At 64.8% G+C, this 207526-nt stretch carries 185 protein-coding genes, 5 tRNA genes and 3 pseudogenes (1 of these 193 only partly in view); 94 read left to right on the forward strand and 99 right to left on the reverse strand.

Going from position 1 to position 207526, the window contains the following annotated elements; translation table 11 throughout:
- On the reverse strand, positions 1 to 2045 hold the 5' portion of the coding sequence (locus tag ACFZCE_RS01315) for a methyl-accepting chemotaxis protein (RefSeq protein WP_390936427.1). The gene continues 49 nt to the left of window position 1, outside the view; 2045 of the gene's 2094 nt are visible here — the first part of the coding sequence; it begins with the start codon at positions 2043 to 2045; its stop codon lies off the left edge, out of view.
- Positions 2046 to 2364: 319 nt separating this feature from the next.
- On the opposite strand from ACFZCE_RS01315, the gene ACFZCE_RS01320 reads away from it, so the two are divergent.
- The 4 genes from ACFZCE_RS01320 to ACFZCE_RS01335 all read left to right on the forward strand — a co-directional run bounded on the left by ACFZCE_RS01320 (position 2365) and on the right by ACFZCE_RS01335 (position 5091).
- A complete protein-coding gene (locus ACFZCE_RS01320) occupies positions 2365 to 3660 on the forward strand; it encodes a solute carrier family 23 protein (RefSeq protein ID WP_390935355.1) in 1296 nt (431 codons plus the stop codon).
- A gap of 85 nt (positions 3661 to 3745) precedes the next feature.
- Positions 3746 to 3822, forward strand: a tRNA-Met gene (locus ACFZCE_RS01325).
- A 172-nt stretch (positions 3823 to 3994) separates the two neighbouring features.
- On the forward strand, positions 3995 to 4687 hold the full coding sequence (locus ACFZCE_RS01330) for a DUF433 domain-containing protein (RefSeq protein ID WP_390935357.1): 693 nt from the start codon (positions 3995 to 3997) through the stop codon (positions 4685 to 4687).
- Positions 4684 to 5091, forward strand: a complete 408-nt coding sequence (locus ACFZCE_RS01335) for a hypothetical protein (protein ID WP_390935359.1) — start codon at positions 4684 to 4686, stop codon at positions 5089 to 5091. The genes ACFZCE_RS01330 and ACFZCE_RS01335 overlap by 4 nt, the downstream gene beginning before the upstream one ends.
- A 150-nt stretch (positions 5092 to 5241) precedes the next feature.
- Here ACFZCE_RS01335 and ACFZCE_RS01340 read toward each other — a convergent pair whose 3' ends face one another.
- Complete coding sequence (locus ACFZCE_RS01340) at positions 5242 to 5865, reverse strand: hypothetical protein (RefSeq protein WP_390935362.1); 624 nt, start codon at positions 5863 to 5865, stop codon at positions 5242 to 5244.
- A gap of 31 nt (positions 5866 to 5896) precedes the next feature.
- Positions 5897 to 6877, reverse strand: coding sequence for a hypothetical protein (locus ACFZCE_RS01345; protein ID WP_390935364.1), 981 nt, complete (start codon positions 6875 to 6877; stop codon positions 5897 to 5899).
- A gap of 157 nt (positions 6878 to 7034) precedes the next feature.
- Here ACFZCE_RS01345 and ACFZCE_RS01350 point away from each other — a divergent pair, with 157 nt between their 5' ends.
- The 3 genes from ACFZCE_RS01350 to acpA all read left to right on the forward strand — a co-directional run bounded on the left by ACFZCE_RS01350 (position 7035) and on the right by acpA (position 11540).
- Positions 7035 to 8213: a helix-turn-helix transcriptional regulator gene (locus ACFZCE_RS01350; protein ID WP_390935366.1), complete on the forward strand. Its 1179-nt coding sequence runs from the start codon at positions 7035 to 7037 to the stop codon at positions 8211 to 8213.
- A 113-nt stretch (positions 8214 to 8326) separates the two neighbouring features.
- On the forward strand, positions 8327 to 9775 hold the full coding sequence (gene proP / locus ACFZCE_RS01355) for a glycine betaine/L-proline transporter ProP (RefSeq protein WP_390935368.1): 1449 nt from the start codon (positions 8327 to 8329) through the stop codon (positions 9773 to 9775).
- Between the two features lie 76 nt (positions 9776 to 9851).
- The gene (gene acpA, locus ACFZCE_RS01360; RefSeq protein ID WP_390935369.1) at positions 9852 to 11540 is read left to right on the forward strand and encodes an acid phosphatase; all 1689 of its coding nucleotides are present in this window, start codon (positions 9852 to 9854) and stop codon (positions 11538 to 11540) included.
- Here acpA and ACFZCE_RS01365 read toward each other — a convergent pair.
- Complete coding sequence (locus ACFZCE_RS01365; protein WP_390935371.1) at positions 11521 to 12219, reverse strand: YjbE family putative metal transport protein; 699 nt, start codon at positions 12217 to 12219, stop codon at positions 11521 to 11523. The genes acpA and ACFZCE_RS01365 overlap by 20 nt on opposite strands.
- Positions 12220 to 12361: 142 nt before the next feature.
- Between ACFZCE_RS01365 and ACFZCE_RS01370 the strand changes: the two genes are divergently transcribed.
- Positions 12362 to 13303, forward strand: a complete 942-nt coding sequence (locus tag ACFZCE_RS01370) for an NAD(P)-dependent oxidoreductase (protein WP_390935373.1) — start codon at positions 12362 to 12364, stop codon at positions 13301 to 13303.
- Here the strand turns inward: ACFZCE_RS01370 and ACFZCE_RS01375 are convergent.
- Positions 13300 to 13896, reverse strand: coding sequence for a D-Ala-D-Ala carboxypeptidase family metallohydrolase (locus tag ACFZCE_RS01375; RefSeq protein WP_390935374.1), 597 nt, complete (start codon positions 13894 to 13896; stop codon positions 13300 to 13302). The two genes, ACFZCE_RS01370 and ACFZCE_RS01375, sit on opposite strands and share 4 nt — an antisense overlap.
- Before the next feature lie 111 nt (positions 13897 to 14007).
- Here ACFZCE_RS01375 and ACFZCE_RS01380 point away from each other — a divergent pair, with 111 nt between their 5' ends.
- The 5 genes from ACFZCE_RS01380 (at position 14008) to ACFZCE_RS01400 (ending at position 20263) form a co-directional block, all read left to right on the forward strand.
- The gene (locus ACFZCE_RS01380) at positions 14008 to 16515 is read left to right on the forward strand and encodes a TonB-dependent hemoglobin/transferrin/lactoferrin family receptor (protein WP_390935376.1); all 2508 of its coding nucleotides are present in this window, start codon (positions 14008 to 14010) and stop codon (positions 16513 to 16515) included.
- A gap of 85 nt (positions 16516 to 16600) precedes the next feature.
- Positions 16601 to 16993, forward strand: coding sequence for a DUF454 family protein (locus tag ACFZCE_RS01385; RefSeq protein ID WP_390935378.1), 393 nt, complete (start codon positions 16601 to 16603; stop codon positions 16991 to 16993).
- An 84-nt stretch (positions 16994 to 17077) separates the two neighbouring features.
- Positions 17078 to 17938 carry a phosphatidylinositol-specific phospholipase C domain-containing protein gene (locus ACFZCE_RS01390; protein ID WP_390935380.1) on the forward strand — a complete coding sequence of 287 codons (861 nt, stop codon included), beginning with the start codon at positions 17078 to 17080 and terminating at the stop codon, positions 17936 to 17938.
- A gap of 54 nt (positions 17939 to 17992) precedes the next feature.
- Positions 17993 to 18343 (forward strand): DUF5064 family protein, encoded by a 351-nt coding sequence (locus ACFZCE_RS01395; RefSeq protein ID WP_390935382.1) that lies wholly within the window; start codon positions 17993 to 17995, stop codon positions 18341 to 18343.
- 411 nt (positions 18344 to 18754) lie between these two features.
- Positions 18755 to 20263 carry a sigma 54-interacting transcriptional regulator gene (locus ACFZCE_RS01400; RefSeq protein WP_390935383.1) on the forward strand — a complete coding sequence of 503 codons (1509 nt, stop codon included), beginning with the start codon at positions 18755 to 18757 and terminating at the stop codon, positions 20261 to 20263.
- Here ACFZCE_RS01400 and ACFZCE_RS01405 read toward each other — a convergent pair.
- The gene (locus ACFZCE_RS01405) at positions 20247 to 20459 is read right to left on the reverse strand and encodes a hypothetical protein (protein WP_390935385.1); all 213 of its coding nucleotides are present in this window, start codon (positions 20457 to 20459) and stop codon (positions 20247 to 20249) included. The genes ACFZCE_RS01400 and ACFZCE_RS01405 overlap by 17 nt on opposite strands.
- 36 nt (positions 20460 to 20495) lie before the next feature.
- Here ACFZCE_RS01405 and gcvH point away from each other — a divergent pair, with 36 nt between their 5' ends.
- The 5 genes from gcvH (at position 20496) to ACFZCE_RS01430 (ending at position 26877) form a co-directional block, all read left to right on the forward strand.
- On the forward strand, positions 20496 to 20873 hold the full coding sequence (gcvH, locus tag ACFZCE_RS01410; RefSeq protein ID WP_390935386.1) for a glycine cleavage system protein GcvH: 378 nt from the start codon (positions 20496 to 20498) through the stop codon (positions 20871 to 20873).
- Positions 20874 to 20883: 10 nt separating this feature from the next.
- Positions 20884 to 23733 (forward strand): aminomethyl-transferring glycine dehydrogenase, encoded by a 2850-nt coding sequence (gene gcvP, locus ACFZCE_RS01415; RefSeq protein WP_390935388.1) that lies wholly within the window; start codon positions 20884 to 20886, stop codon positions 23731 to 23733.
- A 72-nt stretch (positions 23734 to 23805) separates the two neighbouring features.
- A complete protein-coding gene (locus tag ACFZCE_RS01420; protein ID WP_390935390.1) occupies positions 23806 to 25182 on the forward strand; it encodes an L-serine ammonia-lyase in 1377 nt (458 codons plus the stop codon).
- A 31-nt stretch (positions 25183 to 25213) separates the two neighbouring features.
- Positions 25214 to 26338 carry a glycine cleavage system aminomethyltransferase GcvT gene (gene gcvT, locus ACFZCE_RS01425; protein WP_390935392.1) on the forward strand — a complete coding sequence of 375 codons (1125 nt, stop codon included), beginning with the start codon at positions 25214 to 25216 and terminating at the stop codon, positions 26336 to 26338.
- A 326-nt stretch (positions 26339 to 26664) separates the two neighbouring features.
- Positions 26665 to 26877, forward strand: coding sequence for a cold shock domain-containing protein (locus tag ACFZCE_RS01430; RefSeq protein WP_390935394.1), 213 nt, complete (start codon positions 26665 to 26667; stop codon positions 26875 to 26877).
- 133 nt (positions 26878 to 27010) lie between these two features.
- Here ACFZCE_RS01430 and lptG read toward each other — a convergent pair whose 3' ends face one another.
- Together lptG and lptF are read right to left on the reverse strand one after the other, a co-directional pair.
- A complete protein-coding gene (gene lptG, locus ACFZCE_RS01435; protein WP_390935396.1) occupies positions 27011 to 28072 on the reverse strand; it encodes an LPS export ABC transporter permease LptG in 1062 nt (353 codons plus the stop codon).
- Positions 28069 to 29181: an LPS export ABC transporter permease LptF gene (gene lptF, locus ACFZCE_RS01440; RefSeq protein ID WP_390935398.1), complete on the reverse strand. Its 1113-nt coding sequence runs from the start codon at positions 29179 to 29181 to the stop codon at positions 28069 to 28071. Before lptF ends, lptG begins: the two co-directional genes overlap by 4 nt.
- A gap of 235 nt (positions 29182 to 29416) precedes the next feature.
- Here lptF and ACFZCE_RS01445 point away from each other — a divergent pair, with 235 nt between their 5' ends.
- The 5 genes from ACFZCE_RS01445 (at position 29417) to rlmF (ending at position 35863) form a co-directional block, all read left to right on the forward strand.
- Positions 29417 to 30904: a leucyl aminopeptidase gene (locus tag ACFZCE_RS01445; RefSeq protein WP_390935400.1), complete on the forward strand. Its 1488-nt coding sequence runs from the start codon at positions 29417 to 29419 to the stop codon at positions 30902 to 30904.
- Positions 30891 to 31367: a DNA polymerase III subunit chi gene (locus ACFZCE_RS01450; protein ID WP_390935401.1), complete on the forward strand. Its 477-nt coding sequence runs from the start codon at positions 30891 to 30893 to the stop codon at positions 31365 to 31367. The genes ACFZCE_RS01445 and ACFZCE_RS01450 overlap by 14 nt, the downstream gene beginning before the upstream one ends.
- Positions 31368 to 31378: 11 nt before the next feature.
- Entirely contained in the window at positions 31379 to 31816 is a 438-nt protein-coding gene (locus ACFZCE_RS01455; RefSeq protein ID WP_390935403.1) for a DNA polymerase III subunit chi, read from the forward strand.
- Between the two features lie 248 nt (positions 31817 to 32064).
- On the forward strand, positions 32065 to 34911 hold the full coding sequence (locus ACFZCE_RS01460) for a valine--tRNA ligase (protein ID WP_390935405.1): 2847 nt from the start codon (positions 32065 to 32067) through the stop codon (positions 34909 to 34911).
- A 46-nt stretch (positions 34912 to 34957) separates the two neighbouring features.
- Positions 34958 to 35863 (forward strand): 23S rRNA (adenine(1618)-N(6))-methyltransferase RlmF, encoded by a 906-nt coding sequence (gene rlmF / locus ACFZCE_RS01465; RefSeq protein ID WP_390935407.1) that lies wholly within the window; start codon positions 34958 to 34960, stop codon positions 35861 to 35863.
- Between the two features lie 187 nt (positions 35864 to 36050).
- Here rlmF and ACFZCE_RS01470 read toward each other — a convergent pair whose 3' ends face one another.
- Positions 36051 to 36332: an HU family DNA-binding protein gene (locus ACFZCE_RS01470; protein WP_390935409.1), complete on the reverse strand. Its 282-nt coding sequence runs from the start codon at positions 36330 to 36332 to the stop codon at positions 36051 to 36053.
- A gap of 355 nt (positions 36333 to 36687) precedes the next feature.
- On the opposite strand from ACFZCE_RS01470, the gene yejK reads away from it, so the two are divergent.
- A complete protein-coding gene (gene yejK / locus ACFZCE_RS01475; protein WP_390935411.1) occupies positions 36688 to 37695 on the forward strand; it encodes a nucleoid-associated protein YejK in 1008 nt (335 codons plus the stop codon).
- Positions 37696 to 37702: 7 nt separating this feature from the next.
- Here yejK and ACFZCE_RS01480 read toward each other — a convergent pair whose 3' ends face one another.
- From ACFZCE_RS01480 to ACFZCE_RS01515, 8 genes are all read right to left on the reverse strand, one after another.
- Positions 37703 to 38638: a glutathione S-transferase N-terminal domain-containing protein gene (locus ACFZCE_RS01480; RefSeq protein ID WP_390935413.1), complete on the reverse strand. Its 936-nt coding sequence runs from the start codon at positions 38636 to 38638 to the stop codon at positions 37703 to 37705.
- 91 nt (positions 38639 to 38729) lie between these two features.
- Positions 38730 to 39020, reverse strand: coding sequence for a GIY-YIG nuclease family protein (locus ACFZCE_RS01485; RefSeq protein WP_390935414.1), 291 nt, complete (start codon positions 39018 to 39020; stop codon positions 38730 to 38732).
- Positions 39013 to 40236 carry a CynX/NimT family MFS transporter gene (locus ACFZCE_RS01490; protein WP_390935416.1) on the reverse strand — a complete coding sequence of 408 codons (1224 nt, stop codon included), beginning with the start codon at positions 40234 to 40236 and terminating at the stop codon, positions 39013 to 39015. The genes ACFZCE_RS01485 and ACFZCE_RS01490 overlap by 8 nt, the downstream gene beginning before the upstream one ends.
- Before the next feature lie 29 nt (positions 40237 to 40265).
- Complete coding sequence (locus ACFZCE_RS01495; RefSeq protein ID WP_390935418.1) at positions 40266 to 40931, reverse strand: FCD domain-containing protein; 666 nt, start codon at positions 40929 to 40931, stop codon at positions 40266 to 40268.
- 126 nt (positions 40932 to 41057) lie between these two features.
- Positions 41058 to 41816, reverse strand: a complete 759-nt coding sequence (locus ACFZCE_RS01500; RefSeq protein WP_390935420.1) for an ATP-binding cassette domain-containing protein — start codon at positions 41814 to 41816, stop codon at positions 41058 to 41060.
- A 12-nt stretch (positions 41817 to 41828) separates the two neighbouring features.
- Positions 41829 to 42926 carry an ABC transporter permease subunit gene (locus ACFZCE_RS01505; protein WP_390935422.1) on the reverse strand — a complete coding sequence of 366 codons (1098 nt, stop codon included), beginning with the start codon at positions 42924 to 42926 and terminating at the stop codon, positions 41829 to 41831.
- Positions 42927 to 42936: 10 nt separating this feature from the next.
- Positions 42937 to 44115 (reverse strand): ABC transporter permease subunit, encoded by a 1179-nt coding sequence (locus ACFZCE_RS01510; RefSeq protein WP_390935423.1) that lies wholly within the window; start codon positions 44113 to 44115, stop codon positions 42937 to 42939.
- A 160-nt stretch (positions 44116 to 44275) separates the two neighbouring features.
- Positions 44276 to 45304, reverse strand: coding sequence for a transporter substrate-binding domain-containing protein (locus ACFZCE_RS01515; RefSeq protein WP_390935425.1), 1029 nt, complete (start codon positions 45302 to 45304; stop codon positions 44276 to 44278).
- Positions 45305 to 45768: 464 nt separating this feature from the next.
- Between ACFZCE_RS01515 and ACFZCE_RS01520 the strand changes: the two genes are divergently transcribed.
- Together ACFZCE_RS01520 and rhlB are read left to right on the forward strand one after the other, a co-directional pair.
- The gene (locus ACFZCE_RS01520; protein ID WP_390935427.1) at positions 45769 to 46425 is read left to right on the forward strand and encodes an alpha/beta fold hydrolase; all 657 of its coding nucleotides are present in this window, start codon (positions 45769 to 45771) and stop codon (positions 46423 to 46425) included.
- Positions 46426 to 46521: 96 nt separating this feature from the next.
- Positions 46522 to 47970 (forward strand): ATP-dependent RNA helicase RhlB, encoded by a 1449-nt coding sequence (rhlB, locus tag ACFZCE_RS01525; protein WP_390935428.1) that lies wholly within the window; start codon positions 46522 to 46524, stop codon positions 47968 to 47970.
- 276 nt (positions 47971 to 48246) lie between these two features.
- Here rhlB and ampE read toward each other — a convergent pair whose 3' ends face one another.
- The 3 genes from ampE to ACFZCE_RS01540 all read right to left on the reverse strand — a co-directional run bounded on the left by ampE (position 48247) and on the right by ACFZCE_RS01540 (position 51952).
- Complete coding sequence (gene ampE, locus ACFZCE_RS01530) at positions 48247 to 49083, reverse strand: regulatory signaling modulator protein AmpE (protein WP_390935430.1); 837 nt, start codon at positions 49081 to 49083, stop codon at positions 48247 to 48249.
- Complete coding sequence (gene ampD / locus ACFZCE_RS01535; RefSeq protein WP_390936429.1) at positions 49080 to 49646, reverse strand: 1,6-anhydro-N-acetylmuramyl-L-alanine amidase AmpD; 567 nt, start codon at positions 49644 to 49646, stop codon at positions 49080 to 49082. Before ampD ends, ampE begins: the two co-directional genes overlap by 4 nt.
- An 83-nt stretch (positions 49647 to 49729) precedes the next feature.
- Positions 49730 to 51952 carry a DUF1631 family protein gene (locus ACFZCE_RS01540; protein ID WP_390935432.1) on the reverse strand — a complete coding sequence of 741 codons (2223 nt, stop codon included), beginning with the start codon at positions 51950 to 51952 and terminating at the stop codon, positions 49730 to 49732.
- 356 nt (positions 51953 to 52308) lie between these two features.
- On the opposite strand from ACFZCE_RS01540, the gene nadC reads away from it, so the two are divergent.
- The 5 genes from nadC (at position 52309) to ACFZCE_RS01565 (ending at position 57017) form a co-directional block, all read left to right on the forward strand.
- Entirely contained in the window at positions 52309 to 53157 is an 849-nt protein-coding gene (gene nadC / locus ACFZCE_RS01545; RefSeq protein ID WP_390935434.1) for a carboxylating nicotinate-nucleotide diphosphorylase, read from the forward strand.
- Positions 53158 to 53193: 36 nt separating this feature from the next.
- Entirely contained in the window at positions 53194 to 53739 is a 546-nt protein-coding gene (locus ACFZCE_RS01550; protein WP_390935436.1) for a cupin domain-containing protein, read from the forward strand.
- 146 nt (positions 53740 to 53885) lie between these two features.
- Complete coding sequence (locus ACFZCE_RS01555) at positions 53886 to 55511, forward strand: methyl-accepting chemotaxis protein (RefSeq protein ID WP_390935438.1); 1626 nt, start codon at positions 53886 to 53888, stop codon at positions 55509 to 55511.
- A 56-nt stretch (positions 55512 to 55567) separates the two neighbouring features.
- Positions 55568 to 56047, forward strand: a complete 480-nt coding sequence (locus tag ACFZCE_RS01560) for a GNAT family N-acetyltransferase (protein ID WP_390935440.1) — start codon at positions 55568 to 55570, stop codon at positions 56045 to 56047.
- 499 nt (positions 56048 to 56546) lie between these two features.
- Positions 56547 to 57017, forward strand: coding sequence for a TrmH family RNA methyltransferase (locus ACFZCE_RS01565; RefSeq protein WP_390935442.1), 471 nt, complete (start codon positions 56547 to 56549; stop codon positions 57015 to 57017).
- Between the two features lie 4 nt (positions 57018 to 57021).
- On the opposite strand, the gene ACFZCE_RS01570 is transcribed toward ACFZCE_RS01565, so the two are convergent.
- Positions 57022 to 58122: a P1 family peptidase gene (locus ACFZCE_RS01570; RefSeq protein WP_390935443.1), complete on the reverse strand. Its 1101-nt coding sequence runs from the start codon at positions 58120 to 58122 to the stop codon at positions 57022 to 57024.
- Positions 58123 to 58134: 12 nt separating this feature from the next.
- Positions 58135 to 59499, reverse strand: a complete 1365-nt coding sequence (locus ACFZCE_RS01575; RefSeq protein WP_390935444.1) for an amino acid permease — start codon at positions 59497 to 59499, stop codon at positions 58135 to 58137.
- Between the two features lie 204 nt (positions 59500 to 59703).
- Between ACFZCE_RS01575 and ACFZCE_RS01580 the strand changes: the two genes are divergently transcribed.
- Positions 59704 to 60486, forward strand: coding sequence for a LuxR C-terminal-related transcriptional regulator (locus ACFZCE_RS01580; protein WP_390935446.1), 783 nt, complete (start codon positions 59704 to 59706; stop codon positions 60484 to 60486).
- A gap of 2 nt (positions 60487 to 60488) precedes the next feature.
- Here the strand turns inward: ACFZCE_RS01580 and ACFZCE_RS01585 are convergent, their stop codons facing one another.
- The 3 genes from ACFZCE_RS01585 to ACFZCE_RS01595 all read right to left on the reverse strand — a co-directional run bounded on the left by ACFZCE_RS01585 (position 60489) and on the right by ACFZCE_RS01595 (position 67301).
- Positions 60489 to 61250 carry a DUF1828 domain-containing protein gene (locus tag ACFZCE_RS01585; protein WP_390935448.1) on the reverse strand — a complete coding sequence of 254 codons (762 nt, stop codon included), beginning with the start codon at positions 61248 to 61250 and terminating at the stop codon, positions 60489 to 60491.
- Positions 61247 to 61765 (reverse strand): hypothetical protein, encoded by a 519-nt coding sequence (locus tag ACFZCE_RS01590; RefSeq protein WP_390935450.1) that lies wholly within the window; start codon positions 61763 to 61765, stop codon positions 61247 to 61249. The genes ACFZCE_RS01585 and ACFZCE_RS01590 overlap by 4 nt, the downstream gene beginning before the upstream one ends.
- A 289-nt stretch (positions 61766 to 62054) precedes the next feature.
- On the reverse strand, positions 62055 to 67301 hold the full coding sequence (locus ACFZCE_RS01595; protein ID WP_390935451.1) for a hypothetical protein: 5247 nt from the start codon (positions 67299 to 67301) through the stop codon (positions 62055 to 62057).
- Positions 67302 to 67424: 123 nt separating this feature from the next.
- Between ACFZCE_RS01595 and ACFZCE_RS01600 the strand changes: the two genes are divergently transcribed.
- Positions 67425 to 68309: a hypothetical protein gene (locus tag ACFZCE_RS01600; protein ID WP_390935453.1), complete on the forward strand. Its 885-nt coding sequence runs from the start codon at positions 67425 to 67427 to the stop codon at positions 68307 to 68309.
- Between the two features lie 114 nt (positions 68310 to 68423).
- Here ACFZCE_RS01600 and ACFZCE_RS01605 read toward each other — a convergent pair whose 3' ends face one another.
- From ACFZCE_RS01605 to ACFZCE_RS01635, 7 genes and pseudogenes are all read right to left on the reverse strand, one after another.
- Positions 68424 to 68771, reverse strand: a complete 348-nt coding sequence (locus ACFZCE_RS01605; protein WP_390935454.1) for a hypothetical protein — start codon at positions 68769 to 68771, stop codon at positions 68424 to 68426.
- On the reverse strand, positions 68753 to 69241 hold the full coding sequence (locus ACFZCE_RS01610; protein WP_390935456.1) for a hypothetical protein: 489 nt from the start codon (positions 69239 to 69241) through the stop codon (positions 68753 to 68755). Before ACFZCE_RS01610 ends, ACFZCE_RS01605 begins: the two co-directional genes overlap by 19 nt.
- Positions 69242 to 69731: 490 nt before the next feature.
- A complete protein-coding gene (locus ACFZCE_RS01615) occupies positions 69732 to 70139 on the reverse strand; it encodes a tyrosine-type recombinase/integrase (RefSeq protein ID WP_390936431.1) in 408 nt (135 codons plus the stop codon).
- Positions 70113 to 70310: pseudogene (locus tag ACFZCE_RS01620) on the reverse strand (Arm DNA-binding domain-containing protein); the annotation flags it as partial. The pseudogene ACFZCE_RS01620 and the gene ACFZCE_RS01615, both read right to left, overlap by 27 nt.
- 214 nt (positions 70311 to 70524) lie before the next feature.
- Positions 70525 to 70600: transfer RNA gene (locus tag ACFZCE_RS01625), tRNA-Thr, on the reverse strand.
- Between the two features lie 55 nt (positions 70601 to 70655).
- The gene (locus ACFZCE_RS01630; RefSeq protein WP_390935457.1) at positions 70656 to 71078 is read right to left on the reverse strand and encodes a pilin; all 423 of its coding nucleotides are present in this window, start codon (positions 71076 to 71078) and stop codon (positions 70656 to 70658) included.
- Between the two features lie 55 nt (positions 71079 to 71133).
- Positions 71134 to 71550 carry a pilin gene (locus ACFZCE_RS01635; RefSeq protein ID WP_390935459.1) on the reverse strand — a complete coding sequence of 139 codons (417 nt, stop codon included), beginning with the start codon at positions 71548 to 71550 and terminating at the stop codon, positions 71134 to 71136.
- A 223-nt stretch (positions 71551 to 71773) separates the two neighbouring features.
- Between ACFZCE_RS01635 and pilB the strand changes: the two genes are divergently transcribed.
- From pilB to ACFZCE_RS01680, 9 genes are all read left to right on the forward strand, one after another.
- The gene (gene pilB / locus ACFZCE_RS01640; protein WP_390935460.1) at positions 71774 to 73471 is read left to right on the forward strand and encodes a type IV-A pilus assembly ATPase PilB; all 1698 of its coding nucleotides are present in this window, start codon (positions 71774 to 71776) and stop codon (positions 73469 to 73471) included.
- A gap of 3 nt (positions 73472 to 73474) precedes the next feature.
- Entirely contained in the window at positions 73475 to 74692 is a 1218-nt protein-coding gene (locus ACFZCE_RS01645) for a type II secretion system F family protein (protein WP_390935462.1), read from the forward strand.
- Between the two features lie 3 nt (positions 74693 to 74695).
- Positions 74696 to 75568 carry a prepilin peptidase gene (locus tag ACFZCE_RS01650; RefSeq protein ID WP_390935463.1) on the forward strand — a complete coding sequence of 291 codons (873 nt, stop codon included), beginning with the start codon at positions 74696 to 74698 and terminating at the stop codon, positions 75566 to 75568.
- Entirely contained in the window at positions 75565 to 76188 is a 624-nt protein-coding gene (gene coaE, locus ACFZCE_RS01655; RefSeq protein WP_390935465.1) for a dephospho-CoA kinase, read from the forward strand. The genes ACFZCE_RS01650 and coaE overlap by 4 nt, the downstream gene beginning before the upstream one ends.
- Positions 76185 to 76385, forward strand: coding sequence for a DNA gyrase inhibitor YacG (gene yacG / locus ACFZCE_RS01660; protein WP_390935467.1), 201 nt, complete (start codon positions 76185 to 76187; stop codon positions 76383 to 76385). Before coaE ends, yacG begins: the two co-directional genes overlap by 4 nt.
- 68 nt (positions 76386 to 76453) lie before the next feature.
- On the forward strand, positions 76454 to 77083 hold the full coding sequence (locus ACFZCE_RS01665; protein WP_390935468.1) for a DUF1780 domain-containing protein: 630 nt from the start codon (positions 76454 to 76456) through the stop codon (positions 77081 to 77083).
- Between the two features lie 496 nt (positions 77084 to 77579).
- Positions 77580 to 78878 (forward strand): FAD-dependent oxidoreductase, encoded by a 1299-nt coding sequence (locus ACFZCE_RS01670; protein WP_390935470.1) that lies wholly within the window; start codon positions 77580 to 77582, stop codon positions 78876 to 78878.
- A 180-nt stretch (positions 78879 to 79058) separates the two neighbouring features.
- On the forward strand, positions 79059 to 80588 hold the full coding sequence (gene hutH / locus ACFZCE_RS01675; RefSeq protein ID WP_390935472.1) for a histidine ammonia-lyase: 1530 nt from the start codon (positions 79059 to 79061) through the stop codon (positions 80586 to 80588).
- 138 nt (positions 80589 to 80726) lie between these two features.
- Complete coding sequence (locus tag ACFZCE_RS01680) at positions 80727 to 81746, forward strand: branched-chain amino acid aminotransferase (protein WP_390935474.1); 1020 nt, start codon at positions 80727 to 80729, stop codon at positions 81744 to 81746.
- A gap of 67 nt (positions 81747 to 81813) precedes the next feature.
- Here ACFZCE_RS01680 and ACFZCE_RS01685 read toward each other — a convergent pair whose 3' ends face one another.
- The gene (locus ACFZCE_RS01685) at positions 81814 to 83001 is read right to left on the reverse strand and encodes an aromatic amino acid transaminase (protein WP_390935475.1); all 1188 of its coding nucleotides are present in this window, start codon (positions 82999 to 83001) and stop codon (positions 81814 to 81816) included.
- A 180-nt stretch (positions 83002 to 83181) separates the two neighbouring features.
- On the opposite strand from ACFZCE_RS01685, the gene ACFZCE_RS01690 reads away from it, so the two are divergent.
- From ACFZCE_RS01690 to ACFZCE_RS01715, 6 genes and pseudogenes are all read left to right on the forward strand, one after another.
- Complete coding sequence (locus tag ACFZCE_RS01690) at positions 83182 to 83991, forward strand: NAD-dependent epimerase/dehydratase family protein (protein ID WP_390935477.1); 810 nt, start codon at positions 83182 to 83184, stop codon at positions 83989 to 83991.
- A 153-nt stretch (positions 83992 to 84144) separates the two neighbouring features.
- Entirely contained in the window at positions 84145 to 85587 is a 1443-nt protein-coding gene (locus tag ACFZCE_RS01695) for a SulP family inorganic anion transporter (protein ID WP_390935479.1), read from the forward strand.
- Between the two features lie 102 nt (positions 85588 to 85689).
- A pseudogene (locus tag ACFZCE_RS01700) lies at positions 85690 to 86028 on the forward strand (YkgJ family cysteine cluster protein); the annotation flags it as partial.
- A 404-nt stretch (positions 86029 to 86432) separates the two neighbouring features.
- Positions 86433 to 86751: pseudogene (locus tag ACFZCE_RS01705) on the forward strand (type III effector HrpK); the annotation flags it as partial.
- Positions 86752 to 88792: 2041 nt separating this feature from the next.
- On the forward strand, positions 88793 to 89710 hold the full coding sequence (locus tag ACFZCE_RS01710) for an AEC family transporter (protein WP_390935480.1): 918 nt from the start codon (positions 88793 to 88795) through the stop codon (positions 89708 to 89710).
- 118 nt (positions 89711 to 89828) lie between these two features.
- Positions 89829 to 90764: a choline ABC transporter substrate-binding protein gene (locus ACFZCE_RS01715; protein ID WP_390935482.1), complete on the forward strand. Its 936-nt coding sequence runs from the start codon at positions 89829 to 89831 to the stop codon at positions 90762 to 90764.
- A 3-nt stretch (positions 90765 to 90767) separates the two neighbouring features.
- Here the strand turns inward: ACFZCE_RS01715 and hutG are convergent, their stop codons facing one another.
- The 9 genes from hutG to ACFZCE_RS01760 all read right to left on the reverse strand — a co-directional run bounded on the left by hutG (position 90768) and on the right by ACFZCE_RS01760 (position 100133).
- Positions 90768 to 91571 carry an N-formylglutamate deformylase gene (gene hutG / locus ACFZCE_RS01720; protein ID WP_390935484.1) on the reverse strand — a complete coding sequence of 268 codons (804 nt, stop codon included), beginning with the start codon at positions 91569 to 91571 and terminating at the stop codon, positions 90768 to 90770.
- A complete protein-coding gene (hutI, locus tag ACFZCE_RS01725) occupies positions 91572 to 92786 on the reverse strand; it encodes an imidazolonepropionase (RefSeq protein ID WP_390935486.1) in 1215 nt (404 codons plus the stop codon).
- Positions 92787 to 92795: 9 nt separating this feature from the next.
- Positions 92796 to 94319, reverse strand: a complete 1524-nt coding sequence (gene hutH, locus ACFZCE_RS01730) for a histidine ammonia-lyase (RefSeq protein WP_390935487.1) — start codon at positions 94317 to 94319, stop codon at positions 92796 to 92798.
- A 17-nt stretch (positions 94320 to 94336) separates the two neighbouring features.
- Positions 94337 to 95128 (reverse strand): ATP-binding cassette domain-containing protein, encoded by a 792-nt coding sequence (locus ACFZCE_RS01735; RefSeq protein WP_390935488.1) that lies wholly within the window; start codon positions 95126 to 95128, stop codon positions 94337 to 94339.
- Positions 95129 to 95144: 16 nt separating this feature from the next.
- Entirely contained in the window at positions 95145 to 95882 is a 738-nt protein-coding gene (locus ACFZCE_RS01740; protein ID WP_390935490.1) for an ABC transporter permease subunit, read from the reverse strand.
- 15 nt (positions 95883 to 95897) lie between these two features.
- Positions 95898 to 96620 carry an ABC transporter permease subunit gene (locus ACFZCE_RS01745; protein ID WP_390935492.1) on the reverse strand — a complete coding sequence of 241 codons (723 nt, stop codon included), beginning with the start codon at positions 96618 to 96620 and terminating at the stop codon, positions 95898 to 95900.
- 24 nt (positions 96621 to 96644) lie between these two features.
- Positions 96645 to 97499 (reverse strand): transporter substrate-binding domain-containing protein, encoded by an 855-nt coding sequence (locus ACFZCE_RS01750; protein WP_390935493.1) that lies wholly within the window; start codon positions 97497 to 97499, stop codon positions 96645 to 96647.
- A gap of 136 nt (positions 97500 to 97635) precedes the next feature.
- Entirely contained in the window at positions 97636 to 99315 is a 1680-nt protein-coding gene (gene hutU / locus ACFZCE_RS01755; RefSeq protein WP_390935494.1) for a urocanate hydratase, read from the reverse strand.
- Positions 99316 to 99557: 242 nt separating this feature from the next.
- The gene (locus ACFZCE_RS01760; protein ID WP_390935495.1) at positions 99558 to 100133 is read right to left on the reverse strand and encodes a HutD family protein; all 576 of its coding nucleotides are present in this window, start codon (positions 100131 to 100133) and stop codon (positions 99558 to 99560) included.
- 93 nt (positions 100134 to 100226) lie between these two features.
- On the opposite strand from ACFZCE_RS01760, the gene ACFZCE_RS01765 reads away from it, so the two are divergent.
- Complete coding sequence (locus ACFZCE_RS01765) at positions 100227 to 101591, forward strand: formimidoylglutamate deiminase (RefSeq protein WP_390935496.1); 1365 nt, start codon at positions 100227 to 100229, stop codon at positions 101589 to 101591.
- A 442-nt stretch (positions 101592 to 102033) separates the two neighbouring features.
- Here the strand turns inward: ACFZCE_RS01765 and ACFZCE_RS01770 are convergent, their stop codons facing one another.
- Positions 102034 to 102771 (reverse strand): aspartate/glutamate racemase family protein, encoded by a 738-nt coding sequence (locus ACFZCE_RS01770; RefSeq protein ID WP_390935497.1) that lies wholly within the window; start codon positions 102769 to 102771, stop codon positions 102034 to 102036.
- Positions 102772 to 103055: 284 nt separating this feature from the next.
- Here ACFZCE_RS01770 and ACFZCE_RS01775 point away from each other — a divergent pair, with 284 nt between their 5' ends.
- Positions 103056 to 104504, forward strand: coding sequence for a cytosine permease (locus tag ACFZCE_RS01775; RefSeq protein WP_390935499.1), 1449 nt, complete (start codon positions 103056 to 103058; stop codon positions 104502 to 104504).
- A gap of 3 nt (positions 104505 to 104507) precedes the next feature.
- On the opposite strand, the gene ACFZCE_RS01780 is transcribed toward ACFZCE_RS01775, so the two are convergent.
- From ACFZCE_RS01780 to rluD, 7 genes are all read right to left on the reverse strand, one after another.
- Positions 104508 to 105770 (reverse strand): AcvB/VirJ family lysyl-phosphatidylglycerol hydrolase, encoded by a 1263-nt coding sequence (locus ACFZCE_RS01780; protein WP_390935501.1) that lies wholly within the window; start codon positions 105768 to 105770, stop codon positions 104508 to 104510.
- Positions 105771 to 105937: 167 nt separating this feature from the next.
- Positions 105938 to 106013: transfer RNA gene (locus tag ACFZCE_RS01785), tRNA-Lys, on the reverse strand.
- A gap of 5 nt (positions 106014 to 106018) precedes the next feature.
- Positions 106019 to 106095: transfer RNA gene (locus ACFZCE_RS01790), tRNA-Pro, on the reverse strand.
- Between the two features lie 3 nt (positions 106096 to 106098).
- A tRNA-Asn gene (locus ACFZCE_RS01795) sits at positions 106099 to 106174 on the reverse strand.
- A 292-nt stretch (positions 106175 to 106466) separates the two neighbouring features.
- Positions 106467 to 109031 (reverse strand): ATP-dependent chaperone ClpB, encoded by a 2565-nt coding sequence (gene clpB, locus ACFZCE_RS01800; RefSeq protein WP_390935502.1) that lies wholly within the window; start codon positions 109029 to 109031, stop codon positions 106467 to 106469.
- A 542-nt stretch (positions 109032 to 109573) separates the two neighbouring features.
- Positions 109574 to 110314, reverse strand: a complete 741-nt coding sequence (gene pgeF, locus ACFZCE_RS01805) for a peptidoglycan editing factor PgeF (protein ID WP_390935504.1) — start codon at positions 110312 to 110314, stop codon at positions 109574 to 109576.
- A complete protein-coding gene (rluD, locus tag ACFZCE_RS01810) occupies positions 110311 to 111273 on the reverse strand; it encodes a 23S rRNA pseudouridine(1911/1915/1917) synthase RluD (protein ID WP_390935506.1) in 963 nt (320 codons plus the stop codon). The genes pgeF and rluD overlap by 4 nt, the downstream gene beginning before the upstream one ends.
- A 159-nt stretch (positions 111274 to 111432) precedes the next feature.
- Here rluD and ACFZCE_RS01815 point away from each other — a divergent pair, with 159 nt between their 5' ends.
- The 4 genes from ACFZCE_RS01815 (at position 111433) to ACFZCE_RS01830 (ending at position 115691) form a co-directional block, all read left to right on the forward strand.
- Positions 111433 to 112452, forward strand: a complete 1020-nt coding sequence (locus ACFZCE_RS01815) for an outer membrane protein assembly factor BamD (protein ID WP_390935508.1) — start codon at positions 111433 to 111435, stop codon at positions 112450 to 112452.
- An 84-nt stretch (positions 112453 to 112536) separates the two neighbouring features.
- Complete coding sequence (locus ACFZCE_RS01820) at positions 112537 to 112764, forward strand: PP0621 family protein (protein ID WP_390935510.1); 228 nt, start codon at positions 112537 to 112539, stop codon at positions 112762 to 112764.
- Positions 112765 to 112796: 32 nt separating this feature from the next.
- Positions 112797 to 114344, forward strand: a complete 1548-nt coding sequence (locus tag ACFZCE_RS01825) for an ATP-binding protein (RefSeq protein WP_390935511.1) — start codon at positions 112797 to 112799, stop codon at positions 114342 to 114344.
- A 3-nt stretch (positions 114345 to 114347) separates the two neighbouring features.
- A complete protein-coding gene (locus ACFZCE_RS01830; RefSeq protein ID WP_390935513.1) occupies positions 114348 to 115691 on the forward strand; it encodes a sigma 54-interacting transcriptional regulator in 1344 nt (447 codons plus the stop codon).
- 12 nt (positions 115692 to 115703) lie between these two features.
- Here the strand turns inward: ACFZCE_RS01830 and thiO are convergent, their stop codons facing one another.
- Genes thiO through ACFZCE_RS01865 form a run of 7 tightly spaced genes read right to left on the reverse strand, consistent with a single transcriptional unit; the run spans position 115704 to position 122526 of the window.
- Positions 115704 to 116810: a glycine oxidase ThiO gene (gene thiO / locus ACFZCE_RS01835; protein ID WP_390935515.1), complete on the reverse strand. Its 1107-nt coding sequence runs from the start codon at positions 116808 to 116810 to the stop codon at positions 115704 to 115706.
- Between the two features lie 3 nt (positions 116811 to 116813).
- Positions 116814 to 117206, reverse strand: a complete 393-nt coding sequence (locus ACFZCE_RS01840; RefSeq protein ID WP_390935517.1) for a type IV pilin protein — start codon at positions 117204 to 117206, stop codon at positions 116814 to 116816.
- A 12-nt stretch (positions 117207 to 117218) separates the two neighbouring features.
- A complete protein-coding gene (locus ACFZCE_RS01845) occupies positions 117219 to 120329 on the reverse strand; it encodes a PilC/PilY family type IV pilus protein (protein WP_390935518.1) in 3111 nt (1036 codons plus the stop codon).
- On the reverse strand, positions 120316 to 120840 hold the full coding sequence (locus ACFZCE_RS01850) for a PilX N-terminal domain-containing pilus assembly protein (protein WP_390935520.1): 525 nt from the start codon (positions 120838 to 120840) through the stop codon (positions 120316 to 120318). Before ACFZCE_RS01850 ends, ACFZCE_RS01845 begins: the two co-directional genes overlap by 14 nt.
- Positions 120841 to 120842: 2 nt before the next feature.
- Positions 120843 to 121574, reverse strand: coding sequence for a prepilin-type N-terminal cleavage/methylation domain-containing protein (locus ACFZCE_RS01855; protein WP_390935522.1), 732 nt, complete (start codon positions 121572 to 121574; stop codon positions 120843 to 120845).
- On the reverse strand, positions 121571 to 122047 hold the full coding sequence (gene pilV, locus ACFZCE_RS01860; protein ID WP_390935523.1) for a type IV pilus modification protein PilV: 477 nt from the start codon (positions 122045 to 122047) through the stop codon (positions 121571 to 121573). The genes ACFZCE_RS01855 and pilV overlap by 4 nt, the downstream gene beginning before the upstream one ends.
- Positions 122047 to 122526, reverse strand: a complete 480-nt coding sequence (locus ACFZCE_RS01865; RefSeq protein WP_390935525.1) for a GspH/FimT family pseudopilin — start codon at positions 122524 to 122526, stop codon at positions 122047 to 122049. The genes pilV and ACFZCE_RS01865 overlap by 1 nt, the downstream gene beginning before the upstream one ends.
- Before the next feature lie 133 nt (positions 122527 to 122659).
- Between ACFZCE_RS01865 and ACFZCE_RS01870 the strand changes: the two genes are divergently transcribed.
- Positions 122660 to 123205, forward strand: a complete 546-nt coding sequence (locus ACFZCE_RS01870; RefSeq protein ID WP_390935527.1) for a GspH/FimT family pseudopilin — start codon at positions 122660 to 122662, stop codon at positions 123203 to 123205.
- Here the strand turns inward: ACFZCE_RS01870 and ispH are convergent.
- From ispH to murJ, 6 genes are all read right to left on the reverse strand, one after another.
- A complete protein-coding gene (gene ispH / locus ACFZCE_RS01875; RefSeq protein WP_390935529.1) occupies positions 123189 to 124136 on the reverse strand; it encodes a 4-hydroxy-3-methylbut-2-enyl diphosphate reductase in 948 nt (315 codons plus the stop codon). The genes ACFZCE_RS01870 and ispH overlap by 17 nt on opposite strands.
- Before the next feature lie 33 nt (positions 124137 to 124169).
- Positions 124170 to 124607 carry an FKBP-type peptidyl-prolyl cis-trans isomerase gene (gene fkpB / locus ACFZCE_RS01880; protein ID WP_390935531.1) on the reverse strand — a complete coding sequence of 146 codons (438 nt, stop codon included), beginning with the start codon at positions 124605 to 124607 and terminating at the stop codon, positions 124170 to 124172.
- The gene (gene lspA, locus ACFZCE_RS01885; protein WP_390935533.1) at positions 124600 to 125115 is read right to left on the reverse strand and encodes a signal peptidase II; all 516 of its coding nucleotides are present in this window, start codon (positions 125113 to 125115) and stop codon (positions 124600 to 124602) included. The genes fkpB and lspA overlap by 8 nt, the downstream gene beginning before the upstream one ends.
- Complete coding sequence (gene ileS, locus ACFZCE_RS01890; protein WP_390935535.1) at positions 125108 to 127939, reverse strand: isoleucine--tRNA ligase; 2832 nt, start codon at positions 127937 to 127939, stop codon at positions 125108 to 125110. Before ileS ends, lspA begins: the two co-directional genes overlap by 8 nt.
- The gene (ribF, locus tag ACFZCE_RS01895; RefSeq protein ID WP_390935537.1) at positions 127936 to 128880 is read right to left on the reverse strand and encodes a bifunctional riboflavin kinase/FAD synthetase; all 945 of its coding nucleotides are present in this window, start codon (positions 128878 to 128880) and stop codon (positions 127936 to 127938) included. The genes ileS and ribF overlap by 4 nt, the downstream gene beginning before the upstream one ends.
- 109 nt (positions 128881 to 128989) lie before the next feature.
- Complete coding sequence (gene murJ / locus ACFZCE_RS01900) at positions 128990 to 130528, reverse strand: murein biosynthesis integral membrane protein MurJ (RefSeq protein WP_390935538.1); 1539 nt, start codon at positions 130526 to 130528, stop codon at positions 128990 to 128992.
- Between the two features lie 185 nt (positions 130529 to 130713).
- On the opposite strand from murJ, the gene rpsT reads away from it, so the two are divergent.
- On the forward strand, positions 130714 to 130983 hold the full coding sequence (rpsT, locus tag ACFZCE_RS01905) for a 30S ribosomal protein S20 (RefSeq protein ID WP_097087348.1): 270 nt from the start codon (positions 130714 to 130716) through the stop codon (positions 130981 to 130983).
- Positions 130984 to 131090: 107 nt separating this feature from the next.
- On the opposite strand, the gene ACFZCE_RS01910 is transcribed toward rpsT, so the two are convergent.
- From ACFZCE_RS01910 to rplU, 5 genes are all read right to left on the reverse strand, one after another.
- Positions 131091 to 131552 (reverse strand): CreA family protein, encoded by a 462-nt coding sequence (locus tag ACFZCE_RS01910; RefSeq protein WP_390935540.1) that lies wholly within the window; start codon positions 131550 to 131552, stop codon positions 131091 to 131093.
- Positions 131549 to 132667 (reverse strand): glutamate 5-kinase, encoded by a 1119-nt coding sequence (gene proB / locus ACFZCE_RS01915; protein ID WP_390935542.1) that lies wholly within the window; start codon positions 132665 to 132667, stop codon positions 131549 to 131551. Before proB ends, ACFZCE_RS01910 begins: the two co-directional genes overlap by 4 nt.
- 68 nt (positions 132668 to 132735) lie before the next feature.
- On the reverse strand, positions 132736 to 133956 hold the full coding sequence (gene cgtA / locus ACFZCE_RS01920; RefSeq protein ID WP_390935543.1) for an Obg family GTPase CgtA: 1221 nt from the start codon (positions 133954 to 133956) through the stop codon (positions 132736 to 132738).
- Positions 133957 to 134157: 201 nt separating this feature from the next.
- The gene (gene rpmA, locus ACFZCE_RS01925) at positions 134158 to 134415 is read right to left on the reverse strand and encodes a 50S ribosomal protein L27 (protein WP_390935545.1); all 258 of its coding nucleotides are present in this window, start codon (positions 134413 to 134415) and stop codon (positions 134158 to 134160) included.
- Between the two features lie 36 nt (positions 134416 to 134451).
- Positions 134452 to 134763, reverse strand: coding sequence for a 50S ribosomal protein L21 (gene rplU, locus ACFZCE_RS01930; protein ID WP_181132426.1), 312 nt, complete (start codon positions 134761 to 134763; stop codon positions 134452 to 134454).
- 277 nt (positions 134764 to 135040) lie between these two features.
- Here rplU and ACFZCE_RS01935 point away from each other — a divergent pair, with 277 nt between their 5' ends.
- The 3 genes from ACFZCE_RS01935 (at position 135041) to ACFZCE_RS01945 (ending at position 136728) form a co-directional block, all read left to right on the forward strand.
- Entirely contained in the window at positions 135041 to 136009 is a 969-nt protein-coding gene (locus tag ACFZCE_RS01935; protein WP_390935547.1) for a polyprenyl synthetase family protein, read from the forward strand.
- A 66-nt stretch (positions 136010 to 136075) separates the two neighbouring features.
- Complete coding sequence (locus ACFZCE_RS01940; protein ID WP_390935549.1) at positions 136076 to 136414, forward strand: zinc ribbon domain-containing protein YjdM; 339 nt, start codon at positions 136076 to 136078, stop codon at positions 136412 to 136414.
- Between the two features lie 68 nt (positions 136415 to 136482).
- Positions 136483 to 136728 carry a hypothetical protein gene (locus ACFZCE_RS01945; protein WP_390935551.1) on the forward strand — a complete coding sequence of 82 codons (246 nt, stop codon included), beginning with the start codon at positions 136483 to 136485 and terminating at the stop codon, positions 136726 to 136728.
- Positions 136729 to 136827: 99 nt separating this feature from the next.
- On the opposite strand, the gene ACFZCE_RS01950 is transcribed toward ACFZCE_RS01945, so the two are convergent.
- From ACFZCE_RS01950 to ACFZCE_RS01965, 4 genes are all read right to left on the reverse strand, one after another.
- Complete coding sequence (locus tag ACFZCE_RS01950; protein WP_390935553.1) at positions 136828 to 137445, reverse strand: FKBP-type peptidyl-prolyl cis-trans isomerase; 618 nt, start codon at positions 137443 to 137445, stop codon at positions 136828 to 136830.
- A 63-nt stretch (positions 137446 to 137508) separates the two neighbouring features.
- Positions 137509 to 137997 (reverse strand): TIGR00645 family protein, encoded by a 489-nt coding sequence (locus tag ACFZCE_RS01955; RefSeq protein ID WP_390935555.1) that lies wholly within the window; start codon positions 137995 to 137997, stop codon positions 137509 to 137511.
- Positions 137998 to 138071: 74 nt separating this feature from the next.
- Positions 138072 to 138413, reverse strand: a complete 342-nt coding sequence (locus tag ACFZCE_RS01960) for a hypothetical protein (RefSeq protein WP_390935557.1) — start codon at positions 138411 to 138413, stop codon at positions 138072 to 138074.
- A gap of 171 nt (positions 138414 to 138584) precedes the next feature.
- On the reverse strand, positions 138585 to 141026 hold the full coding sequence (locus tag ACFZCE_RS01965) for an AAA family ATPase (RefSeq protein ID WP_390935559.1): 2442 nt from the start codon (positions 141024 to 141026) through the stop codon (positions 138585 to 138587).
- A gap of 215 nt (positions 141027 to 141241) precedes the next feature.
- On the opposite strand from ACFZCE_RS01965, the gene ACFZCE_RS01970 reads away from it, so the two are divergent.
- From ACFZCE_RS01970 to ACFZCE_RS01985, 4 genes are all read left to right on the forward strand, one after another.
- Positions 141242 to 141730, forward strand: a complete 489-nt coding sequence (locus ACFZCE_RS01970; RefSeq protein WP_390935560.1) for a DUF3015 family protein — start codon at positions 141242 to 141244, stop codon at positions 141728 to 141730.
- Positions 141731 to 141795: 65 nt separating this feature from the next.
- A complete protein-coding gene (locus ACFZCE_RS01975) occupies positions 141796 to 143640 on the forward strand; it encodes a DUF4105 domain-containing protein (protein WP_390935562.1) in 1845 nt (614 codons plus the stop codon).
- A 109-nt stretch (positions 143641 to 143749) separates the two neighbouring features.
- Complete coding sequence (locus tag ACFZCE_RS01980) at positions 143750 to 144106, forward strand: hypothetical protein (RefSeq protein WP_390935564.1); 357 nt, start codon at positions 143750 to 143752, stop codon at positions 144104 to 144106.
- A 73-nt stretch (positions 144107 to 144179) separates the two neighbouring features.
- Positions 144180 to 144683, forward strand: coding sequence for a GreA/GreB family elongation factor (locus ACFZCE_RS01985; protein WP_390935566.1), 504 nt, complete (start codon positions 144180 to 144182; stop codon positions 144681 to 144683).
- 41 nt (positions 144684 to 144724) lie between these two features.
- Here ACFZCE_RS01985 and ettA read toward each other — a convergent pair whose 3' ends face one another.
- Complete coding sequence (gene ettA / locus ACFZCE_RS01990; RefSeq protein ID WP_390935568.1) at positions 144725 to 146389, reverse strand: energy-dependent translational throttle protein EttA; 1665 nt, start codon at positions 146387 to 146389, stop codon at positions 144725 to 144727.
- Between the two features lie 240 nt (positions 146390 to 146629).
- On the opposite strand from ettA, the gene ACFZCE_RS01995 reads away from it, so the two are divergent.
- Both ACFZCE_RS01995 and glyA read left to right on the forward strand, forming a co-directional pair.
- Positions 146630 to 150457, forward strand: coding sequence for an EAL domain-containing protein (locus ACFZCE_RS01995; protein WP_390935570.1), 3828 nt, complete (start codon positions 146630 to 146632; stop codon positions 150455 to 150457).
- A gap of 244 nt (positions 150458 to 150701) precedes the next feature.
- Positions 150702 to 151955, forward strand: a complete 1254-nt coding sequence (glyA, locus tag ACFZCE_RS02000) for a serine hydroxymethyltransferase (RefSeq protein ID WP_390935572.1) — start codon at positions 150702 to 150704, stop codon at positions 151953 to 151955.
- Positions 151956 to 152013: 58 nt separating this feature from the next.
- On the opposite strand, the gene yjiA is transcribed toward glyA, so the two are convergent.
- The 3 genes from yjiA to ACFZCE_RS02015 all read right to left on the reverse strand — a co-directional run bounded on the left by yjiA (position 152014) and on the right by ACFZCE_RS02015 (position 155329).
- The gene (gene yjiA / locus ACFZCE_RS02005; RefSeq protein ID WP_390935573.1) at positions 152014 to 152973 is read right to left on the reverse strand and encodes a GTPase; all 960 of its coding nucleotides are present in this window, start codon (positions 152971 to 152973) and stop codon (positions 152014 to 152016) included.
- A 70-nt stretch (positions 152974 to 153043) separates the two neighbouring features.
- Complete coding sequence (locus ACFZCE_RS02010; protein ID WP_390935575.1) at positions 153044 to 153244, reverse strand: CstA-like transporter-associated (seleno)protein; 201 nt, start codon at positions 153242 to 153244, stop codon at positions 153044 to 153046.
- Between the two features lie 15 nt (positions 153245 to 153259).
- Positions 153260 to 155329, reverse strand: a complete 2070-nt coding sequence (locus ACFZCE_RS02015) for a carbon starvation CstA family protein (RefSeq protein ID WP_390935577.1) — start codon at positions 155327 to 155329, stop codon at positions 153260 to 153262.
- A gap of 161 nt (positions 155330 to 155490) precedes the next feature.
- Between ACFZCE_RS02015 and ACFZCE_RS02020 the strand changes: the two genes are divergently transcribed.
- Positions 155491 to 155850, forward strand: coding sequence for a PilZ domain-containing protein (locus tag ACFZCE_RS02020; protein ID WP_390935579.1), 360 nt, complete (start codon positions 155491 to 155493; stop codon positions 155848 to 155850).
- A 15-nt stretch (positions 155851 to 155865) separates the two neighbouring features.
- On the opposite strand, the gene ACFZCE_RS02025 is transcribed toward ACFZCE_RS02020, so the two are convergent.
- Both ACFZCE_RS02025 and radA read right to left on the reverse strand, forming a co-directional pair.
- Complete coding sequence (locus tag ACFZCE_RS02025) at positions 155866 to 156543, reverse strand: HAD-IA family hydrolase (protein WP_390935580.1); 678 nt, start codon at positions 156541 to 156543, stop codon at positions 155866 to 155868.
- Between the two features lie 63 nt (positions 156544 to 156606).
- Entirely contained in the window at positions 156607 to 157974 is a 1368-nt protein-coding gene (gene radA, locus ACFZCE_RS02030) for a DNA repair protein RadA (protein ID WP_390935582.1), read from the reverse strand.
- A 178-nt stretch (positions 157975 to 158152) separates the two neighbouring features.
- Between radA and mscL the strand changes: the two genes are divergently transcribed.
- The 4 genes from mscL (at position 158153) to ACFZCE_RS02050 (ending at position 161352) form a co-directional block, all read left to right on the forward strand.
- Positions 158153 to 158593: a large-conductance mechanosensitive channel protein MscL gene (mscL, locus tag ACFZCE_RS02035; protein ID WP_390935584.1), complete on the forward strand. Its 441-nt coding sequence runs from the start codon at positions 158153 to 158155 to the stop codon at positions 158591 to 158593.
- Between the two features lie 244 nt (positions 158594 to 158837).
- Positions 158838 to 159971, forward strand: a complete 1134-nt coding sequence (locus tag ACFZCE_RS02040) for a hypothetical protein (protein ID WP_390935585.1) — start codon at positions 158838 to 158840, stop codon at positions 159969 to 159971.
- A complete protein-coding gene (locus ACFZCE_RS02045) occupies positions 159919 to 161094 on the forward strand; it encodes an S-type pyocin domain-containing protein (protein ID WP_390935587.1) in 1176 nt (391 codons plus the stop codon). The genes ACFZCE_RS02040 and ACFZCE_RS02045 overlap by 53 nt, the downstream gene beginning before the upstream one ends.
- Positions 161095 to 161097: 3 nt before the next feature.
- Positions 161098 to 161352 (forward strand): bacteriocin immunity protein, encoded by a 255-nt coding sequence (locus ACFZCE_RS02050; protein WP_390935589.1) that lies wholly within the window; start codon positions 161098 to 161100, stop codon positions 161350 to 161352.
- Between the two features lie 181 nt (positions 161353 to 161533).
- Here the strand turns inward: ACFZCE_RS02050 and ACFZCE_RS02055 are convergent, their stop codons facing one another.
- Positions 161534 to 162304, reverse strand: coding sequence for an FAD-binding oxidoreductase (locus ACFZCE_RS02055; protein ID WP_390935591.1), 771 nt, complete (start codon positions 162302 to 162304; stop codon positions 161534 to 161536).
- Positions 162305 to 162419: 115 nt separating this feature from the next.
- Here ACFZCE_RS02055 and ACFZCE_RS02060 point away from each other — a divergent pair, with 115 nt between their 5' ends.
- Complete coding sequence (locus ACFZCE_RS02060) at positions 162420 to 163547, forward strand: methyltransferase (protein WP_390935593.1); 1128 nt, start codon at positions 162420 to 162422, stop codon at positions 163545 to 163547.
- A gap of 53 nt (positions 163548 to 163600) precedes the next feature.
- On the opposite strand, the gene ACFZCE_RS02065 is transcribed toward ACFZCE_RS02060, so the two are convergent.
- From ACFZCE_RS02065 to ACFZCE_RS02085, 5 genes are all read right to left on the reverse strand, one after another.
- The gene (locus ACFZCE_RS02065; RefSeq protein WP_390935594.1) at positions 163601 to 163930 is read right to left on the reverse strand and encodes a type II toxin-antitoxin system mRNA interferase toxin, RelE/StbE family; all 330 of its coding nucleotides are present in this window, start codon (positions 163928 to 163930) and stop codon (positions 163601 to 163603) included.
- Positions 163902 to 164180: a type II toxin-antitoxin system RelB/DinJ family antitoxin gene (locus tag ACFZCE_RS02070; protein WP_390935596.1), complete on the reverse strand. Its 279-nt coding sequence runs from the start codon at positions 164178 to 164180 to the stop codon at positions 163902 to 163904. Before ACFZCE_RS02070 ends, ACFZCE_RS02065 begins: the two co-directional genes overlap by 29 nt.
- A 121-nt stretch (positions 164181 to 164301) precedes the next feature.
- The gene (locus ACFZCE_RS02075; protein ID WP_390935598.1) at positions 164302 to 164448 is read right to left on the reverse strand and encodes a DUF2474 family protein; all 147 of its coding nucleotides are present in this window, start codon (positions 164446 to 164448) and stop codon (positions 164302 to 164304) included.
- A gap of 11 nt (positions 164449 to 164459) precedes the next feature.
- Positions 164460 to 165467 carry a cytochrome d ubiquinol oxidase subunit II gene (gene cydB, locus ACFZCE_RS02080; protein WP_390935600.1) on the reverse strand — a complete coding sequence of 336 codons (1008 nt, stop codon included), beginning with the start codon at positions 165465 to 165467 and terminating at the stop codon, positions 164460 to 164462.
- A gap of 3 nt (positions 165468 to 165470) precedes the next feature.
- On the reverse strand, positions 165471 to 166880 hold the full coding sequence (locus ACFZCE_RS02085) for a cytochrome ubiquinol oxidase subunit I (RefSeq protein ID WP_390935602.1): 1410 nt from the start codon (positions 166878 to 166880) through the stop codon (positions 165471 to 165473).
- Positions 166881 to 167096: 216 nt separating this feature from the next.
- Between ACFZCE_RS02085 and ACFZCE_RS02090 the strand changes: the two genes are divergently transcribed.
- From ACFZCE_RS02090 to ACFZCE_RS02140, 11 genes are all read left to right on the forward strand, one after another.
- Complete coding sequence (locus tag ACFZCE_RS02090) at positions 167097 to 168320, forward strand: MFS transporter (protein WP_390935603.1); 1224 nt, start codon at positions 167097 to 167099, stop codon at positions 168318 to 168320.
- Between the two features lie 354 nt (positions 168321 to 168674).
- Positions 168675 to 169970: a solute carrier family 23 protein gene (locus ACFZCE_RS02095; protein ID WP_390935605.1), complete on the forward strand. Its 1296-nt coding sequence runs from the start codon at positions 168675 to 168677 to the stop codon at positions 169968 to 169970.
- Positions 169967 to 171049, forward strand: coding sequence for a tRNA (uridine(54)-C5)-methyltransferase TrmA (gene trmA / locus ACFZCE_RS02100; protein WP_390935607.1), 1083 nt, complete (start codon positions 169967 to 169969; stop codon positions 171047 to 171049). Before ACFZCE_RS02095 ends, trmA begins: the two co-directional genes overlap by 4 nt.
- Before the next feature lie 87 nt (positions 171050 to 171136).
- A complete protein-coding gene (locus ACFZCE_RS02105) occupies positions 171137 to 171832 on the forward strand; it encodes a dual specificity protein phosphatase family protein (protein ID WP_390935609.1) in 696 nt (231 codons plus the stop codon).
- A gap of 69 nt (positions 171833 to 171901) precedes the next feature.
- Positions 171902 to 172600: a response regulator gene (locus ACFZCE_RS02110; RefSeq protein ID WP_390935611.1), complete on the forward strand. Its 699-nt coding sequence runs from the start codon at positions 171902 to 171904 to the stop codon at positions 172598 to 172600.
- Positions 172597 to 173943 carry a histidine kinase sensor domain-containing protein gene (locus ACFZCE_RS02115; protein ID WP_390935613.1) on the forward strand — a complete coding sequence of 449 codons (1347 nt, stop codon included), beginning with the start codon at positions 172597 to 172599 and terminating at the stop codon, positions 173941 to 173943. The genes ACFZCE_RS02110 and ACFZCE_RS02115 overlap by 4 nt, the downstream gene beginning before the upstream one ends.
- A 126-nt stretch (positions 173944 to 174069) precedes the next feature.
- Entirely contained in the window at positions 174070 to 176328 is a 2259-nt protein-coding gene (locus tag ACFZCE_RS02120; protein ID WP_390935615.1) for a FepA family TonB-dependent siderophore receptor, read from the forward strand.
- The gene (locus tag ACFZCE_RS02125; protein WP_390935617.1) at positions 176328 to 177221 is read left to right on the forward strand and encodes an alpha/beta hydrolase-fold protein; all 894 of its coding nucleotides are present in this window, start codon (positions 176328 to 176330) and stop codon (positions 177219 to 177221) included. Before ACFZCE_RS02120 ends, ACFZCE_RS02125 begins: the two co-directional genes overlap by 1 nt.
- Positions 177222 to 177323: 102 nt before the next feature.
- Positions 177324 to 178949 carry a phosphoethanolamine--lipid A transferase gene (locus tag ACFZCE_RS02130; protein ID WP_390935619.1) on the forward strand — a complete coding sequence of 542 codons (1626 nt, stop codon included), beginning with the start codon at positions 177324 to 177326 and terminating at the stop codon, positions 178947 to 178949.
- Between the two features lie 42 nt (positions 178950 to 178991).
- Positions 178992 to 180404 carry an MFS transporter gene (locus ACFZCE_RS02135; protein ID WP_390935621.1) on the forward strand — a complete coding sequence of 471 codons (1413 nt, stop codon included), beginning with the start codon at positions 178992 to 178994 and terminating at the stop codon, positions 180402 to 180404.
- Positions 180405 to 180653: 249 nt separating this feature from the next.
- Positions 180654 to 181502, forward strand: coding sequence for a shikimate dehydrogenase (locus ACFZCE_RS02140; RefSeq protein ID WP_390935622.1), 849 nt, complete (start codon positions 180654 to 180656; stop codon positions 181500 to 181502).
- Positions 181503 to 181525: 23 nt separating this feature from the next.
- Here ACFZCE_RS02140 and ACFZCE_RS02145 read toward each other — a convergent pair whose 3' ends face one another.
- Together ACFZCE_RS02145 and quiC are read right to left on the reverse strand one after the other, a co-directional pair.
- On the reverse strand, positions 181526 to 182188 hold the full coding sequence (locus ACFZCE_RS02145; RefSeq protein ID WP_390935624.1) for a TetR family transcriptional regulator: 663 nt from the start codon (positions 182186 to 182188) through the stop codon (positions 181526 to 181528).
- 70 nt (positions 182189 to 182258) lie between these two features.
- Positions 182259 to 184169, reverse strand: coding sequence for a 3-dehydroshikimate dehydratase QuiC (gene quiC / locus ACFZCE_RS02150; RefSeq protein ID WP_390935626.1), 1911 nt, complete (start codon positions 184167 to 184169; stop codon positions 182259 to 182261).
- Between the two features lie 498 nt (positions 184170 to 184667).
- On the opposite strand from quiC, the gene ACFZCE_RS02155 reads away from it, so the two are divergent.
- The gene (locus ACFZCE_RS02155; RefSeq protein ID WP_390935628.1) at positions 184668 to 185999 is read left to right on the forward strand and encodes an MFS transporter; all 1332 of its coding nucleotides are present in this window, start codon (positions 184668 to 184670) and stop codon (positions 185997 to 185999) included.
- A gap of 246 nt (positions 186000 to 186245) precedes the next feature.
- Here ACFZCE_RS02155 and ACFZCE_RS02160 read toward each other — a convergent pair whose 3' ends face one another.
- The 3 genes from ACFZCE_RS02160 to ACFZCE_RS02170 all read right to left on the reverse strand — a co-directional run bounded on the left by ACFZCE_RS02160 (position 186246) and on the right by ACFZCE_RS02170 (position 188804).
- Entirely contained in the window at positions 186246 to 187145 is a 900-nt protein-coding gene (locus tag ACFZCE_RS02160; protein WP_390935630.1) for an EamA family transporter, read from the reverse strand.
- A 4-nt stretch (positions 187146 to 187149) separates the two neighbouring features.
- On the reverse strand, positions 187150 to 187965 hold the full coding sequence (locus ACFZCE_RS02165) for a TIM barrel protein (protein ID WP_390935632.1): 816 nt from the start codon (positions 187963 to 187965) through the stop codon (positions 187150 to 187152).
- A 62-nt stretch (positions 187966 to 188027) separates the two neighbouring features.
- Entirely contained in the window at positions 188028 to 188804 is a 777-nt protein-coding gene (locus tag ACFZCE_RS02170) for a helix-turn-helix domain-containing protein (protein WP_390935634.1), read from the reverse strand.
- A 131-nt stretch (positions 188805 to 188935) separates the two neighbouring features.
- Here ACFZCE_RS02170 and ACFZCE_RS02175 point away from each other — a divergent pair, with 131 nt between their 5' ends.
- The gene (locus ACFZCE_RS02175; RefSeq protein WP_390935635.1) at positions 188936 to 190654 is read left to right on the forward strand and encodes an FAD-dependent oxidoreductase; all 1719 of its coding nucleotides are present in this window, start codon (positions 188936 to 188938) and stop codon (positions 190652 to 190654) included.
- A gap of 13 nt (positions 190655 to 190667) precedes the next feature.
- A complete protein-coding gene (locus ACFZCE_RS02180) occupies positions 190668 to 191492 on the forward strand; it encodes an aldo/keto reductase (RefSeq protein ID WP_390935637.1) in 825 nt (274 codons plus the stop codon).
- A gap of 52 nt (positions 191493 to 191544) precedes the next feature.
- Here the strand turns inward: ACFZCE_RS02180 and pcaG are convergent, their stop codons facing one another.
- The 3 genes from pcaG to ACFZCE_RS02195 form a co-directional block, all read right to left on the reverse strand.
- Entirely contained in the window at positions 191545 to 192150 is a 606-nt protein-coding gene (gene pcaG / locus ACFZCE_RS02185; protein WP_390935638.1) for a protocatechuate 3,4-dioxygenase subunit alpha, read from the reverse strand.
- A 10-nt stretch (positions 192151 to 192160) separates the two neighbouring features.
- The gene (pcaH, locus tag ACFZCE_RS02190) at positions 192161 to 192880 is read right to left on the reverse strand and encodes a protocatechuate 3,4-dioxygenase subunit beta (RefSeq protein ID WP_390935640.1); all 720 of its coding nucleotides are present in this window, start codon (positions 192878 to 192880) and stop codon (positions 192161 to 192163) included.
- 125 nt (positions 192881 to 193005) lie between these two features.
- Entirely contained in the window at positions 193006 to 194247 is a 1242-nt protein-coding gene (locus ACFZCE_RS02195; protein ID WP_390935642.1) for a carbohydrate porin, read from the reverse strand.
- A 287-nt stretch (positions 194248 to 194534) separates the two neighbouring features.
- On the opposite strand from ACFZCE_RS02195, the gene ACFZCE_RS02200 reads away from it, so the two are divergent.
- Positions 194535 to 195341 (forward strand): DUF3800 domain-containing protein, encoded by an 807-nt coding sequence (locus ACFZCE_RS02200; protein ID WP_390935643.1) that lies wholly within the window; start codon positions 194535 to 194537, stop codon positions 195339 to 195341.
- Here ACFZCE_RS02200 and ACFZCE_RS02205 read toward each other — a convergent pair.
- Genes ACFZCE_RS02205 through ACFZCE_RS02215 form a run of 3 tightly spaced genes read right to left on the reverse strand, consistent with a single transcriptional unit; the run spans position 195338 to position 197390 of the window.
- On the reverse strand, positions 195338 to 195925 hold the full coding sequence (locus ACFZCE_RS02205) for an HAD-IA family hydrolase (protein ID WP_390935645.1): 588 nt from the start codon (positions 195923 to 195925) through the stop codon (positions 195338 to 195340). The two genes, ACFZCE_RS02200 and ACFZCE_RS02205, sit on opposite strands and share 4 nt — an antisense overlap.
- On the reverse strand, positions 195922 to 196791 hold the full coding sequence (locus ACFZCE_RS02210; protein ID WP_390935647.1) for an acyl-CoA thioesterase domain-containing protein: 870 nt from the start codon (positions 196789 to 196791) through the stop codon (positions 195922 to 195924). Before ACFZCE_RS02210 ends, ACFZCE_RS02205 begins: the two co-directional genes overlap by 4 nt.
- A 38-nt stretch (positions 196792 to 196829) precedes the next feature.
- A complete protein-coding gene (locus ACFZCE_RS02215; RefSeq protein WP_390935649.1) occupies positions 196830 to 197390 on the reverse strand; it encodes a GNAT family N-acetyltransferase in 561 nt (186 codons plus the stop codon).
- Between the two features lie 67 nt (positions 197391 to 197457).
- Here ACFZCE_RS02215 and ACFZCE_RS02220 point away from each other — a divergent pair, with 67 nt between their 5' ends.
- Together ACFZCE_RS02220 and ACFZCE_RS02225 are read left to right on the forward strand one after the other, a co-directional pair.
- A complete protein-coding gene (locus ACFZCE_RS02220; protein ID WP_390935651.1) occupies positions 197458 to 198369 on the forward strand; it encodes a histone deacetylase in 912 nt (303 codons plus the stop codon).
- Positions 198370 to 198528: 159 nt separating this feature from the next.
- Positions 198529 to 199755, forward strand: a complete 1227-nt coding sequence (locus tag ACFZCE_RS02225; protein ID WP_390935653.1) for a TIGR03862 family flavoprotein — start codon at positions 198529 to 198531, stop codon at positions 199753 to 199755.
- Positions 199756 to 199761: 6 nt separating this feature from the next.
- On the opposite strand, the gene ACFZCE_RS02230 is transcribed toward ACFZCE_RS02225, so the two are convergent.
- The 4 genes from ACFZCE_RS02230 to ACFZCE_RS02245 all read right to left on the reverse strand — a co-directional run bounded on the left by ACFZCE_RS02230 (position 199762) and on the right by ACFZCE_RS02245 (position 203377).
- Complete coding sequence (locus tag ACFZCE_RS02230; RefSeq protein WP_390935654.1) at positions 199762 to 201084, reverse strand: DEAD/DEAH box helicase; 1323 nt, start codon at positions 201082 to 201084, stop codon at positions 199762 to 199764.
- A gap of 56 nt (positions 201085 to 201140) precedes the next feature.
- Positions 201141 to 202019 (reverse strand): drug/metabolite exporter YedA, encoded by an 879-nt coding sequence (gene yedA, locus ACFZCE_RS02235; protein WP_390935656.1) that lies wholly within the window; start codon positions 202017 to 202019, stop codon positions 201141 to 201143.
- Positions 202020 to 202113: 94 nt separating this feature from the next.
- Complete coding sequence (locus ACFZCE_RS02240) at positions 202114 to 202593, reverse strand: NYN domain-containing protein (RefSeq protein WP_390935658.1); 480 nt, start codon at positions 202591 to 202593, stop codon at positions 202114 to 202116.
- Between the two features lie 79 nt (positions 202594 to 202672).
- Complete coding sequence (locus ACFZCE_RS02245; protein WP_390935660.1) at positions 202673 to 203377, reverse strand: DUF2076 family protein; 705 nt, start codon at positions 203375 to 203377, stop codon at positions 202673 to 202675.
- 165 nt (positions 203378 to 203542) lie between these two features.
- On the opposite strand from ACFZCE_RS02245, the gene ACFZCE_RS02250 reads away from it, so the two are divergent.
- The 6 genes from ACFZCE_RS02250 to ACFZCE_RS02275 form a co-directional block, all read left to right on the forward strand.
- Positions 203543 to 204211 (forward strand): YciC family protein, encoded by a 669-nt coding sequence (locus ACFZCE_RS02250; protein ID WP_390935662.1) that lies wholly within the window; start codon positions 203543 to 203545, stop codon positions 204209 to 204211.
- Positions 204212 to 204256: 45 nt separating this feature from the next.
- Positions 204257 to 205309 carry an endonuclease/exonuclease/phosphatase family protein gene (locus ACFZCE_RS02255; protein WP_390935663.1) on the forward strand — a complete coding sequence of 351 codons (1053 nt, stop codon included), beginning with the start codon at positions 204257 to 204259 and terminating at the stop codon, positions 205307 to 205309.
- A gap of 50 nt (positions 205310 to 205359) precedes the next feature.
- Positions 205360 to 205641 (forward strand): DUF1778 domain-containing protein, encoded by a 282-nt coding sequence (locus tag ACFZCE_RS02260; RefSeq protein ID WP_390935665.1) that lies wholly within the window; start codon positions 205360 to 205362, stop codon positions 205639 to 205641.
- On the forward strand, positions 205632 to 206120 hold the full coding sequence (locus tag ACFZCE_RS02265; RefSeq protein ID WP_390935666.1) for a GNAT family N-acetyltransferase: 489 nt from the start codon (positions 205632 to 205634) through the stop codon (positions 206118 to 206120). The genes ACFZCE_RS02260 and ACFZCE_RS02265 overlap by 10 nt, the downstream gene beginning before the upstream one ends.
- Positions 206121 to 206218: 98 nt before the next feature.
- On the forward strand, positions 206219 to 206950 hold the full coding sequence (locus tag ACFZCE_RS02270; protein WP_390935668.1) for a DUF4198 domain-containing protein: 732 nt from the start codon (positions 206219 to 206221) through the stop codon (positions 206948 to 206950).
- 360 nt (positions 206951 to 207310) lie between these two features.
- Positions 207311 to 207526: hypothetical protein (locus tag ACFZCE_RS02275; protein ID WP_390935670.1), on the forward strand; the 216-nt coding region annotated here is incomplete at its 3' end.

Here is a 207526-nt window from a genome sequence, read left to right on the forward strand (position 1 = left end):
TCGCTGAGCTTGTCGGCGGCGCCGTTGACCGCGCGCGCGCCGTCGAGCAGGCGCAGCGCGGCCTGGTCGATCTGCTGGATGTTCGCGCTCACTTCATCGGCGGTGGCCGCCTGCTGCTCCACGGCGGTGGCGATCATCGCCAGGTTGTCGGTCACATCCTGCACCGCGCCGGCGATCTGCCCGAGGCTCTCACCCAGGCCGGTCACGGCTTGGGCGTCCTGCTGGGCCTGCACGCAGGCGGCTTCCATCAGCTCCACTGCCTGCTGCACGGTGACCCGCAGGCTGTCGACCGTGCTGGCGATCTGCGCGGTGGAAGCCTGGGTACGCTGCGAGAGGCTGCGCACTTCGTCGGCGACCACGGCAAAGCCACGGCCCTGCTCGCCGGCGCGGGCGGCCTCGATGGCGGCGTTGAGCGCCAGCAGGTTGGTTTGCCCGGCGATCCCGCCGATCACATCGACCACCGATTGGATTTGCTGGCCTTGCTCGCTGACCCGGCCCAAGGCCTGGGCGGTGTCGGCCAAGCGTTGGTTGAGCTGCTGGATGCTGCTGGTGGTGCTTTGGCTGTCGCGGCTGCTGTTCATGGCGATCTGCCGGGTTTGCTGGGCACTGCCCGAGGCCAGCTCGCAGCTTTGCGCCACGCTCTGCGAGGTGGCGGCCAACTGGGTGGCGGCGGTGGCGATCTGGCTGATCTGCTGCTGTTGCAGTTCGACTTCCTGCAGGGTGTCGCTTGACTGGCTGTTGAGGGTTTGCACGGCGCTGCCGAGCTGCACGGTTTCCTGGTCTACCCCGCTGAGGCTGCCGCGCAGTTGCACCACGGCGCTGTTCAGCGCATTGCAGATGGCCGCCAGTTCGTCCCGGCCGCTCACCGGCACCTGCACGCAGAGGTTACCGTCGCGCAGCGATTCGGCCAGGGTGGTGATGCCGCTGGCGCTGCGGCGGATCGACGCCTGTAAGCACACGAACAGGTACAGCGCGGCCAGCAACAGCAAGGCGAAGGCCACCGCCACCGGCACGAACTGGGCGATCGCCTGGTTGTGGTAATAGGCCAAGCGGGCGTCCATCGACTGCAGCGATTGCCGGCGCAAGGCGGCCATGTCGGCCAGCAGGTGGTCCATGCTGGCGTCGAAGTCGGCCAGGGTCATGGTCACACTGCCGGCGAACAGGCCGTCGTCCAGGCGCTTGAGCTCGCCGTCCAGGCGCTGCAGGCTTTTATCGTACTGTTGGCTCCAGGCCTGCATGCCCTCGGGCAAGCGCGCCTTCAGCGCGTCAGCGCTTTTCACCAGTTGCTCGCGGGCATCGCCGATGCGGCTGCGTAAATCACGCATCTGCAGGCGGCTTTGCAGGCTGAACTGCCCCGCCGCCACCGACGCTTCACCCACGCTGGCCAGGCGCCCCACGCGCTCGAACACCTCAGGCACCTGTTCGGTGCTCATCTGCATCAACAGGTAGGTTTCCATCCACGGGTCGAGGATCAACCCGCTGTCCATGGCGATCTGCTCGCGCAGCAGTTGCAGCGAGGCGGTGGCCGCGGTGAATTTCTCGTAGCCGTCTGGCCACCAGCCAAGGGCGCGCATGCCGGCGAGGTCCAGCCCGTTGTTGGCCTGCTGTAGCGCTTGGTAACGCTTGAGGATGTCGGCGGTAGCAGCACTGCCCTTCAGCGTATCGCCCAATTGGCTGATTGCCTGGGCCAACGGCTGCACCCCGGCCTGCAGCGCGGCGATAGCGTCACGGGCGGCCGGGGTGGGCTCGCGGAGGATGTCCAGCGCCTTCCAGCGGGCCACGCGGTCGCGCTGGCCGGTGAGGGCATCGTCGACCGGTTCCAGCGCCAGCAACTGGCTAACGCCAGTGCGCTCAGCGGCGATCACCTGCAGGCGCTGCCAATAATCACGCCCCACCAGCACCAGGCTGGCGACCAGGGGCAGCATGAACAACAGGAACAACAACTGGAATTTGCGCGCAAAACCAAAGCGGCCAAGCAGGCGAATTCCGGGGGCTAAAAGCATGTGCATGGGCCGACTTCTCCACTGGACCTGGCCACACTCCATCAAAGCATGGCGTGGCAAATTGAAATCACTGCAAAAAGCGAACCGTGGTCCGGTGAAGGTGTATCGGCCGGCTTACACGCAGGTTGAGCGCCGCTTGGCGGCCGCGTGGCGCGCCCGGTTTCGGTGCGGCGGCGCCGTGGCGTGGCCGCCGGCGGTGCAGAAGGTTGACCAAGTAGTCAGGTGAGGCGGCATGAACCCTAGGTTTTGCGGGGTTGGCCCGGAAACTGCTTCGCCAGCGCCGGCCTAAAAGCTGACCATAAAGTTCACTTCAACCACGTTCATCTTGGCTTGCACCTTTGCCGGCCAACCGGGGACCGACATGCTCGAAACCTTGTTCAAGCTCAAGGCGCACAACACCAACGTGCGCACCGAAATCCTCGCGGGGGTGACCACCTTCCTCGCCATGGCCTACATCCTCTTCGTCAACCCGAGCATCCTCGGCGCCACCGGCATGGACAAGGGCGCGGTGTTCGTCGCCACCTGCCTGGCCGCCGCCATCGGCTCCGCAGTGATGGGCCTGATCGCCAACTACCCGATCGCCCTCGCCCCCGGCATGGGCCTCAACGCCTTCTTCACCTACACCGTGGTCCTGCACATGGGCCACAGCTGGCAAACCGCCCTGGGCGCGGTGTTCCTCTCCGCCGTGTGCTTCTTTCTATTGTCGGTGTTCAAGATCCGCGAGTGGATCGTCAACAGCATCCCGCTGCCCCTGCGCAGCGCCATCGCCGCCGGCATCGGCTTGTTCCTGGCACTGATCGCCCTGCAAAATGCCGGCATCGTGGTGGATAACCCGGCCACCCTGGTCGGCCTCGGCGACCTCAAGCAACCCGGCGCCCTTCTCGCCGTGCTCGGCTTTGTGCTGATCGTCGGCCTGGAGGCGCTGAAGGTGCGCGGCGCGGTGCTGATCGGCATCCTCGCGGTCACCGTGGTGTCGATCCTGCTCGGCGTCAGCGCCTTTGGCGGCCTGGTGTCGATGCCGCCGTCGCTGGCGCCGACCTTCCTGCAGCTGGACATCGCCGGGGCGCTGAACATCGGCCTGGTCAGCGTGATCTTCGCCTTCCTCTTCGTCGACCTGTTCGACAACTCCGGCACCCTCATCGGCGTGGCCAAGCGCGCCGGGCTGATGAGCAAAGACGGCCACATGCCGAAGATGGGCCGCGCGCTGATCGCCGACTCCACCGCCGCCATGGCCGGCTCGCTGCTCGGCACCTCGACCACCACCAGCTACATCGAATCGGCCGCCGGCGTGAGCGCCGGCGGGCGCACCGGGCTGACCGCCATCGTGGTCGCCGTGCTGTTCTTGCTGGCGCTGTTCTTCGCCCCGCTGGCCGGCAGCGTGCCCGCCTTCGCCACCGCCCCGGCGCTGCTGTTCGTGGCCGTGTTGATGACCTCGGGCCTGGCTGAAATCAACTGGGACGACATCACCGAGGCCGCACCGGTGGTGGTCACCGCCCTGGCGATGCCGTTCACCTATTCGATCGCCAACGGCATCGCCTTTGGCTTCATCGCCTGGACCGCGATGAAACTCGCCAGCGGCCGCACCCGCGACCTCAACCCGGCGCTGGTGATCCTCTCGTTGTTGTTCGTGGTCAAGCTGGGGTGGTTCAACGCCTGACGGCTAAGCCGTTGATCGCCTGAGGAAATAATTTCAACAAAGGGGTTGACGGCTTGCCTGCTTACGCGAATAATGCGCGCCACTTGGCTACATAGCTCAGTTGGTTAGAGCATAGCATTCATAATGCTGGGGTCCGGGGTTCAAGTCCCTGTGTAGCCACCATACAAGTACGAAGAAGCCCACCTCTGGTGGGCTTTTTTGTTTCTGGGTGTTTTTATCGCCACGTCTCGTTTTGAGACACATTACTGCGGCCATTCAGGCGTCGATCATTGAATCGGCGCCCGCGCAGCAGGCAAGATTGCCTCCCCAGCCAGCGGCGGACAACGGAGGCGCGATGGCACCCGCAAGCTCACCTGGCCGACTGTTTGGCGTGGGTATCTATACCCCGGCAGAGGCCGCGCTTTATACCGGCATTCCCTCACAGCATATCCGCCGCTGGGTGTTCGGTTACCGCTGCGCCGGGGTTACGCACCCTGGGTTATGGGCACCGGAGCTCTCCCTCGGGCAATCCCCGCTGCTGGGCTTTCATGACCTGCTGGAAATCCGTTTCGTCCATGCGTTTCGCAAGCACGGGGTCAGCCTGCAAGCGATCCGGGCCGCTTCGAGGCAAGCTACCGCGCTGTTCGACCAGCAATACCCCTTCACCTGCAAACGCTTCCAAACCGATGGGCGAAGCATCTTCGCCACCGTGCTGAACGAAACCGGGGACGACAGCATCCTTGATCTGGCCCGGCGGCAATATGCATTCAGGCAGGTCATCGGGCCTTCGCTGTACGAAGGCATCGACTACACCGGCGAAGGCCAGGCCGAGCGCTGGTACCCGGTTCGGCGCAGCAAGGCCATCGTGCTCGATCCTTCGCGCAATTTCGGCAAGCCAGTGCTTTCCGAGGCGGGTATCGATACCTCTGCGATCTATCAGGCGTACCTCGCCGAGGGCCAGAACGCCAGCCGGGTTGCCGCCGTGTATGAAGTAGCGCCAGCGGCCGTGGAAGCCGCCGTGAGTTACGAGCAAAGGATTGCGGCTTGAAGTTCCTGATCGATAACAACCTACCACCTGCCATTGCCAGAGCGCTGAACGAGCTATCAACCGCCGAAGGGCATCAGGTGGTGGCGCTGAAAGAACGCTTTCAAGCCAACACGGCAGACATCCACTGGATCGGGGCACTCTCCGCCGAAGGTGGCTGGGCAGTGGTGTCACAAGACAAGTTCACCAAGGGTGATGCCGAACGGCAGGCATTCAAAGACTGCCAACTGCCGGTGTTCTGCCTTGCGAGGCAGTGGGGGCAAGCGACCTATTGGGAAAAAGCCGAGAACCTGGTGCGCTGGTGGCCAGCGATCCTGCAGCAGGCTACACACATCCAAGGCGGCGCGGCTTTTCGAGTGAGCTGGCGATTCAGCGCGCCCGGCAGGTTTGAACAGATCAGAATCTAGCCCGGAGGCGACCCATACACCTCACCCACTGGCACCCCCGGCATCAGCCTGCCAGGCCTCTCCGGCTTCGAGGCCTGCCGGCAGTTGCGCAAGTTATCCGAGGTGTAGGTGCTATGAATTCAAGCTGCTGCGCTGCGAATGGGCGGATTATCAGTTGTTGATCTCAAACCGCCAAAAGTCAGCGGTACCTGAACCATGCTCATCTGAGGTACCGAACCATTCGGTTTTGTTCTCGATCTTGTTTGCCTCGAATGTCGCGTTGCAAATATTGACCTGATACTGCCGCCACGCCGGATGGGTGGATTGCTCCACCACGCAATCACAGGACCAATTCCGTGCCCCCACCACCTTGGCATCCACCCGGTCGCGCAAGTATTGGCAGTCATAGTTGCTGTCAGCCGGCAATTGCACCCAACGCGCCTTGAGCGGCTTCCACGCCGCATCGTATGCCGCCTTCGCCGCGGCCTGGGCCTGCTTGCGCTCCTCCACGCCGAACTCGACGTCGATACGCTTGGCGGTGCCGGCGGCGACCTTCACTGACTGCTCGAAGGCCTGCGATTGCTTGTTCACAGCCTTGATCTGCACCGTGCCCGGCTTGACGTCCACGTCCAGTGAACACTCGCCTTTGAAGGCACCATTGATGTAAATCTCGGCCCCCTGGTTACTGTCATCGCAACTCAGGCGAAGGGTTGCCAGGCCTTCCTTGGCGGCCAGCGCATACGGTGAGCTGAGCACGAGCGCCACAGCGCATAACGGCGAGGTGATTGTTTTCATACACGTCCATCAGGTGGGTGAGAGGTAAGGTTCACTGCACGATGCCGGACCAGAACCGGCGAATGTCGCGGTTCCAGGTGGCCTGGCCGGTGTTGCCCGGCTGCAGGCGCTTGCCACAGTCGAACAACCAGCCGCTGACCGTGCCGCGCTTGCTGACCCGCGTACTGGTCAGGCTGATCGCGCTGCTGGCGGCCAGGGTGGGGCGGGTACAACCCACCAGTTGCAGTTGCGCGGCGCGGTCTTTCTCGGCGATCGAGGTTTCGTCGGAAGGCCCATCGCAGGCCCATAAGCCCTTGGGGGTTTGCCAGCAGAAGGCCAGGGCCTGTGGCATCGGCGCGGCACTGGCGGGCGCGGTGGTGTTGGCCGCCTGCACCACCGGTGCCTGGGCCGGCGCCACGACCGGAGCGGGCGCCGGGGCCGGGCGGGCCTGCTGTTGGGCGGCGGCTTCGCGCTGCGGTTGTGCGCGCTGCGGCTGCACCTGCGCGGCACTGGGCTGGGGCGCACGGGGCTGGATCGCGATGGTGGGGTTAACCGCCGCGGCACGCTGCTTTTGCGCCAACTGCGCGGCCAGGTTCTGGTTCATCGCCGCGCCTGCCTGGGTGATGAGTTGCGCCGCGCTAGGCGTTGCGGGCGCCTCCTCGGCGTAGGCGGCAGCCTCTTGCTTGTCACGCTGAGACTGCTCGCGCCGCGCCACATCCCTGGCATGGCGCTGCTGCGCCTGCTGGCGCGCGTCATCGGCCTCGGCGCTGGCCGGGGTGCTTTGCAGTTGCTCGACCAAGGCGCGGTCGGCGCCGCTGGTGGCACGGCGCTTGGCCAGGGCCAGCGCGGTGGCCGCGCAAGGCGGGTCGTTGGCGGCCAGGCATTGCCGGGCCTTGGCGATCGCCTGGTCGAACTCGGCTTTGTCCAGGTCATCGAGGCTTGCCGCGTAGGCCTGGCAACTGCCCAGCGCCAGCGCGATCAGCAGCCCGTAATTCGCCTTCGCAGGCAGCGGAAACACGCGCGGTAGCGCCATGGCAAGGGGCATCCTTTGTCGGGGTGGGCGAACAAACGCCGTTATCGCGCAGCCGCGGCAGGCCGCGCATCCCCAAATTTGGCTAAACCGAGCTTGTGATGGCTCATCGTTGCTGAGTACAGTGGCTTCAGGAAATTTACGTTCAGGGGCGGGCTCGATGGCAGGCATAGACGCAGCGAGCCTTTCAGCGCTGATCGGCAGTATTTACGAAGCCGCCCTCGACAGCCGCCGCTGGCCGGTTTTTCTCAGCGAGTTCGCCGCGCGGATGAACTCCCATGCCGCTTTGATCTGGGCCCACGATTTCAGCTCGCGCACCTCCGAGGTCCAAGGCACCGACGGGATTATCTCTTGTACGCTGGGTTTCGACGAGGCAGCGCTGGGCACCTTTGCCCAGTACTACTCTGAGCGCAACGTCTGGACCGAAGACCCACTGCGGCACAAAACCGGCGGCATCGTCACCTCTTCAAGCCTGTATTGCGACCGCCTGCTCAAGCGCTCGGAGTACTACAACGACTGGCTGAAGCCGCAAGATTTCTTTTACTCCTCGGCAGCCATCGTCGAAAAACAAGCAGACCGCTCACTCAACGTGACGCTGATGCGGCAAGAACGCGCCGGCACTTACAACGAGCAGGAAACCCAGTTGATCGGCCTGTTGATGCCCCACCTGCAAGCGGCGTTCGCGCTGCACCGCAGGCTGTACCGCCTCGACGCCCTCGAGCAAGCGACGCTGGGCGTGCTGGAGTACAGCCCGTTCGGTATCGCGCTGCTCGATGAGCAGGCTCGGGTGATTTACAGCAACCAACTGGCGCACAGCCTGGCGCGGCAGTCTGGCCTGCTCAACTTTACCGCGGGCGGCACGCTCACAGCGCGCTACGCCGCGGACAACGCGCGGCTGTACCGGCGCCTGAAACTCGCGGTGCGCACCGGCCTGGGCGCCGCCAGCGAGGGCGGCGGCACCTTGCGCCTGCACGGGCTGGGCGGCGCCCGCCTTGACCTGGTGATAACGCCCCTGCCCAGCTGGGCTTCGCCATTTGGCGAGCGCAGCGCGGCGGCAGTGTTTTTTAGCGACCCGAACGCCACCATCGGCTCGCTGGCCGAGCGGCTGCGCGCGCTGTACGGCATGACCCGCGCCGAGGCGCAGTTGACCGAAGCCCTGGCCAACGGCCTGACCCCCAAGGAATACGCCGAGCGCCAGCAGTTGTCGGTGCATACGGTGCGCGCGCAGTTCAAGGCCGCCGCCGCCAAGGCCGGTACCCGGCGCCAGGCCGACCTGCTGCGCATCGTGCTGACCGGGCCCGCGGTGCTGCGCTTCGCTGGGCCAGTGGGCCCGGCTTGAGTTTCATCCGCGCCACTCACAGGCCCTGGCGCGGCACTTCGCCGCCCTGTTCCAGCCCTCGGGCACTTGTGCCGCCTCGTTTGGGTCCAACCCCGAAATAACGAGGAATGACCATGGCCAAGCACCCTCACGCCCACGTCGGCTGGTTCAAACGCCGCCACGAAGTCGAGCCTGATGATCTCACCATCGTCGATAAAGCCATGCTCAAGCGCGCGGTCGGGGCCGCCGCGCTGGGCAACGCCATGGAGTGGTTCGACTTCGGCGTGTATGGCTACATTGCCGTGACCCTGGGCAAGGTGTTCTTCCCCGAGGGGGACGCCGCCGCGCAGTTGATTGCCACCTTCGCCACCTTCACCGTGGCCTTCCTGGTGCGCCCGCTGGGCGGGGTGGTGTTCGGCCCACTGGGCGACAAGTTCGGCCGGCAGAAGATTCTCGCCCTGACCATGATCATGATGGCGCTGGGCACCTTCAGCATCGGGCTGATCCCCAGCTACGCCAGCATTGGCCTGTGGGCACCGGCGCTGTTATTGCTGGCGCGGCTGGTGCAGGGGTTTTCCACCGGCGGCGAATACGGCGGCGCGGCGACCTTCATCGCCGAATACGCCACCGACCGCAACCGCGGGCAGATGGGCAGTTGGCTGGAGTTCGGCACGCTGGCCGGGTACATCGCCGGCGCCGGCACGGTCACCGCGCTGACGGCGCTGCTCAGCGAAGAACAACTGCTCAGCTGGGGGTGGCGGGTGCCGTTCTTCATCGCCGGCCCGCTCGGGTTGTTTGGCCTGTACATGCGCCTGAAGCTCGAGGAAACCCCGGCCTTCCAGGCGCATACCGAGGCCAAGGCAAAACAGGGCGACAGCGCCCCGGCGCACACCCTGCGCGAGCTGTTCAGCCTGCACCGCAGTGCCCTGCTCAAATGCGTGGGGCTGGTGCTGGTGTTCAACGTGACCGACTACATGCTGCTCACCTACATGCCCAGTTACCTGTCGGTCACCCTCGGCTATGCCGAAACCAAGGGCCTGCTGCTGATCCTCATCGTGATGTTGGTGATGATGCCGCTGAACGTGCTGGGCGGGCATTTCAGCGACCGCCTGGGGCGCAAGCCGATGATCATCGGCGCCTGCGTGGCTTTGCTGGTGCTGGCCATCCCCTGCCTGAAGCTGATCGGCAGCGGCCACGACGGGTTGATCTTCCTCGGGCTGATGCTGCTGGGCTTGGCCCTGGCCTGCTTCACCAGCTCGATGCCCTCGACCCTGCCGGCGCTGTTCTACACGCCGGTGCGCTACAGCGCGTTGTCGATCGCCTTCAACGTGTCGGTGTCGTTGTTCGGCGGCACCACGCCGCTGATCAGCGCCTGGCTGGTGGAGAAAACCGGCAACCCGATGGTGCCAGCCTATTACCTGATGGGCGCGGCGCTGATCGGTATCCTGACCATGCTCACCGTACGCGAGACCGCCGGCAAACCGTTGCGCGGCTCGCCGCCCGCGGTGGGCAGTAAACAGGAAGCCAAGGCGCTGCTGGCCAGTAATGCGCCGGTGACCGTGGATAGCCAGCCGCCGGGCTGATGTCACCATTTCGTCATGCAGCCTTGCTAGCGTCGCCCGGAAATATTTAGACACAATCAGCCGGAGCCCGCAGACCATGAGCCGCACGCCAGACGACGACCAGCCCTCGACCCAACCCGCTGATACCTCGCGCCGCCGCTTCCTCGGCGGCATGGCGGTGATGGGCGCTGGCGCCACGCTGGCCGCCTGTGGCCAGGCCGACTCGCCGGCGAACAAGCCGGGCGAGCCGGCCCGCGAGCTGAGCCCCGCCGAGCTGGACAAAGCCCTGCGCGAAAACGTGAAGACCGTGGTGGTGATCTACGCCGAAAACCGCAGCTTCAACAACCTGTTCGCCAACTTCCCCGGCACTGAAAAACCGCTCTCGGCGGTCACCGAAGCCGCCTACCAGCAACGCGACCGCGACGGCAGCCTGCTGAAAAACTTGCCGCAAACCTGGGGTGGCACCGTGGGCCTGGGCCCGCAAACCGTCGAAGGCGTAACCTACCCCAGCGGCACCCAGTACCAACAGGACCTCGCCAACGCGCCGTTCCCGCTCAAGGGCCCGAGTGGTGAAGAGCTGCCCCTGGGCGTGATCACCCGCGACCTCTGGCACGTGTTCTACCAGAACCAGATGCAGATCAACGGCGGCAAGAACGACATGTTCGTGGCCTGGGCTGACTCCGGCGGCCTGCCGATGGGCTACTACAGCCAGAACCGCTATAGCCTGCAGTTGTGGAACATCGCCAAGGATTTCGTGCTGTGTGACAACTTCTTCCAGGGCGCCTTCGGTGGCTCGTTCCTCAACCACCAGTACCTGATCAGCGCCACCGCGCCGCTGTACCCCGATGCGAAGAACTCGGTGGCCAAGGAACAGATCGCCACGCTGATGAGCGATGACCCGAAAGACTCGCGCCTCAAGCCGCTGGAGAAATCCCCCGCCAGCGCCATGGACGGCCCGCCGCAGTTCGGCCCCAGCGCGCTGACCCCCGACGGCTACGCGGTGAACACCATGGCCCCGCCGTTCTGGCCGACCTGGCTGCGCGACCCGGACAACCCCGACTACTCCAAGCCGGGCCTGGCCAACGTACTGGTGCCGCAGCACCACGACCACATCGGCGACAAACTGAGCCAGAAGAACATCGACTGGGCCTGGTACGCCGGCGCCTGGCAGGCCACCATCGAGCAGTTCAAGGATTCCGGCGGCATCCCGAAGATCCCGAACTTCCAGTACCACCATCAGCCGTTCAACTACTTCGAGAAACAAGGGCCGAAAAACCCTGAAGAGCGCCAGCGCCGCCTGCGCGACGGCGGCCTGGGCGAAGACCCGAGCACCAACAAGTTCCTCGCCGACGCCGCTGCCGGCAAGCTGCCGCCGGTGACCTTCTACAAGCCCCAGGGCAACCTGAACATGCACGCCGGCTACGCCGACGTGGCCTCGGGCGACCGCCATATCGCGCGCATCCTGCGTACCCTGCAGGAAAGCCCGCAGTGGAAGAACATGGTGGTGGTGGTGACCTTCGACGAAAACGGCGGCTGGTGGGACCACGTGGCCCCGCCACAAGGTGACCGCTGGGGCCCGGGCACGCGCATCCCGGCCTTGGTGGTGTCGCCGTTCGCGCGCATGGGCACGGTGGACCACACCGTCTACGACACCGCCTCGGTGCTGCGGTTGATCACCCGGGTGTTCAACCTCGAGGTGCTCGACGGCCTCAAGGAACGCGACCAGGCCATGACCGGCCGCGGGCAAAAGCCGATGGGCGACCTGACTAACGCGCTTCGCTTCTGACCGCGCGGGCCCGGTAACGGGCCATCGCCAGGCCGACCAGCAACACCAGCGCGGCCCCCACCGCGCTGGCGGCGTAATGCTCCCAGGGCGGTGCCGGTGGCAGCCAGCGCTGCAGGGCCGGGTCGGCGATCAGCATGCCACCGGCGATCCAGCCGATCAGCGCGCCACCGAACAGCACCACCGCCGGGAAACGGTCCATCATCGCCAGCACCAGCCGGCTGCCCAGTACGATCAACGGAATGCTGATCAACACCCCCGCCGCCACCAGGTAGATATTGCCCTGCCCCGCCGCGGCCACCGCGACCACGTTGTCCAGCGACATCACCGCGTCGGCGACGATGATCGTGCGGATGGCGGTGATCAGCTTCACGCCGCCGTCGATTTCGCCTTCGTCGTCATCGTGGGCGCCGATCAGCTTGATCCCCACCCACAACAGCAACAGCCCGCCGGCCAGCTTCAGCCAGGGCAGCGCCAGCAGTTGCATGGCGAAGAACAACAGCACCACGCGCAACACAATGGCCCCGAGCATGCCGCCCCAGATCGCCTTCTGGCGTTTGTCTGCCGGCAAGCGCCGGCAGGCCATGGCGATGACCACGGCGTTGTCACCGCCCAGCAGGATGTCGATGGCGAGAATTTGCAACAGGGCGGCCCAGAGGCCCGGGTCGGTGAACCATGTCATGGAAAATCCTTGCAGAAACACACGCGGGAACCGCTTAAGACCGCGGCCCGCGCAAATGAATTCAATGGCCGGGCGCTTGCGCGGCGCCCACCGAGGGGGTATTTAAAGCTGCCACATTGTTGAATGAATCAGGAGCGGCCCCATGAGCGCAACGGTATTGGTGCTGGTGGAGACCATCGGCGATTACCTGCCCATACTCGAAAACGCTGGCTTCGACCTCATCCTGGCCACCACCCCGGCCGCCCGCGCCGAGGCCATCGCCGCCCACGGCCAGGCCATCAGCGCGGTGCTCACCCGCGGCCCGCTGGGCCTGCGCGCCGACGAAATCGACGCGCTGCCGCGGCTGGAGATCATCACGGTGATCGGCGCCGGCTACGAACACGTTGACCTGGAGGCCGCCCGCAAGCGCGGCATCATGGTCACCAACGGCGCGGGCGTCAACGCCTCCAGCGTGGCCGACCACACCCTGGCGCTGCTGCTGGCGCTGGTGCGCGACATCCCCCGCGCCGACGCCTCGGTGCGCCGCGGCGAATGGAGCAAGGTGATGCGCCCGTCCCTGGCCGGCAAGCGCCTCGGCGTGCTGGGCCTGGGCGCGGTGGGCATGGCCATCGCCAGGCGCGCCGCGCTGGGCTTCGGCATGGCAGTGAGCTACCACAACCGCCGCCCGCGCGCCGACGTCGAGTACCGTTACCACGCCACCGTGCAGGCCTTGGCGGCGGACAGCGACTACCTGATCATCGCCACCCCGGGCGGCGCCGACACCCAGTTGCTGGTCGATGCCGAGGTGCTGCAAGCCTTGGGCGAGCACGGTTTCATCGTCAACATCGCCCGCGGCAGCGTGGTCGACACGGCGGCGCTGGTCAGCGCGCTGCAGCAACGGCAGATCGCCGGCGCCGGGCTCGACGTGTTCGACGACGAGCCCAACGTACCGGAGGCGCTCAAGGCCCTCGATAACGTGGTGCTGACCCCGCACGTGGCCGGGTTGTCGCCCGACGCGGTGCAGGCCACCGTGGAGATGGTCGCGAAAAACCTGCTCGCGCACTTTTCCGGGCGGCCGGTGCTGACGCCGGTGCAAGGGTTCTAGCCTTTGCAGAACGAACTGGCTTGCCGATAGTCCTCCCCCCAGGTGCGGTAGCCGGCGGTGTCGATATGAATGCGCCCGGAGGGGTAGCGCGACAAGCCCATCCGCCAGCGCGCGCCCTCGGCCTGCCAGAACCGGCACAGCCCGGGCGCCGGTTGCGCCAGCCACAGGTCGACCGCGAACGCCCGGCTGTGGGCGCTGCGCGGCGAACCGCCAGCGCAGTGGTTCAGCGCCGGGGCGCGGTAGGCCGACACCACTTCGAACGGCCCGATCACGCCCCGCTCGCCTAGCACCTTCAGCAGCGCCAGGGTGCTCTTCACCTGCGGCCACAGCGCCTCGGGCGGCACCGCGAACGGCTCGGCGCCGCAGCGCTGCCAGTCGCTGGCGCTGCGCAGCAATTGGTAGAGCGGCGCCACGCCGGCCAGGCCTTGCTGGCGCAGGTAACGCTCGAACGGCGCGGTGGCGTGGCCGCGCTGCCACTGCTCGAATTGCGCCTGGTCGCGGCTGTCGGCCGCGCCTTGGGCCCAGGCGCTGCCGGCCAGCGCCCCTAGGGCAGAGGCCGCGGCCACACCCAGTACCCCCTGCAAAACGTTCATAACACCCCCTGTCGCGCCGCGCCCGGCGGTTATTTTTACGCGGGCGCTGAACGCCGCACGTCTATCTCCTCAACCTAATGCAAATCATTCGCATCACTGGGGAGTATTGCGATGTTCCGTACACCGTTCAACGGTAGCCTGCTGGCCGCCGCCATCGTTTGCGCGCTGCCAGCCGTGGCCCAGGCCGCCAGCTACCCGTTCGACATCGCCCGCCAGCCGTTGGTGGGCGCGCTCAATGCGTTCAGCCACACCACCGGCTGGCAAGTCGGCCTGCCCGCGCAACTGGCCGAGGGTGTCACCTCCCCTGGCGTGCGTGGCAACTTGCCGGCGGACCAGGCACTGGCCCAACTGCTCGCCGGCACCGGCCTGAGCTACCAGAAAATGACTGACACCTCGGTCACCCTCAGCCGCGCCAGCGCCGCGCTGGAGCTACCCCAAACCACCATCAGCGCCACCCGCACCGCCCAGGCGGTAGACGCGGTACCGAGCACGGTCAGCGTGCTCGGCCGCCAGGCACTGGACCGCGGCAACAGCAGCACGATCAAGGAGCTGGTGCGCTACGAGCCCGGCGTAAGCGTGGGCGGCACCGGCACCCGCGCCGGCTTGAGCGGCTACAACATCCGCGGCATCGACGGTGACCGGGTGCTCACCCAGGTCGACGGTGTGAGCATACCGGCCAGTTACTTCAACGGGCCCTACGCGCAGACCAACCGCAATTACGTCGACCCGGAAATCGTCAAACGCGTGGAAATCCTCCGCGGCCCGGCCTCGGCGCTGTATGGCAGCGACGCCATCGGCGGCGCGGTCAGCTACTACACCCTCGATGCCGACGACATCATCAAGCCCGGCAAGGATGTGGGTGCGCGGCTCAAGGCCGGCTATAGCTCTGCCGATGACAGCTGGTTGAAGTCCGGCACCGTCGCCGGGCGGGCCGGCGCCTTCGATGGCTTGCTGCACCTGTCTCAACGCAGCGGCCATGAAACCGAATCCTACGGCGAAAACAACGGCACCGGCCTGGCCCGCACCGCAGCCAACCCCGAGGATGTAGACGTCACCAGCCTGCTGGCCAAGGCGGGTTGGAACTACAGCGACGACGGCCGCCTGGCCCTGACCTACGAAAAATACAAAAGCGACATCGACACCGACCAGAAGAGTGCCGCCGGTGGCCCGTTCATCCCCGGTTTCGGTGGCATGGGCTTCTACAAATGGCGCACCGGCAACGACACCATCACCCGCGAACGCTTCGGTATCGCCCAGGACTTCGGCCTGGACTCGGCACTGGCCGACCACGCCAAGTGGAGCCTGAACTACCAGATCGCCAAGACCGACCAGACCACCGAAGAGCTCTACGCGCCGTCGCGGCAAGTGTTGCGCAACCGCGAAACCACCTATAAAGACCGCAGCTGGGTGTTCGATGGCCAGTTGGAGAAGGCCTTCAGCCTGGGTGAAACCGACCACCTGCTGACCTACGGCACCACCCTCAAGCAGCAGAAGGTCACCGGCCTTCGCACCGGTGGCGCGACCTGCGCGGCCGTGGGCGGTGGCTGCACCGTGGTGGGGGCGGCAAGCCCGGTGGCCAGCGACACCGTGACGCCCACCAGTGACTTCCCAGACCCGACCGTCAGCACCTACAGCCTGTTCGCCCAGGACCAGATCCAGTGGCACGCCTGGAGCTTCCTGCCGAGCCTTCGCTACGACTACACGCGCATGGCGCCACACCTGACCGACGCCTTCCTGGCCTCGATCAGCAGCTCCGACAACACCGAGTACAGCGACGAGACCAAAACCTGGCACCGCCTCACGCCCAAGCTCGGCGTGACCTATGCCTTCGACGACCACTACACCTGGTACGGCCAGTACGCCGAGGGCTTCCGCACACCGACGGCCAAGGCGCTGTACGGCCGCTTCGAGAACACCAGCGTGGGCTACCGGGTCGAACCCAACCCCGGCCTCAAGCCTGAGCGCAGCCGCAGCTACGAGACGGGCCTGCGCGGCAAGTTCGACGCGGGTACCTTCGCGCTGGCGGTGTTCTACAACAAGTACCGCGACTTCATCGACGAGAACTCGGTCACCCCGGGCTACAGCGAAACCACCTTCCAGAGCGTGAACATCAAGCACGCGACCATTCAGGGCGCGGAGCTCAGCGGCCGGCTCAACCTCGACCAGCTTGGCGCGCCGCACGGCTGGTACAGCCAGGCTTCGCTGGCCTATGCCCGCGGGCGCAACGATGACAGCGGCGCGCCGCTCAACAGCGTTAACCCGCTGACCGCCGTGTTCGGCCTGGGCTATGAGCAAGCCAGCTTCGGCGGGCTGCTGAACTGGACGGTGGTGCGCCGCAAGGACCGCATCGACAGCAGCACCTACCACGCCCCGGACGGCGGCAGCGTGTTCGCCACCCCAGGCTACGGCGTGCTCGACCTGGCCGGCTTCTACAAGATCACCCCCGACCTCACGCTCAACGCCGGGCTGTACAACCTCACCGATAAAAAATACTGGCAGTGGGACAGCGTGCGCGGCTACGACGGCGTTGGCGAAGCCTCCGTTACCGCCCCGGCCAACCTAGATCGGCTGACCGAGCCAGGGCGCAACTTTGCCGTCAACCTGGTCTGGGACATCTGACCGGCCAGGCCCGCGGCGCTGGATTTTTGCCCGCGAAGGGCTGAAACTCGGCGCCGCGTTCCGCTTTGTCGCGCAGGCCTGCCCCATGCCCTATGTTCCACCCGTCCGCTCCCGCCTTGCCCGGGCCCTGTACGCCATCCTGGCCTACGTCAGCCTGGGCATCGGCATCGTCGCGATCTTCATCCCCGGCTTGCCGACCACCGAGTTCGTGCTGCTGTCGTTCTGGGCCGCCAGCCGCAGCTCCCCGCGCCTGGCCAACTGGCTGGCCACGCACAAGCTGTTCGGGCCGATGATCGAGAACTGGCACAACGGCAAGCGGATTGCTCGCAAGGCGAAGATCGCCGCCACCGTGAGCATGCTGGTGTGCGCCGTGGTGATGTGGCTCACGCTGCGCCATTACTGGGCGATCTACGCCGCCATCGGCGGCATGGTGCTGGTCAACCTGTGGATCTGGTCACGCCCCGAACCCGAAGTTTGAGCGTGTTTTCCTACAGCCCGGAGGGCGCCGGCCACCGGCCTGTGATCGCAGAATCGACGCTCCCTACCCCATTGGAGCACTGGCATGGAACGCCAACTATGGATGACCGCACTTCCCGATTCAAAACACCTGGCCGAGCTGTCGATACCCGGCACCCACGACTCCGCCGCCTACCGCAATGACTTGCCCGGCCTGGGTTTCGCCCAAACCCAGCAATGGACCATCACCCAGCAACTGGATAACGGCGTGCGTTTTTTCGACCTGCGGGCGCGGGTGATCGACGATAACCTGGTGATGCACCATGGCGCGGTGTACTTGAAGATGAGCCTGAACGACGTGCTGATCGACCTCGAGCGGTTCGTCATTGCCCACCCCGGCGAGGCCTTGATCGTGCTGCTCAAGGAGGAACATGACCGGGAAAACTCCGAGATGGAGTTTCATCAGATCTTCGCCGAGAAGATCATGCCGGGGCGTGAGCAGTATTACTTTCTGGAGCCGCGGCTGCCCACCCTGGGCGAGCTGCGCGGGAAGATCTTCTTGATCCGCCGCTTCGGCCAGTACCCCCATGGGTTCCCCGCCCGCTGGCAAGACAAAGCCCATTTCAGTTTTTCCCACAACGGCGACCAGGTGCACGTGCAGGATGTATACGGCACCTACACCCCATTCGATTTCACCAGCAAGCGCGGCGAGGTCGAGCAGCACCTGAGCGCCGCCCGCGACGGCGCGCCGCACGAGCTGTACATCAATTACCTCAGCGTGTCGGGCGCGCTGACACCCTACAACGGCGCCTATGGCGATGCCTTCACCGACGGCATGACGCTCTGGTTCAACCGCCAGTACAAAGGCACCCAGGCCACACGAATGGGGGTGATCGTGGCCGACTACGTCGACCTGAACGGCGGCGAGCTGATCGACACGGTGATCTACAGCAACCTGGGCCACTGAACTGGGCTAAGGTAGAGGGGTCTACCCCACTCCCGCCCACACGGAGCCCGGCCCATGTACCAACCCGGCCATCTGCACCTCGAGCACATTGCGTCCCAGCCCCATGACGTGGCCTACCACCTGGACATCCGCTACGACGTCCAGCAGGGCAGCGGGGTGCACTTTACGGTGCAGGGCAGCATTGCCGGCAAACCGCTCGACGCCGCCTTCGACCTGCCGCGGGACCTGGCCTATAACTTCGCCAGTGAAATCGACAAAGTGGCGCGCAAGCACGGCCTGCCGAAAACCCAGGTGGTGCCGGTGAGCCTGCATAAACAGTACGACGAGATGTTCGAAGACATCCGCCACAAGCTGAACATGCAACCGGGCGAGTGCCTGAGCCCGGAGCGGCTGGACCGGATGTGATTCACGGCCCATCGCCCGGCACAGCGGTGATGCGGTTCACTTAAGCCATCTCACGGCTTCATGGAGGGGATCAATCTGTGAGCTCTGCTGGTTTTGTGCATGAGCTTAAGGGCCTATCGCCCGGCACAGCCGGCCTCCCACGGGTTTTGTATTTCCTCGTAAATCAAATACTTACACAAAATTGTGGGAGGCCGTGGTCCGGCACTCCGGCTGTGCCGGGCGATGGGCCAGTCAGGTCATGCGCTCGGTAAAACCATCGGGAGAAACCGGGGCTTTTCACCCTTAATTTGGCGCTTTGATGACTTAAGTGAACAGCATTAAGGCACAGCCAAGCGAAGGGCCCCCAAGCCCCGTTACAAACCCCCGCCCCCCCTTCATAATGCAGCCTCATTCCTCGCCTGCTGCCCTCCCATGCGTATCCACGTCAGTTTCCACGACCGCGTTGGCATCACCCAGGAAGTGCTCGCCCTGCTCGGCGCGCGCAACCTCAACCTCGACGCTGTGGAGATGGTCCCGCCGAACGTCTACATCGATGCCCCGACCCTGAGCCCCGGGGTGCTCGAAGAACTGCGCGGGGCGTTGCTGGCGATCCGCGGCGTGCAGGCGGTCACCGTGGTCGACATCCTCCCCGGGCAGCGCCGGCACCTGCAGCTCGATGCCCTGCTGGCGGCCATGGCCGACCCGGTGTTGGCCCTGGACGGCAGCGGCAAGGTGTTGCTAGCCAACCCGGCGATGGCCTCGTTGTACGGCGAGGAGCTGGCCGGGCTGTCGATCGCGCAGGTGTGCGCCGACCCGGCCCTGCTCGCGGCGCTGCATGAGCATGGCTTTCGCCTGCCGCTGCGCGAAGTCACGGTGAAGGGCGAAACCCTGTTGCTCGACGCCACACCGATTGCCCAGGCTGGCGCCTTGGTGACCCTCTACCCGCCCAACCGCATGGGCGAGCGCCTGGCCGCGCTGCACCATGACCACGCCGAAGGCTTCGACGCGCTGCTGGGCGAGTCCACCGCCATCGCCCAGCTCAAGGCCCGGGCGCAGCGGGTGGCGGTGCTCGACGCACCGTTGCTGATCCACGGCGAAACCGGCACCGGCAAGGAGCTGGTGGCGCGCGCCTGCCACGCCGCCAGCCCGCGCCATAACGCACCTTTTTTGGCGCTGAACTGCGCGGCGCTGCCAGAGAACCTCGCCGAAAGCGAGCTGTTTGGCTATGCGCCCGGGGCCTTTACCGGGGCCCAGCGCGGTGGCAAGCCCGGGCTGGTGGAAATGGCCCACCAAGGCACGGTGTTTCTCGACGAAATCGGCGAAATGTCGCCCTACCTGCAGGCCAAGCTGCTGCGTTTTCTCAGCGATGGCAGCTTCCGCCGGGTGGGTGGCGAGCGCGAGATCCGCGTGGATGTGCGCATCCTCAGCGCCACCCACCGCGACCTGGCGCGGCGGGTGGCCGAGGGCAGCTTCCGTGAAGACCTCTACTACCGCCTCAACGTGCTCAACCTCGAGGTGCCACCGCTGCGCGCCCGCGGGCAAGACATCCTGCTGCTGGCGCGCTGGTTCATGCGCCAGGCCTGCGCGCAGATCGGCCGGCCGATCTGCCGGCTGGCCCCGGCCACCTACCCGGCGCTGCTGGAGAACCGCTGGCCGGGCAATGTGCGCCAGCTGCAAAACGTGATCTTCCGCGCCGCAGCGATTTGCGACGGCAATGTGGTCGGCATCGATGACCTCGACATCGCCGGCACCGCCATCGCCCCGCAGGCCGGGCAGGACGTGACCAGCCTGGAGCAGGCCGTGGCCGATTTCGAAAAAGCCCTGCTCGAACGGCTGTACGAGCACCACCCGTCGAGCCGGCAATTGGCCCAGCGCCTGAGCACCTCGCACACGGCGATCGCCAACCGCCTGCGCAAATATGGCATCACTCAGCATCCGTAACGAAATCGAAACACCGTAAAGAATTCGTTACAAGCAGGGAAATGTCGCTGCTGGCCAAGGCTTCGTCGCTGGCGAGCCGCTTTATGCGCTCGCCGCGTAAAGAAATCGTTACAGCCTGCATGCCGCAAATACCGCGCAAAGCCCCGTAACCCGCGCCGTTGCGCAGTTGGCAGCCTACTTGCAATGCAAACGCCATGAAGCCTGCGGGCACGTGTGCGTTTTAGGAGTTGGCATGAGCGAATTGCGTTTTACCGTTGAACACGAATGGCTGCGTACTGAAGCCGACGGCAGCGTGACGGTGGGGATTACCGCGTTCGCGCAAGAAGCCCTGGGGGATGTAGTGTACGTGCAACTGCCCGAGCTGCAGGCCTACCCTGAAGGCGCCGAAGTGGCGGTGGTCGAGTCGGTCAAGGCCGCCAGCAGCATCAACATGCCGCTGCCCGGCACCATTGTGGAGGCCAACGCGGCACTGGCCGACACCCCGGAGCTGGTCAACGAAGCGCCCCTGGCCGAGGGCTGGTTTTTCCGCTTTCAACCCGCCGATAGCGACGCATTGGCCAGCCTGCTTGATCAGGCCGCCTATGATCAACTGATCGCCAACCAGGGTTGAGGAGACCACCATGCCCATTCGTACCGCCCTGACCACCGATAACGAATTCATCGCCCGCCACATCGGCCCGCGCGCCAGCGACACCCAGGCGCTGCTGGAAACCCTCGGCTTCGAAAGCCTCGATGCGCTGACCGCCGCGGTGATCCCGGCGAGCATCCAGGGCACCAGCGTGCTGGCCCTGCCGGCCGGGCAAAGCGAAGCCGACGCCCTGGCCGCGCTGAAGGCCATCGCCGGGCGCAACCAAGTGCTGAAAAGCTGGATCGGCCAGGGTTACTACAACACCCACACGCCGGCGCCGATCCTGCGCAACCTGCTGGAAAACCCGGCTTGGTACACCGCTTACACCCCTTACCAGCCAGAAATCTCCCAAGGCCGGCTGGAGGCGCTGCTGAACTTCCAAACACTGGTCAGCGACCTCACCGGCCTGCCGATCGCCAACGCCTCGCTGCTCGACGAAGCCACCGCCGCGGCCGAAGCCATGACCTTCTGCAAGCGCCTGTCGAAGAACAAGGCGGCCAACGCCTTCTTCGCCTCGGTGCATTGCCACCCGCAAACCCTCGCCGTGCTGCGCACCCGCGCCGAGCCGCTGGGCATCGAGGTGGTGGTGGGCGATGAGCGCGAGTTGGGCGACACCGCGTCGTTCTTCGGCGCCCTGCTGCAATACCCGGCCAGCCACGGTGATGTGTTCGACTACCAGGCGGTGGTCGAGCGCTTCCATGCCGGCCAGGCCCTGGTGGCAGTGGCCGCCGACCTGCTGGCGCTGACCCTGATCACCCCGCCGGGCGAATTCGGCGCCGACGTGGCCATCGGCAGCGCCCAGCGCTTCGGCGTGCCACTGGGCTACGGCGGCCCGCACGCGGCCTACTTCGCCACCCGCGACGCCTTCAAGCGAGATATGCCCGGCCGCCTGGTCGGGGTGTCGATCGACCGCCACGGCCAGCCGGCCTACCGCCTGGCCATGCAAACCCGCGAGCAACACATCCGCCGCGAGAAGGCCACCAGCAACATCTGCACCGCGCAGGTGCTGCTGGCCAACATCGCCAGCATGTTCGCCGTGTACCACGGCCCGGCCGGGCTCAAGCAGATCGCCGAGCGCACCCACGCCCTCACCGTGCTGCTGGCCGCCGGCCTTGGCGAACTGGGCGTGCAGGTTGAACAGGCGCACTTCTTCGACAGCCTGAGCCTGCGCACCGGTAGCGCCACCTCCGCCGTGCTGGCCAAGGCCCGCGCCGCCGGGATCAACCTGCGCGAAGTCGACGGCGAGCGCCTTGGCGTGGCGCTCGACGAAACCACCCGCCAGGCGGATGTCGAAGCCCTGTGGGCGCTGTTCGACGGCCCGGCGCCCAGCTTCGAGGCGCTGCTCGAGCAATGCGAAGCGCGCCTGCCCGAGGCCCTGCGCCGGCAGTCGGCGTTCCTCAGCCACCCGGTGTTCAACCGCTACCACAGCGAAACCGAGCTGATGCGCTACCTGCGCAAGCTGGCCGACAAAGACCTGGCCCTGGACCGCACCATGATCCCGCTGGGCTCGTGCACCATGAAGCTCAACGCCGCCAGTGAAATGCTGCCGATCACCTGGGCCGAATTCGGCAACCTGCACCCCTTCGTGCCGGCCGACCAGGCCCAGGGGTACGCGCAGATGATCGACGAGCTGCAAGACATGCTCTGCCAGGCCACCGGCTACGACGCCGTGTCGTTGCAGCCCAACGCCGGTTCGCAAGGTGAATACGCCGGCCTGCTGGCGATCCGCGCCTACCACCAGAGCCGTGGCGACAGCCAGCGCGATGTGTGCCTGATCCCCTCCTCGGCCCACGGCACCAACCCGGCCACCGCCCACATGGCCGGCATGCGCGTGGTGGTCACCGCCTGCGATGCCAACGGCAACGTCGACATCGCCGACCTGCGCGCCAAGGCCGAGCAGCACAGCGCGCAACTGGCCGCGCTGATGATCACCTACCCGTCGACCCACGGCGTATTCGAAGAAGGCATCGGCGAAATCTGCGCCATCGTGCATGAGCACGGCGGCCAGGTGTACATCGACGGCGCCAACATGAACGCCATGGTCGGCCTGTGCGCCCCGGGCAAGTTCGGCGGCGACGTGTCGCACCTGAACCTGCACAAAACCTTTTGCATCCCCCACGGCGGTGGCGGCCCGGGCGTCGGCCCGATCGGCGTGAAGGCGCACCTGGCGCCGTTCCTGCCTGGCCACGGCCACCTCGCCCAGCAGGCCGGGGCGGTCTCCGCCGCGCCGTTCGGCAGCGCGAGCATCCTGCCGATCACCTGGATGTACATCCGCATGATGGGCGGCGAAGGGCTCAAGCGCGCCTCGCAGATGGCCATCCTCAACGCCAACTACATCGCCCGCCGCCTCGAAGAGCACTACCCGGTGCTGTACAGCGGCAGCAACGGCCTGGTGGCCCACGAGTGCATCCTCGACCTGCGGCCGATCAAGGACAGCAGCGGCATCAGCGTCGACGACGTGGCCAAGCGCCTGATCGACTTCGGCTTCCATGCCCCGACCATGTCGTTCCCGGTGGCCGGCACGCTGATGATCGAACCGACCGAGAGCGAATCGCGCGAGGAGCTCGACCGCTTCTGCGAGGCGATGATCCGCATCCGCGAGGAAATCCGCGCGGTCGAGGCCGGTACCCTGGACAAAGACGACAACCCGCTGAAAAACGCCCCCCACACCGCCGCCGAACTGGTGCGGCACTGGGAGCACAGCTACAGCCGCGAGCAGGCCGCCTACCCGCTGCCGTCGCTGGTCGAGGCCAAGTACTGGCCGCCGGTGGGCCGGGTCGACAACGTGTACGGCGACCGCAACCTGGTCTGCGCCTGCCCGTCGATCGAGGCTTATCAGTAAGCGCAACACCCCACAAAAGCTGGCCACCTCTGGCCAGCTTCCGGGGGCTGGTTTGATTCCTGCGAGGCGCACATGTCACTGTCGGTGTTCGACCTGTTCAAGATCGGCATAGGCCCGTCCAGTTCCCATACGGTGGGGCCGATGCGCGCCGCGGCGCGCTTTGCCGAGGGCCTCAAGCGTGACGGCCTGCTGGCCTCGGTGGCGCAGGTGCGGGTCGAGCTGTACGGCTCGCTCGGCGCCACCGGCAAGGGCCATGGCAGCGATAAAGCGGTGCTGATCGGCCTGGAGGGCGAACAGCCCGACACCGTCGACACCACCACCGTCGAGCCGCGCCTGCAGGCCATTCGCGCCGCCGGCCAGCTCAACCTGCTGGGTGAGCAGCCGATCGCCTTCGTTGAAAAACAGCACCTGGCGATGATCCGCAAGCCGCTGCCCTACCACCCCAACGGCATGATTTTCCGCGCCTTCGACGGCGCCGGGGTGCAGGTGCGCAGCCGCGAGTATTACTCGGTGGGTGGCGGTTTTGTGGTCGACGAAGAAGCCGCCGGCGCCGACCGCATCGTCGCCGACCGCACGCCCTTGGCGCTGCCGTTCACCACGGCCAAGCAACTGCTGGCGCACTGCGCCGAGCAGGGCTTGTCGATGGCCGGGGTGATGCTCGCCAACGAGGCGGCCTGGCGCCCCGAGGCCGAAACCCGCCAGGGCCTGCTGCACATCTGGCAGGTGATGCAGGACTGCGTGAGTGCCGGCTGCCGCCATGAGGGCATCCTCCCCGGCGGGCTGAAGGTGCGCCGCCGCGCGGCCGCGCTGCACCGGCAACTGTGCAGCCAGCCAGAAGCCGCCCTGCGCGACAGCCTGTCAGTGCTCGACTGGGTGAACCTCTACGCCCTGGCGGTGAACGAAGAAAACGCCGCCGGCGGCCGGGTGGTCACCGCGCCCACCAACGGCGCGGCCGGCATCGTGCCGGCGGTGCTGCACTATTACTGGCGGTTCTGCCCCGGGGCCACCGAAGACGGCGTGGTGCGCTTTATGCTCACCGCCGCCGCGATCGGCATTTTGTACAAGGAGAACGCGTCGATATCCGGCGCCGAAGTGGGCTGCCAGGGCGAAGTCGGCGTGGCCTGTTCGATGGCCGCCGGCGGCCTTTGCGAAGCCCTCGGCGGCAGCCCGGCGCAGGTGGAAAACGCCGCCGAGATCGGCATGGAACACAACCTCGGGCTGACCTGCGACCCGATTGGCGGGCTGGTGCAGGTGCCGTGCATCGAGCGCAACGCGATGGGCTCGGTCAAGGCGATCAACGCCGTGCGCATGGCCCTGCGCGGCGACGGCACCCACCATGTGTCGCTCGACAAGGTGATCCGCACCATGCGCCAGACCGGCGCCGACATGAAAAGCAAATACAAAGAGACTGCCCGTGGCGGTCTGGCCGTCAACATCATCGAATGCTGACGGCGCACCCGACTGATTTTAGGAGCTGACGATGGCCGACGAAGCACTCAAACACACCCCTTTGCACGCCCTGCACCTGGAGCTAGGCGCGCGCATGGTGCCCTTTGCCGGCTACAGCATGCCGGTGCAATACCCCCTCGGGGTGATGAAGGAACACCAGCACACCCGCGCCCAGGCCGGGCTGTTCGACGTGTCGCACATGGGCCAGATTCGCCTGAGCGGCGCCGGCGCCAGTGCCGCGCTGGAGGCCCTGGTGCCGGTCGACATCCTCGACCTGCCCACGGGCCTGCAGCGCTATGCGCTGTTCACCGACGAACAGGGCGGCATCCTCGATGACCTGATGGTCGCCCGGCTGGGCGCCGACGAACTGCTGCTGGTGGTCAACGCCGCCTGCAAAGACGCCGACCTCGCCCACCTGCAAGCGCACCTGGGCGCGCAGTGCAGCCTCGAACCGCTGTTCGAAGCCCGCGCCCTGCTCGCCCTGCAAGGCCCGGCGGCGGTCACCGTGCTGGCGCGGCTGGCACCGCAGGTGGCGAGCATGACCTTCATGCAGTTTGCCGCGGTCGAGTTGCTCGGCCAGCCCTGCTACGTGAGCCGCTCGGGCTACACCGGCGAAGACGGCTATGAGATTTCTGTACCGGCCGAGGCCGCCGAGGCCCTGGCGCGGCGCCTGCTGGCCGAGCCAGAGGTGGAGATGATTGGCCTCGGCGCGCGCGACTCGCTGCGCCTGGAAGCCGGCCTGTGCCTGTACGGCCACGACATGAGCGCCACCACCACGCCGCTGGAGGCCAGCCTCGGCTGGGCGATTTCCAAGGCCCGCCGCAGCGGCGGCGCGCGCGAGGGCGGCTTCCCCGGGGCGCAGGCGATCCTCGCCCAACAGGCCAGCGGCGCGCTGGTCAAACGGGTAGGCCTGCTGCCCCAGGAGCGCACCCCGGTGCGTGAAGGCGCGGAGATCACCAACGGCGCCGGCCAGGTGGTGGGCCGGGTGTGCAGCGGCGGCTTCGGCCCCACCCTTGGCGCGCCGTTGGCGATGGGCTATGTAGATGCCAGCCTGGCTGCCGAAGGCACCGAGCTGTTCGCCACGGTCCGGGGTAAAGCAGTGCCGCTGCGGGTGGCGAAAATGCCCTTCGTCGCCCCACGCTATTACCGCGGCTGAAGCGCCGCGAACGTCATGCCGCCGTCATCTGCCGGTGGCAGGATCAAAAAGCAGCGCACCGTAGCGTAAAGGCATTGAAATGTCGCGAATGGTAGCTACAAAGGTGCTAAAACGGCCGTCGGCAGGGCTTGTTTTTGTAACTGGAGTTGGCGTAGAGTCATCCCACTGTGTTCGCATGGGTCGCTATGGTTCGTGGCCTGGGCGGTAGCTCCAAGTATTGCTACATCCCGTTCGACGTCTGTTACTTTCCTGCAACCCAGCAACAGTGATCTTTCTTAAAATTGGAAAGAAGCTGAATTCAATTGAAGCTTCAAGGAAATAAGACAATGGCAGAGCGTCAGTCCGGTACCGTCAAGTGGTTTAACGACGAAAAGGGTTTTGGTTTTATCACTCCAGAGAGCGGCCCGGATCTGTTCGTGCACTTCCGCGCCATCGAAGGCAATGGCTTCAAGAGCCTGAAGGAAGGCCAGAAGGTCACTTTCGAAGCCGTGCAAGGCCAGAAAGGCATGCAGGCAGACAAGGTACAAGTTCAGGGCTAACCTGGGCTTCACCCTTGTAAAAAACCCCCGGTGGCATCGCCCCGGGGGTTTTTTATTGGGCTCTGTTTGGCGGGGGCTGGGCTGGCCCTTCTTCCGGCACCGCCGGGCGAAGGGCCAGCCGCATGGATACGGCCTACCCTGCCCGCCGCAACATCCACCAGCCCGCCAATGCGCACACACTCGCCGGCAACACCACCGCCAACAGCGGCGGGAAGCCAAACACCTGGCTCGACGGGCCGAGCAGGTCTTGGGCGATGCGGAACACGAAGCCCACCAGCACCCCGGTGAATACCCGCTGGCCAAGGGTCACCGAACGCAGCGGGCCGAAGATGAACGACACCGCCATCAGCACCAACGCCGCGGTCACCAACGGCTGCAACACTTTGGTCCAGAACGCCAGCCAGTACTTGGCGTTGGCCAGGCCCTGGGCCGAGAGGTAATGGATGTAGCCCCACAGCCCGCTGATCGACAGCGATTCTGGCGCCAGCACCACGGTGCTGAGCAGTTGCGGGGTGAGTGCCACGTCCCAGCGCTGCTCGGCATCCTTGACCACCTGGGTACGGCCTTGCAGGAACTGGGTGGTGGTGACGTCGCTGAGCTGCCAGTGGTCCTGGTCGTACTGCGCGCGCTTGGCGAAGCTGGCGCTTTGCAGGTGGCGCTCGTGGTCGAAGCGGTAGCGGGTCACGCCGTACAGCAGGCCATTGGGCTGCACGGTGTTGATGTGGATGAACTCGTCACCCTGGCGGTGCCACAGGCCGTGCCGGCCGCTTTGCGCATCGCCGCCGCCCTGGGCCAGCGAGCGTGCCGCCTGGGCCATGTTCTCCGCCGGGGGCGCCACGTATTCGCCGATCAACAGGCCAGCGACCATGATCACCAGCATCGGCCGCATCACCGCCCAGACAATGCGCCCGATCGACACCCCGGCGGCGCGCATGATGGTCAGCTCGCTGCTGCTGGCCAGGCTGCCGAGGCCGATCAGGCAGCCAATCAACGCCGCCATCGGCAGCATGTCGTACAGCCGCCGTGGCGCGGTGAGCAGCACGTAATGGGCGGCGTCGAGCACCGAGTAGGTGGGGCTCACGTCGCTCATTTCGTCGATGAAGGCGAACAGCGACGCCAGGCCGAGGATGATCCCCAGCACCGCGAGAATGGCGATCAGCACGCTGCGACCGATGTAACCGTCGAGCATTTTCATTGGGCGGCCTCCAGGCGGTTACGGCGTTTGGCGCGCAGGTGCTTGAGCGGCTCCCAGTAGAAAATCGCCAGGCCGATGGCCAGGAACAACCCGTGCACCCACCACAGGCCCACATGCATGCGGCCTTTTTCCAGGGCGCCGCGCACGGCGATCAGCAGGGTGAGGTAGGCCATGTACAGCAGGATCGCCGGCAGCAGCTTGAGGAAGCGCCCCTGGCGTGGGTTGACCTTGGCCAGCGGCACCGCCAGCAGGGTGACCACGAACACCAGCAGCGGCAGCGACAGGCGCCATTGCAGCTCGGCGCGGTCGGCCTTGTCGTTCGAGCGCCACAGCGCGGCGGTCGGGGTGGCCTCACGGGCGGTGATGTCTTCGCTGACGTCCGGCTTGGGCAGCATCACCCCGTAGGTGTCGTATTTGATCGCGCGGTAGTTGGCCTGGCCGGGCAAGCCGTCGTAACGGTAGCCGTTGTCGAGGATCAGATAGCGGCTGCCGTCCGGGCGCATTTCCTGGCGGCCCTTTTCGGCCACCAGCAGGGAGATTTGCGGCTCCTGCTTGGCCTGGGTCGGGTCCTTGCGTTCGGAGATGAACACCCCACCCAGCCTGACCCGGTCTTCGGAGAGCTGCTCGGTGTAGGTCACCCGGGTGCCGTCGCGCAGGCTCTGGAAGCGGCCAGGCTCGAGGGTGTCGAATTCGGTGAGGGCGTCTTGCTGGTTGAGGATCTGCTGCACCCGGGTTACCCCCGCCGGCGCCAGGCTCAGGCTCAGCCAGGCCACCAGCAAGGCCACCAGCGCCGCCGGCGCCAGGGTCATCAGCAGCAAGCGGCGTGGGCTCATGCCCGTGGCCGACAGCACGGTCATCTCGCTTTCGAGGTACAGCCGGCCGTACGCCAGCAGGATGCCGAGGAACAGCCCCAGCGGGAGAATCAGCTGCAGGAACCCCGGCAGGCGGAAGCCCATGATCTGGAACAGCACGCCTGGGTCAAGCATGCCGCTGGCCGCCTGGGCCAGGTATTTGATGAAGCGCCCACTCATGATGATGACCAGCAGCACCGCGCTCACGGCGCTGAGGGTCAGCAGCACCTCACGGGACAGGTAACGGAAAACGATCAAACCAGACACTCCCGGGATGACGGCAAAAGGGCTAAGCCTATGGCAGCCCGACCGCTATGGACAACGGCGGGGCAAAATTTGCGCGCATTATCCTGTGATTGCCCTTCGCTGTCGATTAACAGCGCACACCCGGGGTTGTCAGGCTCCGCTTGTCGGGATCAAACTGCGTGCTTTGGCACTACACTGCCACGGCATTGCCAGAGCAAACCTCAGGCCGAACAGATAGGGACCCCACATGGAACTGGTCGTAAAAAGCGTTAACCCGGAAACCCTGAAAACCGCCACCCTGGTCGTGGCGGTTTTCGAGAACCGCACGCTGGGCAAGGTGGCCGGCAAGCTCGACGAACTCAGTGGCGGTGCCCTCAGCGCGGTACTCAAGCGTGGTGACCTCACCGGCAAAGCCGGGCAAAGCCTGCTGCTGCACAACATCCCCAACCTCAAGGCCGAGCGCGTGCTGCTGGTGGGCGTGGGCGCCGAGCCTCTCGGCGACCGCCCATGGCGCAAGGCGCTGGGCGCGATCATCGGCACCCTCAAGGGCCTCGGCGGCAGCGACGCGGTGGTGGCGCTCGACGAAGTCGAGGTCAAGGGCCGCGACGCCTACGGCAAGGCCCGCCTGGCCGCCGAAACCCTGCTCGAAAACGGCTACGTGTTCGACCGCTATAAAAGCAAGAAGGCCGAGCCGCGCGCGCTGAAGAAAATCACCCTGGTCGCCGCCAAGGCCAACGCCGCCGCCACCGAGCGCGCCGTGGCCCACGCCACCGCGATCAGCATGGGCACCACCCTCGCGCGGGACCTCGGCAACCTGCCGCCGAACGTCTGCACCCCGGTGTTCCTCGGCGAGCTGGCGACCAAGCTGGGCAAAGAGCACAAGGGCCTGAAGGTCGAAGTGCTCGACGAGAAAAAACTCGCCCAACTGGGCATGGGCTCGTTCCTGGCCGTGGGCCAGGGCAGCGACAACCCGCCACGGCTGATCGTCGCCCAGTACAACGGCGGCAAGAAGGGCGAGAAGCCCTACGCGCTGGTGGGCAAGGGCATCACCTTCGACACCGGCGGCATCAGCATCAAGCCGGCCGCCGGCATGGATGAAATGAAATTCGACATGTGTGGCGCGGCCAGCGTGTTCGGTACCCTGCGCGCGGTGCTCGAGCTGCAACTGCCGATCAACCTGGTGTGCCTGATGGCCTGCGCCGAGAACATGCCCAGCGGCAAGGCCACGCGCCCGGGCGACATCGTCACTACGTTGTCGGGGCAAACGGTTGAAATCCTCAACACCGACGCCGAAGGCCGCCTGGTGCTGTGCGACACCCTTACCTACGCCGAGCGCTTCAAGCCGCAGTCGGTGATCGACATCGCCACCCTGACCGGCGCCTGCATCGTCGCCCTGGGCTCGAACGTGTCGGGGCTGATGGGCAACAGCGACACCCTGGTGGAGCAGATCCTCGCCGCCGGCAAGCAGGCCGACGACCGCGCCTGGCAATTGCCGCTGTTCGATGAGTACCAGGAGCAGCTCGACAGCCCGTTCGCCGACATCGCCAACATCGGCGGGCCGAAGGCCGGCACCATCACCGCTGGCTGCTTCCTCTCGCGCTTTGCCAAAAGCTTCGACTGGGCGCACCTCGACATCGCCGGTACCGCCTGGATCAGCGGCGGCAAGGACAAAGGCGCCACCGGCCGCCCAGTCCCCCTGCTGACCCAGTACCTGCTCGACCGTGCAGGCGCCTGAACCGTTGGAGGGCGCGGCCGCGGCGGCGCCCTCCGGCCTGCAGGTCGACTTCTACGTGCTGCCCAGCAGTGACCCGCAGGCGCGGATTACCTTCGCCTGCAAGCTGGTCGACAAAGCCTGGCGGCTCGGCCATCGGATCGCCGTGCTGTGCGCCGACAGCGCCCAGCGCAGTGCCCTGGACGAACGCCTCTGGGCGTTCAAGGCCGAGGCGTTTATTGCCCACTCGCTGCTCGAAGACGACGCCCAGGCCCCCGTGGCGCTGGCGCTCAGCGTGCCCAGCGGCGGCCAGCACGACCTGCTGATCAACCTCAAGGACGCCACCCCCAGCGGCTACGAGGGCTACGCCCGGCTGGCCGAGATCGTGCTGGACGACCCCGCGCTTCGTCAGGCGGCGCGCGATCGTTTTCGTTTCTACCGCGAACGCGGCTATGCTCTGCACAACCACCGCCTGACCCGCTTCTGAGCCTTTTTTCGATGAGCAAGCCTCCTTTGCCTGAATCCAACCAACTGCTCGACGACCTGGAGTCGATCCGCGCGCTCCTGGGCGATGACACCCTCGAACCGCCCCTGCTGACCGACACCGTGCACAGCGCGCCAGAGCCGGCCCGCTACGATGAAGAGCAGATCCCGATGCTGTTCGAAGAAGTCACCCCGGCGGCGCCCGCGCGCCCCAGCGGGCTGGCCTTCGAGCCCGCCGAACCGGCAACCCCCGCGGCACCGCCGCCGCCCGCCGCGCCGGCCGCGGCCTCGCCAGAGCGCAACCGCCAGGACACCCTGCTGCACCTCGATGCCGACCTGCGCAGCGCCGCGCAGCAGATCATGCAAGACGTGATCGACGACTTCGCCCCCCACATCGAAACGGAAATCCGCCGGCGCCTCGAGGCGCGCATGGAGCGCCTGCTCAACCCCTGATTTAAGACCCCGCCCAAGTGCCGCGGGCGCAGGCCACGGTTAGGCTGGTCACCGATTTCCACACCCCACTGTGAAATCGTTTGACCTCCGGCCGCCGCTCCTCTCAGGCCCTCCCCGGCCGCTCAGGCCGGAGGTCTTTTTTCCGCGTCGTACCCCCCGTGGCCTGCCATGGCCGCCTACCCCGCCGGGTGGTTCCCCGTTATACTGTCCGGCTTTCTGAATCAATGCCGAGACAGGGCCTGCCGCGCATGGACAAGACCTACCAGCCCCACGCCATCGAAACTGCCTGGTACACCACCTGGGAGTCCGAGAACTACTTTGCGCCTCAGGGTGCTGGGCAGTCGTACACCATCATGATCCCGCCGCCGAACGTGACCGGCAGCCTGCACATGGGCCACGGGTTCAACAACGCGATCATGGACGCCCTGATCCGCTTCCGCCGCATGCAGGGGCGCAACACCCTGTGGCAGCCGGGCACCGACCACGCCGGCATCGCCACCCAGATGCTGGTCGAGCGCCAGCTCGAGGCCAAGGGCCAGAACCGCCATGACCTGGGCCGCGAACAGTTCCTCGAAAAGGTCTGGGAATGGAAAGGCCAGTCGGGCGGCAACATCAGCCGGCAGATCCGCCGCCTGGGCTCGTCGGTCGATTGGTCGCGCGAGCGCTTCACCATGGACGACGGCTTGTCCGAAGCGGTCAAGGAAGCCTTCGTGCGCCTGCACGAAGACGGCCTGATCTACCGCGGCAAGCGCCTGGTCAACTGGGACACCAAGCTGCACACGGCGATCTCCGACCTCGAAGTGGAGAGCCACGACGAAAAAGGCTTCTTGTGGAACCTGCGCTACCCACTCGCGGGCGGCGCGAAAACCGCCGAGGGCAACGACTACCTGGTCGTGGCCACCACCCGCCCGGAAACCCTGCTGGGTGACGCCGCGGTCGCGGTCAACCCCAACGACGCGCGCTACCAGGCATTGATCGGCCAGTTCGTCGAGCTGCCGCTGGTAGGCCGGCGCATCCCGATCATCGCCGACGATTACTGCGACCCTGAATTCGGCACCGGCTGCGTGAAAATCACCCCGGCGCACGACTTCAACGACTACGAAGTGGGCAAGCGCCACAACCTGCCGCTGATCAACATCTTCGACAAGAACGCCCAGGTGCTCGGCGCCGCGCAGGTGTTCAACCTCGACGGCAGCCTGAACACCACGCTGGTGACCACCCTGCCGGCCGCCTATGCCGGCCTCGACCGCTTCGAGGCGCGCAAGCAAGTGGTTGCCGCGCTCGATGCCCAGGGCCTGCTGGTGAGCATCGACGACCACGCGCTGAAGGTGCCCAAGGGCGACCGCTCCGGCACCGTGATCGAGCCGTGGCTGACCGACCAATGGTACGTGTCGACCAAACCCCTGGCAGAGCCCGCCATCGAGGCGGTAGAAGACGGCCGCATCCAGTTCGTGCCCAAGCAGTACGAGAACATGTACTTCTCCTGGATGCGCGACATCCAGGACTGGTGCATCAGCCGCCAGTTGTGGTGGGGCCACCGCATCCCGGCCTGGTACGACCAGGCCGGCAAGGTGTACGTGGGCCGCAACGAAGCCGAAGTGCGCGCCAAGCACAACCTGGGCGCCGACGTGGTGCTGGAGCAGGACAACGACGTGCTCGACACCTGGTTCAGCTCCGGGCTGTGGACCTTCTCCACCCTGGGCTGGCCGGAGCAGACCGACTTCCTGAAAACCTTCCACTCCACCGACGTGCTGGTCACCGGTTTCGACATCATCTTCTTCTGGGTCGCCCGGATGATCATGCTGACCATGCACCTGGTGAAGAACCCCGACGGCACCGCCCAGGTACCTTTCAAAACGGTCTACGTGCATGGCCTGGTCCGCGACGGCCAGGGCCAGAAGATGTCGAAGTCCAAGGGCAACGTGCTTGACCCGCTCGACATCGTTGACGGCATCACCCTCGATGCCCTGCTGGAAAAACGCACCAGCGGCCTGATGCAACCCAAGCTGGCCGACAAGATCGCCAAGCAAACCAAGGCCGAGTTCCCCGAAGGCATCGCCAGCTACGGCACCGACGCGCTGCGCTTCACCTTCTGCTCGCTGGCCTCCACCGGGCGCGACATCAAGTTCGACATGGGCCGTGTCGAGGGTTACCGCAACTTCTGCAACAAAATCTGGAACGCCGCGCGCTACGTGCTCGACAAGGGCGAAGACTGCGGCCAGAACGGCGAGGCCTACGAGCTGTCGCTGGCCGACCGCTGGATCATCTCGCAGTTGCAGCGCACCGAGGCGGAAGTCACCCGCCAGTTGGACCAATTCCGCTTCGACCTGGCCTCCCAGGCGCTGTACGAGTTCATCTGGAACCAATACTGCGACTGGTACCTGGAGCTGTCCAAGCCGGTGCTGTGGGACGAAAACGCCCCGGTCGAACGCCAGCGCGGCACCCGCCGCACCCTGGTGCGCGTGCTCGAAGTGGCCCTGCGCCTGGCCCACCCGTTCATGCCGTTCATCACCGAAGAAATCTGGCAGCGCATCGCGCCGCTGGCCGGCATCAACGGTAAAACCATCATGCTGCAGGCGTGGCCGGTGGCCAACGAGGCGCGCATCGACGCCGCCGCCGAAAGCGACATCGAGTGGGTCAAGGGCCTGATGCTGGGCGTGCGCAACATCCGCGGCGAAATGAACATCGGCCCGGGCAAGCCGCTGGCGCTGTACCTGAACAACGCCAGCGCCGACGACGTGCGCCGCCTGCGGGAAAACGAACCGCTGCTGCGCAAGCTGGCCAAGATCGAATCGTTCACCGTGCTCGCCGCCGGCGAAGAAGCACCGCTGGCCGCCACCGCCCTGGTGGGCGAGTTGGAAGTGCTGGTGCCGATGGCCGGGCTGATCGACAAAGGTGCCGAGTTGGCGCGCCTCGACAAGGAAATCCAGCGCCTGCAAGGCGAAGTACAGCGCGTGGGCGGCAAGCTGGCCAACGCGGCGTTCGTCGACAAGGCGCCACCGGCGGTGATCGAGAAGGAACGCGCCAAGCTGGCGGAGTCCGAACAGGCCCTGGCCAAGCTCGCCGAGCAACACGCGCGCATCGCCAGCCTCTGACCACCCTCCCGCCCCGCAAGGGGCGGGTTGCCTCTACGGCCCCGCCATGACCCCTGACAAACCCGGCCTGCACCCGCGTAACCGCCACCAGGGCCGTTACGACTTTCCCGCGTTGATCCGCCAGTGCCCAGCCCTGGGCGAGTTCGTGATCACCAACCCCTACGGCAAACCCAGCATCGACTTCGCCAACCCGGCGGCGGTGAAGGTGTTCAACCGCGCCCTGCTGAAAACCCTCTACGGCATCGCCTGGTGGGACATCCCGCCCGGCTACCTGTGCCCACCGGTACCCGGCCGCGCCGATTACCTGCACGGCCTGGCCGACCTGCTCGCCGGCACCGGCGCCATCCCCCGCGGCGCCCAGGTCAAGGTGCTGGACGTGGGCACCGGGGCCAACCTGATCTACCCGCTGCTCGGCCACGCCGATTACCGCTGGAAGTTCGTCGGCAGCGACATCGACCCAGTCGCCCTCGCCTCCGCCCGCACCCTGGTGCAGGCCAACGGCCTGGGCAACGTCATTGAGCTGCGCCAGCAAACCCAGCCCAAGGCGATCTTGGCCGGGGTCATCCAGCCAGGTGAGCAGTTCGCCCTGACCCTGTGCAACCCGCCCTTCCACGCCTCTGCCGGCGAGGCCACCCGCGGCAGCGAACGCAAATGGCGCAACCTGGGCAAGCTCGACCCCAAGCGCAAGCTACCGGTGCTCAACTTTGGGGGGCAGAACAACGAGCTGTGGTGCCAAGGCGGCGAAGTGGCGTTCGTCAGCCAGTTGATCGACGAAAGCGTGGCCTTTGCCGGGCAGGTGCAATGGTTTACCAGCCTGGTGTCGAAGGCCGCCAACCTGGCGCCGCTGCAGGCCCGCCTCAAGCGCGCGGGCGCGGCCCGGGTGGAAGTGGGCGAGATGGGCCAGGGGCAGAAGCGCAGCCGGTTTTTGGCGTGGCGGTTTGAGGCCGTTTAAAGCTGAGGGCCCTTCGCCCGGCACAGCCGGCCTCCCACGGGTTCTGTGTTGCCCCGTAAATCAAGTACTTACACAACCTTGTGGGAGGCCGGCTGTGCCGGGCGAAGGGCCCTGAAGCCTTGCACCGGGCACAAAAAAACCGCGCCGCCGCAATGCGGGGCGCGGTTTTTTCAAGCGAGCGTAATGCTTACTTGTTGATCGCGTCGGTCAGCACTTTGGCTGGTACGAACTTGACGACTTTCTTGGCGGCGATTTCGATCGCGGCGCCAGTCGACGGGTTGCGGCCAGTGCGAGCAGGGCGCTCGGAAACTTTCAGCTTGCCAATGCCTGGCAGGGTGATTTCAGCGCCATTTTCCAGCTGATCAGCAACGATCTGGCCCAGTTGCTCCAGCGCGCTCTTGGCGGTGGCCTTGGGAGCCGAGATGGATTCGGCGATGTCGGCGATCAGTTGGTCTTTGGTCAGTGCCATGTCGATGTTCCTTTCTGTAAAAAAACAAGTTGGGTGCAGAGCGCAACGCCAGAGCCTGAGCTACCGCCGCGATAATCGGGCATGTAGATGCGAAAAATGAAGATTGGTTCGCGCGTTTTATGCCGCTCTGCAGAGCTATGCGGCGCGGATTCCGGGGCTTGGCCGACCCGCTCCGCTAGAGCGGGCAAAACTAGCACAGCGCTTGGCAAATATCCGCTTTATTCCCATAAATATTGAATAAAAATGACCTAACGCTTAAAAAATAGGCAGAAATACCACCCCCCACGCGCGGCACTCGCGGAATGCCCCGGCAGTTGCGTTAAACTCTAGGCCTTTTGAGCCCGCCGAGACCGCCATGCCGATCCGCCACTGCATCGTCCACCTCATCGACAAGAAGCCCGACGGCAGCCCCGCCGTGCTGCACGCCCGCGACAAGGAACTGGACGAATCGCAGGCCATCGAGCACCTGCTGGCCGACCTCAACGAAAGCTACAACGCCAAGCAGGGCAAAGCCTGGGGGCTGTTTCACGGGGAGTCCGGGGCGTACCCGTTCAGCGGCTGGCTGAAGGGCTACCTGGCCGAGGAGCAAACCTTCACCGCCTTCACCCGCGAGGCGGTTGCGCACCTGCAAAAGCTGATGGAAGAGTCCAACCTCTCGGTGGGCGGCCATGTGCTGTTCGCCCACTATCACCAGGGCATGACCGATTACCTGGCCATCGCCCTGCTGCACCACAGCGAGGGCGTGGCGGTGAACGCAGAGCTGGACGTTACCCCCTCGCGCCACCTCGACCTGTCGCAGCTGCACCTGGCGGCGCGGATCAACCTGTCGGAATGGAAGAACAACGCCCAGTCCAAGCAGTACATCTCGTTCATCAAGGGTAAGAACGGCAAGAAGGTGTCGGACTACTTCCGCGACTTCATCGGCTGCCAGGAAGGCATCGACGGCCCTGGCGAAACCCGCACCCTGCTCAAGGCCTTCAGTGACTACGTCGAAAGCGAAGACCTGGCCGAAGACGCCGCCCGGGAGAAAACCAACACCCTGGTCGAGTACGCCACCACCCAAAGCAAGCTGGGCGAGCCGGTCACGCTGCAGGAGCTCTCGGAGCTGATCGACGAAGACCGCCCGCAGGCGTTCTACGACCACATCCGCAACAAGGATTACGGCCTGTCGCCGGAAATCCCCGCGGATAAACGCACGCTCAACCAGTTCCGCCGCTTCACCGGCCGCGCTGAGGGCTTGTCGATCAGCTTCGAGGCCCACTTGCTGGGCTCGAAAATCGAATACGACGAGGAGGCCGGCACGCTGACCATCAAGGGCGTGCCGACCCAACTGGCGGACCAGCTCAAGCGGCGTAAAGACTAAACCGCCCTCAGGCCGGCTGCAGCGAGAACCCCAGCCGCGGGAAGTGCACATGCACCACCCCGGCGCGCTCGTCTTCGCGCTTGAGGATGATCTGCTCAGTGCCACTGAACACCAGCTCACCCACCACCGCCTCGACGCCGTAGTCGGTGGCCGCCACTTGCACCGCATCGCCCGGCTTGAGGCCGGAGGCGTCGTCCAGCGCGTCGAGGGGCAAGGCTGCCGGGGCCGCGGCGCGGGCAATCTCGATGGCCTCGGCGCTGCTCAGCTCGCTCGGCGCGCCATGGCCGAAGCCCAGCACCCGGCCCAGCCAAGCGGAGGTGTGCGGGTAGCTGTCGACCATCGGCGCGGTCACCGGCGTGCCCTTGAGGAACCACATGCAGTGGGCCAGGGCGAAATCCGCGTAGGTGGGCGCGCCGAACAGAAAATCGCCGTCGGCATGGCTGAGCTGCCGCTCTAACCGGGCAAGCAGCGCCGGCCATTCGTGCTTCACCTGCTCGGCGTTCTGGCGTTGGGCGCTGCCGCCACTGAACAGCTTGGCGCGGTCGGCCAAAAAGGCCTGGCGCTGTTCATCGTTGAAGCGCGCGAAGCGAATGGCCGCGGATTCTGGCTGGAACACCAGCGCCACTGCCCGCGGGAAGACCACCTGGCTGGCCCAGGTGCCAAAGGCGCTGACCACCGCGTCCAGTTCGGCGGGAAACAGCGCCGGCTGGGCTTTTTCTGCCTCGAGGCGGCGGGCGATCAGCGCCGTGTCGCAGTAGATGTCTGCCCCCACCTGCAACACCGGGGTTTTCCGGTAGCCACCGGTCAACGCGGTGAGGTCGGGCTTGGGCATCATCGGCGGGATGGTCACCGAACGCCACGACAACCCTTTGAAGCCCAGCATCAGGCGGGTTTTTTCGGCATAAGGCGAGGCAGGATAGTGGTGCAGGATCAGCTCGGTCATGGGTAGGCCTTGGTTTCGGTGGGGGCGTGCGTGAAGCATCAAGCTTAGAGCACAGCGCCGCAAGCGCGGCGGCCAGCGGGCCGCAATGTTGTCAGTTTTGGCTTAGGCCGATAAAGCTCGCCACCAACGCCTCCTTCGCCCCCTTGCGCAGCCCTTTGATCAGCCGCTCATGGCGCAACGCCTCGCCCTTGCTGCCCCAGGCCTCCACATACACCAGCGCCACCGCCGGGCTGGCGGCGAAAAACCGCGCGCCGCGGCCGCTTCGATGGGCGGCGAAGCGCCGCTGCGGGTTGTCGCTGATGCCGCAGTACAGGGCGCCGTTGGCGGCCCGCACCAGGTATACGAACCACGGCCGCGGTGGGCCGAACGGGGCTTCAGCCACGCACCGCCTCCACCTGCACCAGCCGCGCCCGCCCCGCGCCCAGGCCAAAGGCGATGGCAGCCAGGGCAATACCGCCAAACAGCCAGCCCAATGCCTGCCAGCCGCCGGTCCAGTCGTGCACCAGGCCTACCGCCAGCGGGCCCAGCGCGGCGACCGTGTAGCCCACCCCCTGGACCATGCTCGACAGCGCAGCGGCCACATGGGCATCGGCGGCGCGCAGCACGATCAGGCTCAGGGCCACGGCGAACATCGCGCCCTGGCCCAGGCCCAGCACCACTGCCCAGGCCCACAGGCCGGAGAGTGGCGCGTACAGGCAGCCCAGCAGGCCGGCGAGGGTCAGGCTCATCACCACCACGATGGCCAGCCGTTGGTCCTTGCCGCGCGTGGCCAGCCACGGCGCGGCCAGCGAACTGCCGAGCTGCACGAGGATCGAGCCAGAGGTGACCAGCCCGGCCATCTCCGCGCTCAGGCCGCGGCCCATGAGGATCGACGGCAACCAGCCAAAAACGATGTAGGCCAGCGAAGACTGCAGCCCCATGTACAGCGTGACCTGCCAGGCCAGTGGGTCGCGCAGCAAGCCGCGCACCCGGTAGCGGGCGCGCTGGGCGTGGTTGCCGCCGCGCGCCTGCGGCCACCAAGCCACGGCGGCGAGCAGCGCGGGTACGATCCAGAAGCCCAGGCCGAAGCGCCAGCTCGCCGCCGAGGCGTTGGCCAGCGGCACGCTGGCGCCGGCGGCCACCGCCGCGCCCAGGCACAGGGCCATGGTGTACACGCCGGTCATGGTGCCGGCCTGTTGGGGGAAGTCGCGCTTGACGATCCCCGGCAGCAGCACACCGATGATGCCGATGCTCGCGCCGCTGAGCACGCTGCCCATGAACAGCCCAGCGATGCCGAAGGCGGTGCGCAGCAGGATGCCCGCCACCAGCGCGAACAGCACCCACAGCACCACCCGCTCCGCGCCCAGGCGCCGCGCCAACGGCGGCGCCAAGGGCGCGGCCAAGCCCAGGCAGAGCACCGGCAAGGTGGTCAGCAAACCGGCCTGGGCGGCGCTCAGGCCGAGGTCGGTAGCCACCTGCCCCAACAGCGGGGCCAGGCTCGACAGCGCCGGGCGCAGGTTCAGCGCCACCAGCACCAGGGCGCCGAGCAGCAACCACGGCCGGGCCGCCAGTGACGGTGAAGAGGCATCGGCCTCGCGGGTGCAGCTATCGGCAGGCATAGGAAGGTCTCGCATCGTCGTTATTGTGATCAATGGTCTGGGCCATTGTTGATCAGGGCCCGGCAATGCCGGGCAGCCAGGGGGCCATCGTGCTGCTCGAGAGCGTCGACGATCTGCACGTGCAGGTCGAACACCGCTTGCGGGCGTTGTTCCGGGCTGAGCACCACCCGCAGCGAGTCGGCCACCACCTGGCTGAAATAGCGGTATAGCTGGCTGAGCATGGGGTTGTGAGCGCAATCGACCAAACGCTGGTGGAACACCATATCGCAGGCGATGTAGCTCTCAAGGTTGTGGTGGTAGTGCGCACCGCTGTGCGCCAGGGCACTGCGCAGGGCGGCGAGGTCTTCGGTGCTACGGCGTTCGGCGGCCAGCATCACCGCCTCGACTTCGATGATCCGGCGGGTTTCACGGGCCTGTTCGAGGGTGCAGCCACTCATGGCCTTGAGCGCGTCGAATGGGTCTGCCCGGCCGCGCAGGTAGCTGCCGTCACCCTGGCGTACTTCCACCAAGCCAGTGAAGGCCAGCACGCGCATGGCTTCGCGCACGGTGTTGCGGCTGATGCCCAGTTCCAAGGCCAATTCAGGCTCGGTGGGCAGCCGCTCGCCCAATTGCCACTGGCCGTTGCGCACGCGCTCGCGCAGTTGCTCCAAGGCTTGGTCGACCAGCGAACGCTTGATCAGGGGTGTAACCGGCATAACGTCCAATCATCGGATGAATATGCCTGTAAGAATAAACTCGCCGGTATCGGGCCGCAACCCAGTACCGACGAGCCGACGTTGAGGGCCCTTCGCCCGGCACAGCCAGGCGGAGGGCCAAGTGCATCAGTGCAGAATCTGCCCCAGGAACAGCTTGGTGCGTTCGTTCTGCGGGCGGTCGAAGAAGTCGTCAGGCTTGGCCTGCTCGACCACTTCGCCCTTGTCCATGAAGATCACCCGGTCGGCCACGGTGCGGGCGAAGCCCATTTCGTGGGTCACGCAGAGCATGGTCATGCCGTCTTTGGCCAGGCCCACCATGGTGTCGAGCACTTCCTTGACCATTTCCGGGTCGAGCGCCGAGGTGGGCTCGTCGAACAGCATGATCTTGGGCTTCATGCACAGGGCGCGGGCGATCGCCACGCGCTGCTGCTGGCCGCCGGAAAGCTGGCCAGGGTACTTGTTGGCCTGCTCCGGAATGCGCACGCGCTGCAGGTAGTGCATGGCGATTTCCTCGGCTTCCTTCTTCGGCATCTTGCGCACCCACATCGGTGCCAGCGTGCAATTCTGCAGGATGGTCAGGTGCGGGAACAGGTTGAAGTGCTGGAACACCATGCCCACTTCGCGGCGCACGTTCTCGATCTGCTTGAGGTCGCTGGTCAGCTCGATGCCGTCGACCACGATGCTGCCCTTCTGGTGTTCTTCCAGGCGGTTGATGCAGCGGATGGTGGTCGACTTGCCCGAACCCGATGGCCCACACAGCACGATACGCTCGCCCTGCCGTACGTTCAGGTTGATGTCCTTGAGCACGTGGAACTGGCCGTACCATTTGTTCACGCCATCCATGCGGATGATGCCTTCGGCGCCAGGTTGTTTGATATCACTCATGAAAACTCACTCCTAACGCTTGTGGCCAGTGTCCAGCTTGCGCTCCAGGTACTGGGAGTAGCGGGACATACCGAAACAGAAGATCCAGAACACCAACGCCGCGAAGGCATAGCCCTCGGTGGCCATACCCAGCCAGTTGGGGTCTGAAGAGGCTTGCTTGACGCTGTTGAGCAGCTCGAACAGGCCGACGATGTAAACCAGCGAGGTGTCTTTGAACAGCGCGATGAAGGTGTTCACCAGGCCCGGGATCACCAGCTTGAGCGCCTGCGGCAGGATCACCAGGCCCATGCTGCGCCAGTAACCCAGGGCCATGGCCGAGGCGGCCTCGTATTGCCCCTTGGGGATGGCCTGCATGCCGCCGCGCACCACTTCGGCCACGTACGCGCTCTCGAACAGGATGATGCCGATCAGGGCGCGCAGCAGTTTGTCGAAGCTCATGCCCTCGGGCAGGAACAACGGCAGCATCACCGAGGCCATGAACAACACGGTGATCAACGGCACGCCGCGCCAGAACTCGATGAAGGTCACGCAGACCACCTTCACCGCCGGCATTTTCGAACGGCGGCCCAGCGCCAGCAGAATGCCCAGCGGCAGCGCGCCGGCGATGCCCACGGTGGCCAGGATCAGGTTGAGCATCAGCCCGCCCCACTGCGAGGTGGGCACGTGCTCCAGGCCCAGCAGGTCGCCAGACAACAAGCAGAACGCCAGGATCGGGTACACCACGATGAAGGCGATGCCGTACTTCACCTTCGGCGTGAAGCGCTTGAGGAACAGCGGCGCCGCGCCCACGATCACCAGCAGCACGGTGAGGTCTACGCGCCAGCGCATTTCCGCCGGGTAGTAGCCATACATGAACTGGCCAAAACGCTGCTGGATGAACAGCCAGCAGGCGCCGCTGCCGGTGCATTGCTGGCGGGTGTCGCCTACCCAGGTGGCGTCGAAGATCGCCCAGCCCAGCAGGGGTGGCACGATCAGGTAGATCAGGTAGATGGCCACCAGCGTGAGCACGGTGTTGAACGTGTTGGAGAACAGGTTCGCGCGCATCCAGGCCCAGGCACCGACGGTCGCCGTCGGTGGCGGCAGGTCAGGTTTGAATTGATGGGTCGTCATGGGTGGCTCCTCACCGCTCGATCAGCGCGATGCGCTTGTTGTACCAGTTCATCAGCAGGGAAATGCTGATGCTGATCGCCAGGTACACGGTCATGGTGATGGCCATGACCTCTGGCGCCTGGCCGGTCTGGTTGAGCACGGTACCGGAGAACAGCGAGACCATTTCCGGGTAGCCCACGGCCGCGGCCAGCGATGAGTTCTTCATCAGGTTCAGGTACTGGCTGGTCAGCGGTGGCACGATCACCCGCATCGCTTGCGGGATGATCACCTTGCGCAGGGTCGGGCCATTGCGCAGGCCCAGCGAGCTGGCCGCCTCGGTTTGCCCGTGGCTGACCGAGCGGATGCCCGAGCGCACGGTTTCACCGATGAACGCCGCGGTGTACACCGACAGCGCCAGGATCACCGCCAGCAGTTCAGGGATCAGCACCCAGCCGCCGGAGAAGTTGAAGCCCTTGAGCACCGGCACTTCCCAATGCACTGGCACGCCGAACACCAGCATCGCCAGGCCCGGGAGCACCAGCATGATGCCCAGCCCGACCCAGAACTTGTGGAACGGCTGGCCGGTTTCTTCGAAGCGCTTGGTGCCCCAGCGGGCCATCAGCACGGTGGCGACGATGGCGATGACGACCGCCACCAGGAACGGCCCGATGGCACCGGTGGGGATCGCCGCCGGCATGTTCAAGCCGCGCGAGCTGACGAAGAACAGGTCGTCGAAGCTGTGCGCCTGGCGTGGGCCGGGCAGCGACAGGAACACCGCGAAATACCAGAAGAGGATTTGCAGCAGCGGCGGGATGTTGCGGAACGTCTCGATATAGACGGTCGCCAGCTTGTTGATAAGCCAGTTCTTCGACAGCCGCGCCACGCCGAGCAAAAAGCCCATGAGGGTGGCCAGCACGATGCCGATCACGCTCACCAGCAGGGTGTTGAGAATGCCGATCGCGAGCACGCGCCAGTACGTATCGGCTTCGCTGTAGTCGATCAGGTGCTGGGCGATGCCGAAGCCGGCGGAATTGTTCAGGAACCCGAAGCCGGAGGTGATGCCCCGATGCTGCTGGTTGACCTGCATGTTGTGGAAAAGGTACCAGCCGAGGCCGATGACCAGCACCACGGTCAGAACCTGAAATACCCAGGCGCGCACGCGCGGGTCTGACAGGAAGGAGCCTTGGGGTGCGCCAGTGTGGTTTTGCATGGAGTGTCCCATTGAGAAGCCTGAGAACGTTGGGCGAACCCTAAGCAACAAGGCAGGCAAAAGCGCACCGCGAGTGGCCTCCTGCCTGCCTTGTTATCATGTTGCTATATAGAGCTGCCCTGCCCGGCGGGGCGCCCGCAGGCGGCCCGCCGAGAGGTCATCAACGCACCGGTGGAGCGTATTGCAGGCCGCCGTTCTTCCACAGGGCGTTCAGGCCACGGTCGATCTGCAGCGGGGTGGTTTTACCCAGGTTGCGCTCGAACACTTCGCCGTAGTTGCCCACTTGCTTGACGATCTGCACCATCCAGTCTTTCGGCAGTTGCAGGTCTTTGCCGAACTCGCCGTCGGCACCGAGCATGCGGCGCACGTCGGGGTTGGTGCTGCTCTTGACCATGTCTTCGACGTTCTTCGAGGTGATGCCGGCTTCTTCGGCGTCAACCAGGGCGAACAGCGACCACTTGACCACGTTCAGCCACTCGTCGTCGCCCTTGCGCACGACCGGGCCCAGCGGCTCTTTGGAGATGACTTCTTTCATCACCACGTAGTCATCCGGCTTGCTCAGCTTGGAGCGCTGTGCGTACAGCTGCGACTGGTCGGAGGTCAGCACGTCGCAACGGCCGCCTTCCAGCGACTTGGCGCTTTCGTCGGAGGTTTCGAAGGTGATGGGGGTGTACTTCAGGCCGTTGGCGCGGAAGTAGTCAGACACGTTCAGCTCGGTGGTGGTACCGGCCTGGATGCAGATGGTGGCGCCGTCCAGCTCTTTGGCACTGCTCACGCCCAGCTTCTTGTTCACCAGGAAGCCCTGGCCGTCGTAGTAGGTCACGCCGGCGAAGATCAGGCCCATGCCGGCATCACGCGAGCTGGTCCAGGTGGTGTTGCGCGACAGCACGTCGATTTCGCCGGATTGCAGCGCGGTGAAGCGCTCTTTGGCGTTGAGCTGGCTGAACTTGACCTTGGTCGCGTCGCCGAACACGGCAGCGGCAACGGCGCGGCACACGTCAGCGTCGATGCCGACGATCTTGCCGGAAGCGTCCGGTACCGAGAAGCCCGGCAGGCCGTCGCTGACGCCACACTGCACGAAACCCTTCTTCTTCACCGCGTCCAGGGTCGCCCCTGCCTGAGCGAAACCGCTGGCGCCGATGATGGCCGCGGTGGTCAGTACTGCCAGGGTGGATTTCAACATCTTCATTCAAACCTCCAATGGGGCTCTTGTTGTGTCCGAGCTAGGTTTCGCCGCACCTTTGTGAGGCACTTTCGACCCGTGCTGGCTTGTTTTTGGGTCAAGCGGCGTAACGAGCTTGAAGCGATCGAGAAGGGTGTGCGCCCTTTCAGGTTATTCAATCACAGTGCCCGTTGCGCCAGGTGGACGCCCGAAGGCACGCTGTCAGCGGTAACGCTTGTCGCTTCTTCCATAAGGCGATTCAACAGGGCCTGCCGGCGCCGCCCAGTCTCTACGCCGAGTGTTACCGGCGGTCGAGGTGGGGTTGCTCAGCTAAGCCATAGCAAAGCCCATACCACAGTGGCCTTGAAAAGCGATTCAGTGCGCGTCAAGGTCAAAAGTTGTAGCCTTGCGACATCTTGTTCAGATTTTTACGCGTAGCGCCCCGTTGCAATGCACTTTTTCGGAAACGCACGCACCTTTTTGGAGCAACCATGACCACACCTTTGATCCTTGAACCTACTCACAGCGTAGACGCCTGTGTCATCTGGTTGCATGGGCTGGGCGCCAGCCGGCACGACTTCGAACCGGTGGCCCGGCTACTGCAGCAGCGCCTGCCCAGCACCCGCTTCGTGCTACCGCAGGCCCCGACCCGCGCCGTGACCCTCAACAACGGCTACCAGATGCCGAGCTGGTACGACATCCTCGCGCTGTCGCCGGAGCGCGCCATCGACCGCCCGCAGCTGGAAGCCTCGGCCCACCACGTACTGAGCCTGCTCGACGAGCAGCAAGCCCAGGGCATCGCCCCCGAGCGCCTGGTGCTGGCGGGTTTCTCCCAGGGCGGCGCGGTGGTGCTGCACACCGCCTATCTGGAAGCCGACCGGCCACTGGGCGGGGTGATGGCCCTTTCTACCTATGCACCTACATTTGCTGACAGCGTAGCCCTGTCCGAGCAACAGCGCCGCATTCCGGCGCTGTGCATGCACGGCAGCTTCGACGCCGTGGTCGCCCAGCGCATGGGCCAGAGCGCCTGGCAGCGGCTGCACGACGCCGGGGTAGACGCCCAGTGGCGTGAATACCCGATGGACCATGAGGTGGTCATGGAGCAGATCGACGACATCGGCGCCTGGCTGGCGGCGCGCCTGGGCTGACGCCCGGGCGCAAGTGGCGCGGGTAACGCTACGCCGCGCCCGATTCTTGCATTACACTGCCCGGCGTACATTCCTTAATCAAATGACGAGAATATCGTGCTCAAGGCACTCAAAAAAATGTTCGGCAAAGACGAGGCTGAGCCGCTCGCCGCCGCACCGGCCGCCCCCGCGCGGCCTGCCGTTCCCGAAGCACCCGCGGTAGAGGCACCCAGCCCGGTAGCACCGGCCGCCATCGCCACGCCGGCGCCGCAGCCGGCGCCACAGGCCGAGCGCCCACGGCGCGAACGCAAGCCCCGCGCGCCCAAGCCCGCCCCGGCCCCATGGGACCCAGCCAGCTTCGTGGTTGAGCCCCAGGAAGGCAAAACCCGCTTCCATGATTTCCCCCTCGGCAACGAGTTGATGCAGGCGATCTTCGACCTGGGCTTTCCGTACTGCACGCCCATCCAGGCGCAGGTACTGGGCCACACCCTGCGCGGCAAGGACGCCATCGGCCGCGCCCAGACCGGCACCGGCAAAACCGCCGCGTTCTTGATTTCCACCATCAAGCAACTGCTGCAAACCCCCGCGCCGAAAGAACGCTACATGGGCGAGCCGCGGGCGCTGATCATCGCCCCCACCCGCGAGCTGGTGGTGCAGATCGCCAAAGATGCCGAAGCCCTGACCCGCCACGCCCCGCTGAACGTGATGACGTTCGTCGGCGGCATGGACTTCGACAAACAGCTCAAGGCACTGGAAAGCCGCTACTGCGACATCCTGGTGGCCACCCCCGGGCGCCTTCTGGACTTCCACCAGCGCGGCGAAGTGCACCTCGACATGGTCGAAGTGCTGGTGCTCGACGAAGCCGACCGCATGCTCGACATGGGCTTTATCCCGCAGGTACGGGCGATCATCCGGCAAACCCCACCCAAGAGTGAGCGGCAAACGCTGTTGTTCTCCGCCACCTTCACCGATGACGTGATGAACCTGGCGCGGCAATGGACCACCGACCCCGCCATCGTCGAGATCGAGCCGGAGAACGTCGCCAGCGAAACCGTGGAACAACACGTGTACGCCGTGGCCAGCGCCGACAAATACAAGCTGCTGTACAACCTGGTCAACGACAACGGTTGGGAGCGGGTGATGGTGTTCGCCAACCGCAAGGATGAAGTGCGCCGGGTGGAAGAGCGCCTGGTGCGCGATGGTGTGAATGCCGCGCAGTTGTCTGGCGATGTGCCCCAGCACAAGCGCATCAAAACCCTCGAGGGCTTCCGCGAAGGCAAGATTCGCGTGCTGGTGGCCACCGACGTGGCTGGCCGCGGCATCCACATCGACGGCATCAGCCACGTGATCAACTTCACCCTGCCCGAAGACCCGGACGACTATGTGCACCGCATCGGCCGCACCGGGCGCGCTGGCAGCAGTGGCGTATCGATCAGCTTTGCCGGTGAAGACGACGCCTACCAGTTGCCGGCGATCGAAACCCTGCTGGGCCGCAAGATCGCCTGTGAAATGCCGCCGGATGAGCTGTTGCGGGCAGTGGTGCGCAAGAAAGAAGCAACGCTGTAAGGCGGCTGGCCTCCCACCGGATTTGTGTAGGCCTTGATTTCCGGGACAATACAAATCTAGGGGGAGGCCGGCTGTGCCGTAATGCTGTTCACTTAAGCAATCAGAGCGCTGAATTGAGGACGAAAAGCCCCGGTTTCTCCCTATGGTTTTACCGAGCGCAAGACCTGACTGGCCCATCGCCCGGCACAGCCGGCCTCCCACCAGGTCTGTGTTGTCCTTGATTTCCGGCACAGCACAAAGCTGGTGGGAGGCCGGCTGTGCCGGGCGAAGGGCCCTCTAATACAGCAACGCCGCCACCGCCAACACCGCATACCACAACACCGCGGCCCGCTGCAGCAACGCCCACAGCGCATCCACCCCCGCCACCGCCTCGGCGCCGGTTTGCTCGGCCGGCAAGTCCGCAGCCAGCAACCCGGCCTGCCCCACCAACGCCCGCGCGGCGGTGGGCCAGTGCAGCAGCTCGTGCAGCAGGTAGCGCATCACCTCGATAAAGTCCCCGACCAGGGCGAAACTCGCCACCGGCAAGCGTGCCGGCAGCCAGTCCAGCGCGTGTACCAGTTGCCCAGCGCGCTCGCGCAGGCCCGGCTGGGTGGCGTGCTCGGCCACCAGTGCCAGCAACCGGTAGGCCAGCGCCGCCACCGGGCCGATCAAGCTGTACCAGAACACTACGCTGAAAAAACTCTCCAGCGCCCGCCACATCAGCCAGCCCTGCACCTCCCGGGGCAGCTCGTTGGCCTGCTGCGCCTGCACCGCCATGTCGCGCTCGGCCACGTGCAACGCGGCGGTGTCGTCGCCCCGGCGCCAGGCATCGCGCAGCGGCCCAAGGGCGGCCTTGAGGTCACCGCGGCCCAGGCTGTAGGCCAACACCAGCAAATGCACCGGCAACGCCAACAGCCCGTAGGCCACCGGCAGCAACACCCACAGCAGCAGGCCCAGCACCAATGCCGGCAGGCCCACCAGCAGCAACAGCAGCAACCACGGTTCCCGGGCCAGCCGTGGCACCGCTTGCAAGCGGCCCAGCTCGGAGAGGAACACCCCGTCGCGCTGAATGCGCTGGCGCAGCGGCGAAAACTTCTCCACCCAAACGATCACCAGCAATACCAGAAAACTCATGGCCCCTCCTTGCGTGCAGCCTCGAGCGCGCCCAGGTAACGCGCCCACTGAAAAAACGGCCCGGGGTCGGTTTTGCGCCCCGGGGCAATGTCACTGTGCCCGGTGATCCGCGCCGGGGTAATTTCAGGGTAAGCCGCCAGCAGCGCCAGGCTCAGGGCCTGCAGGCAAGCATACTGGGCCTCGGTGAACGGCTCGCTGTCGGTGCCTTCGAGCTCCACCCCGAGGGAAAAATCATTGCAGCCTTCGCGCCCCTCGAAGCTCGACACCCCGGCATGCCAGGCGCGCTCGTTGCAGCCCACGAACTGCACCAGCGCGCCGCTGCGTTCGATCAGAAAATGCGCAGACACACGCAGGTGGGCAATCCCTTCGAAATACGGGTGCTCGCCAGGGTCGAGGGTATTGAGGAACAACTGCGCCGGCTTGCCGGTGCCGAACTGCCCGGGCGGCAGGCTGATGTTGTGGATCACCAGCAGCGACACTTCGCCGGCAGGGCGCGCGTTGAAGTTCGGCGAGGGGCAGTGCTGCGCGCCAGCGCACCAGCCCGTGCGCGGGTCAAGGCCAATGGGCCGCATGGAAGGTCCTTGGGTGAACGCCAGGGCGCCCAGTATGCCGCGTTGCGCCGGCGCTGTGCAGCCCGCGCCGGCGCTCAGGCGGTTTTAAGCGAGCGCAGCTTGCCCACCACTGCGTCCAGCGCGCGGTCGAACAGCAGGTTGTCGTCAAGCAGGCGCAGGCTGCCATCTTTCAGCGCCTGGGCCAGCGCCGCGCGGGAGCGCTCGAGCACCTTCATGCCGGTGCGGTTGACGAAAATATACTTGCCGGTGCTTTCGATCACCGTGGTGAGCTTGCAGCGCAGGCGGTGCTCGGGGTCTTCCTGCAGCTCTACCCAAGTGCCCGGGCGCAGCGCGTCGACCAGCGCCAGCGCCGGGTCATCCTCGGCCAGGCCCGGGGTGGGCTCGGGGGCCGCCTGGGGCTGTTGGCCTTCGAGCACGATTTCGCTGTCGACCCGCACCAGCAGGGTGTCGTCGTCGGGCACCAGCACTGCGCCCGAGGCCTGGGCGGCGCGCTGGATCGCCTGCACATGCAAGGCCTCCAACTGGTTGAAGAACACCCCGGTGGCAAACGGGTCGAACGCCGAACTGGTGAGGCCCTCGCGCAGCGACTTCAGCAGCCCCGGCACCAACTCCAACAGGCGCACGCGGGCGTGCGGGTCGTCGTGGGGCTCCACGCTCCAGATCAAATCGTCCATGGTCGCCAGCGCCATCACCCACTCGCTGGAGGTGTCGCCGTGCTTGAGCCAGGTCAGCAGCAGCACCTTGCTCCAGGCTTCTTCCAGCAAGCTCACCACCACCTGCGGCAGGGTTTTTCCGAGCAGCCGGCGGTTGAGTTCGAATTGCACGTGCAGGCGCGCCAGCTCAGCGCGCGCGCGGCCTTCTTCGGCATCACGGGTGCGCTGTTCGAGCAGTTCGCTGCGGCGGCGTTCGTCGGCGGTGAAGGCCAGGAAGTCCACCAGCAGCTCGGAGAACAAACCCGGGTCGTCGACGAAATCATTGAGCAGGCGCTGCACGATCTGCTCGATGCGCCCATGCAGGGCGTCGCGCTGGGAATCGTCGCGGCCGCTCCAACCCATCGCCGCCTGGGCGATCTCGTTGAGCAAGCGCCGCGCCGGGTGGCTGCCGCGGCTGAAGAAGCTTTTGTCGATCACCGCCACCTTGAGCATCGGGATCTGCAAGCGGCCGATCAGCGCCTTCAGCGAATCGGGCAGGTTGCGGTCATCGAGGATGAACTCGAACAGCATCGCCACCAGGTTGATCACGTCTTCATCGACGTTCCCCACCACCCGCGCGCGGCCGCTTTTAACGCTCACACGGGTGAGCAGTTGCTCAAGCTGATGGCGCAGGTCGTAGTCTTCATGGGACAGCGGCTGCGCCGGCACGTACTGCTGCAGGTGCGAGAGCAGGCGCAGCAGGTCGTTGGTGGAAATCGGCTGGGCGTCGGCGAGGGTTTCGATGCGTGGCGCCAGGTTGCCACGCAGCACGTGGAGGAGGTCTTGCAGGGCCGAAAACACCTCGCGCACGCTTTCATCGAGCGTGGCGGCGGCCGCGCTGGAAGGCGCCGGCTGGCCCACCGGGGCGTCGGCGCCACGCTTGCGCGCCGGGCGGTCTTCGGCGCGGCGGCTGGGCGCGGCCTTGAGCTCCGGCAAGATGCCGGTGGCGATCAACAACTGGTTGGCGTCGAAATACAGGTGGTCGGTGTCGGCCAGCACATAGCGGTCGAACAGCTTGAGAATGATCAACTTGACCTTGATCTCCACGCCCAGGCTGCGCCCGGCCTGGATAAAGTAATCGCACAGCATCGCCGGGCCGAGCGGGTTGCTCTCATCGGTGAGGGTGCGCGGGATCAAGGTATTGAGGCGGGTGGTGAGCTGGGTCAGAGCGAAGCCGTCACGGGCCAGCACCTTGCCGACCATGGCGTCGAGGGCCACGGTGCGCTCGAGTTCTTCATTGGGCACCAGGGCCAGCTTGTCGTAGGTCATCGGCGCGGCCTTGGCCTGGCCAACCTCGTACTGGCCGATGCGCACGAAGGCGTCGTAGAACTTGTCGAGAAACCCGCGCTCGATGTTCTTGCGCTTCAGGCGCAGGTCGCGCATGGCCTCGAAGAAGATATTCTGGTCGTTGTTGCTCTGGGCCTTGTCGGCCATCTCGAAGAGCGTGTCGTCGGCGTTGTCGAACAGCGCCTGCAGGGCATCTTTGAGCTGCTGCGCGGCTTTGTCGCGCACTTGCAGCACCACGACCGGCAAACGGGCAAGCGGCGCACTGCTGGCCTGTTCGGCCCCCGCATTCAACGGCACCACCTTGCCATCGTTGGGCATGCTCGACTCCTCGATCGATACGTTGGGAACGTAGTAGTTAAAAGGGTTCACCCCATGCCCCGGCGCTGAGGCATCGTGGCTGGCAACATCCTTGGAACAGGAATGTGTGCTTTTGTTTCACGATGCACAAAATAAACGTCAACGGTGTGACGCCAATAATCAGTCACTATTATCTGGGATGCGCTGGCACTAAGCCAGAGGGCCGCGGATGTTCCTCTCGCGGAGCAGTGGACAAGCAAAATGACGTTTCGCTCAATTCACCCGACCAAATGCACCCCGGCGCAGAGCCGCCACGAGGGTTCGCGCGGGCGCTTCGCTGCCCTATACTTGCGCCCACTTTTCAGCTGGAGCCCGATATGCCGAACCTGCGCCTGGCCGACCTCACCGCCGAGATCGACGCAAACGTGCGCCGCGCCTTGCTCGAAGACGTGGGCAGCGGCGACATCACCGCCGAACTGATCCCCGCCGAGCGCCTGGCGCGGGCCAGCGTGATCACCCGCGAAGCCTGCGTGATCGCCGGCACGGCGTGGGTCGACGCGGTGTTCCGCAAGCTCGACCCGCGGGTGGCGGTGCACTGGCAGGTGACCGACGGCACCCGCGCCAGCGCCAACCAGCCGCTGTTCCACCTCGAAGGCCCGGCGCGCTCGCTGCTCACCGGCGAGCGCAGCGCGCTGAACTTCCTGCAGCTGCTCAGCGGCGTGGCGACCCGCGCCCAGGCCCTGGCAGACCAGGTGGCGCACACTTCGGTGCGCCTGCTCGACACCCGCAAAACCCTGCCCGGCCTGCGCCTGGCGCAAAAATACGCGGTGACCTGCGGCGGTTGCTTCAACCACCGCATCGGCCTGTTCGATGCCTTCTTGATCAAGGAAAACCACATCGCCGCCTGCGGCGGCATCGGCGCCGCGATCAGCGCCGCGCGGCGCATCGCCCCGGGCAAGCCGGTGGAGGTCGAGGTCGAAAGCCTCGCCGAGCTCGACGAAGCCTTGCATGGCGGCGCCGACATCATCATGCTCGACGAGCTGAGCCTGAACGACATGCGCGAAGCCGTACGCCGCGGCGCCGGCCGGGCCAAGCTCGAGGCCAGCGGCGGCATCAACGAAAGCACCTTGCGCGTGATCGCCGAAACCGGCGTGGACTACATCTCGATCGGCGCCATGACCAAGGACGTCAAAGCCGTCGACCTGTCGATGCGGCTGGCGCTGTAACCTGCGTTATCACCATTCAAAACCACAAGGGTGCCAATGGACATCGGGCCACGACTGAAGATGGTGCGCGAACGCCACCAGTTATCCCAGCGCGAGCTGGCCAGAAGAAGCGGCGTGACCAACGCCACCATTTCGCTGATTGAACAGAACCGCGTCAGCCCCTCGGTCAGCTCGTTGAAAAAACTCCTCGAAGGCATCCCGATGACCCTGGCGGATTTTTTCGCCAGCGACGAGGCGCCGGTAGAAAACCCCTACGTGTACCGCGCCGGCAGCCAGCCCGACCTCGGCCGCCGTGGCCTGCGCCTGCTGCTGGTGGGCGCCACCGTGAAAGACCGGCAAATGCGCATGCTGCGCGAGTTGTACGCCCCCGGCGCCGACAGCGGCGAGCCGATCGTGCACCCCGAAGGCGAAGAATGCGGGCTGGTGACCCGTGGCACCATCGAGATGACCGTCAACGGCGAGGTGAGCATCCTCCAGGCCGGCGACGGCTATTACTTCCCCACCACCCTGCCCCATGCCTTCAAGAACATCGGCCAGGACGAAGCGGAAATCATCAGCGCCAACACCCCCGCCAACTTCTAAGCTATGCGCAGGCGGCGCGCCGACCAACGGCCGCCGCCTGCCCCTCAAGCCGCCAGCGAAGCGGCCGATCAACTAGCGACAACATGGATAGGGACCATCCGAGGCAGGCGCGCGCGCCTAATTCCTTCCTTGCCTGAGTACCCTACATGTCTATTTCCCGTTCCCTCAAAGCCCGCATGCTGGCCCTGATCGGCGGCAGCCTGCTGGCCGTGTTGTTGATCGCCGCGGCGTGCTTTCAGTTTCTCGCCGGCAACGTGCGCGACTACCGCGCCCTGGTAGACGGCCCCGTGCGCACCTCGCAGTTGGTCGAGCAGGCCAACCTGCAGTTCAAGATCCAGGTGCAGGAATGGAAAAACGTGCTACTGCGCGGCAAGCAGCCGGCCGACCTGGCCAAATACTGGGGCCAGTTCGAGGCCCGCCATAACGATGTGCAAAGCCTGCTCAGCCAGTTGGCCGCGCAGCCGGGCCTGGCGCCGGCACTCAAAGGCAAGATCGAACAACTGCAAAGCGGCCACCAGGCCCTGCTGGCGCAATACAGCCGTGGCCGCGACGCCTTTGTCGCCGGCGGCGCAGACCCGATCGCCGGCGACAAAAGCGTGACCGGCATCGACCGCGCCATCAGCGACCAGATGAGCGAACTGGCCGCGCAGATCGCCGACAGCGCCAAGCAGCAGGCCCAGAGCATCAGCGCCGCCGCCGACGCCACCGTGTGGGGCGGCTTTGCCGTGCTGCTGGCCTCGGGCATCGTCATCGCCCTGCTCAGCCTGTGGCTGGTCAGCCGGCAACTGGTGCAGCCGATCACCGCGCTGATCGCCTACGTGACCGACCTCAGCAAGGGCCGCCTGGCCGAGCGCGCGCCCACCGGCCGCGAGGACGAACTCGGCCAGCTCGCCCTGGCCGCCAACACCCTGCGCGATTTTCTCGCCGAGACCTTCACCCGGCTCAAGCGCAACGCCCATGAGCTGGACGGCGCCAGCGCCGAATTGCAGCAGATCGCCCGGCAGATGGCCCAAGGCAGCGAGGAGCAATTCCAGCGCACCGACCAAGTGGCCACGGCGATGATGGAAATGTCGGCCACCGCCCAGGAAGTGGCGCGCCACGCCCAAGACGCCGCCCAGGCCGCCGACGCGGCCGACAACTCGGCCCGCGAAGGCGGCCAGGTGATGAAGGCCACCATCGGCGCGATCAACCACATGCGCGACGAGATCGAAGCCACCGCCCAGGTGATCCGCAAGCTGGAAAACGAAAGCGGCCGGGTAGGCAAGGTGCTCGAAGTGATCCGCGGCATCGCCGAGCAAACCAACCTGCTGGCGCTCAACGCCGCGATCGAGGCCGCCCGCGCCGGTGAAGCCGGGCGCGGTTTTGCCGTGGTCGCCGATGAAGTGCGCAGCCTGGCGCAGCGCACGTCGTCTTCGATCAGCGAAATCAACCAGATCATCGACGCCGTGCAGGTGGGCACCCAGGACGCCGCCAAGGCCATCGAAAGCGGCCAGGCGCGCAGCGTGCAGAGCGCCGAGCACATCCACCGCACCAGCCACATGCTGGACCAGGTAGGCGACGCCATCGAAACCATCCGCGGGATGAACCGGCAGATCGCTACCGCCGCCGAAGAGCAAACCGCGGTGGCCGAGGACATCGCGCAAAACCTTACGGAGATCACGCACATCGCCGGCGAAAACCAGCGTAACGTGCAGCGTACTGAGCATGCCAGCAGCACCCTGGGCGAGTTGTCCGGGCAGTTGGGCGCACTCACCGCCAAGCTCGGCGGCTAACCCTTCGCGGCCAGGGGCACTATGATGTTCGGCTCACTCTGCCGCCGAGCACTGCCATGCCCCTCACCATTCGCCCTGCCCAACCGCAAGACGCCGCGACCATTCACGGGTTCATCGTCGAACTGGCCATCTACGAACGTGCCGAGCACGAGGTGGTGGCCAGCATCGACGACATCCGCAACAGCCTGTTCGCCGAGGGCACGCCCACCCGCGCGCTGATCGGCGAGCTCGATGGCCAACCGATCGGCCACGCGGTGTACTTCTACAGCTACTCCACCTGGCTGGGCCGCAACGGCATTTACCTCGAAGACCTGTACATCACCCCCGAGCACCGCGGCAGCGGCGCCGGCCGCGCGCTGCTGCAACAGATCGCCCGCGAAGCCGTGGCCAACGGCTGCGGGCGCCTGGAATGGAGCGTGCTCGACTGGAACGAGCCGGCCATTGGCTTCTACCGCAAGCTCGGCGCGGTGGCCCAGGATGAGTGGGTGAAGTATCGGCTGGATGGCCAAGCCTTGCGGGATTTCGCGGCGGTGTGAGGTAGGGCCCTTCGCCCGGCACAGCCGGAGTGCCGGACCACGGCCTCCCACCAGATTTGTGTAAGTGCTTGATTTCCGAAGCAACACAGAACCCGTGGGAGGCCGGCTGTGCCGGGCGATGGGCCAGCCACCACACCATCACCCTCGCCCAGGTCATCTGAGCTTCAAGAGCAGCAGCCTTTTCCAGGCTCTGCGCCCTTGCCTCTGGGGCCATAGCGTCACGAAGCTGCTTAAAGGGTTTACTCGCCCTCGGCGTTCTCCTCGTTGTTCATGCGCAACTCGGCCAGGTGAGCGTCGTATAACTGATCCGCGGCAGGGATCCTCCCTGCGTAAACGCTCCAGGCCATCGATAAATCATTCCTTTCAGTGCATACCCACAAGGGCTGCCACTGAACCATCGAGCGCGCCACCCACCAAGCTCAAAGGTTATACAGAACGCTTCAGCGCGCGGGTGCTCAATGCCCGGTATACTCCCGCCCTTTTACGGAACCCTCAGGCCGTGGCCAACAAGCGATACAGCTGCATCGGGCTGTTCAACCCCAAATCCCCGGAAAACGTCGGCTCGGTGATGCGCGCCGCGGGCTGCTATGGGGTGAACTCGGTGTTCTACACCGGCAAGCGCTATGAGCGTTCGCGTGAATTCGTCACCGATACCAAGCGGGTGCATTACGACATCCCGCTGATCGGCGTAGACGACCTGCAAATGATCATCCCGCTGGGCTGCACGCCGGTGGCGGTGGAATTGGTAGAAGGCGCGCGGCCGTTGCCGGAATACACCCACCCGGACCGCGCCATTTACATCTTCGGGCCCGAAGACGGCACCCTCAGCGACAGCGTGCGCGGCTGGTGCGAAGAGACGATCTACATCCCCACCCACGGCTGCATGAACCTGGCGGCCACGGTCAACGTGGTGCTGTATGACCGCCTGGCCAAGGGCCTGAACACCCGCTCCGGGCCGCGCTTCAAGTAACCGCTCAGGGCGCGCGCCAGCCCACCTGCTCCAGCGCCTGGCGCAGCCGCTCGCCGCCCAGCGCCGGCACTTGGCGGCCGTCGGCGGCCTGCATCGGCACCCCGGCCAGCAAGGCGTTGATGATCGCCTCCTCGACCGCCTCGGCCGCGGCGGCGAACAACGGCGAGATATGGTCGTTGTTGAGCATCGCCACCGCGCTGCTCAGCGGCAGGCCCTTGCGGTCGTAGTTGGCGGGCGCCAAGCCGGTATTGCCGGTGGCGAAGGCCAGGAAAATGTCGCCGCTGGAATCATCGGTACCGCCGCCGGTGCGGGCGATGCCGATCGAGGCGCGCTGGGCCAGGCGTTGGCACTGGTGCGGCAACAGCGGCGCATCAGTGGCCAGCACCACCACGATCGAGCCCATGCCGGGCGTGTCGCGCTCGGCGAAGGGCGAGGCCAGCTCGCCCAGCACGCGCCCGACCGGGTAGCCATCTACCCGCAACTCACGGCGCTGGCCGTGGTTGGCCTGCACCAGCGCGCCCACGGTGTAGCCGCCCTGCTCCGCCGGCAGCCGCCGCGACGCGGTGCCGATGCCGCCCTTGAACTCGTGGCAGATCATCCCGGTACCACCGCCCACCGCGCCCTCGGCCACGGCGCCACCCTGGGCCGCGGCCAACGCCTGGCGCAGGTGCTCGGCGCCCACGTGCTGGCCCCAGATGTCGTTGAGCACACCGTCGTAGGTTTCCATCACCACCGGCATGCACCAGTAGGTCGCAGGGTCCGCCAGGCTGGCGTGCTCATGGGCGATCAAGGCATCGCGTACCACGCCGACGCTGTGGGTGTTGGTGGTGGCGATCGGCGTGGTCAACAACCCCGCCTCGCGTATCCACTCCAGCCCCGTGGCGTCGCCGTTGCCGTTGAGCACGTGGCAGCCGGCGAAGCACGGCTCGAAGCGGGCCGCGCCGGCGCGCGGTTCGATCACCGTGACCCCGGTACGCACCGGCTTGCCGCCGCGCAGGGTGTTCAGGGTGCTATGGCCAACCCGCACCCCGGCCACATCGGTGATTGCGTTGAGTGGGCCGGGGGTGCCCAGGCCGAGGGTGATCCCCCAGTGACGTGCGCGCATGCAAGGTTCCTTTCAGAGTTTCTGGAAAGCCGGGCTGAGTTTGCCGTAGGTGCCGTAGAGGGTCACCGAGACCACCAGGATGCCAGCGATGATCAGGATGTCGCGGCTCGCCGCCGCCGCCAGCAAGGTCACGAACAGATACCCTGCGCCGATCACCGCCAGCAGCGCCGGCAGCGGCCACAACGGCATGCGGTAAGGGTGCTCGCGGTCGCGCCGCAGCACGCGGCTGAACAGCGCGCACAGGCCAACGATCAAATACACGCCGAGAATCAACAACACGGTGAACGAGGTGAGCTCGCTGAGGTTCGAGCTGAAGCTCAGCGCCGCCGACGGCACCGCCAGGAACAGCGTCGCCAGCCACGGCGACTCCCATTTCGGGTGAATACGGGTAAAGGCGCGGTTCATCGATGGCGTCCACAGTTCGTCGCGGCCGCTGCTGTAGATCACCCGGCCGATCTGGATCACCAGCGCCACGATGGCGTTGAACACCGAAAGGAAGATCCCCGCGCTGACCAGCCGCGACAGCGTGGCGTTGCCATGGGCGGTGAGCAGGTAGCCGATCGGGTCGGGGCTGGCGAGCATCTGCTCGAGCGACGGTGCGCCGATCAACAGCGCCACCAGCGGCACGATCTCGATGGTCACCACCAGCACCAGCGACCACAACACCGCCTTCGGCACCCCGCGCCCGCCGCACTTCATGTCTTCGGCCAGCAGCACCGCGCCGCCGTAGCCGTTGAACGAGAACAGCGCCGTGCCCACCGCGCCGATCACCAGCGCCAGCGGCGCCGCGGCGAGCACACCGTTGTTGAGCATCTGCGGGCTGAGCAACACGCTGGCCGGCTGCTGCGCGTGGCCAAAGCCGAGCACCACAATCACCATCAACGCGGCCACCTCGAGGAACAGGCAGGCGCCCGTTACCCAGGCATTGAGCTTGATGTTCAAGATGCCCAGGCCATAACTGGCGGCCACGATCAACAGCGCCACGGTTTGCGAATCCAGTTGGGTGCCCAGCGCGGCGTTGAGGTAAGTGGCGGCGCCGGTGGCCAGCACCGGCGGGATGAACAACAGCATCGCCAGCACGGTGAGGAAGGTGGCATAACCGGCCATGCCGCCGAACACCCGCTTGGCGAACACGTACTCGCCGCCGGCGGCGCTGTGCGCCCGGCCCAGCTCGGCGTAACACAGGGCGAACATCAACGCCAACACCCCGCCCAGCACAAAGGCCCAGATCACTCCGGTACCGGCCTGGGCAATGGCAAAGGGGGCAATCACGAACACGGAACTGGCGGGGGTCACCGACGACACGGTGATCGCCACCACGTCGGGCACGCTCAGCGTGGGTTTAAGCTCAGGGGAGTGCGCAGGGCCAAGCGCCATATCGTTATCCTCACGTTTGTTGTGCAGTAGTGTGGAGGCAGAACGAAAAGTAACCACATGCCGCGCCCTCGACCGGGGCGCTGGATGGGCCGACTGTAGAAACCCCAGCGGCGCCCGGCAATTCCCCCTTGGGGGTACCCCTATTGACAGCCCGCCGGCAACGCGCGGTACTGCGCCCTCCCGCCGCCGTTGCGAGCCCCGTTTGTGAACAGCCTCTTCACCGAAGCCGCCAGCCACCTGGCCCTGGCCCGCGCCATCGAACAGGCCGGGCAACCGCGCTTCTGGCGCCAACTGGTGCTGCTGCTGCGCCACCTGGTACCGTTCGACAACGCCCTGGCCATCTACTACCCCGCCAGCGGCATGCCCACCGCCCTGGAAGAGTACGACGCAACCCCGCTGCAAGGCCCGGCCGCCAGCCTGCAGTACCTCGACGGCTTATACCTGCTCGACCCGTTCTACCAGGCCGCCCACGAAGGCCTCGCCAGCGGTTTTTATCACCTCGAAGAAGTGGCCCCGGACCACTTCCGGCAAACCGATTACTACCTCAATTACTTCCACGACCACGTGCTCGAAGACGAAGTGCAGTTCCTGCTGCAACTGCCTGGCCAAGGTACGTTGTCGCTGTCACTCGGCATGCGCGAAGCCTTCAGCGCCGACGCCCTCGGGCGCCTGGCGCTGGCCTGCGGCTGGGTGCTGGCGCTGCTCAAGCAGCACTGGGCCCAGGCCAGCCCGGCACCGGTGAGCGTGGGCGAACAGGTGGGCGACGCCATGAGCCGCTTTGGCGCCGGGGTGCTGAGCGAGCGCGAACTGGAAATCGCCCGGCTGATTTTGCGCGGTTATTCCTCCAAGGCCATGGCCGACCGCCTGGCGATTTCGCCGGAGACGGTGAAAGCGCACCGGCGGCATTTGTATGCGAAGTTGGATATTTCTTCACAGCCGGAGTTGTTTGGGTTGTTTATTCAGGGGTTGGGGTTTGGGGAGGGGTGAGATCAGGCAGCTTGCCTGAGGTCCGCCGCCAGTTGCTCAGCGGTGGAAAACACCAGTACCGAGGCGCATTCCGACAGCGCCGTAGCTGCCTTCGACACCTCTTGAGCCTCCGCAGCCTGCAACACGACGACACGGCGCGCCATCGGGATGGCGTTTTTCAGATCCAGCATTTTGCCCAGGGTGTGATACACCGACGGCCAATTAGGCTGATCGCCCTGGGCGCCAATGGCTTGGATGATCTGCGGCGCATCCGACTCCGTGTTTAACGCAAACTGAAACTTCAACTGATGGCCGCTGGCGCCCCGCACCTCGAAGTTGCGCTTCAGTTCGCCCGGAAAGGCCGCTTTCAATGCGTTGCCCACCACGCGCTCAAACTTCGACTCCACGGCGGGCTGCCATTGCTCACACGCCTGGCTCAGAAAAGCCGCCGCCTCGATGAAACGCGCGAGGTAGAAGCCCGCCTGCTCGACATCGCAGGCAGTGAATAGCTCACCCGCTTCAGACAGGCTGACCTGATACTGCTGCGCGATGGCCGCCAGGCGCTTGCCTCGTGGAAGAGACGGCACAACACCTATGGCCATGGCATTGAATAGCGTATCGGCGTTATCGCTGATACGGACCCGGCCACGGCCGATGTCCTGCACATAAGCGCCGATAAGATTACCGTCAAAGGCAATGGCGATGGGGCTTTCAAGATAAACCAGGCCGTCACCAAGCTGGGTGCATGTGAGGCCAAATGCCTGGCCGATGTCTGCGCAGTTCATAGCAACCTCATTTGGCCGGCGGATGTTTCGCCCCCGGGCAATTCCAGTGGCGGAGCCCCGATGATGTTGGCACGCGAGAGAAATACCTGCCAGAGCTCATGTAACGGGAGGCGCTGGACCGGCTCCGCATAACCGTAGGAGCCATCCGGGACAGGGATATGCACGTGAGGGTGGCCGACTACACAACGGTAGAACGGCTGCCCGGCGCCAATTTTATTGATATGGCCAGACACTCCGTCTTCATCCAGCGCGCAGGTGCGAGCGCCGTCGACAAAAAGCCCGAAATAAAGGCGCTCGGGTAGGCCGCCGATAATACCGGCCTTATAGTCCAACTGGACGAACAAGCCCTCGGCGAAGCGACTTCCAGTGCGCAGTACGCTGCGATGCTTGTAGGCGAAAGGCCAATTCTGAACGCTGGTCTGCACCCATTCGATTCGCTCGCCCGCCGTCCAATGCTTCTCGAGGTTAATACCCGATAATGCCCGTTCGTAGGGAATAGTACGCGGCTTTGCCAAGTTCATACCTCCGGGGAGCGCTGCGGCGCATGCAGCGAGGGCATCAGGGGTGATCGGGCGGAAATTATCGCCAGCAGCCTGCAAAGCCCCAATCGGTAAATCGTTACGGCGAATGAACAGGCAGGCCTGCAGCCAGCGTTACGCTTGTAGCTTCTCAACCTGAGGCCAGCCCTGTTTATCAGGGCCCCTGCCACCGGCTCCTAATTCTGAGAACCACCCCTCCGATCAGGCCAAGTCGCTGCCTTGAGGAATTAAGTTTATTATTTCTTTTAGGTACTCAAAAAGGTACTCAATCAGGATTCGACGACCAAGCCGCTGCTTCGACCTTCAATTCGATTTCATGAGCTTCGGCGATGCCTACTGCAACCAACCGTCCAAGCATACGATCAATACGAGCTCGAGATGGATACGCTGGAGCTAGCACCTCCGGCTCCTGAACAATGGCCGCTTCAAGCCATTGGACAACTTTACGTCCGATCTTCAGGTCTATCCATAGGCTCGGCGCATGCGTGCGATCAAACCAGGCCTCGGTCGCCTCAAGCAGAAAATTGAGATGGCGTACGCGTGTCGAAACTAGAAGCAGATTCATCGTGCACAGAGCGACAAATGCAGTCGGTCCACCGGGCAGCAGCGGCCTCAAAGAGGGAAGGAGGGGGTCGACGCGATCAAACAACGCGGCAGGCAGATAGCTACGCGTGCCGTTGAAGGGGTCATAGGTGTTCAACATCATCTTGGCCACAATCCCGCCGCTCTCCATGTCAATTCTTGAGCTGGCCGGATCGCTAGAATGTCTCCAACGCTGAAGTTCCATCACCCGTTTTGCGAGGTGAGCTCGCAAATCGGCAATCCGTTCAGCCGAGCGCTGTTGATGATTGAAATAGAGTGCGTCAGCGGCGTGGATCACCGTTTGCGCAACGTCACCGAACGGCGCATCCGGCAGGTCTGTCACGAGCTTTAGCTCAGTTTCAAACGTAGCGTCACTGGCATCGAGCATCCGCTCAGCAAACAACAAGTAGTAGGAGAGATTCCATTCATGCGGGCTATTTTCAATCTCAATATCTATCGGCAGATTGAGCCCATTCATGCGACCAGTCCATCCTGCATAGGAATTCACCACCTCTTGCCGCCAATTGATCATTTCAGTGGAGGAGATCTGTATTATTTCCAGCCATTTGGCTGCCGTCTTGCTATCGATGTGAATCAGATTCGGTGGCTCAACGACACCAGAATCTGCTGTCTCGGAGTCCTCAGGCTCCTTTGGCGATGCGAGCCTAGGGAGTCGTATGCGCGAGCGACGCCGTAGCTGCGGACGCTCATCGGGCCAAGTCGGCCACAAAGGTTCGGTGCCGCCATCTAGCCAGGCGATCTCGGCCAGCACTGCAATCTCAAGTGCCGCACTTTGCTCCTCGTTGAAACGCGCTTGCTCTGTCTCATCTTCGTCATCGTAGCTCTTCCAACGCCACGTCATGCCTGCGAACGCAGCTCGCATTGCTGCCTTGAACACCCTCGGCTCGGCACTGAGGATACGACCAATGCCTGCTGAAAATGCTGACACCGCGCTTCCGTCGTGACGCATCGCGAGCCGGATTAGCAAATTCCTATCCGTCTCATTCGGCTTCCGTGCCCAGAGGTGGATCAGTGCCAGGATCGCCATCGCTGGTCGATTGAATCGCAGCGAATCTCCTGATCCGCCAACTCGATCGGAGAGCTCCTCTAGCGCGATTGCAATGACCTTACGGATCCACGGTTCTTCGGCAGCAATTAAGGCATTGTCGCCGTCTCGAGCCGCCAACAGAGCCGTCGAAATTAGTCGGGTTGATCTAGACTTGAGATAGTCAGTATCCCTATCGTCGGGTAAATCTCCGCCTGCGTACATAATCGCGTCGCGTGCCGTGGCAGAGGTAGCATGCTCATCTCTGCCTGTAATCGCTAAGTCGATGCGGGCCTCTATTTCAGTCGAACGCATGAACTCTACCTGCCGTTTCTCCATCTCGCTAAGATGCGCGGCTTCGTCTGCAGGGGAACGATAGTTCAGCTTCCCGTTCTCAGTCTCTATCCAATTTGACGGCTGCAGCATATTGTTGGCAACTCGCGCGATGAAGCGCGCGTCGCTCCAGTTTGAGTAAGGTTGAACGGGCTCAAGAGTCGCTACAGAGGCGGCCATGTGCTCACGCAGACGATTCGCCACAGGATCATCATTCAGATAGAAGCATACAATGTCGAACAAGCAGACCTGTCGCGAAGGACGCCCTCTCAAGTCTGCGAGACCGACCTCAGCCTGCGGCTCCTTCCCAATCGTGAACTGATCGATGCCGAATCCTAGGTGATCATGGTCCCGGCGCATGCGGTCGGTAGCTAGCAGCTCCGGGTCCGCAATGAACGGAGCTAGCGCATCGCGCGCCACCTTAAAATGCGACAGCAGTACATCTACCGCAACTAGGAGATAAGCCGCGCAACTGCCCCGAGGCCCAATGATATCTGCGAGTACTTCATTGACCGGAACGCCATCATCTAACCTTTGCTGACTCCATGCTTCGAGCGCTTTCAATCCAGAAGCCGTGGAATAGTCTCGGCATTGCTCCCGCGACCAGAGATAAGTATCCGTACAGGGGAAGAAGCGTGGACCTTCGCCTAAGTCAACGGTAAAGCCGTCTACCTCCGCGCTGCGGTCGGAGCTGAATGCTACTGATTCTGCGACGAGCGTTCGGATCAATTTTAAGCCTTCATGAGGCGCTGACTTCAACAGCTCTAGAAATGGCGGCTGTGTCGGTGAAGCCGGTAAATAGTTGCTGTCCGCAAAGGTAAAGGCCTGCGTCATCATGCGATCACGGTGCTCATTCCTCTTCTTCTGGATAAGACTCCCCAATACGAGCCCCACCAGTTCTGCGGGTGCAACCGGCGCGATTACAGCCGAAAACTGCCGGATAGCATCCGCTTTGAATCTGTCTCTCTCGTTGCCAATCTCCCTGAGATAGGCCTTAAGCTCATCAGGCGCAAACTTGCCGAATAACAGCGTGATGGATCGAAGTTGCTCGATCATGTTGCTTCGCTCCTGGTTCACGCCCCATCCCCGTTGCCGCTCATCCGGTATCGTCACGGTGGCGTCGCGGACGTCTAGCTGTCGAAGCCAACTGAATAACATTGCAGCGATCTCTTGAGCGAACCGCTCAAGATGCGTGATGAAACTGAGCTGTACTTTCACTAGATCGACCACCGCATTAATTGCCGACATCGGGATCTCGGCTAAATGTACTAGCACCCAGCGCAGGACCAGCATTGCGGCTCCGGTAACATCTGTACGGTGGGAGCGCGGCAAATCGACCTTTGTCACGCCTGGCATTGTCATAAGATCAACCGTTGCCACGGTTTCGACCGCAATAATCGTCGTGCACAACTCAATCAAGAGCGCGGCCTCATCCGCAAGTAATCCTAAGCTGCACTTTCCAAGCATTTCATACCCAGCCTCCGAGCGCGACAGAGCTAGGATCGCTTGACGTCGCCAGGATCCATGAGCTCGATTCACGGAGAGCAGCCTAAGCAAGAGAAGCCAACCGCTGCAGTCTTTCCCCGACTCAAGTATGAGGCGAGCAGCAAACTCGACGCCTCGAGCAACACGCGGCGAGATCGGCACACTCAAGTCCAGATCTGCTAAACGCTGAGGCTGCTCGGCGATATAGCTACCTATGGCCCAATCGCGCAGCACGTCGTGCCAGAAATCGAGCCGGTCACGCTGCACCTCTCTGAACGTTAACCTCTCGATCAGATGTAAACGCGCCTTAGAGTCTTCGGAAACCTCCAACCCTTTCTCACCTTTCAGGGCATTCTTAGCAACCGCTGCCATTAGCCGTTGCGCGGCGCGAACGTCGTTTGTAGACGCGCCATCCGCACTACTCCACCACAACCGAGCCATCGCGGCCTCGGTCCGGATTCCGGTAGCGCTAGGTACCTTCAATAAACGTGATAGCCGATAGAGATTCCGAGTAAGCCCGACGGCAGGATGAGTCGGATCCAGCAGTGATCGGACTTCCGGTGCTTGATCTACCAGGATCTCTACATCCTCATCCGATAGGGGGTCGACTTCTATCGGATGCGCTCCCCCCATTGCAGCAATGATCTCATCGTCCAGCCAGAACTCAAGATCGCCGCTGGCGAGCATGCGCTTGGTGACAATCACCCGAAATTCCGGGATCTCGCTTGCGGCCCTGACGAGCTCGGCGATAGTGCGCTGGCATCCGGCATCGTCAAACATGTCCAGACCGTCTATGAAGAGCAAAGCGCCGCCACTCGCGGCCAGGTCTGTAAGGAACTCAGCTGCCGATCCAGGAATGCCAAGCGCATTTGCAAACGACAACCAGCCACCAGAAGGAGTAGCTTCTCGGTCTAGGAATATTATCGGTGCACGACTTGCTGAACGCTCAGCGAGATGGCGAAGAATCCACGATTTTCCGACGCCAGGGGCTCCACAGACTTCGACAAACCGAAACGATTCACAGGCATCATCAATAGCCGCTATTGCACTCAGGCGCGGCAAATTCACCCCGGATACAGTTGCGCCAATATGGGAAAGCGTATTTTGTGAGAGCTCAGCAAGCCTTGCACGCGCCGCGCCATAATCCCTATCTCCAGCGAGTAGAAACCCAGCGGCAGAAAGATTGGCCTTGAGCGTCGTCCGATCAACTTGACCTCCGGTAGTGCCTGTCTTGACTGATAGATCGACCAGACGACTCCATAGTGCTTCGGCACGACCTGCGTCCTCGTCAGCTAGAGCCATACGTGCTAGCGCAATCCCGTAGGTACGCGAGAGAGGTGATGCCGCTTCAAAGTCAAACTCGAGAATGACAATCCGCCTTAGCAGTCGCCAGATCGCATCATCGTTGTCAGCAACACCGCCCACGATCAGATTCTTACGCGTAGTTGCTACAAAATCGCGCATATCCTTACTAGCGACGCCCTTGGCGTTTATTCGAGAGAAGAACGACACCGCACTATCCAGTGCGCGCGCCCATTTCAGTACGTCTTGATAAGCTCCGCAGATTTTGCGACTGGTTCGCTGCGTAGCAATACCCAAAAGATGACGATCTGCCGGGACAGCACCTACCTCGCTCCGTGCAATTTGAAGTGCAACGTCTTGATAGACGCTGTCCCCTGGAGAGAAGGTTATATCCCGCTTTGACTGGATCTCGAGGATGGAGTCACCCACAAGCCCAACGCCAAAAACGACAAGATCATCCAGTTTAAAACCCTGCTCAGTGCCTTGAAATCGTACGCTGGTGACTTGGACATCAGGCAGTCCCGGCGCCCGATTCGCGGTCAATAGAGAGAGCAAATACAGAGCACCAAGTTCGCCTTCGATATAAGCACCTGCCGCCCCCCTCGAGGCGGGGCTTGAGCCACACTCCATGTCTAGTCTTGACTCCATATCCGGCACCATATGTTGTGCAAATGACTCCATCACTAATTGATCAACTATATCAGATCTTCTTATTGCTGCGCCAGGAGCTTTGGATCGAAGAAGCCAGGCAAGGGGCTGGGTCATTGGCGATCATGACCGCTTAATGATGACCTCACAGAGGCAATGACAAAAAATTTTACGGATGAAGATTAATTAGCTAAAATACAGCTAATCGCGACCAACAACATAATTGAGAAAAGCATATAAATGGACCTGACTTGGCTAACGGAATTACTATCATCTAACACCACAGTCCTTCAAACATCCCTAATATCAACTGCAATATCAGCCGCCGCCGCCTACATTCTTCGTATTCGTGAGCACCGAAAAAAACTTATGGCTGATTATGATCACGAGCAGCGCAAAGCTCTCCGCGCAATTATCGGGCGTAGCCACGGACGACTATTACATGCCGGAAACAGCCTAAACTATCGATTCTTCAACCTTTACTCTAATCACGACAAAGGGTGGCTGGTTAAAGATCGCATTTCTCACAAAGAAAACTACTACCTTAATAGTTTTGTTAGCCGATTCCTAACAGTTTTCGCACTCATTCGCGACTTCGAACGTCAAGCAATCTATATTGACTCGCGAATTTCATCTAAACAAGACTTAACATTTGTAAAATATGCAGCAGCACTACATTGGTGTATGACTGATGCTGAGCTTTTCAAAGGACTCAACTACGACGCCTCAAACCCAGTAGATCATTTTTTCTCTGACAAGCTGCGCGACTATAGTGAAGCTTGCATAAGTAAAAATGGCGAAATCCTCACAAGCAATGAGATACTCGATCTCGGCAAAATTGTCGAACCTGTTTTTGAATTCTTCAGAGGATTATCAGTAGCAGAAGACCGCTTGCGCTGGGATCGATTAGTTTCCTTGCACTTATTACTAGCAGCATTTATTAATTCTATCGGCTATCCTGAGCACCGCACGTCACGCGAAAAACTATCAAGAATTGCTAGACAAGTCCAAAACAAGAACATCCTAAAAAACTTAGCCGCATGGCTTCCTCGCCACGGCTTAGACAAAGATCCTTACAGCAAACAATTAATATCCACATGCAGAAAAATAAGCTGCGAAACCTAACCTAACGAAATCATTACTCACACAGCCCATCATTTAAACTTACCCATAACTCGACAAATGACCGGCTAGCGCAGAGAGTACTAAACCGGTCAAAATTAATTTATTACAATGACACTATAGACTACCAGCCAGTTGACGAGCATAGTGCCGATCACTTAGATCTTTTTTGGGATCGGCTTTAGTCCAAGTCATTGGTTTATCACAAGTCAAGCAGGTCAGTATTTTTTTGTCAGCGCTTAGGGAATACAGCTTCGCACCATGCCCTTCGCCGACTGTCAAACCGGCGTCTGTCACTTCAAAGCCTGGAAGCTTATAGCTAAGACGATCCATAGTTTCAAATTTGAAGGACCAAATTCTGATCTGCTTAGCGCGCCAGATGCCCATGATAGTCAACGGATCATACTTCGTAGCTCGCTGTAAAACCCAGTCGCCTTCGAACGGTGTCAGCTTCCGGGCTTCCATATCCCGCCCCCCTTCTCCAAAGCTTCCTTCTGCATCTTCTCCAGCTCAGCATTCAAGGCCTCTTCTTTTTTACGGGCTTGTTCCTTGAGTAGCTGGCCTACGTCATACGGCCCTTTCGGGTCATAATTCCAGACAAGACCATCCGTCCTCAAACCGAGCACCTTACAGTTGAGGCAGTCCAAACTTTGCTCATCAACATTACGCTTCATCACCAATCGTAATGAGCTATTTTTATCGTCAAGGAGGAGCTTCCCGTCCTTTTGCGAAACGCTGAGCTTACCCACCGGCTTAATACCAGATGCGACAATATCTGCGAAGATTTCTGCCTCATCACCATGGATATGTTGCACCATTGCGCCTTTTGAGATTTGCTCATGATATCTATAAGCTCCAGTGAAATCCTCGCCACCGCATCCAGTAATGATGGCACCGGCAACAGCGACTGAAGCAAATTTAAACAGCGTACGCATAACATTCATCCATTGAGTACTTATAGCCAAAAGGCGATGCGTCACAGAGCGACATCACTTTAACATCACCCATCTTGGTGATGTGGCTCCATGTGGTTTAGTTGCTCGACAAAGAGTTCGGCGCGAAATTCGTCGAGCCGCAACAGCATCGGCATACGGTACAAGCGAAGGACGTTACCCTCTCTGGCGATGAGCACGGATCGCGCAATAGAAGCTGACCACCTCATAGCTGGAAACAAACAGCTCACGATCACCAACTCGTCTAGATTGGCGCGCATCATTGATTGCGCCCCCTCCGCTCCAGCCATTCAGCCAGAACCCACAGCGCAACCCCCACCACCCACAACACGACGATGACCCAGAGTAGTGCCGGCCAGTGAGAGCCCACACAGAAGCCTGCACTTGCAAGCCCAAGACACAACAGAACCGTTCTCATACGGAGCTCCTCCTGGTCTGGTCAAGTTTCTCCGGACACCTCAATAGGTGGTGTCTAGCCAGCTAGCCGCTCGTGCCGGGAGGTAGGCGTTTGAAGTGCCCCTCCGATATCTGCAATGGGGTTGTACTCGACCCTGCCGGTGGCAATCGCAAAGCGGTACACCTCTTGGCAGCGCTGTCGAACCTTGCGTAGCTTTTCTAAAGCCCCACGCGACTTTATGCGGCGGAAGACCTGTAACCACTGCATAGGCTTGATCTCCGACAGAGGCAAGCTTCCAACCTGCGGAAAGATGTCCAGCTCAAAAGCCTTGATGACGTCAGTCGCACACCCTTCTGACCAGCGTGCAGACTTATGCTGATGCCACTCCAGTGCGAGGCTTTTGAAGGTATTGGCACGAGAAATCGCCGCCTGGGCCCGAGCGACCTTTCTCTCAAGGCCTCGATGCCGCCCCTGTGAAACCAGCTGGCGTGCATCAAACGCAAGCTGGCGAGCCTGCGCCAACGTCACGTTGTCGATAGTGCCCAAAGAAATGTGTGACTGCTTACCGTCCAGCCTGAATCGGAAGCGCCAAGACTTGCCGCCGGCGGCTCGAACCCAGAGGAATAAGCCACTTCCGTCAGCGAGGCCAAAATCCTTTTCACGGGGTGCAGCGTTCTACACTTGCAGCGCTGTCAAAGGCATGCGAGTACCCATAGATTATTGAACAGCGCAAAGGTACTCGCAGGGGGTACTCAGATAGCAAGGGCTGGGATGGAATCGGATGGCACTGCATGAAACAGAAAGCCCGCACTAGGCGGGCTTCTGAGGGGTTTCATGCGACTGCTTGGCACTGCATGAACCTATTGACTGGTGCCGGAGACAGGAATCGAACCTGCGACCTTCGCGTTACGAGTGCGCTGCTCTACCGACTGAGCTACACCGGCAATCGGCGCGTAAGCTACCATCTCAAGGGTAGGAACTCAACGATTTAATATGAAATCAGTTACCTCTTACGCAACCCGATGGTACGTAGCTAGCAGCGATAGCAGAATTCATCTGGCAAGTCCACGCGCCACCTGCACTTCGGATGTAAGAAACAACCCCCCCCGAAATGGAACTAGGCGGATTCACTAACGTACAAGAAAGCGTAGTTATGCCGCTTTGCACGGTAAGAGCGAGCGAACAGTTCGTTGAATTTGACGGGGCCCCAATCTGACTCAGGGTAGGATTCGATATCTCATTGTTCTCGATAGCATCCTGCACGCCTGCGCGCAGAGCACCAATCTCGGAAAGTCCAGCGGATATTTTAGATTTTGCCAAAAACTGAGTAAACAGCGGAATTGCAATACTTGCGAGAATGCCGATGATCGCGACCGCGATCATCAGCTCTATCAGCGAAAATCCGGAAGTCCGTGTTTTCACGATGTCTCCTTTAGCTGCGCCCGCTGGGTGACGCCCGCTAAAGCATCACGCACTATTACGTACCGCCACAGCCACGTGGAGCCATGGTGAGATCCGAAACGTTTGCTACTGCACAAGTCCAACCACCGTTGACGTCACGAGTCCAAGTGACTGTAGCAGTGGAAATCGACGAAGGTGCGTTCCGGATGGTGCAGGTGCTAGTAATTGGTTGCCCAGCGTTACCAGCGATTGCCAAAGTACAGTTCTGAGTCACCGCTGTAGAGTTACCGGCACCTGCCAATGTTGGGTTGGTACCCTGATTGACTTGGTCCTCAATACCAGTTTTAAGGGCACCAGCTTCTGCCATGCCAGAAGTCAGCTTCGATTTCGCTTGATAGCGGCTATACTGCGGGATCGCAATAGCAGCGAGAATACCGATGATCGCAACCACGATCATCAATTCGATGAGCGTGAAGCCCTTTTGGTTCTTCATTACAACGTCTCCTGTGAGGGAACAGCCCCGTCGAAAGAGATTTAGCAATCCGCGTGCCACTCCAGCCTCATGCGAATTTTCAGCCTTTTCCCACTTGCGCTCGCGCCACACCTGTCACAACCGCGCCTCCTCTGACAAAATTTGTCACCTCACCGGCCCAAGTTGGCACCCCCGCCCGACTACGCTATAACACTCGCCACATGCAGTGCTTCGGAATGCCCAGATGAACGACATCGCCCTTACCGGCCTGGCCAGGCAACTGGTCGTATCCCAGCTTCTTACCGAAAAGGCGGCCCAGCAGGCCTACCAGCAGGCCCAGCGCGGCCGCCTGTCGCTCGTTCATTACCTGGTGCAGAACAAGGTGATCGGCGGTCGGGTGCTGGCGGAGGTCGCCTCGGACCAGTTTGGCGTGGCGCTGTTCGACCTCAGCGCGCTGGACCGCGAAGCCCAGCCCAAGGCGGCCGTGAGTGAAAAACTGATTCGCCAGCATCGGGCGCTGCCTTTGTGGAAGCGCGGCAACAAACTGTTCGTCGGCCTGGCGGACCCGACCAACCATCAGGCGATCACCGACATTCAATTCAGCACCGGGCTGACCGCCGAGGCCATTCTGGTCGAAGACGACAAGCTCACCGATGCCATTGAGCGCTACTTCGATAACAGCGCCACCGGCCTGGAGGAGTTGGCCGATGTGGACCTTGACGGGGTCGATGTCGATAGCGCCGGCAATGATCGGGACGAGCCCATCACTCAGGACGCCGATGATGCGCCAGTGGTGCGTTTCGTCAACAAGATGCTGCTCGATGCGATTCGCGGCGGTTCTTCGGACCTGCACTTCGAGCCCTATGAAAAAGCTTACCGGGTGCGTTTTCGCACCGACGGCATGCTCCGCGAAATCGCCCGCCCGCCGATCAACCTGGCGGCGCGCATCGCCGCGCGCTTGAAGGTCATGGCCAGCCTGGATATTTCCGAGCGGCGCAAACCGCAAGACGGGCGCATTAAAATGCGCATTTCCAAGAGCAAGGCCATCGACTTCCGGGTGAACACCCTGCCCACCCTGTGGGGCGAGAAAATCGTGATGCGGATTCTCGACCCGTCCAGCGCGCAGATGGGCATCGACGCCTTGGGTTACGAGGCCAACCAGAAAGAACTGTACCTGCAGGCGCTGAAACAGCCGCAGGGGATGATCTTGGTCACCGGGCCGACCGGTTCGGGTAAAACCGTTTCGCTGTACACCGGTTTGAACATCCTCAACACCGTCGACATCAACATCTCCACCGCCGAAGACCCGGTGGAGATCAACATGGAAGGCATCAACCAGGTCAACGTGAACCCACGCCAGGGCCTGGATTTCGCCTCGGCGCTGCGCTCGTTCCTGCGGCAAGACCCAGACGTGATCATGGTCGGTGAGATCCGTGACCTGGAAACAGCTGAAATCGCCATCAAGGCCGCGCAAACCGGCCACTTGGTGCTGTCAACCCTGCACACCAACAGCGCCGCGGAAACCCTGACCCGCCTGCAGAACATGGGGGTGGCGAGCTTTAACATTGCTACCTCGGTGAACCTGATCATCGCCCAGCGGCTGGCGCGCAAGCTGTGCCCGCAGTGCAAAAAGGAGTCGGAAATCCCCCGCGAGGCCCTGCTGGCCGAAGGCTTTCCGGCAGACAAGGTCGGCACCTTCACGGTGTACGAGCCGGTGGGCTGTGAGGTGTGCAACGGTGGTTACAAAGGCCGCCAGGGCATCTACGAGGTGGTGCGGATCACGCCGGCCCTGCAGCGCCTGATCATGGAAAACGGCAACTCGATCGACATCTCCGCGCAAATGCGCAAGGAAGGCTTCAACGACCTGCGGATGTCTGGGTTGGCAAAGGTCATGCAAGGGGTTACCAGCCTCGAAGAAGTCAACCGCGTGACCAAGGATTAACACATGGCTGCAAAGGCAGTAAAAATGACCACGTTCGCCTGGGAAGGCCTGGACCGTAAAGGGGCCAAGGTCACCGGTGAAATGAGCAGCCAGAGCCTGGCCCTCGTTCGCGCGCAGTTGCGTAAGCAGGGTATTAACCCGGGCAAGATCAAGAAAAAAAGTACACCCATGTTTGGTGGCGGGAAGAAGATCAAGCCGCTCGACATTGCGTTCTTCACCCGCCAGATGGCAACGATGATGCGTTCCGGGGTACCGCTGCTTCAGGCTTTCGACATCATTGCCGAGGGCGTGGATAACAAAAACATGAGTAAACTGGTACTCGACCTAAAAAACGAAGTTGCCTCTGGGAACACCCTAGCGCACGCGCTTCGGCAGTACCCAAAGTACTTTGATGACTTGTACTGCAACCTGGTAGATGCCGGTGAACAAGCCGGCGCACTGGAGACTTTGCTGGACCGGGTGGCGACCTATAAAGAAAAGACTGAAGCACTCAAGGCCAAGATTAAAAAGGCCATGACTTACCCCATCGCTGTATTGGTGGTCGCTGTAGTTGTTTCAGGTATCTTGCTGATCAAGGTAGTACCTCAGTTCCAAGTCGTGTTCCAAGGCTTCGGTGCTCAACTCCCGGCCTTCACGCAAATGGTCATCAACCTGTCAGAGATCGTCCAGAGCTACTGGTATATGGTCATCGGTGGCTTCATCGCAGTGGGTGTTGCCTTCGTACAAGCAAACAAGCGCAGTGAAAAATTCCGCGACTTCATGGACCGCCTTTACCTGAAAATCCCCATCATTGGCGGCATTCTTTACAAATCCGCGGTAGCCCGTTACGCCCGCACACTCTCGACCACCTTCGCAGCCGGCGTACCTCTGGTCGAGGCCTTGGACTCAGTGTCAGGCGCCACCGGCAACGTGGTCTTCCGCCGCGCCGTCAACCAGGTCAAACAAGAAGTCTCCACCGGTATCCCCCTCAACGTGTCCATGCGCGGCGCCGCAATCTTCCCTTCCATGGCCATCCAGATGACCGCCATCGGCGAAGAATCCGGTGCCCTGGACGACATGCTAGACAAAGTCGCCGGCTACTACGAAGAAGAGGTCGACAACGCCGTCGGCAGCCTGACCACCCTTATGGAGCCGATGATCATGGCCGTACTCGGCGTGCTGGTCGGCGGCTTGGTGATCGCCATGTACCTCCCCATCTTCCAACTCGGTTCCGTCGTCTAACCCATGCCCGCCATCGACTTCCTGGCCAGCGCCCCGCTGGCCACCGCCCTGTGCGCCTTGATCCTGGGCCTGCTCGTGGGCAGCTTCCTCAACGTGGTGATCCACCGCCTGCCGATCATGCTTGCCCGCCAGTGGCAGGCCCAATCCCGGGAATACCTGCAGCTCCCGCAGGAACCTGAGCAACCGCGCTACAACCTGGCCGTGCCCGCCTCCACCTGCCCGCATTGCAGCCACCGCATCCGCGCCTACGAGAACATCCCGGTCATCAGCTACCTGTTTCTGGCTGGCCGCTGTTCGGGCTGCAAGGCGCGCATCAGCCCGCGCTACCCGCTGGTGGAGCTGGCCTGTGGCCTGCTCAGTGGTTTCGTGGCTTGGCATTTCGGGTTTACTTGGCAGGCCGGGGCGTTCCTGCTGCTTACCTGGGGGCTGATCGCCCTGACGCTGATCGACGCCGACACCCAACTGCTGCCCGACGTGATCGTGCTGCCGTTGCTGTGGCTGGGGCTGATCGCCAATGCCTTCGGCCTGTTCACCGCCCTGCCCGATGCGCTGTGGGGCGCGGTGTTTGGTTATGGCGCGTTGTGGCTGGTGTTCTGGCTGTTCCGCCTGGTCACCGGCAAGGAAGGCATGGGCTTTGGCGACTTCAAGCTGCTGGCGGCCATCGGCGCCTGGGGCGGCTGGCAGGTGCTGCCGCTGACGGTGCTGTTGTCGTCGGTGGTGGGCGCGGTGTTGGGGGTGATCATCCTGCGGCTGCGCCGCGCCGAGGCGGGCACCGCGCTACCGTTCGGCCCTTACTTGGCCGTTGCGGGCTGGATTGCGTTGCTCTGGGGTGATGAAATAACCACCCTGTACCTGCAATTCGCTGGGTTTCGATGAACCACACACACACCACACCCTGGGTGCTGGGCCTTACCGGCGGCATCGGCAGCGGCAAAACCGCGGCGGCCGAGCGCTTTGCCGCGCTGGGCGTGCACGTGGTCGACGCCGACCAGGCGGCGCGCTGGGTGGTCGAGCCGGGCCAACCGGCGCTGGCGCAATTGGCCGAGCACTTTGGCCCGGGCATCCTCACCGCCGAGGGCCGGCTTGACCGCGCCGCGCTGCGCGCGCGGATCTTCGCCAACGCCGAGGAGCGGCGCTGGGTCGAGGCGCTGCTGCACCCGCTGATCGGCCAGGCGATCGAACAGAGCCTGGCCAGCGCCACCTCGCCCTACGCCATTTATGCCGCGCCGTTGCTGGTGGAAACCGGCCAACGCCGCGGCGCCCGGCGGGTGTTGCTGATCGACGTGCCGGAGGCGCTGCAACTGGCGCGCACCCAGCAGCGCGACGGCGCCAGCGAGGCGCAGGTGCGGGCGATCCTGGCGGCGCAGGCCAGCCGCGAACAGCGCCTGGCGGTGGCCGACGACGTGATCGTCAACGATCGAGACCTCGCCTGGCTGCAGCATGAAGTCGACCGCCTGCACGCCTTTTATTTGTCTTTACCTGGAGGCCCTGCATGAGCCCTACCGTTGTCAATTGCCCCACCTGCGGCGCCCCGGTCGAATGGGCCGCCAGCGCGCCGAGCCGGCCGTTCTGTTCCGAGCGCTGCAAACTGATCGACCTGGGCGCCTGGGCGGCCGAAGAACACAAGATCCCGGTGGCCCCAGACGCCGAGGATGAGCTGTTTTCCGAAGAGTTGAACCCAACCCGGCAATAACGCCGCTATGCTTGTGGGGTACCTGAGCCTGGCCACCGGCCCCACACGCAAACCGCGGAACCCCTCCGATGGACGATGCCGACTTTCTACGCCTGCTCACCAGCCAGGCCGAGCAAGCCAACGCGTTCCTGTCCAATGCTCGCAAGTGGGAGCGTGAGCGCTGGGTCTGCCAGCGCCTGCTGCAGGGGCTGAACATCGCCTACCGCAGCGACGAGTTCATGCCCGCCGGGCAAGAGCCGCCGGATGTACTGTTCCGTGACGGGCGCTTCGAGGTGTTCTTTGTGCTCGACGAAGGCCGCCGCCTCAACGATGAGTGGCGCGCCGAGCTGCAACGCCGGCGCAGTGCGTTCTCCCTCAGCCAACTGGTGCGCCGCCAGGCCCGGCCCAAGCGCATCCGCGCCTCGATGCTGCTGCAGCGGCTGGGGCCGACCTTGCGCAAAAAGGCCGCCAACTACGTGGAGCGCGGGCTGGATTTGTCTGAGCTGGACATCATCGCGTTCGTTAGCCTGAAGCGTGAAACCCTCAACCTCAACAGCCATTTCCCGCCGCCCACCGAGTACCTGCGCCAGGGCTGGCGCTCGCTCACGCTGGTGGGGCCAACCTTTGTACGGGTGCTGTACGCGCACCCGGATGCGCCGGATTTTCTCCGGGCCAACCTGGGGCGCAGCATTATTTTCGATGTGGGGATCAGTTTGTAGGGCTCGGTTTGAGGGCCCTTCGCCCGGCACAGCCGGCCTCCCACGGGTTCTGTGTTACCCCGTAAATCAAGAACTTACATAAATCTCGTGGGAGGCCGGCTGTGCCGGGCGAAGGGCCAGCCAGCTCATGCACTCAGTAAAACCACCTGAACACATCAGGGCTTTTCACCCTAGACTCGGCGCCCTAATCGCTTGAGTGGCCGCCCATGGCCGCAGCAGCGCTACCCGCAAAAAAAGCCCACAAAGCCCCCCACTGCACATTGATACCCATCAATGAACCCTGTAGCTTTTCCGCCATCCAACCCTTCACTTTGCTGCCGGCCACTGTCCATGCTTTGGGTCACTTCCACTTCCAGCGCCCCGGGTCGAGCCCCTGCTCCCCGCGCGTTGCCGTGGCCGGCGGTTACCTCGCTTCCCTCACCCACGCTGCGCTGGAGCTGCCTTGCGCTCGCGCCGTGGTGCCGGTACCGCTTTCCTAACCTTATGAGACATCTCCATGACACACCGTATCGTGATCGTTGGCGGCGGCGCCGGCGGCCTGGAACTGGCGACCCGCCTGGGCAAAACCCTGGGTAAAAAGGGCAAGGCGCAAGTCACCCTGGTCGACGCCAACCTGACCCACATCTGGAAGCCCCTGCTGCACGAGGTGGCCGCCGGCTCGCTCAACGCCCATGCCGATGAGCTGAACTACGTGGCCCAGGCCAAGTGGAACCACTTCGAGTTCCAGCTCGGGCGCATGGCCGGGCTGGACCGCGAAGCCAAGACCATCACCCTGGAAGCGACCCTCGACGACAGCGGCGCCGAGCTGGTGCCCGAGCGCAGCCTGGGCTACGACAGCCTGGTGATCGCCGTGGGCAGCACCACCAACGACTTCGGCACCCAGGGCGCGGCGGAGCACTGCCTGTTTCTCGACACCCGCAAGCAGGCCGAGCGCTTTCACCAGCAGTTGCTCAATGCCTACCTGCGCGCCCACGCCAACCTCGACGCCCACGAGCAGGAAATCACCGTGGCCATCGTCGGCGCCGGCGCTACCGGCGTAGAGCTAGCCGCCGAGCTGCACAATGCCGCCCACGAGCTGGCCGCCTACGGGCTGGGCCGGATCAAACCGGAGAACCTGCGCATCACCGTGATCGAGGCCGGCCCACGGGTGCTGCCGGCGCTGCCGGAGCGCATCGGCACGCCGGTGCACAAAACCCTCGAGAAGCTGGGGGTGAAGGTGATGGTCGGCGCGGCGGTGAGCCAAGTCACCGCCGAGCACCTGCAAACCGCCGACGGCACGCTGATCCCCGCAGCGATGAAGGTGTGGGCGGCGGGCATCCGCGCGCCGTCGTTCCTCAAGGACCTCGCCGGGCTGGAAACCAACCGTATCAACCAGTTGGTGGTGCGCCCTACCCTGCAAACCACCTGTGACGACAGCATTTTCGCCTTCGGTGACTGCGCCGCCTGCCCGCAGCCGGGCACCGACCGCAACGTGCCGCCACGGGCCCAGGCCGCGCACCAGCAGGCCTCGTTGCTGGCGAAAAGCCTGAAGGCGCGCATCGAAGGCGGCGCGTTGGGTGAGTACCGCTACCAGGACTACGGCTCGCTGGTGTCGCTGTCGCGCTTCTCGGCGGTGGGCAACCTGATGGGCAACCTCACCGGCAGTGTGATGCTCGAGGGCTGGCTGGCGCGGATGTTCTACGTGTCGCTGTACCGCATGCACCAGATGGCCCTCTACGGCCTGTGGCGCACCGCGCTGTCGATGCTCGGCAGCCGGTTGGGCCGCGGCACCGAGCCACGGCTGAAGCTACACTGAGGGAGCGGGAAGCGGTAAGCGGTAAGCGGGAAGCCACAAGCCACAAGCCACACGCTGCAAGGCAGAAGCCCCAAGCTGCAAGCGCCAAGTCCCCCCACTTGAAACTTGCAGCTTACCTCTTGCCACTCTTGTATATACAGGCTTATATAAGCGCATTGCAGATCCCCAGGAAGCCTTCTCATGCCCGCCACCGCACTGATCATCCACCCCGGCCACTTCACCCTCGCCGACCTGCGCCAGGTTTACCAGCAACAGGTACCGTTCAGCCTCGCCGAAGAGGCCCGCGCGGTGGTGGAGCAAGCCGCCGATACCGTGACCCGGATCATCGCCAGCAAGCGCACGGTGTATGGCATCAACACCGGCTTCGGGCTGCTGGCGCGCACCTCGATCCCGGAAGAATCCCTGGCCAAGCTGCAGCGCAACCTGTTGCTGTCGCATTGCACTGGCACGGGCCCGTTGCTCGATGACGCCACCGTTGGCCTGACCCTCGCGCTGAAGGTCGCCTCGCTGGCGCGGGGTTTCTCCGGGGTGCGTTGGGCGGTGATCGAGGCGCTCGCGGCGCTCTACAACCACGGGGTGTTCCCGTGCATCCCCTCCCAGGGCTCGGTGGGCGCCAGCGGTGACCTGGCGCCGCTGGCGCACATGGCCGCGGTGCTGATCGGCGTCGGCCGGGTGCGCCATCAGGGCCGCGAGATGGACGCCAGCGAGGGCCTGGCGCTGGCCGGCCTGCAACCCTTGGAACTGGGCCCCAAGGAGGGCCTGGCGCTGATCAACGGCACCCAGGTGTCGACCGCCCTGGCGCTGCGTGGGCTGTTCGCCACCGAGAAGCTGTTCAGCGCCGCGGTGGTGGCCGGCAGCCTCACGGTCGAAGCCCTGAAGGGCTCGGACGTGCCGTTCGACGCGCGCATCCAGGCCGTGCGCGGCCAGCCGGGGCAGATCAGCGTGGCGGCGCTGTACCGCGAGCTGCTGGCTGGCAGCGCGATCCGTGAATCGCACCGCGACTGCCCACGGGTGCAAGACCCTTACTCCCTGCGCTGCCAGCCCCAGGTCATGGGCGCCTGCCTCGACCACCTGCGCTTCGCCGCCGGGGTGTTCCTGCGCGAGGCCAACGCGGTGTCTGACAACCCGCTGGTATTTAGCGCCGAGGGCGATGTGCTCTCGGGCGGCAACTTCCACGCCGAACCGGTGGCCATGGCCGCCGACGTGCTGGCCCTGGCGATCGCCGAGATCGGCGCGTTGTCCGAGCGGCGCATCGCCCAGTTGGTCGACCCGGCCCTCTCCGGCCTGCCGGCGTTTTTGGTCAGGGAAGGCGGGCTGAACTCCGGCTTCATGATCGCCCAAGTGACCAGCGCGGCCCTGGCCTCGGAGAACAAGACCCTGGCCCACCCGGCCTCGATCGACAGCCTGCCGACCTCCGCCAACCAGGAAGACCACGTGTCGATGGCGACCTTCGCCGCCCGCCGCCTGCTCGACATGGCCGCCAACAGCAGCGCGGTGGTGGCCATCGAGCTGCTCGGCGCCGCCCAGGGGGTCGACCTGCACGCGCCACTGCAAACCTCGCCGAGCCTGCTCGAAGTGATGGCCCTGGTGCGCAGCGAGGTGGCCCATTACGACGAAGACCGCTACTTCGCCCCCGACATCGCCGCCGCCCGCGCCTGGGTCGAGGGCGGTGCATTTGCCCGCTGGCTGCCGGCCGAACGCCTGTACTGAGCCCCACCTGGATGAAATTCCCGCGCCAGCGATCATCTGGCGCGGGAAAGCCTCGGACAAATCCGCAGAAATCATTATTATCCCTACTGGAGTTCAGGCGGCGCAGCCACCAGCCGCCATCAGCCATTCGAGGGTGTCATGGGCAACGAAAGCATCAACTGGGACAAACTGGGTTTCGACTACATCAAGACCGACCTGCGCTACCTGGCCTACTGGCGTGACGGCGCCTGGCAAGAAGGCCAACTGACCGAAGACAACGTGCTGCACATCAGCGAGGGCTCGACCGCCCTGCACTATGGCCAGCAATGCTTCGAAGGCCTGAAGGCCTACCGCGCCAAGGATGGGTCGATCAACCTGTTCCGCCCCGACCAGAATGCCCTGCGCATGCAGCGCAGCTGCACCCGCGTGCTGATGCCGCAAGTGCCCACCGAGATGTTCATCGAAGCCTGCCGCCAGGTGGTCAAGGCCAACGAGCGCTTCATCCCGCCGTACGGCACCGGCGGCGCGCTGTACCTGCGCCCGTTCGTGATCGGCGTAGGCGACAACATCGGCGTGCGCACCGCGCCGGAGTTCATCTTCTCGGTGTTCTGCATCCCGGTCGGCCCTTACTACAAGGGTGGCCTGAAGCCGCACAACTTCTCGATCTCCGGCTTCGACCGCGCCGCCCCCCATGGCACCGGCGCGGCCAAGGTCGGTGGCAACTACGCCGCCAGCCTGCTGCCGGGCGCCGAAGCGAAAAAAGCGCACTTCGCCGACTGCATCTACCTCGACCCGGCCACCCACAGCAAGATCGAGGAAGTGGGCTCGGCGAACTTCTTCGGCATTACCGCCAACAATGAGTTCGTGACCCCGAAATCGTCCTCGGTGCTGCCGGGCATCACCCGCCTGTCGCTGATGGAACTGGCGCAAAGCCGCCTGGGCCTGACCGTGGTTGAAGGTGACGTGCACATCGACCAGCTCGACCGCTTCGTCGAAGCCGGCGCCTGCGGCACCGCCGCGGTGATCGGGCCGATCGGTGGCATCGAGTACAACGGCAAGCTGCACGTGTTCCACAGCGAAACCGAAGTCGGCCCGGTGACCCAGAAGCTCTACAAAGAGCTGACCGGCATCCAGTTCGGCGAGATCGAAGGCCCGGCGGGCTGGGTGATCAAGGCTTGATCGCTGGCCGCTGAAACCACAAAGGCGCCCGAGGGCGCCTTTGTTGTGTGTGCGGGGCCCTGAAGCCTTACCCCACCATCACATCGGCGAACGCCTCGATCACATGCCCGAGGTTGCCCTCGTTCAAGCCGGCGATGCAGATCCGCCCGGTTTCCACCGCGTACACCCCATGCTTGGCCTTGAGCACGCGCACCTGGTCGGCGCTCAGGCCGGTGTAGGCGAACATGCCCTGCTGGTGGGCGAGGAAGTCGAAATCACGCTCCGGCAGGCGGGCCTTCAGGCCTTCGACCAGCGCGGCGCGCATGGCGGTGATGCGCTGGCGCATTTCGGCCAGTTCACCCTGCCATTGCACATTCAGGCGGGCATCGCCCAGCACCTTGGCCACCAGCGAGGCGCCGAACATCGGCGGGCTGGAGTAGTTGCGCCGCACGTGCAGCTTCATCTGGCCGAACACGCGCTCGACCTGGCCCTTGGCCACGTGCAGGCTCAGCGCGCCGACGCGCTCGCCGTACAGCGAGAAGGTTTTCGAGAACGAGCTCGACACCAAAAACTCCATGCCGCGGCGGGCGCATTCGCGGATCAGCCAGGCGTCATCGTCCAGGCCGTCGCCAAAGCCTTGGTAGGCGATGTCGAGGAAGGCCACGGCCTTGCGCGCCTGCAGCGCGTCGAGCAGCGGCAGCCACTGCTCGCGCGTGGGCTGCACGCCGGTGGGGTTGTGGCAGCACGGGTGCAGCAGCACGATGGCGCCCAGCGGCAGGCGCTGGAACTCGGCCAGGGCGCCGTCGAAGTCGAAGCGCTTGGTTTCAGGGTGGAAGTACGGGTAGCGGTGCAGTTCGAAGCCCGCGCCGCCGAAGATGCCCAGGTGGTTGTCCCAGGTAGGGTCCGAGACCCACACCGCGGCGTTCGGCCAGGCGGTTTTCAGCAGGTCGGCGCCGACCTTCAGCGCGCCCGAGCCGCCCACGGTCTGGATCACCGCCACGCCATGCTCGGCGTCCACCGAATCGGCGAACAGCAAGTCAGCCACCACCTTGCGGTAGGCGCCAGAGCCTTCCATCGGCAGGTAGCTGCGTGGGGTGTGCTGGGCCACCAGCACGTCTTCGGCTTCGCGCACCGACGGCAGCAACGGGATCGCGCCCGCGGCGTCGTAATAGATGCCCACGCCCAGGTTGACCTTGGTCACGCGGGCATCGTCGGCGAACTCCCCCATAAGCCCAAGGATCGGGTCACCGGCGTACAGGGGCAAATGTTCGAACATACACACCTCTTGTTTGCAATAAACGGCGGCCACCCGCCAGAACCTGCTGATTACCCCATAGCCCTCCGGCAGCGTCAAGGCGCCAGGGGCGTAGCGATTGACAGTGGCCGGGCCGGGCGGCGATAGTTCTCGGCAGGTCGTACGACAACTATCCCAAGAACAACCTGCGAGCCTCCCATCATGCAGAACCCGATTTTTCAACGCCTGCTGCTCACCGGTGCCGCCGGCGGCCTGGGCAAAGTGCTACGCCACAGCCTCAAGCCCTTCGCCGAAACCCTGCGCCTGTCGGACATCTCCGCCATCGAGCCGGCCGCTGCCGCGGGTGAAGAAGTGCAGCTGTGCGACCTCGCCGACAAACACGCCGTCGATGCGCTGGTGGCCGGAGTGGACGCCATCGTGCACTTTGGCGGGGTGTCGACCGAGCACGCCTTCGAGACCATCGTCGGGCCGAACATCTGCGGCGTGTACCACATCTACGAAGCGGCGCGCCGGCATGGGGTGAAGCGGGTGATCTTCGCCAGCTCCAACCATGTGATCGGCTTCCATAAACAAACCGAAACGATCGACGCCAGCAGCCCGCGCCGGCCCGACAGCTACTACGGCCTGTCGAAGTCCTTCGGCGAAGACGTGGCCACGTTCTACTTCGACCGCTACGGCATCGAAACCCTGAGCATCCGCATTGGCTCGTCGTTCCCCGAGCCGCAGAACCCGCGGATGATGCACACCTGGCTGAGTTACGACGACCTCACCCAGTTGATCGAGCGCGGGTTGTTCACCGAGAACATCGGCCACACCGTTGTGTACGGCGCGTCGGCCAATGCCCACACCTGGTGGGACAACCGCTACGCCAGCCACCTCAACTACCAGCCCAAAGACAGCTCCGAGCGCTTTCGCGAGCAGGTTGAACAACTGCCCAAGCCCGCCGCAGACGACCCGGCGATGGTTTACCAGGGCGGCGCGTTCGTCGCTCAGGGGCCGTTCGAGGGCTAGCCAGCAGGCTAACGTTTTCATATCATTGCGGCACTTCAGGCACGCCACGTGCCGTATTTACCCCTTACTCAAGCTGCCCTGCGCGGCGCGCCGGTACTCCCGGCGCGCAACGCGGGGTGTTTGTGTTGGGCGAGGGGCCGAGTAAGGAATGGCATGAACACCACTGCACTGCGCAACAACCTGCTGGCCGGGCTCACCTCTTCGTTCGCCTTGGTTCCCGAATGCATCGCCTTCGCCCTGGTCGCCCAGCTCAACCCGCTGATGGGCCTGTACGGGGCGTTCATCATCTGCACGATCACCGCGCTGTTCGGCGGCCGCCCGGGGATGATCTCCGGCGCCGCCGGCTCGATGGCGGTGGTGATCGTCGCGCTGGTGGTGCAGCACGGGGTGGACTACCTGCTGGCCACCACCCTGCTCAGCGGGGTGATCATGCTGGCGTTCGGCGCGCTGCGCCTGGGCAAGCTGGTACGCATGGTGCCGCACCCGGTGATGCTCGGCTTCGTCAACGGCCTGGCGATCATCATTGCCCTGGCCCAGCTGGAGCACTTCAAAAGCGGCGGCCAGTGGCTCGCGGGGCAGCCGCTGGCGATCATGCTCGGCCTGGTGGCGCTGACCATGCTGGTGGTCTGGGGCCTGCCCAAGCTCACCCGCGCGGTGCCGCCGGCGCTGGTGGCGATCGTTGGCGTGGGCTTGCTCACCCAGTTGCTGCAGTTGCCGACCAAAACCCTCGGCGACATGGCCCACATCGCTGGCGGGCTGCCGAGCTTTCACCTGCCGGTGGTGCCGTGGAACCTCGACACCCTGCGCATCATTTTGCCCTACGCGGTGCTGATGGCCCTGGTCGGGCTGCTGGAAACCCTGCTCACCTTCAACCTGACCGACGACATCACCGAAACCCGTGGCCAGCCCAACCGCGAATGCATGGCCCTGGGCGCGGCGAACATGGCCAGTGGGCTGTTCGGCGCCATGGGCGGCTGCGCGATGATCGGGCAAACGGTGATCAACCTCAGCTCCGGCGGGCGCAGCCGGGTGTCGGGCATCACCAGCGGGGTGATGATCCTGCTGTTCATTCTGTTTTTGTCGCCGTTGATCGAGCGCATTCCGCTGGCGGCGCTGGTGGGGGTGATGTTCGTGGTCGCCCAGCAAACCTTCGCCTGGGGGTCGCTGCGGGTGCTGGGCAAGGTGCCGCGCAACGATGCGCTGGTGATCGTCGCGGTCACCGTGATCACCGTGTTCACCGACCTGGCCACCGCGGTGCTGTGCGGGATCGTCATCGCCGCGCTGAACTTCGCCTGGCAGCATGCCCGCGACATCCATGCCGAAAGCCATGACGACGCCAGCGGCGCGCGCCGCTACACCCCGCGCGGCACGCTGTTCTTTGCCTCGGCCACGCAGTTCCAGGCGTTGTTCGACCCCGCCGGGGACCCACCGCGGGTGGTGATCGACTGCGCCCACCTGCGGGTCGCCGACCACTCGGCGATCGCCGCCCTGGAGGCGCTGCTGGAGCGCTACGCCAAGGCCGGCAAGGCGTTGCAACTGGAACACCTCAGCCCACGCTGCCGCGACCTGCTGCACAAGGCCGGGGTTGCCGTGTAGGGCTTATCGCAAAATATTCCAGCGCGCCCCCCTTCCCAAGCCAAGGCGTTTGCATAAGATAGCCGGACGAACAACAACCCCTCATCCGGCTGCTCTGCCACCATGCCCGACGCTAACCCATGCCTCACCTGCGGCGCCTGCTGCGGGTTCTTTCGTGTGTCTTTCTATTGGGGTGAATGCGCCTCGGCCGGCGGCGTGGTGCCCGACGAGCTGACCACGCAGGTCAGCCCAACCCTGGCCGCAATGTGCGGCACTGAAAGCAAACCGGCGCGCTGCACCGCCCTGCTCGGCGAAATCGGCCAGCAGGTGAGCTGCTCGATCTACGCCCAGCGCTCCAGCACCTGCCGCGAGTTCGAAGCCGCCTGGTACGAAGGCGTGCCCAACGATCGCTGCAACGACGCCCGCGCCTTCCACGGCTTGCCGCCGTTGTTCCCCGATCAGCCCGTGCTGATCGCCAGCGATGCCCCGGCCGCCGCCGTGCTGCTCGACACCCTCCCCGGCCCGGCAGCGGCGGTGTTGGCCGCATTGGCCGAGCCTGACCCGTTCGAGCCGCCGCAACAGCCCAACTGAAGGTGTTGCACGCGTAACCACTTCGTCACTAAGTTGTTACGAGTTGTGTCTGACAATCCGACCTCCATTATTGGGCCCGCACCTTCGCGGGCCGGCCCCCTTTCGCCCTAGCCGGGCATTCAGGCGCCGAAGGGGCTTTGAGGAGGACTGCCATGCAGGTCAAGCCGGTCGACAGCTCATCGAGCGCCACCGATAACCCACGTTGGACCAAAGCCGTCGAAAAGGCGGTAGACAACCAGGGTGGCAACAACGGGTTCGGCCCGGATCAAAAGCGCCCGGAAGGGGATTTTCGCAGCGCGCAGCAGATCATCGACGACAGCCCCATCCTGAAGAACCTTGGCAACCAGAGCGGCGTAAAAGACATGCTCAAGGACCGCGTGGGCGACTTCGAAACCGACCCGGACGCGGCCTACCGCGCCACCAAGGTGCTTGACCACATCGAGCTGCTGGATGAAAACGGCGACAAGATCGAGGTGAGCAGCGCCGAGCGCAACGACCCGGGCAACGGCGTGGTCGACGGCTTTACCAAGGGCGGCGACGCCAAGCACGGCACCGAGGCCGGGCGCCTGCAGGATTTCGGCAAGTATGGCTATGGCAACCTCAAGGGCCTCGACGGCAACAGCGCCGACGACCAGATCAAGGACCTCAACGCCAAGGCCACCGAGCAAGCGGTGAAAGACGCCGGCGGCGATGCGTCGAAGGTCGGCGAGGACTACTTCAAGACTGGCGAAAGCGATGCCAGTGGCGCCGACAAGGCGGCGGCGATCGTCAAGCTGTCCGAAGGCCTGGCCAACTACAAGGCCGGCGCCGACGCCTTCGCCCACCAGGGCCCGGATGCCGCCAAAGAGTGGAGCGGCGACGGCCCGTCGCCGGGTGAAGAGCGCCAGCAGTTCATCGATGACGTGCAAAGCCGCATCGACAAGCTCAGCCAGGACCCCGACGTGCAGCAGTTCCTCAACGACAAGGGCACCGCCGCGCTGCAGAAGATGGTCGCCGACGACCCAGCCCTCAAAGCCGAACTGGAGCGCCGGCTGGACGCCTCGTCGCTGGAAAACGCCTTTGCCGCCAGGGACGACAAGGGCAACCCGGTGAGCACCACCGGGGCCCTGAGCAATTTCATCCAGTACCCGGACTTCTACGCCCAGGCCCTGGGCAAAACCCCAGACCTCAAGGGCGCGCTGGCCAACGCCCCGCAAGAGATCCAGGACAAGGTCAAGGCCGAGTACGAACACATCACCTCCGGCGACGAAATCAAGGACCTGACCGCCAGCGGCACCCCGGCCGACAAGGCCGTGATCCAGTCGGCGGTGAACAAGGCGGTGTACGACGCGGTGCTCGACGACAAGACCGTGGCCGCTGGCACCGACGCCTTCGATGACGCCACCGCCAAGCTGGGCCGCGATGACCTGCTCAAAGGCCAGAGCATCGATGACCTCTACCGTGGCCTGGGCGTGAGTGGCGCCGATGACCCGCGGCTCAAGCAGGTGATCGACGACAACATCGCCGCCTTCACCAAGCCCGGTGAAGCGCCGCCGAAAACCGACGACATCATCAGCGCCATCCGCAACGTTGAAGACGCCATCCGTGGCGGCGCCAAGTTCGACGACGCGATCAAGAAGGTCGAGAAGGAATGGGGCGGCAAGTTGCCGTCGGGGGTCAGCGACGCCTACAAGGCGGGGGTGATGCATGGCGTTTCCGGGGTGTTGCTGGCCGGCGCCATCGGCACCCGCCTGGCCACCGGCCAGGGCGGCAGCACCGCGCAGACCACGGGGCAGATCTTCCAGGCCGCCGGTTTGCTCACCGAGGGTGGCGCCAAGTTCGTGCAAGACCAATACAGCCGCGCCGGCTTTGACGCGCCGAAGTACGTGAAAGACGTAGAAAACGTCGGCAAGAGCCTCGGCGGCGTACTGGGCAACGTGATGGGCCTGGTCACCGGTGCGATCTCCGCCAAGGATGCCGCCGCCAACGGCGACAAGGTGGGGGCTGGCTTCCAGGGCACCTTCGCCGGGCTGAACGGCATTGCCGCCATCGCCGGCGCGGTGGAGGTGGCCACCTACGTGGTGCCGCGCATCACCAGCGTGGCCGCTGGGGTGGCCGAAGCCGCCGGGGTGATTAGCGGCGCCGCGGGCGCCATCGCCGGCGCGGTGGGCGGCATCGCCGCGGTGGGTGGGCTGATCTACGCGATCATCGCCGACATCAAGGCCGACGATGCGCAGAAGAAACAGCGAGAGGACTGGTACTCGGGCCTCGAAGACCAGTTCGCCGGCTTCGGCGTGAACCCGCCCCCGCTGGACGTGATCACCGCGCCGGAGAACGGCTACGTGACCCAAGAGTACGACCCTGTGACGTACTGATCCGCCGGTAACGGCCCGTCGCCCGGCACAGCCGGCCTCCCACGGGTTATGTATTGCTCATTAAATCAATGGCTTACACAAATCTGGTGGGAGGCCGGCTGTGCCGGGCGATGGGCCCTGAAGCTCATGCACAAAATCAGCAGAGCTCACAGATTGATCCGCCCCATGAAGCCCTGAAATGGCTTAAGTGAACAGCATCACGGCACCGCCGGGCGAAGGGCCATCCACCCCCATCCTGGGTTAAGGTATGCCCCTGGCCACCCGACCGCGGACGCTACCCTGTGCTCAGCCTTATCCTCACCACCATCCTCCCCATCGCCCTGATCATCGCCTTCGGCCACGCCTGCCGGCGCAGTGGGCTGATCCACGAGGGCTTCTGGCCCGGCGCGGAGCGGCTCAGTTACTACGTGTTCCTGCCCTCGTTGTTCGCCTATGGGCTGGCCACCGCCGACATCAGCCAGGTGCCGGTCGCGGACCTGGCGCGGGTACTGATTGCCCCCACCCTGCTGATCGCCCTTGGCCTGGTGCTGGCGCGGCCTTGGGTAGGGGGGGAGAACGCCGCGTTCACCTCGGTGTTCCAGGGCGGCATCCGCTTCAACAACTACGTCGGCGTGACCGCCGCCACCTCGATGTTCGGCAGCGCCGGGCTGGCCCTGGCGGCGGTGGCCAACGCGGCCATCGTGCCAACGGTGAACGTGCTCTGCGTGCTCGCCTTCGCGCTGTTCAGCCACCGCCGCCCGAGCCTGCTCGGGGTGCTCCGGGGCATCGTGCTCAACCCGCTGGTGGTCGGCTGCGCGCTGGGCATCGCGCTGCACCTGAGTGGCCTGCACTTCCCGCCAGGCATCGGCCCGGTGGTGAAAAGCTTCGGCGAAGCCGCGCTGCCGCTGGGGCTGTTGTGCGTGGGCGCGGCACTGGACTTCAGCAGCCTGCGTAGCGCCGTGCGGCCGGTGCTGGTGGCCTCGCTGTGCAAGTTTCTGGCGCTGCCGCTGGCCACCCTCGGTGCCTGCCTGTGGTGGGGCGTGGGCGGCCAGGTGGCGGCGGTGGCGATGCTGTTCCAGGCGTTGCCCACGGCGTCTTCCTCCTACGTGATGGCCCGGCAAATGGGCGGTGACGCGCCGCTGATGGCGACCATCATTGCCGCGCAAACCCTGCTCGCCATCGTCGTGCTGCCGGTGGTGCTGGCCTGGGGCCTGGGCTAACCCCAGGGCAAGGTCGCCGCCATGCCATATTCGGTCGCCAGCGTGCGATTACGCCGGTGCAATCCTGCTAGCCTGACCCTCGCCTGCCATTCCTATAACGAAAAACCGAGGGCATCCGATGAACACGATCAAGAACACTGCGTGCGCGGCGCTGATGTTGGCCAGCAGTACGCTTTGGGCCGCCGAGCCCTCTTCCTGCAGCACCGTGCGCGTGGGGGCGGTCAACTGGACCGACGTGGTCGCCACCAGCGCCTTGTCGCAGGTGGTACTGGAGGGCCTGGGCTACCAGGTCAAGCAAACCACGGCGTCGCAGCAGATCATCCTGGGCAGCATGGCCGACAAAAAGCTCGACACCTTCCTCGGCTACTGGCAGCCGACCATGCAAAGCGTGGCCGCGCCGTACCTGGAGAAAAAACAGATCGAGGTGATCGAGCCGCCCGCACTGGGGGATGCGCAATCCACCTTCGCCGTGCCCAAGTACGTGTATGACGCCGGCCTGAAAACCTTCGACGACATCGCCAAGTTCAAAGACAAGCTCGGCGGCAAGATCTACGTGATCGAGCCGGGCAGCGGCGCCAACCGCATCACCGGCGAGATGATCAGCAAGAACCAGTTCGGCCTGCAGGGCTTCCAGTTGGTGGAGTCCAGCGAGGCCGGGATGCTCACCGCGGTGAAGCGCGCGGTGGGGCGCAAGGAGTGGGTGGTGTTCTTTGGCTGGAAGCCGCACCCGATGAACCTGCAGATCGACATGGCCTACCTCACCGGCAGCCAGGACGCCTTCGGCCCCAACGAGGGCGCGGCGACGGTGTCGGTGATGACCGCCGCCGGCTACGCCGAGCAGTGCGGCAACGTCGGCAAGCTGCTGCACAACCTGAAGTTCACCAGCGACCAGGTCAGCGCGGTGATGGCACCGATTCTCGACCGGGAAAAACCCGAAGCCGCCGCCAAGGCCTGGCTGAAGGCCAACCCGCAGGTACTCGACACCTGGCTGGCGGGTGTGACCACCCGCGACGGCAAGGACGGCATAGCAGCGGTGAAAGCCTCGCTGAAATAACCCTCAGCCGCCGTAACGCGCCGCGCCCCACGCCAGCAGGCCCTGCAGCAATTGCCGCAGCACCTGCTGGGTGGGCGCGGCGCGGTCTTCGCGGTAGGCGAACGGCGCGGCCTCGTTCATGTAGTTGCGCTGCGCCAGCTCCAACTGCACGGCGTGGATATCCTGCGCGGGGTCACCAAAATGGCGGGTGATGTGCCCACCCTTGAAGCGCCCGTTCAACACATGGCTGTAGCCACTGGCCTGGGCGGCGATGCCCTCGAGTTCGGCGGCCAGCTCTGGCGCGCAGCTCTGGTTGTTGAAGGTGCCGAGGTTGAGGTCTGGCAGGCTGCCGTCGAACAGGAACGGCACCTCGCCGCGAATCGAATGGGCATCCCAGAGCAGCGCATAGCCATGAATGGCTTTCAAGCGTGCCAGCTCGGCTGCCAGGGTTTGGTGGTACGGGCCCCAGATTTCATCCAGGTAACGCGCCCGCTCCTCGGCGCTCGGGGCCTGCCCGGGCTTGAACAACGGCGCGCCGTCGAACAGGGTTTGCGGGTACAGGCCGGTGGTGGCGCCGGCGTATAACGGGGTGTTGTCGGCCGGGCGGTTGATGTCGATCACGTAGCGTGAATACTGCGCGGCCAGCACGCTGGCGCCGAGTGCTTCGGCGAAGGCGTACAGTTGCGGGATGTGCCAGTCGGTGTCGGGCAAGCCCAGCGCCTCCGGCACCAGCCCCGCCTCTACGGCGGGGGTCAGGCGCAGGCCGGCATGGGGGATGCTGATCAGCAGCGGCACGCGGCCCTGGCTGAAGCTCAAGACGTTATCCATTTACAGGTACTCCTGTAGCGCTACGGTGTGGCCACGCCGCACCACGCGCTGGTTGAGGTCGCCACCGAGGTAATAGGCCAGGTCTGCCGGGCGTTCGATGCCCCAGGCAACGAAATCGGCAACCTTGCCCACTTCCAGCGAGCCATGGCTGGCCTGCAAGCCCAAGGCCTTGGCGGCGTGCAGGGTGGCGCCGGCCAAGGCTTCCTCCGGGGTCAACCGGAACAGGGTGCAGGCCATGTTCAGCATCAGCCGTAACGACAACGCCGGCGAGGTGCCGGGGTTGAGGTCGGTGGCGATCGCCATGGCCACGCCGTGCTGGCGCAGCAGGGCAATCGGTGGCAGTTGGGTTTCTCGCAAAAAATAGAACGCGCCGGGCAACAGCACCGCCACGGTGCCGGCCTGGCCCATGGCCTGGGCGTCGGCTTCAGTGATGAATTCCAGGTGGTCGGCCGACAGCGCCTGGTAGCGCGCCGCCAGGCTGGCACCGCCCAGGGCCGAAAGCTGCTCGGCGTGCAGTTTGAGCGGCAGGCCGAGGGCCTGGGCGCGCTGGAACACCCGCTCGGTTTGCGCCGGCGAGAACGCCAGGTACTCGCAAAAGGCATCGACGGCGTCGACCAGCCCCTCGGCGGCCAGCGCGGGCAGCATCACCTCGCACACTTCGTCGATGTAGGCGTCGCTGCGCCCGGCGAACTCCGGCGGCAGCGCGTGGGCCGCCAGGCAGGTGGCGCGCACGTCCACCGGCAGGGTTTCGCCCAACTGGCGGATCACCCGCAGCAGCTTGCGTTCGTTGGCCAGGTCCAGGCCGTAACCGGATTTGATCTCCACCGTGGTCACGCCGTCGCGCAGCAGGTTGAGCAAACGCTGCCGGGCGCTGGCGTACAACTGCTGCTCGGTGGCGGCGCGGGTGGCGCGCACGGTGCTGGCGATACCGCCGCCCGCGGCGGCGATCTCGGCGTAGCTCACGCCCTGCAGGCGCTGCTCGAACTCACCGCTGCGGTTGCCGCCGAACACCGTGTGGGTGTGGCAGTCGATCAGCCCGGGGGTGACCCAGGCGCCATTCAGATCGACCACCGCCGCGCCCTGCGCCGGCGCCGCGCTACGCGGGCCGAGCCATTCGATCACGCCGTTGGCGGTGAGCAGGGCGGCGTCTTCGATCACGCCGTACTGCCCGCCGGCCATGGTTGCCAGGTGGCAGTGTTGCCAAAGTGTTTTCATCGGGGTTCCTTAACCCAGGCCGGGAAAGCGCTGCGCCAGCAGGCTGGGGTCTTTGAGCAGGGCCGCGCTGGTGGCGATGTCGGGCGCCAGCCAGCGGTCCTGGTCGTACGGCGCGATGTGCTCGCGCAGCAGCCGCCAGGCCTCGCCGGTGCCGGCGCCAAAGCCGTGCTGTTGGAGGAATTCGAACGCCTGGGCCGCCAGCAGGTACTCGATGGCGAGGATCTGCGTGCAGTTCTCCAGGGCCCGGTGCAGCTTGAGCGAGGCGTTGGTGCCCATGCTCAGGTGGTCTTCCTGCAGGCCCGAGGTGACGTAGTTGTCGACCACCGCCGGCTGCGCCAACTGGCGGTTTTCCGCGCACAGCGCGGCGGCCACGTACTGCACGATCATCATCCCGGAGTTCACCCCCGGCTGGCTCACCAGGAACGCCGGCAGGCCGCTGACCAGCGGGTTGATCAAGCGGTCGAGGCGGCGCTCGGAGATGGCGCCGATCTCGGCCATGGTGATGGTCAACAGGTCGGCCGCCATCGCCACCGACTGCCCGTGGGGGTTGGCCTGGCTCATCACCCGGAACTGCTCCGGGGTGCCCAGCAGCAGCGGGTTGTCGGTGGCGGAGTTCAGCTCGGTTTCGACCTGCCGCGCCACGTGGGCGAACTGATCGCGCGAGGCGCCGTGCACCTGCGGGATCGAGCGGATGCTCAGGGCATCCTGGGTGCGGATGCCGCGGTGGCTGGCGACCACCTCGCTGCCCGCCAGCAGCGCACGCAGGTTGCGCGCCACCACCTGCATGCCTGGGTGCGGCTTGAGCGAGATGATCGCCTCGTCGTAGGCGTCGATCTGCCCGCGCAGGGCCTCGAAGCTCATCGCGCCGATCACATCCGCCCAGCCCAGCAGGCGCCAGGCGTCATCCAGCGCCAGGCAACTGAGGCCGGTCATGCAGGGGGTGCCGTTGACCAGGCAGAGGCCGTCCTTGGCACCCAGTTGCACCGGCGCCAGGCCTTGTTCGGCCAGGGCCTGGGCCGCCGGCACGATGCGCCCACGGTAGCTCACCGGGCCGATGCCGAGCAGCGCCACGCCGATGTGCGCCATGTGCGTGAGGTAGCCCACCGAACCCTGGGAGGGCACCTGCGGGGTGATGCCGTGGTTGAGAAACGCCAGCAGCGCCTCGACCACCTGGCGGTGGATGCCGGATTTACCATGGCTGTAGTTGATCACCGCCGCGCACATGATCGCCCGGGTTTGCTCGTCGGTCAGCGGCTTGCCCACCCCGCAGGCATGGCTGAGCAAGGTGTTGGTAGACAACTGGCTGAGCTGCTGGGCCTGCAACGACACGTTGCACAACGCCCCCAGCCCGGTGTTCACGCCATAGGCGCGCTCGCCGCTGGCGACGATCCGCTGCACGATCGCCTGGGCGTTGTCGATGCGCGCCCAGACCGCATCCGACACCAACAAGCGGGCGCCCCGGCGGGCCACCGCGACCACGTCTTGCCACGCCAGGGTGGCGTCGGCGAGCACTACGTTTTCAGCCAGTAACATGACCTTCCCCTTGCCCATCACTCAGCATTGCGTTGTTGGTGGCTGCCGACGAACTGCCGGAAGCGCTCGGTCGGCAGCCCCTCGAAGAGTTCCGCCGGGCTGCCTTCGCAGTCGATTTGCCCGGCCTGCATGAACACCACGCGGTTCGACACATGGCGGGCAAAGCCCATCTCATGGGTGACCACCAGCATGGTGCGGCCCTCCTCGGCCAGCGAGCGCATCACCCGCAGCACCTCGCCCACCAGTTCAGGGTCGAGCGCCGAAGTGGGCTCGTCGAACAGCATCACCTGCGGGTTCATCGCCAGCGCCCGGGCGATCGCCACCCGTTGCTGCTGGCCGCCGGAGAGGTGCGCCGGGTAGTAGTCGCGGCGCTCGTACAGGCCGACCTTGTGCAGCAGGCGGTCGGCTTCTTCCACGCACTCGGCGCGCGAGCGCTTGAGCACCCGCAGCGGGCCTTCGATCACGTTCTGCAGCACGGTCATGTGCGACCACAGGTTGAAGCTCTGAAACACCATGCCCAACTGGCTGCGCATGCTTTGCACCTGGCGGCTGTTGCCGGCCACCAGGCGGCCGTCGCGGTGGCGCTTGAGGGTGATGGTTTCACCGCCCAGGGCGATGCTGCCCTCGTCGGGGGTTTCCAGCAGGTTGATGCAGCGCAGGAAGGTGCTCTTGCCCGAGCCGCTGGCGCCGAGGATGGAAATCACATCGCCCTTGTGCGCCTCGAGAGAGATCCCCTTGAGCACTTGGGTGCTGCCAAAGGCCTTGTGGATGTTGCTGACCGCCAGGGCGGCCTGGGTCGGGTTGTTCATGCAGGGCTCCACGGCATCAGGGTTGGGAAGGCGCGCCGGCCACCGGCTTGGCCGGTTCGGTGCTGGGGCGCTCGCGCAGGTGCGGGGTGAGGCGATGCTCCAGCCAGCCCACCGCGCGCACCACCAGGTAATTGAGCACCAGGTAGATCAGCGCCGCGCAAATGAACACCTCCATGGTCCGGTAGGTGCGCTGGATGATCTGCTGGGCCACGCCGGTGACGTCCCACACGGTGACCAGGCTGGCCAGCGCGGTGGACTTCACCAGTAGCACCGCTTCGGTGGAATACGCCGGCAGCGCCTGGCGCAGGGTGACCGGGGCGATCACCCGCCAAAGCAAAGTGAAGCGGCCCATGCCAATCGCCTGGCCGGCCTCGATCTGCCCGTAGGGCACGCTTTGCAGGCCGCCACGGATAATCTCCGCGGTGTAGCCGGCGGTGCACAGCGCCAGCGACACTACCGCGCAGCCATAGGGCGACTTGAGCACCACCCACAGCACGCTGTCGCGCACCCAGGGGAACTGCCCGAGGCCGTAGTAGATGAGGAACATCTGGATCAACAACGGCGTGCCGCGAAACAGCATGATGTAAAAACGCGCCGGGTAGCTGAGCAGCGGCCAGCGGCTGACGCGCAGCGCGACGATGCCCAGCGACAGGAGCAGGCCCAGGGTGAGCGAGGCGAAAAACAGCCCCAATGTGGTGGGCAAGGCCGCCAGCAGTTTGAGCAGGGTATCGCTGAGAAAGGCGAAATCGATCATCACGGTGGCCTCGGCTCAGGATTGCGCGGGGTGGCGGCGCTGGCTGCGCTGCACACGGTTTTCGGCGAGCACGAACAACCGCCCGCTGAGGCCGGTCAGCGCCAGGTAGCACAGCCCGCCAACGATATAAAAGGTGAAGTACTGGCGGGTGGAGCCGGCCGCCACCTGGCTGGCGCGCATCAGCTCGACCAGGCCGATCACCGAGATCAGCGCCGAATCCTTCAGGCTCATCTGCCACACGTTGCCCAGCCCCGGCAGGGCGAAGCGCCAGATCTGCGGCAGCAGCACCCGGCGGATGCGCTGGGCGCGGCTCATGCCGATGGCCAGCGCTGCCTCCAGCTCGCCCTTGGCCACCGCGGTGAAGGCGCCGCGGTACACCTCGGCCTGGTACGAGCCGGAAATCAGCCCCACGGCGATGGCCCCGACCAGGAACGGCGGCACGTCTACATAGCCTTCGCCGCCAAACCAGTGGTGCACCGCCGAGACCACGCTGGCGCCGCCGAAATAGAACAGGTAGATCACCAGCAATTCGGGGATGCCCCGAAACAGCACTGAGTAGGCGCCCCCCAGCCAGCGCCAGGCGCGCTGGCGCGACAGCTTGGCGGCGGCGATCAGGCCGCCGATCAGCGCGCCGATCAGCAGCGCCGCAAGGGTCAGCAGCAGGGTCATCGCGGCGGCCTTGAGCAAGGCCATGCCCCAGCCGCCTTCACCGAAACTGAGCATCTGCATCAGGGTCATCAGGGTGTCCTCGTGGGCGGGGCGTCAGCCTTTGGGGGTGAGGTCGAGCTTGAACCACTTCTCGCTGAGTTTTTTCACCGTGCCGTCGGCCAGGGCCTGTTTCAGCGCGCCGTCGAACAGCGCCTTGAGGTCGGCATCCTGCTGGCGGAAGGCCAAGGCTTCGCCGTCACCCCAGATCGGCCCGCCGATCTGCGGGCCGGTGTAGGCCAGGTTGGCGTTCTCCGGCTTGGCCTTGAGGGCGTCGAGGAAGGTGGTGTCATCGAACACCGCGTCGATGCGCCCGGCTTGCAGGTCGAGCACGGCGTCGGCCGAGGCGTTGTATTCGCGAATGGTCGCGACGTCCTTGAAGTGGGCGTCGATGAAGGCGGTGTAGATCGTGCCCGAGGCGATGCCAATGGTTTTGCCCTTGAGCGCCTCACGCAGGCCGGCCACGGCCTGGCCGATCTGTTGTTCGTCGGTGCCGAGGGTGATTTCATTGGCCGCGCCCGGGGTGCCGGGTAGCAGCTTGGCGTCGGTGCTGACGAAGCTGGCCGGGGTGCGTGCATAGGGGATGGAAAAGGCGATGACCTTTTTGCGGTCGTCGGTGATCACGATCGCGTCCATCAGCATGTCGAACTTGCCGGCGTTGAGGCTGGCGATCATCCCGTCCCAGTTCTGCACCACCAGGTTGCACTTGAGCTTCAGGCGCTCGCAGAGTACCTCCATCAGTTCGGGTTCGAAGCCGCTGATCTTGCCGCCGGGCAGGGTCAGGTTCCACGGCTCGTAGGAGCCTTCAGTGGCGATGTTGACGGTGGTCCAGTCCTTGGCCTGCGCCAGGGGGGTGGCCAGCAGTGCGGTACTCAGTACCCATGAACCCCAGGTTGCGATTTTCCACGCCATGTTCAGCTTTCCTGCCTATCCGATTGAGAAAAAGGGCGAACCCCGTGGGTACCATCCAGTTACCTATGCCTGTACATACAACGACCAAGCAATTCCAACGCCAACCGGGCGCGCCGCGCCCGCCCGGTGTTTGCCGTCAGCGCTTGAGCATGGGCAGGTTCAGGCCCTGCTCGGCCGCGCACTCGATGGCGATCGGGTAACCGGCGTCGGCATGGCGCATCACCCCGGTGGCCGGGTCGTTGTGCAGCACCCGGGCGATGCGTTCGGCGGCCTCGTCGCTGCCATCGCAGACGATGACCATCCCCGAATGCTGCGAGAAGCCCATGCCCACGCCGCCACCGTGGTGCAACGACACCCAGGTGGCGCCGCTGGCGGTGTTCAGCAGCGCGTTCAACAGCGGCCAATCCGACACTGCATCAGAGCCGTCGCGCATCGCTTCGGTTTCACGGTTGGGGCTGGCCACCGAGCCGGAGTCGAGGTGGTCGCGGCCAATCACCACCGGCGCGCTCAGCTCGCCGCTGCGCACCATCTCGTTGAAGGCCAGGCCCAGCTTGGCCCGCTGGCCCAGGCCGACCCAGCAGATCCGCGCCGGCAGGCCCTGGAAGGCAATGCGCTCGCGGGCCATGTCGAGCCAGGTGTGCAGGTGGGCGTCGTCGGGTATCAGTTGCTTGACCTTGGCGTCGGTCTTGTAGATGTCTTGCGGGTCGCCCGACAACGCTGCCCAGCGGAACGGGCCGATGCCGCGGCAGAACAGCGGGCGAATGTACGCCGGCACGAAGCCAGGAAAGGCGAACGCCTCGGCCACGCCCTCCTCCAGGGCCATCTGGCGGATGTTGTTGCCGTAGTCGAAGGTCGGCACGCCCATTTGCTGGAAGGCCAGCATGGCCTTCACGTGCAGCGCCATCGATTGCCGCGCGGCCTTGACCACCGCCGCCGGCTCGCTGCGCGCGCGGGCGCGGTAGTCGTCCCAGCGCCAGCCGGCCGGCAGGTAACCGTTGAGCGGGTCGTGGGCGCTGGTCTGGTCGGTGACCATGTCGGGGCGCACGCCACGGCGCACCAGCTCCGGCAGCACCTCGGCGGCGTTGCCCAGCAGGGCAATGGAGATGGCCTTGCCTTCGGCCGTGTAACGCGCCAACCGCGCCAGGGCGTCGTCGAGGTCTTGGGCTTGTTCGTCCACGTAGCGGTTGCCCAGGCGGAAGTCGATACGGCTTTGCTGGCACTCGATGTTCAGCGAACAGGCACCGGCCAAGGTCGCCGCCAGCGGCTGCGCGCCGCCCATGCCACCGAGGCCGGCAGTGAGCACCCACTTGCCCTTGAGGCTGCCGTTGTAATGCTGGCGGCCGGCCTCGACGAAGGTTTCATAGGTGCCCTGCACGATGCCCTGGCTGCCGATGTAGATCCAGCTGCCGGCGGTCATCTGGCCGTACATGGCCAGGCCTTTCGCGTCGAGTTCGTTGAAGTGCTCCCAACTGGCCCACTTCGGCACCAGGTTGGAGTTGGCGATCAGCACGCGCGGGGCGTTGGCGTGGGTTTTGAACACGCCCACCGGCTTGCCCGACTGCACCAGCAGGGTTTCGTCGGCTTCGAGGTTTTTCAGGCTTTCGACGATGCGGTCGTAGCATTCCCAGTTGCGCGCGGCGCGGCCAATGCCGCCGTACACCACCAGCTCCTTGGGGTTTTCGGCCACGTCGGGGTCGAGGTTGTTCATCAACATGCGCAGCGGCGCTTCGGTCAGCCAGCTTTTAGCGGTGAGCTGGGTGCCACGCGGGGCGCGGATTTCAACATCGCGGAAGGGGTGCTGGGCGTTCTCGGTCACGAACATTGCTCCTTGATGATCGGGGGCGGGGCCAGGGTGGCCTCTACGGCTGCACCCTACTCATCTTTACTTGTACATACAAGCATAAGCAAGTTTGTTGCCAACCTTTGCGGTGGCCACTTCAAGTCGCGAAAACTGCCGGGTTAGCGGCCTGCGGGCCTGCCCCGAAGGGCACGCGGGTGGCGCAAAATGCCCCGTGATGAGGCGCGAAGTAACACCCCGCGCCCCAGGGGCGCGCATTCCTACCCGCGTGGGCTGAACTCGATCAGGCAGGCGCGGCCGCTGATCGACAGCTCGGCCAGGCCCTGGTTGCTCACCCGCAGGCAGTCGTGAGGGCCGAGGGCATGGGGCGGCGCACTGCCCAGGCTGACCTGCACCTGGCCCGCGCTGAACACCACCAGCGTGGCGGCGCTGCTGAACAACCGCTGCGGCGCCTCAGCGGCCAGCCACTGCAGCCTTGCCTGGTAGCGCTGCGGGGCGTAGATCAGGTTGAAGTCGCGGATCGCCCCGCCCAGCAACCGGCAGTGCACCGCGCTCGCGCCAGGGAAGGCCAATGGGTCAAAGGCTAGCAGCGGGCGGCTGTCGCTGCCGTCGATGTTGAGCACCATGCCGTCGCCGTCGAGCACGGTGATCACCCGCTGGTAGCCGTCGAAGGCGGAAAAACCACCGTCAGCGCCGATGCTGGCGATGGACAAGCGCCAACCAAAGCCGCCGAGGCCATCGCCGCCGTCGCGGGCGACTTCCTGGGTGCTGCCACCGCCGTTCTTCCACGGCATGCTCGGGTAGTCTTGGGCGCGCAGGGTGGTGACCAGTGCCATGGCGGGGCTCTCCAGTGGGGGCGGATGGGCCGGAGTTTACCGGCCACGCAAACATCTGTATATGTATATACAAATTGCTGACGAGGTGTTGCCATGCCCGCTTTTTTTGCCGAAAACGCGCTGCTGCCGCAAGGTTGGGGCCAGCAAGTGCGGGTCACCGTGGATGCCCAAGGGCTGATCACCGAGGTGCAGGCGGGCGCGCCCGCCGAGGGTGCGCAGCGGCTCGCCGGGCCGTTGCTGCCGGGCATGCCGAACCTGCACTCGCACGCCTTCCAGCGGGCCATGGCGGGGCTGGCCGAGGTGGCCGGCAACCCCAACGACAGCTTCTGGACCTGGCGCGAGCTGATGTACCGGCTGGTCGGCAAGATCACCCCCGAACAACTTGGGGTGATCGCCCGCCAGCTGTACATCGAAATGCTCAAGGCCGGCTACACCAGCGTGGCCGAGTTCCACTACCTGCACCACGGCGCGGATGGCCAGCCCTATGCGAACCCGGCCGAACTGGCCGGGCACATCAGCCAGGCGGCCAGCGCGGCGGGCATCGGCCTGACCTTGCTGCCGGTGCTGTACAGCCACGCCGGGTTTGGCGCGCAGCCGCCCAGCGAGGGCCAGCGGCGTTTTATTCACAGCACCGAGGCCTACCTGGCGCTGCAACAACGGCTGGCGCCGCTCATCGCCGCCCAGCCGTTGCAGCGCCTGGGGCTGTGCTTCCATTCGCTGCGCGCGGTAGCGCCCGGCCAACTGGCCGAGGTGCTGGGCGCCAGCGCCCCGGCCTGCCCGGTGCACATACACATCGCCGAGCAGCAAAAGGAGGTCGACGACTGCCTGGCCTGGAGCGGCCAACGCCCGGTGCAATGGCTGTACGACCATGCACCGGTCGGCCCACGCTGGTGCCTGGTGCACGCCACCCATGTCACCGCCGAGGAAACCCGCCTGATGGCCCGCAGCGGCGCCGTGGCCGGGCTGTGCCTGACCACCGAGGCAAACCTGGGCGACGGCCTGTTCCCGGCGGTGGACTACCTCGCCCAGGGCGGGCGCTTCGGCATCGGTTCGGACAGCCACGTGTCGCTGAGCGTGGTCGAAGAACTGCGCTGGCTCGAATACGGCCAACGCCTGCGCGATCAACGCCGTAACCGGCTACACCGGGCCGGCCAGCCACGGGTTGGCCAGGTACTCTACGAGGCCGCCCTGGCCGGTGGCGCCCAGGCCCTCGGGCAAGCGGTGGGCACCCTGGCCGTGGGGCAACGCTTCGATGCCCTGGTGCTCGACGGCGATGACCCGTACCTGGCCACCGTTCCCGCCGAAGCCCTGCTCGACCGCTGGCTGTTCGCCGGCAGCGACCGCCAAGTGCGCGATGTGTTCGTCGGTGGGCAGTGGGTGGTCCGCGATGGGCGCCATGCGGCACAGGAAGAAAGCGCCGTGGCGTTTGTGCGGGTGTTGCGGGAGTTGTTGGGGTAACGGGGGGCTGGGGCGGCCCTTCGCCCGGCGCAGCCGTAATGCTGTTCACTTAAGCCATTTCAGGGCTTCATGGAAGGGATCGATCTCTGAGCGCTGCTGATTTTGTGCATGAGCTTCAGGGCCTATCGCCCGGCACAGCCGGCCTCCCACGGGCTCTGTGTTGCCTTGTAAATCAAGCACTAACACAAATCTGGTGGGAGGCCGGCTGTGCCGGGCGAAGGGCCAGTCAGGTCATGCGCTCAGTAAAAGCATTTGAAGAAATCAGGGCTTTTTAAACCCGATTCAGCGCTCTGATTGCTTAAGTGAACAGCATTACGGCACAGCCGGCCTCCCACGGGCTCTGTATTGCCTCGTAAATCAAGTGCTTATAGAAATCTGGTGGGAGGCCGTGGTCCGGCACTCCGGCTGTGCCGGGCGATAGGCCGGGCGATGTCCAGCAGCACTATGCTTCTTGCCCCCACTCAGCAAACCGCCCCTTGAACGGCTTCGCCAGCGGGTAAGCCAGGTCCCCATGTTTGCTGGTGCCCAGCCCTAGGTCGAGCAGCGATTCCGCCAGCTTCACCGCCGCGCTCACCCCTTCGATCACCGGGATGCCCAAGGCATCGGTCAACGCCTGGCGCAGGTCGGCCATGCCGCCGCAGCCGAGCACGATGGCGCCGGCGCCGCGCGTATCCCGTAAGCGCCGCCCCTCCTCGACCATCTGCGCCACCAGGGCTGGGGTGCAGTGCTCAAGGTCCAGCACCGGCACTTCCAGGCAGCTTACGTCGGTGCACAGCCCGGCAAAGCCATACCGTTGCAGCAGGTGCTCGGCGATGATCCGGGTGCGGCCCAGGGTGGTGATCACGGCAAAACGGGTCGCCACCAGGCTGGCCAGGTGAAAGCCCGCCTCGGCGATGCCGATCACCGGGCCCGCCGCCAACTCGCGGGCGGCGAGCAGGCCGGGGTCGCCAAAGCAGGCAATGATGTGCGCCTGCGCGCCCGCCGCCATGCCGCCGCGTACCTGCTCGAGCACGCCGAGGGTGGCGATGGCTTCGTCGAAATGCCCCTCGATCGACACCGGCCCATCCGCCGGGCAACAGCCATGGACCTGCGTGCCCGGGCGCGCGGCGGCCTGGGCCGCCGCGGTGATCTTCTCAGTCATGGCCACGCTGGTGTTCGGGTTGATGACTTGAATGCGCATGCATCGCACCTCTTTATTGTATACAAAACCACGATTCGAAGGCTTTCCTCGCCCATTGCCAGTGCAGCCGCACCAACAGCGTGCAGCCTTGGCCTGATGCAAATTTGCCCGGCTGGTCAGCTATTCCTGGAAAAAACCTGTAGCGCTTGGTGTTTAACTCGATTGCATCGCCTAAGGCAAAACTGGCATGCATTCTGCGATACATATCGTATACACGGTACGTATTTTTAAGTACCCAATCCATGGCAGTACAAGAATACAGCAAAGAACACAGGAGGCTTGCCATGCAGGATCCGACTCACCGTTACAGCCCACGCCTGTACAACGCCGACCTGGGCCCGGCGCCGCAAACCTGGAACTGGTACAACATCTTCGCCTTCTGGATGAGCGATGTGCACAGCGTAGGGGGTTATGTGTTCGCCGCCAGCCTGTTCGCCCTTGGCCTTGCCAGCTGGCAGGTGCTGGTCAGCCTGCTGGTGGGTATCTGCATCGTGCAGGTGGTCGCCAACCTGGTGGCCAAGCCCAGCCAGCAAACCGCGGTGCCCTACCCGGTGATCTGCCGGGTGGCGTTCGGCGTGTTCGGCGCGAACATCCCGGCGGTGATCCGCGGGCTGATCGCGGTGGCCTGGTACGGCATTCAAACCTATCTGGCCTCCAGCGCGCTGATCGTAGTGGTGCTGCGCTTCGCGCCGGAAATGGCCGCCTACCAGCAAGTGAGCTTTCTGGGGTTGTCGTATCTCGGCTGGATGGGCTTCCTGGCGCTGTGGCTGCTGCAGGCGCTGGTGTTCTGGTGGGGCATGGGCGCGATCAAGCGCTTTATCGACTGGGCCGGGCCGGCGGTGTACGCGGTGATGTTCGCGCTGGCTGCCTGGGTGGTGTGGCGCGCCGGCTGGAGCAACATCAGCTTCACCCTGACCAGCAAAACCCTGAGCCTGGGCGACAGCCTCTGGCAGATGGTGGTGGCGGTGGCGTTGGTGGTGTCGTACTTCTCCGGGCCGACGCTGAACTTCGGCGACTTCAGCCGTTATTGCCGCAGCATGGAAGACGTGCGCCGTGGCAACTTCTGGGGCCTGCCGGTCAACTTCCTGGCCTTTGCCCTGGTTACGGTGGTGATCGTGTCTGGCACCTTGCCCATCTTTGGCGAAATGCTCGAAGACCCAATCGCCACGGTGGCACGCATCGACAACACCACCGCGGTGCTGCTGGGCGCGTTTACCTTCGTCACCGCCACCATCGGCATCAACATCGTCGCCAACTTCGTTTCGCCGGCGTTCGACTTCGCCAATGTGTCGCCCAGCCGTATCAGCTGGCGCGCCGGCGGCATGATCGCCGCGGTGGCCTCGGTGTTCCTCACCCCGTGGAACCTGTTCAACAACCCGGCGGTGATCCACTACACGCTAGACATCCTCGCCGCGTTCATCGGCCCGCTGTTCGGCATTTTGCTGGTGGACTACTACCTGGTGAAAAAACAACAGGTCGACGTCGACGCGCTGTTCGATGACAGCCCCCAGGGCCGCTACTGGTACCAGAACGGCGTGAACCGCACGGCGGTGCGGGCGTTGATCCCGGCCGCGGTGCTGGGCCTGGCGGTGGCGTTCATCCCCTGGCTGGCGCCGGCGGCGAACTTTGCCTGGTTCATCGGCTGCGGCCTGGGCGGCGGCATCTACTGGGGCCTGGCGCGCCGGGAGCAAGCGCACAAGGCCGGCGCCGCGCTGGGCGCGGCAGCGCCCTGAGCCTCAGCGGCGGGCGAGGAACCCCAGCAGCTTGTTGCCCAAGGCTGGGTAGTCGCCATCGAAGTGGTGGCTGCCGGTGATCATCAGCGCCTGCCCGACCGCGCCGCGGTCGGTGCAGCCGCTTTTTTCGGCCTCGCTGCTGCCGTACACGCAAAGCACCTTGGCCGCTGGCAGCCTGGCCATCTCGGGGCCGGTCTTGAGCTTGCCGTTGTCACTGCCCAACAGCCCCTCGATGCGAATCTCGAAGTTGGCGTTCCGGCCGAAAGCCATCAGCAGGATGCTGCTGACCTGGGCCTGGTCTTCGCTGGGCAGGCGGTTGTACATCGCCGGCATTACATCGGCGCCGAACGAGAACCCCGCCAGCACAAAGTGCTTGATGCCCCAGGCCTGGCGATAGTGGGCCATCAGCTGCGACAGGTCGGCCGCGGCCTGCTCCGGGGTTTTGTAATCCCAGAAATACTTCAGCGCATTGACCCCAACCACCGGGTAGCCGGCGTCGGCCATGGTTTCGGCCACTTGTTTGTCCAGCGCGCCCCAGCCGCCATCGCCGGAATAGAACAGCGTGAGGGTATCGCTGGCGCTGCCGCCGGCCAATTCGACCACCGGCATTTCGCCGGGTAGGCTGCTGTCTGCCAATTGCAGCACCTGGCGGCGCAGGTACTGCTCGAGGGCCGCCTGGCGGCTGCCGGCGGCCGGCTGTTCGCTCACGGTCACCTGCGCCTGTGGCGCGCCGGGGTAAGCCACCCCAGCGGGCATCAGCACGTGCCACTGGCCGGCGAACCCGGCGCCGGCCGGCAGTGCCGCGCAGGCCGGGGCGGCGGGCTCAAGGGAGATCGCCGTGGCCTGCGGATCGCTTTGCGCGGCCAGCCACTGCTGCGCCAGTTCGGCGCCTGGGCCAATGCCGGCAACCAACTGCACGGCGGGCGCCAGCCGCTGCCGGGCCGCTTCGAACAGTTGCTGTTGCTGCGCGCAACCCGTGGCCGGCAGCACAAGCTGGGTCACCGTGGCAGAGGCATCCAGGCTCAGCTTGCGCAGTTGCTTGGGGCTAAAGGCCTCGGCGGCCGGCACTACCAGGAGCATTTCCTTGCCGGCGGTTTTCGGCGTGACCCGGGTGGCGAGCGCGCCACCGCCAAGGTCGGTCACCTGCACCGTCGGCAGCAAGCGCGGCAATGCGGCGCGCTTGGCCCGCAGGCACGCCGCGGAATAGCGGTGCTCGGCAATGCCCACAACCGCCAGCACAACGGCCAGCACAATCAGAACGCGCACGAATTTTTTCTTGGGCATGGCAGGGCACTGCAGGAGGGGGGATAACGCCGGGCTTTTTTAGAGAGGGGCCTCGGCAACGGCGCCATCATAATGCCAGCAATGGGTAATATCCACAGGGCCCAGAAACGAAAAAGGCCCTCCAATTCGGAGGGCCTTCTTCGTGTATATGGTGGGTCGTGTAGGATTCGAACCTACGACCAATTGGTTAAAAGCCAACTGCTCTACCAACTGAGCTAACGACCCAAATATGGTCGGGGTGAGGGGATTCGAACTCCTGACATCCTGCTCCCAAAGCAGGCGCGCTACCGGACTGCGCTACACCCCGAATTGGCTCCGCGACCTGGACTCGAACCAGGGACCCAATGATTAACAGTCATTTGCTCTACCGACTGAGCTATCGCGGAACGACTTACTTCGGTTACAACCTTTGTTGCTTCAAGGCCTGTTGGATGTGGCTTTGAACCCTACGGTGCTTTGCAGCTTGCTGCGTTCGCATCGTTGAGGCGCGCTATTCTACATCCTCAAACCTTGCTGTCAACCCCCTTTTTACTTCAACTTGCTGATTTGCCGATTCTTTTCGAACCTGGCAAGCCAACCCGTTTACGGGTAACTCGACAGCGGGGCGCATTCTAAGGGCATTATCGAAGAAATGCAAAACTTTATGCAGGCGCCCCGGCAAGGGGCGCCGCACGGGCCTCAGGAGAAGGCGATACCGTCGCCCTCGACCTCCGCCTTGACCGCGCTGCCCGGCAGGAATTTACCCTGCAGGATCAGCTGCGCCAGCGGGTTTTCGATCCAGCGCTGGATCGCCCGTTTCAGCGGCCGCGCGCCGTACACCGGGTCATAACCCACCGCGGCGAGCTTATCCAGCGCCGCCGGCGACAATTCCAGGCGCAAGTCGCGCTCGGCCAGGCGCTGGCGCAGGCGGTCGAGCTGGATCTGGGTGATCCCGGCGATCTGCTCGCGGCCCAGGGGCTCGAAAATCACCACCTCGTCGATACGGTTGATCAGTTCCGGGCGGAAGTGCCCGCTGATCGCGTCCATCACCGCCGCGCGCTGGGCTTCACGGTCATCGACCAGTTCCTGAATGCGCGCCGAGCCGAGGTTGGAGGTCATCACCACCACCACGTTGCGAAAATCCACCGTGCGCCCGTGGCTGTCGGTCAGGCGGCCGTCTTCCAACACCTGCAAGAGGATGTTGAACACGTCGGGGTGGGCTTTTTCCACCTCGTCGAGCAGCACCACCGAGTACGGCTTGCGGCGCACGGCTTCGGTCAGGTAACCGCCCTCTTCATAGCCCACGTAGCCGGGCGGCGCGCCGATCAGCCGGGCCACGGAGTGTTTCTCCATGAACTCGGACATATCAATGCGCACCATGGCTTCTTCGGTGTCGAACAGGAACTCCGCCAGCGCCTTGCACAGCTCGGTCTTGCCGACCCCGGTAGGCCCAAGGAAGAGGAACGAGCCACTGGGGCGGTTCGGATCCGACAGCCCCGCGCGGGAGCGCCGCACGGCATTGGACACGGCCACCACGGCCTCATCCTGGCCGATCACCCGCTGGTGCAGCAGGCCTTCCATCTTCAGCAGTTTGTCGCGCTCGCCTTCGAGCATCTTCGCCACCGGGATGCCGGTCCACTTCGAGACCACTTCGGCGATTTCTTCCTCGGTAACCTTGCTGCGCAGCAGCTGGTTGTCGCTTTTACCGTGCTGGTCGACCATCTGCAGGCTGCGCTCCAGGTCCGGGATCACCCCGTACTGCAGCTCGGCCATGCGCGACAGGTCGCCCTTGCGCCGCGCCGCTTCCAGCTCCTGGCGCGATTGCTCGATCTTCTGCTGGATCTGCGCCGAGCCCTGCACCTCGGCCTTCTCGGAGGTCCACACCTCTTCGAGGTCAGCGTATTCGCGCTCCAGCCGGGCGATGTCTTCGTTGAGTTTTTCCAAGCGCTTGAGCGCGGCGTCGTCCTGCTCTTTCTTCAGTGCCTGGGATTCCACCTTCAGTTGGATCAGCCGGCGCTCGAGGCGGTCGAGCACTTCGGGCTTGGAGTCGATCTCCATGCGGATGCGGCTGGCGGCCTCGTCGATCAGGTCGATGGCTTTGTCCGGCAGTTGGCGGTCGGTGATGTAGCGGTGGCTGAGCTTGGCCGCGGCGATGATCGCGCCGTCGGTGATCGCCACCTTGTGGTGCACCTCGTAGCGTTCTTTCAGCCCGCGCAGGATGGCGATGGTGTCTTCTTCGCTCGGCTCATCGACCAGCACCTTCTGGAAGCGCCGCTCGAGCGCGGCGTCTTTCTCGATGTACTGGCGGTACTCGTTGAGGGTGGTGGCGCCCACGCAGTGCAGCTCGCCCCGGGCCAGGGCCGGCTTGAGCATGTTGCCGGCGTCCATCGAGCCTTCGCCCTTGCCGGCGCCGACCATGGTGTGCAGCTCATCGATGAACAGGATGATCTGCCCTTCCTGCTTGCTCAGGTCATTGAGCACGCCCTTCAGGCGCTCTTCGAACTCACCGCGAAACTTCGCCCCGGCGATCAGCGCGCCCATGTCGAGCGAGAGCAGGCGCTTGCCACGCAGGCCGTCGGGCACCTCGCCGTTGATGATGCGCTGGGCCAGGCCTTCGGCGATGGCGGTTTTACCCACCCCGGGCTCACCGATCAGCACCGGGTTGTTCTTGGTGCGGCGCTGCAGCACCTGGATGGTCCGGCGGATCTCATCGTCGCGGCCGATCACCGGGTCAAGCTTGCCTTCTTCGGCGCGTTTGGTGAGATCGACGGTGTACTTTTCGAGGCTTTTGCGCGCGTCTTCAACGTTGGGGTCGTTCACCGCCTCGCCGCCGCGCAGGTTGTTGATAGCGTTTTCCAGCGCCTTGCGGGTCACGCCCTGGGCCAGCAGCAGCTTGCCGGCCTTGGTGTTCTCATCCATGGCCGCCAGCAGCATCAGCTCGCTGGAAATGAACTGGTCGCCCTTCTGCTGGGCCAGGCGGTCGGCCTGGTTGAGCAGGCGCGCCATGTCTTGCGACATGTTCACGTCACCGGTGGGGTTCTGGATTTTCGGCAGGCGGTCGAGCTCTTCGGTCAGGCCCTTGCGCAGGGCGTTCACGTCGAAGCCCACCTGCATCAGCAGCGGGCGGATCGAACCGCCCTGCTGGTCGATCATCGCCTGCAACACGTGCACAGGCTCAATGGCCGGGTGGTCATGCCCCACGGCCAGGGATTGGGCGTCAGACAACGCCAGTTGCAGCTTGCTGGTCAAACGGTCTATTCGCATGGATGTACCTTCCTAATAAAGGCAGGCCGGAACAGTGAACAGATGACGAGGCAGCCCGCCCGAGATAACCGGTTAGATAGGGGCGATTATGGGAGATTCAAGCGCGCAGGGGTTGACTGGGAGCAAAACAGGCTTGTTGGGCCCTTTGCCTGGCACAGCCGTAATGCTGTTCACTTAAGCCATTTCACGGCTTTAAAGAAGGGATGAATCTGTGAGCTCTGCTGATTTTGTGCATGAGCTTCAGGGCCCATCGCCCGGCACAGCCGGAGTGCCGGACCACGGCCTCCCACCAGATTTGTGTAAGTACTTGATTTACGCGACAACGCAGAACTGGTGGGAGGCCGGCTGTGCCGGGCGATGGGCCAGCAGGTCATGCGCTCAGTAAAACCATTTGAAGAAATCAAGGCTTTTTAACCCCGATTTAGCGCTCTGATTGCTTAAGTGAACAGCATTACGGCACAGCCGGAGTGCCGGGCGATAGGCCCTGAAGCTCATGCACAAAATCAGCAAAGCTCACAGACTGATCGCGAAGCGCCCAAGGCTTAGCCAGCCCTTAACCACACCAACGCCGCCAGCCGCCCGGTGGGGTTGGCGCGGCGGTGGGAGTAGAAGCGCTCGTCCTCGATGGTGCACAAGCCGCCGCCGTACACCGCCGTGACCCCTGCCGCCGCCAGGCGAATGCGCGCCAGGGCGTAGATGTCGGCGATGAACTTGCCCGGCACCACACCGGCGGCGAACGCGGCGCTGGCCGCGGGGTGGCGGCTGACGAACGCCTCGCGCACTTCGGCGCCCACCTCGAATTGGCGGGGGCCGATGGCCGGGCCCATCCAGGCGAGCACCTGGCCGGGCGCCACGCCCATCCGCGCGACGGTAGCCTCCAGCACCCCGCCGGCCAGCCCGCGCCAGCCCGCGTGGGCAGCGGCTACACGGGTGCCGGCCTGGTCGCAGAACAGCACCGGGAGGCAGTCGGCGGTCATCACCGTGCAGGCCACCCCGGGGGTGGCCGACCAACTGGCGTCGGCCTCATCGGCCTGTTCGGGGTTGGCGTGCGCCACCGCGATGCCGTGCACCTGGCGCAGCCAGGCCGGGCGAATGCCGTACAGCGCGGACAGTTGCGCGCGGTTGTGGGCCACCGCCTCGGGGGCGTCGCCCACGTGGTCACCGAGGTTGAGCCCGGCGTAGGCGCCGCGGCTCACGCCGCCGGCGCGGGTGGTCACGCAGGCGCCGACGTTGGCCGGCGCGGGCCAGTCGGGGGTGATCAAGCTGGCGGCCAGCTCACTCACCCGACGAACTCGGCGCGGTCGTGGCGCAGCAGTTGCAGCAGCCACACCAGGTCGTCGGGGATTGGCGCTTCCCAGCCCATGCGCTTGCCAGTGGCCGGGTGGTCCAGTTCAAGGAAGCGCGCGTGCAGGGCCTGGCGCGGGAAGGTCTTGATCGCTTCGACCAGCGACTGGCTGGCCGCCGGCGGAATGCGGAAGCGCCCGCCGTACACCGGGTCGCCCACCAGCGGGAAGTTCACATGGGCCATGTGCACGCGGATCTGATGGGTGCGGCCGGTTTCGAGCTTCACCCGCACATGGGTATGCGAACGGAAACGCTCGAGCACCCGGTAATGGCTGACCGCCGGCTTGCCGTTGTCCATCACGCCCATGCGCTGGCGCTGGGTGCCGTGGCGGCCGATCGGGGCGTTGATCTTGCCCCCGGCGGTGACCACCCCGACCACCACGCACTCGTAGATGCGGCTGACCGAGCGCGCCTGCAACTGTGCGACCAGGTTGGTCTGCGCCTGCAGGGTTTTGGCCACCACCATCAGGCCGGTGGTGTCTTTGTCGAGGCGGTGCACGATGCCGGCGCGCGGCACGTTCACGATATCCGGCACGTGGTGCAGCAGCGCGTTGAGCAGGGTACCGTCGGCGTGGCCGGCGGCCGGGTGCACCACCAGGCCGGCGGGCTTGTTGATCACCAGGATCTGGTCGTCTTCATAGACGATGTCGAGTTCGATTTCCTGGGCCACCCATTCGCCCTGGGCTTCCTGCTCGGCCAGCAGCTGCAGCACAGCGCCACCGTGCACGGTATCGCGCGGGCGCAGCACGGCGCCGTCGACGGTCAGGCGGCCTTCTTTGATCCACGCAGACAGGCGCGAACGGCTGAACTCGGCGAAGAGTTGGGCGGCAACCTGGTCGAGGCGCTGGCCCCCCAGGTCGGAGGTGACTTCGGCGCGTAATTCAATAGTTTCAGGCATGCTTGACTGGAGGATACAAAGGTGCGGGCAGCAAGCCTTTGGATCGGCTGCGGCTTGTGGTTAAATACGGCGTCTTTTGCCCCGGGGGCTTTCCACGGGGCGCTCATCATATCAGGACGGTCGCTTCCAAGACAGGACCGTTAGGGGACGCAAGCCGCTATGCAAGCAAGACACCTGCTGCTGATCGCCATTATCGGCCTGACCGCCGCCTGTTCCTCGAAAAAGGAAGTGGTCGACGAAAACCTGAGCGAAGTGGAGCTGTACCAGCAGGCGCAGAAAGACCTCGACAACAGCGACTACAACGCCGCCACCGCCAAGCTCAAGGCGCTGGACTCGCGTTATCCGTTTGGCCGCTACGCCGACCAGGCCCAGCTCGAGCTGATCTTCGCCAACTACAAGAACTCCGAGCCTGAAGCCGCCAAGGCCGCCGCCGAGCGCTTCATCCGCTTGCACCCACAGCACCCGAACGTCGATTACGCCTACTACCTCAAGGGCCTGACCTCGTTCGACCAGGACCGCGGCATCGTTGCCCGCTTCCTGCCGCTGGACATGACCCGCCGTGACCCCGGCGCGGCCCGCGATTCGTACAACGAGTTCGCCCAGCTCACCAGCCGCTACCCCAACAGCCGCTACGCGCCCGACGCCAAGCAGCGCATGGTGTACCTGCGCAACCTGCTGGCGGCCTACGAAATCCACGTGGCCCACTACTACCTGACCCGCCAGGCCTATGTCGCCGCCGCCAACCGTGGCCGCTTCGTGGTCGAGAACTACCAGGGCACGCCGTCGGTCGGCGACGGCCTGGCGGTGATGACCGAGGCCTACCAGCACCTGCACCTCGACGACCTGGCGTCTACCAGCCTGGAAACCCTCAAGCTGAACTACCCAGACAACCCCAGCCTGAAGAACGGCCAGTTCGTGCCGCAAACCGCTGAGGAAGACAACCGCTCCTGGCTGTCGAAGGCCACCCTGGGCCTGATCGAAGGCAAGGCGCCGTCGCCACCCACGTCCACCCGCGCCCAGGAAGACCTGATGCGCAAGTACCAGGACGACAAAGACAACATGCCCAAGGAGCTCTTCCAGAAGAGCGACGGCGGCACGGCAGACGAATCCACCGAGCCGGCCGATGCGCCGAAAAAGCGCGGCTGGCTGAGCTACCTGACCTTCGGCCTGTTCGGCTAAACGCACTTGAAAGCCCCGGCCTGCCGGGGCTTTTTGCTATAACACCGGCCTTATCCGTAGCCCCCTACCCTTCGGTTCCCCCACATGGTTCGCCTGCTCTTCTGGATCGTCGTGATCTTCGTCGCCGTCTGGCTATGGCGCAAATACAAGGCCCGCGCCGCCAGCGCTGGGCAACAGCGTAAGCAACACACCCTGACGATGGTGCGCTGCGCCCACTGCGGCGTGCACCTGCCCGACGACCGCGCCATCCGCCGCAACAGCCACTGGTTCTGCAGCCAGGCGCACCTGGAACAGGGGCCGCGCCAGCCGTGATGGGCCGCTATGAGCCCACCCAGGCGCAGCGCATGCTGCGCCTTTACCATGTGTACCGGCTGATCATCGGCCTGTCGCTGGTGTTGTTGATTTCCAGCGAGTTCGACAGCCGCCTGATGGACCTGGCCAACGTCGGCCTGTTCCGCTTCGGCAGCTGGCTGTACCTGGGCCTGAACGTGCTGGTGGTGCTGGCGCTGCGCAACCTGCGCCACCCGGCACGGGCCTTCACCCTGGCGGCAGCAGATGTGATCCTGCTGGCCGGGCTGTTCTACGCCGGCGGCGGGATCCCCAGCGGCATCGGCAACCTGATGATCGCCTCGGTGGCGATGGGCAACCTGCTGCTGCGCAGCCGCCTCGGCCTGCTGCTGGCGGCGATGGCCTCGATCGGCATCATCTACATCACCTTCTACCTCAACTACGCCCACGGCGTGGCGCCCAACGACTACCTGCAGGCCGGCTCGCTCGGGGTGCTGTGCTTTGCCGTGGCGTTGATCGTGCAGGGCCTCACCCGCCTGCTGCGCACCAGCGAAGACCTCGCCGAGCGCCGCGCCAGCGACGTGACCAACCTCGAGGCGCTGAACGCGCTGATCCTGCAGCGCATGCGCACCGGGATCATCGTGCTCGACGCCGAACACCGGGTGCAGTTGGCCAACCAGGGCGCGCTGACCCTGCTCAACCGCCCCACCCTGATCGGCCAGTTGATGGTGGTGCACGCCCCCGAGCTGATTGAGCGGCTACTGCAATGGCGGGTCAACCCCACCCTGCGCGTGCCCAGCCTCAAGCTCAGCGACAGCGGCCCGGCGGTGCAGCCAAACTTCGTGGCGCTGAACCAGAGCGCGCCGCCCCGCACCCTGGTGTTTCTTGATGACCTCTCGCAGGTGGCGCAACAGGCCCAGCAACTCAAGTTGGCCGCCCTCGGCCGGCTGACCGCGGGCATCGCCCATGAAATCCGCAACCCGCTGGGGGCCATCAGCCATGCCGGGCAGTTGCTGCAGGAATCCGACGAGCTGTCCGCCCCGGACCAACGCCTGGTGCAGATCATCACCGACCACTCCAAGCGCATGAACCTGATCATCGAGAACGTGCTGCAGCTGTCGCGCCGGCGCGCTGCAGAGCCGGAGATGCTCGACCTCAAGCAGTGGCTGGCCGAGTTCGCCCGGGCCTTCCGCGCCACCGCGGCGGCCGGCCAGCAGGTGTACCTGTACCTGGCCGACAGCGCCGTCGAAACCCGCATGGACCCGAACCATCTGACCCAGGTGCTGACCAACCTGGTAGAGAACGGCCTGCGCTACAGCGGCCAGCGCCACGCCCAGGCGCAGGTGTGGCTGAACCTGTACGTAGACCCCGCCAGCGACTTGCCGGTGCTCGACGTACTCGACGACGGCCCGGGCTTCCCGCCCGACAAACTGCAACACATCTTCGAACCGTTCTTCACCACCGAGACCAAGGGCACCGGTCTTGGGCTATACATTTCCCGTGAGCTGTGCGAAAGCAACCAGGCTCACCTGGACTACCGGCCTCGCGAACAAGGCGGCAGTTGCATGCGAATCACCTTCGCCCACGCCAAGAAACAAGGATGAGCCATGAGTAACCGGCAGAAGGTCCTGATCGTCGATGACGAGCCCGACATCCGCGAGCTGCTCGAAATCACCCTGGGCCGGATGAAGCTCGACACCCACAGCGCCCGCAACGTCAAGGAGGCCCGCGAGTGGCTGGCCCGCGAGCGCTTCGACCTGTGCCTGACCGACATGCGCCTGCCCGATGGCACCGGCCTTGAGCTGGTGCAACACATCCAGCAGCGCCACGCCCAGGTACCGGTGGCGATGATCACCGCCTTCGGTAGCATGGACACCGCGATCAACGCGCTCAAGGCCGGGGCGTTCGACTTCCTGACCAAACCGGTGGACCTCACCCGCCTGCGCGAGCTGGTGGCCAGCGCCCTGCGCCTGAACGCCCCGGCCAACCTCGAAGCCCACGGCGACACCCGCCTGCTCGGCGCCGCCGAACCGATGCAGGCGCTGCGCAAGCAGATCATCCGCCTGGCGCGCAGCCAGGCGCCGGTGTACATCAGCGGTGAGTCCGGCAGCGGCAAAGAGCTGGTCGCGCGGTTAATCCACGACCAAGGCCCGCGCAGCGAAAGCCCGTTTGTGCCGGTCAACTGCGGGGCGATCCCCAGCGAGCTGATGGAAAGCGAGTTCTTCGGCCATAAAAAGGGCAGCTTCAGCGGCGCCAGCGAAGACAAACCCGGGTTGTTCCAGGCCGCCAACGGCGGCACGCTGTTTCTCGACGAGGTCGCCGACCTGCCGTTGCCCATGCAGGTCAAGTTGCTGCGCGCCATCCAGGAAAAAGCCATCCGCAGCGTGGGCGGGCAAACCGAGAAGGTGGTGGATGTGCGCATCCTCTGCGCCACCCACAAGGACCTCGCCGCCGAGGTGGCCGCCGGGCAGTTCCGCCAAGACCTCTACTACCGCCTGAACGTGATCGAACTGCGGGTGCCACCGCTGCGCGAGCGCCGCGACGACATCGAGCTGCTGGCCAGCAACGTACTGGCGCGGCTCGCGGCCGACACCGGCCTGCCGGCCGCCACCCTCAGCGCCGAAGCGTTGCAGGCGCTGAAGAACTACCGCTTCCCGGGCAACGTGCGCGAGCTGGAGAACATGCTCGAACGCGCCTATACCCTGTGCGAAAACGATGTGATCGACGTCGACGACCTGCGCTTCAAGCAGGCCGCGCCGGGGGCCCAGGGCAATGGCGAGCCAAGCCTGGCCCAGGTCGATGACCTCGAGGACTACCTCGAAGGCATCGAACGCAAGCTGATTTTGCAGGCACTGGAAGAAACCCGCTGGAACCGCACGGCGGCGGCGCAGCGGTTGAATATGTCGTTCAGGTCGATGCGCTATCGGCTGAAGAAGCTTGGGTTGGATTAACGCCCCCTCGCCCTACTGCACCAACCTCACATCCGGCGCATAAGGCGCCGGATCAATGATCGGCCGCCGCCCACTGGCCAGGTCGGCAAACAACCGGCACGACGCGGGCGCCAGCACCAGCCCGTTACGGTAATGCCCGCAGTTGAGCCACAGCCCCGGGTGGCGGCTGACCGGGCCGATGAACGGGATGCCGTCTGGCGCGCCCGGCCGTAGCCCAGCCCAGTGCCCTACCCGTTCGGCCCGCGCCAGCCCTGGCAGCAACGCCTCGGCCGAAGCCATCAGGCTGTGCAGGGCTTCGTCTGTGGGGGTTTTGTCGAAGCCGGCGTGCTCCAGCGTGCTGCCCACCAGGATGTGCCCATCGCGCCGAGGGATGGCGTAGCGTCCCTTGGCCAGCACCATCCGCGGCAAAAATGCTTCATCGCACTTGTAGAGGATCATCTGCCCCTTCACCGGCTCCACCGGCAGGGCCAGGCCTAGGGTGGCCAGTAGCTCGCCACTCCAGGCACCGGCGGCAAGCACCACGCGGTCGGCCAGCAGCGGGCCGTCAGCGGTGTTCACCCCCACCACGGCAGCGCCTTGTTGCACAAAGCCGCGCACCTCGCAGTGCTCGCGCACGGTCACGTTCGGCAGCCGCGCCAGGGCGGCCTTGAGCGCCTTGACCAGGCGCGGGTTACGCACGTTGGCCACGTCGGCCATGTAGATCGCCCGTTCGAACCCCGGCCCCAGGGCCGGCACCTGGGCATAGGTGGCCGCCATGCTCACCGCGCTCAGCGGCCGCCGCTCACGCCGCGCCCAGGCCAGCGCCTCGGCTTCGTCGTCGAGGTCGAGCCAGTACAGGCCGGTGGTGTGCACTTCTGGGTCCAGCCCGGTGCGCTGATGGAGTTGGTCTGCCAGTTGCGGGTAGAAGTCCTGGGACCAATGGGCCAGCGCGGTGACCGCCGGGCTGTAGCGCCAGGGGTACAGCGGCGAAACGATGCCACCCCCGGCCCAGGACGATTCCCGGCCGGCGGCCTGGCGGTCGAGCAGGGTGACGCTGCCGCCCTGCTCGGCAAGGCTGAGCGCGGTCAGCAGGCCAATGGCACCAGCGCCGACGATCAGGGTGTGCGCGGTGGTGCTCATCGGTCAGCGGGCCCAGCAGGTGGCGACGGTGCCTGAGCTGTTGCCGCGCACGCCGGTGTTGGTCAGCGTGAAGTTGCCGCAGGTATCTCCGGCCATCATCGAGCCTGGAATGGGGGTTGCGGTCATGGTCCAGGTGTTGGCGTCGCTGACGTTGATGGCGACGGTGTAATAGGTGGTGCTGGTGCCCGTCAGCGTGAAGTTGGTATAGAAGCCATTACGGGTGTAATAGCGCTCGGCGCTCTGGGCGCCCTCCCCCATCAGCTCGACGACCGCCGCGCGGTTGGTGCGCTTTACATAGTTCGTGTACGACGGATACACGATGGCCGCAAGGATGCCGACGATAGCCACCACGATCATCAACTCGATCAACGAAAAGCCGCGTTGCCTGAGAACCATTACATGCTCCGGTTACTGAATCTGTCGCCACATGATACGGCGGTTGATGGTGGTGGTGCCGCCCGTGAGCGCGGTATTGAGCAGGTTACCGCTCGAGGTGTTGGTTTCCAGCACATCGGCGGTGGTGCCGGTCAGCACGGCCACGCCTCCGGGGTAGCCGGTGCTGAGGACGATACCGCTGTTGGCGGTGCTGGTGGCCTTGATCTGCGAGGTGCTGAACATCTGCCCACTGAACGCCTGCAGGATCACGATGCGGCCATAGCCCTGGCTGGCACAAGGGTCGCTGGTGTCCACGCCGGCGGTGGTGAAGATGATCCGCCCACGGCTGTAGGTGGCCTGGAAGATAACCCGCTCGCCCAGCAGGGTGTTGTTGTAGGTCAAGGGCAGGTACCAGCCGCGCTTGGCGGTGTAGTCCACGGTGTTCTGCGAAGTGGTCATGTAGGTGGTGCCGCTGTCGGCATAACTGCCGGTGATCGACTGCGCCACCAGGTTGCTGGCGGTGTAGTTGGCGGTGGCGGCGTCGGTGTCCTGGATGGAATAGAACGCCTGTACCGCGGAGGTGGTTTTGTCGGCGGTTTCCATGAACTTGCCGGTACCCACGAACACGTTGTAGCCGCCACTCGGGTTGGCCACCACCAGCGGTGCCGCGGTGATCGGTTGGGCGGTACCGCCGGTATCGGTGAACAGCGGCTTGCCAGAGAACGCCAGGCCCCAGCTGGAGGCGCTGGTGCTGGTCAGGTCGAACTTCCACAGCCGGCCCTTGAGGTCGCCGCCGTAGGCGTACTGCACCACCCCGGCGCCATTGACCCGCAGCGCCACTGACGAGAGGCCGTTGTCGGTTTCAGTGGTGTCGACCACGATTTTGCGGATCAACGCGCCGGTGCTGAGGTTGATCACGTACAGCGCCGCCACCCCGGAGTTGCTGCCATAGCCGTTGGAGATGAACGCCGCCCAGGTGCCGTCGGCCAGCCGCGCCACCTGCGGCGCCGCGTAGGCGTAACCGAGGTCGTTGTAGTTGTCGAGCGCGTTGGCCACGCTGGGCGCGGACACTTCCCACAGCGCCTGCGGCGTGTTGCCACCGGAGGCGTTGTACAGGCGGATCGCGTAGAACGCCTTGCCGCCGGCGCCAGTGCCGCCTACCGCGACGGTGCTCCAGGTACTGTTGATCTGGGCATCGAACACCCCAACCTGGCCGTCATCGAGGAATTTGTGCGAGGTGCCGTTGGCATAGCCGGTGAGCGCGATGGTGGCGATGCCCGATAGCGCCGTGGACGGCATGTAGGCATAGCGGCGCGCGCCGGTGGCGGCGGTGATCACGCTGGTCATGCCGGAGTTGTCGTTGACCACCAGGCTTGGGGTCATGCTGCTGGCCTTGGTCGCCAGGTAGCTGGAATAGCTGGTGTCGCCCGCAGCATCGGCGGCGGTGGCCGCGGTCGGCGAGGCGTAGGTCACCGGCGAGTTGATGATGTCGCCCATCAGCACCGAGCGGGCCCGCAGGTTGCTGCCGTTGGTGCCCTTGGCCCATTCCACCAGGGCGTTGGCGGTGGTGCTGGTGCCACTGAGGGTCAGTGCCGTGGCCTGCGCGGCCAGCGCGGTTTGCTGGGCCACAGACAAAGACCCCAGCGCCAGGGTGACCGGTGCCGCGCCGTTCCAGGTCTGGTACAGGCCCGTGGTGGTGCCCACCGCCACGGTGGTGTCGGTGCTCCAGGTGGCGGTGCTGGCCAGGCTGCCATCACTGTTGAACGGGAATGCCTTGATCGTGCCGCGCCAGTCGGTGGGGTCGTACAGCGCCTGGTAGTAGAACGAGCTGCTGGTCAGGCTCGCGGTGTTGGCGCTACCGGTAGAACCGGAGCCGGACTGCGAGCTGATCTGGCTGAGCGCCGCGGTCAGGGCGGCGGTCAGCGAGTCGGAGTCGGTGGCCTGGTAGTACTGGCCATGGCCGTAGCTGGCGGCGTCGGAGAGCATCTGGTTGGCGGCAGTGAAGCCCACCGTGTAGGTGATCATGTTCTGCTGCGGGAAGTCCGCGGCATCCCAGCTCTTGCCGGCCAGGTCAGAGCCGTTGCTCGCGGTGCGCAGGTCGATGTCGTAGGCGAACTTGGCGGCGTCGTCGAGGTACAGCGTGTCGCCTTCGTCGTCACCGTTGAGGTCGGCGCCGTCGTTGTTGACGTTATCCCAGTTCGGCAGCTTCTGGGTGCTGGTGTAGGCCGGGTCGGTGCTGGGGAAGGTGCGGTCGTAGGTGGGCAGGCCGTCGGTGATCACCACGCCGAAGTTCTTCTGGCAGCGGTACTGGATGGGGCTGGTGTACGTGGTGGAGGGCACGCCCTGGTACGAACTCATGCCACGCATGTAGCGGGTGATTTCGTAGTAGGTTTCGGCCAGCGGGGTGTTGGCGATCGCCGCCAGGCCGTTGATCGAGGTGATCAGGTTGTTGTAGTTGGTGTTGGCCTGGGCGGTGGTGGTCGTGCTGGTGGCCTGCAGGTCGGCGATGGCGCGGGTGATGGTCCCGCCCGGGCCGCGGTCGGCGTTGGTCGGCGGGTTGAAGGTCGACAGGCCGATGCGCAGGCTGCGGTTGGCGGCCACCAGCGAAGCGGCCACGTTGCGCGCCACGTTCACCCGGTAATCGTTGGGGATCGAGCCGTCGGTGTAGTCCTTGGTGGTCGAGCTGCCCATCAGGCCGATCAGGTAGCTGAGGTAACGCACCGAATAGCGGGTGTTGCCGCTGCCCACCGGGTCAGGCAACTTCAGGCAATACCGGGTCGAGTTCCGGTACAGCCCGGTGTAGCCCAGCAGGCAGCCACCGCGGTTGAGGTTGCCGACGAACTGGTTTTCGCTGGTCATGTCCATCTGCACCACGTAGTTGCAGTTGGCGTCTTGCGAGCAGTAATACAGCTGGGTTTGGGTGGCGGTCTGGTCGAAGGCGGTGGCGCGGATCAGGTTGTTCATACTGCCGGAGTCGTCGACCAGCAGCATCAGGTTGGGCGCCACCGCGGCGGCGCTCATCAGCGGCGACGGCGAGGGGGTGAAGGCGGCATACGCCGGCGTGCTCAGGAACAGCCCCAGCGCCAACCCGTACAGCCCTGCCCAGAGGCGGCCCAGTGGGCCCTGGCGATCATTGCTTGGCATAAATACTCTCCAGCACGGTACGCGGGCTGCCCGTGGCGTTGCTTGTGCTGCCGATCGCGGTGATGCGGTACAGCTTGACCGAGGTGGCGGTGGCCGTGTCGAAGTTGACTGGGTCTTTGGTGACGCCGATGTATTGCACCCCATACAGCAACAGCGCGCCCGACGGCGTGCCGGCAGTGGTCGCGGCCACCCAGGTGATGCTACCACTGGTGCCGGCCGCGTTGATGGTGCTGGCATCGGGTGGCGCGCAAGCAGCCGTCGAAGCGCACACGGCCAAGGTGTAGGTACTCGCGCCCACGGCGTTCTCGCCGACCCGCAAGGCGGCCTCGGCGAGTTGGAAGGTGGTGTTGCGCAGCCCCACGCTGCCGGCCATTTTTTCCTGCAGGGTGGCGTTCTGCATCGACGAGATGCCGATCAACGTCAGCAGCAGCAGGAACACCAGCGCGACGATCAGCACCGCGCCGCGTTGGCGCTGGGGGGTAATGGGCAGGTTCAACGGGCGTTGGGCCATGGTCACATCAACCGGTTACGCATCGAAGCCACCACGCTGAACACCTGGTTGCCGAGCTTGGTTTCGGTATTGGTACTGGGGTCAAGCAGGGTAATGGTAATGCGGATGCTGCGGATATACGCCGGGTTGGGCGCCGCCGTGGTGTAGGAGGTGACCGTGGTATCGCTGTCACTGGCGCTGTTGGCCAGGCCGAACATCAGGCTAAAGGCCGACACGTTGCTCAGCAACACCTGCTGGGAGGTTCCCGTGCCGGTATAGATGGCGTTGTTCTTGAAGGTGTACACCACCTGGTGAATCGGGAAGGCCATCTGCCCGCTGCCCGGGGTGGCGGCGCCGGTATAGGCGGTGGCGGCGCTGCGGCAGTCCGAGAGGATGGTCCAGGTGGGCAGGGTGCCAGCGCTGCCCACATCGCTGGTGGCCAGCGTGAGCACCGTGCCATTGGTGTTGTCGATGCTGTAGTTGATCGGCCGGTTGAAGGCGGCGCTGAAGGTGGCGCCGGTGCTGTTATCGGCCACCGTGGCCAGGCAACCGAACATCCCGGCCATGCGGATTTCCTGGCTCATGCGGCTGAGCAGGTAGCGGGCGTCTTCCTGCATCGCCGCCGAGGTGTTCTGCAGGGTGTAGGTGCTGCGCGCTGAAATGAAGATGTTCAGCACGCCCAGGGTGATGATCAGGCCCAGGGCCAGGGAGACCATCAATTCGATCAGGCTGAGGCCACGCTGTGAATGCTTCATGGGGCGGCCACCGCGTCCATCGCGACCCGGCTGGTCAGCGTGAAGGTCTGGGTGGCCGCGTCGTTGCTGTTGGCCGTGTTCTGGCTGTTCACCGCCGAAGCGGCACGGGCATCCGACCAGCGAATAAGAATGGTGTAGATGTAGCCGTTCTTGGTAATGCTGGCCTGAGGGCTGGGCAAGTTGGCCGCCGAGATGTTGCTGTTGAAGTCAAACAGGTCCTGGGTGGCGGGCGCGGCCAGGTTGGAAGTGGTCGGCGCCGCCGCCAGGTTCGCCAACCCGTAGGCGCCATCGGGGTTGGCGCGGATGCGGTCCATCATGTCGTAGGCGATGAAACTGGCCTTGGTGCGCAGGCTGGAGCTGTCGGTGAACTTCAAGGCGTTCAACTGAATGGCCGCCGCCCCGAGCAGGCCGATGGACATCACCAGCAAGGCCACCAGTACCTCGATCAGGGTCGAGCCACGCTGGTTAGCCATCAGCAGCTCGTCCCGTTGTTGAGCAGCACCCGGCCATTGACACACAGCAGCACGTTGCGGCTTACAGTGCCGTTGGTATAGGTGAACAGCACTGCACTGGTGGGGTAGACCATAGCCCCGAGGTTGTTGAATTCGACGTAGCTGATGGCGCTAGCGGGTGCCATGACCGAGCTGCTGGCCATCGCCGGCAGCACACGCAGGTTGGTGGTGCTCGGGCTGGCGACCGAACTCAGCGCCACGTACACGTCACCGGCCCAGGTGTTGGCGGTTTTTGGGGTCAGCCGAATCGATACGCCACGGTTGATCGCTTCAAGGCGGGCGAAGTTGAGCGCGCGGTAGAAGTCACCGGTTTCGGTGTCTGCGCGGTTCTTGGCGATCAGCGCGATATACGACGGCACGGCGATAGAGATCAGCACCGCCAGCACCGCAACGGTGACGATCATCTCGACCAGCGTAAACCCTTTGAAACGTTGATGCATTTGCCCGCACTCCTTGAGGCGCCGACTATAAACCAGCCGGTAGCGCTTCCCGATGAAACAAGGGATATACGGTAGTTTCGGCAGGACCAGACGCACGGACGCGCTGGCGATCAACCGCTTTCAAGGATGAACGATGAACCGCACACAACGGGGCCTGACCCTGATCGAGCTGATGTGGGCGCTGCTGCTCGCCGCGCTGCTGGCCTACGGCGGGGTGGCCGGGCTCAAGCCGCTGCTGCACAAACAGCGGCTAACGGTGGCGGCCGAGGCGCTGGCCCAAGGCTTGCGCGCGGCCAAGGTCGAGGCCATTCAGCGCAACGGGCGGGTGATCCTGCAACCACTGGGCGATGACTGGGCCAACGGCTGGCGGATGGTCGCCGACCACACCGGCCAGGGCGCTGGCGACCCGCGCAACCCTACCCTGCGGGTGCAGCCGGGCAGCGGGGTGCGAATAGTGCCCACGCCAAACGCGGCGCCGCAGGTGGCCTTCGATTACCTGGGCCGGCCAGTGCTGCCGCGCGGGGGTTCGCTGGCGGCGTCGCTGCACCTGTGCAACGACGTGCGCCCGGATGAGTATCTGCGGGTGGTGATCGCGCGCACCGGGCGGGTGCGAATCAGCCGCCGGGCGCCGCTGAGCAACTTGTGTGAGCCCACCTCAAGCCCTACACCACCTGCTTGACCCGCAGCTCCTTGGGCACCGAGAAGGTGATGTTCTCTTCGCGCCCGGCCAGTTCGTCGGCGCCGCTGGCGCCCCAGGCGTGCAGTTGCTCGATCACCCCGCGCACCAGCACTTCCGGCGCCGAGGCGCCAGCGGTGATGCCGATGCTGCCGATGCCCTCGAACCAGCCGCGGTCGAGGTCCTGGGCGCCGTCGATCAGGTAGGCCGGGGTGCCCATGCGTTCGGACAACTCGCGCAGGCGGTTGGAGTTGGAGCTGTTCGGGCTGCCCACCACCAGCACCACGTCGCACTCGCTGGCCAGTTGCTTAACCGCGTCCTGGCGGTTTTGCGTGGCGTAGCAGATGTCGTCTTTGCGCGGCCCGCCGATGTTCGGGAAGCGCCCGCGCAGGGCGTCGATCACTCGGCTGGTGTCGTCCATCGACAGCGTGGTCTGGGTCACGAAAGCCAGGGCATCAGGGTTGCGCACCTGCAGGCTGGCCACATCCTGTTCGTCTTCGACCAGGTAGATGGTGCCGCCGTTGCTGGCGTCGTACTGGCCCATGGTGCCTTCGACCTCCGGGTGGCCTTCGTGGCCGATCAGAATGGTCTCGCGGCCTTCACGGCTGTAGCGGGCCACCTCGATGTGCACCTTGGTCACCAGCGGGCAGGTCGCGTCGAACACCTTCAGGCCGCGGCCGGCGGCTTCCTGGCGCACCGCCTGGGACACGCCATGGGCACTGAAGATGACGATCACGTCGTCAGGCACCTGGTCGAGCTCTTCGACGAAGATCGCCCCGCGCGAGCGCAGGTCTTCGACCACGAACTTGTTGTGCACCACTTCATGGCGCACGTAGATCGGTGGGCCGAACACCTCCAGCGCGCGATTGACGATCTCGATGGCGCGATCGACACCGGCGCAGAAGCCGCGAGGGTTGGCGAGTTTGATGTGCATGTTGGGCTCCCGGCCGCTGGCCAGTGCCAAGGCTCAAAGCGCCTTGACGTCGATGATTTCCACTTCGAAGTTCAGCGTTTTGCCGGCCAGCGGGTGGTTGAAGTCAACCGTCACCTGCTGGCCGTCGAAGGCTTTGACCACGCCGGGCAGCTCGGTGTTGGCGGCATCGTTGAAGATCACCAGCAGCCCTTCGGACAATTCCATGCCCTCGAACTGCGACCGCGGCATCACCTGTACGTTCTGCGGGTTCGGCTGGCCGAAGCCGTGCTCGGGGAGCACGGTGACGGTGCGCTTGTCGCCGGCCTTGAAGCCGAAGATCGCCGCCTCGAAGCCTGGCAGCAGGTTGCCGTCGCCGACTTTGAACACCGCCGGGGCCTTGTCGAAGGTGCTGTCGACGGTGTTGCCGTCTTCGAGGTGCAGGGCGAAGTGCAGGGTCACTTCGGTGTTCTGGCCGATGCGTTGCTCAGTCATGGGCCTTTTCTCCGGTTTGCTTCTTGGACTTGAACATATCCAGCGCCAGCATGATCGCGCCGACGGTGATCGCGCTGTCGGCCACGTTGAACGCCGGGAAGCGCCACTCGTTGCGCCAGTGCACGAAGATGAAGTCGATCACGTGGCCCAGCACCATGCGGTCGTAGAGGTTGCCCAGGGCGCCACCGAGCACCAGCGCCAAGGCGATGGCCAGCCAGGTTTCACCCGGCTTGAGGCGCTTGAGCCAAACCAGCAGCACCACGCTGACCACGATCGCGATCACCGCGAACAGCCAGCGCTGCCAGCCGGAGTGGTCGGCCAGGAAGCTGAACGCCGCGCCGGTGTTGTAGGCCAGCGTCCAGCTGAACAGGTCGGGGATCACCACGATCTGGTCGTACAGGCCCAGCTTGGCCTCGAACCAGGCCTTGCTCACCTGGTCGACGACCAACACCAGCACCGTCAGCCATAGCCAGCCCAGGCGCCCGAAGCGCCCTGCCCCATCACGCATAGTGGCGTACCTCGCCGCTGCCGGTGATGTTGGTCACGCAGCGGCCGCAGATGTCCGGGTGCTCGGCGTGGCTGCCGACGTCATCGGTGAAGTGCCAGCAACGGGCGCACTTGGTGCCGGCGGACTTCACCACCTTCAGCTTCAGCCCCGGCACCTCGGTGGCCACCGCGTCGGCCGGGGCCTGGGCGAACGGCGCCAGGCTGGCCTTGGAGGTGATCAGCACGAAGCGCAGTTCGTTGCCCAGCTTGGCCAGGTCGGCGTTGACCGCTTCGTCGGCGTACAGGGTGACTTCGGCCTGCAGGTTGCCGCCAATCACCTTGGCCGCGCGCTGGTTTTCCAGCTCCTTGTTGACCGCGGCCTTGGCCGCCATCACGCCGTCCCAGTAGGCGCGGCCCAGCTCGAAGCCTTCTGGCAGCTCGGCCAGGCCTTCGTACCAGGTGTTGAGCATCACCGACTCGTTGCGCTCGCCCGGCAGGAACTGCCAGATTTCATCGGCGGTGAACGCCAGGATCGGCGCGATCCAGCGCACCAGCGCCTCGGCGATGTGGTACAGGGCGGTCTGGCAGGAGCGCCGTGCCACGCTGTTTTCGCCGGTGGTGTACTGGCGGTCCTTGATGATGTCGAGGTAGAAGCCGCCCAGCTCCTGCACGCAGAAGTTGTGCACCTTGGAATACACGTTCCAGAAACGGTACTCGCTGTAGTGCTCTTGCAGCTCGCGTTGCAGCAGCAGGGTGCGGTCGACCGCCCAACGGTCGAGGGCGAGCATGTCTTCGTTGGCCAGCAGGTGCTGGGCCGGGTCGAAGCCGCTCAGGTTCGAGAGCAAGAAGCGCGCGGTGTTGCGGATGCGCCGGTAGGCGTCGGCGCTGCGCTGCAGGATCTGATCACTCACGGCCATCTCGCCGGAGTAGTCGGTGGAGGCGATCCACAGGCGCAGGATGTCTGCGCCGAGGGTGTCGTTGACCTTCTGCGGGGCGATCACGTTGCCCAGCGACTTCGACATCTTGCGGCCGTTCTCGTCCACGGTGAAGCCGTGGGTCAGCAGCTCGCGGTACGGCGCGTGGCCGTCGATGGCGCAACCGGTCAGCAGCGAGGAGTGGAACCAGCCGCGGTGCTGGTCGGAACCCTCGAGGTAGAGGTCGGCGCGCGGCCCCTCGGCATGGCCCAGCGGGTGCGAACCGCGCAGCACGTGCCAGTGGGTGGTGCCGGAGTCGAACCACACATCCAGGGTGTCGGCGATCTTGTCGTACTGGGCGGCTTCATCGCCGAGCAGCTCGGCGGCGTCGAGCTTGAACCAGGCCTCGATGCCTTCCTGCTCGACGCGCTGCGCCACCTGCTCCATCAGTTCGACGGTGCGCGGGTGCAACTCGCCGGTCTGCTTGTGCAGGAAGAACGGGATCGGCACGCCCCAGTTGCGCTGGCGCGAGATGCACCAGTCGGGCCGGCCGGCGATCATCGCGTGCAGCCGCGCCTTGCCCCAGTCGGGCACGAAGGTGGTTTGCTCGATGGCCGCCAGCGAACGCTCGCGCAGGGTGCCACCGGCCACCGGCGGGGTGTCCATGCCCACGAACCACTGCGCGGTGGCGCGGTAGATCAGCGGGGTTTTGTGGCGCCAGCAGTGCATGTAGCTGTGGCTGATGGTTTCGGTGTGCAGCAGCGCGCCCACTTCGTCGAGCTTGGCGAGGATCGCCGGCGCGGCCTTCCAGATGAACTGGCCACCGAAGAATTCGAGGTTGTCGACATACACGCCGTTGCTCTGCACCGGGGTGAGGATGTCGTCGTTGCTCATGCCGTAGCGCTTGCACGAGACGAAGTCGTCTTCGCCATAGGCCGGGGCGGAGTGAACGATGCCGGTGCCGGCGCCCAGTTCGACGTAGTCAGCCAGGTACACCGGCGCCAGGCGGTCGTAGAACGGGTGGCGGAAGTTGAGGTTCTCCAGCGCCGCGCCGGCGGCGGTGGCGATCACCTGGCCTTCGCGGCCGTAGCGTTTCAGGCAGCCTTCGACCAGCTCTTCGGCCAGCAGCAGCAGGCGGTCGCCTACGTCGACCAGCGCGTAGGTGAATTCCGGGTTGACGTTCAGCGCCTGGTTGGCCGGGATCGTCCAGGGGGTGGTGGTCCAGATCACGATGCCGGCCGGCTTGGCCAGGCTCGGCAGGTTGAACGCCGCGGCCAGGGCGGCGGGGTCCGCCGCCGGGAAGGCGACGTCCAGGGCCGTGGACTTCTTGTCGGCGTATTCCACTTCGGCCTCGGCCAGCGCCGAACCGCAGTCGAAGCACCAGTTCACGGGCTTGAGGCCCTTGAACACGAAGCCCGCGCGGACCATTTCGGCGAGCGCGCGGATTTCTCCGGCTTCGTTGCTGAAGCTCATGGTCTTGTAGGGGTTGGCCCAATCGCCCAGCACGCCCAGGCGGATGAATCCGGCCTTTTGCTCTTCGATCTGCTCGGCGGCGTAGGCGCGGCACAGCTCGCGGGTTTTATCCGCCGGCAAGCCCTTGCCGTGGGTGACCTCGACCTTGTGCTCGATCGGCAGGCCGTGGCAGTCCCAGCCCGGTACGTAGGGGGCGTCGAAGCCGGCCAGGGTTTTCGAGCGGACGATCATGTCCTTGAGGATCTTGTTGACCGCGTGGCCCAGGTGGATGCTGCCGTTGGCATAGGGAGGGCCATCGTGCAGCACGAAAGTGGGCCGGCCCTGGCCGATTTCACGCAGCTTCTGGTACAGGCCAATGCTGTCCCAACGCGCCAAGGTCTGCGGCTCGCGCTGGGGCAGGCCGGCCTTCATCGGGAAGGCGGTGTCCGGAAGATTAAGCGTGGCTTTGTAATCGGTCATTTCAGGCTCTTTGAATGGGCTTGCCATAGGGCTTGGGCGGCGGCGACGTCTGCATCAACAGCCGCCTTAAGCGCCTCCAACGAGGCAAAACGCTGCTCATCACGCAGCTTTTGATGAAACTGTACCGCCAGGCGCTGGCCGTAAAGGTCGCCCTGGAACCCCAGCAGGTGGATTTCCAGGTGCGGGCGGCCATCGCCGGCAACGGTGGGGCGCACGCCGATGTTGGCGGCGCCACCATAACGTACGCCGCCCACCTCGGTGCTGACCAGGTACACCCCGGCCAGCGGTACGCGGCGGCGCTTGAGCTGCACGTTGGCGGTCGGCCAGCCGAGCTGGCGCGCCAGCTTCTGGCCATGCAGCACACGCCCGGCGATGCTGAACGGCCGCCCCAGCAGGCGCGCGGCCAGCGGGAAATCGGCCGTGGCCAGGGCCAGCCGCACCTGGGTGCTGCTCACCCGCACGGCGTCGATCTCGACGGTGTGCGCGGCTTCTACACTGAAGCCCAGGCGCGCGCCGGCCTCGCTGAGGAAGGCGAAATCACCCAGGCGGTCACAGCCGAAGCGGAAGTCGTCGCCCACCTCGAGGTGCTGCACGCCCAGGCCGTCGACCAGCAGGGTGCGCACGAACTCGGCGGCGCTCAGCTGGCTGAGGCGCTGGTTGAACGCCAGGCACAACACCCGGTCGATGCCTTCAGCCTGCAGCAGTTCGATTTTGTCGCGCAGGCGGGCCAGGCGCGCCGGGGCGGTGTCGGGGGCGAAGTATTCACGCGGCTGCGGCTCGAACAGCACCACGCAGCTGGGCACGCCCAACTCACGCGCGCGCTCGCGCAGCCGCGCCAGAATGGCCTGGTGACCACGGTGCACGCCATCGAAGTTGCCAATGGTGGCAACGCAGCCCCGATGCTGAGGGCGCAGGTTGTGGAGGCCTCGAACCAGCTGCATAACGCGCTTCTTGCTCATAAAGTGGGCGATTATAACCACACCTGAGGCCGCATGACAGGCAACTGCGGCCCGGTGGATAAAACAGATGTCAGGGCACCGCCGGGGGATTTCAATGCAGCCCACGGCGGGCGAAATCCCGCAGGCGGAAGCCCAGGGCCAGCAACACGCCGAAATACACCGCCACGCCCGCGCCCACCAGCACGCCCAGGCGCAGGAAGCGCTGCCACATCACCCCGTCGGCCCAGGCCGGCATGCACTGCATCACCCCGTAGAGCGCGGCGGCCATGGCCAGCACCGCCAGCAGCAGCTTGCCGATGAACCGCGCCCAGCCCGGCTGCGGCTGGAACAGCCCTTGGCGGCGCAACTGCCAGTAGAGCATGCCGGCGTTAAGGGTGGCGCCGCCGCTGATCGCCAACGCCAGGCCGGCATGCTTGAGCGGCACGATGAACGCCAGGTTGAGCAACTGGGTGACCACCAGGGTGAAGATCGCGATTTTCACCGGGGTGCGGATGTTCTGCTGGGCATAGAAGCCCGGCGCCAGCACTTTGATCAGGATGATCCCCAGCAAGCCCACCGAGTAGGCCACCAGCGCGCGCTGGGTCATCGCGGCGTCGAAGGCATCGAACTTGCCGTACTGGAACAGCGCCACGGTCAGCGGCTCGGCCAGCAGCGCCAGCGCCACCGAGCACGGCAGCACCAGCACGAAACACAGCCGCAGGCCCCAGTCGAGGATGCGCGAATACTCGTGGCGGTCTTTGTTGGCATAGGTGCGCGAGAGCGTCGGCAGCAAAATGGTGCCCAGCGCCACCCCCAGCACCCCGGAGGGCAGTTCCATCAGGCGGTCGGCGTAGTACATCCACGACACCGAGCCGGCCGCCAGGAACGAGGCGAAGATGGTGTTGATGATCAACGACACCTGGCTCACCGACACCCCGAGAATCGCCGGCAGCATTTTGCGCATCACCCGCCGCGCGCCGCTGTGGCGCCAGTCGATGCGCGGCAGCACCAGCATGCCGACCTTCTTCAGGTGCGGCAGTTGGTAAAGAATCTGCAGCACGCCGCCGGCCAGCACGCCCCAGGCCAGCACCATTACCGGCGGGTCGAAGTACGGCGTAAGGAACAACGCGAAGGCGATCTGGCTCACGTTGAGCAATGTGGGGGTGAACGCTGGCACTGAAAAACGGTTCCAGGTGTTGAGCACCGCGCCGGCCAGCGAACTCAGGGAAATCAGCAATATATAAGGAAAGGTGACCCGCAACAGCGAACTGGTGAGCTCGAATTTTTCCGGTGTGTCAGCGAACCCGGGGGCAGTGAGCCAGATCACCCAGGGCGCGGCCAGCACGCCGAGCACGGTGACCAGCGCCAGTGCCAGGGTCAGCAGGCCGGCCACGTACGCCACGAAGGTGCGCGCGGCTTCCTCGCCCTGCTGGTGCTTGTATTCCGCCAGGATCGGCACGAAGGCCTGGGAGAACGCCCCCTCGGCGAAGATCCGCCGCAGCAGGTTGGGCAGCTTGAAGGCGATGAAGAAGGCATCGGTGGCCATGCCGGCGCCGAAAATCCTGGCGATCAAGGTGTCGCGCACGAAACCCAGCACGCGCGAGATCATGGTGATGGAGCTGACCGCGGCCAGGGACTTGAGCAGATTCATGTAGAATGCGCGCACCAGGAAGAAGGCCGCAGAGTTTACCCCGCCACGCCGGGAAATAAAGCCGCTTCGATGCAGCGACCATTCGGCGGAACCCACCCAGTACCCTTGACATTGGCGCGCGGCGTCGGCATGATTCGCGGCCTTATTTGCTTGCTTAACACTAAGTCTTTCCAAGGAGCTCGACGGTGGCCAACTCACCTTCCGCCAAAAAACGTGCAAAACAGGCTGAGAAGCGTCGCAGCCACAACGCCAGCCTGCGGTCCATGGTCCGTACCTACATCAAAAACGTAGTCAAGGCCATCGCCACCAAAGACGCCGACAAAGCGCAAACTGCCTACACCCTGGCTGTGCCTGTCATCGACCGTATGGCCGACAAAGGCATCATCCACAAGAACAAGGCCGCTCGCCACAAGAGCCGCCTGAACGCACACGTCAAGGCACTGAAAGCTGCCTGATCCGCGTTCCGTTCTTGAAAAAACCGGCCCTTGAGGCCGGTTTTTTTATGGGCTTGATTTGAACGCCCTGCGCCCAAAACACTGCAAACCCCGCGGCAGGCGCGCCACTAGGGCGGTGGTGCCGCCGCCCAAGGCAAGATCGGGATCGCCGTGACCGCATTCTGAGGGCTGCCCTCGATCATCCGGTCGCTGTACACCAAGTACACCAGAGTATTGCGCTTGGTGTCGAAGAAGCGCACCACCTGCATGGTCTTGAACACCAGCGACGTGCGCTCCTTGAACACCACCTCGCCATCCTGCAGCGGCTTGGCGAAGCGGATCGGCCCCACCTGGCGGCAGGCGATGGAGGCCTCGGCGCGGTCTTCAGCCAAGCCCAGGCCACCCTTCACGCCGCCGGTCTTGGCGCGCGACAGGTAGCAGGTCACACCTTCTACCTTCGGGTCGTCAAAGGCCTCGACCACGATCTTGTCGTTCGGGCCGAGGAACTTGAACACCGTAGACACCTCGCCCACCTGCTCGGCCTGGGCCACCCACGGCAGCAGGCACAGCGCCAGCAGCGCGCGCCTCATACCAGCACCAGGTTGTCGCGGTGCACCAGCTCCGGCTCGGCCATGTAGCCCAGCGAGGCTTCGATGGCGTCGGAGGTCAAGCCGATGATCTTCTGCGCCTCCACGGCGCTGTAGTTACTCAGGCCGCGGGCAACCTCGCGACCATCCGGCGCCAGGCACACGACCATTTCGCCACGGCGGAACCCGCCCTGGACCTTTTTAACGCCCACCGGCAACAGGCTTTTATGGCCCGCCAGCAGCGCCTGCACGGCGCCCTCGTCGAGCTGCAGCGAACCGCGGGTTTGCAGATGGCCAGCCAGCCATTGCTTGCGCGCGGCGACCATGCCGCGCTCAGGCGACAGCAGCGTACCAATACGGTCACCGGCCTTGAGGCGGTCGAGCACACGCTCGATACGCCCGCCAACGATCATCGTATGGGCCCCGGAACGGGCCGCCAGGCGCGCCGCGCGCAGCTTGGTCTGCATGCCGCCACGGCCCAGCGCGCCGCCGGTACCGCCAGCGACGGCGTCCAGGCTCGGGTCATCGGCGCGGGCTTCGTAGATGATCTGCGCTTCGGGGTTGTGGCGCGGGTCGGCGTCGAACATGCCGTCGCGGTCGGTGAGAATCACCAGCAGGTCGGCCTCGACCAGGTTGGCCACCAGCGCGGCGAGGGTGTCGTTGTCACCAAAACGGATTTCGTCGGTGACCACCGTGTCGTTCTCGTTGATCACCGGGATCACCCCCAGGCCAACCAAGGTGCGCAGGGTGCTGCGCGCATTGAGGTAACGCTTGCGATCGGAGAGGTCGTCGTGGGTGAGCAGAATTTGCGCGGTGTGCCGGCCATGCTGGCCGAAGCTCGACTCCCAGGCCTGCACCAGGCCCATCTGGCCGATCGCCGCGGCCGCTTGCAGCTCGTGCATGGCGCTAGGGCGAGAAGTCCAGCCCAGCCGGCTCATGCCCGCCGCCACCGCGCCCGACGACACCAGCACCAGCTCCACGCCTGCCTCGTGCAGCGCGACCATCTGCTGCACCCACACCGCCATGGCCGCCCGGTCGAGGCCCTTGCCATCGGCGGTCAGCAATGCGCTGCCGATTTTCACGACCCAGCGCCGCGCACCCGTCACCTTGCTCCGCATCATCATCAACCTGATCAAATCGTGGAATCAAAAACGCCGCTCTGTTGAGCGGCGTCAAGTGTACTGCGTCAGTCGCGTACGTAAATGATTTCCGGGCCGTCTTCATCATCCTCGTCGTCCCAGTCATCGTCGTCGCCGATGTCGTGCACGCTTTTCACGCCGGTGCGGCGCAGCGCGCGGGCATCGTCGAGGGCTTGCAACTGGGCACGGGCTTCGTCTTCGATCTGCTGGTCGAGGTCGGCCAGTTCTTCGGCGTAGGCCGGGTCTTTGGCGAGGCGGTCAGCGCGGTCTTCGAGGTAACGCATGATGTCGAAGCTCAGGCGCTCGGTGCCCTGCTTGGCCAACGCGGAGATCACGTACACCGGGCCTTCCCACTGCAGGCGGTCGACCACGGCCTTGACCTGGGCGTCGTGCTCTTCCTCGAGCATCTGGTCACACTTGTTCAGCACCAGCCAGCGGTCACGGTCGGCCAGGGCCGGGCTGAACTTCACCAGCTCGTTGACGATCACCTCGGCGGCGTCGGCCGGGTCGGTGCCGTCCATCGGCGCCATGTCGACCAGGTGCAACAGCAGGCGGGTGCGCGCCAAGTGCTTGAGGAAGCGAATACCCAGGCCAGCGCCGTCGGAGGCGCCTTCGATCAAGCCGGGGATGTCTGCGATGACGAAGCTCTTCCAGCGGTCGACGCTGACCACGCCCAGGTTCGGCACCAGGGTGGTGAACGGGTAGTCGGCGACTTTCGGCTTGGCGGCCGACACCGAGCGAATGAAAGTGCTCTTGCCAGCATTGGGCAAGCCCAGCAGGCCGACGTCGGCCAGCACCTTCATTTCAAGCTTGAGGTCACGCTGGTCGCCCGGCTTGCCCGGGGTGGTCTGGCGTGGCGCGCGGTTGGTACTGGACTTGAACCGGGTGTTACCCAGCCCGTGCCAGCCGCCCTGGGCGACCATGATGCGCTGCCCGGCCTTGACCAGGTCACCGATCACTTCCTGGGTGCTGGCGTCGATGATGGTAGTGCCCACCGGCACCCGCAACTCGAGGTCTTCGCCCTTGGCGCCGGTGCAGTCGGTGCTGCCGCCGTTCTGCCCACGCTGGGCGTCGAAGTGGCGGGTGTAACGGTAGTCGACCAGGGTGTTGAGGTTTTCGTCGGCCACCATGAACACCGAACCACCGTCACCACCGTCGCCGCCGTTGGGGCCGCCGTTCTCGATGAATTTTTCGCGGCGGAAGCTCATGCAACCGTTACCGCCATCACCCGCCTTTACGCGGATGGATACCTCGTCTACAAACTTCATGATTCACGCCTCTCGCCAGTGAGCGAGCTTTAAAGCATAGAAAATATAAGGCTCTTGCGAAAATGGGCAGCGCCGGTAGCGCACGGGCTGGCATCGGGTGGGGCACACAGGGCACCCAGCATGGCTGCCAACCTTTGCAAGAGTCTCACCACAAACAAAAAAGCCCCGTCGCGAGACAGGGCTTTTGCAGCGAAGGCGCGATTAAGCGGCGACGACGCTGACGTAACGGCGGTTGAATTCGCCTTTGACTTCGAACTTGACAACGCCCTCGATCTTGGCGAACAGGGTGTGGTCTTTGCCGATGCCAACGCCGTAGCCGGCGTGGAACTGGGTGCCGCGCTGGCGAACGATGATGTTGCCTGCTTTGACAGCCTGGCTACCGTAAATTTTCACGCCAAGGCGTTTACTTTCGGAATCGCGGCCGTTACGGGTACTACCACCAGCTTTTTTGTGTGCCATGAGTTCAATACTCCTGTTGGGGCTTCAGGCTGAAATTCAGGCCTGAATACCGGTGATTTTGATCTCGGTGAACCACTGGCGGTGGCCCATACGCTTCATGTGGTGCTTGCGGCGACGGAACTTGATGATGCGCACTTTATCGTGGCGGCCTTGCGACACGACTTCAGCGACAACGGTAGCGCCGGCAACGACAGGCGCGCCGATGTTCACGTCGTCACCATTGGCGACCAGCAGAACGCGATCGAAGGTCACGGATTCGCCGGTGGCGACTTCCAGTTTTTCGATCTTCAGGTATTCACCTTCGGCGACTTTGTATTGTTTGCCACCGGTAACGATTACAGCGTACATGGATATTTCTCCGATAATCCTGCTCACCCAGCGCTTTAGAGTAGGTATGTTGGCTGGCATGGCTGCAGCGGGCTGGAAACCCTTGGCTGCAATTGCGTAAGGCAGGTGATGCCCAGGAAGTTCAGGGTGCGCGATTGTACGCAACGCCGCTGGCCCGCGCAAGGCCGAAGGACAAGCGGCACGCCCGGGTGCGCTGGCATGGCGCGGGGCCGCGCCTTGACAGCCCCCCACGTGGCACCTAGCATGCCGCGCAACCCTAATGGAGCCTTAGCCGCTGATGCAACCCCAAGCTTTCTACCGCGTGGTGGCGGACGATTTTAGCGCCGTCGATGAGATCATCAAGCAGCAACTCACCTCGCGCGTACCGCTGGTGTCGAAAATCGGCGACTACATCACCTCCGCCGGCGGCAAACGCCTGCGCCCGCTACTCGTGCTGCTGTGCGGCAAGGCCCTTGGCCACGGCGGCGACAACCTGCGCCTGCTGGCCGCCACCATCGAGTTCCTGCACACCGCCACCCTGCTCCACGACGACGTGGTAGACATGTCTGGCATGCGCCGCGGCCGCTCTACCGCCAACGCCATGTGGGGCAACGCGCCGAGCGTGCTGGTGGGTGACTTCCTTTATTCGCGCTCGTTCGAAATGATGGTGCAGCTCGGCTCGATGCCGGTGATGCAAATCCTTTCCCACGCTACCCGGGTGATCGCCGAGGGCGAAGTGCTGCAGCTGACCAAGGTCCGCGACGCCAGCACCACCGAAGCCATCTATATGGAAGTGATCCGCGGCAAAACCGCGATGCTGTTCGAGGCCTCGACCCACGCCGCCGCGGCCCTGGCCGGCGCCAGCGATGAGCAGCGCGAGGCGCTGCGCCAGTTCGGCGACCACCTCGGGGTAGCCTTCCAACTGGTCGACGACCTGCTCGACTACAAGGGCGACGCCCAAGACCTGGGCAAGAACGTCGGCGACGACCTTGCCGAGGGCAAGCCCACCCTGCCGTTGATCTACACCATGCGCGAAGGCACTGCCGAGCAGGCCGCGCTGGTGCGCCAAGCCATCCAGAAGGGCGGCCTCGACGACCTCGAGCCCATCCGCCAGGCCGTCGAAGCGTCCGGCGCGCTGGAGTACACCGCCAGCCAGGCGCGCGCCTTCGCCGCCAAGGCAATCGCCTGCCTTGACGTGCTACCGGCCGGCGAGGTGCGCGACGCACTGGTCGAACTCACCGAGTTCTCCGTCGCCCGCACCTACTGAGCCACCCGCGCCCAACGCGCCGCGGCCTGCCGCGGCGTTTTCATTTTCAGCCACCGAGAACGCGCCATGAGCACCCTGCCGCCCTGCCCCGCCTGCAACAGCGAATACACCTACGAAGACGGCACCTCGCTGGTGTGCCCGGAATGCGCCCACGAGTGGCAACCCGGCGCTGAAGCCGCCAGCGACGACAGCGCCCAGGTGCGCGACGCGGTGGGCAACCTGCTGCAGGACGGCGACAGCGTAACGGTGATCAAAGACCTGAAGGTCAAGGGCACCTCGCTGGTGGTGAAGGTCGGCACCAAGGTGAAGAACATACGCCTGTGCGACGGCGATCACGACATCGATTGCAAGATCGACGGCATCGGCGCGATGAAACTGAAATCAGAGTTCGTGCGAAAGGTTTGACCGGCGTCACTTGCAATTCTGCAAATAGTAATTATTCTCATTGGGTAAACGCTCTCAAGGAGAATGCCATGACTTACCTCGTCGACGCCTGGCTCGACCGCCCACACCCCTACCTGCGCATCCTCCACCGGGAAACCGGTGCGGTGTGCGCTGTGCTCGAAGAAGAAGCACTGGATGAACTGCGTGATCAGGGCGACCTGGACTTCACCGGGCTCAATTCCAACGAGCCGGTGGTGCTCAAGGAGCTGGTGCGCAATTTGTTTCTTTTTTGCTATGGGCGGGCCTTACGGCCCGAGGGGAATGCGAGCCGCTAAGGGCAAGGGGCAAGTGAGAAGGGGCAAGCGGCAAGCCAAAAGCCCCGCCCCCCCACTTGCAGCTTGCCGCTTACCCTCTTGCAACTCTTCTAACCATCCTTAAAGGATGGCGAGAAGCTCCACCTCAAACACCAACGCACTGTGCGGCGGGATGCTGCCCACGCCTTGAGCGCCGTAGGCCAGTTCGCTCGGCACGAACAGGCGCCATTTGCTGCCGGTGTTCATCAGTTGCAGGGCTTCGGTCCAGCCGGCGATCACGCCGCCGACCGGGAATTCAGCCGGCTGGCCACGATCGTACGAGCTGTCGAACACGCTGCCGTCGATCAGGGTACCGTGGTAGTGGGTGCGCACCGAGCTTTCGCGGGTTGGCTTGGCGCCGTCACCGGCGGTGATCACCTCGAATTGCAGGCCGGAAGCCAGGGTAGTTACGCCTTCGCGCTTGGCGTTTTCGGCCAGGAAGGCGCGGCCTTCGCCCGCGGCGGCTTCGGCCTGGGCCTGTTGCTCGGCCTGCATGCGCTCACGGATCACGCGGAAGCTGGCGTTCAGCTCTTCGGCGCCAACACGGCTTGGCTCACCGCCAAAGGCGTCACGCAGGCCAGCCACGATGGCGTCCAGGCTCACACCCGGCGGCGGGTTGTCACGGATCTGGTCGCCAAGCTGGCGGCCGATCCCGTAGCTGACACGGGCTTCGTCGGTGGAGAGATTGAGTTCGGACATCAGGAGGCTCCGTTGCGCGGGCCGCGACATTGCAGCCCGGAAAAAAGCCAGCAGCCTAGCACATCAGTGCTTGGTGATCTTGTCGAGATAACCCATGGCAAAGGCGGAAATCACGAAGGTCATGTGGATGATCACGTACCACATCAGCTTCTCGGCCTCGATGTTGGCGGCGTCCATGAACATGCGCAGCAGGTGGATCGAAGAGATCGCCACGATCGAGGCCGCGACCTTCATCTTCAGCGAGCTGGAGTCCATCTTGCCGAGCCAGCTGAGTTTTTCAGCGCCTTCGTCGATGTCGAGTTGCGAGACGAAGTTTTCGTAGCCGGAGATCATCACCATCACCAGCAGGCCGCCAACCAGGGCCATGTCGATCAGCGACAACAGCACCAGAATCAGGTCGGACTCCGCCGACTGGAACACCATCGGCAGGATGTGGAAGATTTCCTGGAAGAACTTCAGCCCCAGGGCAAGCAGGCCCAGCGACAGCCCCAGGTAGATGGGCGCCAGCAGCCAGCGGGAGGCGTACATGGTTTTTTCGAGCAGACGTTCCATTGCAACTCACGGGAGGCCAGTAAAAGGCCGCTAGTATACCCGGCTGCACGTGAAGGGAACGCTGCTGCAAAACGTCACAGATCGGGGGTGCACACCTGCTCGCCCAAGTGGCGGCCACGCTCGGCGTTTACCTTGCGCAGCTCGCTGTGCAGGTGCACGTTCCAGATTTGCGGGTCTTCATCCACCTGGTAGCCGTGTAGGGTCAGGCTGTCGATGATCGCGCCAAGCACCGATTCGGCCACCTTAGGCCCACGGAACGGCCCCTGCGCCTTGACCGCGGAAGGCTGTTCACCGGCCATGCCGGCGGCGAACAGCAGCGTCCAGATACCCTGGTCACCCGCTACCGGGCGGATCATGCATTCAATCCGTGTTTGCAGCCCCAGGCACTGCCGGGTCAAGCTCATCGCGTGTTCCATGCGCTCGCGTCCTCATGCTCGTCTATGCAAGTGATAGCCTGAGGATAGACCACCGCGGGCGAAGGGAATCCGCCCGCGGCCCAACACCGCCGACAGGCGGTCAGCCCACCGCCAGCGCTTACCACTTACCGCTTGCCGCTTGCCGCTTGCCACTTGCCACTTGCCACTTAATCACTGGCACGGCTTCACCTCGGCCAGCGCCTCGACCTGGTGCTCCTTCTCCGCCTCTTTCAGTTCTTCGTCGCTGACCACCTCGGCGATCGCCCGCAGGCGCTCGACCACCAGGGCATTGACGCTGCCGTCGGGGAACTGCCCGTCGGCGTCCGGGGTACCGGCCGGCTCGCCCACCAGCAGGCTCAGCGCCTCGTCGGCCTGGCTCACGGCGTACACGTGGAACTTGCCCTCGCGCACGGCGCTGAGCACCCGCTCATCGAGCATCAGCGTGGCGACGTTGGCCTTGGGGATGATCGCGCCCTGCTCGCCGGTCAGGCCACGGGCCTCGCACAGGCGGAAGAAGCCCTCGATCTTCTCGTTCACCCCGCCCACGGCTTGCACTTCGCCGAACTGGTTGATCGAGCCGGTGATCGCGAAACACTGCTTCAGCGGTTTTTTCGACAAGGCGGAGATGAGTGTGCAAGCCTCGCCGAGCGAGGCGCTGTCGCCGTCTACATAGCCGTAGGATTGCTCCAGGGCGATACTGGCGCTGATCGCCAGGGGGAATTCCTGGGCGTAGCGGCTACCGAGGTAGCCGGTGAGGATCATCACGCCCTTGGAGTGGATCGGCTGGCCGAGGTTGACCTCGCGCTCGATGTCGACGATGCCACTGCCCCCCGGGTACACCGTGGCGGAGATCCGCGCCGGCACGCCGAAGGCGGAGTCGCCCACCTCCAGCACCGTCAGCCCGTTGCACTTGCCCACCGCCGCGCCTTCGGTGTCGATCAGGATGATCCCGGCGAGCATGTCGTCGAGGATCCGCCCCGACACCCGCCCGGTACGGGTGGCCTTGGCCTTGAGCGCACGCTCGATATGGCCGGCGTCGGTGTGCGGCGCGCCGGCCACCTGGCGGATGAAATCCGCCTCGCTGACCAACTGGAACAGGTCGCCGATTTTCGCCGACAGCCGCCCCTGGTGCTCGGCCAGGCGCGCGCTGTAGGTGGCCAAACGCGCGACGGCGTCGGCGGTGAGCGGCGCCATGCCTTCTTCGGAGGTGCGAGTTTTCAGCAACTGGGCGAACTGCTCCAGGCTGTCGTCGGCCATGCGGATGTCTTCGTCGAAGTCCACCAGCACGCGGAACATCTCCTGGAAGTCTGGATCGTGGTCCTGCAGCGCATAGTAGATCTGCCGCGAGCCGATGATCACCACCTTGACCTGCAGCGGGATCAACTGCGGCGCCAGGGTGACGGTGGCCAGGCGGCCATATTCGCCGACCGGGGACTCCATCTTCAGCTTGCGCGACTGCAGGGCGCGCTTGAGCGCATCCCACACGAACGGCTCGCTGAGCATTTTCTCGGCCTCGAGAATCAGGAAGCCGCCGTTGGCTTGGTGCAGCGCGCCCGGGCGCAGCTGGCGGTAGGAGGTGTACAGCGCGCCCTGGTCGGTGCTGTATTCGATGCGCCCGAAGAGGTTGTCGTAGGTGGGGTGCGGCTCGAACACCACCGGCGCGCCACCGCCGGTGGAATGGCCGACCACCAGGCTGGGGGCGTACTGCTCTTCGAGCATCTTGCGCGCCACCGCGTCGTTTTTCGGCTCATCGACGAACTGCTCGACCACCGTGCGCAGCAGGTTGACCTGCATCGCCTGCAGGTAGGCGCACACGCCGGCGTTCTCGGCGTACTGCTCGGACAACGGCGCCAGCAGCGGCTGCAGCGCCAGGGTGATGGTTTCTTCGTTGAGCTGGCGCAGTTGGTTGCTCGACTCGCGCTTCCACTGCGGCAGGCTGGCGAGCTCTTCGTTCAGGCGTTCTTCAAGGCCGGCGATGTCTTCATGGAAGCGCTCGCGCTCGGCGTCGCCCAACTGGGAGAACTCGGCTTCGTCCAACGCCTTGCCCTCGAGCATCGGGGTGAAGGCGATGTTGCTCGAGTCGCGGTACAGGGCGATGCTTTTTTCCAGGGCCAGGCGCTCGATCACATCCAGCGCGCGGTCGTAGCGGTGGTTGAAGGCGCGGTCGATGGCGCTTTTTTTCTGCTGGTACGACGGGTGCTCGAACACCGCCGGGAAGGTGGCCAGCAGGTTGTCGATCAGCCCGCCGATGTCACTGATGAAGGCGCTCGCGCTGCCCGGCGGCAACTCCAGCGCCTTGGGGTTGCGTGGCTCGTCGAAGTTGTTCACGTACACCCAGTCGCTGGGGGTGTTCAGGCGCTTGGCTTCGGTTTTCAGGTAGCGCTTGGCGAACGAGAAGCGCCCGGTGCCGGGCTCACCCATCACGAACACGTTGTAACCCGGGCGCGGCATCGCCACGCCGAACTGCAGCGCCTCGACGGCGCGCTCCTGGCCCAGCACGCCGCGAAACGGCTCCAGGTCTTCGGTGCTTTCGAAGCTGAACTGTTCAGCGGTATAGGGGCGGGTCAGCGCTTCAGGGGCGAGACGCAGGCTGGCGGCAACAGAATCAGGCATCGGGTTTCCTTACTTCGGGGCAGGCTACTGCAAGCATTCTGGCGCTCCCCGCCGCCGCCGTGCAAGGCACTTATGCCGCCAGCGCGCCAGGGCAAGTTTTTTACAATAAAACGACAGAAAGCAGCGGAACCGGTTTTGCCGCCCTAGACTCAAACCTGCGCGGCCGACACCGAAGCGGCCACTACCTGCACAGCCACTCCACTGAGAACAACACTATGAAACGGATTCTGCTCGGCACCCTGTTCACCGTCGCCTCCCTCAACGCCATGGCCCAGGCCCCCGGTGGCCCGGATTGCGGCTGGGGCAACATGCTGTTCGAAGGCCAGCGCGGCACCCCGGCGCACTTTCTGGCCTCGACCACCAACGGCACCTCGGGTAACGCCACCTTCGGCATGACCAGCGGCACCAACGGCTGTAACACCAGTGGCGCATTGACCTACGGCGGCAAGTCGTGGATCGCCATGAACGGCATGATGGACGAGCTTTCCGAAGACATGGCCAAGGGCCAAGGCGAAGCGCTGACCACCTACGCGGTGGTGCTGGGCGTCAAGCCGGAAGACCGTGCCTACTTCGAGTCGGTCACCCATGAGCACTTCACGCAGATCTTCAGCCGCCCTGACGTGACCGCCGAAGACGTGCACAGCAATACCCTGGGCGTGATGAAAGGCGACGCCCGCCTGGCCAAGTACGCCGAAGCGGCCTGAAACGCCTGACCGGGCCCGCCTGCTAGCAGGCGGGCCTTCTCGTTCAATTGCGTGGAACCCCCTGGATGTTCAAGCGCCTGGCATGGCTGGCGATGATGGCCTGTGCGCCGCTGTACGGCGCTGACGATGCAACCCTGGCGCGGCTGGCCCAGGCCCCTTACTGGCTTGCCCTTGGCCATTACGTGCCGGCCAAGGCCGGCGGCTGGCGCAGCTACGTAGACGACCGCCGCTTCTTCATCGCCGCGGATGGCGCCCACCAGCCCGGCGACGAGCTACGCGCCACCCTCGCCGCCCTGTACGCCCCGGCCAGCCTGGGCGACCAGCATGCCCAGTGCCGCTACCCAGCGCGCAGCCGCTGGCTGAAGGCCGAGCTTGGGCTGAACGACCTGCCCCGCGTGCACTGCGCCGAATTCGACCAGTGGTACCAGGCGATCTCGCCACACAGCACCGTGCTGGTGTTCCCGGCCGCCTATCTCAACAGCCCGTCGTCGATGTTCGGCCACACCCTGCTGCGCATCGACCAGGCCGACACCCGCGCCGATGGCACAGCGCTGCTCAGCTACGCGATCAACTTCGGCGCCTACGTAGAAGGCTCCGACAACAGCATCCTGTACGCCTGGAAGGGCCTGGCCGGCGGCTACCCTGGGCTGTTCTCGCTGGTGCCCTACCAGCAGAAGCTTGCCGAATACCGCAGCCTGGAAAACCGCGACCTGTGGGAGTACCACTTAAACCTCAGCGAGGCGGAAACCGCGCGCATGGTCGAGCATGTGTGGGAACTGCGCCAGGTACGCTTCGATTACTACTTCTTCGACGAAAACTGCTCGTACCGCCTGCTCGAACTGCTGCAAATCGCCCGCCCCGGGCTTGCGCTGACCGGGCAGTTCCCGATTACCGCGATCCCCACCGACACGGTGAAGGCGGTCAAGGCCGCCGGGCTGGTCGACAGCATCGACTACCGCCCCTCGCGCGAGCGCGAGCTGCTGGCGCGGGCCGAGCCCTTGAGCGCGGGTGAACAACAGCTGGCACTGCGCCTGGCGGCCAACACCGGCGTGCTGCAAGGCCCGGCCTTCCGCGCGCTACCCGCCCCGCGCCAGGCACTGGTGGCCGACACCGCCTACCGCTTGGAGCGCTACCGCGCCACCGGCCAGGAGCGCGACCCAGCGCGCGCCCAGCGCAGCTTCGAGCTGCTGCGGGCGATGAACGCCAACCCGCCGCCTGCCCTCGCCCTGCCCCGCCCCGGCTTGCCGGAAGACGGCCACCCGTCGCGCACCTGGAGCGCCGCGGGCGGCAGCCGCGACGGCCACGGCTTTGCCGAATACGGCCTGCGCATGGCCTACCACGACGTGCTCGACAACGCCGAGAGCTTCCCCCTTGGCGCACAGATCGAAATCCTTGGCCTGCGCGTGCGCCAATACGCCGATAACCACTGGCAGCTGCAACGGCTCGACCTCGCCAACATCCGCTCGCTGACGCCCCGTAACGCGCTGCTGCAGCCGTTGTCGTGGCAGGTGGGCGGCGGCCTTGAGCGGGTGCCCGGCCGCCATGGCGATGCCACCCTGGTCAGCCAGCTTGGCGGCGGCGCCGGGGGCACCTGGGCTTTGGGTGACGGTGTGCTGGCCTATGCGCTGGGTACCACCCGGGTGGAGCACAACCCGGATTTCGGCGCCTTCGCCAGCCCGGCGGTGGGCTTTGACAGCGGCCTGCTGTGGCAGAACCCGCTGGGCAACGTGCAACTGGAGGCCAAGGGCGATTATTTTGCCAATGGCGAAGTGCGCCGGCGCCTGGCGCTGGGCCAGCAGTGGGCAATCAGCCGCGCCTTCGGCCTGCGCCTGAGCGCCGCGCGGGACTTCAGCCACCTCGGCAGCCCCACCAACGAGGTGATGCTTGAGGCCCGCTGGTACCACTATTGAGGCCGTACATCCCCCGTTCACGGCAAATTGACGAAATCCGCACCGGCGGCTGTCTAACGTTTCATCAAGCCGGGCACTTTAGCCCCGGTATTGCGTGAGGTATCGCAAAATGAAGCGGTATGGGTGCGTACTGGCACTGATGGCGGCGCTTGCCGGTTGCCAGACGGCGCACGATCAGATGGTCCAGCAAGGCTATCCGCCAGCCTTCGCTGATGGTTATCACGACGGCTGCAGCAGTGGCCGGGCCGCCGCGGCCTCTTTCAGCGGCAACTACAGCAAGGACGTGAACCGCTACATGGGCGATAAGCTCTACAGCGGCGGCTGGGACGACGGCTTCCGACAGTGCCAGGCACAGGCGGTCAGCCGCGACCAGCAAGAGGTGCATGACCGGGTGCTGAACGATCGCGACCGCGATTGGGAAACCCAGAAAACCCGCATGACCTACCGCGCGTATCACGGCGATTAGCGTCGCCGGCAGGCATGGGCGAGAACTTACCCCCTGCGATGATGGCCTAATGGGCTATTGCGGGAGAACAGTGATGAGCCGAGCCTTCGTCAACGAAGACCATGCCGCCGCCCAAGCCACCGCCCCGGTGGAGCGGCAAATCAGCAGCCAGCCCAACTACGTGACCGAAAGCGGGCTGGCCCTGCTGCAGGCACGGGTGGCCGAGCTCAAGGCCCTGCGCGCCGAACAGGTGGCGCTGGGTGAGCGCGGTGACAAGCAATCGATGGCCGACCTGGAGCGCGACCTGCGCTACTTCCAGGCGCGGGTCGGCAGCGCGCGCCTGGTGCCCCCGGTCACCTCCACCGAACAGGTGCAGATCGGCAGTTGGGTGAGTTTCGCCGACGAACACGACGCCCACAGCCAAGTGTGCCTGGTCGGTGAGGACCAAGCCGATGCCGGCGTGGGGTTGGTCAACTGGGCGTCGCCACTGGGCAGCGCGCTGTTGGGCAAAGCGGTGGGCGATGAGGTGCTGTGGGCCAGGCCCGCGGGGGATGTGCTGATCGAGGTGTTGGCGATCAGCGCTACGCCATTGCCTTGAAGGGCCTTTCGCCCGGCACAGCCAGGCGAAAGGCCTTGGCGTCAGGCCAGGCTCTTGTAACGCACACGCTTGGGCTGCGCGGCGGCATCGCCCAGGCGTTTTTTCCGGTCGGCTTCGTACTCGGTGTAGTTACCCTCGAAGAACTCGATGTGCGAGTTGTCTTCGTAGGCCAGGATGTGCGTCGCCACGCGGTCGAGGAACCACCGATCGTGGGAAATCACAATGGCCGCGCCCGGGAAGTCGAGCAGGGCTTCTTCCAGCGAACGCAGGGTTTCGACGTCAAGGTCGTTGGACGGTTCGTCGAGCAGCAGCACGTTGCCGCCCTCTTTCAGCGTCAGCGCCAGGTGCAGGCGGCCACGCTCACCCCCGGAGAGGTCCTTGACGAACTTCTGCTGGTCACCGCCCTTGAAGTTGAAGCGGCCCACGTAGGTACGCGAGGGAATTTCATAACCACCGATGCGGATCACGTCAGAGCCGTCAGACACCTGCTCGAATACGGTCTTGCCGCCTTCGAGGTCTTCACGGCTCTGGTCGACGCAGGCCAGTTGCACGGTGTCGCCGATGTCGATGGTGCCCGAATCCGGCTGTTCTTTGCCCATCAGCATGCGGAACAAGGTGGATTTACCCGCGCCGTTACCGCCGATCACACCGACGATTGCGCCCTTGGGAATGGAGAACGACAGGTTGTCGATCAACACGCGGTCGCCATAGCCCTTGGTGACGTTGTTGAACTCGATGACCTTGTCGCCCAGGCGCGCGCCCGCCGGGATGTAGATCTCGTTGGTTTCGGCGCGTTTCTGGAATTCCTGCGACTGCATCTCTTCGAAGCGCGCCAGGCGGGCCTTGGACTTGGCCTGGCGTGCCTTGGCGCCCTTGCGCACCCACTCCAGCTCTTCCTTCATGGCCTTTTCATGGGCGCTTTGCTGCTTGCTCTCTTGCGCCAGGCGGTCGGACTTGGCTTCGAGCCAGCCAGAATAGTTGCCCTCGTAAGGGATGCCAGCGCCGCGGTCGAGCTCGAGGATCCAGCCGGCGACGTTGTCGAGGAAGTAACGGTCGTGGGTAATCGCCACCACGGTGCCAGGGAAGTTGTGCAGGAACTGCTCGAGCCAGGCCACCGAATCGGCATCCAGGTGGTTGGTCGGTTCGTCGAGCAGCAGCATGTCGGGGGCCGACAGCAGCAGGCGGCACAGCGCCACGCGGCGTTTTTCACCGCCGGAGAGGTGCTCGACCTTGGCGTCCCAGGCCGGCAGGCGCAGGGCGTCGGCGGCGACTTCCAGTTGGCGCTCGAGGTTGTGGCCGTCGCTGGCCTGCAAAATGGCTTCGAGCTTGGCCTGTTCGGCGGCCAGTTTGTCGAAGTCGGCGTCGGGCTCGGCGTAGGCGGCGTACACCTCGTCGAGGCGGGCCTGGGCGTCCTTGACCACCGAAACCGCCTCTTCGACCACCTCGCGCACGGTCTTGGAAGGATCAAGTTGCGGCTCTTGAGGCAGATAACCTACGTTGAGCTCGGGCATCGCCCGGGCTTCGCCGTCGAACTCTTTATCGACGCCCGCCATGATCCGCAGCAAAGTAGACTTACCCGCACCGTTGAGGCCGAGCACGCCGATCTTGGCGCCGGGGAAGAACGACAGGGAAATGTTCTTGAGGATTTCACGTTTCGGCGGAACGACTTTGCTCAGCCGATGCATGGTATAGACGTATTGGGCCATGGTTAACCTGATGGTTGCGAAAATGAAGATGACCGTAGAGAAGAAGTGGCGCCAGCGCGGGCGTGCCAAGACCGCCAAAGCTACCGTAATGCGACGCGGTCGGCAAACCAGCGACAAACAGGGCTGGCACTTTGCCACGGCGCAAGGCATGCTAATCCGTCGCCAGCCACAGGCCCATTTTGCGCCTTTTTTCGCGCCACGGCCCCATGTCATGCCCAGCCCAAACGCAGGTATTACAGTTTGAGCACTCCGCCATCGGCCTCGCTGCGCCGTAAGCCTTCAACACAGGGTAGTTTCCGGCTCAGTTCGCTGCGCACCGCGCTGGCACTGCTGGTGCTGACGCTGATCGGCCTGCTGTTCTGGCAGCTGTTCGACCAATACCAGCGTAGCGAACGGGGCGAGCGCGACGCGGCGGTCAGCTACAACACCAGCCTGGCCGACCACCTGGGCATGAACCTGGCGTTGTTCGCCCAGACCACCCTGAGCCGGCTGGCCACTGCCAGCCCCGACCCCGCCGCCCTGACCCAACCCGATGCCCTGCAGAAGCTGCGCAAAACCCTGCCCGCGCTAGACAGCGTGAGCTGGCTGGGGGCCAACGGCCAATGGGTGGGCCACCCGACGATCGGCCAGGATTACCTCAACGACCTGCTGGTGCGCAGCGCCGAGCAAGCCTTCCATTACACCGACAGCGACGGCGGCCGGCGCCTGCAATTGCTGCTGCGCGACCCGGCCCAGCCCAGCCGCGGCCATTGGTTGCTGACCTTCAACCACACCTTGCTCGGCAGCCTCAGCCAGGCGGTTGAGCCAGCCCGCGAGCAAGACTGGCTGCTGGAGAACGCCGCCACCGGCCTGGTGCTGTACCGCGACGACCGCCTGCCCGAGGGTAACGAGCAACTCGCCAGCCAAGAGCGCGAACGCAGCGTGGTGCTGGTGCCGCTGGCCAGCAGCGACTGGCAACTGCGTGGCCTGTTCGACGCCGCCGGCACGCGCCAGGCGCTGGCCAAGGGCATGCTCGGCAAGCTGCTGCTCGGCGCGCTGTGCGCGGTGCTGCCGCTGCTGGTGCTGCTCGACATCCGCCGCCGCCAACGTGCCCTGCAGGCCGGCCGGCGGCGCTACCAGGATATTTTCGAGGGCGCCGGCGTTGGCCTGTGCGTGCTCAACCTCGGCGAGCTACGCAAGCTGCTGGCCGACTCGTCCGTGCACACCGCGGCCGAGCTCGCCCCCTGGCTGGCCCGCTACCCCGAACAACAGGCGGCGCTGAGCCGCGCGCTGCAGGTGCACGAGGTCAACCAGGTGGCCCTGCAAGTGCTGGGGGTGAGCGAAGGTGACCCTCTCTGGGCACGGCTGTTCAGCCTATCGCCGCTGGACGAAACCGGCATTACCTACCAGTTGCTCAAGCTGGTGCTCGAGGGCGAGCAAACCGTTGAGCTGGAAACGCCCCTGCCGGGCAGCGAAGCCGGCACCCAGTACCTGTGGGTGCTGATGCGCCTGTCGGCCGAAGCCGACCAAGTGGTGCTGAGCCTCGACGACATCACCCAACGCAAACAGGCCGAGCTGTCGCTGGTCGAACGCGAAGCGTTCTGGGCGGAGGTGATCCAGGCGGTGCCGGACCACCTCTACGTGGCCAACGTGCTGACCCGCCAGTTGCTCTACAGCAACGAACACCTGGGCCTGACCCTGGGCTACAGCGAAGCGGAAATCCGCCGCCTGGGCGAGAGCTACTGGGAAACCATGTTGCACCCCGAAGACCTCGCCCACGCCCAGGTGCTGCGCCAGCACCAGCGCGACACCGCCTACGCCAGCCCGCTGCACACCCAACTGCGCTTCCGCCATAAAGACGGCAGCCTGCGCCGCTTCGACATCCGCGAGCAAACCCTGAGCACCGATGCCGAGGGCCGGGTCACCCGCATCATCGGCCTGGCCAAGGACGTATCCGACCAGCTCGAGGCCAGCCAGTCGCTGCGCGAGAGCGAGCGGCGCTACCGCCTGCTGGCCGAGAGCATCAGCGACGTGATCTTCTCCACCGACAGCCGCCTGGCCTTGAACTACGTCAGCCCGTCGGTCAGCACCGTGCTCGGCTACGACGTCGACAGCGTGTTCGAGCAAGGCTGGCAGTCGATCATCGCCAACCCGGCGCAACTGCAAAGCTTGCAGCAGTTGCTCGAACGGGTCGACCGCGCCCTGGGCAACCCGCTGGCCCTGGCCGAGCTGCGGCACAAGGTGAGCACGCAGTTCTTCCTGTTCGACTGCCTGCGCGCCGACGGCCGGCGCATCCCGATCGAGCTGCGGCTGGTGCTGATCTGGGACGAAAACGACAACTTCGAAGGCATCCTCGGCGTAGGCCGCGACGTCAGCCAGCAGCGCCGCGCGGAGAAAGACCTGCGCATGGCCGCCACGGTTTTCGAGCACTCCACGTCGGCGATCCTGATCACCGACCCGGCCGGCTACATCGTGCAGGTCAACGAGGCCTTCACCCGGGTCAGCGGTTACTCCGCCGGGCAGGTCGAAGACCAACTGCCCAAGCTGCTCACCGTGCAGGAGGCGCAACAGGCGCACCTGCAGTACGTGGTCAAGCAGTTGGGCGAACGGGGCAGCTACGAGGGCGAAATCTGGCTCAAGCGCCGCAACGGTGAGCATTACCCGGCCTGGGTGGGCATCACCGCGGTGTTCGACGACGAAGGCGACCTCGCCAGCTATGTGTGCTTCTTTAGCGACATCAGCGAGCGCAAGGCCAGCGAGCAGCGCATCCACCGCCTGGCCTACTACGACGCCCTGACCCACCTGCCCAACCGCACGCTGTTCCAGGACCGCCTGCACAACGCCCTGCAGCAAGCCGAGCGGCAGAAAGCCTGGGTGGTGCTGATGTTCCTCGACCTCGACCGCTTCAAGCCGATCAACGACTCCCTCGGCCACGCCGCCGGCGACCGCATGCTCAAAGACATGGCCACGCGCCTGCTGGCCTGCGTGGATGAAGACGACACCGTGGCGCGCATGGGCGGCGACGAATTCACCCTGCTGCTGCAGCCGCGCGCCAGCCGCGAGCAGGCGCTGAACCGCGCCATCCATGTGGCCGAGCAGATCCTTGGCAGCCTAGTGCGGCCGTTCGTGCTCGAAGGCCGCGAATTCTTCGTGACCGCCAGCATCGGCATCGCCCTGAGCCCACAAGACGGCAACGAGCTCAGCCAACTGATGAAGAACGCCGACACGGCGATGTACCACGCCAAAGAGCGTGGCAAGAACAACTTCCAGTTCTACCAGACCGACATGAACGCCAGCGCCCTGGAGCGCCTGGAGCTCGAAAGCGACCTGCGCCACGCGCTGGAGCAGCAAGAGTTCATCCTTTACTACCAGCCGCAGTTCAGCGGCGACGGCAAGCGCCTGACCGGCGCCGAAGCGCTGCTGCGCTGGAACCACCCGCGCCGCGGGCTGGTGCCGCCAGGGGATTTCATCCCGGTACTCGAAGAGCTCGGCCTAGTGGTGGATGTGGGCGAGTGGGTGCTGCTGGAGGCCTGCCGCCAGCTCAAGGCCTGGCACCAGGCCCGCGTGCGGGTGCCGAAAGTGTCGGTGAACATCTCCGCCCGGCAGTTCTCCGATGGCCAGTTGGGCACGCGCATCGCCGCGATCCTCGAAGAAACCGCCCTGCCCCCGGCCTGCCTGGAGCTGGAACTGACCGAGAGCATCCTGATGCGCGAGGTCAACGAGGCGATGCAGATCCTCGACAGCCTCAAGCGCCTGGGCCTGTCGATCGCGGTGGATGACTTCGGCACCGGCTATTCGTCGCTGAACTACCTCAAGCAGTTCCCGATCGACGTGCTGAAGATCGACCGCTCGTTCGTCGACGGCCTGCCCGACGGCGAACAGGACGCACAGATCGCCCGTGCCATCGTGGCCATGGCCCACAGCCTGAACCTGGCGGTGATTGCCGAAGGCGTCGAAACCCACGACCAACTGGGCTTCTTGCGTGAGCACGGCTGCGACGAGGTGCAGGGCTACCTGTTCGGCCGGCCAATGCCGGCCAGCCGGTTCGCCGCGCAGTTCAGCAACGATGCGCTGTTCATGCTCGACTAGCGGCCCCTGGCCGCTAGTCGAGCAGGGGGAAGTTTTAAGCGGCAAGCTGCAAGTGGGGGGTGGGGGCTTTTAGCTTGGGGCTTGGGGCTTCGTCGGCTTTTTGTTTGCCCCTTGAGGCTTGCCCCTTACCGCTGCTCTTCCCATTACTTCCAGTCCTCACCAACTTGAGCCCCGCTCATATGCCAGCCTCCGGAGGATGGGGTAGAATGCGCGCTTTCACTCTGCCGATCCTCGAGGACCGCCCATGTTCAGCCGTGACTTGACCCTTGCCAAATTTGACGCCGACCTGTTCGCAGCGATGGAACAGGAAGCTCGCCGCCAGGAGGAGCATATCGAGCTGATCGCCTCGGAGAACTACACCAGCCCCGCGGTGATGGAAGCCCAGGGCTCCACGCTGACCAACAAATACGCCGAAGGCTACCCGGGCAAGCGTTACTACGGCGGCTGCGAATACGTCGACGTGGTCGAGCAACTGGCCATCGACCGCGCCAAACAGCTGTTCGGCGCTGACTACGCCAACGTTCAGCCGCATGCCGGCTCCCAGGCCAACGCCGCTGTTTACCTGGCCCTGCTGCAGGCGGGCGACACCATCCTGGGCATGAGCCTGGCCCACGGTGGCCACCTGACCCACGGCGCTTCGGTGTCCTCCTCCGGCAAGCTGTACAACGCCGTGCAGTACGGCATCGACGCCAACGGCCTGATCGACTACGACGAAGTCGAGCGCCTGGCCGTCGAGCACAAGCCGAAAATGATCGTGGCCGGCTTCTCGGCGTACTCGCAAGTGCTGGACTTCCCGCGCTTCCGCGCCATCGCCGACAAAGTGGGCGCCTACCTGTTCGTCGACATGGCCCACGTGGCTGGCCTGGTGGCCGCCGGTGTGTACCCGAACCCGGTGCCGTTCGCCGACGTGGTCACCACCACCACCCACAAAACCCTGCGCGGCCCGCGCGGCGGCCTGATCCTGGCCCGCGCCAACGCCGACATCGAGAAAAAACTCAACTCAGCGGTATTCCCCGGCGCCCAAGGTGGCCCGCTGGAGCACGTGATCGCTGCCAAGGCGGTGTGCTTCAAGGAAGCGCTGCAGCCTGAGTTCAAGGCCTACCAGCAACAAGTGGTGAAAAACGCCCAAGCCATGGCCGAAGTGTTCATCGCCCGCGGTTTCGACGTGGTCTCCGGTGGTACCCAGAACCACCTGTTCCTGCTGTCGCTGATCAAGCAAGACATCTCCGGCAAAGACGCCGACGCCGCCCTGGGCCGCGCGTACATCACCGTGAACAAGAACTCGGTGCCCAACGACCCACGCTCGCCGTTCGTCACCTCCGGCCTGCGCTTCGGCACCCCGGCCGTGACCACCCGTGGCTTCAAGGAAACCGAATGCCGCGAGCTGGCTGGCTGGATCTGCGACATCCTGGCCGACCTGAACAACGAGGCGGTGATCGACGCCGTGCGTGAGAAGGTCAAGGCTATTTGCGCCAAGCTGCCGGTGTATGGCAACTAAGCGGTAACGTTTACGGCCCTGCGCCCGGCACAGCCGAGCAAAGGGCCGTAACCCTCTTCTACAAAGCCTCGAACGCCTCGCGAATCGCCTGCTCCGGCAACTCATCGGCGATGAACACCATCACACTCTCCCGCGCTTCATCGGCCGCCCACTCGCGGTCCCAGTCAAAGCCATACAGCTTGAGCACGCCCTGGAACACCAGCCGGCGTGGATCCCCTTCGATGTTCAGCACACCCTTGTAGCGCAGTAACTGGCGGCCGTGGTCTTCGAGCAGTTGGTTCATGAACGCGCTGAGGGCGTCGATGTTCAGCGCCTTGTTGGTACGCAGCACCATGCTGGTGATGCGGTCGGCGCTGTTGCCCTGGGCCACCGGGCGCAGGCTGAAGCCGGCGCCCAGGTCGGTGTTGAGGTTGAAGCCGCGGATGTCGAGCAACTCCGCCAGGTCGATTTCGCCCTGCTTGACCACCCGCACCGGCGCGCGGCGGTTAATCCGCCGCAGCCGCTCGCCCAAGGCCTCGAATGCCTCGGCGCTGACCAGGTCGGTTTTGCTCACCAGCAAGCGGTCGGCAAACCCCACCTGGGCCTGGGCGATCGTCTGCTTGAGGTGTTCCTCGGCGTGGGCGGCATCGACCAGGGTCACAATGCCATCGAGCAGGTAGCGCTCGCGGATGTCTTCTTCAAGGAAGAAGGTTTGCGCCACCGGGGCGGGGTCGGCCAGGCCGGTGCACTCGATCACCAGCCGGTCGAAGGCGATGGCGCCGCTGTCGCGGCGCTGCAGCAAAAAGCGCAGGCCCTTGGTCAGGTCGCTGTTGATGCTGCAGCACACGCAGCCGTTGGCCAGGGTGAGCACTTGCACGGCGTCATCGCCGAGCAGTTCGGTGTCGATGCCGGTTTCGGCGAATTCGTTTTCGATCACGGCCAGCTTCAGGCCGTGCTCGGCCCTGAGCAGGTAGCGCAGCAGGGTGGTTTTCCCAGCGCCGAGAAAGCCGCTGAGAATGGTCACGGGAATCGGGTTCACACAGCCTCCAGAGACGAAAACGCCGCCCGCGGGGCAACTACCCCTCGGCCGGCGTTGGTCGTTGTGCGCCTCAACAGCAGCGGGGCGAGCCCTTGCCGCCGCCGTAGCGCGCTTCCTGGCGTTCCCGGAAGAACGCCTCGTAGGTCATTACCGGTTGGTCCGGATGCTTGTTGCGCATGTGCTCGACGTAGTTGTCGTAGTCGGGCATCCCGACCATCAGGCGCGCGGCCTGGCCGAGGTACTTGCCCAGGTTGGCCAGGTCATTGAACATCCGCTCGCCCTCCGTTCACTGTTGGCCGCCCAGCGCCTGGTATGGCGCCTCGCGGTCGGTACGCTCTCTGCGGCCCAGCGCCCGGTAGCCGGTGCGCACGGCAAACAGCAGCACACTGAGCACCACGATCAGGAACAGCACCGTCAGCACCGAGTTGGTGTAGGCGTTGAAGATCACCGCCTGCATTTGTTCGACGCTCTTGGCCGGGGCCAGTACCTGGCCGGCGGCCAGCGCGTCGCTGTACTTCTTGGCCAGCGCCAGGAAGCCCACCGCCGGGTTCGGATCGAGCAGCTTGATCAGGCCCGCGGTGGTGGTGCAGATCAACAGCCACAGCGCCGGCACCAGAGTGACCCAGATGTAGCGCTCGCGCTTCATTTTGATCAGCACCACGGTGCCGAGCATCAGGGCGATACCGGCGAGCATCTGGTTGGAGATCCCGAACAGCGGCCACAGGGTGTTGATGCCGCCCAGCGGGTCGACCACGCCCTGGTACAACAGGTAACCCCACAGCGCCACGCAGCCAGCGGTGGCGATGATGTTGGCGGCCCAGGATTCGGTACGTTTGAGCGCCGGCACGAAGTTGCCGAGCAGGTCTTGCAGCATGAAGCGCCCGGCACGGGTACCGGCGTCTACCGCGGTGAGGATGAACAGCGCCTCGAACAGGATCGCGAAGTGGTACCAGAACGCCATGGTGTTCTCACCCGGCAACACCTGGTGGAGGATCTGCGCGATACCCACCGCCAAGGTGGGCGCGCCACCGGCACGGGCGAGGATGGTGTGCTCGCCGATGTCGTTGGCCACTGCTTGCAGGGCGTCGGGGGTGATCATGAAGCCCCAGCTGCTCACCGCGGCGGCGACGGCGTTGACGTCGGTGCCGACCACGGCCGCGGGGCTGTTCATGGCGAAGTACACGCCCGGTTCGATCACCGAGGCCGCGACCATCGCCATGATCGCCACGAACGACTCCATCAGCATGCCGCCGTAACCGATGTAACGGGCGTTGGTTTCGTTATCCAGCAGCTTGGGCGTGGTGCCCGAGGAGATCAGCGCATGGAAGCCCGACACCGCGCCACAGGCAATGGTGATGAACAGGAACGGGAACAACGTGCCCTTCCACACGGGCCCGGTGCCGTTGGTGAACTGGGTCAGCGCGGGCATTTTCAGCTCGGGCATGGTCACCAGGATGCCAATCGCCAAGGCGATGATGGTGCCGATCTTGAGGAAGGTCGACAGGTAGTCCCGCGGCGCCAGCACCAGCCACACCGGCAATACCGCGGCGACGAAACCGTAGCCGATGAGCATCCAGGTGATCTGCACGCCGGTGAAGGTAAAGGCCTTGGCCCAGACTGGGTCCGCGGCCACCTGGCCACCCAGGTAGATCGACAGCAGCAACAGCACCACGCCCACCAGCGAGATTTCACCGATGCGGCCGGGGCGGATGTAGCGCATGTAGATGCCCATGAACATCGCGATCGGGATGGTGGCGATCACCGTGAACACGCCCCAGGGGCTTTCGGCCAGGGCCTTGACCACGATCAGCGCGAGCACCGCGAGGATGATGATCATGATCAGAAAGCAGCCAAACAGCGCGATGGTGCCGGGAATCTGGCCCATTTCCTCGCGGACCATGTCGCCCAGCGAACGGCCATTGCGGCGGGTAGACAGGAACAGCACGACGAAATCCTGCACGGCGCCAGCGAACACCACCCCGGCGATCAGCCAGAGGGTGCCGGGTAAATAGCCCATTTGCGCGGCCAGCACCGGGCCCACCAGCGGCCCCGCGCCAGCGATGGCAGCGAAGTGGTGGCCAAAGAGGATGTGCTTGTTGGTGGGCACGTAGTCCAGGCCGTCGTTGTTCACGACCGCTGGGGTGGCGCGGGTAGGGTCCAGTTGCATCACCTTGTTGGCGATGAACAGGCTGTAATAGCGGTAGGCAACGAGGTACAGCGCGACCGCCGCGACGACGATCCACAAGGCATTGATGGTTTCACCACGGCGCAGGGCGACCACACCCAGCGCACTGGCGCCTATCACGGCCAGCGCGAGCCATGGCAGATGGCGGGCCGGGCTTGTTGTGTTGTTCATATTATTTTTATCCAGCGAATGGGTTTTGGAAGACCACCCACTGAGTCTAGCCAGAGTCCGTGGAAAACTCATCCCCCCCGTTGGTCTAGAGCGGCTGTGCGGCCGGTCACGCCACGCCGCCGCGGGCTGGTCTATAGTCCTGCCATGCCAAGGAGTTTTACATGACTAGCGAACGCCGCCGTTTCATCCGTATTCCCTTCGACGCCAAGACCCTGATCGCACAGGGCGGCGCCACCTGGGATGTGCAGTTGCAGGATGTTTCCCTCAAAGGCCTGCTGATCGCCCGCCCCGACGACTGGGCCGGCGACGCGGCGCAACCGTTCGGCGCGCTGATCACCCTCAGCGACCAGGCCACGGTGAAGATGGAAGTGCGCCTGGTGCATGAAGAGGCCGAGCGGCTGGGCTTTGAGTGCGACCATATCGACATCGACTCGGCCAGCCACCTGAAGCGGCTGGTCGAGCTGAACCTCGGCGACGCGGCAGAACTGGAGCGGGAGCTGGGCGCGTTGTTGCTGCCCTGAACGCCAGGGCCGCCGTTACGGCAGCGCCGGCAACCCCCAATCCTGCGGCTTGAACTGCAGCAAGCTGCCTAACCGGCCATCGGCGTGGGTGTACTTTTCGGGGTCCATGGCTGAATCCGGCACCGCCAGCGCGTACATGCCGGCGGCCTTGGCGGCGGTCACGCCAAAGGGCGAATCCTCGAACACCAGGCAATCGGCCGGGTTGACCCCAAGGCGCCGCGCGGCGGTGAGGAAGATGTCTGGCGCGGGCTTGGCCGCGGTCACTTCCGGGTCGTCAGCGGTGACGATGGTGTCGAACAGCGCGAACCATTCCTTGTGGCCTTCGGTTTTCAGCGCAAAGTAGGTGCTCGACGAACTGGTACCGACCGCCACCGGAATGCCGTGGGCCTTGAGGTGGCGCACCAGCGCTTCGGCGCCAGCCATGCCCAGCGCCTTGGGGAAGCGCTCGACCATCAGCGGCTTGCGCACCTCAAGGAACTCATCCACGCTGATCGGCAACTCGAGCGCCTCGACCACGTAGGTGGCCAGGTCGCGCGCGCCACGGCCGATGATGTGCTGCTTGTGCTCCCAGCCAAAGGTCTTGCCGTAGCGGCCGGCGATGATCTGCGTTACTTCGGTGTAGATGCCCTCGGTATCGAGCAACAACCCGTCCATATCGAAGATAACGGCCTTGATCTGCGGAGTGCTTGGCATACGGCGCCTCTGGTTTTGGTAAAACCCGGTAATAAACGCCCGCGGCCAGCGGGTCAAGCCCGCTTACTCTTCGAACAACGCGTCCAAGGCTTGGTCCAGGCGGGTAACCGCCACCACCTGCAGGCCGGCGGGCGGCTCTTTCGGCGCGTTACCCTGGGGCACGATGGCGCGCTTGAAGCCATGCTTGGCAGCCTCTTTCAGGCGCTCTTGGCCGCTCGGCACCGGGCGCACCTCGCCGCTCAGGCCCACCTCGCCAAACACCAGCAGCCCGTGAGGCAGCGGGCGGTTGCGCAGGCTGCTCATCACCGCCGCCATCAGCGCCAGGTCAGAGGCGGTTTCGAGCACCTTCACCCCGCCGACCACGTTGAGGAACACGTCTTGGTCGTGGGTGGGGATACCGCCATGGCGGTGCAGTACCGCCAGCAGCATGGCCAGGCGGTTCTGGTCCAGGCCGAGGGTGACCCGCCGCGGGTTGGCCAGGTGGCTGTCATCGACCAGCGCCTGCACCTCGACCAGCATCGGCCGGGTGCCTTCCCAGGTGGCCATCACCACGCTGCCGGCGATTTCTTCCTGGGCGCGGCTGAGGAAAATCGCCGAGGGGTTGGAGACTTCTTTCAGGCCGCGGTCGGTCATGCCGAACACGCCCAGTTCATTGACCGCGCCAAAGCGGTTCTTCACCGCCCGCAGCAGGCGCAGGCGGCCGTCGGACTCCCCCTCGAAGTACAGCACCGTGTCGACCATGTGCTCGAGCACCCGCGGGCCGGCCAGCGAGCCTTCCTTGGTCACGTGGCCGACCAGGAACACCGCGGTGCCGGTCTGCTTGGCGAAGCGCACCAGCAACGCGGTGCTCTCGCGCACCTGGGCCACGCCACCGGGGGCCGATTGCAGCTGCTCGGTAAAGATGGTCTGGATCGAGTCGATCACCATCACCTTGGGTTTTTCCACCCGGGCGGTGGCGATGATGGCCTCGATGGAGGTTTCGGTCATCACCTTGAGGCGGTCTTGCGGCAACGCCAGGCGCCGCGCGCGCATGGCCACTTGCTGCTGCGACTCCTCGCCGGTCACGTACAGCGCCGGCATCCGCGCCGCCAGGGCGCAGAGGGTTTGCAGCAGAATGGTCGACTTGCCGATGCCCGGGTCGCCGCCAATCAACACCACCGAGCCCTCAACCAAGCCGCCGCCCAGCACGCGGTCAAGCTCGGTGGAGGCGGTGCTGAAGCGCGGGATTTCTTCTACGCTGACTTCAGCCAGGGTTTTCAGCTGGGCCTGCTCACCGGCCCAGCCGGCGCGGCCGCTGGAGGCGGCGGGGGTGTTCTCCACCACGGTTTCGACCAGGGTATTCCAGGCGCCGCATTCGCCACACTGGCCGGCCCACTTGGGAAAGGTCGCACCGCACTCGGTGCAGCCGTACATGCGCTTGGCCTTGGCCATGGAACCCCCGGTTTTCGCAAAAGGCCGCCATGATAACCTTCTAGCCCGCCGCGCGCCGCCTGCAATCCAAGCAAACTATTGGCCGCTACCCCGGTCATTTCAAGAGACGCAGCGCAGCCGACGAAAGGTTGGCATACACTGTGAGCACCTTAAATTTTGTTACAGGGGGTAAAACTCAATGAGCCTGATCCAAGAGTTCAAGGCCTTCGCGGTCAAGGGCAACGTGGTCGACCTGGCGGTCGGTATCATCATCGGCGCGGCGTTCGGCAAAATCGTTTCGTCGTTCGTCGGCGACATCATCATGCCGCCTCTGGGCTTGCTGATCGGGGGGATCAACTTCACCGACCTTGCCATTACCCTGCGCCCGGCCGAGGGCACCACGCCGGCGGTGGTGCTGGCCTATGGCAAGTTCATCCAGACCATCTTCGACTTCATCATCGTCGCGTTCGCGATCTTCATGGGCGTGAAGGCGATCAATAAGCTCAAGCGCGAAGAAGCCAAGGCCCCGAGCCTGCCGCCAGCGCCAAGCAAGGAAGAACTGCTGCTGACCGATATTCGGGATTTGCTGAAAGAGCAGAATGGGCGCAGTGCGCCGGTAGTGCCGCCTACGGTTGGCTGAGGTAAACGGGCAGCCCTGCTCACCTCCAAGGTGAGCAGGGCACTTTGATTGATGCTGCAACCTGCACAGCTACGCCATCCAAGCGCCCCTATAGGTTGGCAACAAATCGCAAACAATAACAACTCTCACTCTCATTGCATCACTCCCCATCCTCATATAGTTTCCTAACAACGTTGGCCAACGCATTTACATCCTCGCCCTAGGGGCTTGGGTGATCCCAGCCATGTTGTAGGGAAATATCTGAATGCAAGAAAAACACCTCATCGTCAACTGGGGGCAGCCACGTACGCCCTCAAACGTAAACTTAGACGTACCCTTCGCTGATCATCCGCGTACATTTGGCAGAACCCGAACACCTGATAATTGGCCAGGTGCTAGCCGCGAGAAGATCGCAGGCACCCGAGAACCTAGCCAACCACTTCCCTTTCCAAGTGCAACCGAGGATCTTTTCAACGAAGTTGTTAACACCTTCTCCACTCATGAAGCGGACTACGCGACTCGATTCAGCAATATTCAAACCGAGGCGGAGCAGCGCTGGCAGGAGGCGCTCTCTTCGGTACCGCTTGATACAGCAGGCATAACTGTTGCCCGCCAGGCGGTAACCGTAGACTTAATGGCCAAGGTATTTGGGGAATACACGTCCCAATTGCCTATCGCCTACGAAATAGATGGCTACAACCTCTTTTATCTTGCCGAAACTCTAGCAATGCGAAAGGTCAGGGCCCTATTGATGGGAGACCTCACGCACAGCTATGAACAAATCCAGAATTCATTTGCCCGCGCGTACACCGCCACGCTGGAGGTGAAACGGCTGTCGCTCATAATCGATGCCTTGACTGAGAAGCTGGAGTCATTGGCACAGGCGGCTGACGAAGAGGAATACCAACAGCACCACGCAAGCAACGAATGGGCCTTACGGCTTCAGGCACGACTCACACGCCTCGCTGCTGAAAGAGAGATTCACCTGCAACGCTTACCCCATTTTCTTCAAAACGCCCTGAACGGATCTACCGGAGACCTCAGCGCCTACCCTCTCGCCGAGCAACTGGATCGACAAGGCGCCGCGCTATCTCAACTGGCAGAAGTGGAGCGCGCTGCGGTTGGCGCATACACCCGCGCAAATCCACACATAACACCCCCATTGAGCCGCCCAGAAACCGAGGCGCTTAAAAACCTTGTCGACCTTCAAACCCAGCAAAACCCTAGGGCCACGATGGGCAGATTATCACCAAGCCGCGCTTCACACCGAAGCAGCCCGCCAACTGGACATCGCAGCCAAGGCCCTGTCCAGGCTCTCTCAACGGGCCCAAGCAGCGAACGATGCCTTGCGCGCCGCCGCCGAGGCGGCACGTATTGCGGCAGAGCAGGCTGCAATTGATAGCGCTTTAACAGCGCCGCTACACCACACCCTCTCGGCCGATGCAGCAATCGCCAGGCCATTATTCTTCAGTGCAGTAGCGACCTACCCGGTTATAGAAAATGCCGGTGCGTCTATCTCCGCTTCGTTGCGCACAGGCCTAGCGGTTCTCGCCGATTTCGCCCAAGCCACCTCCAAGGGCGCAGCAGTCGGCATCGGCCTGCTGTTGTATTCGCCGAAGTTAGGCAATGCCGAGCGAATGGAGCGCACGGTTACCAGCATACCGCTGTCATTGATAGCACCTGAATTAGCGGCGCAGCTAGCGGCTGCAGCGGCAGCGGTGGATGCACAACACACAGTGAGCATGCCTGTGCGCCTGGCCACTACGCCGGTGCCAACGGAAGAAGCCAAGAGCACCTTGGTCGTCGTAAAAACCGGCGAGGCGGTGCGGGCGAACGTCAAAGCAGTGTATGCCACTCATGACCCCGCCACTAAAACCTATACCGCACAAACCGCCGAACAGCCGCCGCGCACGCTGACGTGGACACCCGCCATCAGCCCGCCCGACTCTTCCACGGCCTTGCCCGGTGAGAGCACGATACCGGAAAACTACGACGGGCCCGTGGTTGAGCCGATTGAAGCGAAGCTGTTGGAGTCACCGCAGCCCGAACCGCTAGACTTCGATGATTTGGTAGTGATTTTCCCAGCGGACAGTGGGTTGCCGCCGATTTATGTGATGTACAAAAGCCCTCGGTATGAGCCGGGGGTGGTGACGGGAAGTGGGCAGGTTGTTGGAGAGGACTGGCTGTCTGCGGCAGCAACTATTGGTGCGCCAATTCCTACGCAAATTGCAGAGCAGTTGATCGGTCTTCGATTTTCAAGTTTTGATGGGCTAAGAAGGGCAGTATGGCGCGCAATAGCACAAGACCCCGTGCTTAATGCTCACTTCAGGTCAACTCAGCTACCCAACATGGAAAAAGGATTATCCCCACTTGTCCCGAAAGCACAATGGCGCGGCAAAAGAAAGGTTATGGAAGTCCACCACAAAAACTTAATCAGTCAGGGAGGCGCAGTTTACGACCTTGACAACTTATTCATCATGACGCCGAATGCTCATGTTAACATCCATTGCAAAGGGGACTGACCGATGAAAGAAAAATTTGAAGATTACACTGAGCAGGAATTTCTTCAATTCGTAGGGGACATCTTGGGCGGCAAGGCTGACAGTGATCTTGAGCTTAACCAGTGGCTAGATCACTTTGACGACATCACTGAACACCCCGACCAAAGCGACGTGATCTTCTTTCCTGCAGAAGGTGAGGACGAATCTCCTCAAGGGGTACTACAGCGTGTCAAAGAATGGCGAGCCGCCAATGGTAAACCAGGCTTCAAGCAAGCTTAGGCAGGCACTCACGCAATAAAAGCGCAGCTTTAGAGTGGTTCGCTCAAGGCAAAGGTTACTAAATCAGGTCGATAATCTTTGGCTTGCCACTGCGCGTACCGTTTCAGGGCCCTTCGCCTAGCAAAGCCGGGTGCAGGACCACGGCCTCCCCTAGGCCGTGCCGGGCGAAGCACCAGCCACCCTACCAGTACGTTTCCACCGCCACCTGCCCCGGCCGCCGGCTGAGGCTCAGCTGCATGTCTCGCCCCTTCAGCAGTTTGCGGGTGTCGTCGATCATCTCCGGGTTGCCGCAAATCATCACCCGCGAATGCTCCGGGGTCAGCGGAGTGCCGGCGGCCGCTTCCAACGCGCCGTTCTCGATCAAGCTGGTGATCCGCCCGCGCAGGGCGTTGGGGTAATCCTCGCGGCTCACGCAGGGTATGAAGCGCAGCTTGCCGGCAAACTCGGCCAGGTATTCACGCTGCTCCAGCCCGGCGATCAGCTCACGGTAGGCCAGTTCCTGGCCATGGCGGGCGCTGTACACCAGGAAGATCCGCTCGAAGCGCTCCCAGGCTTCGAAGTCCTGCAGGATCGACACGAACGGCGCCACCCCGGTGCCGGTGGCGAGCATCCACAGGTCGCGGCCGTCGGCGAAGCGGTCGAGGGTGAGGTAACCGAAGGCCTGGCGGTCGATCAGCAGTTCGTCGCCTGCCTTCAGCCGCGCCAGTTCGCTGGTGAACTCGCCCCCCGGCACCACAATGGAGAAGAAGTCGAGAAACTCATCGTGGGGCGACGACACCATCGAATACGCGCGCCACACCACGCTGCCGTCGGCCTTGGCCACGCCCAGGCGGGCGAACTGCCCGGCACGGAAACGAAAGCCCTGGTCGCGGGTGGTGCGCAGGGTGAACAGGCTGGGCGTCAGGGTTTGCACATCGAGCAAGCGCTGGCGGGTGAATTTCTCGTCGCTCATGGGGCCTCCACGTCTAATGGTGCCTAGTGTGGCGCAATCGCCGCCCGACAAACACCGACGCAGAGTGTGTGAACCGGCGTAGAATTCGCTTTTTGCGCACCCTCGAGCCTTACCGATGCCCCGTTTCGACAGCGCCTACGCGCAACTCGACCTGATCCGCCAACCCGAAATGGCCAAACAAGAACCCTTGTTCGCCTTCGACGCCGCCGACGAATACCTGCTCAGCCACCTGGCCGAGCAAGGCCTGCCGGCCGGCGCCCGGGTGCTGGTGCTCAACGACGGCTTCGGCGCCCTGGCCATCAGCCTGCACGGGCACTATGAGGTGGTGAGCAGCGGCGACTCGCACCTGGGCGCCCTGGCGCTGGCGAAGAACCTCACCCGCAACGGCCTGCCGTTCGACGCGGTCACGCTGCTGCCGGCCAGCGAGCCGTTCAGCGGCGAATTCGACCACGTACTGGTGAAGGTGCCGAAAACCCTGGCCCTGCTCGAGGAGCAGTTGATCCGCCTGCAGCGCCACCTCAAGCCGGGGGCGATGGTGGTTGCCGGCGGCATGATCAAGCACCTGCCGCGCGCGGCCGGGGAGCTGATCGACGAGTTGATCGGGCCGATGCAAGCCTCGCTGGCGGTCAAGAAAGCCCGCCTGCTGGCCGCCCGCTATGTGCCGCGCGAACCGATCGCCTCGCCTTACCCCAGCCGCTACCGCCTCGACGCCCCGGCCTTGGAGCTGGTCAACCACGCCAACGTGTTCTGCCGCGAAGGCCTCGACATCGGCACCCGCGCGCTGCTGCCGCACCTGCCACGCAACCTCAACCACGCCCGCGTGGCGGACCTCGGCTGCGGCAACGGCATTCTTGCCATCGCCACGGCGCTGGAGAACCCCTGGGCCGAGTTCACCTTGGTGGATGAGTCTTACATGGCCGTGCAGTCGGCCCGAGAAAACTGGCACGCGGCGCTCGGCAACCGTGCGGTGACCCTGCGCGCCGGCGACGGCCTGGCCGAGCAGGCGCCCAACTCGCTCGACCTGGTGCTGTGCAACCCGCCGTTCCACCAGCAGCAGGTGGTGGGCGACTTCCTCGCCTGGCGGATGTTCCAGCAGGCGCACAAGGCGCTGGTGCCGGGCGGCGGGCTGATGATCGTCGGCAACCGCCACCTGGGCTACCACACCAAGCTGGCGCGGTTGTTCCGCGGGGTCGAGCAGGTGGCGGCGAACCCGAAGTTCGTGGTGTTGTTGGCGCTGAAGTGAGGGCAATAGGCGCTTCGAGTTGATTGGCGCCGGGTTGATCGGCGGCCCCATGCCTAGCTGAATAACTCAGCATGGGTGCCCGCCCTTACAAAAACGATCTGCTCATATTTACCGACGCTTGCGACCGTGTAGACGAGCAGGAAATCACCACCCACATGGCATTCCCGATGGCCACTCCAGTCGCCGGTCAGCGCATGGTCGACCCACTCTGGCCCCAATGGCGCGTCATTACCGATCAGCAGGCCCATCACCTCCTTGAGCCGCTTCATGTTGTACCTGCCCGCGCGCGATAGGCGCTCCCAATCTTTCAAGAATGCCCGGGTGTAGTCCGCCGCCCGAGGTAGAACCGCGCGCTTACTCGCCGCTGTTTTTTTCGAGGTCATCTATCAGGTCATCCGCCGTGGAAAATCGAGCGCGGCGGCCCTGAATAATCGCCTGTGCCTCGGCAATGGCCTCCCGGCTCTGCGCATTGGGCGTGCGCAAAGCGAAAGGCAATTCTTGATCGGCAACGACGCGAGTCAAGAACACTCGAATGGCATCTGAAACCGTTAGCCCCATTGCAGCCAGGGTTTGCACAGCCTGGGCCTTGAGCTCTTCGTCAAGGCGAACGTGCACCATAGTTGTGGTAGGCATAAAACCTCCTCAGCGTTTCGTAGGCACATCGTATCTCATTTGAGATACACCGCAATAGCCGACGGATCTCCACCCATAAAAAAGCCCGCTGGAGCGCGGGCAAAAGGATGGGAAGCTCGAATCAGTGGGTACGCATGCCGGCGGCGGCCATCAGCAGGCGGATCAGCCCGGCCACCAGGCCCAGGCTGACCACGCTGGCGGCCCAGATCAGCACCAGCCAGCCCAGGCGTTGCCACAGCGGTTTTTGCGTGTGTGGTGCGTTGGCCATGGGCGTGCCTCCTAGTGGTAGCCGTCTTCAGCGGTGACCTTGCCGCGGAACACGTAGTAACTCCAGAACGTGTAGCCGAGGATGAACGGCAGGATGAACAGCGTGCCCACCAGCATGAAGCCCTGGCTTTGCGGTGGCGACGCGGCGTCCCAGATGGTCACGGCCGGCGGGATGATGTGCGGCCACAGGCTGATGCCCAGGCCGCTGTAGCCGAGGAAAATCATCAGCAGGGTGAGCAGGAACGGCGCGTAGTGGGCGCCGCGGCTCACGGTGACCCACAGCCCCACCACGGTGGCCAGCACCAGCAGCGGCACCGGCAAGAACCAGAACAGGTTCGGCGTGCTGAACCAGCGCTGGGCGATGTCACCGTGGGCGAGTGGGGTCCATACGCTGACCACGGCAATCACCGCCAGCAGCACGCCAATCAGCGGCTTGGTCACCTGGTGCATGCGCGCTTGCAGCTCGCCCTGGGTTTTCATGATCAGCCAGGTGCTGCCCAGCAGCGCGTAGGCCACGATCAGCCCCAGGCCGCAAAACAGCGAGAACGGCGTGAGCCAGTCCAGCGGGCCGCCGGCGTAATGCCGCTCGACCACCGGGATGCCGTCGATGAACGCGCCCAGCGCCACGCCCTGGCTGAAGGTGGCCAGCAGCGAGCCGCCGATGAAGGCTTTGTCCCAGATGTGGCGCTTGTGGTCACGGGCCTTGAAGCGAAACTCGAAGGCCACGCCGCGGAAGATCAACCCGATCAGCATGAAGATCAACGGCAGGTACAGCGCCGAGAGCACCACCGAGTAAGCCAGCGGGAAGGCGCCGAACAGCGCCGCGCCGCCCAGCACCAGCCAGGTTTCGTTGCCGTCCCAGACCGGCGCGACGGTGTTCATCATCACGTCACGGTCCTGCTCGGCCTTGACGAACGGGAAGAGGATCCCGATGCCGAGGTCGAAGCCGTCCATGACCACGTACATCATCACCCCGAAGATGATGATGATGGCCCAGATCAAAGAAGTGTCGATGCCCATGGCTCAAGCCTCCGGGGTTTCATGGCTGGCCGACAGCGGGCGCGCCGGGGTACGTGGCTGGCCGGGGCCGCCATGGGGTTCGCTGTGCTCCACGTGGGGCTGCGGGCCCTTGCGCACCAGGCGCATCATGTAGCTGAAGCCCACGCCGAACAGCGAGAAGTACACCACTACGAACAACGCCAGGGTCACGCTCATCGACACCGCGTCGTGGTTCGACGACGCATTGGCGGTGCGCATCAGGCCGTACACCACCCACGGCTGGCGGCCGATCTCGGTGGTGAACCAGCCCGCCAGCAGGGCGATCAGCCCGGCCGGGCCCATGTACATCGTCAGGTACAGGAACGGTTTGCAGCTGTACAGCTTGCCGCGCCAGCGCAGCCAGGCGCTGAGCAGGCCCACGCCGATCATCAGCATGCCCAGGCCGGCCATGATGCGGAACGACCAGAACACGATGGTGGAGTTGGGGCGGTCTTCCGGCGGGAAGGATTTCAGCGCCGGGATCTGCCGGTCGAGGCTGTGGGTCAGGATCAGGCTGCCCAGGTACGGCACCTCAAGGGCGAAGCGGGTTTTCTCGGCTTTCATGTCTGGCCAGCCGAACAGGATCAGCGGCGTCGGTTCACCGGGCACGTTCTCCCAGTGGCCTTCGATCGCGGCGATCTTCGCCGGCTGGTGCTCCAGGGTGTTCAAGCCATGGGCATCGCCGACCACGGCCTGGATCGGCGCGACGATCAGCGCCATCCACATGGCCATCGAGAACATCTTGCGCACCGCCGGGTTGTCGCGCCCGCGCAGCAGGTGCCAGGCCGCCGAGGCGCCGACGAAGAACGCGGTGGCGACGAACGCGGCGATCGCCATGTGCGCCAGGCGGTAGGGGAACGACGGGTTGAAGATCACCGCCAGCCAGTCCGCCGGGATCACCCGGCCATCGACGATTTCGTAACCCTGAGGGGTTTGCATCCAGCTGTTGGACGACAGGATCCAGAAGGTCGAGATCAGCGTGCCGATCGCCACCATCACCGTCGAGAAGTAGTGCAACCCACGGCCGACGCGGTTCCAGCCGAACAGCATCACGCCCAGGAAGCCCGCTTCGAGGAAGAACGCGGTGAGGACTTCGTAGGTGAGCAGCGGGCCGGTGATAGCCCCGGCGAAGTCCGAGAAGCCACCCCAGTTGGTGCCGAACTCGTAGGCCATGACCAGGCCAGAGACCACGCCCATGCCGAAGTTCACGGCGAAGATTTTCGACCAGAAATGATACAGGTCGCGGTACACGTCGTTCTTGGTCTTCAGCCACAGCCCTTCGAGCACCGCCAGGAAACTGGCCAGGCCGATGGTGATGGCGGGAAACAGAATGTGAAACGACACGGTGAAGGCAAATTGCATTCGGGCGAGATCTAGTGCCTCTAGGCCGAACATGGCAGGTTCCTCTCAGGCAGGGGCATTGATCCAGGTCAATGCGTGTGCAAAAGGGTAGACCCATCGGGCTGCGCAAGTTATGTGGTGGATCGACGCGCGGCACGTTGTCTCACCGGGTTTACATTCCTTAAAATTCGTTAGCCAAGCAACATTTTGATACAGACTGGTGATACGCTGCGGCTCCTCCTTTTCCAAGCTGAGAGTCGCCCGGCGTTCATGGCTTCTTCGACCCCCACGTTGTTGCGTCACCACCGGCCTTTCATGGCGTTCTGGCTGGCCCGCGTTTGCACCGCCAGTGCCTTCCAGATGCTCACCGTGGCCATCGGCTGGCACCTCTACCAACTCACCAACAGCGTGCTGGACCTCGGCCTGGTCGGGCTGGTGGAGTTTGCCCCGCGGGTGCTGTTCATGCTGCACACCGGCCACGTGGCCGACCGCTACGACCGCCGCCGGGTGGCCGCCATTTGCCAGGCACTGCAAGGCCTGGTGGCGCTGACGCTGGTGATCTGCAGCCTGAGCGACAGCGTGTCGCGCAACCTGATCTTCCTCATGGCCTTCTGCCTGGGCGCTGCCCGGGCCTTCGAGATGCCCACCACCCAGGCGTTGCTGCCGAACATCGTGCCGCCGGGGCTGTTTCCGCGGGCGGTGGCGGCCTCGGCCTCGGCAATGCAGACCGCGACCATCGTCGCCCCGGCCGCCGGCGGCTTTCTCTATGCCTTCGGCAGCACCTGGGTGTATGGCCCGTCGGTGCTGCTGTACGTGCTGGCGCTGAGCCTGGTCAGCACCCTGCCGGCGCGCCAGCCGGCCAACCAGGTGGGCAAGGCCACCCTGCAATCGCTGCTGGCGGGGATTCACTTCATCCGCAGCCGGCCAGACATCCTCGGCGCCATCTCGCTGGACTTGTTCGCCGTGCTGCTGGGCGGCGCCACCGCGCTGCTGCCGGTGTTCGCCCGCGACATCCTGCTCACTGGCCCTTGGGGCCTGGGCATGCTGCGCTCGGCGCCGGCGGTGGGCGCGCTGTTGATGTCGTTCTGGCTGGCGCGCTTCCCGATCGAGCGAAAGGTCGGCCGCACCATGTTCGCCGGCGTGGCGGTGTTCGGCGTGGCAACCATCGCCTTTGGCCTGTCCACCTCGTTCTGGTTCTCGCTGGCGGTGCTGGCGGTACTGGGCGCGGCCGACATGATCAGCATGGTGATCCGCGGCGCCTTCGTGCAGTTGGAAACCCCGGATGAAATGCGCGGCCGGGTCAGCGCGGTGAACGGGCTGTTCATCGGTGCCTCGAACCAGCTCGGCGAGTTCGAGTCCGGCGCCACCGCGCACTGGTTCGGCACGGTGCCGGCGGTGGTGCTGGGCGGCCTTGGCACCCTGGTGGTGTGCGGCACCTGGATGAAGCTGTTCCCCACCCTGGCCAAGCGTGACCACATGCATCGCCAGGTTTGAAGGCCCATCGCCCGGCACAGCCGGAGTGCCGGACCACGGCCTCCCACCAGTTTTGTGTAAGCCATTGATTTTGGGCTCAACACAGACCCCGTGGGAGGCCGGCTGTGCCGGGCGATAGGCCCTGAAGCTCATGCACAAATTCAGCAGAGCTCACAGATTGATCCCCACCATGAAGCCCTGAAATCGCTTAAGTGAACAGCACTCCGGCTGTGCCGGGCAATTGGCCCTACACGCCCCCCGGCAATAGCTGCCCCTACCCCCAACTGGTATCATGCGCGGCTTTTTCGCCCCGGCCCCTAGGCTGTGCTTAGCTTGCCGGGCGCGATTCCTCTTTTGATTGCCGGAGAGCCAGGCATGCTGGAAAGGCTGTTCCACCTCAAGGCGCACAACACCAACGTGCGCACCGAAATCCTCGCGGGGGTGACCACCTTCCTCGCCATGGCCTACATCCTCTTCGTCAACCCGAGCATCCTCGGCGCCACCGGCATGGACAAGGGCGCGGTGTTCGTCGCCACCTGCCTGGCCGCCGCCATCGGCTCCGCGGTAATGGGCCTGATCGCCAACTACCCGATCGCCCTCGCCCCCGGCATGGGCCTCAACGCCTTCTTCACCTACACCGTGGTCCTGCACATGGGCCACAGTTGGCAAACCGCCCTGGGCGCGGTGTTCCTCTCCGCCGTGTGCTTCTTTTTATTGTCGGTGTTCAAGATCCGCGAGTGGATCGTCAACAGCATCCCACTGCCCCTGCGCAGCGCCATCGCCGCCGGCATTGGCTTGTTCCTGGCACTGATCGCCCTGCAAAATGCCGGCATCGTGGTGGATAACCCGGCCACCCTGGTCGGCCTCGGCGACCTCAAGCAACCCGGCGCCCTTCTCGCCGTGCTCGGCTTTGTGCTGATCGTCGGCCTCGAGGCGCTGAAGGTGCGCGGCGCGGTGCTGATCGGCATCCTCGCGGTCACCGTGGTGTCGATCCTGCTCGGCGTCAGCGCCTTTGGCGGCCTGGTGTCGATGCCGCCGTCGCTGGCGCCGACCTTCCTGCAGTTGGACATCGCCGGGGCGCTGAACATCGGCCTGGTCAGCGTGATCTTCGCCTTCCTCTTCGTTGACCTGTTCGACAACTCCGGCACCCTCATCGGCGTGGCCAAGCGCGCCGGGCTGATGAGCAAAGACGGCCACATGCCGAAAATGGGCCGTGCGCTGATCGCCGACTCCACCGCCGCCATGGCCGGCTCGCTGCTCGGCACCTCGACCACCACCAGCTACATCGAATCGGCCGCCGGCGTGAGCGCCGGCGGGCGCACCGGGCTGACCGCCATCGTGGTCGCCGTGTTGTTCTTGCTGGCGCTGTTCTTCGCCCCGCTGGCCGGCAGCGTGCCCGCCTTCGCCACCGCCCCGGCGCTGCTGTTCGTGGCCGTGCTGATGACCTCGGGCCTGGCTGAAATCAACTGGGACGACATCACCGAGGCCGCACCGGTGGTGGTCACCGCCCTGGCGATGCCGTTCACCTATTCGATCGCCAACGGCATCGCCTTTGGCTTCATCGCCTGGACCGCGATGAAACTCGCCAGCGGCCGCACCCGCGACCTCAACCCGGCGCTGGTGATCCTCTCGTTGTTGTTCGTGGTCAAGCTGGGGTGGTTCAACGCATGAGTGCTGTAAACCCGGCGGACTACCGCCGCCAACTCGACGAAAAAACCGCGCGCCTGGCCGAGCTGCTGGCGCCGTTCGCTGCGCCTGCCCCGCAGGTGTTCGACTCGCCGCGCGAGCACTACCGCCTGCGCGCCGAGTTCCGCCTGTGGCGCGAGGCCGGCCAACAGCATTACGCGATGTTCGCCCCGGGCGAGAAACGCGTGCCGATCCTGATCGAGCAGTTCCCGATCGCCAGCGAGCAGGTCAACGCGCTGATGCCGCGCCTGAAGGCCGCCTGGCAGGCCGATGCGGCCCTGGGCCATAAGCTGTTCCAGGTGGAGTTCCTCACCACCCTGGCCGGCGATGGCCTGGTGACCCTGTGCTACCACCGCCCGCTCGACGCCGCCTGGGAACAGGCCGCGCAGCAACTGGCGGCCGAGCTGGGGGTGAGCGTGATCGGCCGCTCCAAAGGCAAGCGCCTGGTGGTGGGCCGCGACTACGCGGTCGAAACCCTCGAGGTGGCCGGCCGCCCATTCACCTACCGCCAGCCCGAAGGCGCCTTCACCCAGCCCAACGGCCAGGTGTGCGGCAAAATGCTCAATTGGGCCTTCGAAGCCCTGGGCGAGCGCGACGACGACCTGCTCGAGCTGTACTGCGGCAATGGCAACTTCACCCTGCCGCTGGCCACCCGTGTGCGCCAGGTACTGGCCACCGAGATCAGCAAGACCAGCGTGAACGCCGCCCTGCATAACCTGGCCCACAACGGGGTCGAGAACGTCACCCTGGTGCGCCTCTCGGCCGAGGAACTGACCCAGGCGCTGAACAAGGTGCGGCCGTTCCGCCGCCTTGAAGGCATCGACTTGGACAGCTACGCCTTCGGCACGATCTTCGTCGACCCGCCGCGCGCCGGGATGGACCCAGACACCTGCGAGCTGGCGCGGCGCTTCGAGCGCATTCTGTACATCTCGTGCAACCCGGAAACCCTGGCGGCGAACATCAGCCAACTGCACGACACCCACCGCATCGAGCGCTGTGCATTGTTTGACCAATTTCCCTACACGCACCACATGGAAGCCGGCGTGATGCTGGTCCGCCGCTAACGTTTTTTTCACAAACGCCTCACTAATCCACAACCTGCGGCGCCCCATGCTCCCGGCCACTTTCCGAAGCGGCCAGGAGCCACACCCATGCAGGGCATCGCCATCGCCCACCGTCGTCGCCTACCCCTGGCCATCGCCGCGGTGTTGCTGTTGGCCGCGTTGGCCGGCGCCGGGCTGGCCACCCTGCGCCACCACCCGCATGCCGCCGCCCCAGTGGCCAGCGCCGCGGTGCCGGCGCCGGCCCACCTGCAATGGGCCAAACCGGTCGACGCCTCGTTCAACCTGTTCCAGATGAGCCCCACGCTGTACCGCAGCGCCCTACCCGCCGCACAAAATGCCAGCACGGTCGACGGCCTGGGCGTGCGCACGGTGATTAGCTTCATCAAAGACGACGACCACGACTGGGCGAAGAACCCCCACCTGCAGTTGCTCAGCCAGCCGATGCACGCGGACCGCGTCACCGACGACGAGATCCTCCAAGCGCTGCGCAGCGTGCGCGCAGCCGAGGCCCAGGGCCCGGTGCTGATGCACTGCAAGCACGGCAACAACCGCACCGGCATCGTCGCCGCCCTGTACCGCATCGTGCTGCAGGGCTGGAGCCGCCAGCAGGCGCTCGATGAAATGCTGCAAAACGGCTTTGGCAGCGAAGACGACATGACCGAGGCCATGGCCTACGTGCGCCACGCTGATACCGCCGCCATCAGCCAGGCCCTGGCCAGCGGCGCGCCGTGCGCGCATAACTGGTCGATGTGCAGCGTGAAAAGCCACCTCGGCATGCTGTAGTGGCGGTAATTGCTCTGAGGGGGGCGCCAATGAGATACTGCTGCGATTGTGAACCCCTCTCAAATAGCCATGCCTCATCCGTCCCCCCGCGTGCTGCTGGTCGAAGACGACCCCCAACTGTGCACGGCCCTCGGCGACCATTTGCTGCGCCGCGGCTTTGCCTTGCGCCACTGCAGTGACGGTGCCCAGGGCCTGGCCCTGGCGCTGGCCGGCGGCCACGACCTGGTGTTGCTCGACATCCTTCTGCCAGGCCTCGGCGGCCTCGACGTGTTGCGCCAATTGCGCGCCGCGCGGGCGGTGCCGGTGATTTTGATGTCCGCCCTGGGCGCCGAGCAAGACCGCATCACTGGCTTCACCCAGGGCGCCGACGACTACCTGCCCAAGCCCTTCAGCCTTGCCGAACTGGACGCGCGGATGGACGCCCTGCTGCGCCGCGTGGCCCTGGACCGCGCGCGCCCGGCGCCGCCGGCGCTGGGCCTGGTGTTCGACGAGCAGGCCCAGGACGTAAGCTACCAAGGCCGCGCCGCCGACCTCACCAGCTCCGAATACCGCCTGCTGTGTGTGCTGCGCGACCACCTCGACAGTGCCCTGAGCAAACCGTTTCTGTATCAGCATGTGCTGCACCGGCCCTATACTCGGCTCGACCGTGGCCTGGACGTGCACGTGTGCAACCTGCGGCGCAAACTCACCCACCTGGGCCGCGGCGACATCCAGCTGCAGGCCATCCGCAGCCAGGGTTACCTGTTAAGCCTGAGGCCCACCCCGTGAAATGGCGCCATTCCCTGCTGTGGAAACTCGCATTGCTGCAAGTGGCGTGCTGCCTGTTGCTGGCCTGGCTGCTGTGGAGCTGGGGGCTGGAGGTAGAACGCAGCACCTACTTTTTATCGCGCCCCGACCGCCAATACCTGGCCGACTACGCCGCCGAAGCCGAAGACGTCTGGGACCACCAGGGCGCGCCGGGGCTGGAGCGCTGGCGGCGCGAAGTGCAGGCCCGCGAGCACACCTGGGCGGTGGTGCTCGGCCCGCGCCTGCAAAGCCTCACCGCCACCCCGTTGCGCGACGAGGAAATGGCCCACCTGACCTTCATGCGCAAGCTCGACTGGCCCATGAGCAAACGCCTGCAGGATGAACTGCCGTTCGTGAGCATCGACTTCCCACGCCACCCCGAAGACGGCCGCCTGGTGATGCAACTGCCCGAGCGCCTGCTGCCCAGCGGGGTCACCCTCAACACCTACGCCCTCACCCACGCGGTGGTGCCGGCGCTGCTCGCGCTGCTGCTGGGCATCTTGCTCTATCGCCTATTGGTGGCGCCGCTGGCGGAACTGCGCGAACGCGCCAATGCCCTGCGCGCCGACCACCTCGACGGCCTCGGCGACGGCGGCCTGGCCATGCGCCGCGACGAGTTGGGTGAACTGGCCCGGGCCTTCGACCACATGACGACCCGCGTGCGCCAGGGCCTGGCCCAGCAACGCCAGTTGCTGCGCACCCTTAGCCATGAGATTCGCACCCCACTGGCGCGCCTGCGCATCGCCGGCGACAGCCCGATCGGCGAGCAGGCGCTGCGCGACCGCCTGGGGGTGGAGGTCGACAACATGCAGCGGCTGGTCGACGACTCGCTCAACCTCGCCTGGCTCGATACCGAGCGCCCGCAATTGCTGGCCGAGCCGGTGGTGGTGGCGTCGGTGTGGGAGGCGCTGGTCAGCGACGCCTGCTTCGAACAGGGCTGGAGCGGCGAACGCCTGCCCTGCCTGCTCGATGAACACTGCGTGGTGCAGGTGCACCTTGACAGCTTCGCCCAGGCCCTGGAAAACCTTCTGCGCAATGCCATGCGCCATTCGCCCGCGGCGGGCAAGGTCACCCTGGCCGGTGAGCGCGAGGGCGAGTACTGGCACCTGCGCGTGACCGATCAGGGCCCCGGCGTACCCGAGGCAGACCTGGAGCGGATCTTCGAGCCCTACCTGCGCCTGAGCGGCACCCCAGGGCAAGGTTTTGGCCTGGGCCTGAGCATCGCGCGCAAGGCCATCACCCTGCAGGGCGGAGAACTGTGGGCCAGCGTTGCGGAGCGGGGGCTGTGCATGCACATGCGCTTGCGGGCGGGCGTTGCTGCCTGAGCCCGGGCAAAGGGCCGGCAAGAACGGTTAAGAAAGTTAATGCGCTTTACTCTCAATTAGCATTCATTATCATCCGTGATCGCCATGGCCATGCGCTATCGCAGGCCCGCCGTTCTGGAGATGAACATGCTGCCCCGCTTGCCCGCCCCTGCTCTGCTCTCACTGCTGGTGTCCAGCGCCGCCCTGGCCATGGGCAGTGCCCACGCCGCCGACGACACCGCCGCCAAACCGGCCGCCGCGCCGGTGGTCGAGCTGGACAGCTCGAACATCGTCGCCACCGCCGAGCAAGAGACCAAGCAAGCCCCGGGCGTGTCGATCATCACCGCCGAAGACATTAAGAAGCGCCCGCCGGTGAACGACCTCTCCGAACTGATCCGCACCATGCCCGGGGTGAACCTGACCGGTAACTCCACCAGCGGCCAGCGCGGCAACAACCGGCAGATCGACATCCGCGGCATGGGCCCGGAAAACACCCTGATCCTGATCGACGGCAAGCCGGTCACCAGCCGCAGCTCGGTGCGTTACGGCTGGCGCGGCGAGCGCGACAGCCGCGGTGACACCAACTGGGTGCCGGCCGACATGATCGAGCGCATCGAGGTGATCCGCGGCCCGGCCGCGGCGCGCTATGGCAACGGCGCGGCCGGTGGGGTGGTGAACATCATCACCAAAAAACCCACCCAGGAAACCCATGGCTCGGCCACCGTGTACACCGCGTTCCCCCAGCACAAGGACGAAGGCGCGACCAAGCGCATGGACTTCGGCCTCTCCGGCGCGCTGGCCGAGAACCTCACCTACCGCCTGTACGGCAACGTCGCCAAAACCGATTCCGACGATTGGGACATCAACAGCGGCCATGAGTCGGCCCGCACCGGCACCCAGGCCGGCACCTTGCCCGCCGGCCGGGAAGGGGTGCGCAACAAAGACGTGAACGGCCTGCTGAGCTGGAAGCTCAGCCCCGAGCAAACCCTTGAGCTCGAAGCCGGCTTCAGCCGCCAGGGCAACATCTACACCGGCGACACCCAGAACACCAACTCCAACACCTACGTGAAGAGCATGCTGGGCCACGAAACCAACATCCTTTATCGCAACACCTGGGCGCTGACCCACCGCGGCGAGTGGGACTGGGGCAACTCGCTGGCCTACCTGCAATACGAAAAAACCCGCAACCGCCGCCTCAACGAAGGCCTGGCTGGCGGCACCGAAGGGATTTTCAGCAACACCGACTTCTACACCACCGAGCTGCGCAGCCTGACCGCCCACGGCGAAGTGAACGTGCCGCTGCGCTGGGGCGGCCTGGACCAGACCATGACCCTGGGCACCGAGTGGGTGGAGCAGAAGGTCACCGACCCGCTCGCCGTGACCCAGGCCACCACCGCCGGCGGCACGGTCGGCGGCATCGCCGCCAGCGGCCGCAGTGACTCCACCGAGGCGCACATTGCCTCGCTGTTCGCCGAAGACAACATCGAACTGCGCGAGGGCACCATGCTCACCCCCGCGCTGCGCTTCGACCACCATGACATCGTCGGCGACAACTGGAGCCCGGGGCTTAACCTGTCGCAGGTACTGACCAGCACCCTCACCCTGAAAGCCGGCATCGCCCGCGCCTACAAAGCGCCGAACCTGTACCAGCTCAACCCCAACTACCTGCTGTATTCCAATGGCCAGGGCTGCTACGGGCAAACCACCTCCTGCTACCTGCAGGGTAACGCCGACCTCCAGGCCGAAACCTCGGTCAACAAAGAGCTGGGCATCGAGTACAAGCATGACGATGTGGTCGCCGGCCTGACCTACTTCCGCAACGACTACAAGAACAAGATCGAGTCCGGCATGGAGCCGGTCGGCACCGCCAGCGGTGGCAGCGGCACCACCGCCAACGCCTCGGTGTTCAAATGGGAAAACGTACCCAAGGCACTGGTCGAGGGGCTGGAAGGCAACTTCAGCATGGACCTGGCGCACAACCTGAAGTGGAGCAACAACCTCACCTACATGCTGCAGTCGAAAAACAAGGAAACCGGCGACGTGTTGTCGGTCACGCCCAAATACACCGTCAACTCCATGCTCGACTGGCAAACCACCGACAAGCTCTCGCTGCAGCTCACGGTGGCTTACTACGGCAAGCAGAAGCCGAAGAAATACGACTACCACGGCAACCGCGTGACCGGCACCGCCAACCAGGAAGTCGCGCCCTATGCGCTGGTCGGCACCAGCGGCACCTACCAGTTGACCAAAAACCTCAGCCTCACGGCCGGCATCGACAACCTGTTCGACAAGCGCCATTGGCGTGAAGGCAACGCCCAGGGTGTGAATGGCATCGAAGGCGCGGGCGCGGCCACCTACAACGAGTCGGGCCGGACCTTCTTCACCAGCGTGAGCGCGTCGTTCTGATGGGCGCCCTGCACACCCTGATGGCCGCCGCCGGGCTCGCGCTCGCCGGTGCCTGCCTGGCCGCGCCGCCAGCCGGCCAGGCGATGGACACCGCGCTGCTGCAGCGCCACGACCTTGCCTACCGCTTTGAAAGCTTTACCCTCGACTCGGCCGATGCCCAGCGCCATTACCAGGTGTGGGTTGGCGTGCCGGAGCAGGCGCCGCCAAAAGCCGGCTACCCGGTGCTGTACATGCTCGACGGCAATGCCGCCTTCGACGGCCTCAGCCCAGAGCTGCTCAACAGCCTTGACCACGGCCAGGCGCCGCTGCTGGTGGCGCTGGGGTACGCCGGCGGGCAGCGCATCGACCGCGCCGCGCGCACCTTCGACTACACCCCGGCGCGCCCCAGCGGGGCCCAGCAAGACCCCATGACCGGCGAGCGCAGCGGCGGCGCCGAGGCGTTTTTGGCGCTGCTGCAACAGCAGGTGGCCCCGGCGGTGGCCGCCATCGCCCCGGCCGACCCACAGCGCCAGGCCTTGTGGGGGCACTCCTACGGCGGGCTGTTCACGCTGTACGTATTGCTCAACCACCCGCAAGCGTTCGCGGTGTACGCCGCGGCCAGCCCGTCGCTGTGGTGGGCGCCCGGGCTGGTCAACACGCAAAGCCAGGGCCTGGCCGAGCGGCTCGGTGGCCCGCGCCAACTGTGGCTGATGAAGGGCGAGGCGGAGCCGGCACGGCCGCGGCCGAACCTGCCGCCGCCGGTGGAAGCCGCCGACAGCCTGGCCAAGCAACTGGCCAGCGTGCCCGGGTTGGCGGTGCGCTACCAAAGCTTCCCGGGGTTGAACCACGGGCCCATGCTGCCGGCCTCCTTGCGGCAAACCTTGCAGTGGCTGAACACACCCGGCCAATGGTGACAAACGGGCTATCCTTTTTTTACATATTTTTGACCATTGGGTCATTAGCGTGCGGGCCGTCGCCTGCGGCCCCGCCCTATGTAATAGAAGGTCCCACCGTTAATGCTCCAGCGCCTTCCCCCGCTTAGCCCCAACCGTATGGTCATGCTGTTCGCCGCCCTGCTGGTAGCGTTCTACAACGTTGCCGCCTGGGGGGCGCTGGCCTCGTTGGTCGAACTGGCCGGCGCCAAGCGCGTGCTATTCGAAGCCTCGTTCGCGGTGCTGCTGTGGGCGGCGTTCTGTTTGATCCTGCTGCCGTTCTCGTTCCGCCCGCTGCTGCGCCCGGCGATCAGCCTGGTGGCGATCACCGCCGCGCTGGCGGCGTACTTCATGAACGATTACGGCGTGGCCATCGACCGGGTGATGATGCAGAACGTGATGGAAACCGACCCCGGTGAAGTCAGCGCCCTGCTCAGCGGAAAAATGCTCGCCTATGTGCTAGTGCTCGGCGTGTTGCCGGCCGTGCTGGCGTGGGTCTGGCCAGTGCGTTACCGGCGCTTTTTGCACGGGCTGCTGACCAAGCTGGCGCTGGCCTTCACCGCGCTGGTGCTGTTGCTGGCCGCGGTGGGCAGCTTTTACTCCACTTACGCGCCGATCTTCCGCCAGGAAGATAAACTCACCCACTTCATCAACCCCACCAACTACCTCTACGCCAGCGCCAAGACCGCCTCGGAAAAACTCGCGATCAAGCGCGACACGGTGGTGCAGCCGATCGGCCAGGACGCCCAGCGCGTGGCCCATGGCGAACGCAAAAAGCTGATGATCTTCGTGGTCGGCGAAACCGCCCGCGCCGACCACTTCGCGCTCAATGGCTACGACCGCCCGACCAACCCCGAACTCAGCCAACTGGATGTACTGAACTTCACCCAGGTGCACTCGTGCGGCACCTCTACGGCGGTGTCGGTGCCGTGCATGTTCTCGATGTTCGGCCGCCACGACTACAGCGACAAAAAGGGCAAAACCTACCAGAACGTGCTCGATGTGCTGCAACGTACCGGCATGAAAGTGCTGTGGCTGGAGAACAACAGCGACTGCAAGGGCGTGTGCCTGCGCGTGCCCAACCAGGACATCCCGAAAACCCAGCCCAGCCCGTTCTGCGACGGCAAGCGCTGCCTCGATGAATCGCTGCTGGTGGGCCTGGGCAACTACATCGACACCCTCGATGACGACAGCATCATCGTGCTGCACTCCGACGGCAGCCACGGCCCGGAATACTACGACCGCTACCCGCCGGACCAAGCAGCCTTCACCCCGGTTTGCCACACCAACCAACTGGGCAGTTGCAGCCAGCAGGCGCTGGTGAACGTGTACGACAACACCCTTCACTACACTGACCACTTCCTGGCCCAGGTGGTGGCGCTGCTCAAGCAGAAGCAACAGCGCTTCGACACGGCGATGTGGTACGTGTCCGATCACGGCGAGTCGCTGGGCGAAAACGGCGTGTACCTGCATGCCGCGCCCTACTCCATCGCCCCCGAAGCGCAAACCCATGTGCCGATGGTGCTGTGGTTCGGCCAGGGCAGCCTGAGCGATGCCGGGGTCAACCGTACCTGCCTGCAGGGCGAACAAAGCCAGGCTGGGCTGAGCCACGACAACGTGTTCCACTCGCTGCTGGGTTGGTTCGCTGTTCGCACCGATCTTTACCAGCAGGGGCTGGATATTTTCAACGGCTGCCGCCAGGGAGGCTAAGCTAGGCGGGTTCCCCCTTGGTTGTACCCGCAAGGACTGCCCATGCCCGCCACGCTTTCCCCGCAACGCTCGCGCCTGATGGCGCTGTTGGTCGCTGCTGCCTTCTTCATGGAAAACCTCGACGCCACGGTCATCGTCACGGCCCTGCCAGACATGGCCGCCAGCTTTGGCGTGGCTGCCGTCGACCTCAACGTGGGCATTACCGCCTATGTGCTGACGCTGGCGGTGTTCATCCCCGCCAGCGGCTGGATCGCCGAGCGCTTTGGCCACCGCCGAGTGTTCATGGCCGCGTTGCTGACCTTCACCGTGGCCTCGATGCTCTGCGGCGTGGCCCAGTCACTGCCGCAGTTCGTCGCCGCGCGGGTGTTGCAAGGCATCGGCGGGGCAATGATGGTGCCGGTGGGGCGCCTGGCGGTGCTGCAGAACACCGAGAAAAAAGACCTGCTCACCGCCATCGCCTTCATCACCTGGCCGGGGCTGGTGGCACCGGTGCTCGGGCCGCCGCTGGGCGGGCTGATCACCAGCATGGCGTCGTGGCACTGGATTTTCCTGCTCAATGTGCCGCTGGGGCTGGCGGCCATGGCGCTCACGCTGAAGCTGATGCCGGCCGGGCTGGGCAGCGGCCAGGCGCGGCCGTTCGACTGGCTGGGCTTTGTGCTGTGCGCCGCCACCTGCGCCGGCCTGCTGCACGCCCTCGACGAACTCGGCCAGGCGCCGGGGCGCTGGCAGCCCTATGCGCTGCTGGTGGCCAGCGCGCTGCTGGGCGGCTGGATGACCTGGCACCTGCTGCGCCACCCCACCCCGCTGCTGCGGCTGGAAGCGATCAAGGTCAAAACCTACCAGGTGGTGTTCAACGGCGGCTCGCTGTTCCGCGCAATGGTCAGCGCCCACCCGTTCGTGCTGCCGTTGATGTTCCAACTGGGCTTTGGCTGGAGCCCGGTCAACTCGGGGCTGCTGGTACTCTGCCTGTTCGCCGGCAACATCGGCATGAAACCCATGACCAACTGGGTGCTGCGCACCCAGGGCTTCCGCCGCACGCTGATCGGCAGCAGCCTGGTACTCACGGCCATGACCTTCGCCTGCGCGGCGATGACGCCCGCCACCCCCTGGTGGCTGATGGCGCCGGTGCTGGTGGTGTCGGGCATGGCCCGCTCGATGGGCTTTACCGCCTACAGCAGCCTGGCCTTCGCCGACATGCCAGCGCCGCTGATGAGCTCGGCCAATACCCTGTTCAGCATGACCCAACAGCTGGCCTTCGGCCTCGGCGTGGCGCTGGCGGTGATCTTCCTGCGCGGCGCCCAGGCAGCCTTGGGCGTAGACGAACACGCCCTGGCCGGCTACCACCTGGCCTTCGTGCTGATCGCGGTAATGACCCTGGCGTCGATGCTCGACCTGCTGCGCTTGCCGAGCGATGCCGGGGCGCAGGTGTCTGGGCATGCGGTCAAGCGGCCTTGAGGGCCCTTCGCCCGGCACAGCCGGCCTCCCACCGGATTTGTGTAAGTAATTGATTTACGGGGCAACACAGAACCCGTGGGAGGCCGGCTGTGCCGGGCGATAGGCCCTGAAGTGAGGTACGCTCAGCGCCTTTCACACAAAACCGTTTGACCTATGTAACCGGCTGGTACATTTTAGGCAGGTGCCCGGGCCTCTATTCCCCCGGAGCACCGCCAAGAATAACAACCACGCTTTTGATGAGTGAATCGCATGTCGCGCAGAACCATCCTGGCCGGCCTTATCGGCGCCGGCATCCAGCAGTCCAAGACCCCCGCCATGCATGAACGCGAGGGCGCCGAACAAGGCCTGGGCTACGTCTACCGGTTGATCGACCTCGATACCCTGAAGCTGAACAACGACCACCTCGAAGAACTGCTGGTGGCCACTCAGCGGACCGGCTTCACCGGCCTGAACATCACCTTCCCCGCCAAGCAGGCGATCATCCCGCTGCTCGATGAGCTGTCGCCCGAAGCCCGTGGCATCGGCGCGGTCAACACCGTGGTGCTCAAGGACGGCCGCCGCGTGGGCCACAACACCGATTGCCTGGGCTTCGGCGAAGGCTTTCGCCGTGGCCTGGCCGGCGCCGCCCGTGGCCGGGTGGTGCAGATGGGCGCCGGTGGCGCCGGTGCCGCGGTGGCCCACGCGCTGCTGCTCGAAGGCGTTGAGCAACTGACCATCTTCGACGTTGAGCCGCAGCGCGCCCGCGCCTTGGCCGACAACCTCAACACCCATTTCAGCGGTGCCCGCGCCCAGGCCGGCAGCGACCTGCCCGCCGCCATGGCGGCGGCCGACGGCCTGGTCAACACCACACCGATGGGCATGGCCAAGCTGCCGGGCATGCCGGTGCCGGCCGAGCTGCTGCGCGCGCAGCTGTGGGTGGCGGAGATCGTGTACTTCCCACTGGAAACCGAACTGCTGCGCACGGCCCGCGCCTTGGGCTGCCGTACGCTGGACGGCGGCACCATGGCGGTGTTCCAGGCGGTGAAGGCGTTCGAGCTGTTCACCGGGGTCGAGGCAGACGCCGAGCGGATGAGCCGGCATTTCGCCAGTTTGATCTGAGCCGGCGCCGCCCGCGTGCGGGCTCAGGCCCGCACGAAGCGCAGCAAGGTGTCGACGAACATTTCCCGGTGGTGGGCCTTCAGTGCCGGGTCATCGAAGTCGACTTCGAACAGCGCGCCGAAGGTGTGCCGGTTCGACACCCGGTAGAAACAGAACGCACTGATCATCATGTGCACGTCAATGGCCTTCAGGCCCTGGCGAAACAGGCCCTGCTCGGCGCCCCGGCGCAAAATGCCATCCAACGCCGTCAGCACCGTGTTGTTCATCGAGCGGATCGCCGCCGACTGCTTCACGAACTGGCCGTGGTTGATGTTCTCGTTGCACACGATACGCACGAAATCCACGTTGCGATCGTGGTGGTCGAAGGTGAATTCCACCAAGCGGCGAATCCCCTCTTCCGGGGCGATTTCGTCGAGGTGCATGTTGCTTTCAGTGTTGCGGATGTCGCCGTAGAGCTTCTCCAGCACTTCGATGTACAGCTGCTCCTTGCTGTTGAAGTAGTAGTAGATCATCCGTTTGCTGGTTTGGGTGCGCTCGGCGATGGCGTCTACGCGCGCGCCGGCCAACCCCCCGGACACGAACTCTGCGATCGCGGCCTGGAGGATGTTTTCACGGGTTTTTTCCGGGTTGTTCTTGCGCCCCTTGCGCGTCGGCGCCGCGGCAGGGGCTTCATTCATTGTTGTCATGGGGGGCTCACGGCCATTTGTGTCAGCGCCGATTATGATCCGCCCTGCCCCCCGAATGAAAGGCCGCCAGTCAGAGCTTGGCGTGCCGCGCCGCGCCGCTGCGTGCCTTGGCCATGGCCGCCAGGCGCACTGCCACGTTCGCCGCGCCGTAACCGGCATAGCCGCCACGGCGCTGCAGCACTTCGAAGAAGAAGCGTTCTTCGAACGGCTCGGTGTACACGTGGAACAGCTCGCCGCCCTGAGCATCGCGGTCGTACAGCACGTTGTAGTAGGCCAGTTCGCTGAGGAACTCATCGTCGAAGTCGAAGCGCGCGGCGAGGTCGTCGTAGTAGTTAAGTGGGATGTCGAGCAGCGCCAACCCGGCTTCCTTGGCCTTGGTCACGGCGGCAAAGATGTCGTCGCAATCGAAGGCGATGTGGTGCACGCCCGAGCCACGGTAGCTGCTCAGCGCGTGGGAAATCGCCGTGCCGCGGTTCTCCGAGATGTTCAGCGGCAGCCGCACGGTGCTGCAACGGCTGCGGATGGCGCGGCTTTTGACCAGGCCGTAAGGGTCTGGCAGCACCACTTCGTCGTCGGCCTTGAAATCGAGAATGCTTTTGTAGAACAGCACCCAGTTGTCCAGCGCATCTGGCGGCAGCGCCATGGCCATGTGGTCGATGCGCCCGAGCAGGCCGCTGCTGTTCACCTCGGGCTTGAGGGTGAAGTCGGTCTCGTAGATGGTGCGGCCCTGGTCATCGGCGTCGACCAGGTAGATCAGGCTGCCGTCTGGGGCACGCACCGCCGCCAGTTCACGCTCGTTCGGGCCGACCAGGCCACGGTACGGCTGGGCGCGGTAGGCCACCGCGCGCTGCAGCGCCTCGCTGCTGCTTTGCACCCGCACCGCGGTGGCGCACAGCGACGGGCCGTGGGCTTCGAAGAAGTTGTGCGCGAAGGAATACGGCTCGGAGTTGAGGATCAGGTTGATGTCGTTCTGGCGCAGCAGGCGCACGCTCTTGGAGCGGTGTTTGCCCACTTCGGCGAAGCCCAATTGGCCCAGCCAGTGGCCGAGCTTGGCGCCGGTGGCGTCGTCTACCGCGAACTCGAGAAACTCAACGCCACCATAGGGCTTGGCCGGCGGCGGGCTGAACAGGATGCTCGGCTCTTCGGCCTTGGCCGGCTGGGCCTGCAGGCGCTCACGGGTTTTTTCTTCGAGGTACAGCAGCGAGCGCAGGCCGTCTGCGGCGTTGGCCCGCGGCGGCGCGGCGCGGAAGCCATCGTTGAAGATTTCCAGCGACAACGGGCCCTGGTAGCCGGTTTGCAGGATCGGCGCGAGGAAGCCCGGCAGGTCGAAATCGCCTTGCCCGGGGAAGTTACGGAAGTGCCGGCTCCACTCGAGTACGTCCATCGCCAGGATCGGCGCGTCGGCCATCTGCACGAAGAAGATCTTATCGCCGGGGATCTGCGCGATACCGGCCGGGTCGTCTTTGAGCGACAAGGTGTGGAAGCTGTCGAGGATGATGCCCAGCGCCGGGTGGTCGGCCTGGCGCACGATGTTCCACACCTGGCTGTACTTGTTCACGTGGCGGCCCCAGGCCAGGGCCTCGTAGCCGATGCGCAGGCCACGGGCGCCGGCGCGCTCGCCGAGCAGGCGCATGTCGTTCACCAGCAGTTGCTCATCGCCGAGGGCGTCGGCGGCGACGTTGCTGCACACCAGCACCAGGTCGGTGCCCAGTTCTTGCATCAGGTCGAATTTGCGCTCGGCGCGGTCGAGGTTGCGCTGCAGGCGCTCACGGGGCACGCCCTCGAAATCGCGAAACGGCTGGAACAAGGTGATGGCGATGCCGAGGTCGGCGCACATCTGGCGGATTTCCCGCGGGCTGCCGTCGTAATACAGCAGGTCGTTCTCGAAGATCTCGACGCCGTCGAAGCCGGCGGCGGCAATCGCCTCGAGCTTTTCCGGCAGGGTACCGCTGAGCGATACGGTGGCAATGGAACGATGCATGTCGGACTCCATGAGGCAGCGGGCGCGGGCCTATTCACATGCCTGTTGAACGCCGTGAGCGGCGCGTTTTTCTTGGTGTGTTTTATACCAAAATTGGCCGATCCGCTCGCGTACCAAGCGGTTACTTTCCGTTCGATTATCGACCATCTTAGCCTTGCGTCAATTGACGCACCGGGCAGGCGGCGGCAACACTGAACCCACTCCGTGCCCGTTGTAGAGCCTTCGGCCTCAACGGCAGCCATACGCCAGGGCAAACCAGCACTGGCGTTACACGATAAAAATTTCAAGAGTGGGTATCCGGCTATGCGTGCATCCTTCAACACTCCCCGCCTATTTGCAAACCACCCTGTGTGCGAGGCCGCCCCGGCGTCCTAGCGTATTCGACCGCGTTTTTTCCGTACCGTGCCGCCATTTCGGTGGCGCGCCTGGCCGCACTTTGGCGCACAATGCGCGCCGTTGCGCTGGCCGCTACGCTCGATGACACAGGTGGTACCCTTCATGCCTCACAGCCAAACTTCACGCCTGGCCGCCGCGCCGGGCTCACGCCCCGGGATCGGCAACGCCATGCGCACCGCCATGGCCGTGGGTAAAACCCGCTGGGCGATGCTCGCCCTGGTGTTCTTCGCCACCACCCTGAACTACATCGACCGCGCCGCCCTCGGGGTGATGCAGCCCATCCTCGCCAAAGAGATGAGCTGGACGGCGATGGACTACGCCAACATCAACTTCTGGTTCCAGGTCGGCTACGCGGTGGGCTTTTTGCTGCAAGGCCAGTTGATCGACAAACTCGGCGTCAAGCGGGTGTTCTTCTGCGCGGTGCTGTGCTGGAGCCTGGCCACCGGCGCCCATGGCCTGGCCACCTCGGCGGCGGGCTTCATGGTGTGCCGGTTCATCCTCGGCCTGACCGAGGCCGCCAACTACCCGGCCTGCGTGAAAACCACCCGGCTGTGGTTCCCCGCCGGCGAGCGCGCGGTGGCCACCGGCATCTTCAACGCCGGCACCAACGTTGGCGCGATGATCACCCCGGTGATGCTGCCGATCATCCTTACCGTGTGGGGCTGGCAGGCGGCGTTCATCGCCATGAGCTGCCTGGGCCTGAGCTGGGCGGTGATGTGGGCGCTGACCTACTACAACCCGGAAAACCACCCACGGGTCAAAGCCAGCGAGCTGGAATACGTGCAGGCCGAGCGTGAGCCCGAGCCACAGAAGGTGCCGTTCCACCGCATCCTGCGCATGCGCGGCACCTGGGCCTTCGCCGTGGCCTTTACCCTCACCGCGCCGGTGTTCTGGTTCTACCTATACTGGCTGCCGCCGTTTCTCAACCAGCAGTACTCGCTGGGCATCAGCGTGACGCAAATGGGCATCCCGCTGATGGTGATCTACCTCTGCGCGGACCTCGGCAGCATCGGCGGCGGGCTGGTGTCTTCCTGGCTGATCGGCCGGGGCATGGCGCCGGTCAAGGCGCGGCTGTTGTCGATGGCGCTGTTCGCCGTGGCGATCGTTGGGGTGGTCGCCGCGGCGGGGGCCAGCCACCTGTGGCTGGCGGTGGCGGCGATTTCCCTGGCGATCGCCGCGCACCAGGCCTGGACGGCGAACATCTGGAGCGTGGTGATGGACTACACGCCCAAGCACATGATGAGCACCGTGTTTGGCTTTGGCGGCATGTGCGCGGCGGTGGGCGGGATGTTCATGACCCAGATCGTCGGCTACATCCTCACCGTGACCCACAACAACTACCACTTGCTGTTCATGATCATCCCGGTGATGTACTTCCTGGCGCTGGGTTGGCTGTACCTGATGGCGCCGCGCAAGGTGCCTGAACAGGTGTGATCCGCCCTTCGCAGGCCGGCTGCGCCGTAATGCTGTTCACTTAAGCAATCAGAGCGCTGAATTGAGAATAGAAATCCCTGGTTTCTTCAAATGGTTTTACTGAGCGCATGACCTGACTGGCCCTTCGCCCGGCACAGCCGGCCTCCCACCGGATTTGTGTAAGCAATTGATTTACGAGGCAACACAGAACCCGTGGGAGGCCGTGGTCCGGCACTCCGGCTGTGCCGGGCGAGGGGCCTGCAAGCCCTACCCCGCGGCCCGCTGCTGCGCCCGCCGCTGCAACAGCGCCGCGGCAATCCCCGAGCAGCAGATCACGCAGATCCCCACCACCGCCAGCAGCGAAGGCGTGTGGTTGAAGATCAGGAACCCGTACAGCCCGGCGAACACGATCTGGCAGTAGCCGAACGGCGCCAGCAAGGCCGGCGCCGCGTGGCGGAAGGCTTGGGTCAGCAACAGGTGCGCGCTCATCCCGCAGCCGCCGAGAAACAACATCAGCACCCCGTGCCAGAAGGTCGGCCATTCCCAGAAGAACACCACCACCACGCTCATGATAAGCGTGTTGAGGATGCCGGCGAAAAAGTTGCTGGTGGTCGGGCTGTCGACCTTGGCCACCAACCGGGTCAGCACCTGGTAGAAGCAAAAGCACAGCGCCGAGCCGAACGGCAGCAGCACCGCCGGGGTGAACAGCTCACCGCCCGGGTGCACGATGATCATCACCCCGCAAAAGCCCACCAGCACCGCGACCCACTGGCCGCGGGTAACCCGCTCGCCCAGCAGTGGCACCGACAGCGCGGTGACCAGCAGCGGCGAGAGAAAGTTGACCGCCGTGGCCTCGGCCAGCGGGATGTACTGCAGCCCGGAAATGAACAACAGGCTGGTGCCGAGCAGGCACAGCGCGCGCAGCACCTGCAGCAACGGGCGCTTGGTGCGCAGGATGCGCAGGCCCGATTGCGGCAGGAAGATGCCCATCATCAGCGCCATGTGCACGAAGTAGCGCACCCAGATCACCAGCATCACCGGGTAGATGCCCGAGAGGTATTTGGACAGCACGTCATGGCTGGCGAACAGCAGCGTCGCCACCACCATCAACAGCATGCCTTTGAGGGGTTGTTGCGTGGCGGTCAGCGCGGTGTTCGGTGCGGTCATCGGCTCACAAGCGTTCCAGTACGCGATACGTCTTTTCAAGGGCCATGCGGGCCCGGTCCAGGGCACTGACGCCCCGCTCCAGCAAGGCCCGGGTGGGGATCTCCAGGCTTAGCGGTATCTCTGCGGGCAGCGCCCGCAACAGCCCCAGCAGGTCACAATCACCCTCCCCTGGGAAACACCGTTCGTTACGCGCCTCGAACAAAATGCGCTCCATGCTCTGCGGCCGTGGCCCGGCCACGTCGCACAGCTGAGCGTAGCGCATGCGCTCGGCCGGCCACTGCTTCAACGCCTCCAGCTGCGAGCCGGAGCGGTTGAAGTGGAAGGCGTCGACCAGCACGCAACCGTTCGGCCGGCCAGCGGCGAGCACGATCCGCTGGGCTTGGGCCAGGTCGCGGGCGTCGGTCCACGGCATGAACTCCAGATGCGGGTAGATGCCGTAGCCGGCGGCCAGGTCACACAGGGCGGCAAAGCGCTCGGCGGTGCGGGCCTCGTCGGGGTCGTTGCCGGCCACCAGCAACTCGCTGGCGCCGAACTCGGCGCCCAGCGCCAGGTGCGGCTCGAAGCTGGCCACCTCGGTGTCGGGCTTGAGCCGCAGGATCTCGATGTCGAGCACCTTGAGGCCGGTGTCGCGCAGGCGCTCGGCGGTTTGCCGGCGCAGCGCGGCGTCACGCAGCAGCGGGAAGTGGTGTTCTTCAGCGGTGGCCGGCTCGCTGCGCAGGCCCACGTGGGTGTAACCGGCGCGGGCGGCCACCTCGACCATCTCGGGCGGTGGCAGCTCCAGAACGGTGAGGGCGGCGAGGGAGAACGAACGCTGGTGCATGGTGAGGGCCTGTGGTTTTTATGTATTTATTTAGAACCGAGTTCCACAAATAGCGCAAGGCCTCAGTTGAACCATTCCGAGGCCAGCGCCGCCTCACCCAGTTCCAGCCCCGCGGCGAGCATCAGCGGCGCCAGCGCCTGCATACGCTCACGCGGCAGGCGCGCACTCGGCCCGGCCACGCTGAGCACCCCGACCGCCTCGCCCTCGCGCGGGCGGCGCACCGCCACGGCCATCGCCGCCATGCCCACCGCCGAGCTTTCTGCCACCCAGGCGTAGCCTAACGCCCGCGCCTGGCGCAGCCGCTCGAGCAGCTCGGCGTTGTTCGCCGGCGCCCCGGGGCCCACCCCGGGCGGGGTGCACGGGCCCTGGCGCTCGACCAGCGCCAGGGCCTGGGCGTCGCTCAGGGTGGCCAGCCAGGCGTGCCCGGAGGCGGTGTAGAACAGCGGCGCCTCGCGGCCCATGTCGGGGTCGTAACGCAGGCCGTGGCGGGCCCCTTGGCTTTTGGCGATCCAGGTCAGGCGCTGGCCTTCGATCACCCCCAGGCGCACCAGTTCGCCGCTGTCCGCGGCCAGCCGCTCGAGCACCGGCTGGACGATGTCCACGCCACTGCCCGAGAGATAACGAAAGCCCATTGCCACCAGCCGGGTAGACAGCAAATAGCGCGCGCTGTCAGGGTTTTGCCGCACATAGCCTAACCTTGTGAGCTCAGCCAGCAGGCGGTGCGCGGCGCTTTTCGGCATGCCATAGGCGTCGGCCAGGGTTTGCAGAGGCACGCCCCCGGGCGCTTCGGCGAGGTGTTCGAGCAGTTGAATGGCGCGTTCGATCTGGCTACCAGCCATAGAGGTTCCCATCACAGTTTGGGCGATCATCGCCCAGCTTTGGCCGCTGGGCCTTGAGATCACCAAGGCCAGCATAGAATATGGAACCCGGTTCTGATTTTCCACAATTCCAACAGTTCGAGAGCCTTTACATGGGTGGCGCTGCCTCTTCGTCCCAAATCATAGACTGCGATGTGCTGGTGGTTGGCTCTGGCGCGGCCGGCCTGGCCGCCGCGGTGACCGCCGCCTGGCATGGCCAGCGGGTGATCCTCGCGGAAAAAGCCCCGGTGTTCGGCGGCGCCACGGCGTGGTCCGGCGGCTGGATGTGGGTGCCGCGCAACCCACTGGCGGTGCGCGCGGGCATCCACGAGCCAGCGCAGGCGCCGCGCACTTACCTGGAGCATGAACTGGGCGAGCGCTTCAGCGCCCCGCACATCGACGCCTTCCTGGAGGCGGCGCCACACATGGTGGGGTTCTTCGAGCAACACACCCGCCTGCAGTTCGCCGACGGCAACGGCATCGCCGACATCCACGGCGACACCCCCGGCGCCGGCAGCGGCGGCCGTTCGGTGATCGCCGCGCCGTACAGCGCCTATCGGCTGCCACGCCCGCTGCTGCGGCGGCTGCGCCGGACGATGAAGGAAACCTCGTTCCTCGGCATGCCGATCATGGCCGGGGCGGACCTGGCGGCGTTCCTCAGCCTGACCCGCTCCTGGCGCTCGGCCTGGCACGTGACCAAGCGGGTCAGCCGCCACCTGCTCGGCTTGGCCCACCTGGGCCGCGCCGAGCACTTGGTCAATGGCGTGGCCCTGGTGGCACGGCTGGCGCAGTCGGCCGAGGAGCTGGGGGTGTTGCTGTGGGAGTCAGCCCCGGTGACCGCGCTGCACACCGAAGCGGGCCGGGTGAACGGCGCGACCCTGAGCACCCCGCGTGGCGAGGTACAAGTGCGGGCCAAGGCGGTGGTGCTGGCCGCCGGCGGTTTTGCCCACGACAGCGCCCGCCGCCGCGAACTGTTCCCGCGCACACCCACTGGCGCCGAGCACCGCGCGCTGCCGCCAGCAGAGTGCAACGGCGACGGCCTGCGCCTGGGTGAGCAGGTGGGCGCGGTGGTCAACACCGACGTGGCCAGCGCCGCGGCCTGGTGCCCGGTGTCGGTGGTGCCCTATGGCAATGGCCAGCACGGGCACTTTCCACACATCATCGACCGCGGCAAGCCCGGCGTGATCGGCGTGCTGGCAACCGGCGAGCGCTTCGTCAACGAGGCTGGCGGCTATTACGACTACACCGCGGCCATGGTGGCGCAGGCACCGGGCACTGAAGTGTGCTCCTGGCTGGTCTGCGACCAGCGCTTTTTGCGCCGCTATGGCCTGGGCATGGCCCGGCCGTTCCCGGTGCCGGTCGAACCTTTGCTGCGCAGCGGTTATCTGAAAAAAGGCCAGACCCTCGCCGAACTGGCGCAGGCCTGCGGCATCGACGCCGAGGGGCTGGCGCGCACCGTGCAGCAGTACAACCACGATGCCGAACGCGGCGTGGACAGCGCCTTTGGCCGCGGCAGCACGCCGTACAACCGCAAGCAGGGCGACCCGCTGCACGGCCCCAACCCGTGCATGGCGCCACTGGCCAAGGCGCCGTTCTACGCGGTGAAGGTCGAACCTGGCAGCTTCGGCACTTTTGCCGGGCTCAGCACCAACGAACACGCCCAAGTGCTAAACGCCCAGGGCCACGCCATCGCCGGCCTGTATGCGGCCGGCACCGACATGGCGAGTATTTTCGCCGGGCATTACCCGGCCGGGGGCATCAACCTCGGCCCGGCCATGACCTTCGGCTACATCGCCGCGCGGCACATCGCCGGCGCTACCGGTTACGAGTAAAAGGAAGCCAACCATGGAAGCGATTCAAAACACGCTGCAGTTGAACATGCCCAAGCTGGGCCTGGGCACCTGGCCGATGCTCGGCGAGGACTGCACCCGCGCGGTGCGCCTAGCGCTGGACCTGGGCTACCGCCACGTAGACACCGCCGCCGGCTACAACAACGAAGCCGCCGTGGGCGATGCCCTGGCCAGCACCTCGGTGCCGCGCGAGCAGATCCACGTGACCAGCAAGGTGTGGTGGGACCAACTCGAACCCGCCGCCCTGCAGGCCTCGTTCGAGCGCAGCCTGAAGGCGCTGAAAAGCGATTACATCGACCTGTTCCTGATCCACTGGCCGGGCCCGCAGGGCTGGAGCCTGGAGCACAGCATCGAGGCGCTGGTGAAGGTCCGTGAGTCGGGGCTGGCGAAGAACATCGGCGTGGCCAACTTCCCACTGCCGCTGTTGCGCCGCACGGTCGAGGAACTGGGCGCGCCGCTGGCGGCGATCCAGGTGGAATACCACGTGTGCCTGGCCCAGGACGCCCTGCTGGCGTTCGCCCGCGAGCACGGCATGGCACTGACCGCCTACAGCCCGCTATTGCGCAACAAGGTGTCGGAGATCCCGGCGCTGCAGCGCATCGCCCAGAAGCACGGCGTGCTGCCGACCCAGGTGGCGCTGAAGTGGCTGGTTGACCAGCCCAACGTGGCGGCAATCCCCAAGGCCGCCAGCCAGAAGAACCAGCAAAGCAACCTCGACGCGCTCAAGTTGGTGCTCGATGACGAAGACCGCGCGCTGATCCAGGGCTTGCCCAAGGACCAGCGGCTGGTCAGCCCGGACTTCGCGCCCGAGTGGGATTGAGGTTCAGCGCCTCTCGCCTGGCACCGCCGGGCGGGAGGCCCTGAAGCCGACCTTAAAAGTCGAAGAACACCGTTTCACCCTCACCCTGAATGCGGATGTCAAAACGGTACGCCGTTTTGCCGTCCACTTCGCAGCGCGTGGCGACCAGGGTTTCCCGGCGCTGTGGCTGCTCGATCAGGTTGAGGATCGGGCACTTGGCGTTGGCCGCGGCTTCATCGTCGAAGTAAATGCGCGTTTGCAGCTGGATGTTGATCCCGCGGGCAAACAGGCTGACGTTGATATGCGGCGCCATCGGCGCGCCCGCGCGGGTGTGCACCACGCCCGGTTTGATCGTGTGCAGCACCCACTCGCCGGCGTCGAAGGTGGTGGCGGTGCGGCCAAAGCTGTTGAAGGGTTTTTCCAGGTCGTACTCGGTGTGGTAAAGGCCGGCGGCATCCGCCTGCCAGAACTCCAGGAACGAGTCGCGCACCAGGTGGCCGTTGCCGTCGTACACGTTACCCAGCAACAGGATATGCTCGCCCGGCGCGCCGGGTTTGGCCATCTGGTTCCAGATTTCCTGTTCGCGCGGCGGGTTGCCGGCCGCGGCCAGGGCCAGGCCGATGTGCACGTAGGGGCCGGCCGTTTGCGAAGGGGTTTCCTTGAGCAGTTCGATAGGCATGGGCGGCTCCTCAGATGTTTTCGAAGTGGGTTTTGCGTTGGCCACGCAGCACGATGTCGAAGCGGTAGGCCAGGCAGTCCATGGGGTTGGCATTGGCCATGTCCAGGCGCGCGATCAGGCTTTGCACCGCTTCAGGGTTGGCGATCGACTTGACGATCGGGCACATCGGGATCAGCGGGTCGCCTTCGAAATACAACTGGGTGATCAGCTTGGTCGAAATCGACGGGCCGCTGATCGAGAAGTGAATGTGCGCCGGGCGCCAGTCGTTCGGGCCGTTGCGCCACGGGTACGGGCCGGGCTTGATGGTGCGGAACTCGTAGTTGCCGTCGGCATCGGTCAGGGTGCGGCCAACGCCGCCGAAGTTCGGGTCGAGCGGGGCCAGGTAGCGGTCGTTCTTGTGGCGGTAACGGCCACCGGCGTTGGCTTGCCACATTTCCACCAGGGTATGCGGGATCGGCTTGCCGTACTGGTCGAGTACACGCCCGGCGATGATCACCCGCTCACCCACCGGCAGGCCGCCGTTGTTGAAGTTCAGCAGCAGGTCGTTGTCGTGCTGGCCGAATCTCAGATGGGAAAAGTTCGGGCCGGTGCTTTCGCTGGCGGTTTGCGGGATGCTCACCAGCGCCTGGCGCGGGGAACGGGGCACGGAGGTCTTGTAGTCGGGGGTCAAGGCCTTGGGGTGCCAGTTACGGTCACGGGTGATGAAGCGACTGGTGTCCTGATCAGACATGTCGGGCTCCTGTTGTTTGAATTGTCTGGGCAGCGCCCACGGTGGCGCATGCCTACAGTTTCAAACAAACAGGGCCCGGGCGACACTGAAAAGCACGCCGCTATACATAACCAAATGGTTATGGATCAGAAGGTCACCTTCAACTGCACGCCGGCCAGCCAGGTATTCGCCGTTTGCTCACCGTAAAACGCCCCCGGCTCGGCGATGTACTGCACATCCGGGCGCACCAGCAACCAGTCGGTCAGCTGCGCGCCGTAGCTCAGTTCAGCCACTTGCTCGCCGCCGGCCAGGTTATCGATGGCCTCGGCGTTCTCGGCGCTGGCCGCAGCTTCCTGGTTGGCGCGGGTGCGCGGGTTGACCACCGCGCGGCCCCAGGCGAAGCCGAGGTTGTCACGCGGGCGGCTGGCGAACGGCGCGTTGAGTACCAGGCCGGCCGAGTACCAATGGCGGAACGGCGAGGTGGCGGCGTCGGCGCTGGTGGCCTGGCCGAACACATGCAGGTTCTGCAGGTCGTTGCTGGGGTTGCGCCAGACCATCTGGTCGGCGAGCAGGTAGGCACCGTGGCGGTTGCTGGCCTTGCCGCTGCCGTCGATGCGCGCGGTGTTGGAAGTGTCGTAGTACCAGCCGGCTTTGTACTGGCCTGGCAGGCTGGCGTGCAGGTCGTACACCAGCTCCACCGGCAGGATCGCCCCGGTGGTGCCAGTGGTGCTCAACCGCAGGGCGTAACGCGAGCGGCTGTTGGTCACCGGGTTGACCTGGAACACCGCGGTTTGCACCCGCCAATCGGCATTGATGCGGTACTTGAATTCGCTGCCCCAATGGGCGCTGGGGTAGTTGGTCCAGCCGCTGCCACCCGACAACGACAACGGGTGCGCGCAGAACGCGGCGTTGACGAAGTCGGTGAGGATCGCCATGCCGCCAAAATCATTGCCCATGGCCATGTACCCAGCTTTTACATCGAACGCCGGGCTGAACAGCGTGCGCTCGTAGCTCAGCTCGGAGATGCGCGTGTACAGCCCGCCGTAGACCTCCTGGGCGGGCAGGCGGTTGCCGACGAGGTCTGCCGAGGTGCTGCGCCCACGGCGGTCGTTGACGGTGAACTGCACCACGCCGGCGTCGGGGCTGCCAAGCAGCTTGGCCAGGTCAAAGCGCGCGCCCAGCCGCACCTGCTGCGCGTAGCGCGTGCCGCGCTCCTGGCCGCCGTGCACGTTGCTCATGGTTTCAGACACATAGTCGGCGGTCAGGTGAATGCCCTCGGCGTCCAGCTTCGAGCGCTCCCCGCCCCAGTCCCCGGTCAGGGTATTGGCAGCGAAGGCGGGGCTGGCAAGCAGCAGGGCGGCGGCGGGCAGGCGGCTGAGGATGGACACGGGAGCGCTCTATGACGGGGAAAAGGCCGGCATGATAGTGCGGTGGTGGCGGCGGATTAAGCGGCCGGCGTGCAAGGAAGCGTTACCGGGAGTGAAGAAATGTTCCGGATGGTTAAGAATTTTTTCAATGGCTTGCTCGCAAACATATGGAACACACTAGGCCTGCGGCCAGCATTGACTTGGCTTAGCTCGCCCACTAGCATCCCGTCCAACGCATGGTTAACCCTATGCCCACCCTCCGAGGCCTGCACGATGTGCAGGCTTTCGTGTTTTTGGAGGGTTAACCCATGCATTACGTCCTGTATCTGGACGAGTTCGGCCATATCGGCCCATTCATTTCCCGCGCCCACCCTACCTTTAAAACCAGCCCGGTTTTTGGCTTGGGCGGTTTTTTGCTACCCGTTACCTCGGTGCGCGAATTCGCTATCTACTTCTATCGGCTTAAATGCCATTTGCTTGCTTGGGACCTGGAGCACCGTAACCCAGAGCGATTTGCGCCGTACCGCTGGGAGAAAAAGGGGGCGGCGCTTTATACCCTGGCGAACGTTACGCGCTACTCGAACCTGCGCCGAGCAACTTTTCGCCTGATAAACCAGATCAATCTGGCCGGCGGTTACGTGTTCTACACCGCGCAAACCAAGCCCCCACCGGCAGCCGCGCCCGCACCGGGCGAATTGTTCAAAGCCCAGTTACTCAGTGCCATACAGCGCGTAGACCGCTATTGCCTGGCCAACGGAGATACCTTCATCGCCCTGTTGGATGAACAGCAGGCCGGAAACGCGTGGCGCGAGCGAAACGTCGCAGCCTGCACGCTCGCAATGTTCGAGAGCAGTGACAGAAAATGCAGAACGCTGATCGAACCTCCTCTTCAGGGAGAAAGCCACCTGTTCCAGACCCTTCAATGTGCAGATTGGCTCTGCGGCCTATTTGGCAGGTTGGCGGCATTCCAGGCTGCGCCTACTGATTATCAAGACTGGCACATCTTTGATCGCTACTTTGCCACTCGCGTTACGGCTTCTGCATTACCGGGAAGTACCTGGAATAGCGCTATCGCGCTCACACTTCAAGAGGAGCCGGTAGGTGCTGAGAACTAAAGGCGCCCCGCCAACGCCCAACAATCCACCGCATGCCAGTCGGCCAACTCCGGCCAGGGGTTTTCCGGCAGGTTCACCAGCACCGTGCGCGCGCCGGCGGCGCGGCCGCAGGCGAGGTCGAAGCGGTAGTCGCCAACCATCACCATTTCGCTCGGCGCCACCTGCCAGCTGGCGGCGATGCGCAGCAGGCCTTCGGGGTCGGGCTTGGGCGCCGCCTCGTCACGGCCGTAGATGTCGGCCACGGCGAAGCAATCGTCGAGGCCGATGGCCGCCAGGGTGATGTGCGCCAGTTCGCGGGCGTTGCGGGTGAGGATCGCCAGGCGGCAACCCTGGGCGGCGAGTTGCCGCACCAGCTCCACCGCGCCCGGCGCGGCCTGGGCGCCGACCGCCAGTTCGCGTTCGTGCTCCAGCAGCCAGGCGTGCTTGGCGGCGGCTTCAGCGGCCGGCAGCGCGGCCAGGTGGGTGAGGATGTCGTCCTCGGGCGGGATCCCCAGCGCCACGCGGATCGCCGCGAAGTCGTGCACGGCCAGGGTCAGGGTGCCGTCCATGTCGAACACCCAGTGGCGAATGGCAGCGAGGCTCATGCCCAGTCCTCGCGGTGGCGGATCAAGCCTTCCTGGGCCGAGGAGGCGACCAGCTCGCCGGCGCGGTTGTACACCGCGCCACGGCTGAAGCCGCGGGCGTTGCCGGCCCAGGGGCTGTCGAGGGCGTACAGCAGCCAGTCATCGGCCACCAGGTTGCCGTGGAACCACAGCGCGTGGTCGAGGCTGGCCAGTTGCATGTCGCGGTGCCACACGGATTTGGCGTGGGGCAGCAGCGAGGTGGTCAGCAGGTTGAAGTCCGAGGCGTAGGCCATGATCCAGCGGTGCAACTGCGGGTTGTTGGCCAACTGGCCGTCGGCGCGAAACCACACGTACTTGACCGGGTCGCTGGGCTGCGGGTTATAGGGGTCGCGCTCGGTCACCGGGCGGATCTCGATCGGCTTGGCGCAGAGCAGTTTTTCCCGCAGCGGCGGCGGGATCAAGCGTTCGTGCATGGTCAGCAGCTCGAGCTCGGTGGGCAGGTTTTCCGGGCCCACCACCGCCGGCATCGGCGCCTGGTGGCTGAAGCCTGGCTCATCGCCCTGAAACGACATCGACGCGGTGAAAATCTGCTGGCCCTTTTGCACCGCGGTCACCCGGCGGGTGCTGAAGCTGCCGCCATCGCGCACGCGGTCGACCATGTACACCACCGGCTGGGTGGCATCGCCCGGGCGCAGGAAATAACCGTGCAGCGAATGCACATGGCGCTCGGGCTCAACGGTTTGGCTGGCCGCCGAGAGCGACTGGCCAAGCACCTGGCCACCGAACAGCTGGCGAAAGCCCAGGTCCTGGCTGCGCCCGCGAAAGAGGTTTTCTTCGATGGCTTCCAGGCTCAACAGGTCGACCAGGTCGTCCAGCACATGGCTCATGGTGGCAGGCTCCTCAGGTAAAAATTCAAACGCTTGTATCATATTCCGGACCATTGCGCGCGCCTGGCCCGGTAAAGCCAGTGCCGGCGCAAGGCATGGCCCTCGGCCAACTGCGGGTGGTCGAAGTCACCGTGCGGGTCACGCTGCATGCCCACTGCGAGCATGACCTTCTGCGACGGCACGTTGGGTTCGGCGGTAAAGGCCACCACTTCGTCCAGCGCCATCTGCCCGAATGCGCAGGCCAGGCAGGCGTAGGCGGCCTCGCTGGCGTAGCCCAACCCCCAATGCTCGCGGGCCAGGCGCCAGCCGATCTCCACCGCCGGGGTGAAGGCGGCGTCGAAGCTGACGTTGAGCAACCCGGTCAGGCCAAGAAACGCGCCGCTGGCGCGGTGTTCCAGTGCCCACAGGCCAAAGCCGTACTCGTTGAAATGCCCGCGCACGCGGCCGATCAGCGCCGCGCTTTGCAGGCGCGACAAGGGCTGGGGGAAGTAACGCATCACCTGCGGGTCGGCGCACATCGCCGCAAACGGCTCCAGGTCGGCGTCGCGCCACTGGCGCAAGCGCAGGCGTGGGGTGTGCAGTTCCAGGATGGGCGTCATCGATCACTCCTTGTTCATGAAGGCCGGCCACTGGCAAGATCGAACCCCCTGCCCATGCCGAAAAACCATGCATCTGCCGCTGATCTACCACGAAGACTACAGTCCAGACTTCCCGCCCGAGCACCGGTTCCCGATGGACAAGTTCCGCCTGCTGCACGAGCACCTGCTGGCCACCGGCGTGGTGCAACCGCAGGCGCTGCTGCGCCCGGCCATCTGCCCGCCAGAGATCCTCGCCCTGGCCCACGCCCCGGAGTATATCGAGCGTTACCTGGCCGGCGAACTGGCCCGTGAAGACCAACGCCGGCTGGGCCTGCCGTGGAGCGAGGCGATCGCCCGGCGCACCGTGCGCGCCGTGGGCGGTTCGCTGCTGGCCGCCGAGCAAGCGCTGCAGCACGGCCTGGCCTGCCACCTGGCCGGTGGCACCCACCACGCCCACTACGACTACCCCGCCGGCTTTTGCATCTTCAACGACCTGGCGGTGATCAGCCGCTACTTCCTCGCGTGCGGCAAGGTCGGCCGGGTGCTGATCTTCGACTGCGACGTGCACCAGGGCGACGGCACCGCGCGCATCCTCGAAGACACCCCCGACGCCATTACTGTGTCGTTGCACTGTGAAAAGAACTTCCCGGCGCGCAAGGCCCACAGCGACTGGGACATCCCCTTGCCGATGGGCATGGGCGATGCCGCCTACCTGCGGGTGGTCGAAGAGGCCCTGGACTACCTGCTGCCGCTGTACCAGCCAGACCTGGTGCTGTACGACGCCGGCGTGGATGTGCACCAAGACGACGCCCTGGGCTATCTGAAGCTCACCGACCAGGGCGTGGCCGCGCGCGACGAATGCGTGCTGCGGCGCTGCCTGGGGCGGGATATTCCAGTGATGGCGGTGATCGGCGGCGGCTACAGCAAAGACCGCCAGGCCCTGGCGCGGCGCCACGGCATCCTTCATCACGTGGCGAAAAAAGTATGGGAAAACCAATGAGTTACCCCCATCCACTGTGGAACCGCCTGTGGATAACCTCTGTGAAACCCCGCCCGGGCCTTTATCCACAGGCCCGCGCCGGTGCTGGTTGTTTTTTCACCAATGCCCTGGGGCCAGTGCTCGGGTAGAATGCCGGCTTTTGCCCCAATGGCCCTTACCATGCCCGATACCCCCGCCCTCCCCGTCGCGATCATTGGCGCTGGCCCCGCTGGCCTGATGGCCGCCGAGGTGCTGAGCCAGGCCGGCGTGCCGGTGGCGGTGTTCGACGCCATGCCGTCGGTGGGGCGCAAGTTCCTGCTGGCCGGCGTAGGTGGGATGAACATCACCCATTCCGAGCCTTTCGAGGCCTTCGTTGGCCGCTATTACGAGCAGGCCGAGTGGGCCAGGCCCTGGCTGCGGGGGTTCGACGCCAGCGCGCTGCGCCAGTGGGTGGCCGGGCTGGGGTTGGATACCTTTATCGGCACCTCCGGCCGGGTGTTCCCGACAGACATGAAAGCCGCGCCGCTGCTGCGCGCCTGGGTCGCGCGGCTGCGTGAGCAAGGGGTGGTTATCCACACCCGCCAGCGCTGGCTGGGCTGGAACGCGCAAGGCCAACTGCGCCTGGCCGGCGCCCAGGGCGAACAACAGCTAGCGGTGCGTGCCACCCTGCTGGCACTAGGCGGTGGCAGTTGGCCGCGGCTTGGCTCCGATGGCAGCTGGCAAGCGCTGCTGGCCGAACGCGGGGTGCCGTTGGCGCCACTGCGGGCGGCCAACTGCGGCTTTGAGGTCGAGGGTTGGAGCGCGCTGCTGCGGGAAAAATTCGCCGGCAGCCCGTTGAAGAACATTGCCCTGGCGCTGGTGGGCGACACGCCACGGCCGGGCGAGGCGATCCTCACCGAAACCGGGCTGGAAGGCAGCGTGGTCTATGCCTGTTCGGCGGCGATCCGCCAGCGTATCGAGCAGCAAGGCGAGGCCTGGGTGCAGCTTGACCTGCTGCCGCAGCGCAGCCTGGTGAGCATCGAGGCCGCGCTGGCCAAGCCGCGCGGCACCCGCACCATGGCCAAGCACCTGCACAGCCAACTCAAGCTCGACGGCGCCAAAGCCGCGCTGCTGCGCGAACTGGCCGGCAAGGATGCCTTCGAGCAGCCAACCCGCCTCGCCCAGGCGATCAAGGCCCTGCCCTGCCGGCTGTTGCGCACCCGGCCGCTGGCCGAAGCCATCAGCAGTGCCGGCGGGGTGCGCCGCGAGGGCCTGACCGAAGGGTTGATGCTCAAGGCGCTGCCCGGGGTGTTCTGCGCCGGCGAAATGCTCGACTGGGAAGCCCCCACCGGCGGCTACCTGCTCACCGCCTGCTTCGCCAGCGGGCGGGCCGCCGCCCACGGCCTGCTGGCCTACCTCAACGGCTAGCCCGGCTCAGGGCTTGCGCTTGCGCGGCCCGGTGTTGAAGGCCGGCACCTTGCGCACAGCCTTGACCGGCTCTGGCACGTCGGCGCTTTCGGTCCAACGGCCAAGGGCGCCCTTGGTGCCGCCGGCCTTGGGCTTTTTCGGTTTTTTCGGCTTTTTGATCACTTCGCCGCTGGCGTTGGTTTCCGGCACCCGGTGGTCGGGCACAAAGCCGGGTTCGTCTACCCGCTTGAGGGTGATGCGGGTCAGCCGCTCGATGGCCGCCAATTGCTCGACTTCGTCGGCGCACACCAGTGAAACCGCTTCGCCGGTGTTGCCGGCGCGGCCGGTGCGGCCAATGCGGTGGATGTAATCCTCGGGGTTGATCGGCAGGTCGAGGTTGACCACCTGGGGCAGGTCTTCGATGTCGAGGCCACGGGCCGCCACGTCGGTGGCCACCAGGATGGCCACTTCCCCGGCCTTGAATTGGTCCAGCGCGCGCTGGCGGGTGGCCTGCGGCCGGTCGCCATGGATGCCGTCGGCGGCATAGCCCTGGGCCTGCAGGCGCTCGACCAGTTGGTCCACACCATTGCGGGTTTTGGCGAACACCAGCACTTGCTTCCAGCGCTTGGCCTTGAGCAGGTGGCAGAAGAGGTCGGCCTTGCGTTTTTTATCCACAGGCACCACCCACTGCTTGACCGTGCTGGCGGCCACGTTGCGCGGGCTGGCTTCGACCGACAGCGGCTCGTTGAGCATCTGCCCGGCGAGCAAACGGATGTTGTCGCTGAAGGTGGCGGAGAACAACAGCGTTTGCCGGCGCTTGGGCAGGGCAGCGTAGACCGCGCGCAGCTCTTCGGCAAAGCCGAGGTCGAGCATGCGGTCGGCTTCGTCGAGCACCAGCACCTGCACCGCGTTGAACTTGATCGCGTTCTGCCGGTGCAGGTCGAGCAGCCGCCCGGGGGTGGCCACCAGTACGTCTACGCCGCGGCGCAGGCGCATCATCTGCGGGTTGATGCTCACCCCGCCGTACACCGCGTAGGTCGACAACGGCAGGTTCACCGCGTACTCGCGCACGCTGTTGTGCACCTGCTCGGCCAGCTCGCGGGTGGGCACCAGCACCAGCGCGCGCACCGAGTTGGCCGCCACCTTGGCGCCTTCCAGCGTTAAGCGTTGCAACAGCGGCAGGGCGAAGCCGGCGGTTTTGCCGGTGCCGGTTTGGGCGGCGGCCATCAGGTCGCGGCCGGCCAGCACCGCGGGTATGGCCTTTTGCTGCACCGCCGTGGGCTCGGTGTAGCCCAGGGTGGCCAAAGCGCGCAGCAGGGGGTCGATCAGGCCGAGGGAGGCGAACGTCATAACGGGTACCGTAAGGGGAGCAGTAGCAGCCGCGCAGTTTACCCGTTTGCCGGCGCTTATGCCTTACGCCATTGCGGCAAGCCGATCAGCACCACCGCGCCGACGATCACCCCCATCGCCGCCGCCTCCCACACCCCAATGTGCTCACCGGCGAAGGCGATGCCCAGCAGCACCGCCACCACCGGGTTGACATAGGCATAGCTGGTGGCGGCAGCCGGGCGCACGTGGCGCAGCAGGTAGGTGTAGGCGCTGAACGCAACGATCGAGCCGAGCACGGTGAGGTAGGCCAGCGCCAGCCAGCCGCTGGCCCCCGGCGGCTGGGTCATGCGCTCGCCACTGAGCAAGCTGCCGAGCAGGCAAATGGCGCCGCCCACCAGCATTTGCACGGCACTGGCCATGGCCCCCGGCGGCAGCGGCAGGGCGCGGCTCCACACCGAGCCAAAGGCCCAGGCGGCCGCGGCGAACAGCACCACCAGCGCGCCCCACGGGCTGGCCTGCAGGTTGCTGCCGAGGTTGAGCAGCACGATGCCGCCCATGCCCATGGCGATCCCGGCCCACTCCACCGGCGAGGTGCGCTGGCCACGCAGCATCACGAAAATCAGCGTGAACAACGGCACCGTGGCTACGGTGAGCGCCGCCACCCCTGAAGACACCCCGGCGTGCTCGGCCAGCGACACCCCGCCGTTGCCACAACTGAGCAACAAAAAGCCAATGGCGCCGCCGGCCAGCCATTGTTGCCGGGTCGGCCTGGGCGCGCCGCGCCAGCGCAGAAAGCCATACAGCAACCCGCCGGCCAGCATGAAGCGCACCCCGGCCAGCAGCAGCGGCGGCCAGGTTTGTACACCGATGCGGATGAACAGGTAGGTCGAACCCCAAATGAAGTACAACGCGAAGAAACACGCGGCGAGCAGGAGCGTGGAGCGGGCGGCAGGCATGGCAGGCAATCTCTGATCGTTCAGTCGATTAACGCGCGAAGCGCGGCGGCCGTCGTGGCCTTTTTCTAGTATTGAAGAGCTTGCGCGGCCCGGCTCAGTTGCGCAATAGCAACGGGCCGTCGATCGGCACATAGCGGCTGGCGGCGCGGATCAACGCCCCCGCGGTCAGCCCCGGCACGCCGTAGGCCACCGCCTCGACTTTGTCGCGCTCGATGATGCGCTGCAGCAGCAGGTCGAAGTCGCCATCGCCGGAGGCCAGCACCACTTCGTCGACCCGCGGCGCGGCGTCGAGGATGTCGATGGTGATGCCCACGTCCCAGTCGCCCTTAGCCGAGCCGTCGGCGCGCTGGATGTACGGTTTGAGCTTCACGGTGAAGCCCAGGTTGCGCAGGATTTGCTGAAACTGCTGCTGGCGCGCGTCGCCGCGCTCGATGGCGTAGGCGTAGGCTTCAACGATCTCGCCGTCGCGGGCGATGCTGTTCCAGAACGCTGAATAGTTGAAATGGCAGCCGTAGGCCTGGCGCACGGTGTAGTAGAGGTTCTGCACATCGGCGAATACGGCGATTTTTTTCACGGGCAGCCCCTGTTTTGTGTGCCGGAAACGACAGCGCCGCCTGAAGGCGGCGCTGCGTCAAGGCTTCAGTATGCCAGCCTCAGACGTAATCATCATCGTCAAAGAAGCCGCCATCGGCGCCATCGCTGCCCCAGTCGGTGTTCGAGAAGCCACCGGCGTCCTGGTTCCAGTTGTCGCCGCCGTTGCCATTGTCGGCGTAGGCATCCGGCGCCATGGGCTCTTCGCGGATCACCTCGACAATCTCTTGCGGGGCATTGTTGTGGTGGAACAGGCTGCTGATGCCCTCGGCGAGCATCACGCCCCCGGCCACCCCGGCCGCGGTTTGCAGCGCGCCGCGCATAAACCCACCCGCCGCTGGCGCGGCCTGGGGTTGTGGCGGTGGCGCATAGCCCTGCTGTGGCGCTGGCGAAGGCTGGCCCCAGCCGCTGTTGGGCTCGCGCCAGCCGCCGGCGGGGTTGCCGCGCGGGGCGGCGGCGGGCTGTTCACGGTTGCCACCGCCGAACAGGCTGGACAAAAAACCACCGCTTTGCTGGGCCGGCGCCTGGCTGCGCGCGCGGGCTTCGTCGAGTTCGGCCTGCAGTTGGCGTTTTTGCTCGTCCAGGCGCTTGAGCGCGGCTTCCTGCACCAGGATGGCCTGGGCCATGTAGTAGGCTGCCGCCGGCTGCCCGGCCAGATGCTCCTTGATCCGTTGGTCGGCCTGCGCATCGCGCGCGCCGCCTTCTGCCTCGGCCTTTTTCAGGCGGGCAAACAAGCCATCGATCAAGGTTTGCTCTTCGCTGTTCATGGCGACCTCGTAACGTTGCCAAATTAGGCTGGCCCCACGGGCCAGTCACAAAATGATGGGGCCCCGGCAGGCGGCTTTCAATCGTTCACATGGATGAAAGTTAATTTATCCACCCCCCTCGATCAGCTACAGTGTGGGCCTGCTTTGCCAACCGATAGCCGCCCGATGAATCCGCTGACCATCCTGCAAGACGCTTTTTACTTCTTTCGCCGCCACCTGTTTTCCATCGCCCAACTGTGCTTGCCACTGGTGGTGCTGGAAGCCCTGGCCGAACAACTGGTGGCGCGCAGCCAAGGGCCATCGGGCTCACCTGTGTTCGACATCCTCGTGGGCCTGCTGTTCTATCCGCTGTACACCGGCGCCCTGATCTACTTCCTCGACGCCCGCAGCAATGGCGACGCACCCAACGCCCAGGCGCTGTGGTCGATGGCCCTGCGGCTGTGGCCGAAGTTCGCCCTGCTGGCGGCGATCAGCACGCTGTTCATCATGCTCGGCATGTCGCTGTTCGTGCTGCCGGGGCTGTGGATCATGACCAAGCTGGTGTTTGCCGAGTACCTGCTGGTATTGCGCGGCCTGACGCCGCTGGCGGCAATCAAGCAAAGCTTCGAGCTCAGCCGCGGTTGGTTCTGGCAAATCCTCGCCTGCTTGCTGCTGGTGCTGGTGCCGCTGTGGGTGATCGACTGGGCCAGCAGCGAGGTGTACCCGGCCGATGGCCACTGGGCGGTGTCGCTGTTGATCGACAGCCTCAATAGCTTCCTGCAACTGTTTACCACCGTGGTGCTGTTCCGCCTGTTCATGCTGATCAGCGACCCGACCCAGCGGCAAAACGCCTAGCCGTTGCGCTATGCTCGCAGCGTCTGCCCTGTGAACGGTGTGCCGATGCGGCGTGTACGCAATGCCTTGCTGCTGTTGTTGCTGCTGGCCATCGTGGCCGGCGTGCTGCTGTACCGCAGTGCCTGGCACCCGCCGCGGCAAATGGCGATCGCGCCGCTATGCCGTGGCAGCGCGCCTTCGCTGGTGCCCGGCCAGGCACTGAAGGTGATGACCTGGAACGTGCAAGCCCTGGCCGGCAACGACGGCGGCAGCGGCACCCCGACCCCGGCAGACCTCGCCCACGGCCTGGACGAAGTCGCCCGGGTGGTGCGCGAAGAACACCCCGACGTACTGCTGTTGCAGGAAGTCGACAACGGCGCCCAGGCCACCGCTGGGCAAGACCAACTGGCCCTGCTGCGCGAACGCCTGGCCGACCTCTACCCCTGCAGCGCCCAGGCCTACGACTTCAAAGCCAGCTTCGTGCCCAGTTGGCACGGCTTCGGCGCCGCGGGCCGCACGCTCGCCACCCTCAGCCGTTACCGCCTGGAAAAAGCCGAACGCCTGCAATTGCCACTGCCGGGCAACGCCCTGAGCCAGCTGTTCGCCCCCCAGCCGGCGCTGCTGTCGAGCTACCTGAACATGGCCGACGGCAGCCTGCTGGCGGTGCTCAATACGCACTTGGCCAGCTACCAGGCGGGCAACGACGGCCAGCGCAACCAACTGATTACCCTGCGCCGGCGCCTTGACCGCCTCGAAGGCCAGGGCACCCCATGGCTGCTCGGCGGCACCCTCAACGCCTTGCCCCTGGGCCAGTACCGCCGCCTGGAGCCTGCCCTGCAGCCACAATACGCCCCCAACAGCGACCTGCACCTGCTCTGGGACGCCTACCCAATGGTCCCCAGCAACGCCCAGGCGGGCGGCCAGCAACGGGCGCAATGGCTCACCTACCTGGGTGGCGCCGCCCCCGACGGCGGCCCGGACCGCACCCTGGATTACCTGTTCCTGAGCCCGGGGCTGGGCAAGCTGGAGGCGCGGGTGCGGCAGGCGGATACACAGGGGATTTCCGGGCATTTGCCGGTGTGGGTGCGGGTGATGCTGCCGGCTCAAGCTACACAATAGCTACACAGCGTTGTATGCTATTCCATAGCCGCACACTTTAGAGGCCACCCATGAACGACATACCCCGTGAAAAGCCCGTCTCGCTGAACATGCGAGTGGATGCAAAAAAACGCAGCCTGATTGATGCTGCGGTGCAAATTCTAGGTGTCGATCGCACTAGTTTCATTCTGGACGCTGCGTGCCGAAAAGCGGAAGACGTGCTTTTGGATCGCCGCCTCTTTGTTCTGGACGATGAAGCCTTCGAGCGCTTCGAGCAGGCGCTCGATGCCAACCCGCTGCGTACCAACGAGAAACTTCAAGCATTGCTCCAGCGCCCAAAACCATGGAAGTGAGTGCACCGCAACGCCTGGACGATACTCACCAATGGGCCAGCTTCGATTGTGGCGTTGAGTCGATCAACGATTATCTGCATCGGCGCGCGCTCAAGGCGCAGCAACTGAAACACGCTGCGGTTTATGTCGTGTGTTTCGCCAACAGCCGCGAAGTGGCGGGTTTCTACACATTGAGCAATGGCTCCATTGCACGGGCACATGTGGCACCCCGGCGGTTACAACGGAACTCACCCGACCAGCACCCAGTGACCATCCTTGGCCGTATGGGAGTCACACGCCAAGCTCAGGGAGCGGGGCTCGCGGTAGCGTTGCTGCAAGATGCTATCGAGCGAAGCCTGATCGCCTCTGAAGTAATAGGCTCAACCGCATTGGTCGTGCACCCGTTGGATGATCGCTTAGCAGGCTTTTATGCGAAATACGCAGGTTTTCAATACTGCCTTGACCTATCCCCGACAACGATGATGCTGGCCTTGCGGTAGCTCTTCCATCACCGTAGAAAAATCTAGTAACACTACCCCACAAGATTTCACCCCCGCCGCCTCGTTAGCCTATGGCGTTCCCTAATCACGAGGCTGCAATGAACTCCACCCCTTTGCGTTTACTGGCTGTCGCCACCCTGCCCCTGCTCATCGCCGCCCAGGCTTCGGCCCATGGCCTGTGGACCGAACAGCGCCGCGGCCATGTCGAGGTCGTGTTCGGCGAAGGCGCTGAAGACGACGCCTTCAACCCCGCCCAAGTCAAAGCTGCCCAGGCCTATGGCGCCGATGGCAAGCCGCTGACCATCGCCATCGAACGGCTCGACAATCACGCCCGCCTGCTGCCTGCCAGCGGCGCCGCGGTAGTGGCGGTAGAACTCGATGCCGGGGTCTGGACCAAGAACGCCGCGGGCGAATGGGCAGAAAAACCCAAAGCCGAGGTGAAGGACGCCGTGCAGGCGATCAAGGGCGTGAAATACAGCGTGGCTGTGCATGACCACTACCAGGCGCTGCCAGCCTTCGACCAACTGGGGCTGGTAATCGTCCCGCAGGCAGACCCGACCCGCGTGGGCACCGGCAAGCCGCTGAAGGTGAAGGTGCTGCATAACGGCAAACCCATGGCCGACGTGAAGGTATACGGCGACTACCGCGGCATGCCCAGCCAGGCCAGCGCGACCACCGATGCCAATGGCGTGGCGGAAATCACCGTGCGCAACGAGGGCCTGAACGTGGTGGCCGCGTACGCCTCGGTGCCGGTGAAGGGCGACAAAGCGGTGGATGAACTGGGGTATTTCACCTCGCTCACCTTTGTCGGCGAAGAGCATCAGGAGTGAGGGTGGGCTGAGGGGCCCTTCGCCCGGCACAGCCGGCCTCCCACCAGCTTTGTGTAAGCACTTGATTTACAAGGTAACATAAAACCTGTGGGAGGCCGGCTGTGCCGGGCGAGGGGCCAGCCAGGTCATGCGCTCGGTAAAACCGCCTAGAAAAATCAGGGCTTTTTGCCCTCAATTACCGCTTTGATTGCTTAAGTGAACAGCATTACGGCACAGCCGGAGTGCCGGGAGAAGGACCCTCGAACCCAAGTATCATCCCGGCTGATTTTTACAATCGCCTCTATCAAGTTCTCCGAAGGCGGCTGCGGCGAGAGACTAACCCCGTAGCCAGATACCTACCCCCTACGGAGAACACACATCATGAAACGCCAAGCCATCGCCCTCGCCCTTTCGCTCATCGCCGCCGGCAGCTTCGGCTTCCAGGCCGCCCACGCCGCGCCCCTGGCCGCCCAACCTCAGGTACAGGTTGCTCAGGACGGCGCTGACCGTAACCTGAACAGCGTTGCCCAGGACGGCGCCGACCGCAGCCTGCAAACGGTTGCCCAGGACGCCAGCGAGTACAACCAGAACGGTGTG

The organism is Pseudomonas sp. NPDC007930 (assembly GCF_042958985.1).
In the GTDB taxonomy this organism is placed as follows: Bacteria; Pseudomonadota; Gammaproteobacteria; order Pseudomonadales; family Pseudomonadaceae; genus Aquipseudomonas.

Coding starts and splice junctions, on each gene's coding strand:
- ACFZCE_RS01320 (WP_390935355.1), top strand. CDS start 2,365: ATGCTCGAAACCTTGTTCAAGCTCAAGGCGCACAACACCAACGTGCGC.
- ACFZCE_RS01330 (WP_390935357.1), top strand. CDS start 3,995: ATGGCACCCGCAAGCTCACCTGGCCGACTGTTTGGCGTGGGTATCTAT.
- ACFZCE_RS01340 (WP_390935362.1), bottom strand. CDS start 5,865: ATGAAAACAATCACCTCGCCGTTATGCGCTGTGGCGCTCGTGCTCAGC.
- ACFZCE_RS01345 (WP_390935364.1), bottom strand. CDS start 6,877: ATGGCGCTACCGCGCGTGTTTCCGCTGCCTGCGAAGGCGAATTACGGG.
- ACFZCE_RS01350 (WP_390935366.1), top strand. CDS start 7,035: ATGGCAGGCATAGACGCAGCGAGCCTTTCAGCGCTGATCGGCAGTATT.
- proP (WP_390935368.1), top strand. CDS start 8,327: ATGGCCAAGCACCCTCACGCCCACGTCGGCTGGTTCAAACGCCGCCAC.
- acpA (WP_390935369.1), top strand. CDS start 9,852: ATGAGCCGCACGCCAGACGACGACCAGCCCTCGACCCAACCCGCTGAT.
- ACFZCE_RS01365 (WP_390935371.1), bottom strand. CDS start 12,219: ATGACATGGTTCACCGACCCGGGCCTCTGGGCCGCCCTGTTGCAAATT.
- ACFZCE_RS01370 (WP_390935373.1), top strand. CDS start 12,362: ATGAGCGCAACGGTATTGGTGCTGGTGGAGACCATCGGCGATTACCTG.
- ACFZCE_RS01375 (WP_390935374.1), bottom strand. CDS start 13,896: ATGAACGTTTTGCAGGGGGTACTGGGTGTGGCCGCGGCCTCTGCCCTA.
- ACFZCE_RS01380 (WP_390935376.1), top strand. CDS start 14,008: ATGTTCCGTACACCGTTCAACGGTAGCCTGCTGGCCGCCGCCATCGTT.
- ACFZCE_RS01385 (WP_390935378.1), top strand. CDS start 16,601: ATGCCCTATGTTCCACCCGTCCGCTCCCGCCTTGCCCGGGCCCTGTAC.
- ACFZCE_RS01390 (WP_390935380.1), top strand. CDS start 17,078: ATGGAACGCCAACTATGGATGACCGCACTTCCCGATTCAAAACACCTG.
- ACFZCE_RS01395 (WP_390935382.1), top strand. CDS start 17,993: ATGTACCAACCCGGCCATCTGCACCTCGAGCACATTGCGTCCCAGCCC.
- ACFZCE_RS01400 (WP_390935383.1), top strand. CDS start 18,755: ATGCGTATCCACGTCAGTTTCCACGACCGCGTTGGCATCACCCAGGAA.
- ACFZCE_RS01405 (WP_390935385.1), bottom strand. CDS start 20,459: ATGGCGTTTGCATTGCAAGTAGGCTGCCAACTGCGCAACGGCGCGGGT.
- gcvH (WP_390935386.1), top strand. CDS start 20,496: ATGAGCGAATTGCGTTTTACCGTTGAACACGAATGGCTGCGTACTGAA.
- gcvP (WP_390935388.1), top strand. CDS start 20,884: ATGCCCATTCGTACCGCCCTGACCACCGATAACGAATTCATCGCCCGC.
- ACFZCE_RS01420 (WP_390935390.1), top strand. CDS start 23,806: ATGTCACTGTCGGTGTTCGACCTGTTCAAGATCGGCATAGGCCCGTCC.
- gcvT (WP_390935392.1), top strand. CDS start 25,214: ATGGCCGACGAAGCACTCAAACACACCCCTTTGCACGCCCTGCACCTG.
- ACFZCE_RS01430 (WP_390935394.1), top strand. CDS start 26,665: ATGGCAGAGCGTCAGTCCGGTACCGTCAAGTGGTTTAACGACGAAAAG.
- lptG (WP_390935396.1), bottom strand. CDS start 28,072: ATGAAAATGCTCGACGGTTACATCGGTCGCAGCGTGCTGATCGCCATT.
- ACFZCE_RS01445 (WP_390935400.1), top strand. CDS start 29,417: ATGGAACTGGTCGTAAAAAGCGTTAACCCGGAAACCCTGAAAACCGCC.
- ACFZCE_RS01455 (WP_390935403.1), top strand. CDS start 31,379: ATGAGCAAGCCTCCTTTGCCTGAATCCAACCAACTGCTCGACGACCTG.
- ACFZCE_RS01460 (WP_390935405.1), top strand. CDS start 32,065: ATGGACAAGACCTACCAGCCCCACGCCATCGAAACTGCCTGGTACACC.
- rlmF (WP_390935407.1), top strand. CDS start 34,958: ATGACCCCTGACAAACCCGGCCTGCACCCGCGTAACCGCCACCAGGGC.
- ACFZCE_RS01470 (WP_390935409.1), bottom strand. CDS start 36,332: ATGGCACTGACCAAAGACCAACTGATCGCCGACATCGCCGAATCCATC.
- yejK (WP_390935411.1), top strand. CDS start 36,688: ATGCCGATCCGCCACTGCATCGTCCACCTCATCGACAAGAAGCCCGAC.
- ACFZCE_RS01480 (WP_390935413.1), bottom strand. CDS start 38,638: ATGACCGAGCTGATCCTGCACCACTATCCTGCCTCGCCTTATGCCGAA.
- ACFZCE_RS01490 (WP_390935416.1), bottom strand. CDS start 40,236: ATGCCTGCCGATAGCTGCACCCGCGAGGCCGATGCCTCTTCACCGTCA.
- ACFZCE_RS01495 (WP_390935418.1), bottom strand. CDS start 40,931: ATGCCGGTTACACCCCTGATCAAGCGTTCGCTGGTCGACCAAGCCTTG.
- ACFZCE_RS01500 (WP_390935420.1), bottom strand. CDS start 41,816: ATGAGTGATATCAAACAACCTGGCGCCGAAGGCATCATCCGCATGGAT.
- ACFZCE_RS01505 (WP_390935422.1), bottom strand. CDS start 42,926: ATGACGACCCATCAATTCAAACCTGACCTGCCGCCACCGACGGCGACC.
- ACFZCE_RS01510 (WP_390935423.1), bottom strand. CDS start 44,115: ATGCAAAACCACACTGGCGCACCCCAAGGCTCCTTCCTGTCAGACCCG.
- ACFZCE_RS01515 (WP_390935425.1), bottom strand. CDS start 45,304: ATGAAGATGTTGAAATCCACCCTGGCAGTACTGACCACCGCGGCCATC.
- ACFZCE_RS01520 (WP_390935427.1), top strand. CDS start 45,769: ATGACCACACCTTTGATCCTTGAACCTACTCACAGCGTAGACGCCTGT.
- ampE (WP_390935430.1), bottom strand. CDS start 49,083: ATGAGTTTTCTGGTATTGCTGGTGATCGTTTGGGTGGAGAAGTTTTCG.
- ACFZCE_RS01540 (WP_390935432.1), bottom strand. CDS start 51,952: ATGCCCAACGATGGCAAGGTGGTGCCGTTGAATGCGGGGGCCGAACAG.
- nadC (WP_390935434.1), top strand. CDS start 52,309: ATGCCGAACCTGCGCCTGGCCGACCTCACCGCCGAGATCGACGCAAAC.
- ACFZCE_RS01550 (WP_390935436.1), top strand. CDS start 53,194: ATGGACATCGGGCCACGACTGAAGATGGTGCGCGAACGCCACCAGTTA.
- ACFZCE_RS01555 (WP_390935438.1), top strand. CDS start 53,886: ATGTCTATTTCCCGTTCCCTCAAAGCCCGCATGCTGGCCCTGATCGGC.
- ACFZCE_RS01560 (WP_390935440.1), top strand. CDS start 55,568: ATGCCCCTCACCATTCGCCCTGCCCAACCGCAAGACGCCGCGACCATT.
- ACFZCE_RS01570 (WP_390935443.1), bottom strand. CDS start 58,122: ATGCGCGCACGTCACTGGGGGATCACCCTCGGCCTGGGCACCCCCGGC.
- ACFZCE_RS01575 (WP_390935444.1), bottom strand. CDS start 59,499: ATGGCGCTTGGCCCTGCGCACTCCCCTGAGCTTAAACCCACGCTGAGC.
- ACFZCE_RS01585 (WP_390935448.1), bottom strand. CDS start 61,250: ATGAACTGCGCAGACATCGGCCAGGCATTTGGCCTCACATGCACCCAG.
- ACFZCE_RS01595 (WP_390935451.1), bottom strand. CDS start 67,301: ATGACCCAGCCCCTTGCCTGGCTTCTTCGATCCAAAGCTCCTGGCGCA.
- ACFZCE_RS01600 (WP_390935453.1), top strand. CDS start 67,425: ATGGACCTGACTTGGCTAACGGAATTACTATCATCTAACACCACAGTC.
- ACFZCE_RS01605 (WP_390935454.1), bottom strand. CDS start 68,771: ATGGAAGCCCGGAAGCTGACACCGTTCGAAGGCGACTGGGTTTTACAG.
- ACFZCE_RS01610 (WP_390935456.1), bottom strand. CDS start 69,241: ATGCGTACGCTGTTTAAATTTGCTTCAGTCGCTGTTGCCGGTGCCATC.
- ACFZCE_RS01635 (WP_390935459.1), bottom strand. CDS start 71,550: ATGAAGAACCAAAAGGGCTTCACGCTCATCGAATTGATGATCGTGGTT.
- pilB (WP_390935460.1), top strand. CDS start 71,774: ATGAACGACATCGCCCTTACCGGCCTGGCCAGGCAACTGGTCGTATCC.
- ACFZCE_RS01645 (WP_390935462.1), top strand. CDS start 73,475: ATGGCTGCAAAGGCAGTAAAAATGACCACGTTCGCCTGGGAAGGCCTG.
- ACFZCE_RS01650 (WP_390935463.1), top strand. CDS start 74,696: ATGCCCGCCATCGACTTCCTGGCCAGCGCCCCGCTGGCCACCGCCCTG.
- coaE (WP_390935465.1), top strand. CDS start 75,565: ATGAACCACACACACACCACACCCTGGGTGCTGGGCCTTACCGGCGGC.
- yacG (WP_390935467.1), top strand. CDS start 76,185: ATGAGCCCTACCGTTGTCAATTGCCCCACCTGCGGCGCCCCGGTCGAA.
- ACFZCE_RS01665 (WP_390935468.1), top strand. CDS start 76,454: ATGGACGATGCCGACTTTCTACGCCTGCTCACCAGCCAGGCCGAGCAA.
- ACFZCE_RS01670 (WP_390935470.1), top strand. CDS start 77,580: ATGACACACCGTATCGTGATCGTTGGCGGCGGCGCCGGCGGCCTGGAA.
- hutH (WP_390935472.1), top strand. CDS start 79,059: ATGCCCGCCACCGCACTGATCATCCACCCCGGCCACTTCACCCTCGCC.
- ACFZCE_RS01680 (WP_390935474.1), top strand. CDS start 80,727: ATGGGCAACGAAAGCATCAACTGGGACAAACTGGGTTTCGACTACATC.
- ACFZCE_RS01685 (WP_390935475.1), bottom strand. CDS start 83,001: ATGTTCGAACATTTGCCCCTGTACGCCGGTGACCCGATCCTTGGGCTT.
- ACFZCE_RS01690 (WP_390935477.1), top strand. CDS start 83,182: ATGCAGAACCCGATTTTTCAACGCCTGCTGCTCACCGGTGCCGCCGGC.
- ACFZCE_RS01695 (WP_390935479.1), top strand. CDS start 84,145: ATGAACACCACTGCACTGCGCAACAACCTGCTGGCCGGGCTCACCTCT.
- ACFZCE_RS01715 (WP_390935482.1), top strand. CDS start 89,829: ATGAACACGATCAAGAACACTGCGTGCGCGGCGCTGATGTTGGCCAGC.
- hutG (WP_390935484.1), bottom strand. CDS start 91,571: ATGGATAACGTCTTGAGCTTCAGCCAGGGCCGCGTGCCGCTGCTGATC.
- hutI (WP_390935486.1), bottom strand. CDS start 92,786: ATGAAAACACTTTGGCAACACTGCCACCTGGCAACCATGGCCGGCGGG.
- hutH (WP_390935487.1), bottom strand. CDS start 94,319: ATGTTACTGGCTGAAAACGTAGTGCTCGCCGACGCCACCCTGGCGTGG.
- ACFZCE_RS01735 (WP_390935488.1), bottom strand. CDS start 95,128: ATGAACAACCCGACCCAGGCCGCCCTGGCGGTCAGCAACATCCACAAG.
- ACFZCE_RS01740 (WP_390935490.1), bottom strand. CDS start 95,882: ATGATCGATTTCGCCTTTCTCAGCGATACCCTGCTCAAACTGCTGGCG.
- ACFZCE_RS01745 (WP_390935492.1), bottom strand. CDS start 96,620: ATGACCCTGATGCAGATGCTCAGTTTCGGTGAAGGCGGCTGGGGCATG.
- ACFZCE_RS01750 (WP_390935493.1), bottom strand. CDS start 97,499: ATGGCGTGGAAAATCGCAACCTGGGGTTCATGGGTACTGAGTACCGCA.
- ACFZCE_RS01760 (WP_390935495.1), bottom strand. CDS start 100,133: ATGGCACTGGTCACCACCCTGCGCGCCCAAGACTACCCGAGCATGCCG.
- ACFZCE_RS01765 (WP_390935496.1), top strand. CDS start 100,227: ATGCCCGCTTTTTTTGCCGAAAACGCGCTGCTGCCGCAAGGTTGGGGC.
- ACFZCE_RS01770 (WP_390935497.1), bottom strand. CDS start 102,771: ATGCGCATTCAAGTCATCAACCCGAACACCAGCGTGGCCATGACTGAG.
- ACFZCE_RS01775 (WP_390935499.1), top strand. CDS start 103,056: ATGCAGGATCCGACTCACCGTTACAGCCCACGCCTGTACAACGCCGAC.
- clpB (WP_390935502.1), bottom strand. CDS start 109,031: ATGCGAATAGACCGTTTGACCAGCAAGCTGCAACTGGCGTTGTCTGAC.
- rluD (WP_390935506.1), bottom strand. CDS start 111,273: ATGCCTGAAACTATTGAATTACGCGCCGAAGTCACCTCCGACCTGGGG.
- ACFZCE_RS01815 (WP_390935508.1), top strand. CDS start 111,433: ATGCAAGCAAGACACCTGCTGCTGATCGCCATTATCGGCCTGACCGCC.
- ACFZCE_RS01820 (WP_390935510.1), top strand. CDS start 112,537: ATGGTTCGCCTGCTCTTCTGGATCGTCGTGATCTTCGTCGCCGTCTGG.
- ACFZCE_RS01825 (WP_390935511.1), top strand. CDS start 112,797: ATGCTGCGCCTTTACCATGTGTACCGGCTGATCATCGGCCTGTCGCTG.
- ACFZCE_RS01830 (WP_390935513.1), top strand. CDS start 114,348: ATGAGTAACCGGCAGAAGGTCCTGATCGTCGATGACGAGCCCGACATC.
- thiO (WP_390935515.1), bottom strand. CDS start 116,810: ATGAGCACCACCGCGCACACCCTGATCGTCGGCGCTGGTGCCATTGGC.
- ACFZCE_RS01840 (WP_390935517.1), bottom strand. CDS start 117,206: ATGGTTCTCAGGCAACGCGGCTTTTCGTTGATCGAGTTGATGATCGTG.
- ACFZCE_RS01845 (WP_390935518.1), bottom strand. CDS start 120,329: ATGCCAAGCAATGATCGCCAGGGCCCACTGGGCCGCCTCTGGGCAGGG.
- ACFZCE_RS01850 (WP_390935520.1), bottom strand. CDS start 120,840: ATGGCCCAACGCCCGTTGAACCTGCCCATTACCCCCCAGCGCCAACGC.
- ACFZCE_RS01855 (WP_390935522.1), bottom strand. CDS start 121,574: ATGAAGCATTCACAGCGTGGCCTCAGCCTGATCGAATTGATGGTCTCC.
- pilV (WP_390935523.1), bottom strand. CDS start 122,047: ATGGCTAACCAGCGTGGCTCGACCCTGATCGAGGTACTGGTGGCCTTG.
- ACFZCE_RS01865 (WP_390935525.1), bottom strand. CDS start 122,526: ATGCATCAACGTTTCAAAGGGTTTACGCTGGTCGAGATGATCGTCACC.
- ACFZCE_RS01870 (WP_390935527.1), top strand. CDS start 122,660: ATGAACCGCACACAACGGGGCCTGACCCTGATCGAGCTGATGTGGGCG.
- ispH (WP_390935529.1), bottom strand. CDS start 124,136: ATGCACATCAAACTCGCCAACCCTCGCGGCTTCTGCGCCGGTGTCGAT.
- fkpB (WP_390935531.1), bottom strand. CDS start 124,607: ATGACTGAGCAACGCATCGGCCAGAACACCGAAGTGACCCTGCACTTC.
- lspA (WP_390935533.1), bottom strand. CDS start 125,115: ATGCGTGATGGGGCAGGGCGCTTCGGGCGCCTGGGCTGGCTATGGCTG.
- ileS (WP_390935535.1), bottom strand. CDS start 127,939: ATGACCGATTACAAAGCCACGCTTAATCTTCCGGACACCGCCTTCCCG.
- ribF (WP_390935537.1), bottom strand. CDS start 128,880: ATGCAGCTGGTTCGAGGCCTCCACAACCTGCGCCCTCAGCATCGGGGC.
- murJ (WP_390935538.1), bottom strand. CDS start 130,528: ATGAATCTGCTCAAGTCCCTGGCCGCGGTCAGCTCCATCACCATGATC.
- ACFZCE_RS01910 (WP_390935540.1), bottom strand. CDS start 131,552: ATGAGGCGCGCGCTGCTGGCGCTGTGCCTGCTGCCGTGGGTGGCCCAG.
- proB (WP_390935542.1), bottom strand. CDS start 132,667: ATGCGGAGCAAGGTGACGGGTGCGCGGCGCTGGGTCGTGAAAATCGGC.
- cgtA (WP_390935543.1), bottom strand. CDS start 133,956: ATGAAGTTTGTAGACGAGGTATCCATCCGCGTAAAGGCGGGTGATGGC.
- rpmA (WP_390935545.1), bottom strand. CDS start 134,415: ATGGCACACAAAAAAGCTGGTGGTAGTACCCGTAACGGCCGCGATTCC.
- rplU (WP_181132426.1), bottom strand. CDS start 134,763: ATGTACGCTGTAATCGTTACCGGTGGCAAACAATACAAAGTCGCCGAA.
- ACFZCE_RS01935 (WP_390935547.1), top strand. CDS start 135,041: ATGCAACCCCAAGCTTTCTACCGCGTGGTGGCGGACGATTTTAGCGCC.
- ACFZCE_RS01940 (WP_390935549.1), top strand. CDS start 136,076: ATGAGCACCCTGCCGCCCTGCCCCGCCTGCAACAGCGAATACACCTAC.
- ACFZCE_RS01945 (WP_390935551.1), top strand. CDS start 136,483: ATGACTTACCTCGTCGACGCCTGGCTCGACCGCCCACACCCCTACCTG.
- ACFZCE_RS01950 (WP_390935553.1), bottom strand. CDS start 137,445: ATGTCCGAACTCAATCTCTCCACCGACGAAGCCCGTGTCAGCTACGGG.
- ACFZCE_RS01955 (WP_390935555.1), bottom strand. CDS start 137,997: ATGGAACGTCTGCTCGAAAAAACCATGTACGCCTCCCGCTGGCTGCTG.
- ACFZCE_RS01960 (WP_390935557.1), bottom strand. CDS start 138,413: ATGGAACACGCGATGAGCTTGACCCGGCAGTGCCTGGGGCTGCAAACA.
- ACFZCE_RS01965 (WP_390935559.1), bottom strand. CDS start 141,026: ATGCCTGATTCTGTTGCCGCCAGCCTGCGTCTCGCCCCTGAAGCGCTG.
- ACFZCE_RS01970 (WP_390935560.1), top strand. CDS start 141,242: ATGAAACGGATTCTGCTCGGCACCCTGTTCACCGTCGCCTCCCTCAAC.
- ACFZCE_RS01975 (WP_390935562.1), top strand. CDS start 141,796: ATGTTCAAGCGCCTGGCATGGCTGGCGATGATGGCCTGTGCGCCGCTG.
- ACFZCE_RS01980 (WP_390935564.1), top strand. CDS start 143,750: ATGAAGCGGTATGGGTGCGTACTGGCACTGATGGCGGCGCTTGCCGGT.
- ACFZCE_RS01985 (WP_390935566.1), top strand. CDS start 144,180: ATGAGCCGAGCCTTCGTCAACGAAGACCATGCCGCCGCCCAAGCCACC.
- ettA (WP_390935568.1), bottom strand. CDS start 146,389: ATGGCCCAATACGTCTATACCATGCATCGGCTGAGCAAAGTCGTTCCG.
- glyA (WP_390935572.1), top strand. CDS start 150,702: ATGTTCAGCCGTGACTTGACCCTTGCCAAATTTGACGCCGACCTGTTC.
- ACFZCE_RS02010 (WP_390935575.1), bottom strand. CDS start 153,244: ATGTTCAATGACCTGGCCAACCTGGGCAAGTACCTCGGCCAGGCCGCG.
- ACFZCE_RS02015 (WP_390935577.1), bottom strand. CDS start 155,329: ATGAACAACACAACAAGCCCGGCCCGCCATCTGCCATGGCTCGCGCTG.
- ACFZCE_RS02020 (WP_390935579.1), top strand. CDS start 155,491: ATGACTAGCGAACGCCGCCGTTTCATCCGTATTCCCTTCGACGCCAAG.
- ACFZCE_RS02025 (WP_390935580.1), bottom strand. CDS start 156,543: ATGCCAAGCACTCCGCAGATCAAGGCCGTTATCTTCGATATGGACGGG.
- radA (WP_390935582.1), bottom strand. CDS start 157,974: ATGGCCAAGGCCAAGCGCATGTACGGCTGCACCGAGTGCGGTGCGACC.
- mscL (WP_390935584.1), top strand. CDS start 158,153: ATGAGCCTGATCCAAGAGTTCAAGGCCTTCGCGGTCAAGGGCAACGTG.
- ACFZCE_RS02040 (WP_390935585.1), top strand. CDS start 158,838: ATGCAAGAAAAACACCTCATCGTCAACTGGGGGCAGCCACGTACGCCC.
- ACFZCE_RS02050 (WP_390935589.1), top strand. CDS start 161,098: ATGAAAGAAAAATTTGAAGATTACACTGAGCAGGAATTTCTTCAATTC.
- ACFZCE_RS02055 (WP_390935591.1), bottom strand. CDS start 162,304: ATGAGCGACGAGAAATTCACCCGCCAGCGCTTGCTCGATGTGCAAACC.
- ACFZCE_RS02060 (WP_390935593.1), top strand. CDS start 162,420: ATGCCCCGTTTCGACAGCGCCTACGCGCAACTCGACCTGATCCGCCAA.
- ACFZCE_RS02065 (WP_390935594.1), bottom strand. CDS start 163,930: ATGACCTCGAAAAAAACAGCGGCGAGTAAGCGCGCGGTTCTACCTCGG.
- ACFZCE_RS02070 (WP_390935596.1), bottom strand. CDS start 164,180: ATGCCTACCACAACTATGGTGCACGTTCGCCTTGACGAAGAGCTCAAG.
- ACFZCE_RS02075 (WP_390935598.1), bottom strand. CDS start 164,448: ATGGCCAACGCACCACACACGCAAAAACCGCTGTGGCAACGCCTGGGC.
- cydB (WP_390935600.1), bottom strand. CDS start 165,467: ATGGGCATCGACACTTCTTTGATCTGGGCCATCATCATCATCTTCGGG.
- ACFZCE_RS02085 (WP_390935602.1), bottom strand. CDS start 166,880: ATGTTCGGCCTAGAGGCACTAGATCTCGCCCGAATGCAATTTGCCTTC.
- ACFZCE_RS02090 (WP_390935603.1), top strand. CDS start 167,097: ATGGCTTCTTCGACCCCCACGTTGTTGCGTCACCACCGGCCTTTCATG.
- ACFZCE_RS02095 (WP_390935605.1), top strand. CDS start 168,675: ATGCTGGAAAGGCTGTTCCACCTCAAGGCGCACAACACCAACGTGCGC.
- trmA (WP_390935607.1), top strand. CDS start 169,967: ATGAGTGCTGTAAACCCGGCGGACTACCGCCGCCAACTCGACGAAAAA.
- ACFZCE_RS02105 (WP_390935609.1), top strand. CDS start 171,137: ATGCAGGGCATCGCCATCGCCCACCGTCGTCGCCTACCCCTGGCCATC.
- ACFZCE_RS02110 (WP_390935611.1), top strand. CDS start 171,902: ATGCCTCATCCGTCCCCCCGCGTGCTGCTGGTCGAAGACGACCCCCAA.
- ACFZCE_RS02120 (WP_390935615.1), top strand. CDS start 174,070: ATGCTGCCCCGCTTGCCCGCCCCTGCTCTGCTCTCACTGCTGGTGTCC.
- ACFZCE_RS02125 (WP_390935617.1), top strand. CDS start 176,328: ATGGGCGCCCTGCACACCCTGATGGCCGCCGCCGGGCTCGCGCTCGCC.
- ACFZCE_RS02130 (WP_390935619.1), top strand. CDS start 177,324: ATGCTCCAGCGCCTTCCCCCGCTTAGCCCCAACCGTATGGTCATGCTG.
- ACFZCE_RS02135 (WP_390935621.1), top strand. CDS start 178,992: ATGCCCGCCACGCTTTCCCCGCAACGCTCGCGCCTGATGGCGCTGTTG.
- ACFZCE_RS02140 (WP_390935622.1), top strand. CDS start 180,654: ATGTCGCGCAGAACCATCCTGGCCGGCCTTATCGGCGCCGGCATCCAG.
- ACFZCE_RS02145 (WP_390935624.1), bottom strand. CDS start 182,188: ATGACAACAATGAATGAAGCCCCTGCCGCGGCGCCGACGCGCAAGGGG.
- quiC (WP_390935626.1), bottom strand. CDS start 184,169: ATGCATCGTTCCATTGCCACCGTATCGCTCAGCGGTACCCTGCCGGAA.
- ACFZCE_RS02155 (WP_390935628.1), top strand. CDS start 184,668: ATGCCTCACAGCCAAACTTCACGCCTGGCCGCCGCGCCGGGCTCACGC.
- ACFZCE_RS02160 (WP_390935630.1), bottom strand. CDS start 187,145: ATGACCGCACCGAACACCGCGCTGACCGCCACGCAACAACCCCTCAAA.
- ACFZCE_RS02165 (WP_390935632.1), bottom strand. CDS start 187,965: ATGCACCAGCGTTCGTTCTCCCTCGCCGCCCTCACCGTTCTGGAGCTG.
- ACFZCE_RS02170 (WP_390935634.1), bottom strand. CDS start 188,804: ATGGCTGGTAGCCAGATCGAACGCGCCATTCAACTGCTCGAACACCTC.
- ACFZCE_RS02175 (WP_390935635.1), top strand. CDS start 188,936: ATGGGTGGCGCTGCCTCTTCGTCCCAAATCATAGACTGCGATGTGCTG.
- ACFZCE_RS02180 (WP_390935637.1), top strand. CDS start 190,668: ATGGAAGCGATTCAAAACACGCTGCAGTTGAACATGCCCAAGCTGGGC.
- pcaG (WP_390935638.1), bottom strand. CDS start 192,150: ATGCCTATCGAACTGCTCAAGGAAACCCCTTCGCAAACGGCCGGCCCC.
- pcaH (WP_390935640.1), bottom strand. CDS start 192,880: ATGTCTGATCAGGACACCAGTCGCTTCATCACCCGTGACCGTAACTGG.
- ACFZCE_RS02200 (WP_390935643.1), top strand. CDS start 194,535: ATGCATTACGTCCTGTATCTGGACGAGTTCGGCCATATCGGCCCATTC.
- ACFZCE_RS02205 (WP_390935645.1), bottom strand. CDS start 195,925: ATGAGCCTCGCTGCCATTCGCCACTGGGTGTTCGACATGGACGGCACC.
- ACFZCE_RS02210 (WP_390935647.1), bottom strand. CDS start 196,791: ATGAGCCATGTGCTGGACGACCTGGTCGACCTGTTGAGCCTGGAAGCC.
- ACFZCE_RS02215 (WP_390935649.1), bottom strand. CDS start 197,390: ATGACGCCCATCCTGGAACTGCACACCCCACGCCTGCGCTTGCGCCAG.
- ACFZCE_RS02220 (WP_390935651.1), top strand. CDS start 197,458: ATGCATCTGCCGCTGATCTACCACGAAGACTACAGTCCAGACTTCCCG.
- ACFZCE_RS02225 (WP_390935653.1), top strand. CDS start 198,529: ATGCCCGATACCCCCGCCCTCCCCGTCGCGATCATTGGCGCTGGCCCC.
- ACFZCE_RS02230 (WP_390935654.1), bottom strand. CDS start 201,084: ATGACGTTCGCCTCCCTCGGCCTGATCGACCCCCTGCTGCGCGCTTTG.
- yedA (WP_390935656.1), bottom strand. CDS start 202,019: ATGCCTGCCGCCCGCTCCACGCTCCTGCTCGCCGCGTGTTTCTTCGCG.
- ACFZCE_RS02245 (WP_390935660.1), bottom strand. CDS start 203,377: ATGAACAGCGAAGAGCAAACCTTGATCGATGGCTTGTTTGCCCGCCTG.
- ACFZCE_RS02250 (WP_390935662.1), top strand. CDS start 203,543: ATGAATCCGCTGACCATCCTGCAAGACGCTTTTTACTTCTTTCGCCGC.
- ACFZCE_RS02255 (WP_390935663.1), top strand. CDS start 204,257: ATGCGGCGTGTACGCAATGCCTTGCTGCTGTTGTTGCTGCTGGCCATC.
- ACFZCE_RS02260 (WP_390935665.1), top strand. CDS start 205,360: ATGAACGACATACCCCGTGAAAAGCCCGTCTCGCTGAACATGCGAGTG.
- ACFZCE_RS02265 (WP_390935666.1), top strand. CDS start 205,632: ATGGAAGTGAGTGCACCGCAACGCCTGGACGATACTCACCAATGGGCC.
- ACFZCE_RS02270 (WP_390935668.1), top strand. CDS start 206,219: ATGAACTCCACCCCTTTGCGTTTACTGGCTGTCGCCACCCTGCCCCTG.